This is a genomic window from Bradyrhizobium sp. USDA 4454 (genome assembly GCF_054822705.1).
This window is the reverse complement of the sequence record NZ_JBTRCN010000001.1, coordinates 3,396,246-3,617,611: the sequence shown is the minus strand read 5'-3', so window position 1 is coordinate 3,617,611 and position 221,366 is coordinate 3,396,246. Positions and strand designations below refer to the sequence as shown.

General features: G+C 65.2%; 216 protein-coding genes, 2 tRNA genes, 5 pseudogenes and 1 riboswitch (1 of these 224 only partly in view). Of the genes and pseudogenes, 77 read left to right on the top strand and 146 right to left on the bottom strand.

Annotation, left to right across the window (positions count from 1 at the left end; translation table 11 throughout):
• Window positions 1-304: 304 nt before the first annotated feature.
• The 7 genes and pseudogenes from ACVIW0_RS16880 to ACVIW0_RS16850 all read right to left on the bottom strand — a co-directional run bounded on the left by ACVIW0_RS16880 (window position 305) and on the right by ACVIW0_RS16850 (window position 6,774).
• Window positions 305-1,666 (bottom strand): patatin-like phospholipase family protein, encoded by a 1,362-nt coding sequence (locus ACVIW0_RS16880; protein ID WP_461357351.1) that lies wholly within the window; start codon window positions 1,664-1,666, stop codon window positions 305-307.
• Window positions 1,667-1,840: 174 nt separating this feature from the next.
• Window positions 1,841-2,125, bottom strand: coding sequence for a hypothetical protein (locus tag ACVIW0_RS16875; protein WP_461353334.1), 285 nt, complete (start codon window positions 2,123-2,125; stop codon window positions 1,841-1,843).
• A 3-nt stretch (window positions 2,126-2,128) separates the two neighbouring features.
• Window positions 2,129-3,604: an Asp-tRNA(Asn)/Glu-tRNA(Gln) amidotransferase subunit GatA gene (gene gatA, locus ACVIW0_RS16870; RefSeq protein WP_461353333.1), complete on the bottom strand. Its 1,476-nt coding sequence runs from the start codon at window positions 3,602-3,604 to the stop codon at window positions 2,129-2,131.
• Window positions 3,601-3,831: a hypothetical protein gene (locus ACVIW0_RS16865; RefSeq protein ID WP_212013330.1), complete on the bottom strand. Its 231-nt coding sequence runs from the start codon at window positions 3,829-3,831 to the stop codon at window positions 3,601-3,603. Before ACVIW0_RS16865 ends, gatA begins: the two co-directional genes overlap by 4 nt.
• Before the next feature lie 23 nt (window positions 3,832-3,854).
• Window positions 3,855-4,142: an Asp-tRNA(Asn)/Glu-tRNA(Gln) amidotransferase subunit GatC gene (gatC, locus tag ACVIW0_RS16860; RefSeq protein ID WP_456754390.1), complete on the bottom strand. Its 288-nt coding sequence runs from the start codon at window positions 4,140-4,142 to the stop codon at window positions 3,855-3,857.
• A 537-nt stretch (window positions 4,143-4,679) separates the two neighbouring features.
• A pseudogene (locus tag ACVIW0_RS16855) lies at window positions 4,680-5,761 on the bottom strand (NAD(P)H-dependent flavin oxidoreductase).
• 8 nt (window positions 5,762-5,769) lie between these two features.
• Window positions 5,770-6,774 carry an NAD(P)H-dependent flavin oxidoreductase gene (locus tag ACVIW0_RS16850; RefSeq protein WP_461357350.1) on the bottom strand — a complete coding sequence of 335 codons (1,005 nt, stop codon included), beginning with the start codon at window positions 6,772-6,774 and terminating at the stop codon, window positions 5,770-5,772.
• 89 nt (window positions 6,775-6,863) lie between these two features.
• Here ACVIW0_RS16850 and ACVIW0_RS16845 point away from each other — a divergent pair, with 89 nt between their 5' ends.
• Window positions 6,864-7,754: a LysR substrate-binding domain-containing protein gene (locus ACVIW0_RS16845; RefSeq protein ID WP_461353332.1), complete on the top strand. Its 891-nt coding sequence runs from the start codon at window positions 6,864-6,866 to the stop codon at window positions 7,752-7,754.
• A 22-nt stretch (window positions 7,755-7,776) separates the two neighbouring features.
• Here ACVIW0_RS16845 and ACVIW0_RS16840 read toward each other — a convergent pair whose 3' ends face one another.
• Complete coding sequence (locus ACVIW0_RS16840) at window positions 7,777-9,945, bottom strand: DNA/RNA non-specific endonuclease (RefSeq protein ID WP_461353331.1); 2,169 nt, start codon at window positions 9,943-9,945, stop codon at window positions 7,777-7,779.
• A gap of 227 nt (window positions 9,946-10,172) precedes the next feature.
• Between ACVIW0_RS16840 and ruvX the strand changes: the two genes are divergently transcribed.
• Both ruvX and ACVIW0_RS16830 read left to right on the top strand, forming a co-directional pair.
• Complete coding sequence (gene ruvX / locus ACVIW0_RS16835; RefSeq protein ID WP_461353330.1) at window positions 10,173-10,655, top strand: Holliday junction resolvase RuvX; 483 nt, start codon at window positions 10,173-10,175, stop codon at window positions 10,653-10,655.
• A 2-nt stretch (window positions 10,656-10,657) separates the two neighbouring features.
• Window positions 10,658-11,584 carry an AEC family transporter gene (locus ACVIW0_RS16830; protein WP_461353329.1) on the top strand — a complete coding sequence of 309 codons (927 nt, stop codon included), beginning with the start codon at window positions 10,658-10,660 and terminating at the stop codon, window positions 11,582-11,584.
• Window positions 11,585-11,610: 26 nt separating this feature from the next.
• On the opposite strand, the gene ACVIW0_RS16825 is transcribed toward ACVIW0_RS16830, so the two are convergent.
• The 4 genes from ACVIW0_RS16825 to ACVIW0_RS16810 all read right to left on the bottom strand — a co-directional run bounded on the left by ACVIW0_RS16825 (window position 11,611) and on the right by ACVIW0_RS16810 (window position 16,895).
• On the bottom strand, window positions 11,611-12,822 hold the full coding sequence (locus tag ACVIW0_RS16825; RefSeq protein WP_461353328.1) for an ABC transporter substrate-binding protein: 1,212 nt from the start codon (window positions 12,820-12,822) through the stop codon (window positions 11,611-11,613).
• Window positions 12,823-13,053: 231 nt separating this feature from the next.
• A complete protein-coding gene (locus ACVIW0_RS16820; RefSeq protein WP_461353327.1) occupies window positions 13,054-14,244 on the bottom strand; it encodes a calcium-binding protein in 1,191 nt (396 codons plus the stop codon).
• Window positions 14,245-14,470: 226 nt separating this feature from the next.
• The gene (locus ACVIW0_RS16815; protein WP_461353326.1) at window positions 14,471-15,241 is read right to left on the bottom strand and encodes a lysostaphin resistance A-like protein; all 771 of its coding nucleotides are present in this window, start codon (window positions 15,239-15,241) and stop codon (window positions 14,471-14,473) included.
• A gap of 10 nt (window positions 15,242-15,251) precedes the next feature.
• On the bottom strand, window positions 15,252-16,895 hold the full coding sequence (locus ACVIW0_RS16810) for an acyl-CoA dehydrogenase family protein (protein WP_461353325.1): 1,644 nt from the start codon (window positions 16,893-16,895) through the stop codon (window positions 15,252-15,254).
• 312 nt (window positions 16,896-17,207) lie between these two features.
• Between ACVIW0_RS16810 and ACVIW0_RS16805 the strand changes: the two genes are divergently transcribed.
• Genes ACVIW0_RS16805 through ACVIW0_RS16795 form a run of 3 tightly spaced genes read left to right on the top strand, consistent with a single transcriptional unit; the run spans window position 17,208 to window position 21,996 of the window.
• Window positions 17,208-18,803: an HlyD family secretion protein gene (locus tag ACVIW0_RS16805; protein WP_461353324.1), complete on the top strand. Its 1,596-nt coding sequence runs from the start codon at window positions 17,208-17,210 to the stop codon at window positions 18,801-18,803.
• Window positions 18,800-20,020, top strand: a complete 1,221-nt coding sequence (locus ACVIW0_RS16800; protein WP_461353323.1) for a hypothetical protein — start codon at window positions 18,800-18,802, stop codon at window positions 20,018-20,020. Before ACVIW0_RS16805 ends, ACVIW0_RS16800 begins: the two co-directional genes overlap by 4 nt.
• Window positions 20,020-21,996 (top strand): glycosyltransferase family 2 protein, encoded by a 1,977-nt coding sequence (locus ACVIW0_RS16795; protein ID WP_461353322.1) that lies wholly within the window; start codon window positions 20,020-20,022, stop codon window positions 21,994-21,996. The genes ACVIW0_RS16800 and ACVIW0_RS16795 overlap by 1 nt, the downstream gene beginning before the upstream one ends.
• 47 nt (window positions 21,997-22,043) lie before the next feature.
• Here the strand turns inward: ACVIW0_RS16795 and ACVIW0_RS16790 are convergent, their stop codons facing one another.
• The 3 genes from ACVIW0_RS16790 to ACVIW0_RS16780 form a co-directional block, all read right to left on the bottom strand.
• Window positions 22,044-22,496, bottom strand: a complete 453-nt coding sequence (locus ACVIW0_RS16790; protein ID WP_461353321.1) for a hypothetical protein — start codon at window positions 22,494-22,496, stop codon at window positions 22,044-22,046.
• Between the two features lie 35 nt (window positions 22,497-22,531).
• Window positions 22,532-22,948, bottom strand: a complete 417-nt coding sequence (locus tag ACVIW0_RS16785; protein WP_461353320.1) for a hypothetical protein — start codon at window positions 22,946-22,948, stop codon at window positions 22,532-22,534.
• Window positions 22,949-23,180: 232 nt separating this feature from the next.
• Window positions 23,181-24,017, bottom strand: coding sequence for a M15 family metallopeptidase (locus ACVIW0_RS16780; RefSeq protein WP_461353319.1), 837 nt, complete (start codon window positions 24,015-24,017; stop codon window positions 23,181-23,183).
• A gap of 160 nt (window positions 24,018-24,177) precedes the next feature.
• Between ACVIW0_RS16780 and ACVIW0_RS16775 the strand changes: the two genes are divergently transcribed.
• From ACVIW0_RS16775 to plsY, 3 genes are all read left to right on the top strand, one after another.
• Window positions 24,178-25,131: an aspartate carbamoyltransferase catalytic subunit gene (locus ACVIW0_RS16775; protein ID WP_456754375.1), complete on the top strand. Its 954-nt coding sequence runs from the start codon at window positions 24,178-24,180 to the stop codon at window positions 25,129-25,131.
• A 4-nt stretch (window positions 25,132-25,135) separates the two neighbouring features.
• Window positions 25,136-26,437, top strand: a complete 1,302-nt coding sequence (locus ACVIW0_RS16770) for a dihydroorotase (RefSeq protein ID WP_461353318.1) — start codon at window positions 25,136-25,138, stop codon at window positions 26,435-26,437.
• 241 nt (window positions 26,438-26,678) lie between these two features.
• Complete coding sequence (plsY, locus tag ACVIW0_RS16765; RefSeq protein WP_461353317.1) at window positions 26,679-27,272, top strand: glycerol-3-phosphate 1-O-acyltransferase PlsY; 594 nt, start codon at window positions 26,679-26,681, stop codon at window positions 27,270-27,272.
• A 115-nt stretch (window positions 27,273-27,387) separates the two neighbouring features.
• Here the strand turns inward: plsY and ACVIW0_RS16760 are convergent, their stop codons facing one another.
• Window positions 27,388-28,626, bottom strand: a complete 1,239-nt coding sequence (locus ACVIW0_RS16760; RefSeq protein WP_461353316.1) for an amidase — start codon at window positions 28,624-28,626, stop codon at window positions 27,388-27,390.
• 125 nt (window positions 28,627-28,751) lie between these two features.
• Between ACVIW0_RS16760 and dprA the strand changes: the two genes are divergently transcribed.
• Window positions 28,752-29,867, top strand: a complete 1,116-nt coding sequence (gene dprA / locus ACVIW0_RS16755; protein WP_461353315.1) for a DNA-processing protein DprA — start codon at window positions 28,752-28,754, stop codon at window positions 29,865-29,867.
• Between the two features lie 163 nt (window positions 29,868-30,030).
• Here the strand turns inward: dprA and ACVIW0_RS16750 are convergent, their stop codons facing one another.
• Window positions 30,031-30,441 (bottom strand): winged helix-turn-helix transcriptional regulator, encoded by a 411-nt coding sequence (locus ACVIW0_RS16750; RefSeq protein WP_461353314.1) that lies wholly within the window; start codon window positions 30,439-30,441, stop codon window positions 30,031-30,033.
• 99 nt (window positions 30,442-30,540) lie between these two features.
• Here ACVIW0_RS16750 and ACVIW0_RS16745 point away from each other — a divergent pair, with 99 nt between their 5' ends.
• The gene (locus ACVIW0_RS16745; protein ID WP_461353313.1) at window positions 30,541-31,149 is read left to right on the top strand and encodes an FMN-dependent NADH-azoreductase; all 609 of its coding nucleotides are present in this window, start codon (window positions 30,541-30,543) and stop codon (window positions 31,147-31,149) included.
• Between the two features lie 164 nt (window positions 31,150-31,313).
• Here ACVIW0_RS16745 and ACVIW0_RS16740 read toward each other — a convergent pair whose 3' ends face one another.
• Both ACVIW0_RS16740 and ACVIW0_RS16735 read right to left on the bottom strand, forming a co-directional pair.
• Window positions 31,314-31,475, bottom strand: coding sequence for a hypothetical protein (locus ACVIW0_RS16740; RefSeq protein WP_461353312.1), 162 nt, complete (start codon window positions 31,473-31,475; stop codon window positions 31,314-31,316).
• A 159-nt stretch (window positions 31,476-31,634) separates the two neighbouring features.
• On the bottom strand, window positions 31,635-32,408 hold the full coding sequence (locus ACVIW0_RS16735; protein ID WP_461353311.1) for an SDR family NAD(P)-dependent oxidoreductase: 774 nt from the start codon (window positions 32,406-32,408) through the stop codon (window positions 31,635-31,637).
• 109 nt (window positions 32,409-32,517) lie between these two features.
• Between ACVIW0_RS16735 and ACVIW0_RS16730 the strand changes: the two genes are divergently transcribed.
• The 9 genes from ACVIW0_RS16730 to ACVIW0_RS16690 all read left to right on the top strand — a co-directional run bounded on the left by ACVIW0_RS16730 (window position 32,518) and on the right by ACVIW0_RS16690 (window position 43,165).
• A complete protein-coding gene (locus ACVIW0_RS16730; RefSeq protein WP_461353310.1) occupies window positions 32,518-32,994 on the top strand; it encodes a winged helix-turn-helix transcriptional regulator in 477 nt (158 codons plus the stop codon).
• A gap of 632 nt (window positions 32,995-33,626) precedes the next feature.
• Window positions 33,627-34,142: a hypothetical protein gene (locus ACVIW0_RS16725; protein ID WP_461353309.1), complete on the top strand. Its 516-nt coding sequence runs from the start codon at window positions 33,627-33,629 to the stop codon at window positions 34,140-34,142.
• Window positions 34,143-34,338: 196 nt separating this feature from the next.
• Complete coding sequence (topA, locus tag ACVIW0_RS16720; protein ID WP_461353308.1) at window positions 34,339-37,113, top strand: type I DNA topoisomerase; 2,775 nt, start codon at window positions 34,339-34,341, stop codon at window positions 37,111-37,113.
• Window positions 37,114-39,477 (top strand): ribonuclease R, encoded by a 2,364-nt coding sequence (gene rnr / locus ACVIW0_RS16715; RefSeq protein ID WP_461353307.1) that lies wholly within the window; start codon window positions 37,114-37,116, stop codon window positions 39,475-39,477.
• Window positions 39,468-39,905: a DUF983 domain-containing protein gene (locus ACVIW0_RS16710; RefSeq protein ID WP_461353306.1), complete on the top strand. Its 438-nt coding sequence runs from the start codon at window positions 39,468-39,470 to the stop codon at window positions 39,903-39,905. Before rnr ends, ACVIW0_RS16710 begins: the two co-directional genes overlap by 10 nt.
• A 35-nt stretch (window positions 39,906-39,940) precedes the next feature.
• Window positions 39,941-40,690, top strand: coding sequence for an NUDIX hydrolase (locus ACVIW0_RS16705; RefSeq protein WP_461353305.1), 750 nt, complete (start codon window positions 39,941-39,943; stop codon window positions 40,688-40,690).
• 216 nt (window positions 40,691-40,906) lie between these two features.
• Entirely contained in the window at window positions 40,907-42,232 is a 1,326-nt protein-coding gene (locus ACVIW0_RS16700) for an LLM class flavin-dependent oxidoreductase (RefSeq protein ID WP_461353304.1), read from the top strand.
• A 126-nt stretch (window positions 42,233-42,358) separates the two neighbouring features.
• Window positions 42,359-42,526: a 50S ribosomal protein L33 gene (gene rpmG / locus ACVIW0_RS16695; RefSeq protein ID WP_018271988.1), complete on the top strand. Its 168-nt coding sequence runs from the start codon at window positions 42,359-42,361 to the stop codon at window positions 42,524-42,526.
• A gap of 108 nt (window positions 42,527-42,634) precedes the next feature.
• A complete protein-coding gene (locus tag ACVIW0_RS16690) occupies window positions 42,635-43,165 on the top strand; it encodes a hypothetical protein (protein WP_461353303.1) in 531 nt (176 codons plus the stop codon).
• Here ACVIW0_RS16690 and ACVIW0_RS16685 read toward each other — a convergent pair.
• From ACVIW0_RS16685 to ACVIW0_RS16675, 3 genes are all read right to left on the bottom strand, one after another.
• Complete coding sequence (locus tag ACVIW0_RS16685; RefSeq protein WP_256438757.1) at window positions 43,162-43,290, bottom strand: hypothetical protein; 129 nt, start codon at window positions 43,288-43,290, stop codon at window positions 43,162-43,164. The genes ACVIW0_RS16690 and ACVIW0_RS16685 overlap by 4 nt on opposite strands.
• A 71-nt stretch (window positions 43,291-43,361) precedes the next feature.
• Window positions 43,362-44,759 (bottom strand): ammonium transporter, encoded by a 1,398-nt coding sequence (locus ACVIW0_RS16680; RefSeq protein WP_461353302.1) that lies wholly within the window; start codon window positions 44,757-44,759, stop codon window positions 43,362-43,364.
• A 455-nt stretch (window positions 44,760-45,214) separates the two neighbouring features.
• Window positions 45,215-46,447 carry an MFS transporter gene (locus ACVIW0_RS16675; RefSeq protein WP_461353301.1) on the bottom strand — a complete coding sequence of 411 codons (1,233 nt, stop codon included), beginning with the start codon at window positions 46,445-46,447 and terminating at the stop codon, window positions 45,215-45,217.
• Window positions 46,448-46,607: 160 nt separating this feature from the next.
• Between ACVIW0_RS16675 and ACVIW0_RS16670 the strand changes: the two genes are divergently transcribed.
• Entirely contained in the window at window positions 46,608-47,183 is a 576-nt protein-coding gene (locus tag ACVIW0_RS16670) for a TetR/AcrR family transcriptional regulator (RefSeq protein WP_461353300.1), read from the top strand.
• 132 nt (window positions 47,184-47,315) lie between these two features.
• On the top strand, window positions 47,316-48,521 hold the full coding sequence (locus ACVIW0_RS16665) for a serine hydrolase domain-containing protein (RefSeq protein ID WP_461353299.1): 1,206 nt from the start codon (window positions 47,316-47,318) through the stop codon (window positions 48,519-48,521).
• 142 nt (window positions 48,522-48,663) lie between these two features.
• Here the strand turns inward: ACVIW0_RS16665 and ACVIW0_RS16660 are convergent, their stop codons facing one another.
• The gene (locus ACVIW0_RS16660; protein WP_461353298.1) at window positions 48,664-50,037 is read right to left on the bottom strand and encodes a PleD family two-component system response regulator; all 1,374 of its coding nucleotides are present in this window, start codon (window positions 50,035-50,037) and stop codon (window positions 48,664-48,666) included.
• Between the two features lie 15 nt (window positions 50,038-50,052).
• The gene (locus tag ACVIW0_RS16655) at window positions 50,053-50,418 is read right to left on the bottom strand and encodes a response regulator (RefSeq protein ID WP_016845968.1); all 366 of its coding nucleotides are present in this window, start codon (window positions 50,416-50,418) and stop codon (window positions 50,053-50,055) included.
• Between the two features lie 229 nt (window positions 50,419-50,647).
• Here ACVIW0_RS16655 and ACVIW0_RS16650 point away from each other — a divergent pair, with 229 nt between their 5' ends.
• On the top strand, window positions 50,648-50,947 hold the full coding sequence (locus ACVIW0_RS16650) for a DUF3572 domain-containing protein (protein WP_076858046.1): 300 nt from the start codon (window positions 50,648-50,650) through the stop codon (window positions 50,945-50,947).
• Window positions 50,926-52,242 (top strand): DNA polymerase IV, encoded by a 1,317-nt coding sequence (locus ACVIW0_RS16645; RefSeq protein WP_461353297.1) that lies wholly within the window; start codon window positions 50,926-50,928, stop codon window positions 52,240-52,242. The genes ACVIW0_RS16650 and ACVIW0_RS16645 overlap by 22 nt, the downstream gene beginning before the upstream one ends.
• Window positions 52,243-52,381: 139 nt before the next feature.
• On the opposite strand, the gene ACVIW0_RS16640 is transcribed toward ACVIW0_RS16645, so the two are convergent.
• Together ACVIW0_RS16640 and ACVIW0_RS16635 are read right to left on the bottom strand one after the other, a co-directional pair.
• A complete protein-coding gene (locus tag ACVIW0_RS16640) occupies window positions 52,382-52,783 on the bottom strand; it encodes a RidA family protein (RefSeq protein WP_461353296.1) in 402 nt (133 codons plus the stop codon).
• A 259-nt stretch (window positions 52,784-53,042) separates the two neighbouring features.
• Complete coding sequence (locus ACVIW0_RS16635) at window positions 53,043-53,909, bottom strand: cell envelope integrity EipB family protein (RefSeq protein WP_461353295.1); 867 nt, start codon at window positions 53,907-53,909, stop codon at window positions 53,043-53,045.
• A 253-nt stretch (window positions 53,910-54,162) separates the two neighbouring features.
• On the opposite strand from ACVIW0_RS16635, the gene ACVIW0_RS16630 reads away from it, so the two are divergent.
• The 4 genes from ACVIW0_RS16630 (at window position 54,163) to ACVIW0_RS16615 (ending at window position 57,301) form a co-directional block, all read left to right on the top strand.
• The gene (locus ACVIW0_RS16630; RefSeq protein ID WP_461353294.1) at window positions 54,163-54,630 is read left to right on the top strand and encodes a RidA family protein; all 468 of its coding nucleotides are present in this window, start codon (window positions 54,163-54,165) and stop codon (window positions 54,628-54,630) included.
• A 3-nt stretch (window positions 54,631-54,633) separates the two neighbouring features.
• Entirely contained in the window at window positions 54,634-55,386 is a 753-nt protein-coding gene (locus ACVIW0_RS16625) for a glycerophosphodiester phosphodiesterase (RefSeq protein ID WP_461353293.1), read from the top strand.
• 181 nt (window positions 55,387-55,567) lie between these two features.
• Window positions 55,568-56,818 carry a GNAT family N-acetyltransferase gene (locus tag ACVIW0_RS16620; protein ID WP_461353292.1) on the top strand — a complete coding sequence of 417 codons (1,251 nt, stop codon included), beginning with the start codon at window positions 55,568-55,570 and terminating at the stop codon, window positions 56,816-56,818.
• Between the two features lie 57 nt (window positions 56,819-56,875).
• On the top strand, window positions 56,876-57,301 hold the full coding sequence (locus ACVIW0_RS16615; RefSeq protein ID WP_461353291.1) for an HIT family protein: 426 nt from the start codon (window positions 56,876-56,878) through the stop codon (window positions 57,299-57,301).
• Between the two features lie 132 nt (window positions 57,302-57,433).
• Here ACVIW0_RS16615 and tsaA read toward each other — a convergent pair whose 3' ends face one another.
• The 5 genes from tsaA to ACVIW0_RS16590 all read right to left on the bottom strand — a co-directional run bounded on the left by tsaA (window position 57,434) and on the right by ACVIW0_RS16590 (window position 61,363).
• Complete coding sequence (tsaA, locus tag ACVIW0_RS16610; protein WP_461353290.1) at window positions 57,434-57,925, bottom strand: tRNA (N6-threonylcarbamoyladenosine(37)-N6)-methyltransferase TrmO; 492 nt, start codon at window positions 57,923-57,925, stop codon at window positions 57,434-57,436.
• Between the two features lie 3 nt (window positions 57,926-57,928).
• Window positions 57,929-58,909 carry a Bug family tripartite tricarboxylate transporter substrate binding protein gene (locus tag ACVIW0_RS16605; RefSeq protein ID WP_461353289.1) on the bottom strand — a complete coding sequence of 327 codons (981 nt, stop codon included), beginning with the start codon at window positions 58,907-58,909 and terminating at the stop codon, window positions 57,929-57,931.
• A gap of 61 nt (window positions 58,910-58,970) precedes the next feature.
• Window positions 58,971-59,315 carry an AzlD domain-containing protein gene (locus ACVIW0_RS16600; protein ID WP_461353288.1) on the bottom strand — a complete coding sequence of 115 codons (345 nt, stop codon included), beginning with the start codon at window positions 59,313-59,315 and terminating at the stop codon, window positions 58,971-58,973.
• Window positions 59,312-60,064 (bottom strand): AzlC family ABC transporter permease, encoded by a 753-nt coding sequence (locus ACVIW0_RS16595; RefSeq protein WP_461353287.1) that lies wholly within the window; start codon window positions 60,062-60,064, stop codon window positions 59,312-59,314. The genes ACVIW0_RS16600 and ACVIW0_RS16595 overlap by 4 nt, the downstream gene beginning before the upstream one ends.
• 189 nt (window positions 60,065-60,253) lie before the next feature.
• Window positions 60,254-61,363 carry a transglycosylase SLT domain-containing protein gene (locus ACVIW0_RS16590; RefSeq protein ID WP_461353286.1) on the bottom strand — a complete coding sequence of 370 codons (1,110 nt, stop codon included), beginning with the start codon at window positions 61,361-61,363 and terminating at the stop codon, window positions 60,254-60,256.
• Between the two features lie 91 nt (window positions 61,364-61,454).
• Here ACVIW0_RS16590 and ACVIW0_RS16585 point away from each other — a divergent pair.
• Window positions 61,455-62,385 (top strand): annotated as a pseudogene (locus ACVIW0_RS16585) (glycine/sarcosine/betaine reductase selenoprotein B family protein).
• A gap of 191 nt (window positions 62,386-62,576) precedes the next feature.
• Here the strand turns inward: ACVIW0_RS16585 and ACVIW0_RS16580 are convergent.
• Window positions 62,577-63,629: a phenylacetaldoxime dehydratase family protein gene (locus ACVIW0_RS16580; protein ID WP_461353285.1), complete on the bottom strand. Its 1,053-nt coding sequence runs from the start codon at window positions 63,627-63,629 to the stop codon at window positions 62,577-62,579.
• Window positions 63,630-63,655: 26 nt separating this feature from the next.
• A complete protein-coding gene (locus ACVIW0_RS16575) occupies window positions 63,656-64,666 on the bottom strand; it encodes a carbon-nitrogen hydrolase family protein (RefSeq protein ID WP_461353284.1) in 1,011 nt (336 codons plus the stop codon).
• A 209-nt stretch (window positions 64,667-64,875) separates the two neighbouring features.
• Here ACVIW0_RS16575 and ACVIW0_RS16570 point away from each other — a divergent pair, with 209 nt between their 5' ends.
• The 3 genes from ACVIW0_RS16570 (at window position 64,876) to ACVIW0_RS16560 (ending at window position 67,997) form a co-directional block, all read left to right on the top strand.
• Complete coding sequence (locus tag ACVIW0_RS16570; protein WP_461353283.1) at window positions 64,876-65,832, top strand: AraC-like ligand-binding domain-containing protein; 957 nt, start codon at window positions 64,876-64,878, stop codon at window positions 65,830-65,832.
• A 306-nt stretch (window positions 65,833-66,138) separates the two neighbouring features.
• A complete protein-coding gene (locus tag ACVIW0_RS16565; RefSeq protein ID WP_461353282.1) occupies window positions 66,139-66,414 on the top strand; it encodes a PilZ domain-containing protein in 276 nt (91 codons plus the stop codon).
• A 161-nt stretch (window positions 66,415-66,575) separates the two neighbouring features.
• Window positions 66,576-67,997: an MFS transporter gene (locus tag ACVIW0_RS16560; RefSeq protein WP_461353281.1), complete on the top strand. Its 1,422-nt coding sequence runs from the start codon at window positions 66,576-66,578 to the stop codon at window positions 67,995-67,997.
• A 74-nt stretch (window positions 67,998-68,071) separates the two neighbouring features.
• On the opposite strand, the gene clpA is transcribed toward ACVIW0_RS16560, so the two are convergent.
• Complete coding sequence (clpA, locus tag ACVIW0_RS16555; RefSeq protein WP_461353280.1) at window positions 68,072-70,480, bottom strand: ATP-dependent Clp protease ATP-binding subunit ClpA; 2,409 nt, start codon at window positions 70,478-70,480, stop codon at window positions 68,072-68,074.
• 259 nt (window positions 70,481-70,739) lie between these two features.
• Window positions 70,740-71,072 (bottom strand): ATP-dependent Clp protease adapter ClpS, encoded by a 333-nt coding sequence (gene clpS / locus ACVIW0_RS16550; RefSeq protein WP_106318898.1) that lies wholly within the window; start codon window positions 71,070-71,072, stop codon window positions 70,740-70,742.
• Window positions 71,073-71,585: 513 nt separating this feature from the next.
• On the opposite strand from clpS, the gene ACVIW0_RS16545 reads away from it, so the two are divergent.
• Window positions 71,586-73,496 (top strand): TadE/TadG family type IV pilus assembly protein, encoded by a 1,911-nt coding sequence (locus tag ACVIW0_RS16545; RefSeq protein ID WP_461353279.1) that lies wholly within the window; start codon window positions 71,586-71,588, stop codon window positions 73,494-73,496.
• 85 nt (window positions 73,497-73,581) lie between these two features.
• On the opposite strand, the gene ACVIW0_RS16540 is transcribed toward ACVIW0_RS16545, so the two are convergent.
• Complete coding sequence (locus tag ACVIW0_RS16540; protein ID WP_074129073.1) at window positions 73,582-73,917, bottom strand: phasin family protein; 336 nt, start codon at window positions 73,915-73,917, stop codon at window positions 73,582-73,584.
• A 424-nt stretch (window positions 73,918-74,341) separates the two neighbouring features.
• On the opposite strand from ACVIW0_RS16540, the gene ACVIW0_RS16535 reads away from it, so the two are divergent.
• Window positions 74,342-76,135, top strand: coding sequence for a serine hydrolase (locus ACVIW0_RS16535; RefSeq protein ID WP_461353278.1), 1,794 nt, complete (start codon window positions 74,342-74,344; stop codon window positions 76,133-76,135).
• Between the two features lie 268 nt (window positions 76,136-76,403).
• On the opposite strand, the gene ACVIW0_RS16530 is transcribed toward ACVIW0_RS16535, so the two are convergent.
• The 5 genes from ACVIW0_RS16530 to ACVIW0_RS16510 all read right to left on the bottom strand — a co-directional run bounded on the left by ACVIW0_RS16530 (window position 76,404) and on the right by ACVIW0_RS16510 (window position 81,819).
• Window positions 76,404-77,123, bottom strand: a complete 720-nt coding sequence (locus ACVIW0_RS16530; RefSeq protein ID WP_461353277.1) for a DnaJ domain-containing protein — start codon at window positions 77,121-77,123, stop codon at window positions 76,404-76,406.
• Window positions 77,124-77,296: 173 nt separating this feature from the next.
• On the bottom strand, window positions 77,297-78,583 hold the full coding sequence (locus ACVIW0_RS16525) for a TAXI family TRAP transporter solute-binding subunit (protein ID WP_461353276.1): 1,287 nt from the start codon (window positions 78,581-78,583) through the stop codon (window positions 77,297-77,299).
• 368 nt (window positions 78,584-78,951) lie between these two features.
• The gene (locus ACVIW0_RS16520) at window positions 78,952-79,692 is read right to left on the bottom strand and encodes a vWA domain-containing protein (protein ID WP_461353275.1); all 741 of its coding nucleotides are present in this window, start codon (window positions 79,690-79,692) and stop codon (window positions 78,952-78,954) included.
• Window positions 79,693-79,780: 88 nt separating this feature from the next.
• Complete coding sequence (locus ACVIW0_RS16515; protein WP_461353274.1) at window positions 79,781-80,722, bottom strand: alpha/beta fold hydrolase; 942 nt, start codon at window positions 80,720-80,722, stop codon at window positions 79,781-79,783.
• A gap of 320 nt (window positions 80,723-81,042) precedes the next feature.
• The gene (locus tag ACVIW0_RS16510; protein WP_461353273.1) at window positions 81,043-81,819 is read right to left on the bottom strand and encodes a helix-turn-helix transcriptional regulator; all 777 of its coding nucleotides are present in this window, start codon (window positions 81,817-81,819) and stop codon (window positions 81,043-81,045) included.
• 103 nt (window positions 81,820-81,922) lie between these two features.
• Between ACVIW0_RS16510 and ACVIW0_RS16505 the strand changes: the two genes are divergently transcribed.
• A complete protein-coding gene (locus ACVIW0_RS16505; RefSeq protein ID WP_461353272.1) occupies window positions 81,923-83,005 on the top strand; it encodes a zinc-binding dehydrogenase in 1,083 nt (360 codons plus the stop codon).
• 218 nt (window positions 83,006-83,223) lie between these two features.
• On the opposite strand, the gene ACVIW0_RS16500 is transcribed toward ACVIW0_RS16505, so the two are convergent.
• Window positions 83,224-84,147, bottom strand: coding sequence for a division plane positioning ATPase MipZ (locus ACVIW0_RS16500; protein WP_461353271.1), 924 nt, complete (start codon window positions 84,145-84,147; stop codon window positions 83,224-83,226).
• A 255-nt stretch (window positions 84,148-84,402) separates the two neighbouring features.
• On the opposite strand from ACVIW0_RS16500, the gene panC reads away from it, so the two are divergent.
• Together panC and ACVIW0_RS16490 are read left to right on the top strand one after the other, a co-directional pair.
• Window positions 84,403-85,254 (top strand): pantoate--beta-alanine ligase, encoded by an 852-nt coding sequence (panC, locus tag ACVIW0_RS16495; protein ID WP_461353270.1) that lies wholly within the window; start codon window positions 84,403-84,405, stop codon window positions 85,252-85,254.
• Between the two features lie 138 nt (window positions 85,255-85,392).
• Entirely contained in the window at window positions 85,393-86,139 is a 747-nt protein-coding gene (locus ACVIW0_RS16490; protein ID WP_461353269.1) for a hypothetical protein, read from the top strand.
• A 40-nt stretch (window positions 86,140-86,179) separates the two neighbouring features.
• Here ACVIW0_RS16490 and ACVIW0_RS16485 read toward each other — a convergent pair whose 3' ends face one another.
• The 5 genes from ACVIW0_RS16485 to ACVIW0_RS16465 form a co-directional block, all read right to left on the bottom strand.
• A complete protein-coding gene (locus ACVIW0_RS16485; RefSeq protein ID WP_461353268.1) occupies window positions 86,180-86,620 on the bottom strand; it encodes a DUF1489 family protein in 441 nt (146 codons plus the stop codon).
• A 132-nt stretch (window positions 86,621-86,752) separates the two neighbouring features.
• The gene (locus tag ACVIW0_RS16480) at window positions 86,753-87,721 is read right to left on the bottom strand and encodes a hypothetical protein (RefSeq protein ID WP_461353267.1); all 969 of its coding nucleotides are present in this window, start codon (window positions 87,719-87,721) and stop codon (window positions 86,753-86,755) included.
• Window positions 87,722-87,873: 152 nt separating this feature from the next.
• Window positions 87,874-88,077 (bottom strand): hypothetical protein, encoded by a 204-nt coding sequence (locus tag ACVIW0_RS16475; RefSeq protein ID WP_092114848.1) that lies wholly within the window; start codon window positions 88,075-88,077, stop codon window positions 87,874-87,876.
• 217 nt (window positions 88,078-88,294) lie between these two features.
• Window positions 88,295-88,663: a YidB family protein gene (locus ACVIW0_RS16470; RefSeq protein ID WP_461353266.1), complete on the bottom strand. Its 369-nt coding sequence runs from the start codon at window positions 88,661-88,663 to the stop codon at window positions 88,295-88,297.
• A 198-nt stretch (window positions 88,664-88,861) separates the two neighbouring features.
• Entirely contained in the window at window positions 88,862-89,515 is a 654-nt protein-coding gene (locus ACVIW0_RS16465) for a glutathione S-transferase family protein (protein ID WP_461353265.1), read from the bottom strand.
• A gap of 118 nt (window positions 89,516-89,633) precedes the next feature.
• Between ACVIW0_RS16465 and ACVIW0_RS16460 the strand changes: the two genes are divergently transcribed.
• A complete protein-coding gene (locus ACVIW0_RS16460) occupies window positions 89,634-90,311 on the top strand; it encodes a DUF599 domain-containing protein (protein WP_461353264.1) in 678 nt (225 codons plus the stop codon).
• Between the two features lie 34 nt (window positions 90,312-90,345).
• Entirely contained in the window at window positions 90,346-91,353 is a 1,008-nt protein-coding gene (locus tag ACVIW0_RS16455) for a hypothetical protein (RefSeq protein ID WP_461353263.1), read from the top strand.
• Window positions 91,354-91,385: 32 nt separating this feature from the next.
• On the opposite strand, the gene ACVIW0_RS16450 is transcribed toward ACVIW0_RS16455, so the two are convergent.
• The 14 genes from ACVIW0_RS16450 to psrA form a co-directional block, all read right to left on the bottom strand.
• On the bottom strand, window positions 91,386-92,264 hold the full coding sequence (locus ACVIW0_RS16450) for a hypothetical protein (RefSeq protein WP_461353262.1): 879 nt from the start codon (window positions 92,262-92,264) through the stop codon (window positions 91,386-91,388).
• 570 nt (window positions 92,265-92,834) lie between these two features.
• The gene (locus ACVIW0_RS16445; protein WP_461353261.1) at window positions 92,835-93,620 is read right to left on the bottom strand and encodes an aldo/keto reductase; all 786 of its coding nucleotides are present in this window, start codon (window positions 93,618-93,620) and stop codon (window positions 92,835-92,837) included.
• Between the two features lie 72 nt (window positions 93,621-93,692).
• Window positions 93,693-95,012 (bottom strand): cytochrome-c peroxidase, encoded by a 1,320-nt coding sequence (locus ACVIW0_RS16440; RefSeq protein ID WP_461353260.1) that lies wholly within the window; start codon window positions 95,010-95,012, stop codon window positions 93,693-93,695.
• 51 nt (window positions 95,013-95,063) lie between these two features.
• A complete protein-coding gene (locus ACVIW0_RS16435) occupies window positions 95,064-96,701 on the bottom strand; it encodes a phospholipase C (RefSeq protein WP_461357349.1) in 1,638 nt (545 codons plus the stop codon).
• Window positions 96,702-97,021: 320 nt separating this feature from the next.
• Window positions 97,022-97,906 carry an alpha/beta fold hydrolase gene (locus tag ACVIW0_RS16430; protein WP_461353259.1) on the bottom strand — a complete coding sequence of 295 codons (885 nt, stop codon included), beginning with the start codon at window positions 97,904-97,906 and terminating at the stop codon, window positions 97,022-97,024.
• A gap of 28 nt (window positions 97,907-97,934) precedes the next feature.
• Window positions 97,935-99,347: a dihydropyrimidinase gene (hydA, locus tag ACVIW0_RS16425; RefSeq protein WP_461353258.1), complete on the bottom strand. Its 1,413-nt coding sequence runs from the start codon at window positions 99,345-99,347 to the stop codon at window positions 97,935-97,937.
• Entirely contained in the window at window positions 99,347-100,111 is a 765-nt protein-coding gene (locus tag ACVIW0_RS16420; RefSeq protein WP_461353257.1) for an aspartate/glutamate racemase family protein, read from the bottom strand. The genes hydA and ACVIW0_RS16420 overlap by 1 nt, the downstream gene beginning before the upstream one ends.
• Complete coding sequence (locus ACVIW0_RS16415; RefSeq protein WP_461353256.1) at window positions 100,108-100,911, bottom strand: GntR family transcriptional regulator; 804 nt, start codon at window positions 100,909-100,911, stop codon at window positions 100,108-100,110. The genes ACVIW0_RS16420 and ACVIW0_RS16415 overlap by 4 nt, the downstream gene beginning before the upstream one ends.
• Window positions 100,904-101,683 (bottom strand): maleate cis-trans isomerase family protein, encoded by a 780-nt coding sequence (locus ACVIW0_RS16410; RefSeq protein ID WP_461353255.1) that lies wholly within the window; start codon window positions 101,681-101,683, stop codon window positions 100,904-100,906. Before ACVIW0_RS16410 ends, ACVIW0_RS16415 begins: the two co-directional genes overlap by 8 nt.
• 55 nt (window positions 101,684-101,738) lie before the next feature.
• On the bottom strand, window positions 101,739-103,043 hold the full coding sequence (locus tag ACVIW0_RS16405; protein ID WP_461353254.1) for an MFS transporter: 1,305 nt from the start codon (window positions 103,041-103,043) through the stop codon (window positions 101,739-101,741).
• Between the two features lie 358 nt (window positions 103,044-103,401).
• Window positions 103,402-104,718 (bottom strand): MFS transporter, encoded by a 1,317-nt coding sequence (locus ACVIW0_RS16400; RefSeq protein ID WP_461353253.1) that lies wholly within the window; start codon window positions 104,716-104,718, stop codon window positions 103,402-103,404.
• Window positions 104,719-104,801: 83 nt separating this feature from the next.
• Window positions 104,802-106,250, bottom strand: coding sequence for a phosphonoacetaldehyde dehydrogenase (gene phnY, locus ACVIW0_RS16395; protein WP_461353252.1), 1,449 nt, complete (start codon window positions 106,248-106,250; stop codon window positions 104,802-104,804).
• Between the two features lie 35 nt (window positions 106,251-106,285).
• Window positions 106,286-107,542, bottom strand: coding sequence for a phosphonoacetate hydrolase (phnA, locus tag ACVIW0_RS16390; protein ID WP_461353251.1), 1,257 nt, complete (start codon window positions 107,540-107,542; stop codon window positions 106,286-106,288).
• 28 nt (window positions 107,543-107,570) lie between these two features.
• Window positions 107,571-108,701: an iron-containing alcohol dehydrogenase PsrA gene (gene psrA, locus ACVIW0_RS16385; protein WP_461353250.1), complete on the bottom strand. Its 1,131-nt coding sequence runs from the start codon at window positions 108,699-108,701 to the stop codon at window positions 107,571-107,573.
• An 80-nt stretch (window positions 108,702-108,781) separates the two neighbouring features.
• On the opposite strand from psrA, the gene ACVIW0_RS16380 reads away from it, so the two are divergent.
• Window positions 108,782-109,669, top strand: coding sequence for a LysR substrate-binding domain-containing protein (locus ACVIW0_RS16380; protein ID WP_461357348.1), 888 nt, complete (start codon window positions 108,782-108,784; stop codon window positions 109,667-109,669).
• Here ACVIW0_RS16380 and ACVIW0_RS16375 read toward each other — a convergent pair.
• Genes ACVIW0_RS16375 through ACVIW0_RS16360 form a run of 4 tightly spaced genes read right to left on the bottom strand, consistent with a single transcriptional unit; the run spans window position 109,614 to window position 112,268 of the window.
• A complete protein-coding gene (locus ACVIW0_RS16375; protein WP_461353249.1) occupies window positions 109,614-110,804 on the bottom strand; it encodes an MFS transporter in 1,191 nt (396 codons plus the stop codon). The two genes, ACVIW0_RS16380 and ACVIW0_RS16375, sit on opposite strands and share 56 nt — an antisense overlap.
• Complete coding sequence (gene arsC, locus ACVIW0_RS16370; protein WP_461353248.1) at window positions 110,801-111,226, bottom strand: arsenate reductase (glutaredoxin); 426 nt, start codon at window positions 111,224-111,226, stop codon at window positions 110,801-110,803. Before arsC ends, ACVIW0_RS16375 begins: the two co-directional genes overlap by 4 nt.
• Complete coding sequence (locus tag ACVIW0_RS16365) at window positions 111,223-111,909, bottom strand: aquaporin (protein WP_461353247.1); 687 nt, start codon at window positions 111,907-111,909, stop codon at window positions 111,223-111,225. The genes arsC and ACVIW0_RS16365 overlap by 4 nt, the downstream gene beginning before the upstream one ends.
• Window positions 111,909-112,268 carry an ArsR/SmtB family transcription factor gene (locus ACVIW0_RS16360; RefSeq protein WP_461353246.1) on the bottom strand — a complete coding sequence of 120 codons (360 nt, stop codon included), beginning with the start codon at window positions 112,266-112,268 and terminating at the stop codon, window positions 111,909-111,911. Before ACVIW0_RS16360 ends, ACVIW0_RS16365 begins: the two co-directional genes overlap by 1 nt.
• 49 nt (window positions 112,269-112,317) lie before the next feature.
• Here ACVIW0_RS16360 and ACVIW0_RS16355 point away from each other — a divergent pair, with 49 nt between their 5' ends.
• A complete protein-coding gene (locus tag ACVIW0_RS16355) occupies window positions 112,318-112,845 on the top strand; it encodes a DUF6428 family protein (RefSeq protein ID WP_461353245.1) in 528 nt (175 codons plus the stop codon).
• 884 nt (window positions 112,846-113,729) lie between these two features.
• Here the strand turns inward: ACVIW0_RS16355 and ACVIW0_RS16350 are convergent.
• Both ACVIW0_RS16350 and mgtE read right to left on the bottom strand, forming a co-directional pair.
• Complete coding sequence (locus ACVIW0_RS16350) at window positions 113,730-114,050, bottom strand: helix-turn-helix domain-containing protein (protein WP_461353244.1); 321 nt, start codon at window positions 114,048-114,050, stop codon at window positions 113,730-113,732.
• A gap of 94 nt (window positions 114,051-114,144) precedes the next feature.
• Window positions 114,145-115,578 (bottom strand): magnesium transporter, encoded by a 1,434-nt coding sequence (mgtE, locus tag ACVIW0_RS16345; RefSeq protein WP_461353243.1) that lies wholly within the window; start codon window positions 115,576-115,578, stop codon window positions 114,145-114,147.
• A 126-nt stretch (window positions 115,579-115,704) separates the two neighbouring features.
• Here mgtE and ACVIW0_RS16340 point away from each other — a divergent pair, with 126 nt between their 5' ends.
• Window positions 115,705-116,478 (top strand): polysaccharide deacetylase family protein, encoded by a 774-nt coding sequence (locus ACVIW0_RS16340; protein WP_461353242.1) that lies wholly within the window; start codon window positions 115,705-115,707, stop codon window positions 116,476-116,478.
• A gap of 100 nt (window positions 116,479-116,578) precedes the next feature.
• The gene (locus ACVIW0_RS16335) at window positions 116,579-117,955 is read left to right on the top strand and encodes a polysaccharide deacetylase family protein (RefSeq protein ID WP_461353241.1); all 1,377 of its coding nucleotides are present in this window, start codon (window positions 116,579-116,581) and stop codon (window positions 117,953-117,955) included.
• A gap of 6 nt (window positions 117,956-117,961) precedes the next feature.
• On the opposite strand, the gene ACVIW0_RS16330 is transcribed toward ACVIW0_RS16335, so the two are convergent.
• From ACVIW0_RS16330 to ACVIW0_RS16315, 4 genes are all read right to left on the bottom strand, one after another.
• Window positions 117,962-118,336 (bottom strand): hypothetical protein, encoded by a 375-nt coding sequence (locus tag ACVIW0_RS16330; RefSeq protein WP_461353240.1) that lies wholly within the window; start codon window positions 118,334-118,336, stop codon window positions 117,962-117,964.
• A gap of 298 nt (window positions 118,337-118,634) precedes the next feature.
• On the bottom strand, window positions 118,635-119,885 hold the full coding sequence (serA, locus tag ACVIW0_RS16325; RefSeq protein ID WP_461353239.1) for a phosphoglycerate dehydrogenase: 1,251 nt from the start codon (window positions 119,883-119,885) through the stop codon (window positions 118,635-118,637).
• Between the two features lie 234 nt (window positions 119,886-120,119).
• Window positions 120,120-120,204: transfer RNA gene (locus ACVIW0_RS16320), tRNA-Leu, on the bottom strand.
• A gap of 91 nt (window positions 120,205-120,295) precedes the next feature.
• A complete protein-coding gene (locus ACVIW0_RS16315) occupies window positions 120,296-120,541 on the bottom strand; it encodes a FliM/FliN family flagellar motor switch protein (protein ID WP_076831216.1) in 246 nt (81 codons plus the stop codon).
• 60 nt (window positions 120,542-120,601) lie between these two features.
• On the opposite strand from ACVIW0_RS16315, the gene lipB reads away from it, so the two are divergent.
• Window positions 120,602-121,330 (top strand): lipoyl(octanoyl) transferase LipB, encoded by a 729-nt coding sequence (gene lipB / locus ACVIW0_RS16310; protein WP_461353238.1) that lies wholly within the window; start codon window positions 120,602-120,604, stop codon window positions 121,328-121,330.
• Between the two features lie 3 nt (window positions 121,331-121,333).
• Here the strand turns inward: lipB and ACVIW0_RS16305 are convergent, their stop codons facing one another.
• Entirely contained in the window at window positions 121,334-121,756 is a 423-nt protein-coding gene (locus ACVIW0_RS16305) for a tautomerase family protein (protein ID WP_461353237.1), read from the bottom strand.
• 114 nt (window positions 121,757-121,870) lie between these two features.
• Here ACVIW0_RS16305 and ACVIW0_RS16300 point away from each other — a divergent pair, with 114 nt between their 5' ends.
• A complete protein-coding gene (locus ACVIW0_RS16300; protein WP_461353236.1) occupies window positions 121,871-122,728 on the top strand; it encodes a LysR family transcriptional regulator in 858 nt (285 codons plus the stop codon).
• A gap of 24 nt (window positions 122,729-122,752) precedes the next feature.
• Here the strand turns inward: ACVIW0_RS16300 and ACVIW0_RS16295 are convergent, their stop codons facing one another.
• From ACVIW0_RS16295 to ACVIW0_RS16280, 4 genes are read right to left on the bottom strand one after another with little or no spacing between them, the layout of a single operon-like run.
• Complete coding sequence (locus tag ACVIW0_RS16295) at window positions 122,753-123,136, bottom strand: hypothetical protein (RefSeq protein WP_461353235.1); 384 nt, start codon at window positions 123,134-123,136, stop codon at window positions 122,753-122,755.
• 47 nt (window positions 123,137-123,183) lie between these two features.
• Window positions 123,184-124,620: a TIGR01777 family oxidoreductase gene (locus tag ACVIW0_RS16290; RefSeq protein ID WP_461353234.1), complete on the bottom strand. Its 1,437-nt coding sequence runs from the start codon at window positions 124,618-124,620 to the stop codon at window positions 123,184-123,186.
• Window positions 124,617-125,282 carry a DUF4166 domain-containing protein gene (locus tag ACVIW0_RS16285; RefSeq protein ID WP_461353233.1) on the bottom strand — a complete coding sequence of 222 codons (666 nt, stop codon included), beginning with the start codon at window positions 125,280-125,282 and terminating at the stop codon, window positions 124,617-124,619. The genes ACVIW0_RS16290 and ACVIW0_RS16285 overlap by 4 nt, the downstream gene beginning before the upstream one ends.
• Window positions 125,283-125,308: 26 nt before the next feature.
• Complete coding sequence (locus ACVIW0_RS16280; protein WP_038385827.1) at window positions 125,309-125,866, bottom strand: GbsR/MarR family transcriptional regulator; 558 nt, start codon at window positions 125,864-125,866, stop codon at window positions 125,309-125,311.
• 169 nt (window positions 125,867-126,035) lie between these two features.
• Between ACVIW0_RS16280 and ACVIW0_RS16275 the strand changes: the two genes are divergently transcribed.
• Complete coding sequence (locus tag ACVIW0_RS16275; RefSeq protein WP_461353232.1) at window positions 126,036-126,848, top strand: class I SAM-dependent methyltransferase; 813 nt, start codon at window positions 126,036-126,038, stop codon at window positions 126,846-126,848.
• An 8-nt stretch (window positions 126,849-126,856) separates the two neighbouring features.
• Here the strand turns inward: ACVIW0_RS16275 and ACVIW0_RS16270 are convergent, their stop codons facing one another.
• The 5 genes from ACVIW0_RS16270 to ACVIW0_RS16250 all read right to left on the bottom strand — a co-directional run bounded on the left by ACVIW0_RS16270 (window position 126,857) and on the right by ACVIW0_RS16250 (window position 130,722).
• Window positions 126,857-127,156, bottom strand: a complete 300-nt coding sequence (locus ACVIW0_RS16270) for an acylphosphatase (RefSeq protein ID WP_461353231.1) — start codon at window positions 127,154-127,156, stop codon at window positions 126,857-126,859.
• Complete coding sequence (locus tag ACVIW0_RS16265) at window positions 127,153-128,019, bottom strand: isocitrate lyase/PEP mutase family protein (protein ID WP_461353230.1); 867 nt, start codon at window positions 128,017-128,019, stop codon at window positions 127,153-127,155. Before ACVIW0_RS16265 ends, ACVIW0_RS16270 begins: the two co-directional genes overlap by 4 nt.
• A gap of 134 nt (window positions 128,020-128,153) precedes the next feature.
• Window positions 128,154-130,169, bottom strand: a complete 2,016-nt coding sequence (locus tag ACVIW0_RS16260; protein ID WP_461353229.1) for an acetyl-CoA carboxylase biotin carboxylase subunit — start codon at window positions 130,167-130,169, stop codon at window positions 128,154-128,156.
• 189 nt (window positions 130,170-130,358) lie between these two features.
• A complete protein-coding gene (locus ACVIW0_RS16255) occupies window positions 130,359-130,562 on the bottom strand; it encodes a hypothetical protein (protein WP_461353228.1) in 204 nt (67 codons plus the stop codon).
• A 37-nt stretch (window positions 130,563-130,599) separates the two neighbouring features.
• Window positions 130,600-130,722 (bottom strand): hypothetical protein, encoded by a 123-nt coding sequence (locus ACVIW0_RS16250; protein WP_461353227.1) that lies wholly within the window; start codon window positions 130,720-130,722, stop codon window positions 130,600-130,602.
• 153 nt (window positions 130,723-130,875) lie between these two features.
• Here ACVIW0_RS16250 and ACVIW0_RS16245 point away from each other — a divergent pair, with 153 nt between their 5' ends.
• Both ACVIW0_RS16245 and ACVIW0_RS16240 read left to right on the top strand, forming a co-directional pair.
• The gene (locus ACVIW0_RS16245) at window positions 130,876-131,658 is read left to right on the top strand and encodes a thermonuclease family protein (protein ID WP_461353226.1); all 783 of its coding nucleotides are present in this window, start codon (window positions 130,876-130,878) and stop codon (window positions 131,656-131,658) included.
• 194 nt (window positions 131,659-131,852) lie between these two features.
• Entirely contained in the window at window positions 131,853-134,321 is a 2,469-nt protein-coding gene (locus ACVIW0_RS16240) for a PAS domain-containing hybrid sensor histidine kinase/response regulator (protein ID WP_461353225.1), read from the top strand.
• A 60-nt stretch (window positions 134,322-134,381) separates the two neighbouring features.
• Here ACVIW0_RS16240 and ACVIW0_RS16235 read toward each other — a convergent pair whose 3' ends face one another.
• From ACVIW0_RS16235 to ACVIW0_RS16220, 4 genes are all read right to left on the bottom strand, one after another.
• Window positions 134,382-134,828 (bottom strand): PPC domain-containing DNA-binding protein, encoded by a 447-nt coding sequence (locus ACVIW0_RS16235; RefSeq protein WP_461353224.1) that lies wholly within the window; start codon window positions 134,826-134,828, stop codon window positions 134,382-134,384.
• 81 nt (window positions 134,829-134,909) lie between these two features.
• On the bottom strand, window positions 134,910-137,621 hold the full coding sequence (locus ACVIW0_RS16230) for a bifunctional diguanylate cyclase/phosphodiesterase (RefSeq protein WP_461353223.1): 2,712 nt from the start codon (window positions 137,619-137,621) through the stop codon (window positions 134,910-134,912).
• A 133-nt stretch (window positions 137,622-137,754) separates the two neighbouring features.
• Complete coding sequence (locus ACVIW0_RS16225) at window positions 137,755-138,267, bottom strand: hypothetical protein (RefSeq protein ID WP_461353222.1); 513 nt, start codon at window positions 138,265-138,267, stop codon at window positions 137,755-137,757.
• Window positions 138,268-138,484: 217 nt separating this feature from the next.
• Window positions 138,485-138,979: an ArsI/CadI family heavy metal resistance metalloenzyme gene (locus ACVIW0_RS16220; protein WP_461353221.1), complete on the bottom strand. Its 495-nt coding sequence runs from the start codon at window positions 138,977-138,979 to the stop codon at window positions 138,485-138,487.
• Window positions 138,980-139,075: 96 nt separating this feature from the next.
• Between ACVIW0_RS16220 and ACVIW0_RS16215 the strand changes: the two are divergent.
• The 5 genes and pseudogenes from ACVIW0_RS16215 to ACVIW0_RS16195 all read left to right on the top strand — a co-directional run bounded on the left by ACVIW0_RS16215 (window position 139,076) and on the right by ACVIW0_RS16195 (window position 146,272).
• Window positions 139,076-139,304 (top strand): annotated as a pseudogene (locus ACVIW0_RS16215) (hypothetical protein).
• Window positions 139,305-139,396: 92 nt separating this feature from the next.
• The gene (locus ACVIW0_RS16210; protein WP_461353220.1) at window positions 139,397-139,744 is read left to right on the top strand and encodes a hypothetical protein; all 348 of its coding nucleotides are present in this window, start codon (window positions 139,397-139,399) and stop codon (window positions 139,742-139,744) included.
• A 111-nt stretch (window positions 139,745-139,855) separates the two neighbouring features.
• Window positions 139,856-141,079 (top strand): efflux RND transporter periplasmic adaptor subunit, encoded by a 1,224-nt coding sequence (locus ACVIW0_RS16205; RefSeq protein ID WP_461353219.1) that lies wholly within the window; start codon window positions 139,856-139,858, stop codon window positions 141,077-141,079.
• Window positions 141,072-144,296: an efflux RND transporter permease subunit gene (locus ACVIW0_RS16200; RefSeq protein WP_461353218.1), complete on the top strand. Its 3,225-nt coding sequence runs from the start codon at window positions 141,072-141,074 to the stop codon at window positions 144,294-144,296. The genes ACVIW0_RS16205 and ACVIW0_RS16200 overlap by 8 nt, the downstream gene beginning before the upstream one ends.
• Before the next feature lie 134 nt (window positions 144,297-144,430).
• Window positions 144,431-146,272, top strand: a complete 1,842-nt coding sequence (locus ACVIW0_RS16195) for an alkaline phosphatase family protein (protein WP_461353217.1) — start codon at window positions 144,431-144,433, stop codon at window positions 146,270-146,272.
• Between the two features lie 58 nt (window positions 146,273-146,330).
• On the opposite strand, the gene ACVIW0_RS16190 is transcribed toward ACVIW0_RS16195, so the two are convergent.
• Window positions 146,331-146,912, bottom strand: a complete 582-nt coding sequence (locus tag ACVIW0_RS16190; protein ID WP_461353216.1) for a hypothetical protein — start codon at window positions 146,910-146,912, stop codon at window positions 146,331-146,333.
• Between the two features lie 399 nt (window positions 146,913-147,311).
• On the opposite strand from ACVIW0_RS16190, the gene ACVIW0_RS16185 reads away from it, so the two are divergent.
• Together ACVIW0_RS16185 and ACVIW0_RS16180 are read left to right on the top strand one after the other, a co-directional pair.
• The gene (locus tag ACVIW0_RS16185; RefSeq protein WP_461353215.1) at window positions 147,312-147,971 is read left to right on the top strand and encodes a peroxiredoxin; all 660 of its coding nucleotides are present in this window, start codon (window positions 147,312-147,314) and stop codon (window positions 147,969-147,971) included.
• A gap of 21 nt (window positions 147,972-147,992) precedes the next feature.
• Complete coding sequence (locus ACVIW0_RS16180; RefSeq protein ID WP_461353214.1) at window positions 147,993-149,450, top strand: cryptochrome/photolyase family protein; 1,458 nt, start codon at window positions 147,993-147,995, stop codon at window positions 149,448-149,450.
• Between the two features lie 94 nt (window positions 149,451-149,544).
• Here the strand turns inward: ACVIW0_RS16180 and ACVIW0_RS16175 are convergent, their stop codons facing one another.
• Window positions 149,545-150,417: a DMT family transporter gene (locus tag ACVIW0_RS16175; protein ID WP_461353213.1), complete on the bottom strand. Its 873-nt coding sequence runs from the start codon at window positions 150,415-150,417 to the stop codon at window positions 149,545-149,547.
• A gap of 279 nt (window positions 150,418-150,696) precedes the next feature.
• Window positions 150,697-151,197 (bottom strand): hypothetical protein, encoded by a 501-nt coding sequence (locus tag ACVIW0_RS16170; RefSeq protein WP_461353212.1) that lies wholly within the window; start codon window positions 151,195-151,197, stop codon window positions 150,697-150,699.
• A gap of 248 nt (window positions 151,198-151,445) precedes the next feature.
• On the opposite strand from ACVIW0_RS16170, the gene ACVIW0_RS16165 reads away from it, so the two are divergent.
• The 4 genes and pseudogenes from ACVIW0_RS16165 to ACVIW0_RS16150 all read left to right on the top strand — a co-directional run bounded on the left by ACVIW0_RS16165 (window position 151,446) and on the right by ACVIW0_RS16150 (window position 155,222).
• Window positions 151,446-151,673: a hypothetical protein gene (locus ACVIW0_RS16165; RefSeq protein WP_461353211.1), complete on the top strand. Its 228-nt coding sequence runs from the start codon at window positions 151,446-151,448 to the stop codon at window positions 151,671-151,673.
• A gap of 83 nt (window positions 151,674-151,756) precedes the next feature.
• Window positions 151,757-151,948, top strand: a complete 192-nt coding sequence (locus ACVIW0_RS16160) for a hypothetical protein (protein WP_461353210.1) — start codon at window positions 151,757-151,759, stop codon at window positions 151,946-151,948.
• A 13-nt stretch (window positions 151,949-151,961) separates the two neighbouring features.
• A complete protein-coding gene (locus tag ACVIW0_RS16155; RefSeq protein ID WP_461353209.1) occupies window positions 151,962-152,264 on the top strand; it encodes a plasmid stabilization protein in 303 nt (100 codons plus the stop codon).
• A gap of 634 nt (window positions 152,265-152,898) precedes the next feature.
• Window positions 152,899-155,222 (top strand): annotated as a pseudogene (locus tag ACVIW0_RS16150) (cation:proton antiporter domain-containing protein).
• A 33-nt stretch (window positions 155,223-155,255) separates the two neighbouring features.
• Here the strand turns inward: ACVIW0_RS16150 and ACVIW0_RS16145 are convergent.
• Window positions 155,256-155,702 carry a hypothetical protein gene (locus ACVIW0_RS16145; RefSeq protein WP_461353208.1) on the bottom strand — a complete coding sequence of 149 codons (447 nt, stop codon included), beginning with the start codon at window positions 155,700-155,702 and terminating at the stop codon, window positions 155,256-155,258.
• Window positions 155,703-155,914: 212 nt separating this feature from the next.
• On the opposite strand from ACVIW0_RS16145, the gene ACVIW0_RS16140 reads away from it, so the two are divergent.
• Together ACVIW0_RS16140 and ACVIW0_RS16135 are read left to right on the top strand one after the other, a co-directional pair.
• Window positions 155,915-156,202: a hypothetical protein gene (locus ACVIW0_RS16140; protein WP_461353207.1), complete on the top strand. Its 288-nt coding sequence runs from the start codon at window positions 155,915-155,917 to the stop codon at window positions 156,200-156,202.
• Window positions 156,203-156,292: 90 nt separating this feature from the next.
• Window positions 156,293-156,369, top strand: a tRNA-Arg gene (locus ACVIW0_RS16135).
• Window positions 156,370-156,659: 290 nt separating this feature from the next.
• On the opposite strand, the gene ACVIW0_RS16130 is transcribed toward ACVIW0_RS16135, so the two are convergent.
• The gene (locus ACVIW0_RS16130) at window positions 156,660-157,592 is read right to left on the bottom strand and encodes a LysR family transcriptional regulator (protein WP_461353206.1); all 933 of its coding nucleotides are present in this window, start codon (window positions 157,590-157,592) and stop codon (window positions 156,660-156,662) included.
• Window positions 157,593-157,691: 99 nt separating this feature from the next.
• On the opposite strand from ACVIW0_RS16130, the gene ACVIW0_RS16125 reads away from it, so the two are divergent.
• Window positions 157,692-158,669 (top strand): tripartite tricarboxylate transporter substrate binding protein, encoded by a 978-nt coding sequence (locus ACVIW0_RS16125; protein ID WP_461353205.1) that lies wholly within the window; start codon window positions 157,692-157,694, stop codon window positions 158,667-158,669.
• 491 nt (window positions 158,670-159,160) lie between these two features.
• On the opposite strand, the gene ACVIW0_RS16120 is transcribed toward ACVIW0_RS16125, so the two are convergent.
• The gene (locus ACVIW0_RS16120; RefSeq protein ID WP_461353204.1) at window positions 159,161-160,171 is read right to left on the bottom strand and encodes an AraC family transcriptional regulator; all 1,011 of its coding nucleotides are present in this window, start codon (window positions 160,169-160,171) and stop codon (window positions 159,161-159,163) included.
• Window positions 160,172-160,328: 157 nt separating this feature from the next.
• On the opposite strand from ACVIW0_RS16120, the gene ACVIW0_RS16115 reads away from it, so the two are divergent.
• Window positions 160,329-161,456 (top strand): alkane 1-monooxygenase, encoded by a 1,128-nt coding sequence (locus tag ACVIW0_RS16115; RefSeq protein ID WP_461353203.1) that lies wholly within the window; start codon window positions 160,329-160,331, stop codon window positions 161,454-161,456.
• Between the two features lie 51 nt (window positions 161,457-161,507).
• On the opposite strand, the gene ACVIW0_RS16110 is transcribed toward ACVIW0_RS16115, so the two are convergent.
• From ACVIW0_RS16110 to ACVIW0_RS16085, 6 genes and pseudogenes are all read right to left on the bottom strand, one after another.
• A complete protein-coding gene (locus tag ACVIW0_RS16110) occupies window positions 161,508-161,699 on the bottom strand; it encodes a hypothetical protein (protein ID WP_461353202.1) in 192 nt (63 codons plus the stop codon).
• A 13-nt stretch (window positions 161,700-161,712) separates the two neighbouring features.
• Window positions 161,713-162,084 carry an SANT/Myb-like DNA-binding domain-containing protein gene (locus tag ACVIW0_RS16105; protein WP_461353201.1) on the bottom strand — a complete coding sequence of 124 codons (372 nt, stop codon included), beginning with the start codon at window positions 162,082-162,084 and terminating at the stop codon, window positions 161,713-161,715.
• 204 nt (window positions 162,085-162,288) lie between these two features.
• The gene (locus ACVIW0_RS16100; protein WP_163153387.1) at window positions 162,289-162,582 is read right to left on the bottom strand and encodes a hypothetical protein; all 294 of its coding nucleotides are present in this window, start codon (window positions 162,580-162,582) and stop codon (window positions 162,289-162,291) included.
• A 205-nt stretch (window positions 162,583-162,787) separates the two neighbouring features.
• Window positions 162,788-163,213 (bottom strand): zinc-ribbon domain containing protein, encoded by a 426-nt coding sequence (locus ACVIW0_RS16095; protein ID WP_461353200.1) that lies wholly within the window; start codon window positions 163,211-163,213, stop codon window positions 162,788-162,790.
• 134 nt (window positions 163,214-163,347) lie between these two features.
• Window positions 163,348-163,788 carry a MaoC/PaaZ C-terminal domain-containing protein gene (locus ACVIW0_RS16090; protein WP_461353199.1) on the bottom strand — a complete coding sequence of 147 codons (441 nt, stop codon included), beginning with the start codon at window positions 163,786-163,788 and terminating at the stop codon, window positions 163,348-163,350.
• Window positions 163,789-163,939: 151 nt separating this feature from the next.
• Window positions 163,940-164,808 (bottom strand): annotated as a pseudogene (locus ACVIW0_RS16085) (bifunctional 5,10-methylenetetrahydrofolate dehydrogenase/5,10-methenyltetrahydrofolate cyclohydrolase).
• 15 nt (window positions 164,809-164,823) lie between these two features.
• A riboswitch (ZMP/ZTP riboswitch) is annotated at window positions 164,824-164,904 on the bottom strand.
• A gap of 215 nt (window positions 164,905-165,119) precedes the next feature.
• Here ACVIW0_RS16085 and ACVIW0_RS16080 point away from each other — a divergent pair.
• The gene (locus ACVIW0_RS16080) at window positions 165,120-165,527 is read left to right on the top strand and encodes a hypothetical protein (protein ID WP_461353198.1); all 408 of its coding nucleotides are present in this window, start codon (window positions 165,120-165,122) and stop codon (window positions 165,525-165,527) included.
• 80 nt (window positions 165,528-165,607) lie between these two features.
• Here ACVIW0_RS16080 and ACVIW0_RS16075 read toward each other — a convergent pair whose 3' ends face one another.
• On the bottom strand, window positions 165,608-166,129 hold the full coding sequence (locus ACVIW0_RS16075) for a hypothetical protein (RefSeq protein ID WP_461353197.1): 522 nt from the start codon (window positions 166,127-166,129) through the stop codon (window positions 165,608-165,610).
• A 215-nt stretch (window positions 166,130-166,344) separates the two neighbouring features.
• A complete protein-coding gene (locus ACVIW0_RS16070) occupies window positions 166,345-167,001 on the bottom strand; it encodes a hypothetical protein (RefSeq protein WP_461353196.1) in 657 nt (218 codons plus the stop codon).
• 208 nt (window positions 167,002-167,209) lie between these two features.
• On the opposite strand from ACVIW0_RS16070, the gene ACVIW0_RS16065 reads away from it, so the two are divergent.
• Entirely contained in the window at window positions 167,210-167,593 is a 384-nt protein-coding gene (locus tag ACVIW0_RS16065; RefSeq protein WP_461353195.1) for a VOC family protein, read from the top strand.
• A gap of 15 nt (window positions 167,594-167,608) precedes the next feature.
• On the opposite strand, the gene ACVIW0_RS16060 is transcribed toward ACVIW0_RS16065, so the two are convergent.
• Window positions 167,609-168,049, bottom strand: coding sequence for a hypothetical protein (locus tag ACVIW0_RS16060; RefSeq protein WP_461353194.1), 441 nt, complete (start codon window positions 168,047-168,049; stop codon window positions 167,609-167,611).
• Window positions 168,050-168,286: 237 nt separating this feature from the next.
• Here ACVIW0_RS16060 and ACVIW0_RS16055 point away from each other — a divergent pair, with 237 nt between their 5' ends.
• Window positions 168,287-168,637 carry a GrlR family regulatory protein gene (locus ACVIW0_RS16055; protein WP_461353193.1) on the top strand — a complete coding sequence of 117 codons (351 nt, stop codon included), beginning with the start codon at window positions 168,287-168,289 and terminating at the stop codon, window positions 168,635-168,637.
• A gap of 254 nt (window positions 168,638-168,891) precedes the next feature.
• On the opposite strand, the gene ACVIW0_RS16050 is transcribed toward ACVIW0_RS16055, so the two are convergent.
• The 9 genes from ACVIW0_RS16050 to ACVIW0_RS16010 all read right to left on the bottom strand — a co-directional run bounded on the left by ACVIW0_RS16050 (window position 168,892) and on the right by ACVIW0_RS16010 (window position 182,250).
• On the bottom strand, window positions 168,892-171,573 hold the full coding sequence (locus tag ACVIW0_RS16050) for a PAS domain S-box protein (protein WP_461353192.1): 2,682 nt from the start codon (window positions 171,571-171,573) through the stop codon (window positions 168,892-168,894).
• A gap of 281 nt (window positions 171,574-171,854) precedes the next feature.
• Window positions 171,855-172,763, bottom strand: a complete 909-nt coding sequence (locus tag ACVIW0_RS16045) for a DMT family transporter (RefSeq protein ID WP_461353191.1) — start codon at window positions 172,761-172,763, stop codon at window positions 171,855-171,857.
• Window positions 172,764-173,060: 297 nt separating this feature from the next.
• A complete protein-coding gene (locus ACVIW0_RS16040; protein WP_461353190.1) occupies window positions 173,061-173,858 on the bottom strand; it encodes an NUDIX hydrolase in 798 nt (265 codons plus the stop codon).
• A gap of 2 nt (window positions 173,859-173,860) precedes the next feature.
• A complete protein-coding gene (locus ACVIW0_RS16035) occupies window positions 173,861-174,814 on the bottom strand; it encodes a dihydrodipicolinate synthase family protein (protein WP_461353189.1) in 954 nt (317 codons plus the stop codon).
• A gap of 129 nt (window positions 174,815-174,943) precedes the next feature.
• Entirely contained in the window at window positions 174,944-175,822 is an 879-nt protein-coding gene (locus ACVIW0_RS16030) for an SDR family oxidoreductase (RefSeq protein ID WP_461353188.1), read from the bottom strand.
• A 110-nt stretch (window positions 175,823-175,932) separates the two neighbouring features.
• Window positions 175,933-176,793: a MaoC/PaaZ C-terminal domain-containing protein gene (locus ACVIW0_RS16025; protein WP_461353187.1), complete on the bottom strand. Its 861-nt coding sequence runs from the start codon at window positions 176,791-176,793 to the stop codon at window positions 175,933-175,935.
• 201 nt (window positions 176,794-176,994) lie between these two features.
• Window positions 176,995-177,384 carry a Zn-ribbon domain-containing OB-fold protein gene (locus ACVIW0_RS16020; protein ID WP_106318237.1) on the bottom strand — a complete coding sequence of 130 codons (390 nt, stop codon included), beginning with the start codon at window positions 177,382-177,384 and terminating at the stop codon, window positions 176,995-176,997.
• On the bottom strand, window positions 177,384-178,541 hold the full coding sequence (locus tag ACVIW0_RS16015; RefSeq protein WP_461353186.1) for a thiolase domain-containing protein: 1,158 nt from the start codon (window positions 178,539-178,541) through the stop codon (window positions 177,384-177,386). Before ACVIW0_RS16015 ends, ACVIW0_RS16020 begins: the two co-directional genes overlap by 1 nt.
• A 214-nt stretch (window positions 178,542-178,755) precedes the next feature.
• Entirely contained in the window at window positions 178,756-182,250 is a 3,495-nt protein-coding gene (locus ACVIW0_RS16010) for an indolepyruvate ferredoxin oxidoreductase family protein (RefSeq protein WP_461353185.1), read from the bottom strand.
• Between the two features lie 244 nt (window positions 182,251-182,494).
• Between ACVIW0_RS16010 and ACVIW0_RS16005 the strand changes: the two genes are divergently transcribed.
• Window positions 182,495-183,721: a c-type cytochrome gene (locus ACVIW0_RS16005; RefSeq protein WP_461357347.1), complete on the top strand. Its 1,227-nt coding sequence runs from the start codon at window positions 182,495-182,497 to the stop codon at window positions 183,719-183,721.
• Window positions 183,722-183,744: 23 nt separating this feature from the next.
• Here ACVIW0_RS16005 and ACVIW0_RS16000 read toward each other — a convergent pair whose 3' ends face one another.
• Window positions 183,745-184,386: a trimeric intracellular cation channel family protein gene (locus ACVIW0_RS16000; RefSeq protein WP_461353184.1), complete on the bottom strand. Its 642-nt coding sequence runs from the start codon at window positions 184,384-184,386 to the stop codon at window positions 183,745-183,747.
• A 141-nt stretch (window positions 184,387-184,527) separates the two neighbouring features.
• Between ACVIW0_RS16000 and ACVIW0_RS15995 the strand changes: the two genes are divergently transcribed.
• Complete coding sequence (locus ACVIW0_RS15995) at window positions 184,528-184,965, top strand: hypothetical protein (protein ID WP_461353183.1); 438 nt, start codon at window positions 184,528-184,530, stop codon at window positions 184,963-184,965.
• A gap of 66 nt (window positions 184,966-185,031) precedes the next feature.
• On the opposite strand, the gene ACVIW0_RS15990 is transcribed toward ACVIW0_RS15995, so the two are convergent.
• The 3 genes from ACVIW0_RS15990 to ACVIW0_RS15980 are packed head-to-tail and all read right to left on the bottom strand — an operon-like array spanning window position 185,032 to window position 186,596.
• The gene (locus ACVIW0_RS15990) at window positions 185,032-185,850 is read right to left on the bottom strand and encodes an isocitrate lyase/PEP mutase family protein (RefSeq protein WP_461353182.1); all 819 of its coding nucleotides are present in this window, start codon (window positions 185,848-185,850) and stop codon (window positions 185,032-185,034) included.
• A gap of 56 nt (window positions 185,851-185,906) precedes the next feature.
• The gene (locus ACVIW0_RS15985) at window positions 185,907-186,257 is read right to left on the bottom strand and encodes an antibiotic biosynthesis monooxygenase family protein (protein WP_461353181.1); all 351 of its coding nucleotides are present in this window, start codon (window positions 186,255-186,257) and stop codon (window positions 185,907-185,909) included.
• 30 nt (window positions 186,258-186,287) lie between these two features.
• Entirely contained in the window at window positions 186,288-186,596 is a 309-nt protein-coding gene (locus ACVIW0_RS15980; RefSeq protein ID WP_461353180.1) for an NIPSNAP family protein, read from the bottom strand.
• Between the two features lie 198 nt (window positions 186,597-186,794).
• On the opposite strand from ACVIW0_RS15980, the gene ACVIW0_RS15975 reads away from it, so the two are divergent.
• Both ACVIW0_RS15975 and ACVIW0_RS15970 read left to right on the top strand, forming a co-directional pair.
• The gene (locus ACVIW0_RS15975) at window positions 186,795-187,490 is read left to right on the top strand and encodes an ArsR/SmtB family transcription factor (RefSeq protein ID WP_461353179.1); all 696 of its coding nucleotides are present in this window, start codon (window positions 186,795-186,797) and stop codon (window positions 187,488-187,490) included.
• Between the two features lie 294 nt (window positions 187,491-187,784).
• Entirely contained in the window at window positions 187,785-188,054 is a 270-nt protein-coding gene (locus tag ACVIW0_RS15970; RefSeq protein WP_461353178.1) for a GCG_CRPN prefix-to-repeats domain-containing protein, read from the top strand.
• Between the two features lie 98 nt (window positions 188,055-188,152).
• Here the strand turns inward: ACVIW0_RS15970 and ACVIW0_RS15965 are convergent, their stop codons facing one another.
• Window positions 188,153-188,398, bottom strand: a complete 246-nt coding sequence (locus ACVIW0_RS15965) for a GCG_CRPN prefix-to-repeats domain-containing protein (RefSeq protein ID WP_461353177.1) — start codon at window positions 188,396-188,398, stop codon at window positions 188,153-188,155.
• 66 nt (window positions 188,399-188,464) lie between these two features.
• Window positions 188,465-188,794, bottom strand: coding sequence for a twin-arginine translocation signal domain-containing protein (locus ACVIW0_RS15960; RefSeq protein ID WP_461353176.1), 330 nt, complete (start codon window positions 188,792-188,794; stop codon window positions 188,465-188,467).
• Between the two features lie 282 nt (window positions 188,795-189,076).
• On the opposite strand from ACVIW0_RS15960, the gene ACVIW0_RS15955 reads away from it, so the two are divergent.
• On the top strand, window positions 189,077-189,427 hold the full coding sequence (locus tag ACVIW0_RS15955) for a cupin domain-containing protein (protein WP_461353175.1): 351 nt from the start codon (window positions 189,077-189,079) through the stop codon (window positions 189,425-189,427).
• 1,056 nt (window positions 189,428-190,483) lie between these two features.
• Here ACVIW0_RS15955 and ACVIW0_RS15950 read toward each other — a convergent pair.
• Complete coding sequence (locus tag ACVIW0_RS15950; protein ID WP_461353174.1) at window positions 190,484-190,831, bottom strand: hypothetical protein; 348 nt, start codon at window positions 190,829-190,831, stop codon at window positions 190,484-190,486.
• Between the two features lie 106 nt (window positions 190,832-190,937).
• The gene (locus tag ACVIW0_RS15945) at window positions 190,938-192,470 is read right to left on the bottom strand and encodes an acyl-CoA carboxylase subunit beta (protein WP_461353173.1); all 1,533 of its coding nucleotides are present in this window, start codon (window positions 192,468-192,470) and stop codon (window positions 190,938-190,940) included.
• Between the two features lie 162 nt (window positions 192,471-192,632).
• Between ACVIW0_RS15945 and ACVIW0_RS15940 the strand changes: the two genes are divergently transcribed.
• Window positions 192,633-193,043 (top strand): DUF4260 domain-containing protein, encoded by a 411-nt coding sequence (locus ACVIW0_RS15940; RefSeq protein WP_461353172.1) that lies wholly within the window; start codon window positions 192,633-192,635, stop codon window positions 193,041-193,043.
• A 13-nt stretch (window positions 193,044-193,056) separates the two neighbouring features.
• Here ACVIW0_RS15940 and ACVIW0_RS15935 read toward each other — a convergent pair whose 3' ends face one another.
• A complete protein-coding gene (locus ACVIW0_RS15935; protein WP_461353171.1) occupies window positions 193,057-193,974 on the bottom strand; it encodes a DMT family transporter in 918 nt (305 codons plus the stop codon).
• Window positions 193,975-194,143: 169 nt separating this feature from the next.
• Here ACVIW0_RS15935 and ACVIW0_RS15930 point away from each other — a divergent pair, with 169 nt between their 5' ends.
• The gene (locus tag ACVIW0_RS15930; protein ID WP_461357346.1) at window positions 194,144-195,499 is read left to right on the top strand and encodes an aminotransferase-like domain-containing protein; all 1,356 of its coding nucleotides are present in this window, start codon (window positions 194,144-194,146) and stop codon (window positions 195,497-195,499) included.
• A gap of 216 nt (window positions 195,500-195,715) precedes the next feature.
• Here ACVIW0_RS15930 and ACVIW0_RS15925 read toward each other — a convergent pair whose 3' ends face one another.
• The 5 genes from ACVIW0_RS15925 to ACVIW0_RS15905 all read right to left on the bottom strand — a co-directional run bounded on the left by ACVIW0_RS15925 (window position 195,716) and on the right by ACVIW0_RS15905 (window position 200,031).
• Window positions 195,716-196,372, bottom strand: coding sequence for a carboxymuconolactone decarboxylase family protein (locus ACVIW0_RS15925; protein WP_461353170.1), 657 nt, complete (start codon window positions 196,370-196,372; stop codon window positions 195,716-195,718).
• 79 nt (window positions 196,373-196,451) lie between these two features.
• On the bottom strand, window positions 196,452-197,264 hold the full coding sequence (gene blaOXA / locus ACVIW0_RS15920) for a class D beta-lactamase (protein ID WP_461357345.1): 813 nt from the start codon (window positions 197,262-197,264) through the stop codon (window positions 196,452-196,454).
• A gap of 70 nt (window positions 197,265-197,334) precedes the next feature.
• Window positions 197,335-197,598 carry an EscU/YscU/HrcU family type III secretion system export apparatus switch protein gene (locus tag ACVIW0_RS15915; RefSeq protein WP_076858236.1) on the bottom strand — a complete coding sequence of 88 codons (264 nt, stop codon included), beginning with the start codon at window positions 197,596-197,598 and terminating at the stop codon, window positions 197,335-197,337.
• Window positions 197,595-199,181 (bottom strand): flagellar hook-length control protein FliK, encoded by a 1,587-nt coding sequence (fliK, locus tag ACVIW0_RS15910; RefSeq protein WP_461353169.1) that lies wholly within the window; start codon window positions 199,179-199,181, stop codon window positions 197,595-197,597. Before fliK ends, ACVIW0_RS15915 begins: the two co-directional genes overlap by 4 nt.
• A 64-nt stretch (window positions 199,182-199,245) precedes the next feature.
• On the bottom strand, window positions 199,246-200,031 hold the full coding sequence (locus tag ACVIW0_RS15905; RefSeq protein ID WP_461353168.1) for an ATP12 family chaperone protein: 786 nt from the start codon (window positions 200,029-200,031) through the stop codon (window positions 199,246-199,248).
• Window positions 200,032-200,101: 70 nt separating this feature from the next.
• On the opposite strand from ACVIW0_RS15905, the gene ACVIW0_RS15900 reads away from it, so the two are divergent.
• Window positions 200,102-200,557 carry a hypothetical protein gene (locus ACVIW0_RS15900; protein ID WP_461353167.1) on the top strand — a complete coding sequence of 152 codons (456 nt, stop codon included), beginning with the start codon at window positions 200,102-200,104 and terminating at the stop codon, window positions 200,555-200,557.
• 317 nt (window positions 200,558-200,874) lie between these two features.
• On the opposite strand, the gene ACVIW0_RS15895 is transcribed toward ACVIW0_RS15900, so the two are convergent.
• The 3 genes from ACVIW0_RS15895 to ACVIW0_RS15885 all read right to left on the bottom strand — a co-directional run bounded on the left by ACVIW0_RS15895 (window position 200,875) and on the right by ACVIW0_RS15885 (window position 202,645).
• Complete coding sequence (locus tag ACVIW0_RS15895; protein ID WP_461353166.1) at window positions 200,875-201,708, bottom strand: c-type cytochrome; 834 nt, start codon at window positions 201,706-201,708, stop codon at window positions 200,875-200,877.
• A gap of 87 nt (window positions 201,709-201,795) precedes the next feature.
• A complete protein-coding gene (locus ACVIW0_RS15890; protein ID WP_461353165.1) occupies window positions 201,796-201,990 on the bottom strand; it encodes a hypothetical protein in 195 nt (64 codons plus the stop codon).
• 103 nt (window positions 201,991-202,093) lie between these two features.
• Window positions 202,094-202,645, bottom strand: a complete 552-nt coding sequence (locus ACVIW0_RS15885) for an amidohydrolase family protein (protein WP_461353164.1) — start codon at window positions 202,643-202,645, stop codon at window positions 202,094-202,096.
• On the opposite strand from ACVIW0_RS15885, the gene ACVIW0_RS15880 reads away from it, so the two are divergent.
• Window positions 202,635-203,159, top strand: a complete 525-nt coding sequence (locus tag ACVIW0_RS15880) for a hypothetical protein (RefSeq protein WP_461353163.1) — start codon at window positions 202,635-202,637, stop codon at window positions 203,157-203,159. The two genes, ACVIW0_RS15885 and ACVIW0_RS15880, sit on opposite strands and share 11 nt — an antisense overlap.
• 273 nt (window positions 203,160-203,432) lie before the next feature.
• Here the strand turns inward: ACVIW0_RS15880 and ACVIW0_RS15875 are convergent, their stop codons facing one another.
• The 5 genes from ACVIW0_RS15875 to ACVIW0_RS15855 form a co-directional block, all read right to left on the bottom strand.
• On the bottom strand, window positions 203,433-204,698 hold the full coding sequence (locus tag ACVIW0_RS15875; protein ID WP_461353162.1) for an RluA family pseudouridine synthase: 1,266 nt from the start codon (window positions 204,696-204,698) through the stop codon (window positions 203,433-203,435).
• Window positions 204,695-205,012, bottom strand: coding sequence for a HigA family addiction module antitoxin (locus tag ACVIW0_RS15870; RefSeq protein ID WP_461353161.1), 318 nt, complete (start codon window positions 205,010-205,012; stop codon window positions 204,695-204,697). The genes ACVIW0_RS15875 and ACVIW0_RS15870 overlap by 4 nt, the downstream gene beginning before the upstream one ends.
• Before the next feature lie 12 nt (window positions 205,013-205,024).
• Window positions 205,025-205,309, bottom strand: a complete 285-nt coding sequence (locus ACVIW0_RS15865) for a type II toxin-antitoxin system RelE/ParE family toxin (RefSeq protein WP_461353160.1) — start codon at window positions 205,307-205,309, stop codon at window positions 205,025-205,027.
• A gap of 111 nt (window positions 205,310-205,420) precedes the next feature.
• Window positions 205,421-206,755, bottom strand: a complete 1,335-nt coding sequence (locus tag ACVIW0_RS15860; protein ID WP_461353159.1) for a replication-associated recombination protein A — start codon at window positions 206,753-206,755, stop codon at window positions 205,421-205,423.
• Entirely contained in the window at window positions 206,752-208,110 is a 1,359-nt protein-coding gene (locus ACVIW0_RS15855; protein ID WP_461353158.1) for a DegQ family serine endoprotease, read from the bottom strand. The genes ACVIW0_RS15860 and ACVIW0_RS15855 overlap by 4 nt, the downstream gene beginning before the upstream one ends.
• 345 nt (window positions 208,111-208,455) lie before the next feature.
• Here ACVIW0_RS15855 and ACVIW0_RS15850 point away from each other — a divergent pair, with 345 nt between their 5' ends.
• Window positions 208,456-210,069, top strand: coding sequence for an OprO/OprP family phosphate-selective porin (locus ACVIW0_RS15850; protein ID WP_461353157.1), 1,614 nt, complete (start codon window positions 208,456-208,458; stop codon window positions 210,067-210,069).
• 176 nt (window positions 210,070-210,245) lie between these two features.
• On the opposite strand, the gene ACVIW0_RS15845 is transcribed toward ACVIW0_RS15850, so the two are convergent.
• A complete protein-coding gene (locus ACVIW0_RS15845) occupies window positions 210,246-210,623 on the bottom strand; it encodes a winged helix-turn-helix transcriptional regulator (protein WP_461353156.1) in 378 nt (125 codons plus the stop codon).
• Between the two features lie 118 nt (window positions 210,624-210,741).
• On the opposite strand from ACVIW0_RS15845, the gene ACVIW0_RS15840 reads away from it, so the two are divergent.
• On the top strand, window positions 210,742-211,755 hold the full coding sequence (locus tag ACVIW0_RS15840) for a zinc-binding alcohol dehydrogenase family protein (RefSeq protein WP_461353155.1): 1,014 nt from the start codon (window positions 210,742-210,744) through the stop codon (window positions 211,753-211,755).
• Between the two features lie 533 nt (window positions 211,756-212,288).
• On the opposite strand, the gene ACVIW0_RS15835 is transcribed toward ACVIW0_RS15840, so the two are convergent.
• From ACVIW0_RS15835 to rpsH, 14 genes are all read right to left on the bottom strand, one after another.
• Entirely contained in the window at window positions 212,289-212,585 is a 297-nt protein-coding gene (locus ACVIW0_RS15835; protein ID WP_461353154.1) for a DUF1330 domain-containing protein, read from the bottom strand.
• Between the two features lie 6 nt (window positions 212,586-212,591).
• On the bottom strand, window positions 212,592-213,386 hold the full coding sequence (locus ACVIW0_RS15830; RefSeq protein ID WP_461353153.1) for an SDR family NAD(P)-dependent oxidoreductase: 795 nt from the start codon (window positions 213,384-213,386) through the stop codon (window positions 212,592-212,594).
• 337 nt (window positions 213,387-213,723) lie between these two features.
• Window positions 213,724-214,140, bottom strand: a complete 417-nt coding sequence (gene rplQ, locus ACVIW0_RS15825) for a 50S ribosomal protein L17 (RefSeq protein WP_212014904.1) — start codon at window positions 214,138-214,140, stop codon at window positions 213,724-213,726.
• Between the two features lie 183 nt (window positions 214,141-214,323).
• Entirely contained in the window at window positions 214,324-215,355 is a 1,032-nt protein-coding gene (locus ACVIW0_RS15820) for a DNA-directed RNA polymerase subunit alpha (RefSeq protein ID WP_461353152.1), read from the bottom strand.
• Between the two features lie 118 nt (window positions 215,356-215,473).
• Complete coding sequence (rpsK, locus tag ACVIW0_RS15815; protein WP_006021048.1) at window positions 215,474-215,863, bottom strand: 30S ribosomal protein S11; 390 nt, start codon at window positions 215,861-215,863, stop codon at window positions 215,474-215,476.
• Window positions 215,864-215,977: 114 nt separating this feature from the next.
• On the bottom strand, window positions 215,978-216,346 hold the full coding sequence (gene rpsM / locus ACVIW0_RS15810; RefSeq protein WP_016843766.1) for a 30S ribosomal protein S13: 369 nt from the start codon (window positions 216,344-216,346) through the stop codon (window positions 215,978-215,980).
• Between the two features lie 189 nt (window positions 216,347-216,535).
• Window positions 216,536-217,393: an adenylate kinase gene (locus tag ACVIW0_RS15805; RefSeq protein ID WP_461353151.1), complete on the bottom strand. Its 858-nt coding sequence runs from the start codon at window positions 217,391-217,393 to the stop codon at window positions 216,536-216,538.
• A gap of 71 nt (window positions 217,394-217,464) precedes the next feature.
• Window positions 217,465-218,799 (bottom strand): preprotein translocase subunit SecY, encoded by a 1,335-nt coding sequence (gene secY / locus ACVIW0_RS15800; RefSeq protein ID WP_456754201.1) that lies wholly within the window; start codon window positions 218,797-218,799, stop codon window positions 217,465-217,467.
• 156 nt (window positions 218,800-218,955) lie between these two features.
• Complete coding sequence (gene rplO, locus ACVIW0_RS15795; protein ID WP_461353150.1) at window positions 218,956-219,441, bottom strand: 50S ribosomal protein L15; 486 nt, start codon at window positions 219,439-219,441, stop codon at window positions 218,956-218,958.
• 21 nt (window positions 219,442-219,462) lie between these two features.
• Window positions 219,463-219,654, bottom strand: coding sequence for a 50S ribosomal protein L30 (gene rpmD, locus ACVIW0_RS15790; RefSeq protein WP_024578582.1), 192 nt, complete (start codon window positions 219,652-219,654; stop codon window positions 219,463-219,465).
• 34 nt (window positions 219,655-219,688) lie between these two features.
• Complete coding sequence (rpsE, locus tag ACVIW0_RS15785) at window positions 219,689-220,264, bottom strand: 30S ribosomal protein S5 (protein WP_139862949.1); 576 nt, start codon at window positions 220,262-220,264, stop codon at window positions 219,689-219,691.
• Between the two features lie 58 nt (window positions 220,265-220,322).
• Window positions 220,323-220,682, bottom strand: a complete 360-nt coding sequence (rplR, locus tag ACVIW0_RS15780; protein WP_016843760.1) for a 50S ribosomal protein L18 — start codon at window positions 220,680-220,682, stop codon at window positions 220,323-220,325.
• Between the two features lie 11 nt (window positions 220,683-220,693).
• Window positions 220,694-221,227 (bottom strand): 50S ribosomal protein L6, encoded by a 534-nt coding sequence (gene rplF / locus ACVIW0_RS15775; RefSeq protein ID WP_050402254.1) that lies wholly within the window; start codon window positions 221,225-221,227, stop codon window positions 220,694-220,696.
• A 16-nt stretch (window positions 221,228-221,243) separates the two neighbouring features.
• Window positions 221,244-221,366 carry the 3' end of a 30S ribosomal protein S8 gene (rpsH, locus tag ACVIW0_RS15770; RefSeq protein WP_021081651.1) on the bottom strand. Its footprint extends 276 nt past the window's final position, so 123 of the gene's 399 nt are visible here — the last part of the coding sequence; its start codon lies beyond the right edge, outside the window — the gene reads right to left on this strand; its stop codon occupies window positions 221,244-221,246.

The following is a 221,366-nucleotide window of genomic DNA, read 5'->3' as shown; positions in this document are numbered from 1 at the left end:
CTAACACCTCATCCTGAGAGGATGTGAATGTATTCAGTGTCGTCCTGGCGAAAGCCAGGACCCATTACCCAACCGCTTGCTGTTGTGCGACGCTCGGGCCACTATCGCGCGCTCAATCGAACTCGGTGGTTATGGGTCCTGGCTTTCGCCAGGACGACGGCGTGGGGAGGCCGCTCGCTACAATTTCTCAGACCGTCATCCTGAGGAGCCCGCAAAGCGGGCGTCTCGAAGGATGTAGGCCACAGAGGGGCCTCATGGCTCGAGACGCGCGTTCCGCGCTCCTCACCATGAGGGGCTAACAGCATCACAGCCCGCGCCGGAACTGCTGATAGGCCTTGCTCGAGCGCAGCGCGTCCGCGCCGCCCACGATCAGCTGGTCGACCTGCTCCGGCGGCAGCGACAACCGCGTCGGGATGGCGTTCAGGATGCCGGCCCGCTCCGGTCCGAGCCGGTCGAAGCCGAGCCGCTCGACATAGATCGCGACGTCGCCGCATTTCCAGCCGGCGCCAACCCCGAGCCTCGAGCGATCCGCCGCCGACAGGCCGCAGCGCCAGCGCTTCAGCTTGCCCGACCAGTCGTCGGCGAGCGCGGTGAAGGCCGCATAGCTCGAGCGCACGCTGGCATCGATCGCGGTGTCGGCGGCCGCCGACACCAGTTCGACACCGCTCGGCCCTTCGAGCGTCTGCACGAAATCGCCCGAGATGCCGCGGCCGGCATCGACCACCAGGAACAGGATGCGCTTCAGCCTGGCCGCCTGCCGTTCGCTCAGGGGTTCATAGGGATGCTGCGCGGCGAGCAGACCGATGCTCAGTCCCGACAGGCCGTAATTGTCGACGAGACCGCCGTCGAGCAGCTTGACGTAGCGCATCGAGCCGTCGCGGTAGCGCGCCTGGGCCTCGGCGTAGGAACGCAGCAACGGCTGCGCGTTCGGATCGTTGCGCACCCGGTCGTACCAGGGCGGCAGCGGCGCGGCGCAGCCGCCGGGATAGGTTTGCAGCACGATCGGCGCGAACGCCAGCGGCACCGCGGCCGACGCCGCCACCGCTTCGGCGACACGATAGGAGCGGATGTCGCTGCACAGCGCGTCGAACGACGTCTTGCCGAACACGAACGGCGTGCGGTTGTAGATGTCGGAGGCGTTGATCCACACCCGCGGCCGGCGGTCGTCCGGCAATGCCTCGAACCGTGCGTGGTCGAATAGGTTCTGATCGAGCCAGTCGGTGAACTGGCTGTCGTTGACGCCGCCGCCCAGCGCGCGCCCGATATTGCCGAGCGAGATCCTGGTCTTCAGTCCCTCCTCGGCATTGCGCAGCAGGAAACGTTCACGGAAATCGGCGAGCGCCGCGCGGCGCTTCAATCCGAAATAGGCGGCGGTGATCGATCCGCCGGAGACGCCGGACACGAAGTCGACGCGGTCGAGCAGCGTCTTGGTGCCCGCCACACTCGAATGCGTATGGTCGAGCTCCTCCAGCACGCCGAAGGAAAACGCCGCCGCGCGGGTGCCGCCGCCGGAGAACGACAGCGCAAGCAGCAGGTCATCTTCGTAGGTCGGAAAATCGCGGGCGCTGTTGTTGTCGGCGAGCGCGGCACCGAGCGGCACGTTGCCGGGGAGATTGTAGACGGACGCGCAGCCGGCAAGGCCCGCCGCCACCCCGGCCACCAGCAGCGCTGACAGCCATCCCCCTATCCCCGACCCACGCACGACTACTCTCTACTGCCGCTGGCCCCCGCCCGGTTCCATTAGCCTATCACGGCCAATCTGGGCGGCGGCATGGCGGCCGAAACAGGGTTAATGATCGCGGTGCCAAGACACCGGCATCCAGCACCGGCGCTCACACGCTCACGAGGCCGAAAGCGTGGAGACGATCCGCTCCCATTCAGCCTCAACCGTGTCCGTTGCGATCGGTTGGCCGGCCCGGCGATACCAGTAGCCGGCATTGGAAAGATCGCCCTCGACGCGATGCAGATAGGCGTGCACCCAGGCCGAATTGGCGTCGCTCTCGTCCTGCACGATGCGGTGCGCCTGGTCCCAATCGCCCTTCCTGGCCCACCACAATGCAGCGAGTTGCGGCGACAGCGCCGGATCCGGCGCAGCGTCATTCAGACTGGCACGGAAATCCGCCATCGCTCACCACCATTTTGGCGCCGTGAAACGTCCCGCCGCCTGCTCGATGACTTCGCCGAGCGAGAACAGCGTCTCCTCGTCGAACGGACGGCCGATCAGTTGCAGGCCGAGCGGCAGGCCCTGCGCGTCCTTGCCCGCGGGCACGGCGATGCCCGGCAGGCCCGCCATGTTCACGGTCACCGTGAAGATATCGTTGAGATACATCTCGACCGGATCGGCGCCGCCCTTCTCGCCGATGCCGAACGCCGCCGACGGCGTCGCCGGCGTCAGGATCGCGTTCACGCCCTTGGCGAAGCAGTCCTCGAAATCCTTCTTGATCAGCGCCCGCACCTTCTGCGCGCGCAGATAATAGGCATCGTAGTAGCCGGCAGAGAGCACATAGGTGCCGATCAGCACGCGCCGCCGCACCTCATCGCCGAAGCCGTCGGCGCGGGTGTTCTCGTACATCTCGATGATGTTCCTGGCCGGCTCGCGCAGCCCGTAGCGCACGCCGTCATAGCGCGCGAGGTTCGACGACGCTTCCGCCGGCGCGACGATGTAATAGGCCGGCAGCGCGTATTTGGTGTGCGGCAGCGACACCTCGACGAGCTCGGCGCCTGCGGCCTTCAGCCACTGCGCGCCCGCTTCCCAAAGCTTTTCGATCTCGGCCGGCATGCCGTCGAGACGATACTCCTTGGGGATGCCGATCTTCATGCCCTTCACGGACTTGCCGATCGCGGCTTCGTAGTCGGGCACGGCGATGTCGACCGAGGTGGTGTCCTTGGGATCGTGCCCCGCCATCGAGCGCATCAGGATCGCGGCGTCGCGCGTGGTGCGCGCGATCGGGCCGGCCTGGTCGAGCGAGGATGCAAACGCCACGATGCCCCAGCGCGAGCAGCGGCCATAGGTCGGCTTGATGCCGACGGTCGCGGTGAACGCGGCGGGCTGGCGGATCGAGCCGCCGGTGTCGGTCGCGGTCGCGCCCATGCAGAGCAGTGCAGCCACCGCGGAGGCCGAGCCGCCCGACGAGCCGCCCGGCACCAGCGTGGTGTTGGACCCTTCGCGCCGCCACGGATTGGTGACCGGGCCGAAGCACGAGGTCTCGTTCGACGAGCCCATCGCGAACTCGTCATTGTTGAGCTTGCCGAGCAGCACCGCGCCGTCGCGCCAGAGCTGTGAGGTCACCGTCGACTCGTAGGGCGGAATGAAATTGCCGAGGATCTTCGAGCACGCCGTGGTCCTGATATCGCGGGTCGCGAACAGGTCCTTGATACCGAGCGGAATGCCGGCAAGCGGTCCACCCTCACCCTTGGCAATTTTCTCGTCGGCGGCCCTCGCCATCTCGCGCGCGCGGTCAGGTGTCTCAAGCACATAGGCATTGAGCACCCGCGCGGCTTCGATGGCGGCGAGATGTGCGTCGGTCAGTTCGCGTGCGGTGAAAGACTTGCTCGCCAGGCCCTCGCGGGCCTCGGCGATCGTCAGCGATGTCAAATCGGTCATTTATTGATCGGGCTGCAGAAGAACGGAGACAGGGTCTTGTCGTTGGCGGGGTCGTCGAGCCGGGCCTTGGCATTCTCCTTGGCGCGCTCGGCGTCGAGCGCCTCGAGATGGTCGAGCACGGCGTCCATCGCCGCGTTGGGATCGGCGACCTTCCCCTTGCGCTCCACCGCATCGAGGAAGTCCATATAGGCCTTGTAGGCCTTCTCATCGTCGCAGAGCAGACACATCGGGATCGTCCCAGTACAGAGAGCTACTCGACCACCTTCGGCACCAGGAAGAAGTCGTTCACGGTGTCGGGCGCATTGCGGACGATGATATCGGCGATCTCGCCGTCATTGACCACGTCGGCGCGCTTCTTCATCTCCATCGGAGTCACCGAGGTCATCGGCTCGACGCCCTCGATATTCACTTCCGAGAGCTGCTCGACAAAGGCCAGCATCGCGTTCAGCTCGCCCTGGAGATGGGGAACTTCAGCGTCGCTGACCGCGATCCGCGCCAGATGCGCGATGCGGCGGACGGTCGTGGCGTCGACGGACATTATATAGGGCCTCAAGGCTGAAAGATCAGCCTGCCGTATAGCAGAGGCCGGTTTTGCGCCGCAACAGCGCCGGCCAAGGCCCAGCCCGAAGACCGTCGCCGGACCGCCCGCGGGCCCCGGCGCCGACGATTCGGCGGCAAAACCGCACTACGAAACCACTTTACCGGCCCGGCGCAGTCATCCGGAAACATTCGCGGCGCCTACTTCTTCCAAAGAGAAGACTACGGGAGTCCGTCATGTCCATGCCCGAAACCACCCCCCAGCCGGGAGGCTGGGACCCTGCGCTGTGGTCGATCGGTACCGTGATCGGTGTCGCGATCCTTTACGTGGCCTGTCTGGTCTGAGCGAGGGATAGCCATGTCCCAGGCAAAAATTCTGCAGGACAAGGCCGAGATGTTCGAGCGCCGTGCCGAAAGCGCCACGGATCCGATCTCCCGGCAGCATTACAGGGAAATGGCCGCGCACTACCGCAGGCTCGCGCGACCGAACATCTGGAAATCAATCCGAGCGAGCCCGCGCGTCAGGCTTGAGATCACGTCAGGCCTGAGAGAGCGCCCCCATTCGCGCCAGCGCGGCGCCTGCCAGTTCCCGGGTCAGTTCGGCCGCGGGCATCTCCTTGCCCATCCGCACCGCCTGCCCGGCCCACAGATTGGTGAAATCGACCTTGCCCTGCTGTTCGGCAGCCGCCTTCAGCGGGCCGAGCGCGGTTGCCGCATGCGGAAACGCCGGCGCGTCCGGTGAGATCGGGCCGACCTCGCGCATCACGCGGTTGGCGACGCCGCGCGCCGGGCGTCCGGTCATCACATTGGTGATCACGGTCGATTCATCGCTCGCCTGCGCCAGCGCCATACGGCCCGGCGCGGTCACCTTGGACTCCGGGCAGCGCAGATAGGCGGTGCCGATCTGCACGGCGGACGCGCCGAGCGCCAACGCCGCGGCGATGCCGCGTCCGTCGGCGATGCCGCCGGCCGCGACGACCGGCACCTTCACCGCATCCACCACCTGCGGCAACAGAGAGAACGTGCCGGGCTGCTGGGAAATATTGTCGGTCAGGAACATGGCGCGATGGCCGCCGGCGTCGGCGCCCTGCGCGATGACGACATCGGCACCGTTCTCTTCCAGCCAGATCGCCTCCTTCACCGTGGTCGCCGACGACATCACGATGGCGCCGGCCGCCTTCACCCGCTGCAGCAGCCTTGGCTCCGGCAGGCCGAAATGGAAGCTGACGACCTCGGGCTTCAGCTCCTCGACCACGGCGCAGAACGCCGCATCGAACGGCGCGCGGTTCGCGGCGTTGATCTGCGCATTGGGATCGAGGCCGTGCTCGCGATAGTAAGGCGCCAGCCGCTGCCGCCATTGCGCCTCGCGCGCCGGATCGGCGTCGACCGCCTTGTGACAGAAGAAGTTGAGATTGACCGGCGCCGACACGCGCTGGCGGATGATGTTGACCTGCTCGCGCGCGTTCTCGGCCGACAGCATCGCGCGCACGGCAGCGAGCCGAGCCCGCCGCCCTGCGCCACCGCGATCACCAGCTCCGCATCCATCACGCCGGCCATCGGCGCCAGCACGATCGGGAATTCGGTCTTGAAGCGATCGATCAATCGACGGTCCGGCCACATGGTTTGCCTCATGCCTGTTCAGTCAAGGTGGAAAGAGAATTACGACGCCCGCGCAGAACCTGTTCGGCTTCTGAAGTGATCCTGTCAACGATCTCCGCCGCCGGCGGAACGTCGTGGATTAACCCAACCGCCTCTCCAGCGATGACGGCGGCGACGTCGAAATCGCCGCGCAGCCTGGCCTCCGCATAGTCGGCCGCAACCTGCTTCACGTTCTGCAGCAATTCGACCTCACGTCCCGTCCAGCGCCGGACATGATCATTGACAAGGCAACGCCCATTGAACGGAGCCGGCCAGACATTGTTGCGTGACAGATCGAAGATAATGCCGCGCACCGTCTCCCCGCTCCTGGCGGCGCAGACCCGCCGTTTCGCGTCGTCGGCGATGTCGGCCTCCTGGCTCGCATAGAACCGCGTGCCGAGCAGCACGCCGGATGCGCCGAGCATCAGCATCGCGGCAAGACCTCGGCCGTCCGCGATGCCGCCGGCAGCAACCACCGGCACACGCCCGGCCGCGAGATCAACGATCGCCGGCACAACATCAAGGGTGGTCCGCGATGCGCCGTGACCGCCGGCCTCGGTCCCCTGCGCGACGAGGACGTCGGCACCGGCATCCAGCGCCTGCTGTGCCATCGTCTCATCCTGCACCTGGCAAATCAGGCGTGCGCCGGCTTGCTTGATCCGAGGTCCGAACGGCCTTGGATCGCCAAACGACAGCATGATCGCGCGCGGTTGAGCGGCGAGCGCAACGTCAAGCAGTTCCGGCTGCTTCGCCATGCTCCAGGTGATGAAGCCGATGCCGAAAGGGTTCACCGCCTTGCGAAGCTTCGCCGTCTCCTGCTCGAGCCATGACCGGTCGCCATAGCCGCCGCCAAGGATGCCGAGGCCGCCGGCCCCGCTGACTGCGCCCACAAGCCTTGCGCCCGCAACCACATCCATCGGCGCCAGCAGGATCGGCTGACGGATTCCCAAAAGCGCGGTCAGCGGCGTGTCGATCGACATGGCGTTCCTCCGGATGATGGACTTTCAGACTAAGGCCGGCTAACATTCTGCGAAAATGAATACTAGAGAATGCTGCCATCTCTAAAATGAAACGGTGGTCCCGGATGGAATTGACCGACCTGCTCACCTTTTCCACGGTCGCCCGGCTCGGCGGCATCACCCGCGCCGCCGACGAGCTCAACACCGTGCAGTCCAACGTCACCCAGCGCATCAAGGCGCTGGAGGCCGAGATCGGCACGGCCCTGTTCGAGCGCCACAGCCGCGGCATGTCGCTGACCGGCGCCGGCCGCCGGCTATTGCCGTATGCGCAGCGGATGGCGGCGCTGACGCGCGAAGCCGTGCTCGCCGCGCGCGACGACGGCGAGCCGAAAGGTCCACTGTCGATCGGCTCGATGGAGACGACTGCTGCGGTCCGGCTGCCAATGCTGCTCGCCGAGTTTCACCGCCGCTATCCGGCGGTGCGGCTGACCTTGCGCACCGCGCCGACAGCCGATCTCGTTGCTGCCGTGCTCGACGGTTCGCTCGACGGCGCCTTCGTCGCCGGCCCGATCGAGCATGCCGAACTGCTGGCGACATCGGCCTTCACCGAGGAGCTGGTGCTGGTCACCGCGCAGCGCTGGACATCGCTGTCAGCATTGCGCGCCGGCACGCCGGAGTCGGGGCCGACCGCGCTGGTGTTCCGCACCGGCTGCACCTACCGGCAACGGCTCGAACAGGTGTTCACCGAATTCGGCTGGCCATCCGCCGCACGCTTCGAGCTCGGCACGCTCGACGGCATGGTCGGCTGCGTTGCCGCCGACATGGGCGTGACGCTGCTGCCGCGCGCCGTGGTCGAGCGCGACCACGTCCAGCGCGACATCAAGATCCACAAGCTCAGTCCGCAGCATGCCCGCGTCGAGACGCTGTTCATCCAGCGCCGCACCGCGCATCAGTCCAGCGCCTTGCAGGGGCTGGCAGCCTGCCTTGGCGGCAACGACCGGGTGATCGCCGCCTGAGGCCCACCCGGATCGCGCTGGACTAGATCCGGATATCGTCGAACGTATCGATCCGGCGCGGCCCGACCGCTGTCGCCTCATGCGTGTCGATCGAATCGAGATCGCCGAAATCGAGCTTGGTCAGCTTGGTCAGGTCAGGGATCGAGACCTGGAACACCTTGACATCAGCCTCGGACAGCTTCTCCTGGATGCGGTCGATATCCATGATCAGGTCGCGCTGGCTCATCAGGAATGCGGCAGCCTTCAGCCCGCCATTGTCGTCGTCCTTGGTGATCAGGATCTTCCAGAAGTATTTTGGAATCTGCACGCCGCCAAATGTCGGGTCCTTGTGCGCCTTGCCGGCCGGATCGGGCAGATCGCTGCCGTCGGCGTCGGGCCCGTCGAACACCGGTCCGTTCATGACGATGCCTCTCTTCTCGTCCTTCAGCAGCACGTCGCGCGTGTAGTCCTCGAGGCCCGCCCACAATTGCTTGCCCTGGTTGAAGGAGAAGAATTGCGGCGAGCAGTTGGTGAAATGGAAGGAATCGTCGCCGTGCTGCTTGGCCTCATCGACGGTATCGCCCCAGGTGGCGTCGAGGCGGCGCACCAGATGGCCGCGATCGAACGGGTTGGCGCTGCGGTCGGCTTCGAAGCTCGACTGCTTCTTGTAGAACTCGTCACCGATCTGGAACGCGGCGTCGATGCGCGGATCCCTCAGCCAGGAATCGCCCTCGCGCTTGCCGACGTCCTGCTGCTTGCCGCCGTCGATGTTGACGCAGCTGAAGAAGGCGAGCTTGCGCTCCTTGTTCATCACCACACTGTAGTTGAAATATTTCAGCTCGGACTTGCCCGAACTGCCCTTTACCGTCGCCACCTTCGATTTCAGCCCGGCCGGAATCTTCGGCAGCGGCACCGACAGCTTGCCGCTGCCGATGAAGTTGGGCTTGTATCCCGGCCGCGAGCCGAGCGTGGTCTGGTCGATATGGACCGCCTCCATCGTCATGCCGGTTGCGGGTCCGATCTGCGGTCCGGCCGGGACGATCGGAGGTGCCGCGACCGGCGGCGGCGCGGGCGGCGGTGTGACCGGCGCGATCTGCCGCTTGATCACCGGCATCGGAACGCGGATCGGAACCACCAGCGTGGTCGCATCGTCGGATTGTTCCAGCCACATGGTTGGGCCGGCAACGGTCGAAAGGCCGAAGAACTCGCTTGGCGAGGCCGGCGGTGACGGCGACCGGGGCTGCGGCGGCGGTAGCTGATCGAGCACCGGCTTGATCACCGCGTTGGACCCGACCGCGACCTTGAGGTCGGCAACGATCGCGCTGATGCGCACCCCCTCGTTCGCGATCCAGTCGATCAGCGTCTCGTCCATCGAGGCGTCCCAGACCTTGCCGTCCTTGGTCAGGAATCGGCCTTGCGAATCCTTCTTCGGCACGCCGCTGTGATGCAGCGCGATCACCTGCCAGAACCGGTTGAAGGCGGGCGAGCCCGAGGATCCCGCGGTGGTGTCGGTCATGTACCAGACGAAGTCGCCGGCATATTTGAGCAGCTTGTTCTCGCGCACGCAGACCTGCTTGGTCTGTCCGCTTGGGTGCTGGATGATGGTGAGATATTCGCCGGGATCGCCCTTGCCGGGCTCGCCGTTGAGCGGCAGCCAACCCCATTCGGCAAGCTCGCGTCCGCCGGTCTGCGAGGTCGGCGCCACCGCCACGATCGAATAGTCCAGCCGGTCATTGGTGTAGAAGAATTTCGCGGGCTGAAGGCCGAACCGGACCGGTGCGCGCTCCATCCCGGCAATGTCGAGCTCGAAGTCGAAATCGGCGATCGAGTTGACGGCGTCGGCCGGATTGCCGAACACATGATGATTGGTCATCAACAGGCCGGGGCCGATCAGGAAGCCGGTCGCGTATCCGACCAGGTTGGCGCGGACATCCTTCAGCTGAATGCGGCAGATCGGGTGCGAGGCCTGCGTTCCCTTGGCGAGGTAGTTGATGCTGTCGAGGTCGTTGCCCTGGATGATCCGCTCCAGCCCGATCTGAACCATGGTCGGATCGTCGGTCTGCTCCAGCAGCTGGCGCTGGCGCAGCTGCTTCCGCTCGACCGTCATCTTGAGCGGGCCGTCGCCGAGCTTGCGGTCGAGCTCCGCCGGCGAGAAATCGGCCTGCTTGAGGCGCTGCTCCGACGCGGCGATGAGGTTCGGTTTGATCAGCATGATGCTCTCCGCTCAAAATGAAAAAGGAAAATTCCGCGCGTGACCGCCGGAGCGCGCATCCGCAAGAATCGCACCGTCAAAACGAACCGACTGTTGCCTGGATCACAACCTGAAATGATATTTTGTTGCATTCTCACGCATATCGAGAACAGATTTCTATGAGGGAGACGCGACATCCGGAACGACAATTTGCCGCACCGGCTGCGCGCATGGTAAGCGCTTGCGCCATGCCCGCCCCCATCCTTCCCCTGATCGAGGCCGCGCCGCACTGGCCCGAGCGCGGCGCGCTTGTCGGCCTCGACCTCGGCACCAAGACAATCGGCGTTGCCGTGTCGGACCCGGACCGGCGGCTCGCGACCGGCGTCGAGACCATCCAGCGCAAGCAGTTCAAGGTCGATGCGGCGCGGCTGCTCGCGATCGCAGCGGAGCGCAATGCGGTCGGCTTCGTGCTCGGCCTGCCGATCAACATGGACGGCAGCGAAGGTCCGCGCGCACAATCGACCCGGGCCTTCGCCCGCAACCTCTCAGGCCTCACCGCGCTTGCGATCGGGCTGTGGGACGAGCGGCTGTCGACCGCCGCCGTCGAGCGCGAGCTGATCGGGATGGACGTCAGCCGTAGCAGGCGCGCCGAGGTGATCGACGAGCATGCCGCGATGTTCATCCTGCAGGGTGCGCTCGACCGGCTGGCAAAGCTGCGCGGGGAGCGCTGACCATGGCCGTGGTGATCGCGGCGCTGCTGCCGGTGTTCCTCTTGATCGTGCTCGGCGTCGTCCTCAAGCGCACCCTGATGCGGCTGGAGACCCAATGGCACGGGCTGGAACAGCTGACGTATTACGTGCTGTTCCCGGTGCTGCTGGTGCAGACGCTGGTGAAGGCCGATCTGTCCACGGTCCCGGTCGCAGGCGCCGGCGGCGCGCTGCTGCTCCCGGCGCTCGTGATGTGCCTGCTGTGTCTCGCGCTGCGCGCCCCGCTCGCCCGCGCCGGCGTCGACGGTCCCGCATTCAGCTCGATTTTTCAGGGCGCGACGCGCTGGCAGACCTATGTTGCGCTGTCGGTGTCGGGCAATCTGTACGGCAAGGTCGGCCTTGCGCTCGCGTCGGTCGCGATGGTTGCGATCATCCCGCTGGTCAACGTCTTCAGCGTCGCCGTGTTGGCGAAATATGCCTCGTCCGGGAAGCGGTCGGCGGGCGCGATCGTGATGACTGTGGTGAAGAACCCGCTGATCTGGGCCTGCGTGATCGGGCTTGCCATCAATGTTGCGCATATCCCGCTGCCGAAAATCTGGCACGATGTCGCCGATGCGCTGGGCGGCTCGTCGCTGGCGATCGGCCTGCTGGTCACCGGCGCCGGCCTGCATCTGGAGGGCATCTTCCGCCCCAGCCTCGCCGCCAGCGTCGCGCTGGCGCTGAAACTTGTCCTGATGCCGGTGCTGACGGTCGCGCTCGCGGTGTGGTTCGGCGTCACCGGCGCCAATCTGGCCATCGTCGCCGCCTGCGCCGCGGTGCCGACCTCGCCGTCAGCCTATGTGCTGGCGCGCCAGATGGGCGGCGATGCGCCGCTGCTCGCTCAGATCATCACGCTGCAGACGATTTTGGCGGCGATCACGATGCCGATCGTGATTGCCGCGGTCGGGCTGTAGGGCGCGGCAGCCTGCGCTGATGATCGCTATTTCCCGCTCGATCCGGTGAACGCCGTGTCGATCACGTCACCGATCGGCTGCCAGCTGCGGCCATCGAACTGCAGCAACCGCAATTGCTCGACCGGCCGGAAGCCACTGCTGTTGATCTTGATGCCCGGCAGCAGGGCCGATGCCTGGTAGTCCCTCAGCGCCGCGGCCTGCTTCATGACGTTCTCGCGCGACAGATCGTTGCCGCATTGCCTGAGCACCTGGACCAGCGTCTCGGCGGCGGCATAGCCATAGACTGCGGCCGCATCATCCTTGCCGCCGGCTTTAATATATTTGTCCATGAAGCTGCGCCAGGCGCCCTGATCGTCCCTCCAGGCCGGATCGCTCGCGTCCTTCAGGAAGGCGGCGGTGATGACCCCGGTCGCATTCTCCGTGCCGGCCGGCCTGAGCACCGTCTCGATCGATGACGCCATCTGGTTCACGACAAACACCGGCCGCCAGCCATGGTCGGCGGCAGCCCGGATCACCTTGGCGGCATTTTCCGGCACACCGGCGAACACGAAGACTTCGGCCCCCGATTGCTTCAGGATCGAGACGTGGCCGTCCAGATGCTGATCGTCGACATCATAGGCGATGTCGACCCTGAGATTGTGGGCGACGTCACCGAGCCCCTGCACCAGCCCCTTGAACAGCTCCCGCCCGAACTGGTCGTTCTCCCAGAGCGCCACGATCTTCTTTCCGGGATAGAACGCCTGAATGTAATTGGCGTAGATGCGCCCCTCCTCGCGGTACGAGGGCTGCCAGCCCATGGTCCACGGATAGACCGAGGGCTCGCTGAGGTCCTGGTCGCCAGAGGCGACAAAGAGTTGGGGCACCTGTCGTTCGTTGAGATATTTCCGCACCGCGAGATTCCCCGGCGTGCCGAACGAGCCGAACATCAGAAGCACATTGTCGGTCTCGACGAGAATCCGCGTCAGGTCCATGGCGTTGGATGCATCCGACAGATCGTCGTAGGACATGAAGCGAATCTTGCGGCCGTTGACGCCGCCGCGTTCATTGATCATCTCGAAATAGGCGGCTTCCGCCTTGCCGATCTGGCCGAAAATCTCCAGCGCGCCGCTATACGGCATCAGATTGCCGATCCGGATCTCGGTGTCGGTCACGCCCCCATCGCGCACCTGCTGCGTGATGGCGCCGAGAGAGGCCAGCGCGACGACGCTGGCCAGAAGAATTCGGAACAACGTAGCCATGGCAAGAGCTCGCACGACGGCAGCCGCCGCTGCCTAGTTTCGATCCGGCCCGCGCTCGTTCATTGATCCAGATCAATAGCACTTTGCAGGGATCGCCGACACCCCTCCGCCCACCTTCTGACATGCGCCGGCGCGCCGCTACCGGTTCCGGATCGTCTATTTGCAGACGATCCGGGCGACGATCACGTTGCGTCGACGTACTGTTCCAGCGAGGACTTCGCGGTGTCCCGCTCAGCTGATGATCTTGAAGTCGCCTGCCACCACACTCGCGGCAGTTGCCCCGTTCAGCCACACTGCGGTGTCGGAACTAACCTGAACCACGAAGTAGGCGCCATTCTGATAGGAATGCGCGAGCACATCGGCAAAGGACTGGAAGCCTGAACCATTGAGCTGCACCGTGTCCTTGCCCTCGGTCCAGTCCTGCACCACGTCGATGCCGCCCTGGCTGACATTGAAGGTATCCGTGCCGATGCCCGTGCCCGGACTACCGCCGTTACCGCCATAATAGTAATTCACGCCGGTGCCGCCGTCGAAATAGTCGTTGCCGGCGCCGCCGATCAGAACGTCGACACCCGCGCTGCCATACATCACGTCGTTGCCGGCGCCGCCGTACTGATAGTCGTTGCCCGGCCCGCCGTACAAGGTGTCGTTGCCATCGTCGCCGATCTCGGTGACGTTGCCGGTTGCGCCCGCGATCTCGACATCGTTGCCGGCGCCGCCATAGGCCACGTTGCGTCCCGCGAGACCGGTGGATAGATAGAGCCAGTCATCGCCGCCGCCGCCTTCGAGCAGATCGCGGCCATCGCCGCCGACCAGCGTGTCGTTCTGGGATCCGCCATACAGGCTGTCGTCGCCGGCCCCGCCATACAGGCGCGCCGCGCCGACCGCAACCATCAGATCATTGCCGTCGCCGCCAAATGCGACGTTCGGGATCGAATAGAGGGCGTCATCGCCGGCACCGCCGTAGATGATACCCGTATCGCCCTGCTGGATGTAGCTCGGAATCAACGGACTGCCAGGGCCACCGATGGGTATGTATGTCTCGTACGAATAGCCCGGCGAGCCATAGATCGTGTCGTTGCCGTCTCCGCCATAGATCACGTTGGGTTGGTATTCGGCGACGTTCGGAAACGACGCACCTTGAAGGATCGCACTGTCCTGGCTTGCATAAATGATGTCATTGCCGGAGCCGCCGTAGAGGTAGTCCGTAGCGAACGCATTGGCTGGCGTGCTTCCACTACCTTCCCAGCCCGGCGAAGTCGCGTTGTCGCCGTACAGGACGTCGTTGCCGTCGCCGCCGTAGACGCTATCGCCGCCAATGCCGCCCGCCAGCGTGTCGTCGCCGCCATAGCCGTTGTTGACGTCGTTGTCGCTTCCGCCGACGAGACTGTCGTTGCCGGAGCCCCCATTATAGGTCGCCATCGCATTCTCTCCGAATGGCTTTGAAACCTTCAAGCCGCCATATGCGCTGCGGATACTACACCACTCTCTCGGAGGTTGTGTGACAATCCTGTCATGCGTCGGCGCCCGAAAGCGCCGCGTCGACATCTGCTTGCCCCAATCATCGCGCTACGGAAGATTAGGCGTAGGAGCCAGGCGCGAGAAAGCTAGCAATGTTCATGACGAAGCGCCTGGACCAATTGGACGGTCAGCCCGCCAGCCACCAGGTCTGGATCGTCGCGGCAAAGTTGTTCAGGCCGTGCAGCAGGATGGTCAGCCAGGTCGAGCCGGTGCGGAAACGCAGATAGCCGAACAAAAGCCCGATCGTCAGCACCTGGCAGAGGAAGAACCAGTCGTATTGCAGATGCATCACCGTCCAGACGATCGACGACAGTAGGATCGCGCCATAGGGCCCGAGCCGGGATTCCGACCAGCCGCGATAGAGCCAGCCGCGCGCGAACAGCTCCTCCCAGAGCGGCGCGGCGACGGCAAAGGCGATCACCAACAGCCACAGCGCGCTGTGCTCCTGCGCCGATTTCAACACGTCGCCCATAAAGCCGGGCGCCACCTCGCGGCCGGCGGCGCGGGACACCATGTCCCAGGCGCCGACCAGCACGATCAGCGCGACGATGCCGATGATCACGTTCTTCCACGACGTGCCGCGCAGCCCGAGATAATCGGCAAACGAGAGTCCGGTCCGGCGGATCGCGAACCACAGCACCAGCAGCACCATCGGCAGGCCCGCGAGGACCGAGAGCGAGATCGTCAGGCCGTCGGCGACCACATGGGTGATGCCCCCTGCCGACATCTCCCCGCCCTGCGCGATGATGCGCCAGACGATGACCGCGACCTGGCCGAGGAACATCGCGGCGAAGATCAAGAAACCCCACAGCGCGGTGCCCCAGAACTTCCAGACCCGCGGCGGGCGTGGCGACGGTTCGATCGCGGCCGGCGAAGTATCGGGATTGAGTGCATCCATCAGCAAACTTTCATGGTAGCGCCCGCGCCAGCAGCGCGCGTTGATCGGTTTCGGAAAGATCCACCGCGCCGTACATGCCGGCGTGGCGTTCGGCAAGCCGTGTCGCTGCGAACAGCTCGGCGTGTTTTGGCGAGACCTGGTTGAGCGCCGCGGTGGCCGCCAGCAGCGCCAGCTGTTCGACCGCGAGCCGCGCGATGCGCTCGCTGTCGGGACGGCGGAACGACTGCCCGATCGATGCGACGGTCTCGGCGGCGCCCGGCAGGCCCTTGGTCTGGTCGGCGAGCCCACGCAGCACGGCGAGCGCGGCATCGGCCTCGCGGCCGAGCGCGCGCAGCACGTCGAGGCACATCACGTTGCCGGAGCCTTCCCAGATCGCGTTGACCGGCGACTCCCGATAATGGCGCGCCAGAATGCCCTCCTCCACGTAGCCATTGCCGCCGAGGCACTCCATCGCCTCATAGAGGAAGCCGGGTGCGTTCTTGCAGGTCCAGTATTTGATCGCCGGCGTCAGCAGCCGCATATAGGCGGCCTCGCCCGCGTCGCCAGGCGCGCGATCGAAGGCGCGGCACAGCCGCATCACCAGCGCAATCGACGCCTCGACATGCAGCGCCATGTCCGAGAGCACCGCCTGCATCAGCGGCTGGTCGGCGAGATGCTTCTGGAACACGCTGCGATGCCGCGCGTGATTGAGCGCATGCGCGAGCCCCGAGCGCATCAGGCCGGCGGATGCGATCGCACAATCCTGCCGCGTCAGTTGCACCATCTGGATGATGGTACGGATGCCCTTGCCCTGCTCGCCGATCAATTCGGCATAAGCGCGATAGAATTCGACTTCCGAGGACGCATTGGAGCGGTTGCCGAGCTTGTCCTTCAGGCGCTGGAAGTGGATCGCGTTGACGGCGCCGTCAGGCGCAAAGCGCGGCATGAAGAAACAGCTCAAGCCGTCCTTGGTCTGCGCCAGCACCAGGAACGCGTCGCACATCGGCGCCGACATGAACCATTTGTGCCCGGTGATGCGATAGCCATCACCGTCGCGCTCGGCGCGCGTCATGTTGGCGCGCACATCGGTGCCGCCCTGCTTCTCGGTCATGCCCATGCCGAGCGTCATGCCGCGCTTGGTCCACCACGGCGCAAAGCTCGGGTCGTAGGCGCGCGTTGCGATGACCGGCATCGTCTTCGCCAGGATGTCCGGCTGCGAGGCCAGCGCCGCGACCGAGGCGCGGGTCATCGTGACCGGACAGAGATGGCCGGTCTCGACCTGCGCGGCGATGTAGAATTTAGCCGCGCGCACCACTTCGGCCGCGTCGCCGGCCGGCTTGCCGTCCATGGTCCAGGTCGAATTGTGCACGCCGGCATGCGCCGAGTGCGCCATCAGCTCGTGATAGGCCGGATGAAACTCGACCTCGTCGCGGCGATTGCCCCTGGCATCGAAGGTGCGCAGTTTCGGCGCGTTCTCGTTGGCAACGCGGCCGCGCTCCGCCATGGCGGCGGAGCCCCAATGCCTGCCGAAATCCGATAACTCGGCCGTGGCCGCGGCGCCGCCATTGGCCGCGACGGCCGCGACCAGCGGCGCATCCGTGGTGAACAGGTCGACATTCCAGAACGGCGGCGACTGGTTGAGCACGTCGTGGGTGGCAAACGGAGCCTGCGTCATGGTCGCCTCGGCAATGGGTCTCTCGCTGCGCGCTTGATCAGACGGACGGTCGGGATCACGGGCTATTCGTCACGCGTTGGAATCGGGGGATCATAGCCCGCCAGGAGGCGCCGGGCAGCGAAAATACGGCTTCTGTTGGGCCGCCTATTCCTGAATTGGGCTGATTTGCCCGACGTGCCCGCACAGTGCCGGTGCAATACCGGCGTGGCCCAGGCCCCGGAAAGCCGCGAGCGCATGACCTCGACTGACCGTCCGTCCTTGCAGTTGGAACCTGTTCTCCGGTCTGGAGACCACCTCTCGTGGTGCTCGTTCTTGCTGCATTTTTCATCGCCGCATTTTTGGCAGCAACCAAATGCGGTCAGCATTGTTGCAGTTGCTAACCGGCGCCGCGAAAAACAGTCAGCCAACGAGAAGTGCGCTTCCAGGGCCCTCCCAACCGAGAGAGAACTGATGATTGATAGATCCGAAACCCGCGGCACCGTGCGCAAACATCAGGGAATACTGAGAATATCCGCGGTCGGCGTCGCGGGATTGCTATCCATTCTGATGCTGACGGCGGTAGCGCCCCCGATCATTGCAGATCAGTCCGATCGCGCCGTAGTCAACGCGCCCGTTACGCTTTTGACGGCGCCAATCAGTGGCGAAATCGATTCGTTGACGGCGCTTCCGGGCCACGACGTCCGCGATGGCGACACGCTGGCGCAAATCAGCAATCCAAGACTTGATCGCTGGACGCTCATCTCGTTGCAGGAGAAGGCGTCCGACGCACGGCAAAAGCTCGATGCGACGCGCTCAAAATACGACTCGGACGTCAACTATGTTTCGTCTCTCGACGGCGAGCTCGCTGACCAGACAAACCAGCTCAAGGGCCAATTCCAGTCGCAGATCGAGGAGCTCCGCGCCCGCGTTGCTCAATCCAACGCTGCGACAAGTGAAAAAAAAGCCCTGGTCGACAGACAGAGCAATATGGTGACACGCAATGCCGCGAGCATGGACATGCTCAGGCCGACGACCCAGCAATATGCTGCGGCGATGCATGGCGCGGATGCAGAAGTGGCCAAGCTCAATCAAAAAACGGCACAGCTCAACGCCCTGAGCAAGGGCATCTATATCGGCGACGAGTTGGTTGCGCTCAACAATCTGGCTCAGAAACGCAGGGACATCGATCTGGACGCCAAGCGGATGAAAATCGAGGAAAGGCAGCAGATCGCGGTGCTCGCCGACCTGGAGCAGCTGATCGACGCCGAACAAAAACGGCTGGCGACTTTGGCCGACGCCAAAGTCCTTGCGCGCGGCCAGGGCAAGGTATTGACCGTCGGCGCCGCGATGGGGCGACACGTGAGCGCCGGTGATACGATCAGCTCCGTCATCAACTGTGACAAGCCCTTTGTTGTCGCCATCTTCTCCTATCGGCAGGGCCAGAGCATGACGCCCGGCACGCGCGTCCGCATCGACGGGAGTTCGTTGCGATCCGGCCTCGTCACTGCGGTTATGCCGAAGACCAGCGACAAGACCGATGAACGCTTTGCCGTTCCGTTCCCGCAAACCGAGCGGCGCGAGCTCTACGCCATCATCACCCCGGACGCGCCGAGCGACGGCGGACCAGTTCGGCAAGCAGCCACGGCGGAGGCGTCCGCCTGCCCGGTCGGGCAATGGGTGACGGTGACCCGCGAGAACGGTGTCGTCCCCTCGATGTCGGTCACGTGGCGGCGGCTCGGCCATTTCGTTGCTTCGTGGATCCGGGACGACGCAGGTACCGTCAACGCCGCGCAGAGCACGTCATCGGACGCGGATGCGCGCCGAGCCGGCATCGCTCGTCTGCAGGATGCATTCCGGGACTCGCAAGCGCAGCAGCCAACGGCCGACGAGAATGGCTCGCCCGGAACTCGTACCCTCGTATCGCGATGAAGTCTGCCATCGTGATGACGCTATGCGCGGTCGTCCTGGGCGAGCCCGCAGCGGGCCGCGCAACTCCAGCCGCAAACACATTCTGCGCTGGGTTGAAAAGGGCCGTCGCCCCGCGCGCAAGCGCGGCCGACGCGGTTTTCATCCGGAGTTATGAGCCCGGCACGGATGAATCGACGCTTCCGGCGGGTCTCGCCACGACGGCGTTCGTCTACGATAACGCGCTCGCCGCCATTGCGCTGGTTGCCTGCGGCAATGTGTCGGAAGCAAGACCGATCGGCAACGCGCTGAGCCGCGCTGTTGGCAAGGACCGCAGCTTCGATGATGGCCGCGTGCGCAATGCCTATCGTGCCGGCGCGGTGAACAAGGTCGCTCCCGATCTGCCGGGCTGGTGGGATGGACATGCCAATATCTGGGCGGAGGACGCGGCGCAGGACGGCAGCTCGACCGGAAACGTTGCCTGGGCCGCATTGGCATTGCTGACGCTGCATCAGGCAACCGGGGACCCTCAATATCTCGCCGACGCAAGGCGCCTGATCGACTGGGTGATCGACACAACCGCTTCCCAAGACGGCTTCTACGGCGGCTTCCACGGCTATGATCCGAAGCAAGTCAAGCTCACCTGGATGTCGACCGAGCACAACGCCGATGTTCACGCCGCCGCGCGCTGGCTGTTTCGCCTGACCGGCGACCAGAGATACGACGGCGCAGCCGGACAGGCCAAGCGTCTGCTCGATCGCGCCTTTCGCGGCGATCATTTCCTGCTTGGGACCAAGCCTGACGGCAGCCTTGCGAACGAAGGCTTGCTCGCGCTCGACGCTCAGCTTTGGCCCTGGATGGCAATCCCTGAATCGCCCCCGGCGTGGAAGAGCACGCTCGGCTTCGCGAAAGCTCGTCTCGGGGTCGATGGCGGCTTTGATTTCAACGGCGATCACGACGGCCTCTGGGTAGAGGGCACGGCGCAGGCTGCCCTGGCCTACCGGATCGTCGGCGACACCCACGAAAGCGATCGGCTGCTAAGTAGCCTACAGGCGGACCAGACGCCGTCCGGCCTGCTCAATGCCGCACGGCCGGCGCGACTGACGACGGGATTGTCCATCGATCCAACCGGCGGCGATCCCGACTTTTTCTATTATCGCCGCCCGCATCTCGGCGCGACGGCGTGGGCCGCGCTGGCTGAAACAGGCTGGAATCCGTTCACCGGAAAGAGGATACGCTGATGTTTCCGACTGCCGCTGATAATTCATCGATCCTGACCATCGACATCGGAATTTTGCTCGGGCTTCTGGTCATGGCCCGACTGCTGGAGCCGCTGCGCGCCGGCCACCGTATCCTGTTCGGAGCGACGACGGCGGCGCTTCTGACCGTTTACGCGCTGTGGCGCTGGAACGATACGCTGCCGCCATTTGAGTGGTCGGCGCAAAGTCTCTGGCCGCGGCTCTTCATTGTGTTCGAATCGCTTGCGATCCTCTACACGCTGATCTCGATCGTCATCCTGTTCCGCAGCACCGACCGCAGCGCGCAAGCCGACGCCTCACAACAGCTTTTGGCTTCGGAAGATCGCAATCCGGCCGTCGACATCTTCATCTGTACCTATGACGAACCACTCGAAATCCTCGAGCGATCGATCCTGAGCGCACTGGCGCTCGACTATTCCCATGCGACGGTCTGGGTGCTCGATGATACGAGACGCGAATGGCTGCGGGACTATTGCGATCAGGTCGGCGCGCGTTACCTGACGCGGCCCGATAACAAGGGCGCCAAGGCGGGCAACCTCAATAACGGATTGATCGCGACCGCCCGCGCGACCAATGCGCCGATCATTCTGGTGCTCGATGCGGATTTCGCGCCACGGCGAGATTTCCTGAAGCGCACAATCGGCGTGCTGCTGTCCGATCCGGGGGTTGCGATCGTGCAGACCCCGCAATTTTACTACAACGCTGATCCGATCCAGCATAATCTGCTGGCCGAAAAGAGCTGGGTCGACGATCAGCGCTTCTTTTTCGACATCTTTCAACCGGCCAAGGATGCGTGGGGCTGCGCATTCTGCGTCGGCACCTCCTTTATCGTTCGCCGCGACCGTCTGAATGAGATCGGCGGCTTTCCCGAGCAGGCCGTCTCGGAGGATATCAATCTCACCTACACCATGCTGGCGCACGGCTATCGCACAGCCTGGCTTAACGAGCCGCTCAGTTTCGGACTTTCAGCCGAAGGCATTCCGGAATATGTCACTCAGCGAGCTCGCTGGTGCCTCGGCACGATCCAGGTCGCCCTGCTGCGCAACGGACCGCTATTTGGCCGCGGCTTCCGCTTCACCGAGCGCTGGCACTATCTGCACGGCGTGCTGAACTGGCTCTCCAAACCGTTCATGGTCCTGTTGTTGATTGCGCCGACAATCTATTGGTTCGGCGGGCTGCCCGCATTCGAGGCCGACTATCATTCCTTCCTGCGCTACGGCATGCCGGCCCTGCTCGGGCAAATCATCTACATGAGCTGGATATCGCGCGCGCGGACGCTGCCCTTGTTCATGGAGGCGACCCACGCCGTCACCTGCTTTGCGGTGACCGCAACCTTGTTCACCGCCATCGTCAAGCCATTCGGACGCCCCTTCAAAATCACCGACAAGGGAGGCGATCGATCGGCGCCGCGCGTTCGCTGGAAGCTTGCCGCCATCTTTGGGTTGATCGCGGCAAGCTCCGCAGCCAGCATCATATGGGAGTTCATCTCCCCATACGCCGCCGACGAAATCTCCTCTCTCGATTTCTTCAACCTGTTGTGGGCGGCCATCGCGATGTTGATCGCCTTCATCGCGTTTCTGGTCTGCTTCGAAGTCCCGCGTTCCGGTCACATGTTCGAGACGAACGAGCTTGTCTGGCTCGCCTGCGAAGGAAAAATCCTCTCGTGCCGCCTGCTCGCAATATCGCCATCCTCGGTGCGGCTCGCGGGCGCAGCCGGCGAGACGCTAGAGCTTGCCGGCTGGCGCTATAAGATTCACCTGGAGGGTTTGGGATGGACCGACATGTCCATGGTCTCGCGATCCGGCCGCACGGTGCTGGCGCGTCTCGAGCCGAGCGCTGAACAGTATCAGCGCCTGGTGGTGCGACTGTTCAGCGCGTCCCAAGACAACGTTGCCTGTGTCGCCAGTCTTCGCGGCACTCTGGCCGGGTTGCTGCGCCGCGGGTTTATTGGCGTTTAGCTGAGCTCGAGCCGGTCGGGTTGCCGTCGGATTGATCAGTCCCTGCCCTAGATGCTTCCGTGGCTCGGCGCATCGCGACCGAGCCGCCGGTCGAGCCAATCGTTGGCGCGGGTCCTGCTGGCCTCTTTCCGGGACGCCTGGACCGGAAAGATGTCGCCGGCGCGCAGCGGCCGGTTATCGGGATAGGACGCCAGTTGCAGGTTCGATTCATGCGCGGCGCCGTCCACCGGGGAGATGTAGGCAAACCGGATCTCGATCTTGTGCTTGATGTCGTAGCCCTGCCATTTCGGATGGTTGCGCGCCAGAAGCTCGGTCAGTTCGCACGGCAGGAGATCGGACGTCGAGCTCCGATTTCCCTCGGTCTTTTCCATGTAGCATTGCTCCTTGACGCTGCTGACGCGCGCGTCGATCGGACGGAAGTTCACCCGCTTGTCGAACTCGATGTAGGCATAGAGGCCCGCGACGCCGATAGCGATCATCCCGTAGAGGCCCAGGCGCATGGTTGAACTCCAATCCTCCCGAACTGCCGCGACGATCAGATCATGCGGGTCTTGTCCGCCTTGGTCTTGGAGGCCAGCACCGGGAGCACGTCGCCGGCGCGCAGCGGCTTGCCGCTGGGGAAGTAGGACATTTGCAGGCTCGACTGGTGCGAGACGCCATCGACCGGCGAGACGTAGACCACGCGCACCTCGATCTTGTGCCTCAGATCATAGCCTTGCCACTTCGGATGCTCCTTGCGCAGCAGCTCGGCGACCTCGCAGCGGGTCAGGTCGGAGGTCCACGTCGTCTTGGTGATGACCCCGCGCTCGACCTTCTCCAGATAGCATTGCTCGTTGACGGCGCTGATGCGTGCATCGACACGCTGATAATTCGCGCCCTTGTCGTATTGATCGTAGATCGCGATGCCGGCGGCGCCGACGGCAATCAGTACAATAGCTTTTCCGAAACCCATGCTTCGTGCTCCCGCAACGCCCGCACTTCATACGGCCACAATTAAGGAGTGCTGAAAGCGCATTCGGCTACTTATGCGATGGCAAGCTTTGTCTTGCCGAAATGCCTTGGATTTGAGGAAAATCCGGGCGCTAGAGCATTTTCGAGCGAAGTGGAAACCGGTTCGCGTGAAGAAAATGCGTCAAAACAAGAATCCAGAGCCCCGCTCCGATTCCATCGGAGCGGGAAAGGCTCTAGTGCGCGTGTGTGATTGGGAAATCATAGGCCGCGCCGCCGGCCCCCGGCAGCGAGAAGTGCCACCATTCCTTCGAATAGTTCGCAAATCCCTGTCCGGCCATCGCCGCCACCAGCCTCGCCCGCCAGCGCCTCTGCGCCGGCGTGATCGAGCCTGTGCCGGTATGGGCCTTGATGTCCGAGCAGTCATAGCCGGTGCCCATGTCGACGCTGCCCTCCGGGGCGCGCGCGGCGGCGGGCGCGGTGCAGTCGGCATAATCCCTCGCCGGGTCGAACTTGCCCGAATTGTCGGCGGTCAGATCGACCAACGTGAGATCGACCGCGGCGCCGGTCGAATGCCCCGAATGCGTGGCGATATAGCCGAGGCGGAACAGATCCGCCTTCGAGAAGGCCGGGTTGTAGCGCCGCTCGGCGGCGGTCTCGGTGCCGTTCCTCGACCACGCCACCATGTCCGCGACCGCGCGAGCCGGCCGGTAGCAATCGAACATCTTCAGCGACAGTTTTTGCCGCGCCAGTTCCTGCTGCACGGCCTTCAGCCGCAGCCCCACTTCCCGCTTCACCACGCATTCCGCCGCGCCGTAGCCCGCAAGCGGCCGCCCCATGAAGTTGTTGGACGTCGCGTAGCGGATGTCCTGGAGGATGGTCGGATCGATGTCGCGCAGGAACACGAAGCCGCCGGGCAAGTTCTGAGCGCAGGCAGGCGAGAACGATCCCGAGGTCAACGCGAAGGCCAGCAATGCGATCACGGCAATTTTCACGAGTCCTCGCTCCCCGGCTTTCGGTCCCGGCCGTTCAATGGGACGTTCACCTCGGCTCCGCTCGCGGCCGGCCATCATGGCTTGTTCTGGAAAAACCAGCAAAAGCAAGGTGCGGTTGCCCTGCGCCAAGCCCGGGCAAGGCGGCCGAGACGACCGTCACATCTTACTCGGGGAAAACTCCTCTGGAACCTCTTCGCGCTTGCCCCACCGGCCATCCGCGCCTATAGCTCTGGCTTTAATGACCCCATCATTGAAATCAACTTTTGTCCTCGGTCACCGGCATCTGCTGGGCATCGAAGGCCTTTCCGCTGACGACATCACGGGCTTGCTCGACCTCTCCGAGGAGTATGTCGAGCTCAACCGCCAGGTCGACAAGAAGCGCGCCAGTCTGCGCGGCCGCACCCAGGTCAACCTGTTCTTCGAGGCCTCGACCCGGACCCAGTCCTCGTTCGAGATCGCCGGAAAACGCCTGGGCGCCGACGTCATGAACATGTCGGTGTCATCGATGTCGACCCGCAAGGGCGAGACCTTGATGGACACCGCGGTGACGCTGAACGCGATGCACCCTGACATCCTGGTGGTTCGTCACCACGCCTCCGGCGCGGTCGAGCTCTTGGCGCGCAAGGTTGACGGTTCCGTGATCAATGCCGGCGACGGCGCCCACGAGCACCCGACCCAGGCGCTGCTGGATGCGCTGACGATCCGCCGCAACAAGGGCCGGCTCGAGGGGCTCGTGATCGCGATCTGCGGCGACGTGCTGCATTCGCGCGTGGCGCGCTCCAACATCTTCCTGCTTAACACCATGGGTGCCCGCGTCCGCGTGGTGGCCCCCTCCACCTTGCTGCCGCCCGGCATCGAGCGGATGGGCGTCGAGGTCGCGCGCGACATGCGCGAGGGGCTGAACGGCGCCGACATCGTGATGATGCTGCGGCTGCAGCGCGAGCGCATGAACGGCTCCTTCGTGCCGTCGTCGGGCGAGTATTTCCACTATTTCGGCCTCGACCAGAAGAAGCTCGGCTACGCCAAGCCCGATGCGCTGGTGATGCATCCGGGCCCGATGAACCGCGGTGTCGAGATCGACACCTTCGTCGCCGACGGCGCGCAGTCGCTGATCCGTGAACAAGTCGAAATGGGTGTGGCAGTGCGCATGGCGGTGCTGGAAGCGCTCGCCCGCAACCTGCCGAACGCGTGACGCCATGCTGATTGACCGCCGCCCCATCCTGCTCGCCAATGCCCGCGTCATCGATCCCTCCCGCGATTTCGACGGTCCGGGCGATGTCCTGATCGCCGATGGCGTGATCCGTGACACCAAGCGCGGCATCGGCGCGGCCGGCGTCCCCGAAGGCACCGACATCGTCAATTGCGCCGGCAAGATCGTGGCACCCGGCGTGATCGACATGCGCGCCTTCGTCGGCGAACCCGGTGCCAGCCATCGCGAGACCTTTGCCTCCGCCAGCCAGGCCGCGGCCGCCGGCGGCATCACCACCATCATCTGCCAGCCCGACACCTCGCCGGTGATCGACAATTCCGCCACCGTCGACTTCGTGCTGCGCCGCGCCCGCGACACCGCGATCGTCAACATCCATCCGATGGCGGCGCTGACCAAGGGCATGCAGGGCCAGGAGATGACCGAGATCGGCCTGCTGAAGGCCGCCGGCGCCGTCGCCTTCACCGATGGCGACCGCAGCGTCACCAACGCCCAGGTGATGCGGCGCGCATTGACCTATGCCCGCGATTTCGACGCGCTGATCGTGCATCACACCGAGGACCCGCATCTGGTCGGCGAAGGCGTGATGAACGAGGGCGAATTCGCCACAAGGCTCGGCCTCGCCGGGATTCCGACCGCCGCCGAGTCGATCATGCTCGAGCGCGACATGCGGCTCGCGGGGCTGACCGGCGGGCGCTATCATGCGGCCTCGCTGACCTCGACCGAGTCGCTGGAGATCCTCAAGCGCGCCCGCGACGCCGGCTACAACGTCTCGGCCTCGGTCTCGATCAACCACGTGACGCTGAACGAGAACGACATCGGCCCCTACCGCACCTTCCTGAAGCTCGCGCCGCCGCTGCGCACCGAGGACGACCGCCGGGCGCTGGTCGCAGCGCTCGCCTCCGGGCTGATCGACGTCGTGATGAGCGATCACAATCCGCAGGACGTCGAGGTCAAGCGGCTGCCGTTCGCGGAAGCGGCGAGCGGCGCGGTCGGCCTGCAGACCATGCTGCCTGCAGCGCTCAGGCTGATCCACAATGGCGAGATGGACTTCAAGACGCTGATCCGGGCGATGTCGACCCGGCCGGCGGAGTTGCTCGGCCTGCCCGGCGGCACGCTGCGCGCCGGCGCGCCGGCCGACGTGATCGTGATCGACGCCGACACCCCCTGGGTGCTCGACCGCGACGATCTCAAATCGCTATGCAAGAATACGCCGTTCGACGACGCCCGCTTCTCCGGCCGCGTGACGCGGACCATTGTCGGCGGCCGGACCGTGTACGAGCACGTTTAAGTTTGGGTCGAACAAGTTTAGGTCGAACTCAGCGCGCCGCCAGTTGCGACATCGCTTCCATCGTTGTTCCAACCACGATGGCCGCGACGTAAACGACAAAGAAAAGCTGCTCCAGCCGCCTGCGAACAGAAGCCATGACAAGCTCCCTCATTTCCAAGGCCATGGTGCGGTTTTATGGTTAATATTTCATTGACGGGATGGTCCGACACGGGCCGGACCGACCGTCCGGGGGACCACCGCGATGTCTGCTGACGCGTTCCTGCTGGTCGCCTTCCTGATCGGCTATCTGCTCGGCTCGATCCCGTTCGGCATGATCCTCACCAGGCTCGCCGGCACCCAGGATCTGCGCACGATCGGCTCAGGCAATATCGGCGCCACCAACGTGCTGCGCACCGGCCATAAGGGCCTCGCCGCGGCGACGCTGCTCGGCGACATGCTGAAGGGCACGGTCGCCGTGATCATCGCAGGCACCATCGACGGCCCGAACGCCGCGATGTTGGCGGCGCTCGGCGCCTTCCTCGGCCACCTCTTCCCGGTCTGGCTCAGATTTCGCGGCGGCAAGGGTGTCGCGACCTATATCGGCGTGCTGGTCGGGCTGTTCTGGCCGGCGGCACTGATTTTCGCCGCGATCTGGCTCGGCACCGCATACACGACGCGCTACTCGTCGCTGTCGGCGCTGATCGCCGCGTTCGTGACGCCGCTGTTCCTGTGGTTCTTCGGCCACAACGCGCTTGCCTCGCTGTTCGCCGTGCTGACGCTGCTGCTGTTCTACATGCACCGCGAGAACATCAAGCGGCTGCAGGCCGGCACCGAAGGCAAGATCGGAAGCAAGTAACTCCCCGTCATTCCGGGACGCGCCTCTTGGCGCGGGCCCGGAATCCATCGGGCCGCATCACCGGTGGAAGAATGGATTCCGGGCTCTCGCTTCGCGAGTCCCGGAATGACGGCGGTTACCTCCTCAGCACGTCCTCGACAAAACTCGCCGCTGCGAGCGCCTTGGCATCATCGCCAAAGCCTGCGATCACGGTGACGCCGACCGGCAATCCGCCTTCGGCGGTCAGCGCCGGCACGTTGACGCAGGGCACGCCCATCAGGGTCCAGAGCCGGTTGTAACGGGGATCGCCGGTCGACGATAACCCCTCGGGCGCAGCACCCGGCGCCGACAGCGTCAGCAGCACGTCGACCTCGCTGAGGATTGCGGCCAGCGCCTGCCGCGCACGCAATGCGACATCCATCGCCGCGTCGTATTCGGCCGGCGTGTCGCCCTTGCTCTCGTCGAGCCGGCCGCGCAACAGCGGCGGCATCGCATCGTAGTTCCGGCCGTATTCCCAGGCGAATGATTGATGCGCCTCGAACTCCTGCACCACTGGATGAATCCGCCAGGCCTCGGCGATGATCTCGGGCAGCGCGAGCTCGCGCACGACGGCGCCCGCCTGCTCCGCGGCGCGCGCGGCCGTCTGCACCGCCTCCGCGCCCGACGCATCAGGCGCCCCGGCGAAGGCCTGCGTCACCACGCCAATGCGCGGCGCAACGAGCTTCGACGGCACGGCCAGTTCCGGCCGCCAGGTCATCGCGGCCAGCCCCAGCGCGACATCGCGCACGCCGGCGCCGAACAGGCCGACGGTGTCGAGCGTCCAGGAGAAGCATTTCACCCCGACGGTCGGCAGCAGCCGGTAGCTCGGCTTGATCGCGGCGACGCCGCAGAACGAGGCCGGCCGGATCACCGAGCCGCCGGTCTGCGTGCCGAGCGACAGCGGGATCATGCCGGCGGCGACCGCGGCCGCCGAGCCCGCCGACGATCCGCCCGGCGTGTGCGCGTGATTGTGCGGGTTGAGCGTTGCGGTCGGATCGTTCGCCGCGAATGCGGTCGTCGTGGTCTTGCCGACGATGGTCGCGCCGGCCTGCTTCAGCGCCATCACGACGGGCGCGTCGGCGCGCGGCCGATGGCCGCGATAGATCGCCGAGCCCATCTCGGTCGGGAAATCGGCCGTATCGATGTTGTCCTTGATCCCGACTGCGATCCCGCGCAACGGCCCCGACGTCTGCGCACGGGCCTTCTCGTCGCGGCAGACGAAGGCACCGATGGTTTTTTCCTGCACGGAGATGGCGTCCTGCGCTTGCGCGATGGCGGCATCAGCGGACAATTCACCGGAGGCAATGCGGCGTTGCAGATCGGCAAGCGAAATCATCGGCGGACTTCCTGTTTCTTGACGGTTTTTGACGACTTCTTGGCAAGGGCTTTTAGCGCGTCGCGCGCGGTGGCGCCAATGTCGCAGTTGATCACAATCTCAGGTTGGGCGAAGCTGCAGCCCGCATGCATGACCGCTCGCCCAGCCCCGCAAAACTCACCGACGCCGAACGGCTCAACCGTTTGCGGCTGATTCGTTCCGACAATGTCGGCCCGCGCACCTTTGCATCGCTGCTCCGCCATTTTGGCGATGCCGCGCACGCACTGGAGCGGCTGCCGGACCTGGCGCGCCGCGGCGGCGCATCGGGACCGCAGCGGATCTGCAGCGAGGCCGACGCGGCCGCGGAGCTCGCCGCCTGCCGCAGCTTCGGTATCGACCTCGTCGCGCCGGACGAGGCGCATTATCCGGCGCGGCTTGCGACCATCGACGATGCGCCGCCGCTGCTGGCCGTACGCGGCGCGCGCGACACAATGATCCGGCCGATGATCGCGATCGTCGGCTCCCGGAATGCCTCCGGCGCCGGGCTGAAATTTGCTGGCACCCTGGCGCGCGATCTCGGCAATGCCGGCTTTGTCGTGATCTCAGGCCTCGCCCGCGGCATCGACCAGGCCGCGCATCGCGCCACCGTTGCCAGCGGCACGGTCGCCGTGCTCGCCGGTGGCCATGACAAAATCTACCCGCCGGAGCACGAGGATCTGCTCGCCGCCCTGCTCGAACAGGGCGCTGCGATCTCGGAGATGCCGCTCGGCCACGTGCCGCGTGCGCGCGACTTCCCTCGCCGCAACCGGCTGATCTCGGGCGCGTCGCTCGGCGTCGTGGTAGTGGAGGCTGCGCACCGCTCGGGCTCGCTGATCACGGCGCGGATGGCGGGCGAACAGGGCCGCGAGGTGTTCGCGGTGCCGGGCTCGCCGATCGATCCGCGCTCAGCCGGCGCCAATGATCTGATCAAGCAGGGCGCCACGTTGGTCACCGAAGCCGCCGACGTCATCAACGCGGTGACACCGATCATGGAGCGGCCCGTCATGCTCGGCGCGCGCGAAGACGACGAGCCGCTGGATTTTGCCACTGATGGCGGCGATCGCGCCCGCGTCGTCAATCTGCTCGGGCCGAGCCCGATCAGCCTCGATGATCTGATCCGGATGGCCGACGTCTCGCCCGCCGTCGTCCGTGCCGTGCTGCTGGAGCTCGAGCTCGCCGGCAAGCTCGAGCGTCATGGCGGCGGGCTGGTGTCGATGATTTAGTGTTTCCCTGCCGCTGCACACGCAAATCCTTCCCCGTCATCCTGAGGAGCGCGTAGCGCGTCTCGAAGGATCGACGGCCACCAGCCGAGCCGTGCATCCTTCGAGACGCCTGCTACGCAGGCTCCTCAGGATGACGGTTCAACAAAGCGCCGGTGACGGATAACTATCCCTCCGCATTCCGCGCATCGAAATCATTCCGCGCGCCCTCGATCTCGGGCAGATGCGCGAAGGCCCATTCGCCGAGCGCCATGACAGGTACGGCGAGCCCGCGTCCGAGATCGGTCAGCTCGTAGTCGACCCGCGGCGGAATGGTCGGAAACACCGTGCGTGTCACCAGCCCGTCGCGTTCCAGCCCGCGCAGGGTCAAGGTCAGCATCCGCTGCGAGATGCCGTTGATCGTCCGCTTCAGTTCGTTGAAGCGGCGCGGTCCGTCGCGCAGCAGCATGATGACAAGCACGCTCCATTTATCGCCGACCCGCGAGAGCACCGAGGCCACGCCGCGACAATCCTCATGCGTTCCGGGCTGGCGCGGCAGGCCGGTTTCGGCGGTTACATCGATGTGCTCGGGTTGCATGGGTGTGCTCGGGTTTCAAAAATGTGCGTTCTTGCGGAGATTTAGGGCGGTCACTCATATAGCGCCAGTTACAAACCTATACCAAAGGTGACCTCTGCCATGAAGCTTCTGCACATCGATTCCTCGGTCCTCGGCCCCTACTCCGTCAGCCGCCAGGTCTCCGCCGCCGCCGTCGAGCGGCTGCGCCAGGCCAATCCCGGCCTCGTCCTGAGCTACCGCGACCTCACCCAGACCCCGCTCGCCCACCTCTCCGGCCTGCACCTCGCAGCCAGCCAGGGCGCTGCTCCGGATCCGTCGGTGCGCGACGACATCGCTACCGGCCAGGCGGTGCTGGACGAGTTCCTCGCCGCCGACATCGTGGTGATCGGCGCGCCCATGTACAATTTCACCATTCCCTCCCAGCTCAAGGCCTGGATCGATCGCATCCTGGTCGCGGGCAAGACCTTCAAATACGGCGCTGGCGGCGTCGAAGGACTGGCCGGCAACAAGCGCGTCATCATCGCCATCTCGCGCGGCGGCTATTACGGCGCCGATACGCCGATGGCCGCGCTCGAGCATCTCGAGACCTATCTGCGCGGGGTGTTCGGCTTCATCGGCGTCAGGAATCTCGAGTTCATCCCGGCCGACGGCATCCAGGTCGGTCCCGAGCATCGCGAGAAGGCGGTTGCGGGCGCGCTGCAGGCCGCCGGCAGCCTGAACGCGGCCTAGTTCCAGAAACCGCTGTCGTCCTCCGCGAAAGCGGGGGACCTAGTATTCCAGAGACGGCGGTTATTGAGCAGAGAGGCCGCGGCGTACTGGATACCCCGCATGCGCGGGGTATGACAGTTGTGGGCGGGACAAGTCTCAGGCAAACGGCTACCCCGCGGGTTGCCTCACAACCAGATGCCTTGAATGCCGCAGATGACGGCGACGAGCGAAATCAACAAACCGATGCCGGAAAACAGCGCGACGGTCACAAGCTGCGCCGTGTCCGAACTTTCGGATTCGGACGAAGCGGGGATCGACGTCGAAATGCGGACAGCTGCTTTCGGCATGAGACGGCACTCCAAAATGACTTCGTGGTGAAAAAATTCCCCGCCCATTCAGAAGTCCGGCGAGTACGTCAAAGGTTCAATGCGCTCGATGATACTCGCAGACAAAACCGGCCGGTGTAATCCGTTTCACACCGGCCGGTACTTACAATGAGAAACAAATTATCCGCGATAGATCGGCGCGCCGGCGGGCGATGCCGTTGCGCCGCCATCGATGAACAGTTCCTGCCCCTGCACATGCGCTGCATCGTCGGACGCCAGGAACAGCACGGTCTTCGAGATATGATCGGGTTCACCGATCCGGCCGAGCGGCGTGGACTTGCCGATCCGCTGCTCGAATGCCCTCTCGGCCTCGGGCGTCGCGATCGCGGCACCCCAGATCGGCGTCCGCACGGCTCCCGGCGCCACCACGTTGACGCGGATGTTGCGCGGCGACAGCTCTGACGCCATCACGCGCGCCATCGCGCGCACGCCGGCCTTGCTCGCCGCGTAGGCCGAGTAGCCGGGATTGCCGAGCACCGAAATCACCGAGCCGTTGAGAATGATCGACGCGCCGTCGTTGAGATAGGGCGCGACCGCCTGCACGGTGAAGAACACGCCGGTGAGATTGGTGCGGATCACATTTTCGAATGCAGCCAGCGTGGTGCCGCCGACCGGCGTCTGGCCTGGAATGCCGGCATTGGCGAACAGCACGTCGTATTTGCCGAACTTCTCGGCGCCCTGCTTCACCGCGGCCTCCAGCGCCGCGACGTCGGTGGCGTCGGCGACGACGGCGAGCGCGTTCGGGCCGAGCTCCCTGGCTGCCGCCGCCAGCGTCTCCTTGTTGCGGCCGGTGATGATGACCTTGGCGCCCTCCGCCACGAACAGCTTTGCTGTCGCAAGCCCGATGCCGCTGTTGCCGCCGGTGATCAACGCCGTCTTGTTCGCCAGTCTCATGTCCGCCTCCAGTTGGTTGCATCATTAAACTTCATTGCCTAGCTAGGGCATTCGGTTTAATATTGCAACCACACAAGGTCGTGATGAACTCAATTCCCGGAGGCACGAGGTGAAGAGAACCAGTCTTGCCGGCGACAGCTGCCCGGTGGCACGCGCGCTCGACGTGTTCGGCGACTGGTGGTCGCTCCTGATCATCCGCGACGCCAGCCTCGGCCGCCGCCGCTTCGGCGAATTCCAGACGAGCCTCGGGCTTGCCAAGAACATCCTCACGACCCGGCTGCGCACGCTGGTCGAGCGCGGTATCCTCAAGACGGCCTCTGCCTCCGACGGCAGCGCCTATCAGGAATATGTGCTGACGCCGAAGGGCCACGGCATCTTCCCGATCCTGGTCGCGCTGCGGCAATGGACCGAGGAGTTCGACGAGCATCCGGACGAGATCGCGACCGTCCTGGTCGACCGCGCCAAGGGTAAACCGGTGAAGAAGCTCGCGCTGCTGTCGCAGGACGGACGCGTGCTTGGTGCAGCGGACACGACACTGAAGCCGCGGTCTGTGCCGAAGACGGCGCGGCGCGTCGTGACGGCGTAGGAGCAGACTGCGTAGGGCGGATTGGCGAAGCGTAATCCGCCGCAACAGCGCGTATTGCCGGTTGGCGGATTACGCCGGAGCCTGTCATCGGGCCGCGCTTTGCGCGGACCCGGTGGGCTAATCCGCCCTACGCCGCGACGCGGAGTGTTGCCAATTCGACACGACGGGCAACTCAGCAAATCCTGTCAATTCAAGCGCACAAAAATATTTCGCTTTATCAGAAGCGCAACTCTGTGTATAAGCGCATCCGTCTCGCCCGACACGAGGGGCGCTTCGCGGTCGTCACGAACGCGGGTCGAGATGCGGTGGACGCCGATTGCGCAGTCGACGAATGCGCATGAGGCGGACGGCGAAGTCGTGCAGGCCTGACGCCCTAGTGGTAGGTGTCTCTTCCGATTGCGCAATGCGCGTTGCGAAGACGGTGACAACAAAGCCAAGTCTCGCCGGGGAGAGCACGTATAAGCCGTAAGCCATCGCGCAGGGAAGGCCGGGTTGTTCCCGGTTACACCTGTGGTCCTACCCCCGTGCTTACTACCCATTGCACGGGGCCCATGGGTGCGATCGGCACCCGGTCTTCCCTGCGCCCTCACCAACGGAGAGGGCGGAACGAAAGAGCAAGACTCGGACAAATTATGTCGCGAGAACGCGATCCTATATCCCATCCTCAACTGTCATCGCCCGGCCTCGACCGGGCGATCCAGTACGCCGCGGCCTCTCGGCTCAAGCACCGCCGTCTCTGGAATACTGGATCACCCGCTTTCGCGGATGATGACACCGAGAGTGTGGCAATTGAATCGAAACCCATCCTCATCGTCATCCTGGCTTTCGCCAGGACGACGAATGGAGAGACCGGCCCTACCTCCAACCCCTACCCGTCACGACAGCTTCCTTCGGCTGCGCAGGCGAAGCTGCTCGTCGGCCTCCAGGCGCGCCATCGCGAGCAGATGGTCAAGAACCCAAAATTTGTGGCGCTGAGCGAGTTTGGCGAGTTCGGTCGCGGCGGCTGCGATCAGGATCAGGGCGTCATCCGGGCCGCCCGCCCCGCCCGTCTCCTCGCCCGCCGGTCGCCGCCGGCCGGATGCCTTTTCGCCTCCGGCCGCCCCCTGTCCTGCTCAAAAGGCCTAATCCGATTCCCACCCCATATATAAAGAGATACGCCCTTTCCGGCCGCAACTCTAGGACGCATTTTTCAACCCCTGGGATCAAAACTCTACAGTTTGAACCCTCCCTTCAATATCTGGCGATTTGACACCGACCGCCCCAGCACCCATGTTCGCCCCGACACGGCGGTCGCGAGTCTAGCGGAACCCGCCTTCAAGTTTTCCCGTAAGCTATTGGAATGACATGAATATCGTCATTGTGGAGTCGCCGGCCAAGGCCAAGACGATCAACAAATATCTGGGGTCCTCCTACGAGGTCCTGGCGTCGTTCGGCCATGTCCGCGACCTCCCGGCCAAGAACGGTTCCGTCGATCCGGACGCCAATTTCCAGATGATCTGGGAGGTCGACGCCAAGGCCGCGGGCCGGCTCAACGACATCGCCAAGGCACTCAAGGGCGCCGATCGCCTGATCCTCGCAACCGACCCTGATCGCGAGGGCGAAGCGATCTCCTGGCACGTGCTCGAGGTGATGAAGGAAAAGCGCGCGCTGAAGGACCAGAAGGTCGAGCGCGTGGTGTTCAACGCCATCACCAAGCAGGCTGTCTCCGAGGCCATGAAGGCGCCGCGCCAAATCGACGGCGCGCTGGTCGATGCCTATATGGCGCGCCGCGCGCTGGACTATCTGGTCGGCTTCACCCTCTCCCCGGTGCTGTGGCGCAAGCTGCCCGGTGCCCGCTCCGCCGGCCGCGTGCAGTCGGTCGCGCTGCGGCTGGTCTGCGACCGCGAGCTCGAGATCGAGAAGTTCGTTCCGAAGGAGTACTGGTCGCTGGTCGCGACGCTGCTGACACCGCGCGGCGAAGCCTTCGAGGCGCGGCTGGTCGGCGCCGACGGTAAGAAGATCGCGCGGCTCGACATCGGCTCCGGTGCGGAAGCCGAGGATTTCAAGAAGGCGATCGAGGCCGCGCTGTTCAAGGTCGCGACCGTCGAGGCCAAGCCGGCCCGGCGCAACCCGCAGGCGCCCTTCACCACCTCGACGCTGCAGCAGGAAGCGAGCCGCAAGCTCGGCTTCGCGCCGGCGCACACCATGCGCATCGCGCAGCGGCTCTATGAAGGCATCGACATCGGTGGCGAGACCACCGGCCTGATCACCTATATGCGAACCGACGGCGTGCAGATCGCCCCCGAGGCGATCACCCAGGCGCGCAAGGTGATCGGCGAGGACTATGGCAATGCCTACGTGCCGGACGCCCCGCGCCAGTATCAGGCCAAGGCCAAGAACGCGCAGGAAGCCCACGAAGCGATCCGTCCGACCGATCTGTCGCGCCGCCCGGCCACGATCGGCCGCCGGCTCGATGCCGATCAGGCACGGCTCTATGAACTGATCTGGAAGCGCACCATCGCGAGCCAGATGGAGTCCGCCGAGCTCGAGCGCACCACCGTCGACATCGAGGCGAAGGCCGGCGCCCGCGTGCTGGAGCTGCGCGCCTCCGGCCAGGTCATCAAGTTCGACGGCTTCCTCGCGCTCTATCAGGAAAGCCGCGACGACGAGGAGGACGAGGATTCGCGCCGCCTGCCCGCGATGAACCAGGGCGAGGCCGTGAAGCGCCAGAGCCTTGCCGTCACCCAGCACTTCACCGAGCCGCCGCCGCGCTTCTCGGAAGCATCGCTGGTGAAGCGGATGGAGGAGCTCGGCATCGGCCGTCCTTCGACCTACGCCTCGATCCTGCAGGTGCTGAAGGACCGCGGCTACGTCAAGCTGGAGAAGAAGCGGCTGCACGGCGAGGACAAGGGCCGTGTCGTGGTCGCGTTCCTGGAGAACTTCTTCTCGCGCTATGTCGAATACGACTTCACCGCCGATCTGGAAGAGCAGCTCGACCGCATCTCCAACAACGAGATCGCCTGGCAGCAGGTGCTGCAAGATTTCTGGCGCGGCTTCATCGGCGCGGTCAACGACATCAAGGACCTCCGGGTCGCCGAGGTGCTCGATGCGCTCGACGAAATGCTCGGCCCGCACATCTATCCGCCGCGCGCGGATGGCGGCGACGTCAGGCAATGCCCGACCTGCGGCACCGGCCGGCTCAACCTGAAGGCCGGCAAGTTCGGCGCCTTCGTCGGCTGCTCGAACTATCCGGAATGCCGCTATACTCGCCCGCTCGTGGCCGACAGCGCCGAGAGCGCCGACCGCGTGCTCGGCACCGATCCCGACACCGGTTTCGACGTCACGGTGAAGGCCGGCCGCTTCGGCCCCTACATCCAGCTCGGCGAGCAGAAGGACTACGCGGAGGGCGAGAAGCCGAAGCGCGCGGGCATCCCCAAGGGTACTTCGCCGGCCGATGTCGATCTCGAGCTGGCGCTGAAGCTGCTGTCGCTGCCACGCGAGATCGGCAGGCATCCGGAAACCGGGCAGCCGATCACCGCCGGCCTCGGCCGGTTCGGGCCGTTCGTGAAGCACGAGAAGACCTATGCCAGCCTCGAGGCCGGCGACGAGGTGTTCGACATCGGCTTGAACCGCGCGGTCACGCTGATCGCGGAGAAGATCGCCAAGGGCCCGAGCGGCCGGCGCTTCGGCGCCGATCCGGGCAAACCACTCGGCGATCACCCGACGCTCGGCGCGGTCGCGCTGAAGAACGGCCGTTACGGCGCCTATGTCACGGCGGGTGGCGTCAATGCGACGATCCCGAGCGACCGAGCTCCCGACGAGGTCACGCTCGCGGAAGCGATCGCGCTGATCGACGAGCGCGCGGCCAAGGGCGGCGGCAAGAAGGCCAAGAAGGCGGCAAAGCCTGCCAAGGCGGCCAAGGACAAATCAGACAAGGCCAAATCGGACAAGGCTGACGGCGACGCCGAGGCCAAGCCCGCGAACAAGGCTGCGTCGAAGAAGGCCGCGGCGAAACCGAAAGCGGATGCGACCAGCAAGGCGCGCGCGCCGGTCGCGTCCGGTGCCAAGACGTCGCCTGCAAAGTCATCGGCACCAGCGAAAGCGCCCGCGAAGAAAAGCGCCGGCAAGGCACGAGGATAAGTGAAACGAAAACCCGACCATGGCTTTCCGGGCCGGGACGCCATCGTCGACTTCATCCGCGCCAATCCAGGCAAGGTCGGCACCCGCGAGATCGCGCGCGAGTTCGGCCTGAAGAACGCCGACCGTATCGAGCTGAAGCGGATCCTCCGCGAGCTCGCCGACGACGGCACGATCGCAAAACGCGGCCGCAAGATCCACGAGCCGGCGGCGCTGCCGCCGACCGTGCTCGCCGACATCACCGGCCGTGACAGCGACGGCGAATTGATCGCGACCCCCGCCGAGTGGGATAGCGAAGAGAACGGCACCGCCCCGAAAATCCGCATCGAGACACCGCGACGGCCAAAGCCCGGCACGGCGGCCGGCGTCGGCGACCGCGCGCTGCTGCGGGTCGAAGTGACCGACGAGCAAGATGGCACACCGTATCGCGGCCGCGTCATCAAGGTGATCGATCACGGCCGCACCCGCATCCTCGGCATCTTCCGCCGCAATCCGGATGGCGGCGGACGCCTGATCCCGGTCGACAAGAAGCAGGCCGGCCGCGAGCTCAACATCGCCAAGGCCGATACCGGCGGCGCCGAGGACGGCGACCTGATCAGCGTCGATTTGATCCGCACCCGCGGCTTCGGGCTCGCTTCCGCCCGCGTCAAGGAGCGGCTCGGCTCGATCGCGAGCGAAAAGGCGATCAGCCTGATCGCGATCAACACCCACGACATCCCGCAGGTGTTCTCGTCCTCTGCGCTCCGCGAGGCCGAAGAGGCAAAACCCGCGAACTTACAGGGCCGCGAGGATTGGCGCGACGTGCCGCTCGTCACCATCGATCCGCCCGACGCCAAGGATCACGACGACGCCGTGCATGCGGAGGTCGACCCCGATCCGAATAACAAGGGCGGCTTCATCGTCCATGTCGCGATCGCCGACGTCGCCTATTACGTGCGCCCCGGCTCGGCGCTCGATCGCGACGCGCTCCAGCGCGGCAACTCGGTGTACTTCCCCGATCGCGTCGTGCCGATGCTGCCCGAGCGGATCTCCAACGATCTCTGCTCGCTGGTGCCGGGCGAGCCGCGCGGCGCGCTCGCGGTGCGGATGGTGATCGGCGCCGACGGCCGCAAGCGCTCGCACACGTTCCATCGCGTGCTGATGCGCTCGGCCGCGAAGCTCGCTTACGCGCAGGCGCAGGCGGCGATCGACGGCAGGTCGGACGACACGACAGGTCCCCTGCTCGATCCGATCCTCAAGCCGCTGTGGTCGGCCTATGAACTGGTCAAGCTCGCACGCAACGAGCGCGATCCGCTCGATCTCGATCTGCCCGAGCGCAAGATCCTGCTGAAACCCGACGGCACGGTCGACCGGGTGATCGTGCCGCAACGGCTTGATGCGCACCGGCTGATCGAGGAGTTCATGATCCTCGCCAACGTCGCCGCGGCGGAGATGCTGGAGAAGAAGGCGCTGCCGCTGATCTACCGCGTGCATGACGAGCCAAGCCAGGAGAAGGTGCACAATCTCCAGGAATTCCTGAAGACGCTCGACCTGCCCTTCACCAAGCAGGGCGCGCTGCGTCCCGCGCAGTTCAACCGCGTGCTGGCACAGGTCGCCGGCGAGGATTACGAGCCGCTTGTCAACGAGGTGGTGCTGCGCTCGCAGGCGCAGGCCGAATACTCCGCCGAGAATTACGGTCATTTCGGCTTGAACCTGCGCCGCTATGCGCACTTCACCTCGCCGATCCGCCGCTATGCCGACCTGATCGTGCATCGCGCCCTGATCCGCGCGCTCGGCCTCGGCGAAGGCGCTCTGCCGACCGATGAGAGCGTGGAGACGCTCGCCGAGATCGCCGCGCAGATTTCCGTCACCGAACGCCGCGCAATGAAGGCGGAGCGCGAGACCACCGACCGGCTGATCGCGCATTTCCTCGCCGACAAGGTCGGCGCCTCGTTCCAGGGCCGCATCTCCGGCGTGACGCGGGCCGGCCTGTTCGTGAAGCTGGACGACACCGGCGCCGACGGCCTGATCCCGATCCGCACCATCGGCAGCGAATATTTCAACTACGACGAGACCCGCCACGCGCTGATCGGCTCCCGCAGCGGCACCATGTATCGGCTCGGTGACGTCGTCGACGTGCGGCTGGTCGAGGCGGCTCCAGTGGCCGGCGCGCTGCGCTTTGAGCTATTATCTGACGGTCAGGCCGTTCCGCGCGGCAGAGAACGTGACGGCAAGAGAGCCGAGCGTCGTGCTGCGGGATTCGGCAAAGGACCACATAAGGGATCCGGCAAGAAGGCGCACAAGGAACGGAAGGCGCGCAACAAGAAGGACCGCAAGCCGGCGAAGCCTAAGTCCGGCAAATCGAAGCGAGGCAAGTCATGGACATGACACCACCGACAGTGGTCTGGACTCGTGATACGGCCGAGCCCGAGAAGCGCGACGTCTGGAGTGCGATGAAGCGCGGGTTCCGCAGCCGTTGTCCGCGCTGCGGAAAAGGCAAACTGTTCCGCAAGTTTCTGAAATGCGACGGCCACTGTCCGGTCTGCGATCTCGATTTCACGCCGCATCGTGCCGACGATCTGCCCGCGTATCTCGTGATCGTCATCGTCGGCCATATCGTGGTACCGATGGTGCTGTGGATCGAGACCGATTATTCGCCGCCGGTATGGCTGCAACTTGCGATCTACCTGCCGTTCACGCTGTTCGCATCGCTCGCGTTGTTGCAGCCGGTGAAGGGAGCCGTGATCGGCTTGCAATGGGCCCTGCGCATGCATGGCTTTGACGAAAATGCCCCTAGCGACATCCCGCCGGTCTAGCTAAACCGGGCCGCAAGAAGAATGAAAGGGATGAAATGACTGAAGCCGCCGCACCCGCCGCCGTCGTCCACCAGGGCGAAAAGGAAGCCGATCATCACGCGTATTTCCGGCCGAAGGATGCGGCGACGCTGATCCTGATCGATCGCTCCGGCGCCAAGCCGAAGGTGCTGGTCGGCAAGCGTCACGACAAGGTCGTGTTCATGCCGGGCAAATTCGTCTTCCCCGGCGGTCGCGTCGACAAGTCCGACAACCGCGTGCCGGTCGCAGCCCCGATCACGCCGGAGCTCGAAGCCAATCTGCTGAAAGGTAGCCCGAAGATCACGCCCGGCCGCGCGCGTGCGCTCGCCAATGCCGCGATCCGCGAAGCCTGCGAGGAAACCGGACTCTGCCTCGGCCGCAAGGTCGAGAAGCCGGCGAAGCTGGACGGTCCCTGGGCGCCGTTCGCCGACGCTGGTCTGTTGCCCGATCCGTCCGGTCTGTTCCTGATCGCGCGCGCGATCACCCCGCCGGGCCGCGTCCGTCGCTTCGACACCCGTTTCTTCACCGCGGATGCCTCGACCATCGCCCATCGTGTCGAAGGCGTGGTCCATGCCGATGCCGAGCTGGTCGAACTGGTGTGGGTCGAGATCGGCTCCGAGCCGCTCGCGGATGCGCACGCCATGACCAAGAACGTGCTCGCCGAGCTCGACCGCCGTCTCGCCACCGGCCCGCTCCGCCACGACGCGCCAGTGCCGTTCTTCCATTTCTACGGCGGCAAGATGCACAAGGACGTGCTGGGGGCGTGATCTATCCCCTCGTCATTCCGGGGTGCCGCGAAGCGGCGAGCCCGGAATCCATTCCTCCACCGACCATGCGGCCCGATGGATTCCGGGCTCTCGCTTCGCGAGCCCCGGAATGACGATGTCGAGGGATCGGCCAAAAACAAAATAATCTTCCCGATGGCGCGCCGCGAAACGCCACCCTATCTGTTCCGCTAACCACAACAACGACGGAACGGGGCTATGGCGAAGCGTCAACTCAAGCTCGGCGCATTCATGCGGCCGATCAGCATCCACACCGGCGCCTGGCGCTATCCCGGGGCGTGGCCCGACGCCAACTTCAATTTCGATCATATCAAGACGCTGATCCGCAAGCTCGAGGCCGGCAAGTTCGACGCCTTCTTCATGGCCGATCATCTGGCCGTGCTCAACATGCCGATCAATGCGCTGAAGCGCAGCCACACCGTGACCTCGTTCGAGCCGTTCACGCTGCTGTCTGCTCTGTCCGCCGTCACCGAGCGGATCGGCCTGATCGCGACCGGCTCGACCACCTTCGACGAGCCCTATCACGTCGCCCGCCGCTTCGCCTCGCTCGACCACATCTCCGGCGGCCGCGCCGGCTGGAATATCGTCACCACGTCCAACCCCGACGCCGCGCTGAATTTCGGCCTCGACGATCACATGGAACATGCCGAGCGCTACAAGCGCGCCCGCGAATTCTACGACGTCGTCACCGGGCTCTGGGATTCATTCGCCGATGACGCCTTCGTGCGCGATGTCGAGTCCGGACTGTTCGTCGATCCCGACAAGATGCATGTGCTCAATCACAAGGGCAAATATCTCTCGGTCCGCGGTCCGCTGAATATCGCGCGTCCCGTGCAGGGCTGGCCTGTCATCGTGCAGGCCGGCGCCTCCGATGACGGCCGGCAGCTGGCGGCCGAGACCGCGGAAGCCGTGTTCACCGGCGGCGGCAGCCTGGCCGACGGACAGAAGCTCTACGCCGACATTAAGGGCCGCATGGAAAAGATCGGCCGCGATCCCGAGCATCTGAAGATCCTGCCCGGCGCCTTCGTGGTGGTCGGCGACAGCGTCGAGGAAGCCAAGGAGAAGCGCGCGCTGCTCGACAGCCGCGTGCATTACGACAGCGCAATCGCCTCGCTGTCGGTGATCCTCGGCACCGATGCCTCCACCTTCGATCCGGACGGGCAATTGCCGCCGATCCCGGAAACCAATGCCAGCAAGAGCGGCCGGCAGCGCCTCGTCGACGTCGCCGCGCGCGACAAGCTCACGGTGCGCGAACTCGCGCAGCGCGTCGGCGGCTATGGCGGGCTCGCCTTCGTCGGCACGCCGCAGACCATCGCCGACCAGATGGAAGAATGGCTGGTGGGTCGCGGCAGCGATGGCTTCAACATCATGTTCCCCTATCTGCCGCAGGGCCTGTTCGAATTCGTCGACCGGGTGGTGCCGGAACTGCAGAAGCGCGGAATCTTCCGGACCGAATACGAAGGACGGACCCTGCGCGAGAATCTGGGCCTGCCGCGGCCCAAAAATCAGTTTTTCGAGGGGTAATCGGGCCGGAATCGGCACGATTTCGGCCGGAAATCCTTGACTTCCCACGGTTTGTGGCTAGTTTCCCGGCCAAACGCGGGCCGATTTGGCCGGCTCCCGATACCCTTCATTTTCGAGGATTTGCACATGGCCAAAGCGGTCACCATCAAGGTCAAGCTCGTGTCGACCGCCGACACCGGCTTCTATTACGTCGCCAAGAAGAATTCGCGCACCATGACCGACAAGCTGGTCAAGAAGAAGTACGACCCGGTCGCGCGCAAGCACGTCGAGTTCAAGGAAGCCAAGATCAAGTAAGATCGCCTGCTTCTGACGTTTCAAACGGGGCCTCACGGCCCCGTTTTTGCTTTGTAGCCATGCGTCATCCCTCATGTCTTTCGGGCAAGTCCCGGACGCAGGGCTCACATGATCGCGAGCTTGGACGAAGGAAACGTCGGCGGCTACTCGGTCGCCTACGGCCGCGAGGACACGTACTTTCCGGTCTATGTCACCGCCGCCCTCGCCGCGATCTTCCTGACCGCGACCTGGATCACAAGCGAGATTTATTGGCTGGCGCTGGCGGCGGCAGCCGGCGGCTTCACCTACTACAACATCCCGCTGCTGGAGGCCGGACGGCCGACCATCGGCGCCAATCAGTACGGCATCTTCATCCAGGCCTTCGGATTGATCCGCTGGCGCGCCATCACGCGTATCGACCTCGTCGAGATCGCCGAGCGCGCGATGACCGTCCACGAGTTGCAGATCGCACTGAGCGGGCCGCTCGGCAGCGCGCTGGTGGCCGATTGGCGCAAGCGGCCAGCCTACCGGCTGTTGATGCGCCTGCCGTGGCGCATGGACCATCGTGGCGTGGTCCGAGTCAATCTCGAGCTATTCGACCGGACGCCTGACGAGATCCACCGGACGTTCCTCAGGATGTGGCGCTACTACCGGAGCTAGCCCTTGAACGCCTCATCACGCAGATGCGCATCCGCGATTTGCGCATCCGGATTGTGTGTGATGGTCATGAACCAAACCAGGCTGAAGAATAGCGACCACGCTGTGTTCCAATAGAACCAGTTCATGGGATCACCTCGAACAGCTTTGAACCGCACCGGCCGGCGAACATCGCCGGCCTTGCGGAACGCCGCCCAATCTACTGCACGACCTCGCCGTGCAGCGCGAGATCCAGCCCTTCCCGCTCGATATCCCGCGTCACGCGGAGCCCGACGAAGAGATTGATCACGAACAGGATGACCAGACTCACGACCGCATCATACACGAAGACGGTCGCGACGCCGATGCACTGATTGATGAACTGGCCGGGATTTCCCTCCAGAACGCCTGCCGTACCGCCATACTGCTCGACCGCGAACACCCCGGTCAGCAGCGCCCCGACGATGCCGCCGAGGGCATGGACGCCGAAGCAGTCCAGCGCGTCATCGTAGCTGAACATGCGCTTCAAGCCGGTGCATCCCCAGTAGCAGCAGACGCCGGCGGCGATCCCGATCGCGAAGGCGCCGACCGGCCCGACGAAACCGGAGGCCGGCGTGATCGCGACGAGGCCGGCAACGGCGCCCGAGCAGATGCCGACGACGGTCGGCTTGCCCTTCAATGCCCATTCCACCACCATCCAGGTGAAGCCCGCCACCGCCGTGGCGATCTGGGTCACCAGCATGGCCATGCCCGCTTGCATTCCCGCCGTAACCGCGGAGCCGGCGTTGAAGCCGAACCAGCCGACCCACAGCAGCGACGCGCCGATGAAGGTCAGCACCATATTGTGCGCCGGTCCCGTCTCGACGCGCTTGCCGAGCATGATCGCGCACATCAGGCCGGCCACGCCGGCGTTGATGTGCACCACGGTGCCGCCGGCGAAATCGAGAACCTTGACATAGGCGGCGTCATTGCCCGCGGAGAAGATGCCGTCGGGTCCCCAGACCCAATGCGCGATCGGCGCGTAAACGAAGATCGCCCACAGCCCGATGAACCAGAGCATCGCGGAGAACTTCATCCGCTCGGCAAACGCGCCGGCGATCAGTGCCGGCGTGATGATAGCGAACGTCATCTGGAAGCAGATGTAGACGGCCTCAGGAATGGTCGCGGCAAGCGGATTGGGATTGCCGATGCCACCCTTGCCGATGTCGCTCAGGATGTCCTTGAGGAACATGCGGTCCAGGCCGCCAATAAACGGCGTGCCGGCACGAAACGCCAGGCTATAGGTCAGGACCGCAAACAGGATCGTGACCAGGCAGGTGACGGCGAAGCTGGTCATCACGGTGTCGCCGACATTCTTCTTGCGTACCATGCCGCCATAGAACAGGCCGAGCCCCGGCACGGTCATCATCAGGACGAGCGCGACCGACGTGAGCATCCAGGCGGTGTCGCCGGAATTCGGGGTGCACTTCTCGAGAATCTTGCCGCCGCAGGCTGGCGGCGCCGCCGCATCCTCAGCCAGCGCAAGGTCGCTGAACAGCAGGCAGAGGAAAGCCACCCCCAGCAGAGCCACCACGATTCTCACGAGGTTCCGGCGCGTGTAGGTCCCAGACTCCATCATCGTTCTCCCATCACAAGAAATGCTGGTGTTCGGAATGGGTGCAGCGCATTCGGGAACGCGACGTCGAAAGACGGCGCACGTTCGGTCATTGGGATGTCTCGAAGGGGCCCGCGAGGCGCAAGGACCTCGTGCTCGGCGGCGCGGCGAAGGCCGTGGTGCGCTGATCGCTGGAGAATGACGGCGACTAGCCTCATCGCGGCCAGCCCTTCCCATGAGTCCCCGGGCCGGAACCTCAGCGACGGCTTCCGGCTCGATTTCTAGCCAGATTCAATCAAGATTCGTGCCACCCATGCGCGCGGAGTAACACATTGAAGACGTTGCGACTTTAATGTGTCAACGGAACAGTTTCGCGCTCCATTGCACGTTCTCGCAGCAAGCCATCGATGTAAAAATAGGCAGCAACCGGCGACTGCCCACGCGCGGGGCAGTCGCTGGTTTACCGCCGGGGTCGGAAGCTAGGCGGTCTTGAGCAACGGCGGTTGCGCCGGCCGGATCAGCGCGAAGGCAACCTGGATGATGCCGCCGGCAAGACCGAGCGCGACGCCGATGCGCCAAGCCATGGTGTAGGAGCCGAGCGAATCGTAGATCAGCCCGCCGCCGTAAGCACCGAGGAAGCTGCCGATCTGGTGGCTCATGAAGGCAAGGCCCTGGATCATCGCCTGCCAGCGCAGCCCGAACGTCTCGGCCACCGCGCCCGCAACCAGCGGACCGACGCCCATCCAGAGGAAGCCCATGATGGCGCCGAACAGCAAGGTCGAGGAAGGCGTTGCCGGCAGCATGAAGTACCAGGCAAGCGCCAGCGAGCGCAGGATGTAGATGCCGCCGAGCAGCGCCAGCTTGTTCCAGCGCTGGCCGGCCCAGCCGAAGAACAGCGAGCCCAACACGTTGAAGCCGCCGATCATGCCGAGCGTCTGCGCGCTCAGCATCGGATCGAGCCCGCAGATCGCCAGATAGGAAGGCAGATGCGTGGTGAGGAAGACGAGTTGCATGCCGCAGACCAGATAGGCGCAGGTCATCACCACGAACGACGCGTTGCTGAACGCGGTCTTGGCCGCGGTCACCGCAGTGGCGTTGCCGATGTCGTCACCCGCGGGCTTCGGCAGCGGAATCTTGTCGACGCGGCCGGCGTACAGCGCCGCCGGGATCATGAAGACCGCGAGGATGACGAAACCGGCAAGTCCGACGCGCCAGCCGAAACCGTCATTGAGCATCTGCCCGATCGGCGCCGACAGCAGCGCGCCGAGCGAGCCCGCCGCGGAGACGATGCCGAGCACGGTCGAGCGCACCGTCTCCGGCACCGCGCACGCCGCGACCGACATCGCGATCGCATTCGCGGTGCAGGCGAGCGCGATGCCGATCAGCACACCGGCGCCGATCATGACGCTGACGAGCCCATGCGCCGTCGTCATCAGCACGAGACCGGCGATATAGGCCAGCGCGCCGATCACCATGATCGGGCGGAAGCCGTAGCGCACCGTCATCGCACCGGCGACCGGCTGCAGAAAGCCCCAGGCGAGGTTCTGCACGGCAAGCGCCAGCGTGAAATGCGACACCGAGATACCGATGTCGAGGGTCAGCGGCTGCAGGAAGATGCCGAGACTTTGTCGCAGCCCCATGCTCAGCGTGAGCATGATGGAGGCACCGATCAGAATGGGAAGCGTGGGACGCAGGACCTGCAGCAGGGGCATTGTTTTTGTTCTCCCATAACGGCGCGGCACGCGCGCCACGGCCTGCGATTCACGCATGTTTTGGTTACACAGACCTGTGTACTTAGGCTATACAGGGAGCCAACTGTCAAGCGAAGAGGATCACGGCCGGCGCATGGCTTCCCCGCCTCCCAAACAGACCATGAAAGAGCGGATCCTCGAGACCGCCGACAGACTGTTCTACCTTCAGGGCATTCGCGCCATCGGCGTCGACGCCATCGCGGCCGAGATCGGCATCAGCAAGCGCACGCTCTACAATCACTTCCCGTCGAAGGACGCCCTGATCGAGGCCTATCTGCAGCGCCGCTTCGTGCAGCCCCGCCCTTCCCACAAGCCGCCGGCCGAGCAGATTCTCGCGACTTTCGATTCGCTGGAGCGGCGTTTTGCGGCGAAGGATTTTCGCGGCTGCCCATTCGTCAACGCGGTCGCCGAGCTCGGTCCCGACGACGAGGACCGTACGTTCCGAAATATCGCGGTCGCCTTCAAGGAAAGCCGCCGGCTCTGGTTTCGGGATCTGCTGCTGCAACTCGGCGTCGCCGATGCCGAGGGACTAGCGACCCAGCTCACGCTGCTGGTCGACGGCTCGATCGCGCAGGACCTGGTGCGCGACGATCCCGCGATGGCACGCGCAGCCAGGGAAGCCGCCCGCGTGCTGCTGGCGAATGCCGGCGTCAAGGTCGAAAGCTCCGCGCCCGCGGACAAGAGACGCCCTGGATAAATCCCGGTTGCATACACAAGTCCGGTTTGGTTGTTAGCATTGGCGGCATGCGACGGCATCCCGACCGGATATTCCGTCCGGCGAGATTGACGGCGACCGCGCGACAGCCTGCGGCACAACAGGGGAGCGACCATGGAAGATCTTGACGTGACGGCCACCGGCTACGATTTCGCGCCGGCGCGCGCCGCCATGCAGCGCTATGTCGACAACGATCTCTTGTCCGGCATCTCCTGGACGGTTCTGGTCGGGCGCGACATCGCCGACACCGGCTGCGTCGGATGGGCCGACAAGGAAGCGCAAACGCCGCTGCGCACCGACCACATCTTCCGGGTGTTCTCCAACACCAAGCTGATCACGTCCTGCGCGGCGCTGCTGTTGTTCGAGGACGGCCGCTTCCGGCTCGACGATCCGATCGAGACCTACATCCCGCAACTCGGAAACCGGAAAGTGCTGCGGCCGGGCGCGACGTCGATCGACGACACCGAGCCGGCGCAGCGGTCGATCACGATCCGCCAGTTGCTGAGCCACAGCGCCGGCTTGAGCTACGGCTTCTTCGATCCCGGCACGGTCATCTTCAAGGCGCTGAACGAGCGCGGAGTGCACAATCCCAATGCGACCCTGGCTCAGATGGTGGATGTGCTGGCCGATCTGCCGCTGATCTATCAGCCGGGTACGTCGTGGGAATACTCGCTCGCGATCGACGTGATCGCACGCCTGGTGGAAGTCGTCAGCGGCCAGCGCTTCGACAATTTCATCAAGGACCGTATCCTCGATCCGCTCGGCATGGTCGATACCGGTTTCGTCGTTCCCGAACAGGATCAGGGTCGCCTCGTCGCATATTACGCCGGCGCGGATCTCATGGAGCCGATGAAGCCGGGCCTCACCCGCACTGACAATGCGCCCTTCCCCGGCGCCTATCTGCGCCCGATCGCGAGGCTCAATGGCGGCGGCGGCCTGGTCTCGACGCTGCCCGACATGGTCGCGCTGATCCGCAGCCTGCTGCCGGGCGGACCGACGCTGCTGAAGCCGGACACCATCGCGGCGATGATGTCCAACCAGTTGCCCGCAGGACAATGGATCCGCTTCGCGATGATGGGCGAACAGCCCGGCAAGGCGCATGGGCTTGCCGGCGGTCTGATCCTCACCCCCTCACCGATCGATCATCCCGATGCGGCCGGTGAATTCTACTGGGGCGGCGTCGCGGGCACGCAGTGGTGGATTTCGCCGAAGACGGGCATCGCCGGCGTCATGATGGCGCAGCGCCAGATGGCGTTCGTCCATCCGTTCTCGTTCGAGTTCAAGCGGCTGGCCTATGACGCGGTGAAGCGCGGGCGGTAGGTTTATCTACCCTGGGTCACCCGCGAAAGCGGGTGACCCAATATCCCAGGGGCATTGACTCTTGAAACGAGAGGCCTCGGCGTACTGGATACCCCGCTTTCGCGGGGTATGACGATCGATGATACTGGGAGCGTGACGCGCGTTACGCCGCGGCAGCGACCACGCGGTTGCGGCCGTCGTGCTTGGCGCGATAGAGCGCGGTATCGGCGCGCTTGAGCACGTCGATGACCTGTTCGCCCTTGCGCTCCAGCGTGGTGAGCCCGATCGAGATCGTGACCGTGATCCGTTTGCCGCCCTTGTCGACGGCGAACGGCTCGCCCGCGATCGAGCGGCGCAAGCGCTCGGCGACCATGCCGGCGACATGCAGATCGGTCTCGGGCATCACGATCACGAATTCCTCGCCGCCATAGCGGCAGGCGAGATCGATGCCGCGGATCGACTTGCGGATGCGAACGGCGAATTCGCGCAGCACGTCGTCGCCGGCATCGTGGCCGTAGGTGTCGTTGATCGCCTTGAAGTAGTCGATGTCGAGGATCATCAGCGCCAGCGGCTTGCCGCGGACCGAGGCCTGCTCGGCGAGCGTCGCGAGATGGCTCTCCATGTAGCGCCGGTTATTGAGGCCGGTCAGCGCATCGGTGATCGCCATCTCGATCGAGTTCTGCACATTGTCGCGCAGATGATCGGTGTAGCGGCGGCGGCGGATCTGGGTGCGCGCCCGCGCCAGCAGTTCGTTCTTGTCAACCGGGCGCAGCAAATAGTCGTTGACACCGATCTCGAGCCCGCGCATCAGCCGCGTGTTGTTGTCGGCATCCGAGATCGCAAGGATCGGGACCTGGCGCGTCCGCTCCAGCGAGCGGGCCTGGCTGCACAGCCGCAGGCCATCGAAATTGTCGAGGCTGAGCGACACGATCAGCAGATCGTAATTGCCTTCGGCGGCGTGGAACAGCGCTTCCGACGGATTGGTCTCGACGTCGACGGTGTGTTCGGCGGAAAGGATCGGCGCCAGCTTCTCGTAGGACGACGGGCGGTCGTCGACCAAGAGGATGCGGCCGCCGGTGCCCTTGTCGGCGATCGCACTGCGCTCCGGCGCCTGCATGCCGATCTCGAGCGAGGTGATGGCGCGCATCCGCAGCTCGTCGGTCATCATCTTCAGCCGCGTCAGCGAGCGCACGCGCGCGATCAGCACGACGTCGGATACCGGCTTGGTCAGGAAATCATCGGCGCCGGATTCGAGTCCGCGCACGCGATCGGCCGGACTGTCGAGCGCGGTGACGATCACCACCGGAATGAAATGCGTCGCCGGATTAGACTTCAGCCGGCGGCAGACCTCGAAACCGTCCATGTCAGGCATCATGACATCGAGCAGGATGATGTCACATTCGGCGCGCGCGCAGATTTCCAGCGCCTCGGTCCCGTTTGAAGCGGTCAGCACATCGAAATATTCGGCCGACAGGCGGGCTTCCAACAGCTTGACGTTCGCCGGAACGTCGTCGACGACGAGGATACGCGCGGACATTGCACCACAACTCCCCTATCCGATAAAGCGTCGGACAGTCTCAATAAATTTGCCGACCGAGATCGGCTTGGACAAATAGGCTTCGCAGCCGCCCTCGCGGATGCGTTCTTCGTCGCCTTTCATGGCGAAGGCGGTGACCGCGACCACCGGAATCGTGCGCAGATCGGGATCGTCCTTGATCCAGCGCGTGACCTCGAGGCCGGAAACCTGGGGCAGTTGAATATCCATCAGGATGAGGTCGGGGCGCAGCTTGCGGACGAGATCGAGCGCTTCGAAGCCATTGCTGGTGCCCGAAGTCTGATAGCCATGCGCTTCCAACAGATCGCGAAAGAGCTTCATGTTGAGCTCATTGTCCTCCACGATCAGGACGGTTTTGGCCATCCCGTCCCTCCCAAACCCAGGAGACGGGCCCTGCTGCGGCACCTCACGCACCGCGCTCGGGACGCGTCGAAAATGTGAATTCAAACTAGCGCCAGAATCGCTCTAACCCGTTAACCCGAAAGTCCAACTTCCGCAGCGTGGTTTCCGTTGCTTGAACACACGCGGAAGACTCGGGCATGATGGGCCTCTCAATAGAGACCATAAGTTAACGGAAAGGCAAACCGACGCGTTGAAAAAGCCTGTTCACAACCCGCGGGAAGTCGCTGAAATCGTTGCGATTCAGGCGCTCGGCTTCATTGCCGGCGATCCCGAGCGGCTGGGCCTGTTCCTGGCCGAAACCGGAATCGGTCCGGAGACGCTGCGGAACGCGGCGTCCAATCCTCAATTTCTTGCGAGCGTGCTCGATTTCGTGATGCGCGACGATGCGACCGTGAAGGCATTCGCCGCCGCCTCCGAATTGCACCCGACCAACATCGCGGCCGCCCACCAGGCGCTGGGTGACCCGAGATGGGAGCGCGACGTGCCGTGACGACGGCAGCGGCAGCGCCCGACGGCCCCCTCAGTTTCTGCCGAGACTGCCTCGGTGATCTCGACATCAAGGTGAAGCGATGCAGCCATTGCGGCTCGCCTCGGCTGGTGCGTCACCGCACCCTGCCCGCGCTGGCGCTGGCGCATATCGACTGCGACGCGTTCTATGCGACGGTCGAGAAGCGCGACAATCCTGAGATCGCCGACCGCCCCGTCATCATCGGCGGCGGCAAGCGCGGCGTGGTGTCGGCGGCTTGCTACATCGCGCGCACCTATGGCGTCCGCTCCGCGATGCCGATGTTCAAGGCGCTGGAACTCTGCCCCGACGCGACCGTGATCCCGCCCGACATGGCGAAATATGTCCGGGTCGGGCGCGAGGTGCGCCAGGCGATGCAGGCGCTGACGCCGCTGGTCGAGCCGCTGTCGATCGACGAGGCGTTCCTCGATCTCTCCGGCACGCAGCGCGTCCACGGCATGATCCCCGCCAAGGTGCTCGCCAAATTCGCCCGCGAGGTCGAGCGCGACATCGGCATCACGGTGTCGGTCGGGCTGTCCTGCAACAAGTTCCTCGCCAAGATCGCTTCCGACCTCGACAAGCCGAGGGGCTTTGCGGCGCTCGACCAGGACGAGGCGCGCGAGATGCTGGCGAGCAAGCCGGTCGGCTTCATCTACGGCGTCGGCCCCGCGACGCAGGAGAAGCTCGTGCAGCGCGGCTTCCGCGTCATCGCCGATTTGCAGCGCGCCGACGAGAACGAGCTGATGAAGCAGTTCGCCAGCGAAGGCCGCAGGCTGTGGCGGCTGGCGCGCGGCATCGACGACCGCAGCGTGGTGCCCGACCGCGGCGCCAAGACCATTTCGAGCGAGACCACCTTCGAGACCGACATCCGCGACTTCGCGACGCTGGAAAAGCTGCTCTGGAAGCTGTCGGAGAAAACCTCGACGCGGCTGAAGAGCAGCGACCTCTCCGGCTGCACCATCACGCTGAAACTGAAGACCGCTGATTTCCGCCAGCGCACCCGTTCGCAATCGATCCAGACGCCGACCCAATTGGCCGCAAAGATCTTTGCGGTGACGCGCGAGATGCTGGCCAGGGAGATCGACGGCACCGCCTTCCGCCTGATGGGTGCCGGCGTCAGCGCGTTGCGCCCGGGCGCGCAGGCCAACGATTCCGATATGCTCGACCGCCGCTCGGCCCACGCCGAACGCGCGATGGACAATCTGCGCAAGAAGTTCGGCAGTGCCGCGGTGATCCGGGGCATTGCCTATGAGGGGCCGGCGAAGAGCGCGGAAGATTGACTGTCACCGGACGTCATCCTGAGGTGCGAGCGGAGCGAGCCTCGAAGGATGCGTGGCAAGTCCCGGGCCGTTCATCCTTCGAGACGCCGCTTCGCGGCTCCTCAGGATGACGGTTGCTTCAGCCGCGCCGTGACATTCCTCAATCCGCGACCGCCACCGCCTCGATCTCGATCAGCCATTCCGGCGCCGCGAGCGCGGTGACGCCGACCAGCGTGGAGGCCGGCGGCTCCATGCCCTCGAAGAACGCCGAGCGCGCCTTGCCGATGATCGGGCGCAGCTCCGGCTTGTAGCCGACGACGAAGGTCGTGATCTTGACGATGTTGGAATAGCTGGCGCCCGCGGCCTTCAGCGCCAGGCCGAGGTTCTGCATCACCTGCGTCGTCTGCGCGGCGAGATCGCCGGCGCCGACCACCCGGCCCTCCTCGTCGGTGGACACCTGCCCCGAAACGTAGATCGTGCGCGCGCCCGAGGCGACCACGACGTGCGAGTAGGCCGGATTGTGATGCAGGCCGCTGGGACGAAGATGGTCTGATTTGCTCATGATGTGCCTCCCTGACACCTGTGTTTCGGGAAGCGTACTCGTCTCGGGTGGTTCAGGCCAGAGGCGGTTTCACAAGCTGCGCAGGCTTGCTGTCGTCCCCGCGAAAGCATGCGAAAGCGGGGACCCATAACCACCGAAGGTGATTATTGCGCGACGCTGGGGCCACAGTCCCTTCAACAACTCGGCCCTGTGGTTATGGGTCCCGGGTCGCGCTTCGCTTGCCCGGGACGACGGCTGTGTATGTCGAGAAGATCAGCCCTCACTTGCAGGGCTTGGTGTCCCTGACGTCGAACTTGTCGAGCGCGCCGGAGATCACGAAATCGTTGTAGTCCAGCACCAGCGCGCGGGAAACGCCGTTCTCGTAGAGCTCGAATGACATCGCGTAGACCGGCGTCTGCTCGCCGTCCTTGGCGCGCGCGTCGCTGTCATAATAGCTCACCGTCACCGGCCAGCGCGTCATGGTCTTCATTGCATCGCTCGCCGTCGACGGATCGGGCGATGACGGCGCGCGGTCGCCGGCGATCGGCCGGCCGATCACAGTCAGCGTGTTGTAGATCTTCTCGCCGTTGTCGGAGCCGTCATAGACGGTCTGCTCGAGCACCGATTTGCCGTCGCGGGCGGCGGCGATGATGTGCTGGATCTGCTCGGTCGGGAACACGATCTTGCCGTCGATATTGAAGGTCTTCTTCACCGGCTGGGTGAGCTTCACCGTGATATGATCGCCGACCCGCTCGGCGATGCCGTCGACCGGCGCCGAGTCACCGTCGTTCATCCTTGTGTCGATCTTGAAGCGGTAGCTCTTGCCCGACGCGTCCTCCCAGGACGAGGAACGTAAATCCGACAGCGTCACCTTGCCCTCGCCGCTGTCGAGCTCGGACACCTGGCGGAATTCGGAGGTGTAGCCTTCGCAGGAATTGCCGGAGAAATTGTACAGGATGCGCCCGCGCGCATCGCTGACCGAATTGGAGCCGCGCGATTTCACCAGGCTGAGATCGTACAGCGCCTGATGCGCGAGAAACGGCCCGCTGGCCGCAGCGGCAGCGGACCCCTGAACCAGACCGGATCCTGCGGCAACGGCGATCGTGAGCACCAGGACACGCAACGGGATCCGAAACGGCAGGGTCATGGTCTTTCCTCGTGGAGGCAGGGATTCGCCACAATAATGACGGTCGTATTGCGCCGCAACTGGGGCAAGTCTGACAAAAAATCCATCTCGGCGCCAAAGGTGCCGCCGTTTTCAGCAACTTTCGGTGCGATTCCGCGCGCCACGGCGCACGGCCTTCACTTTCCCGTCGCTTGCAACCGGCGGCCCGATGCGCGAAACAAACCCGGCCCTGACCGCGTTTCAGGCTTCGTGCAAATCCAATTGGGGGACAAAGATGGCGGGTACCGTCGAACAAAAACTGGCGTCACAGGGCATCACACTTCCCGAGCCGACCTCCCCGGTCGCGAACTATGTCCCCTTCGTCCGCAGCGGAAACCTGCTGTTCGTCTCGGGCCAGGTCTGCTTCAACGCCGAAGGCAAGCTGATTGCCAAGGGCAAGCTGGGGGCCGGCGTCACGCTCGAGCAAGGCGTCGCCGCGGCGCGGGGCTGCGCGATCAATCTGCTGGCGCAGATCAAGGCCGCGCTCGGCGACCTCGACAAGGTCGTGCGCGTGGTGCGGCTCGGCGGCTTCATCAACTCGGCACCGGATTTCTTCGACGGACCGAAGGTCCTGAACGGCGCGTCCGACCTGATGGTTGCGGCATTCGGCGACAAGGGACGCCATGCCCGTACCACCGTCGGCGTCGCCTCGCTGCCAGCGGATGCCGCGGTCGAGGTCGAAGGCGTGTTCGAAGTCTCCTGATCGATGCGCGCACCTGATTGGCTGACGAAGCGGCCGATCGCCCATCGCGGCCTGCATGATGCCGCACGCGGCGTCATCGAGAACATGCCGGCCGCGGCCAACGCCGCGGTATCAGGCAATTTCGCCATCGAATGCGATATCCAGCTCAGCGCCGACGGCGAGGCGATGGTGCATCACGACGATGCCCTCGGCCGCCTCACCGAGGGTTCGGGGTTGCTGGCGTCCAAGACCGCGGCCGAGCTGAAGGCGGTCAGGTTCAAAGATACGTCCGAGCAGATGATGACGCTCGGCGATCTCTGCACGCTGGTCGCCGGCCGCGTGCCGCTGGTGATCGAGGTGAAGAGCCATTTCGACGGCGACCGCAAGCTGGTCACCCGGATGGCCGAGGTGCTGTCGTCCTATCCGGGTCCGGTGGTCGGCATGTCCTTCGATCCCGACCAGGTGCTGGCGCTGCGCGAGATCATGCCGGACCTGCCGCGCGGCATCACCGCCCAGCGCAGCTATAACGACGGTTACTGGGACAAGCTGACCCCGGCCCAGCGCGACGGCATGCTCTACCTGCGCCACGGCTTCCGGACCGCGCCGCATTTCGTCGCCTTCTGGGTCAACCAGCTCCCGGCGCCGGCGCCCTGGATCGCCCGCAATCTGTTCGGCTGCCCGCTGCTGGCCTGGACCGTACGCACGGCGGAACAGCGCGAGCGCGCGGCGCGTTTCGCCGACCAAATGATTTTCGAGGGGTTCGTGCCGGGAACCTGACATGTCCCAGGCTGGCCCTTTGCAGTCTTGAACTCGTCGCTGCAACGCACGATGTTGGCAAGGGTTGGTTGGTCAAGCGTTGGTCGTCATCGGCGATGGCGGAATGCGGAGCATGATCCGGAAGTGGAGCCAGCTGTTCCGGAAAGATCATGCTCAAACGAGGCACCGGTCTTCATTCTCGATGGCGTCGTCTGAAATCACCCTGGAGGCTGTAGCTGACGTCGGCGCCATTCCGGCCGCCGAATGGGACGCCTGCGCCAATCCTAAGGCAGACGCGGGCAGCATTCACAACCTCGATACGCTGGCCTCGCCCGGTTCCGCAGGCGATTGCCAGGCCACCGCAGGTTCAAGCTATAACCCCTTCGTTTCCCATGCCTTTTTCGCTGCCGCCGAGGCCTCCAATTCGGCCTGCCCGCGGACCGGCTGGGGGCCGCGGCATCTGGTGGCGAAACTCGACGGCCGGATCGTCGGCATCGTCCCGTGCTATCTGAAATCGCACTCGCAGGGCGAATACGTGTTCGACCGCGGCTGGGCCGAGGCCTATCACCGCGCCGGCGGCAGCTACTATCCGAAGCTGCAGGTCTCGGTTCCCTTCACGCCGGCGACCGGGCCGCGGCTTCTGATCCGGGACGGCGTCGACCGCGAGGTGATCGGCTCGGCCTTGGCGCGCGGCCTGCGGGCGCTTTGCAACGCCACCGAGGCCTCCTCCGTGCACGTCACCTTTGCCCGCGAGGATGAGGCCAGGTTCCTTGGCGCGCACGGCTTCCTGCAGCGGACCGACCAGCAGTTCCACTGGCACAATCGCGGCTACAAGACCTTCGACGACTTTCTCGGCTCGCTGAACTCGCGCCACCGCAAGGGCATCAAGCGCGAACGCCGCGAGGCGCTTGCTGCCGGGATCACCATCCACTGGCTGACCGGGTCTGATATCACCGAGGACGCCTGGGACGCGTTCTTCGAGTTCTACATGGAGACCGGCTCGCGCAAATGGGGCCGGCCGTATCTGACCCGGCAGTTCTTCTCGCTGATCGGCGAGAGCATGGCGCGCGACGTGCTGCTGGTGATGGCCAAGCGCAACGGCCGCTGGATCGCGGGTGCGATCAATTTCATCGGCTCGGATACGCTGTTCGGCCGCAACTGGGGCGCGATCGAGCACCACCCGTTCCTGCATTTCGAGGTCTGCTACTATCAGGCGATCGATTTCGCGGTTCAGCGCGGGCTCAAGGTGGTCGAGGCCGGCGCGCAGGGCGAGCACAAGCTGGCGCGCGGTTACCTGCCGCAGACCACCCACTCGGCCCATTTCATCGCCGACCCCGGGCTGCGCCGGGCGATCGCCGATTACCTCAGGCGCGAGCGCGATTATGTCGCCGAGGTCGGCCGCGAGCTCACCGAGGCCGGTCCGTTCCGGAAGACCGTCGACGACGACGCTTGACGTTTGGCTCGTGACCCGGACATTAGCCTTCTAATAAAAACTTGAGGAGCCGCCGCCATGCCCGCCGCCTACGACAACAACAACCCCTTCGCAAAGATCCTGCGCGGCGAGTTTCCCTGCTACAAGGTCTACGAGAACGAGCACGTGCTCGCCTTCCTCGACATCATGCCGCGCTCGCCCGGGCACACGCTCGTGATCCCGAAGGCCCCTGCCCGCAACATCCTCGACGTCACGCCCGACGACTACGCCCATGTCGCGCGCGCCGCGCACAAGATCGCCGCCGCCAGCATGAAGGCGTTCGAGGCCGACGGCATCACCGTGCAGCAGTTCAACGAGCCCGCCGGCGGCCAGGTCGTGTTCCATCTGCACATGCATGTGATGCCGCGCAAGGACGGCATAGCCCTGCTGCCGCCCGCGAGCGTCAAGGAGGACGGCAAGGTGCTGGAGGCGAATGCGGCAAAACTGATCGCGGCGTTGAAATAGGTCGCCTCTCACCTCGTCATTCCGGGGCGCGCCTCTTGGCGCGAGCCCGGAATCCATTTCACCGTGAAACGCGCGGCCTGATGGATTCCGGGTTCGATGCTTCGCATCGCCCCGGAATGACGATTGAGAGAATTACTCCGTCTCGAAATCGCCCGGCTGCGGCGGGGCCGGCGGGGTGAACTCGCAGCGGTCGGGCTTGACGTCGATCAGCGGTGTCTCGTCGAGGCAGTCGAGGCCGCGCACCAGGATGACATTGCCTTCGACGCCGACCAGCTTGACGATCGAGGTGCCGATCGGGTTCGGCCGCACCGGCGAGCGCAGCGAGAAGGTGCCGCGGGTGTTGCCGTTGTTCTTCGGGCTTTGCAGCACGATGTCGCGGCGCGAGTGGTGCAGCCAGTACAGCACTTCGAGGTTCGAGTAGAAATCGACGCCCTTGATCGCGGCGACCCAGGGCTCGAAGATCTCGAGCTGGCACACCGGGCCGTCATGCCGCCCCTGCCGCGGCGTCGCCAGCCGCGAGGTCCAGGGCGTGCGGATGCGGCCGATGAAGACCAGCCCGGCGTCGCGCGCCGTCGGCATGTCGACGGCGACCTCGCCCTGGCGCAATTCCATTTCACGTACCATGTGTCAGTCCAGCGATATGTTCAGCGTCTTGACCACTTCAGCCCACCGCGCGCGATCGGTATCGACGAATTTGTCGATCTCCGCCTGGCTTTTCGCGCGCAGCGGCGGGAAACCGATTCTGACCAGCGAAGCGCGGAACGCCTCGTCGTTCAAGGCCCGGTCGAGGCTCGCCTTGATCTTGCCGGCGATCTCGTCAGGCACTTTCGACGGCGCAGCGATACCATACCAGACGCTGACCGCATAATCCGGATAGCCGCTCTCGGCGATCGTCGGCAGATCGGGCAAGTCCGGAATGCGCTCGGCCGAGCTGACGCCGAGCGCGCGCAGCATGCCTGACTTGACCGGCGGCAGCGCGGTGCCGAGCGTGTCGAACATCAGCTGGATGTTGCCCGACAGCAAATCCTGCAGCGCGGGCCCGGCGCCCTTGTAGGGCACATGGGTCATCTCGACACCGGCCATCTGCTTGAACATCTCGCCGGCAAGGTGAACCGTGCCGCCGGTGCCGGCCGAGCCGAAATTGAGCTTGCCGGGATTCTTCTTGGCGTAGGCGACGAACTCCGCGATCGTCTTTGCGGGCACCGACGGATTCACCTCCATGATCATCGGCGCGTCCGTGATGACAGACAACAGGCGGAAATCCCTGGCGGGATCGTAGGGCAGCTTCTTGTAGAGCACCGGGTTGAGCACGAAGATCGAGGCTGCCGTCACGAACAGCGTGTAGCCGTCGGGATCGGAGCGCGCGACCGCCTCGGCGCCGATCGCACCTTGCGCGCCGGCCTTGTTCTCGACCACCACCACCTGCTTGAGATCGCGCCCGAGATATTCACCGACGATGCGGCCGAGCACGTCGGTCGGCCCGCCTGCGGCATAGGGCACGACGAGCTTGATCGGACGGGTCGGGTAATCGGCGGCCCACGCCGGGAACGCCGCCGCCAGCAACGCTGTCAGAGCAACAATGAAGAGCGATGATGCGCGCCGCCGCATGCCGTTTCCCCGTTGTCTTGTTGTTGGGGAGCGAGAGTAACGGATAATGCGGTCGCCGCAATCAGCCGAGCCAGTATTTACCTGACAGCATCACGATTTCGCCAACGATCACGCCGGCGAAGATCGACTTCCGTGCCAGCATGAACACGATGAATCCCGCTGCGACGGCGCCGTAGCGCAGCCAGTCCGGCACGCTTGCGAGCGCACCCGGTGGCTGCACCACGATCTGCGCGATGATGCCGGCGAGGATTGCGGTAGCGACCGCCCTCACCCAGACCAGCAGCTCGGAATTCTCGTCGATGCCGCCGCCGAACCACAGGCCGAGCATGCGCCAGATCTGGTTGGGAATGACGCCTGCGACGAACAGGATCGCGAGCGCGTGCCAATCGCCGATCAAGGTGCTCATGCGCGCGCCCGCACGATGCCCGCCCGCGCCCGGTGCACGGCATAGGCGATGGTTCCCGCGACCACGCCGCTGACCAGGATGTCGACGCCGCTGTTGAGCAGCGCGGCCAGCGGAAACAGCAACAGCCCGAGAACCAGCGCGACGACGTCGGCGAGCTCGCGGCAGTTGCGCGCGGTGGAGAACAGGAAGGCCAGCGGCGTCAGCATCAGCATGCCGGCGGCGAGCAGCGGCGTCAGGTTGGCCGCGAGCGTGTAGCCGATCGTGTTGGCGATCAGGCAGACCGAAACCAGCCCGAGGCCAAGTCCGTGGATGAAGGCAATCCGCCGGTTGCGCGGCACCTGCGGCAGGAAGCGGAAGCATTCGACCCACAGCGTCACGGCGGTAAGATGCGCCACCAAGATGAGATGCCGCCGCTTGGTCTGCTCCGTGCGCATCAACGGCAGCACCGAGACCACCATCGGAAACAGCCTGATCGCGCTGACGGTGACCGCGATCGCCGATTGCAGCACGGTGGCGCCGGAGCCGAGCGTCGTGATCACGATGATCTGCGCAGGCCCCGCCCACACGAACGCGGTGCTCGCCAGGGTCCAGCCCAACGAGAAGCCGGAATCATGCGCCAGCGCGCCGATGCCGAGATAGGTCGCAAACAGCACCAGGGTGAGCACCGTCGCGCCGATCGACCGCGCGCCCCACAGGAAGGCGCGGAACGAGGTCTGCCATTGCGGAGAATCGAGCGGAGGAAGCGCCACGGGGAGCCGGTTGGTTTTGCAATCGCGGCGGCTTAGGGCTGATGAAGCTGAGGGTCAACCAAGTGACGACACAGCACTGGTATGCAGTAGCCCGGATGAAGCGCCAGCGAAATCCGGGGCCGCTCTTGCATGAGGTGAGAGCTCTCCCGGATTGCGCTGCGCTCCATCCGGGCTACGGGATCTACGCAATCACGCCCGGTTCTTCAGCACGAAGCATGCCCCGCCCGCCTTGCGGATGCGGTTGCAGAGGCCGTCGGCCTCGGGGCGCGTGTCGGCGCCGATGCGCACCTGGTAGAAGGTCGCGCTGCCGCGGGTGCGTAGCCGCGAACCGAGCAGGCTCGGATCCTGATCGCCGATCACGGCCGACAGCCGCTTCATGGCGCGGGCATACATCGCGAGCGCCTTGTCGCGGCTGAAGCCGGCGGCGAGCTGCACGCCCCACAGCTTCGCCGCCGACAGCGTGACGTGCTGCTCGAGGCCGGCCACGAACGGGTTGGGCGCGCGCTTCAGCAATGCCATCAGCTCGCGGCAACTCCTGGCCGGCGGACGCTCCGGCATCTTGCCGTTGTTGCGGGCGGCAGCGGCCCAGTCGTCGACGCTCGAGCCGGTGATCGCGGAGACGTAGTTGCGCGTCTCCTGCGGCATGTATCCGGTGCCGGCGAGCCAGTCCTGAATCCGGCGCGGGCCGGCATTGTAGGCGGCCGCCGCGAGACCGAGATTGCCGAACTGGTTGCGCAGCTCGCTCAGGAATTCGGCTGACTTCGGCAGCGCCTGGACGGGATTGAACGGATCAAGAAGCCCGCGCTCGTTCGCCGTTCCCGGCATGAACTGCGCGATGCCCTGCGCGCGCTGGCCACTCCGGGTCATCGGACCGACCGCGTCGGCCTGGAAGCGGCTCTCCTGCCAGATCACGCGGGCGAAGAATTCGAGCGGCAGATCGTTGGCGCGCGCCGCCGACTCGATCATCAGGCACATCGCCTCGCGGGTGTCGCTCTCGCGCGCGTCGTCCGCGGGCTTGTCGGTTGCCGCCGCTGGCTTCTCGGCGGGCGCCGCAGGCGCGTCTGCCGGAGGTGCCGCAGGCTTCGCGGACGAGGGTGCGGTCTGCTCGCCCGGCGGTGGCGCAGGCTGCTCAGGCGCCGCCACGGGCTTCTCGGCAGGCTTGTCCGCAGGCGGCGCCGCCGGCTGCTCGGCACCCGGCGGCGTTGTCGGGGCTGCGGCAGGCGCGTCCTCCGCGCCGGCGCCGGCCGGCGACACCAGCAACACCAGCGTGATCCATGCGGCGCAACGACCTGTTCGCATCGCAAATCTGTTCCCGTGCAGCGCGGCTTGACACCGCAAGCTCGTGGTCTAGCTATGGACGGAAATGATGGCGCGCAAAAGGGAGCGCAAAATGGCCGCAGCCTCGGACGACCAGACCGGCTTTGCCCCCGACGACGATGCCCCGATCGGCTACATGAAGCGGACCCGCGATTATTATGCGGCGATCGGCTACACCACCCCCTACCGCTGGGCCCATTACACCTCCGCCCCGTTCCAGCCGCTCAAGAAGCCGCTGAACCAGTCCCGCGTCGCCCTCATCACGACGGCGGCACCGTTCGATCCGGTCAAGGGCGACCAGGGTCCCGGCGCTAAATACAATGGCGGGGCCAAGTTCTATTCGGTTTATGACGGCGACACGTCGAAACAGCATGACTTAAGGATTTCGCACATCGCCTATGACCGCACCCACACCACGGCGACCGACAGCGGCACCTGGTTCCCCCTGGCGCAACTCAAGCGCCTTGCCGTGGCCGGCAGGATCGGCGAAGCCGCGCCGCGCTTCTTCGGCGCCCCGACCAACCGCAGCCACCGCGTCACCATCGAGACCGACGCGCCCGAAATCCTCAGGCGCTGCCGCGACGACAAGGTCGACGCCGCGGTGCTGGTGCCGAATTGCCCGGTCTGCCACCAGACCGTCAGCCTGGTGGCGCGGCATCTCGAGGCCAACGGCATCCCGACCGTCGTGATGGGCTGCGCCAAGGATATCGTCGAGCACGCCGCGGTGCCGCGTTTCCTGTTCTCCCGACTTCCCGCTCGGCAACTCCGCCGGCAAGCCGCACGACGAGGCCTCGCAGGCGCTCACGCTGGAGCTCGCCCTGCGCGTGCTGGAATCCGCGCCCGGTCCACAGACCACGGTGCAGTCGCCATTGCGCTGGAGCGAGGATGCATCCTGGAAGCGCGACTACAGCAACGCGGACGCGCTCAGCGCCGACGAACTGGCGCGCCTGCGCCGCGAGTTCGACGCGCAGAAGGAGATCGCCAAGGGCCTGCGCGTCGCGTAGCACGTGAGGCTCGGCGTTAAGCACAAGCGCTTACCCAACTCACGGTGTCATCGCCCGGCCTCGACCGGGCGATCCAGTATTCCAGAGACACCAGTCAGTCACTGAGAAGGTGCGGCGTACTGGGTCCCCCGGTCAAGCCAGGGGACGACAAAGGCAAAGCAAAATGCGCATGCTTGCTCTTTGAAGCAGGTTTAGCTCGGCTGCTCCGCCGCGACTTGCACCGCATTGAGCATCCCCGTCCGCTCGTGGCAGCCGAGATATTCGAAGAACTGCTCGTCGGCGGCCGCCACCGTGACCTCGTGATACAATCTGAGCTTTGCACTCGGCCCCAGCGTCGACAGATACTTCATCGCCGCGCCAAAAATCCTGACATGGGTCGGATGCGACTCCGCCCAGCGCTCCAGCGCCGCAAGGCTCTTCCACCAGCTCTGGCCATAGGACTTTTCGGTCAGCCGCCCCTCTGCATCGACGACGCGCATATAACGGTTGGCGTAGCAGCCGATCGGCACGCCCTCGTCGCGCAGGAAATCCATGCCCTCGCGCAGCACCGGCTCGACATCATCGAGATACATCTTGCGCTCCGACGCCTCGGTGTCGCTCCAGTCCTGTCCGGAGCGGATCAGGCACAGATTGTCATGCGCCACGACGCGAATCCGCGCACCGTCGCGGATCACGCGCGGATCGCCGCCCGGCGACATCGCGTCGGTCTGCGACAGCGGGATGCGGTCGCGCATGCCGCCCCAATAGGCGTGCTCCTGCACCTCGCCGCTCATGCCGTCGGCGAGCACGGCGACGCCCTCCGGCCGGCCAAGCGACGAGAACAGCGTCTCGTAGCGCGCAACATGCGGCCGCAGCACCTCGACGAAACGGCCGAGGCCATCGCCGGCGCTGCCGCCGGTCCAGGCCCCGCGCGCGCCCTCGAACCAGCCGTCGAAACGCCCGGCATCGTCCCAATAGGCAACCGAGACGATATTGGTGAAACCGGCCTGGTCGACATATTGCGCGCGGTCCCAATGTGTCGGGCCGTTGTCGCCGGCAAAGCGTTGTGCGATCTGCGCCAGCGCCTCGGCCACCGCGGCGGTCGGCTCGCCGCGAAACTGCACGCCGAAATACGCCATGATCACGCGTGCGACCGCGGGCTTGTGGCGCGCGACGAAGGACGGATATGGCGGCGCGTAGTCGTCGGGCACGCGACGGTGACGGGAGCGCGCCGTTTGCAGGTGGGATGGAATTGCGGATTCCATGGCAGTCGCCTCCGGTTGGATGTCGGTCAGTTCGCGGCCGCGTCGATCTCCTCAACACTGTCGAGCGGCAGCGCGAAATGCTCGACGCGCTTCGAGGGCTTCTTGTTTAGGAGCAGCCGCGTGACGTCCGGCCGCGAATAATGCCCGGCCGGATCGGCGGCGTTTTTCGCGATCCCGATCGCGCCGAGATCGATATCGGCAAGCAGCAGGCCTTCCTGCTCCGGCGGCAGCTTCTCGGCGATCGAGCTGCCGTCCGGCCCGTAGATCGCGGCGTGGCCGCCGCCGACATGCAGCAGCGCGTGCTTGTCGTCGCGGTCGCACATCTCATCGATCATCGCCTGCGAGACCGTGGCACATGGCGCCAGCACGAAGCACGAGCCTTCGACCGCGTACACGCGCGAGGCCGCGTTGTTGACCTCCCAGCCGAGCGCCGGCGCGAACGGGTCGTACAGCGAGAAGCTCGGCCAGGCCGCGACATGGACCTGCTCGTTTTGGGCATACATGGCGTATTTCGACAGCGGCTGCAGATGCTCCCAGCAGCACAGCGCGCCGAGCCGGCCGATGCCGGGACGGTCATGCACCGCAAGGTCGCTGCCGTCGCCCTCGCCATAGACGGTGCGCTCGGCATGGGTCGGCCGCAGCTTGCGCCGTTTTGCAATCGTCTCGCCGTCGGGTCCGATCAGCCATTGCGCAAGATAGAGACTGCCGCCGTCGCGCTCGGACAGGCCGAGCACCGCGGTCATGCCGGCCTTCTTCACCGCGAGCCGCAGCTTCTCGGCCTGAGGGCTGTCATAACTGAGCGAATTGTCGAAATAGCGCTGCACGAAGCCGCGCCCGATCGCCCAGGCCGGCGAATCCAGCCAGATGTACCAGGGGTAGCCGGGAATGAAGGCCTCGGGGAACGCGATCAATTTCGCCCCCTTGGCGGCGGCCTCCTCGATCAGGGAAATGCTCTTGGCGATGGAGGCGTCGAGATCGAGCCAAGCCGGCGCCGCCTGCACCACCGCAACGCGATATTTCGGATGTTCGATGCCCATGATGTCCTCCTCGTGACCTGCCGCTCCCGGCCGGTTCGGTCTTGATCGGCCCTATCAGCCTCTGACATCATGCTGCCCCGGGACCGGGATCGCCGTTCGACCAGGACGGAAGGAAAATTCGACTGCGGAGGAGATTCCCTTAGCCGTCACCGGTACGAAGCTTGCTTTGTTTGCGTGGCCAGCGTTTGCACTCGTGAAGGGAGGAAATCATGCCGGCCCTGTTCACCACGGACAACGCGCCGACGCACCGGCGCCTGGCACTCTGGCAGGACATCGTCTGCGACGTGTTCGTGCAGCTCGACTGCAAGTCCGACCTCGGCACTGCCTTCCATGGCGCGATCACCAGCGCGCCGCTGGGCCCGACGAAATGTTCGGTCGTCTCGTCGAGCCGGCAGCGGGTGTTGCGCACGCCGTCGCGGATCGCGCGCGCCAGCGAGGATTTTGTGCTGTTCGCGCTCGGCCGGAGCGGTACCGGCGCCGTGCTGCAGGACGGCCGCGAGACCGTCATACAGCCCGGCGAGTTCGCGTTCTACGACACCACCCGGCCGTACGAATTGCGCTTCAACGACGACTTCACGCAGACCATCTTCCAGGTGCCGCGCGCGATGCTGCACCGGCGCTTTGCCGGCACCCAGGGCCTCACGGCAACCACGTTCACAGCGGATGGTCCGGTGCAGCGGCTGGCCTTTCAGTTCATCAGCGGGCTCTCTGAGATCGCCGACCGGCTCGACCCCGACAACGCGATCCGCCTCGCCGATCAGGCCGCCGACCTGCTTGCGATGGCGATGAGCGAGCGGCTCGGCGGCGCCGCGCTGCCGGCCTCGACCCACCGCTCCGCGTTGCTCTACCGGCTGAAGGCGCATGTGCTGGCGCACCTGCCGAACCCCGAGCTCGGACTCGCCGAGACCGCCGCCGCGCTCGGCATCTCGCCGCGCTACGTCAACAGCCTGCTCGCCGACGAAGACACCTCGTTCCAGCGCTTCGTGCTGGCGCAGCGGCTGGAGCGCTGCAAGCGCGACCTCGCCTCGCCGACGCATGCGCATCGCCACATCGGCGAGATCGCATTCGCCTGGGGCTTTAACGATCTCTCGCATTTCGGCCGCGTGTTCCGCGAGCACTACGGGCTGTCGCCGCGCGACTGGCGGCACAGCCGACTGCCGAACTAAAGCGTTGTCGAACGAAGCGGATACCGGCGCGGCTTGAGAAGCCGCGTCAAAAGCCGGATCGGGTTTCAAGGGGGGCGTGGGCTTGGTTTGCGACGCAAAATAGCCGCGAATCCAGACCTTCACGGATGCAAACAATTTACACTAACTGCAACGGTTTTCCGCGGCGCCCTTCTTTTCGCTGATGCCGAGCGGTACAGTCCTGCCGTTAATTTGAGGAGGATTTCCCATGCAGGACCGGCGCCAGAGCGTTCGCGACAAGGTGTTTTACGGTGCGGTAGCGGAGATCAATGAGCGCGCGGCTCGACGATGGATTGCGTCGTCCGCAATATCAGCGAAGGCGGCGCCTGCGTTGAATTCGGTGACGCCGCGCGCCTGCCCGAAGAGATGAATCTAAGCATCGCCCGCAAGGGCCGCTCGTTCCTGGCCCGCCTGATCTGGCGCCAGGCCAACAAGGTTGGCCTCGCCTTCCGGATCATGACCTCGGACACATCGGTCAGCAATCTCGACGAGCGGGTCCGCCGCAGCGAGATCAAGAAGCGGCAGCTGCAGCGGCGCATCAAGGAACTGCTCGGCCAAGGCTGACGATCAGGGCTAACGATCGAGGCTAACATCGAGGCTGAGTCGCCGCGCCGCGCCCGCCCTCATTTTGATCACGGCCGCCATCCGGCATTCGGGGTTGCAAAGGCCCGGCCAATCCAGCATGCGGTAAGCCCGCAACGCCGGACCGAGAGCCACTCCACGACATGTCGACCGCGATCCCTGAGCATCCCGATGGGCTGCCGCAGCCGCAGCGCAATTGGGCCATTCTCACGATCGCGCTTGGCCTCGTGATGGCCGTCGTCGACGGCTCGATCGCCAACGTCGCGCTGCCGACCATTGCCCGGGATCTCGATGCCAGCCCTGCCTTCTCGATCTGGATCGTCAACGGCTATCAGCTCGCGATCACGATCTCGCTGCTGCCGCTGGCCTCGCTCGGCGAGATCATCGGCTATCGCCGGGTCTATCTGGCCGGGCTGCTGCTGTTCACGCTGGCCTCGCTGTTCTGCGCGCTCGCGCACACGCTGCCGCTGCTCACGGTCGCCCGCATCCTGCAAGGCTTTGGCGCCGCCGGAATCCTCAGCGTCAACACCGCGCTGGTCCGCTTCATCTATCCGCCTACACAGCTCGGCCGCGGCATCGGCGTCAACGCGCTGGTGGTCGCGGTTTCGGCCGCGGTCGGCCCAACCATCGCCTCGTTCATCCTGGCGGTCGGGACCTGGCCGTATCTGTTTGCCATCAATGTCCCGCTCGGCCTCGTGACGCTGGCCTTGGGCTGGCGCTTCCTGCCGCACACCAGGCCCGCCGTGCACGCCTTCGACTGGCAGAGCGCCGGCATGAGCGCGATCGCGTTCGGCTTCGGCATCAGCGCGATCGACAGCGCCGGCCATGGCGAGGCGCTGTATCTCTGCGCATTGGAGTTCGCGGTCGCTGTGGTCGCCTCGCATCTGCTGTACCGGCGTCAGCAGCATTTGCCCTCGCCGCTGCTGCCAGTCGACCTCTTGCGGATTCCGATCTTCGCGCTGTCGATCGGCACCTCGATCGCCTCCTTCTGCGGCCAGATGCTGGCCTTCGTCGCGATGCCGTTCTATCTCGAAAATCATTTCGGATATTCCGCGGTGCAGATCGGCCTGTTGATCACGCCGTGGCCGATCGCGGTCGCGTTCGCCGCGCCGATCGCCGGCTGGCTGGTCGAGCGCTACCCGGCCGGCCTGCTCGGCGGCATCGGCCTGCTGCTGTTCGCGTTGGGCCTGGGTACCCTCGCGTTCATGCCGGCCAACGCCGCGCCGATCGACGTGATCTGGCGGATGGCGCTCGCCGGCGCCGGCTTCGGCCTGTTCCAGACCCCGAACAACCGCACCTTGATCGCCGCCGCGCCGCGCGAACGCTCCGGCGGCGCCAGCGGCATGCTGGGCACCGCGCGCCTGCTCGGCCAGACCATCGGCGCCGCTCTGGTGGCGCTGCTATTGGCGCGCTATCCGGCCGACGGCACGCGGATCTCGCTGATGGTCGGCGTCGGCTTTGCGTTGGTCGGCGCTGTGTTCAGCACGCTGCGCCTGTCCTCGGCCGGCAGCCGCGGCGCCGACCAGGTGCGGGTTCATGAGGGCCAGCGGCTGAAGGGCGAGTGACGACGTTTTGCACCACCACAAACAAAAAGGCCGGCTCTGCAGCCGGCCTTTTCGTTTGATTGCTTGCTCGCGCCTCAGACCTTGACCATCGGCCCCTTGGAGACCGGGCCCTTGGTGCCGCCTCCGCCGCCATTGTTCGGACCACCCTTCGGCGGCTTGCGCTTGCGCGGCGGCAGGTTTTCCGGCTTCGGCGTGACCGGGCCCTCGACATATTCGAAGCCGATCTTGTCCTTGGCGGTCGCCTCGTCCTTCGTCAGGATGACGCGGACGTGGCCGCCGCCCTTGAGCTGGCCGAACAACACCTCATCCGCGAGCGGCTTCTTGATGTGCTCCTGGATGATACGTGCCATCGGGCGCGCGCCCATCTGCTCGTCATAGCCGTGCTCGATCAGCCAGGCCTTGGCGGGCTCGGACAGCTCGATCGTGACGTCGCGGTCGGCGAGCTGCGCCTCGAGCTGCAGCACGAACTTCTCGACCACCATGCCGATGACGTCGGCATTGAGGTGCGCGAAGGAGACGATCGCGTCCAGACGGTTGCGGAACTCCGGCGCGAACTGCCGGTTGATCGCCTCGTGGTCGTCGCCTTCCCGCTTCGAGCGGGTAAAGCCGAAGGCCTGCCGCGCGAGGTCGGCTGCGCCCGCATTCGTGGTCATGATCAGGATCACGTTGCGGAAGTTGACTTGCTTGCCGTTGTGGTCGGTGAGCCTGCCGTGATCCATGATCTGCAGCAGCACGTTGTACAGATCCGGATGCGCCTTCTCGATCTCGTCGAGCAGCACCACGCAATGCGGATGCTGGTCCACGCCATCGGTGAGCAGGCCGCCCTGGTCGAAGCCGACATAGCCGGGAGGTGCGCCGATCAGGCGCGACACGGTGTGCCGCTCCATGTATTCGGACATGTCGAAGCGCAACAGCTCGACGCCGAGTGTCGCCGCCAATTGCTTCGCCACCTCGGTCTTGCCGACGCCGGTGGGACCCGAGAACAGGTAGCAGCCGATCGGCTTCTCCGGTTCGCGCAGGCCGGCACGCGCCAGCTTGATCGACGCCGACAGCGACTCGATCGCCTTGTCCTGGCCGAACACCGTGCGCTTCAGGGTCTGCTCGAGATGTTTCAGCACCTCGGCGTCGTCCTTCGACACGCTCTTCGGCGGGATCCGCGCCATGGTCGCGATCGTGGTCTCGATCTCCTTGATGCCGATCGTCTTCTTGCGCTTGCTCTCGGTGACCAGCATCTGCGCCGCGCCGGACTCGTCGATCACGTCGATCGCCTTGTCGGGCAGCTTGCGGTCGTGGATGTAGCGCGACGACAGCTGCACCGCCGCCTCGATCGCCTCATTGGTGTATTTCAGCCGATGGTAATCCTCGAAATAGGGCTTGAGGCCCTTGAGGATCGCGATCGCGTCTTCCACCGTCGGCTCGTTGACGTCGATCTTCTGGAAACGCCGCACCAGCGCGCGGTCCTTCTCGAAGTGCTGACGGTATTCCTTGTAGGTCGTCGAACCCATGCAACGGATCGTGCCCGAGGCCAGCGCGGGCTTCAGCAGATTGGACGCATCCATCGCACCACCCGAGGTGGCGCCGGCGCCGATCACGGTGTGGATCTCGTCGATGAACAGGATCGCGTTCGGATGCGCCTCCAGCTCCTTCAGGACCTGCTTCAGCCGCTCCTCGAAATCGCCGCGGTAGCGGGTGCCCGCGAGCAGCGTGCCCATGTCGAGCGAGAACACGGTCGCGGCCGCCAGCACTTCCGGCACGTCGCTGTCGACGATGCGCTTGGCGAGGCCTTCGGCGATCGCGGTCTTGCCGACGCCGGCTTCGCCGACGAACAGCGGGTTGTTCTTCTGGCGGCGACACAGCACCTGGATCGCACGGTTGATCTCGACATTGCGGCCGATCACCGGATCGATCTTGCCGTCACGCGCCTTCTTGTTGAGGTTGACGCAATAGGTCTCGAGCGCCTCGCCCTTCTTCTTGGCGTCCTCGTTGCCCTTGGTCTCGGTTTCCTCGTCGACGCCGCGCACCGGCCGCGCCTCGGAGACGCCGGGCCGCTTGGCGATGCCGTGGCTGATGTAGTTGACCGCGTCGTAGCGCGTCATGTCCTGCTCCTGCAGGAAATACGCGGCATGGCTCTCGCGCTCGGCAAAGATCGCGATCAGCACATTGGCGCCGGTCACCTCCTCGCGACCGGACGACTGGACGTGAATCACCGCGCGCTGGATCACCCGCTGGAACCCGGCGGTCGGCTTCGCGTCGTCGGCGCCGTCCGTCACCAGGTTTTCGAATTCGGTCTCGAGATAATTGACGAGGCTGGTCCTCAGCTTGTCGAGATCGACGCTGCAGGCCCGCATCACCGCCGCCGCATCCGAGTCGTCGATCAGCGACAGCAGCAGATGTTCTAGCGTCGCATATTGATGGTGACGCTCGTTTGCGATCGCCAACGCACGGTGCAGCGATTGTTCAAGGCTTTGGGAAAAAGTTGGCATTCGCGTCCTCTATGGCCCCCGGCCATCATGATCGCCATTACCGGGTCAGGCAATAACAACCTTCGTGATCGCCAATGATATAGTTACGACGGATCGTGGCGAAAGACCGGTCCCGCGATGGTGGTTTTCTTCTAAATTCCGGGCGGCCGGACGTCGTGCCGCCGCGCTCCGTGATCATACGGGAACGCGGCTCGCCACCATCACAAAACGCGATGCAAGACCCGTTCCGCGCCGCGGCGCAGTCAATCGTTCCCGCGAACTACTTCTTTTCCATCACACATTGCAGTGGATGCTGATGCTTGCGCGCGAAATCCATGACTTGCGTCACCTTGGTCTCGGCGATCTCATAGGTAAAAACGCCGCACTCCCCGATCCCGTGATGGTGAACGTGCAGCATGATCTTGGTCGCCGCCTCGGCGTCCTTGTTGAAGAACCGCTCCAGCACGTGAACGACGAACTCCATCGGCGTGTAGTCGTCGTTCAGGATCAGGACACGATACAGGTTCGGCCGCTTGGTCTTCGGCTTGACCTTGGTGATGACCGAGGTCGATGGGCCACTGCCGGCCCCGTTGCGGTTGTCATCATTGCTCATTGTCGGCGCCGGCATGGCTGGCACCGCCGGCATGGACGAAACCGGCGCGGAGATCAGGGCTGTCAACGTGGATCGCAACATGGCTCAGGCGTTCGAATTCCCCAGGGAGGCCGGCGGGAAACCGGTCGGCGATTGGACGGTGGTCGCGATGGCCGCAAGACTGATCGCGGAACCCCCGGCAATGCTTTCCAGATTGCCGCTCCCGGTTCGATCCGGCGGCCGGATCGACCCCCCAAATATGGGCCTCCCGAGGCCCTGCCGCAAGCGCAGACCCCGCCGCGGCCCACCGGTTCGATTCCCGTCACGGCAACCCGTTGGAAGGTTAATCAGTTCTGCCTGATTTGACAAAGGAGTCGGGCACCCAATTTAGGGGTCATTCAGGATAGCGCGTGCTTTTGCCCCCGCTTTTCATCGTCTGCCGGCCAACCTGCGGGTTTCCCCGGCCCGATTCACCAACTGTTTAGCCGCGCGCGTAGAGATGATGGCTCCATCAATAATTTCGATGAGAGCGTCATGCTGGGCCCAGCCATTTTCGACCGCGTCTGCGCGGCTGCCCGCCGGTTTGCCCGGGCAAAGGACGGCAATGTCGCCGTCATCTTCACCCTCGCCATTCTGCCGATTTTCGCCTTCATTGGCGCCGCGATCGACTATACGCGCGCCAACAACGCCCGCACCGCGATGCAGTCGGCGCTCGATTCGGCCGCGCTGATGCTGTCCAAGGACCTGACCATGGGCAACATCACGGCCGCGCAAATCCCGAGCAAGGCGCAGAGCTATTTCGACGGCCTCTACACCAACAAGGACGGCCAGGGCATTTCCATCTCGGCCACCTATACGACCCCGACCTCAAGCACGGCGGCGACCATCCTGCTCGGCGGAACCGGCTTCATCAAATCCGATTTCATGCAGCTTGCCGGGTTTCCGACGCTGAACTTCAGCAGCTCGTCGACCACCACCTGGGGCAACGTCAAGATGCGCGTCGCCCTCGCCCTCGATAATACGGGCTCGATGAGCCAGAACGGCAAGATTACCGCGCTGCGGAACGCGGTGGCCGGATCCGGCGGCCTGATCGACCAGCTCAGCGCGCTCAGCAAGAACAACGGCGACGTCTATATCTCCGTCATCCCGTTCGCCAAGGTCGTCAACCTCAGCGCCAGCAATTATGGCCAGAGCTATATCGACTGGACCGACTGGCTGAACCCACCGACCGCGCAGCCTGCCATCCCCAGCTCGATGGCGGCGAGCCTGCCGATGAACTGGCATGCGGTCGGGCCCGGCGCGCAGTGCCCGTGGTCCAACAGCAACGGCGGGTTCTACTGCACGACCGGGCCCACCAACGGCTCCGGACGATCCCCGAACAACTACAGCACCAATACGATTCCATCGAGCGGCACTTACAAGGGCTATATTTGCCCGAGCGTCGATTACAATACGCATACGATGTACAACGGCTGCTGGGAAAGCAAACAGGTCGGCACGACCGCGCAGACATTCTGCTCGGGAAGCAGCAACTGCGCCTGCCCGCTCGACGCCAACAACAACAACGTCGCCGGCTGCAGCTGCAGCGGCAGCGGTACGAGCCGAACCTGCTCCGGCTACATCTATACCCACGATTGGACGCAGCCCGGCCCCAACGATACCGCCGACAATCCGGGCCAACCGCGCGTCAGCGCGGTTGTCGGGTGGACCAACAACAAATGGACCGCAACCAACCAGACCCCCACCGTCCAGAACGACTGGCGGCAGGCGTCGACCAATCCGATCACCACCTGGACCGGCTGCATCACCGACCGCACCCAACCCAACGATGCGACCGGCGTGCTGCCCACATCGTCTGATGTCACGACGCTGTTCCCGGCCAACCAGTATTACGAGAACAACTCAGCCTATTGCGCCGACAACGCCTCACCGCAGCTCGAGCCGATCATTCCCCTGACCTACAATTGGAGCGCGCTGAAGACTGCCGTCAACGCCATGCAGCCGACCGGCGGCACCGACCAGTCGGTCGGCCTGGCCTGGGCCTGGCAGTCGCTGCTGGTGGGCGGTCCGCTGAACACGCCGGCGGAGGACTCCAACACGACCTACAACCGGGTCATCATCCTGCTGTCCGACGGCCTGAACACCGAGGACCGCTGGCCCAACTATGGCGACGGCAGCTCACAGGCGTCCGGCAATCCGATCGATGCACGGCAGGCGCTGCAGTGCCAGAATCTGCAGAACGCGAAGGACTCCAACGGTGCACCGATGTTCACCATCTATACGATCCAGGTGAACACGAGCACGCCCGCCGATCCGACCTCGACCGTGCTGAAGAACTGCGCCAGCACCCCCGACAAATTCTTCATGCTGACCAGTTCGAGTCAGATCGTGACGACGTTCAACACGATCGGGACCGCGCTCAGCAAGCTGCGGCTGGCGAAATAACCGCCCGCTCCAGGCACATGAACCGGCACAACAAAAAAGCCCGGCCGAAACGGCCGGGCTTTTCGTTTGCCTTGGTCAGCGGCGCTTACTGAGCGGGCGCGAACTTGGAAACCAGGCCTTCATAGGGCTTGAAGGTCTGCTTGGCGCAGTCGCTGTAGAGACCGGCGATCTTCTGCGATTCCGAGACGAAGGTCTCGTAGGACGAGCGCAGGTACTCGGTCTGCGCCTCGAGCGCCTTGTCCAGGGACTTCACGCCCGACAGCTTCTCGACGAACGACTTGGTGTCCTCGAACGACTTCTTGGCGTAGTCGCCATAGGCGGTGGCGATCGCCTGGACGCCGCTCTGCAGGTTGTTCGCGGACGCCGTGACCGACTCGAAATGCTCTTTGCCGTAGTTCTGAATGTCTTCGATCTTGACCATGGATGGAATTCCTTTTCCCAGACTTGAAGGCGCAAATTCCCATTGCCGGGAAGCTTCCCGGCCCCCTGACAACGATCGAAATATCGCATCGCACAATAAAGTCAACAAATATTGTGCGTCGCACAAAGGAATTTGCCCGAATCCTAGGCATTTGCCATAAACCCCAGGGGACTACGCAACGGTTGCTTAATCTTTTGGAAACTCGGGCCGCCTAACCTGATTCCCGGACTTTGTTCGCCTTCCGACGAGCAGCTTTGAAAGCTGTTTGTGAACAACACCTTAGCTAGAAGAGCGACCTGAGCCGCCACCCGGACCGATGGTTCTGTCCGACGTGGTCTGTTGCGCAGGCAAGGATCGATGGCCGCTGGGCACAATTTCGCCTCACGAGCCAGTGATCTAGATAGAAATTGGGACGGGGAAGTAGATGCTTCGAACAACCTTGGCCTCCTCGCGGGCGCTGCGAGTTGGCGTTCTTGGGCTCGTGACCGTTACGACGGCGATCCTGATCACCAGCGATAGCGCCGAGGCGCGTCGCCACCGCCGCCATTACGCCCGCCACCACCACAGCGAGGAAGCGCGCGAGAGCTATAGCCCGCAATTCGCATCGATCGTCGTCGACGGCAACACCGGCTCGGTGCTGACGTCGAACAGTCCCGACGGCCTGCGGCACCCCGCTTCGCTCACCAAGATCATGACGCTCTATCTGCTGTTCGAGCGCCTCGATTCCGGGAAGATGAAACTCGATACCGAGATGCCGGTGTCCGAGCATGCCTCCGAGCAGGACCCGACCAAGCTCGGCCTGCGGCCCGGCCAGACCATCAAGGTCGAAGACGCCATCAAGGGCCTCGTCACCCGCTCCGCCAATGACGCCGCCGTCGTGATCGCCGAGGCGATCGGCGGCAGCGAAGAAGACTTCGCCCGGATGATGACCCGCAAGGCCCGTGCGCTCGGCATGAGCCGGACCACCTATCGCAACGCCTCCGGCCTGCCCAATGACGAGCAGATCACGACCGCGCGCGATCAAGCGACGCTCGGCCGCGCCATCCAGGATCGCTTCCCGCGCTACTATCGCTACTTCTCGACGACGGCGTTCAATTTCCGCGGCCACACCATCACCGGCCACAATCGCCTGCTCGGCAGCGTCGAGGGCGTCGACGGCATCAAGACCGGCTACACCCGTGCCTCCGGCTTCAACCTCGTGACCTCGATCCACCGCGGCAATCGCTTCCTGGTCGGCGTGGTGCTCGGCGGCCGCAGCGGCGGCTCGCGCGACGCCATCATGCGCAACCTGCTCGCCGAGAACATCGGCAAGGGCGCGACCACCCGCACTGCCGCCGCGATCACCGAGCGCAACCCGGCCGACGCCAATGTCGAGGTTGCCGATGCCGACGATGCGCGCGCGGCGGCGGAGACCTCGCCGGTCGCAGCATCCGAACCTGCCCCGACCCCCATGCCGGCGCCGCGTCCGGCCAGCAAACCGTCGCTGATGGCGGCGGCGGCCGCCGCCCTGCCGCCGCCCCCGACCAGACCGGAGCCGCAGGCCAAACCCGAACCGGCGCCGCTGACCTCCGGCGTGATCCAGACCCAGCAGCTCGCCGCAATTCCCGGCTCGGCTGAACCGATGAAGCCGGTCAAGGTGAAGACCGTGCAGGTCAAAGCCGGCCAGATCAGGCTCGCTGCCGCAGGCCCGGCGCAGTCGGCGCCGCCGATCACCAGCACGATCCCGTCGCGCGGCGAGATCCCCGAGACCTCCAATGCGATGATGGCCCGCGCCGCCGAGACCTCGCGGCCCGAGATGCCGCCGCAGCCGGCCAATTTCGGCACCGGCAACGGCATCCTCGGCGTGCTGCCGGCCTCTTCCGTCCAGGCACCCGCCGCGCCTCCGGCGCCGCAGGCGGTGGCGTCGATCGAACCCGCCGCCCGCAGCCTGCAGGCGGCGGCGCAGAGCAACGCCGTCAAGCCGGCCGCCGCGCATACCGGCTGGATCATCCAGGTCGGCGCGCTGGAGTCCGAAGGCGAAGCCAACAAGCGCATCGACCTCGCGCGCAGCTCGGCCCGCGGCCTGCTCAGCAGGGCCGATCCCTTCACCGAAGTCGTCGCCAAGGACAATCGCAAGCTCTACCGGGCGCGCTTTGCCGGTCTGGAGCGCGATCAGGCCGAAGCAGCCTGCAAGACGCTGAAGCGCGCCGAGATCTCCTGCATCACCGTGCGCAACTGATCGACAGCATCACCTGATCCCAACGGATCTCAAGAAATCCCGAGGGCCGGCGCCGCAAGCGCCGGCCCTTTTGCTTTGCCGGCTGCGTTGCATGGCCGACACAAATGCCCGCCCGATGGGCGCGGTGCAGTTATGAAAACTTCTCGTCAAGATTTTACGGTTAAGTTTTCCCGAAACAACGATCGGCCACGCCGGACAGCGGCGGGCCAGACGGGGCATCGATCAGAGACGGAAGGCAGCTCTCGGCTGTGGCGTGGTAGCGTCGGAGTTAGAGATGCGTGCGAAGCAGGGTATCCTTGGCCTCGTTCACACGGGCCGCGAGGTACGTCGAGCCCCCCTGGTCGGGATGGAGTTTCTTCATCAGGGTGCGGTGAGCCCGGCCGATGTCGTCACGCGACGCGCCCGGCTGCAGGCCAAGGATCTGGTAGGCCTCCTCATCAGTCATTTTGCCGCTCGGCGTCGCGCGGCCGTGCCCCCCTGCCCGGTTTCCCTGTGCGTCCTGACGCCAGGCGGGAAAACGGCGGTCCAGATAGCTTTCAAGTAACGCGACGCTTTCGGCATCGAAGCTCGGGACCATCGCCAGCAGCTGCGCGAGGTCGAATTCGTCCAGCATGCGGCCAGCCTGCGGCCCGGCCACGATCTGGCCCTTGAGCACGCCGCTGCCGTGATCGAGGCTCATATCGAGATATTGCGAGCGCACCCGCGAGCTTTGTCCGGGGTTGCGCGATCCGCCGAACATGCCGCCGAAATTGGGAAAGCCGGTACTGCCGAACGGCGACCAGCCGAGCAGACCGGCGCCGAAGATGCCGAGCGGAATCGCCACCGCGAGCTCGCCGCGCACGCCGGTGAAGGCCGCAACGGCCAACGCGAGCACCCCGCCACCGATCTTGATCGCACGCGCGAGCACGGCGGGATTGGCTGCACGAAACATCTGCAGCGCGGAATAAAGGACGACAACGGCGACGACGCCGGCGATCAGGGTTGGCATGCGCGGAATATAGGCGGCCCGGCGGCAAAAAGCATGCGAAGCTTCGTCTCACCGGCGCGTGAAATGCTGCCGCGTGGCGCCGACGTCAGCCATTGGCCATGCCCCCGAAGGGCCAAAAGCGACCGGCCCGTCGCGGCCGTCAGATGGACAGTGATTTTCTGTCGCCTGGCCCGTCAAGCCATTGCGGCCAGCCGAGTGCGCACGAGATCGATATGGCTCCGCAGGGTATATAGGCTGCTGGCATAGACATTCGGTAACTGCATTTGGTTTGCGCGCTGATCCATGAGATCCAGCTTCGCATTCAAAGCGCTGACGTCAATTTTTCTTTCCCCGGTATTCATCTCGCTCTCGATCGATCTGATCTCGTCATACAGCCGCCTGATCCTGAGTTGCATCATCCAGTCGTAGGTCTGCGGCAGGAATTTGAACACCGGGAACAGCAAGGCCGCCAACGGGACCAGCACGACGATGACCTTCTCGACCAATGTCGCGCCCCAGAATGGGAGGTAACCTTGTAGGAATGGCCGTCCAGTCTTGTAGTAGCGTTGCGCCTCTTCGCTGAGCGGAATCCCGATCGACTCGGCTGCCGGAAACTCTCCCGCTTTCTGAAAAATACCCGGCTGCGAATGAATTTGCACGGCTGCATTAAGCAAAACGTACTGTAACGCTGAATGCAGGTCGGCCCGCACGACGAGACTCGCCTTCGGCGCCAACAGCACGACGTCCCCGGGCGGGCGGTTCGTCAGCAGATCGATCACCCCCGCAGGCAGAACCAATTTATGCAGGAAGGGATAGATCGCGACAAAGGCGTCCGCGCGCTGAGCGCTGGAAAGCTCGATCCCTTTGGCATTGAGGAGGGATTGCACGACGCGAGACTCCCAGGCAGTCACGATAAACGCCGCATCGATATCGCCACCCACCAGTTTCTCTGCAGCAGTCTGCGGCGCATAGCCTAAAATTTCACCGATGATCGAGTCGATCTTGGTTCTTTGGATGATTTGCAGCGCCAAGGCGCGCCCGCCGCTTCCTTCAGCGTCGATCGAAAGTCGTCGGCCGCGCAACGCCTGTACGCCTTCTCCAATTTCGCTTCGGCGGAAGAGCCATAGTGGCTCGTAAAACATCGTGCCGAGCGACTCCAGCTCCGGGGCTTCCTTGCTGTTTGCGGTGCCGCCTTGAATGAATCCAACGCTGACCCGGGACTGCGGGTCACGCAGATGCTTCAGATTTTCCAGGCTTCCGGATGTCGGCTGCAGCTGCAGTTTGACGCCTTCCTTCGCCAGGATTTCGCGATAGCGGATACCCAGTTCGTAGTTGGCACTGCCCTCGACGCCAGTCGCCATCACAAGTTCGCGCGGCGGCAACGTCGCCATAATGAACGCGCCCGCGCCGAAAAATATCGCCAGCGCCCCGCCAATTGAGAGGTAGCGCCAAAATCTGTAGGCATGATCTTCGGCAGTCATCGCGCGTCGACCTCATTGCTCAATGCAAGCCGCAAACGAATGACAGTCAGCCCCCGCAGGGATGCCGAAGCCTGAAATCGAGATTTTCGTAAGACCCCAGTGTTACGGCCTGCACTGAGACATCTCATGCTCCTCCGCCTGTTGCATGGTTCAACGCCCATGCCGCGACGCCTTGATCCACGTCAAACACCGAGTCCGGGCCGCCGCGTTGACCGAGCCCGCCGCCAGGCCGGCTTCGGTCATGAACGACAAAAATCAAGCCGGGCATCAGGCCGGCGCCCACTTGATGCAGGCAGCGCGGGAGATCGGGATCAACCTGCCCCTCAAAGTACTGCTCTGGAGGGCGATGCCGGTGGACTGCGGGCCCGCTATTTCATCTGACCGATCAGCTTGGCCGCGCCGCTCGCGGTCTTGGCCAATTGCAGCAGCGCCTCGCGGCCGCCGGCAGCATAGGCTGCGGCGGCGCGCAGCAATTCGCGGAGCTGCGCGGCCGCACCGGGATCGAACCTGCACCATGCGCCGCCGGTCAGCCGTGCGATCTCGCGAAACGTCCGTTCGGCGGTCGCGTCCGCGCCTTCCTGGAACATGAAGACCGGCACCTTGAGCAACCCAAGCTCGCCCGCCCTGGCGCAGAGCTCGTCGGCGTTCTCCTCCATCGCGTCGCCCACGAACACCAGGGCGCGCACGCCCGAGGCGACCGCCTCGCGGCGCGTCTCCGTCAGCACCTTGCCGATCTGGGTATTGCCGCCCTGGCAGTCGATCTTGCTCATCAGCCGCGCGAGCTGCGCGCTGTCGGAGATCCAGCCGGTGGCACGGCATTCGTGGAAGCCGCGGTAGTAGACGAGACGGATGTCGAGGCTGCCGAGCGCGCCGGCCTCGCGGAACATGTCGGCCTGCAGCGTGCAGGCCATGTCCCAGGTCGGCTGCCGGCTCATCGTGGCGTCGAGCGCGAACACCAATCGGCCGCGCGCGCCGCCGCGATGCGGCGACATCGCCTGCGCCTTCGCCACGAAGGCGGCGATGTCGTTCGCGCTCGATGTCGGCACGCCAGGCGCATCGGCCGGGCGCACATCGTTTCCGGATGTCGGTTTGATCGTCTTGCCGGCCATCAGCGCTTGCCTCGTACAGCAAACACTATGTGGGCCGCCGCAGCGGATTGGTCAACGTGGCCGGCCAGCCCGCGTCACGGGTCGCCCGTCAGTTGGTCGCCGACGGGTCTTTCTTGGTCTCGGTCTTGGTCAGCGAGAGCGACTTCTTGACCTTGTCCGTGAAGGACTGCGGCTTCTCGACCGGCACGTAGAGCGAGACCGGACCAGGCTCCAGGATCTTCGGCGGCGCATTCCTGGTATCGACCGGCGCAACCGCGCTGTCGGTGTCGGCCAGGAATTTATCGAGCATCGCCTGGATCGAGTCCTTGGCCTTCTCGGGCCCGGTGTCACGCATGTCGTTGTGCTGGAAGTTGGTGTTCACGACGGTGATGCCGGCCTTCTCGCACTGCTCCTCGTCCGGCACCACGCCGGGATCGGGCTTGAACTGCGAGTCATGCGAACGGAAGGACAGGATCTTGAACTTGCCGTCGGTCATGAACGGCACCCGCAGATTGTCCAGCGTCACGACCTTCTTGATCTCGTCCGGATACTGCTTGGCGAAATACATCGCGATGTCGCCGCCATTGGAATGGCCGACCATCGTCAGCTTGCTGTAGTCCGCGTTCGGCTGACGCTTCTTCATCTCCTCGATCGCGAATTTGATGTTGGTGATGCTGCGCTGATATTGCGGCAGCCGGCCGACATAGATCTCGCCGACCTTGGTCACCATCGGTCCGTCCGACGGCAGGTCGTTCTGGATGCTGATCGCCAGATAACCGCGCGCCGCGAACACGTTCGCGAGGAAGGAATATTCGGTGAATTTGACGGTATTGCCATGATTGAGGATCGCCACCGGCAGCGTGATCATGCCAGCGTCGGCCTGCATCTCCTTGTCGAAGCGCACCGCGACGTCGACCGCGACCGGCCGCTCATCGCGGCTCGGATCCTTGAACATGATGGTTTCGTGACGGATCGCCCACTTGCTCGCAGTGAAATAGGCACCCGTGATCACCACGGAGAGCGAAAGCAGAACGAGAATTCCACGCTTCATGACGTCCTCGAGGTGCCGGCCTTTACAGGGCGATTTTGGCTAGAGGCTCTTCGGCCTCTTTTTGAGAATATATGTCACGGCGCCGTGACAGGAAGTCCAAATATTGTGGCTTTCGTGGCATAACGTTGTGCGTTGCACCTATAGTTTGTGCATCTGCACAGGACTGCTGCGGCGCTCGCGCTCTCCTCTTACCCTACGACGCAAATTCCAAAGGTTGCATTCGAGCCTTAGATCGACGTTGAGGGGAAAACCGGGTTCCGGCCCCTTTGTTCCGGCTTTTTGGCCGCCCTGTGACGAAAATCACCGGCAAACCACGGTTTTCAGCGAATTTCCGTGTAGATGATCAGCTTCAGACCGGGATCGTCATTGGCCTGGAAGGTGGCGTATTCAAACGTCAGCCGGCCGCGCTTGGGGTGGTTGAACACCTTTCGCCCGGCCACGCTGGCACTGACATCGTGGGTCTCCCACCAGCCGTCGAACTCCGGGCAGCCCTGCCGAAGCCGCGCCTGCAGATCGAGGAAGGCCGGATCGCCGGCCCAGAGGTCGTGGGTGCGGCGGAACTGGGTCACGATGCGCCGCGCTTCCTCGGCCCAACTGGCGCCGAACAGCCGCCGGCTTTTGGGGTTGGTCAGCACGTAGATCAGCGTGTTGCGCTCGTCCTCCGGCAGGCGGCCGAAGGCGAAGACCTCCTCCGCGGCCGCGTTCCAGGCCAGCACGTCCCATCGCCGCCCCGTGACATAGGCCGGCTGGTTGAGCCTTTCGACGACGCGCCGGATCGCCGGCGGCACGGTCTCCGGGGCGAATGGCCGGCGGTCGCCGTCCTTCGCAAGCGCCCGCAAATGCGCGTGCTCGGCCTTGCTGAGGCGCAGCGCACGCGCCAACGCGTCGATCGTGGTGGCGGACGGGCTGACGGAACGGCCCTGCTCGAGGCGGATGTACCAGTCGACCCCGATGCCAGCGAGCTCGGCCACCTCTTCGCGGCGCAGACCGGGCGTGCGGCGCCGCCGCCCGGCCTGCGCGCCGGTGAGCTTGGGCGTCAGCTTCTGCCGCCGCGAGCGCAGGAAATCACCAAGTTCGCTTTGCCGCGCAGTGGCCATCGCCGGACTCCCGAGTGGGTCTTACAATCCTAGGATAATACCAGGTCTTCCTCGCCGCAACGGCGCGCGGGATGATGCGGCTCTCAACCAGGGACAAGACCAGATGAAAGCAGCAATCCTGAAATCGTTCGGCTCGCCGCTCGTGATCGAGGAAATCCCCGCACCTGCGATCGGCACGGGTGAAGTCCTCGTCGACGTGTTCGCGACGCGCGTACTGTCCTATGCCAACGAGGTCTTCAGCGGCGAGCGCAGCTATTTGCTCGAGCTGCCGGCGGTTCCCGGTCCCGGCGCGATCGGACGGGTTCGGGCGGTCGGTCCGGATGCGACCCATCTCGCCGCCGGCGATTGGGTGTACTGCGATCCGACCTTTCGCTCGCGCGACGACAGCATCTCGCCGGACATTACCTTGCAGGGTTGGAGCGCGCGCGGCGAAGGCGGACTGCGTTTGCAGCGGCACTTCCGTCACGGCTCGTTTGCCGAGCAGACGCTGGTGCCAACCGAGAACGTCAAGCGGATCGGCGACATCGATCCGGCCGATGCGCCGTCCTGGTGCGCGCTCGGCACCTGTCTCGTGCCTTATGGCGGCTTGCTGGCGGCGCGGCTGCAGCCGGGCGAGACCGCGCTGGTGAGCGGCGCCACCGGCAATTTCGGCAGTGCCGCGGTCGCCGTTGCGCTGGCGATGGGCGCCGCCTGCGTGGTCGCTCCGGGCCGCAACGAGCGGGTATTGGCCGATCTGGTCCGCCGCTTTGGCCCGCGCGTGCGCCCGGTCCGGCTGAGCGGCAACGAAGACGACGACCGGCAGCGCATGCGGCAGGCCGTGCCAGGACCCATCGACTGCGTGCTCGACCTGATGCCTCCGTCCGTCACGACAACAACGGTCCGCGCCGCGATCATGGCCGTGCGTTCCTACGGCCGGGTCGTGCTGATGGGCGGCGTCGGGATGCAGGGCGGACCGGGACTCGACCTGCCCTACCCCTGGATCATGCGCGAGTGCATCAGCATTCACGGCGCCTGGATGTATCCGCCGGAGGCCACCTTCGGCCTCGTCAATCTCGCCCGCGCCGGCCTGTTGCGGCTCGATCAATTTGCGGTCACGACCTTCGACCTCGACCATGCCAACGATGCCGTGGCACATGCCGCCGCCAATGGCGGGCCGTTCAAGATGACGGTGCTGAAGCCGAGCTAAAGCGCGATGAGATTTGGTTGAATCGTCATCGCGCTTTGGCCAGCATGATCTTTTCGAAAAACCGCTTCGAACTTTTCCGGATCATGCTTTAGCCCGGCGAAACCGCGCCCAGGACATCCTTGAAGACGGCGTACTGGGCGCGAAATGCCTTGGTAGGAGCCCCGGTCGCCACGACACCCCTGCGCGCGCTCGCCGGCTCCAGAATTCGGCCGGCGGGCCTAGCTGCCGATGATGTCGTCGACTTCCAGCGGCTTGTCGACCTGGCTGAACCATTCGGCCCGGTTGGCGGCGCGGCGGCGGCCGCGCTCGTCGAGCGGCAGCTTGAGCTGGCGCAGCAGGCTCATCACCTCCTCGCGCGCGGTGACGTGCCCGAGGCTCGGGCGGGTGCCGAGCGTGGACTCGTCGATGTCGTCGAGCGCGGTCAGCCCGCGCGGGAAGAACTCGCGATAGACCACCCGCTCGGCAAAGCCGTCCACCGAACGGAACCCGAGCCGCAGCGACAGCTGCTTTAGACCGTCGGCGACCAGCTGCTTGTTGCGCGAGCCGAGCATCGACAGCCGGTTGCGCACCACGATCCAGTCGGTCGAGGCGCCGTCGATCTGGCGGCGCTTCCGCCTGGTGTCGCGCACCATCTCGGCGTAGTGGCTCTCGCCGGTCACCGCGTAGGTCGCGGGATCGACGGTGCCCAGCACGTCGAAATCGAGGAAGCTGTCGTTGATCGGCGTCACCAGCGTGTCGGCCATCGAATGCGCGAGCCGCATCAGGTAGCTGTCGGAACCCGGGGTATCGATCACGATGAAATCATAGGCACGTTCCACCGCGCTCACCGCTGCCATGAACTGCTGGAATTCGGCGTTCTCGTTCTCCTCGATCTGCATCGTCTCGCCGTATTTGATGCAGTGATGCGCCGGAAGCTCGAGGTCGATCCCGGTGCGCCGTGCCCAGGCCTGGCGATTGCCGATGTAGCGGGTGAGGCTTTGCTGGCGGCAGTCGAGATCGATGCTCGCGACCCGCTGTCCGGCCTTCAAAAGCGCGACGGCGATATGCAGGGCGGTGGTCGACTTGCCCGAACCACCCTTCTCGTTTCCCAGCACAACGACATGTGCGGAGCCGGACTGACCCTGACTAGCCTGCACCAACATGATTCAATCCCCGGCAGTGATCTTCAAATCGAGCACGCCTGCGGTCAAGTGAAATGCATCACTGCGCGAGGAAATCAATTGCGGCCGTCCTAATCCTGCTGCGTCGATCGGCGGCACGCGGCCTGCGATCCATGCGCATGCGCGATCGGGTAATGCTTGCGCGGCGGTTTGCCGATAGCGGACCGGACTTGGTAAGGTCGGCCACCTGCCGCATGCCGAACATCCCACCCCGATTGCCCCACGAGTCGAGACCAGATGCCGAGAAATCCCACCGTCGTCCGTACCGTCCCTGCCCTTCGTCGCGCTGTCGACGTCCTGCGCGCCAGGAAGGCGACCGTCGCGCTGGTGCCAACCATGGGTGCGCTCCATGACGGCCATGTGTCGCTGGTGCGGCTCGCCAAGCGCCGCGCCAAGCGGGTCGTGGTCTCGATCTTCGTCAACCCGACGCAGTTCGCACCGACCGAAGATTTCGGTTCGTATCCGCGCACCTGGAAGGAAGACCTCGCCAAGCTCGCGGCCGAAGGCGTCGACCTGATCTGGCACCCCGAGGTGAAGGCGATGTACCCGGACGGCTTCGCCACCAGGATCGTGCCGGAAGGACCGGCCACCGCCGGACTGGAGGATCGCTTCCGGCCGCATTTCTTCGGCGGCGTCGCCACCGTGGTCGGCAAGCTGTTCACGCAGGTCCGGCCCGACGTCGCGATCTTCGGCGAGAAGGATTTTCAGCAGCTCCGGGTGGTCACCCAGATGGCCGCCGACCTCGACCTCGGCGTCAAGGTGATCGGGTCGAAGACGGTGCGCGAACGCGACGGCCTCGCGATGTCGTCGCGCAACGTCTATCTCTCGGCCGAGGAACGGCGCGCCGCTCCCGAGCTCAACCGGGTGATGAAGCAAGCGGCAGGTCGCCTGCGCGCCGGCGAGGACACCGCAACCGTCATGGCCGACGGCGCCGCTGAGATCGCCAAGGCCGGCTTTGTGCTGGATTATCTCGAGGTCCGCCACGCCGCCTCGCTGGCGCCGATCGGCTCGCTGAAGGACGGCCCGATGCGGATGCTGGTGGCGGCCAAGCTCGGCACCACCCGCCTGATCGACAACATCGCGGTCTAATCCGCAAAAGTGTGAGGCGGTTCACGCGCAAACAGACTGCGAGCCGGTAATGAGGGCCCGGCCTCATCTGCGCGGTCGGCTCCTGCTTGCGTCACGCTCGCGACGCAGGGATGATCGCGCCGTTCACAGGCGGTCGGAATGAGCAGGACTTTCAGGCTAGGCATTGGCCTCGGCATCGCGCTGCTGGCGGCAGGCCTTTCGCAGGCGCAGACCCGCCCGCCGGTCGGCGGCGTCAATTCGGTGCCCGGTGCGATGATCTTCTATGTCGCGCATGGCGCTCCCGATGCCTGCGGGCCGGGCTGCTCGGACTGGATCGCCGCCGAAGGCTCCGTGCAGTGGGACACCTACAAGCGCCTGCTGGCGATCCTCGACCGCCAGAACGGCCGCAAGCTGCCGGTGGTGATCAACATCAAGGGGAATTCCAACCTCAATGTCGCCACCAGCCTCGGCCGCATCCTGCGCGATCGCGGCATCGATGCCGTGGTCGCGGCGACCGAGGTCGAGGCCTGCGCCGGAAAATCCGAGGAGGAGTGTTTTGCGCTGAAGCGGCCCGGCGGCCCGCTGGATGCGAAGGAGAAGCCGTCCGGCATCGCCTGCGATCTCGCCTGCGTGCTGATGCTGTCGGGCGGCGTGCATCGCAGCCTGCTGGCGGGCAGCCACGTGGTGCTGAGCGGCATGGAGATCCACAACCGGCTCGCACCCAACGTCACGGCCGAGCATCGCGAGAGCCTGACCTCGATCTTCACCGACCAGTTCCGGCGCTATCTCGGCGAGATGGGGATCGACCACGAGCTGCTCGACGTCGCCGTCAGCAACGCCGGCGGCGGCCGCTATGTCGAGATCCCGGCCTCCGAATGGGGCCGGCTGCATCTCGTGACCCAATAGTTGCTCACAGCAATCTGACTGCCCACAGCAATCCGATTGCTTAGAGCAATCCGAGGTCGCGCAGCTCGCGGCGCATCGGCTCGGGCATGGACACCACGCTGGCGGCGCTCGATTTGGTGAGATCGGCCGGCGCGGAATCCGCGGTCAGATAGCGCCAGCCCTGGAACGGGCGCATCGGCCGCGGCGATACCGCGATCACCTTGGGCTGCATCACGATGCGGCAGCGCCCGATGCCGTCCTTGTCGCGGAACGGCTCGATCGCGATGATCTTCTCGCGCGCGGCGATCTCGCCGCGGATCACCCAATACAGCGAGCCGCCGGCAAGGAGCTCCTCCTCGCGCTTCGGCGTCATTCGCGTGATGTGGATGTGGCGGAGCGGCAGGCCCTTTTTCTTCGCGGTCGCCATCCGTTCGGCGACCCAGCCCTTGAGTTCCTTGACGGAGTCGCAACCGACGGCGAGCTTGATGAGATGAAGCGGCATGGGCCGGATGTAGCGGCCGGCGCGGGCTTTGGAAAGGGCGCACTATCCACGGCAGTGGATAGCGGGATTTGCGCGCACGAAACGAGGCCGTGATGACGGCTCACGCCGAAGTTAGCCCGGCTCAGACTCCGCTTAGTCCTGGCTCGCGGCCGCCGGCGCGCTCGCGGCCGCCGGCGCACTCGCCGCGGCAGGGGGCGGTGCCGCCGCGGGCGCAGCAGCCGGCGCGATCTGGACCGGACGCTTCGCCGCGGGCGGCCGCTTCGGGGCGGCAGCAGGCGGCGCGGCCGCGGCGCGCGCGGGCGGCGGCGGTGCGGCGGCTGCGGCCGGCTTCGGTTCCGGCGTCATGATGCTGACCGGCGGCGTCGACGCCGCGCTCGGAAACTCCGCATTGGTCGGCCGGCCCGTGGGCATCGACGGCGGCAGCGCCGCCACCAGGCCGGCGGCCGGTGCCTGGGCCGCGGCCGGCGCGTTCCAGGATCCCGCATAGCGCGTGACCAGGTTCTCGTAGGTCCGCTCGTTCATGTTGGCGATGATCTGATGATTGTCGCCGAGCGAGCGGAACGCGGGGCATGCGGTCGGCGTGCAGTGGTCGCGCGCCATCAGCGCATAGGCCACCAGGCCGTAGCGGTCGTGTTCGATGGCGCGGCGCAGCGCCTGCAGCTCGGTGGTCGAATTGCGCTCCGCGGTCGCGAGGTCGCCGAGCGCGGTCAGGCGCGAGACCTGAGCGGCGGCATAGCTGACCGCCGCAGCGGCAGTATCCGATGAGCCGAACAGCACCTTCTCGCAGGCATTGAGAACGGCATCGCCGGCCAGGTCATCGACGCACGCCAGCGCCGGCACCGTCTGGCCGGTCAACTGCGCGGTCCGCGTCTCGGCCGGCGCCGCCTGCCCGCCCGGCCCGAAGCCGCGGATCGTCGCGGCGACCGCAACCGCGATCGACAGCAGCGTGATGACGGTCAGCGCGCCGTTGGCGACGGATTTTTCCGCGCGCAGCAGCGTGATCAGAACGACGATCCCAAAGAACCCCGCTGCGGCCAGGGTCAGCCACATCGGGAAGGTCGGTGAGCGCCAGATCTGATCCAGCGAGGAAGCCCAGTTCATGCGCGATGTCCCTCAACGCAGCGTAAGCACAATCGGCGACGGCGAACGCCGCCACCCCGACGTCCAACCTTCAACACAATGGGTCTGCGAACAGGGCCTTTTGACGGCGACGGCGCGAAACCCGCTCCAGCCACCGGCTTGCGCACAACCGATCAGGACAGCGCGAGCTGACTCTCCTTGGCCACCCGTTCGAAAGCTTCAGTCGAGCTCTTGATGCGGTACTGGCAGTCGTCGCCATCGGTCGGCAGCAGACGGATCACCTCATAAGTGCCGCTCGCCGCGGGGCGCGCCACGTTGCTGGCCGTGAAATAGACGATCTCGCCAATCGAGTACTTATGCTTCAACGCCCTCTCCATTTTCTTAGAGATTGCAGGCCGAGCTGACAGTCCCGATAGCTCTGGCCGGCATTTTGAGAACCCTGCGGCAGACTAGCACATCGCACCGCCCCAAATCCAGCAAGATTGGGGCATGGCAAAGCTACAATTCTTGAAGGTTTTTCAGGGCGATAGGCAGAAATTTACGTGCCAGCCGGAAATTCGAGACCAACCCCGGCTGGAACCCGGTTCCGCCGCTTCAGGCGGTGTGCGGCAGCTTGCCGTTCGGGCTCGCGCTGTCGACCGCACCCGGGAGCTGCTGGGCCAGCACCTGGGACAGCTGGTCGACCGGAATGCCGAACTTGGCGGCGAGCTGCTTGACCGTGTCGCTGCCCAGCACCTCCTGGAGCTGCTGCGCGGTGATCGGCAGGTTCTGGCCGGTGCCGATCCAGGATTTGACCTGCTCGCCGAGCCCGGCCTGCTCGAGCTTGGCGACGATCGCCGACAGGCCACCCTGCCCTCCATTGCCCATCACCTCGCCGAGCACGACCGGGATGACGGCCGCGCCAAGCTGGCCCAGCATGCCTTTCAGCTCCGGCGAGTTCTCCAGGGAATCGAGAATGCCCATGCTCTAAGTCCTTTCACGACTTGCAAAACCGCTGTTCCGGATTCGACGCCCTCGGCCGTGCGGCGTCAAGCCGCGATCTTTGTGAGCGCTGTCACAATTCGGAAGTGCAAAAGCGTTTTCGAGCGAAGCCTGTCGCGCACTTGATGCGGGATGGACGCCGGTTCGCCGTGAAGAAAACGCGTCAAAACAAGAATCTACTCAGACGTCCTCGAATCGCGGAATGCGCAGCGTCTCGGCGAGGCCATCGCGGGTCCATTCCTGGAAGGCGGGAAGCTGCATCATCGCGTCGACATAATGCTGCGCCTCGGGCCTCACCGGGATCGCATAAGTGCGGAAGCGATGCACCACGGGGGCATACATCGCGTCCGCGCCGGAGAAGGCGCCGAACAGGAACGGGCCCTGCTTGCCGTAACGCGCGTGGCACTCGGCCCAGATATCCTGGATCCGCGCCACATTGGCCTTTGCGTCGTCGGACAACGCGACGGCGCGGATCGGCCGGTGCAGGTTCATGCCGCATTCGCTGCGCAGCGGCACGAAGCCGGAGTGCATCTCCGCCGAGATCGCGCGGGCATGGGCGCGCGCGGCGCGGTCCAAGGGCCACAGCTTCGCCTCGGGAAATGTCTCGGCGAGATATTCGATGATCGCCAGCGAATCCCACACCGTGACGTCGCCGTCGATCAGCGTCGGCACCTTGCCGGCCTTGCTGAAGGCAAGGATGCGGTCCTTGTCGGCCTGGTCGGTATAGAGCGGAATGAAGACCTCCTCGAACGGGATGTCGTTGGCGCGCAGCGCCAGCCAGGGCCGCATCGACCATGACGAATAGTTCTTGTTGCCGATGACGAGCTTGAGCATGTCTGGGGGAATCCTGTTGCCACGCCAGTTTGCCATAGTGCATTGCACGCGTTCAACCTGTACATGACGCGGGATGCGGCGCGGAGAGGCAGCCCGCGCGTTGACGAAGGAAGGCACCATGACCGGCTATTGGGTCGACATCCTGGCCGTCGGCTTCTTTGCACTGGAATGGCTGGTCTACGCCATCACGCTGGAGCACACCGCCTATGGGCGCGACAGCCTGTCGGCGCGGATGCACGTCTATCGCGAGATCTGGGTGCGGAATCTGCTGCACCGCGAGGCGCGGATGGTCGACATGCAGATCATGGCCTCCTTGCAGAACGGCACCGCGTTCTTTGCCTCCACCAGCCTGATCGCGATCGGCGGCGCGCTGGCGCTGCTGCGCGCCACCAATGACGCGCTCGCCGTGCTCGGCGCGCTGCCGGTCAACCTCTCGCCCTCGCCCGCTTTGTGGGAGATCAAGTGCAGCGGGCTGATCCTGATCTTCATCTACACCTTCTTCAAATTCGCCTGGGCCTATCGCCTGTTCAACTACGTCGCGATCCTGTTCGGCGCGATGCCGCCGGCCGGCCAGCGCGACACGCCGGAAGCGGAGGCCCATGTGATCCGCACCACGCGGCTTTTCGAGACCGCGGGCCGCCACTTCAACCGCGGCCAGCGCGCGTTCTTCTTCGCGCTCGGCTATCTCGGCTGGTTCGTCAGTCCCTGGGTGCTGTTCATCACGACAGCCGCGGTCGTGATCGTGATCTGGCGCCGGCAGTTCGCCTCGAACGCCTGGCAGGCGATGGGCAGCTGAAGGTAGATTGCGCTCCGCCTGGTTGGATGTGCCTATGAAACACGAAATGACCTTGGGCGTGACCGTTCCCCTACCGCCTCCGCCCTCAGGTTGGTTCAACTACGCCTATGCCGTTCTCTGGAACGGCGACTTGGCACTGGTCCGCGCCGACAGGGATATACACGCGGAACTCGGGCGCTGGCGGGATCAAATGCAGCGCGGCAACATACAAGCGCCCCGGCCCAACCTTTGGGATGGACGCCTGCGCCTTACTGCGTTCGATGGCAGTGCTGAGAGCGGGGCAATCGAGGTGCCGGCCTGCGGTTCGCCAGGGGTCGCTCGTCTCCCTGATGGGCGATGGCTGGTAGCTTCGGCTCGCGCGGCGCCCAAAGAGAACAACGCTCACCTGTACGCCGCCGATGGCGCGCCGGCCGGCACTTTTGCGATGGGTGATGGCATTTTGCACATCCAGTGCGCAGCGGACGGGACCATCTGGGTGGGCTATTTCGATGAAGGTGTCTTTTCGGGTCCCATGGAGGAGGATGGAAGCTGGCCGATCTCGTCGTCGGGCATTGCGCACCTTGGACCGGATGGCAGCGTCTTGTGGAAATTCAACGATCAGGAGCGCGCAGATATCTTCATCTCCGACTGCTACGCTTTAACAGTTGATGGGCCCACTCTCTGGTGCTGTCCCTACACGGATTTTCCAATTGTTAGAGTTGATCGAGATGGCGTGAAATATTGGCGGAACAAGGTTGCAGGCGCAAATGCGTTGGCGGTCGAAGGTGACCATGTTCTCCTGGCTGGAGGCTACGGTGACCGGTCGGATCGGATCACGCTGCTTCGCCTCGGCGACGATCAAGCCCAGCAAATTGGACAATGGCAATTGCAACGCCCTGATCGAAGCGCAGCGTGGCTGCTACAGGGGCACGGCGATACACTGCACATGGTTGGACGAGGCGAATGGACGAAGATGAGCGTGGCCACGGTGCGCGCAAATCGTGGTCTCAACTCACGTACGGCAAATGGTTCTTCTTCGCGTCCGACAACCGCGTCCGATTAGGATGGCTGCAGATGAATCCGGTCTCTACCCGTCTACGACGCGAAATCGCGCGGCGTGAAGTCGAGGTCGAGCACCTTCCATTCGCCGTAGCGCTCCTTCGGCAGCATCGCATAGGGCTGGCAGGCTTGCAGCGCCTCGGTCGCGCTCTTGAGCAACAGCGGCCCCTTCTCCGACGCGGTGGCCTCGATCAGCAAGGGCGATGCCGCAAGCTTGCCGTCGGGCTTCATGAACACCCGGAGCTTGATCCTGACGTCATCGCTCGTGGTCACGTTCGCGGGGAGCTTCAGGCAGGTCTTCAGATGGCGGCGGAATTCCGCGGCCACGCTGGAGCCGACATCGGCTTGCTCGGTGGCCGCCGCGTCGAAATTGTCCTTGCCGGGACCGCGACCCGACGGCGCATCGGCGGGCGGCTTCACGGAGATGTCGGGCGGCAGACCAAGCATCACATTGTATTTGACCGACAGGTCAGGCTCGGGCTGCGTATAGGCAGGCGGTGACGCCGCCGCCTGTTGCTGGGGCATCGGTGTCGTCCGCGGCGGCTCGGCCGCAGCATGCTGCGGCGACGGGCTGGGCTTGGGCGCCGGCGGTGTCGCCTGCTTCTGCGCAGGCGGCGCCGTCTGCTGCTTCTGCGGCGCTTGTGCTTGAGCTGCTGCTTCGGGCTTGGCGGAGCCGACCGGCTTGTCGAGCGACGGCAACCGCAATTCGGGTGTCGGCGACGGGCTCGGCACCGGATCGGGCTCGGACTGGACCTCGGTCCTGGTGACCTCCTGCGGCGTCACGATCTCGACCGGCACCGTGTCAGCGGCGACCGGATCGAACTGATGGACCTCCGAATACAGGAAAATCAGCGCGAGCAGCATCAGGTGCACGAACACCGACGCCATCAGATCCGCGTTTGGCCGAAACTTCATCCCACTCGATCACGTCGTGATGCTCCCCTACCGGCACCATAGCGGGCAATCTGGAGCGGCCTCAATCCCATTCTACCTGAAGCCGGATCGGTCCGGCGTGATGGCCGATCCGCAACAGCCCGTTATCACATGGGATCACCACCCGGTGACGCGCAAAGGATGGGTCCGCCGGCCATCGCAACCATTTGAGCTTCGCGCCGGAGGAAACGACGCGCGGGGAACTGCGGTGACAGGTGACCGTCACCGCAACGCCTCAATAGCACGCGCGATTGCGTGACCTGCAGGGGCGGTTGTTGGTTTGCCCGGTGGCTTGCCCAGCCTTCTTGGCACCGGCCTTCGGCGGATTCTGCTGCGCATAGGCATCGGATACGAACGGCGGTGTGGCAATTGCGCCCGCGAACAGAATACTCAACGCGAGGACTATGATTCTCATGCAATTCTCCCTTTGAAAAATATGGCCGGAAAGCCGAACGAGGGCTCGGCCGCCATAAGGCGGCCGTATACGGAAATCGAAGTCAAGGTATTTTGGACCTGCTGCAGCGAGAGACAGCATTTTCGGCTCGAAAAACCTCAGCCGGCTGTCGCGCCGCCCATCGCCGAAATCTCGGCCATGTCCGCATCCGACAGCTCGAAATCGAAGATGTCGATGTTCTCCTGGAGCCGCTCGAGCTTCGAGGTACGCGGGATCGCGGACACGTTCTGCTGCACCAGCCAGCGCAGGCAGATTTGGGCCGCAGTCTTGCGATAGCGGTCGCCGATCCGCGCCAGCGCGCGGTCGCCCTTGACCTTCCCTTTCGCGATCGGGCTGTAGGCCACGAACGCCATGCCGTGGCGCACGCAGGCCGCGATCACATCGGCCTGGGCGACATAGGGATGGTACTGGACCTGATCGCAGGCAAGCGGCTCGGGGCACAACGCCACCGCCTCCTCGATCAGCGGCACATTGAAGTTCGAGACGCCGATATGCCGCGCCAGTCCGGCCTGCTTAACCCGCGCCAAGGCGCCGAGCGTCTCGGCGAGCGGCACCTGCGGATTGGGCCAGTGCAGCAGCAGCAGATCGACCTCCGTCATGCGCAAGCGTGCCAGGCTCTCCTTGGCGGAGCGTTCGAGATCCTTCGCCATGAAATGCGTGGTCCAGATCTTGGTGGTGACGAACACATCGTCGCGCCTGATGCCGGAGGCGCGCAGCCCCTCGCCGACCTCGCGCTCATTGTCGTAAATCTGGGCGGTGTCGATGTGCCGGTAGCCGAGCCGCAGCGCCTGCTCGACGATGCGCGCACAAATCCGCCCGCGCAACTCCCATGTGCCGAGCCCGATCGCGGGGATTTTGGCGCCGTTGCCTTCGACGACATTCATGCGCCCATTATGCGCGTCTGGCGGAGGCCTGCCAACTCACGTATCGGTTCCGCTGGCGACGGTGGCGACGGTTCACCGCTCCGGCTGGTAACCGTCGGTCAATGTCTTCAGGAAGGCGATGATGTCGGCCTCGTCCTGCGACGTCATCGCCGGCGTCTCGCCGGGATGGCGCTCGAACGGCGGATCGCTGACGTCGATATTGCCGTGATATTTCTCCGGCAGATCGTCGTATTTCCTTAACCGTCCGTCGGCTGCGCGCGGAAACACCTTCTCCGGATTGGTATCGCGGAAATTGTAGAAGTCGAGCACCTGCTCGAGGCTGCTGAAGACGCCGTTATGGAAGAATGCGCGGCGCGTTGCGGTGTTGCGCAGGGTCGGCGTCAGAAACATCCCGCAATATTGCGTCTGCTCGGCGATGTCGGTGCGATACGGGCCGCAGACCCCGAGATCGAAATGATCGGGATCGCGGTTGGCGGCGAGCGCGGCGTTGCGCGGCGCGCCGAGCGCCTCGTATTGATGGTCGGTGAACAGCGGCGGCAGGCCGTCGCGGGTCGGCTGCGAGGTGTGGCAGCCGCCGCAATTGGCTTTCTCCGGATCGTTGAACAGTTGCAGGCCGCGCAGCTCGCTCTCGCTGAGCCGCGCCTTGCCCTCCAGCCAGTAGTCGAACTTGCTGGTGTAGGGATGGAAGCTCGGCTCCTCGACCTGATAGCGCGCGACCGCGAACATCGCCTCCGCGACCAGCAGCCGCGTATTGTCGAAAACGCCGGCGCCGAACAGCTCGGCAAAGCGCGGCGCGTAGCTCGCCTGGCGCAGCTTCTGCGCCACCACCTCGATGCTGCCGCCGTCCATCTCGTTGGGGTCGAGCAGCGGGAAGAGCGCCTGGTCCTGCAGCGTATCGGCGCGGCCGTCCCAGAACAGTCCGCCCTGTGGCACGATGTTGACCGCTGAAGCAGCGGTCCCGGTCGCAACTTTCCTGGCGCGCACGGCTTGCCGGCCGGCTGCGGCCAGTTGCGCGAAGTCGACGACGTTGTCGTCCTCGTCCTTCTCCGGACCGATGCTGAAATTCGGTTGTCGCTCGAGATATGTCAGGCCGGGAACGGCCCGTGTCCCTTGCCGGGATTGCGTCGGCCCGCCGAGCATGACCGGCCCATCATTGGGCGGGCCATAGGCGTGGTCCGGGCTGTGACAGGATGCGCACGACAATGCGCCCGACGACGACAGCGAGGCGTCGAAGAAGATCATCTTACCAAGCTGCGCCATGCCGGACAGCGGAGCGACCGGCGGACGCCTGAGCTGCACCGGATTCGGATTCATCCCCGGCAGCCGCTCGGTCCCGACTGCCGCAACGGCGCCGGCCATGCAGAGCAGGCCGGCGCCGAGAAGCCACAACATGCGGCCGTTCATATGACGTCCAGTAATCCCAAGGGCGCTAGTCCCGGAGCGTTAGTGATGGTGATGCTCGTCGGGCGGGCTGACGATGACGGTGCCCGCGGTCGGATCGAGGAACAGCGTATCCTGCCGGTACTCGTGATCCTGGCCCTGGCCGCGCTCGAAGTCGAACAGGTCCGCGATCGATTCGACGCTGTCGTCGAATGAGCCGCCGCCGAGACGCTGGCCATGCAGCCAGTTGTCCTCGATGAAGCGCACCACCGAGGCCTGCGTGATCAGCGTGTGGCTGACATAGTTCCGCTTGGCGAACGGCGAGATCACCAGGAACGGAACGCGCGTACCGGGTCCGCAGCGGCCGTTGACCGGCTTGCCTTCGAGGCCCTTCGGCTGGGTCTGCTTGCCGATGCCGCGGCCACACTGGCCGGGACCGTTGACCTGGTCGGCGGTCGGATCATACGAGGCGGTGATCGGCGCGAGGTACTGGTGGTCGTACCAGCCGTCGGAGTCGTCATAGGTGATGATGACGGCGGTCTCGCCCCACTCCTTCTGCTTCTGCAGGAAGTTGATCAGCTCGACATTGCCCGCCTGCTCGTCGAGCGGATCGGAGTTGCCGGGATGACCGTCCTGATAGGCCGGCATCTTGATGTAGGAGACGGCCGGGAAATTGCCGGCCTTCACCGAGGCGTAGAAGTCCTCGAGATCGTAGGCATGGTTGGCCGGGTCGACCGTCTTGCTGCCGGGCACGTAGGTGTGACCGATGGCGTTCACCGAGCTCGGCCGCGCATGGGTCGGATTGGCGGTCGACTTGTAGTATTGGAACCAGGCGTGGTGCGGGATGTAGTCCACGACGGTGCCGTTGACATTGCTCGAGAAGGTGCTGCGGGCGCAATTGGTGGTGCCGTTGGCGTTCTTGAGCGTCAGGTCGAAGCCGCCCATGAAGCTGCCCCAGCTGATCTGCTCAGCGTTGAGCAGGTCGCCGATGTTCTTGCTGGTCATCAGGACCTGGCTGGTCGTGCTCGAGCAGGAGTCGTAGGCGGGGTCGGTATCACCGATCAGCGTCAGGCCACCCTGGCCGTCGGCGATCGACGATGAGGTGCCGACGATGTTCTGCGCACCGTTGGTCTGGCCGGACACCACCTCCAGCGCGCCGGGCGTCGACGGACCGAAAGTGTCGGTCCAGTTGTTGTCGCTCATCGCGAAGTTCTGCGCGTAGTTCCAGAACGCGGTGACGGTGTTGCCGTCGAAATAGCCCATCACCTGGCCGTTGGTGCCGAACGCGCCGACGCCGCCGGCGGTGCCGCGACCGGTGAATTCCGGAAACAGGTCTTCCTTGCCGTTGTCGACCGCCTGCTGCTCGGGCGTATAGGCGTGGTTCTGCGAGCGCGTGTTGGCCTGCGTGCGGTCGAGGCGGAACGGATTGGTCGCGCCGGTGCCGTTGGCCGGATTGAGGTTCGGATTGTTGGTCAGCAATCCGGCGCTGGCGAGGTTGTTGACCCGCGGCGTGTGGGGCTTCGCGATGAACGGGATCGACCCGGTCGGGTTGGCTGCGTTCGGATAGGTCGCGAAATAATGATCGAACGAGCGGTTCTCGTTGAAGATCACGACGAGATGCTTGATCGGCGTTGCGGTGTGGATGTGGTGCGGATGATGATCATCGCCGTGATTGTCGTCCTGCGCCGCGGCGCCATACATAACCGCGGTCGCGGCGATCAGACAGACTCCGACCGTCGAAAGAAATTTGGATTTCACGTAGTGCCCCTTGATTTTACGGATTTGTGACGTCGACCTGCGACAAGTTAGCCATTGCCGATGACAGCTCTGTGTAAGTTTTTTGCGAGCAACACTTCGTCACAATGATTCATCATCGCGCGTTTCGATTCACGCGACGGTTGCAGCACTTGCGGTATTCGATTGATCTCTATCTCGACGATACGCGCATCGCGCGTTGATCCGCTCTCGTGCGAGCGTGGGGCACTGGAGCCCCACGCAGGCCGGCGACAGCGGGTACGTGCCTAGTCCTTCATCCCGGTGATCGAGGCACTCACCGCGCGCGGATCGCGCTGCGGCCAGCGGCCGCTTTCGACCTGGGCCAGGAATTCGCCGACGATGCGGTTGTATTCGTCGGGCTCCTCGATGTTGATGGCGTGGCCGCAATTCGGCATCACAGCGAGCGCCGCCGACGGGATGCTCTGCTTCATCAGGATGCCCGGCAGCAGGCACGGCCAATCCTCGTCACCGGTGATGATCAGCGTCGGCACTGTGATGCGCTTCATCTCGTCGACCAGCGTGTAGAGCGAGGGCCGCTCCTTCTGCACGCCCTGCTGGGTGTTGGCCGATCCCACCGCCGAGTGCTCGGCCAGCATGCGCTTGAACTCGGCGTGGCCGCGCGGATCCTTGTTCTCGTACTGCACGCGCGTCGGCCCGTAGGCGTAGCGCTCGGCGAAGGCCGGCATGCCCTCCTTGCGGATCATGGCCGCGATCGCGTCGGCCTCGGCGCGAAACGTCTCGCGCTTGTCGAGCTCGGCGCCATAACCGCAGCCGCCGATGCACAGCGACAGCGCCCGATCAGGGTGACGCAATCCGAAATGCAAGGTCGCGAAGCCGCCCATCGAGAGGCCGACGATATGTGCCTTCGGCGCACCGATGTGATCGAGCACGGCCAGGATGTCGTCGGAGGCGCGCGCCTGCGAATAGGACGCGACCTGCTCCGGCACGTCGGACGGCGGAAAGCCGCGCGCATTATAGGCGATGGTGCGGAAGCGCTTGCCGAAATGCCGCATCTGCGGCTCGTAGCTGCGGAGGTCGCCGGCGAATTCGTGGACCAGGATCACCGGATGACCCGATCCGGTCTCCTCGAAATAGAGGCGGACGCCGTCGTCAGTTGTCGCATAGGGCATGGTGGTCTCCTGCCTTCTGGTTCGCGTGTTACAAAATGGTCGCCCCTGACTGCGGTTTGGTGCGCGCAAGGTACGTGCCGTGCTGCTTGCTGCCGACCAGGGCGCCGTCGTCGACGACCACTTTGCCGCGCACCATGGTCAGCACCGGCCAGCCGGTGACCTCGAGGCCCTCATAGGGCGTGTAGTCCGCGCCGTCGTGGATCAGCTCATGGCGGATCGTCACCTTCCGCGTCGGGTCCCACAGCGCGATGTCGGCATCGGAGCCGATCGCAATGGTGCCCTTGCGCGGATAGAGGCCGTAGATCTTGGCGTGGTTGGTGGCGCTGAAGGCGACGAAGCTGTTGAGGTCGATCCGGCCCTTGACCACGCCCTCGGAAAACAGGATCGGCAGCCGCGTCGCCACGCCGGGGATGCCGTTCGGCACCCAGCGGAAGCTGGTGCGCCCCTTGGGCGCGAGCTTTCCTTTCGGGTCGTCGTAGCGGAACGGACAATGGTCCGACGAGAACACCGAGAACACCTTCTGCTGCAGTCCCTCCCAGCACGCCTGCTGGCTCGCGACGTCGCGCGGCGGCGGCGAGCAGACGTATTTTGCGCCTTCCATATTGAGCTGATCGAGATCCTTCTCGGTCAGCATCAAATACTGCGGACAGGTCTCGCCCATTACCCGCAAGCCCCGCTGCTGTGCGCGCCGGATCTCCTCCATCGCCTCGCGGTTCGAGACATGCACGATCATGATCGGCACGTCGACCAGCTCGGACAGCGAGATCGCGCGGTGGGTCGCCTCGCGCTCGACCGGGATCGGCCGCGAGGTCGCGTGGAAGCGCGGCGCGGTGTTGCCGGCGCGTTCCAGCCGGTCGGTCAGGAAGCGGATCGCGTCGAAATTCTCCGCATGCACCATCAGCATCGCGCCGGTCTCGCGCGCGACCGACATCGTCTCCAGCAGCTCGCGATCCGACAGCGCCAGCCCCTCATAAGTCATGAAGACTTTTAGCGAGGTGTAGCCGTCCTCGACCAGTGCCGGAAGCTCCTGGCCCAGCACATGCTCGGTCGGATCGGTGACGATGAGGTGGAAGGCGACGTCGACATGGCACTCGCCTTCGGCCAGCGCATGGTAGTGCTTCAGCGCCTCGCGCAACGTCTGGCCCTTCTCCTGCAGGCAGAACGGCAGCACGGTGGTGTTGCCGCCGAACGCCGCCGAACGGGTGCCGGAGGCCAAGCCGTCGGCCATCACGATGCCGTCGCCCGACGGCTGGGCGAAATGCACGTGGCTGTCGATGCCGCCCGGCAGCACCAACCGGCCGGTCGCATCGATGATCTCGGCCGCACCGCCGAGATCATGACCGAGCGCCGTGATCTTGCCGTCGCGGATTCCAACGTCGCAGGCAAAGGTGTCGGCAGCGGTGACCACGGTGCCGCCGCGGATGATGGTGTCGAAGGACATCAGCGGGTCCCCTCCTTCGGTGAGCGATGTTCGATGATGGCGGCCAGCGGCTCGGCCAGCCCGATCGTCGGCTTCGGATCGGGCCGGCGGAACGTGCCGGCCACCGCCTTGCGCGGCTTCAGCACGGCGAGCGTCTCCGCCTGGCGCACGGCGGCCGCGACAGGATCGACCACCGGCACTGGAATGCGATCGCGCACCTTCGCCGCGAGCCCGGCGAGCGGTGCGCCGGACAGAATGACGACGTCGGCATTGTCCTGCACGACCGCCTGGTTGGCGAGCGCGACCAGGAGCTCCTCCTTCTCGGCCTGCACCTCCGAGATCGACCGGAAGTCGCCATCGAGCGTGCGGATACCGGCGCAGCGCGCGCCCAGCCCATGCATGGCGACGCATTCCTCGTACCAGGGCGCCAGCGCGCCGGCGAAGGTCACGATCGAGAACCGCCGTCCGAGCATGCAGGCCGTGAGCATCGCGGCTTCGGCAAGGCCGACGACGGGATACGCAAACAGCTCGCGCGCGCCGAACAGGCCGGGATCGCCGAACGCGGCGATGATGGCGGCATCGACGCCGGGGCCGGCCTCGGCCAGCATCTCAAGCGCAATCGCACCGCCGATCTGGGCCTCGGCGCGGGTCGCGATGTAAGGCACCCCGCGCGTCGCTGTGACAGGCACCAGCTCGGTACCAGCTGATGCCGTCTTGCTGCCGGCGGCATGCAGCAGATCGGTCACTGCCGCCATCGTGTTGGGATTGAGCAGCAGGATCTTCATGGCGCAGCTTTCTTCACCTTGCGGCCGCGTGGCTTCGCGGCTGCGTCCGGTACGGCGGCGTCATCAGGCGTGTTGTCCAGCGTCTCGGCGACGATCTCGCCGGTGCGGCGGACGTGATGGGCCAGCAACTGTCCGGCTCGCGCCGCATCGCGCGCTTTCAGCGCGGCCAGAATCTCCTGATGCTCGCGCACCGATTCATCCCAGCGCCCAAGCACCGACAGCGCGAAGAAGCGCGCACGCTCGGCCCGTGCGAGCAGCGCCTCATGCGTCGCCTTCAGCACCGCGTTGCGGGCGAAGCCGACGATCGCCGAATGGATCTGCTGGTTGACCTGGAAATAATCGCGCAGCTCGCCGCGGCCGTGGTGCCATTCGATCTTGTCCTGCAGCGCCTCCAGCCGCTCGAAATCGGCATCCTCCATGCGCTGCGCGGCGAGCTCGGCGGCGCAGCGCTCGATGCCGCTGACGGCTTCGAACAATTCGGTCAGCTCGGCGCGACGGAACGGCGCCACCATGGCGCTGTGGTTGAGCCTGAGCTCGACCAGGCCTTCGCTCGCCAATTGCTTCAGCGCCTCGCGCAGCGGGGTCCGCGAAATACCGAGCGCGTCGGACAGGTCCGCCTCGCCCAGCGATTGCCCCGGCGCCAGCTCGCCGCGCACGATCATGCTGCGCAGCCGCGCCGCCGCCTGCTCATGCAGTCCGACCCGCGGCACGCGCAGGCGGCGCCGTTGCTGCGCCGTGATCGCGCGCTTGGCTTCCTTGTTGCGCCTGGTCGGCTTGGTTTTGGTGTTGGCTTCAGTCACCGTTGGCCTTCATTTCATGTTTGGAGATCGCGGTCGCCGCGCGCAGATCGGGATTCGTGAACAGGCTGCCCCAACCGTGCACGCGCGACGGATCGCAGCCGACAGCTGTCAGGCACGCCCACAGGGTCACCGCGATCGAATCGAGCACCGGCACGCCGAACCCGCGCTCCAGCCGTTCGGCGGCACCCGCGCCGCGCATGTTGGTGCAGAGCACGACGGCGGCATCGCAGCCCTCGCGCACCACCTCCTCGATCAGCGCGGCCACCCTGGCTTCGCTGACCTCGGCAAAAGTGAAATTATCCTGCAGCGACAAATGGCGCTCGGCAAAGCAGTTGAGCCCCTCCGAATTCCAGTTGGTGATGATCTTGTCCTGCACGTCCTTGCGATACGGCGTCACCAGCCCGATGCGCCTGGCGCCGATCCGCCGCAGCAGGTCGCGATAGGCCAGCACCGTGGTGCAGGCCCTGATACCCGTTGCCGCCGTGATCTGCTCGCACAGGCTCTCGTCGCGATCGAAGCCGAGCCAGCTCGCCGAGGTGCCGTTCCAGGCGATGACATCGACCTTGGCGTGGGCCAGCAGTTCTGCTGCGCCAAGGATCTCGCTGGCGTCGAACTGGCGCAGCGCCGCCTCCGACAGCGCGATCTCCGTGACCCTAAAGCGCGAGAAATGCGCCGAGACGCCGTCGACGCCTGCCAGCATCGCGCAGGTGATCGGCTCGAGTGCGGTATTCGACGACGGCGTCAGCATGCCGAGCCGGACGGGACGTGTCATTCACGAGGCCTCATCAACCGGCCGAGCCCTTGGCGGGCCCGACCGTGTTTCGATTCTAGACCGGGAGCTTGCGGCTGTAATCGATCAGGGTCGAGCAGATCAACAGTGCAATGCCCGCGGCGGCGAAATACATCAAGGCGAGGAAGTAGGAGCCGGTGGCCTGCACGATGAAGCCGACGATCAAGGGCGTCGTGATGCCAGCGATGTTGCCGCCGAGATTCATGCAGCCGCCCAGGAAGCCGGACTTGCCACGGCCTGCAAGTGCCGACGGAATCGCCCAGTACATGCCGCACCAGCGCAGGAAGAACAGCGTCGTCGACAGCAGCACCACCACCGCGACCGCGTTGCTGACGTAGGCGACCAGGAAGATCGACACCGTCGCCATGACCGCCGCGATGCCGAACAGGGTACGGAACACGGTGTTGGGCGTCCCGCCCCGTTCGCGCCAGGTATCGCCGATACAGCCGCCGACCAGTTCGCCGACGAAGCCCGCGAAGAAGATGATGAAGGAGGCGCCGCCGAGCGCCTTGATGTCGAAGCCGTGCACCTTGAACAGATAGGTCGGCATCCAGGTCAACAGCCCGTAGAAGGTGGTGTTGAAGAACATCCAGCCGAGACACATGCACCACACCGAGCGGAAGCGGAAATACGCCATCCAGCTGGCGCCCGAGGACGGCGGCGTCGCCGCGTCCTCGATCGCATGCGCCGCCTCGAGATAGCGCGCCTCGGCTTCGTTGACCGACGGATGCTCGCGCGGCACGTTGCGGATGTAGTGCCAGGCCCACAGCCCGCACAGCATGGTGCCGACGCCGGCGACGACGAAGGCGACCCGCCAGGAGCTGAATGCCGCCATCAACCACGCGATCACGATCGAACCGAGCGCCGCCCCGAGCGGCGCGCCGCCGTCCAGCAGCGTGGCGCCGCGGCCGCGTTCGGTCTGCGTCATCCAGATCGCGTTGAGCTTGCCGCCGGCCGGATAGATCGGCGCTTCCGAGGCGCCGAGCCCGAGCCGGGTCAGCAGCAGCAGCATCCAGCTGGTGGACAATGCCGCCAGCGCCTGGAAGAAGCCCCAGAACAATGTCGCTGACGCGATCACGATGCGCGGCTTGAAGCGATCGGCCAGCATGCCGCCCGGCACCTGCATCAGCGCGTAGGTCCAGAAGAACGAGCTCAGGATCAGGCCTTGCATCGCGGGGTCGATATCGAACTCCTTGGCGATCACAGGCATTGCGACCGACAGCGACGCGCGATCGATATAGTTGATCGAGATCAGGAACAGCATCAGCAGGAAGATCTTCCAGCGCACGCCGGATGGCTTCGCCGTATCTGCCATTGCGATGGTGGACACCTGATCGCTCATTGCTCGCTCCTCTGCCGGCAGATTGTTTTGCCCTGAAGCCACCTTCGTCATCGAAGGTCACCGGCCCCCTCCTGCCCGGCGAGAAGTCTGCTTCAACCTGGCAGGCGCCACAAGCACATTTTGTATTCTGCATGCAATACAGTATAAGCCATTGATATCGCTTCATATTATACATTAAGAGCCTTGTCATTGATCAGCCCGTGGCGAGGAATTGGGCGTGAGATAACAGTCCGTAGCCCGGATGAGCGAAGCGATATGCGGGGACCTCACGAGCCCCGGATATCGCTGCGCTCATCCGGGCTACGTGCCCCGACGGCTGCTGCGTCCCAGGCTGTCACCGGGGACGCATGTGCGTGAGCTAGCGGCGAATGAAGGCCGCCACCACCGCGCTCGACGTCGCGCAGACCGCGACCACCACGAACACCAGCGAGGTCTGGTTGTGCTTGTCCATGAAGTGGCCGATCATCGGCTCGCCGAGGCCGGCGAACAGATAGGCGAAGAAGTTCATCACGCCGGTCGCGGTCCCTGCCCGCCTGTGCCCGACCAGGTCCGGGCACAGCGCCCAGAACGAGGATTGCGGGCCGTAGGTGAAGAAGCCGCACAGGAACAGCACGGTCATGCCGAGATAGACGTCAGATGCCGGGATCGCATACATGCACATCGCGGTGACCGCGGCGAGCACCATGTAGAGCACGATCGCGAGGTAGCGGCGCGAGCCGAACACCTTGTCCGACACCCAGCCATTGCTGAAGGCGCCGACCGCCATGCCGACCGGCAACGCGACGCTGATCCAGCGCGGATCGATCACCGAGCTGGCGCCGGCCTTGGCCCAATTGCTGCCGAGGAAGTGCACCGGCACCCACACCAGCAGGCCATAGCGCGCCGCGTTCTGGAAACCGATCGCGACGCCGGCGACCAGCAGGCGCCAGTTCGACAGCACCGCCTTGTAGCGCGCCAGCGAGCCCTCATTGGCGTCGACCGCGGCCTCCACAGCGGTGACGTCGTCGGCCTCGTCATGCGGCGAGGCAAAGCCCATGTCCTCGGGCTTCTCGCGCGCGATCAGATAGAATGCGATGCCGCCGAGCAGCAGCAGCACGACCGGAATGCGGAAGATCCAGCGCCAGTCGAGCTGGAAATAGCCGACCACGACGAGCGAGGTGACGAACGACAGCACCGAGGCGAGACCGGCCGCGAAGGTATAGAGCCCGTAGACCGTGCCGCGCTCGTGGCGGCCCCACCAGTTCGACAGCAGCCGGCTGCCCGGCGCCCATCCCATCGACTGGAAATAGCCGTTGATGCCCCAGAACGCGGTCAGGCTGACGATCCCGGTCGAAAGCGAAGTCGCCCAGTTCATGATGAAGGAGAGGATCGCGCCTGCACTCATCACGCGGCGGCCGCCGAACTTGTCGCCGAGATTGCCGTTGATGGCCTGGCCCACCGCGTAGCACCACAGCAGCGCCGCGCTGGCCCAGCCCAGCGCCTCCTTGGTGACACCGAACTCGGCCTGTATGCCGGGAATCGCGAAGCCGAAGGTCTGCCGTCCGGTGTAGAAGAACAGATAACAGAACATCGCCGCGAACAGCATGCGCCACTGCGCGCGGCGGAACGAGGTCGCAAGCTCCGGATTCTGCGCTCCGACCGCGCCGACGCTCGACGGACTGAACGTAATCGACATTGAACCCTCCCCTGATTGATTGGTGATCGCAATCGGCCGCGGCGTTGTTGTTGTTGTCCGCGCGCGGCCCTCCACGCGCTGCTCTAGATCGGCCAGGGCAGCGAATAGGTCTTGACGTTGGTGAAGCTCTTGATCGCCTCCTGCACGCCTTCCTTGTAGCCAAGGCCGGAGTCCTTGATCCCGCCGAACGGCGACATCTCGATCCGGTAGCCCGGGACTTCCCAGACGTTGACGGTGCCGACATCGAGCTCGTTGACGAACCGCGTGATGTAGTCGAGCCGGTTGGTGCAGACCCCGGACGACAGGCCGAACGCGGTCGCATTCGAGATCCGGATCACGCTCTCGATGTCGTTGGGCACGCGCATGATCGGGATCACCGGGCCGAACGTCTCCTGCATCACCAGCTCACTGGTGTAGGGGATCCGGTCGACCACCGTCGGCGGATACAGCGCGCCGTTGCGGTCGTTGCCGTGCAACAGCTCGGCACCGTCGGCAACCGCCGCATTGACGCGGCGCTCGAACTCCTTCGCCGCACCCTCATGGATCACGGTGCCGACATCGACCGTCGGGTCCATCGGATCGCCGCACTTCAGCGTACGCGCCTTCTTCAGCACGAGCGCGGCGAAATCGTCGGCAACCGCCTCGACGCAGAGGATGCGCTTCACGGCGGTGCAGCGCTGGCCGGAATTCTTGGTCGCGCCGGTGACCGCAAGCTCCGCGGCCTTCTCCAGATCGGCGTCCTCCATCACGATCAGGGGATCGTTGCCGCCGAGTTCGAGCACCAGGCGCTTATAGCCCGCCTTGCCGGCGATGTGCTTGCCGACCCTGACCGAGCCGGTGAAGGTCACGAGATCGGCGTCGGGATCGGTGATCATCGCATCGCCCATCGAATGCGGATTGCCCGTGACCACCGACAGCATCTCGGGCGGCAGCCCCGCCTCGTACAGCACGTCGGCGAGCGCGAGCGCAGTCAGCGGCGTCAGCTCGGTCGGCTTCAGCACCACGCGGTTATTGGTCGCGATCGCCGGCGCGATCTTGTGGCTCACCATGTTGAGCGGATGGTTGAACGGCGTGATCGCCGAGATCGCGCCGAGCAGCGGCGAGCGGGTCGTGAAGATCTTGCGCGCCTTGCCCTGTGGGCTGATGTCGCAGGAGAACGTCTCGCCATCGTCCTGGATCGCGAGCTGGCCCGCGAAGGAGTAGACGTCATAGGCGCGGCCGGCCTCGTACAGCGAGTCCTTCCAGCACAGCCCGGACTCGGCGGTGATCAGCCGCGCGAACTCCTCCTTGCGACCGGCCAGGATCTCGGCGGTGCGCAGCAGGATGCGCTGCCGCTCATAGCGCGTCAGCTTCGGCTTGAACGCCGCCGCCTTGGCAAAGGCGCTACGGACATGCTCCGGCCGCGCCGCCGGCACCGTGCCCACCACCTTGTTGGTGTAGGGATTGAAGACCTCGACATGCTCGTCGGTGTCGACGAGGCTGCCTGCGATGCGCATCTGCTCGTGGCGGACGGCTGCGCTCTGGATGTTCATGATGCTGTCCTCTGGTCCCAGGAAAGTCGAAGCCGTCACTGGATGCGGTTGAGCGCGACGTCGAAGGCGTCGAAATTGCGCAAGGCGTGCCCTGCCGGCAGCGCGATCCTGTGGTTGGCGATCAGCGGCACCCGCTGCTCGGTCAGCCCGCCATGCGAGCGCAGCGGCTCGGTCAGCCCGGACAGGTCGTGGCGGGATTCGCTGGTGCCGAGCACCTTGTGTTTGGTCGAGATCACGACGATGTCGCCGATCCGGTCCGGCGGCAGCTCGAACCTGGCGCAGGCCTCCTTGCGCGTCAGCGCGATCTCGATACCCTTGGTGTCGCGCAGCCGCATCAGCAGCGTTCCGATGTCGGCGCCCGCGGGCGTGTAGATCGTCGCGAACGAGCCGAGCGAGCCGTGATGGGCGACATAGGGATCGGTGATCGGCAGGATCACCCGCGCGGCGCCCGCACCCGTCCAGTCGTCCATGACGTCCTGGAGGTAGATCACGTCGGGCTTGCCGTCGGGCAAGAACTTGTCGTTCATGCCGTGGTCGGCGGTCGCCACGATGTTGCAGCCGAGCGCATCGAGCTGGGCGAGATAGCCGTCGATCATCGCGTAGAAGTCGTTGGCGATCCTGGTGCCGAGCCCCACCTTGTGCTGGATGTAGTCGGTGGTCGAGAGATACATCAGATCCGGACGGTGCCGCTCGACCAGCTTGACGCCGGCCGCGAACACGAAGCGCGACAGGTCGGCCGAGTAGACCTCAGGCAGCGGCAGGCCGACGAAGTCGAGGACATTGTCGATGCCGTTATTGGCATTGGTGGCCTGATCGGCCTTCTCCGACGAAAACGCGATCGCGCGGCCGCTCGCATAGTCGAGCCCATGGGCGAGCAGAGTGCGCAGCTTGTCCTTGGCGGTGACGGCGGCAACCTTGTAGCCGGCGTCATGAACGCCGGCCAGGATGGTCGGCGCGCGCAGGAATTTCGGATCGTTCATCATGACTTCGGCGTTGTTCGCCGTGTCGTAGAAATAGTTGCCGGCGATGCCGTGCACAGCGGGCGGCCGTCCGGTGATGATCGAGAGGTTGTTCGGATTGGTGAAGCTCGGGATCACGCTGGCGGCATGGACATGCGCGCCCTCCTTCATGAAGCGCGCGAAGGTCGGCGCGACGCCGGCCTCGATTGCGCGCTCGATGTAGCCGGGCTCCGAACCATCGAGGCAGATCACGACGGTTGGCCGCGTCGGCGCATCGTAGCGGCGCCCATTGACGGTGATGATTTTGCGGTTTTCCTGGCGATTGTCTTGCATGAGTTCTCTCCTTGTCGCTGCGCCGCCGTCACGCGCTCACCGCGCTCGGCATCCGCTGCGTCTGCGCTGCCTCGATCAGCCGTTCCTTCGATCCCAGGAAATTGCGGCCGCGCTCGCCGTCGAGCGAGTCGGCGATCAGCGCGTACCATTCGGCGCGCTCGATCCGGTAGGCGGCCGGATTGCAGGAGATGCCGAGCCGCGCCATGAAATCTTCGAGATTGTCGGCCGCCCGCGTAAGGTCGGCGCCGAAGATCTGCTTCAGGCTGTCCTCGCAGAGCCCGCCTGCCCCCTTGACGCTGCGCAGCACCATCGGCAGCGAGAACGAGCAGGCAATGCCGTGCTGCACGCCGTGCCGCAGTGTGATCGGATAGGACAGCGAATGCGCGATCGCGGTCTTGGTGTTGGAGAACGCCAGCCCGGCGAACAGCGCCGCCTGCGCCATGCGGCCGCGCAGCTCGAGATTGCCGAGATCATTGGCGAGCTCCGGCAGCACATCGAGCACACCGCGCGCCGCCGCCACCGCGTGGTTCGCCGACACCGGGTTGTTGTTGACGTTCCAGATGCTTTCCAGCGCATGCGACAGCGCATCGAGCCCGGTGCTGATGGTGAGCAGCCGCGGCTTGCCGAGCATCAGGCGCGGATCGATCACCGCATGGGTCGGATAGAGCGACGGACGCGCCAGCGAATATTTCTTGCCGTTGGCCTCGTCCCACACCGTGCCCCAGCAGGTCACCTCGCTGCCGGTGCCTGCGGTGGTCGGCACCGCGATGATCGGGATCACGGCAAGTCGCTCAGCGCCCTGCTGCGTCTCCAGATAGGTTTTCACAGTGGCGAAGTCACCGCCGGCAGCAGCGAACACTTTTGCGGAATCGATCACCGAGCCGCCGCCGAGCGCAATGATCACCTCCGGCTGCTTGGCGAGCCCGGCAAAACGCGCGGTCTGCTCGGTGAGCAGCCGGTAGTCCGGATTGGGCGCGACGTCGCGGATGGTCAGGACCGACGGCCCCGCCGCGGCGCGCAGCCGGCGCTCGAGTTCGTCGAAGACCGGCTCGCCATAGGTCACCAGCGCATAGGGGCGCTTGCCGATCAGCGCCGGCAGCTTGTCGAAGCTGTCGGCTCCGAACTCGATCCTCACCGGGTTGGAATAAATCCAGGCCATCCGCGCGTCCTCCGTTTGGCGCGAAGGTACGTCGTCGGTTGCTATTGACAAATTCATTCTGCGGATGCGTTCTATTGATTATGTCAATAGTGTTCAGCCAGCTCCGCGCCTTCCACGCGGTCGCCGCCCATGGCGGCTTCACCGCGGCCTCGCGCGTGCTCAATGTCGGCCAGCCGACGCTGACCATCCAGGTCAAGGAGCTCGAGGAGACTTATGGCGTCGAGCTTTTGATCCGCAAGCCCAGGCACACCGAGCTCACCGAGGCCGGCAGCGCGCTATTCGAGATCACCCGCGGCATCATGACGTTCTGCGACGAGGCGCATGAGCTGCTCGCCGCGCATGGCAAGGCCACCAAGGGCCATCTGCGAGTGGCCACGGTCGGACCGTTTCACGCCACCGAGATCATTGCCGCCTTCAAGCGCGACCACCCCGAGGTCCAGATCTCGACCCTGCTCGGCAATTCCGAGCGCACCTTTCGCCACATCGTCGACTTCGAGGCCGACGTCGCGATCCTAGCGGAGGTGCCGGAAGATCCGCGCGTCACCATGATCCCCTATCGCACCCACCGCGTGATCGTGTTCGTCAACCGCGATCACCCCTGGTTCAAGCGCAAGTCGGTCCGGCTGCGCGAGCTGGCCGACCAGCCGATCGTGCTGCGCGAGCGCGGCTCGACCACGCGGCGCGCCTTCGAGGCGACGATGCGGGCCGAGGGCATCCGCATCGAGCCGGTGTTCGAGATCGAAAGCCGCGAGGGCGTCTGGAAGGCGGTCGAGCGCGGGCTCGGCATCAGCGTCGTCGCCGACTTCGAATTCGTGCCGCACCCGAACCTGCGCGCGCTCGAGATCAGCGACCGCACCATCAAGACCCAATACAGCATCGCCCATCACAGCGGCCGCGGCCACTCCCCAATCATCAAGGCGTTCCTCGAGACGGTTCGGCGGATGAAGGGCGCGGATACTCGGCCTTGAGTGCGAACAGCGCCACGAGGGCAGCCAAACTCAGGGCGGACGTGACCGCGAGCGTATAGCCGCCGAGCGGTGAAATCAGGAAGCCGAATGCCAGCGGCGCGATCGCCTGCGACAGCCGCGACGGCGCCCCGAGCAGTCCGAGGCGGTAGCCGTAATCCTTTGGACCGAAGATCGCCAGCGGCAGCGTGCCGCGCGCGATCGTCAGGATGCCGTTTCCGGCGCCGTGCAGCAGCGCGAAGACTCCGGCAAAGCCGCCCCCGAACAAGCCGATGACGCAGGCGCCCAACGGGTGCGTGATACAGGCCAACCGCGCTGACCACAGCGGGTGGAAGCGCTTCAGCAGGCTTGCTTCGACTATGCGCGCCGCCACCTGCGCCGGGCCGATCAACGCGCCCGCCGCGATCGCCTGCGCCTGCGTTGCGCCCAATGACTCCAGAATGCGCGGCAAGTGAACCGCCATCGCCGACGTGACGCTCCAGGCGGCCGCGAAGGCAAAGGCCAGCAACACCATCGCGCGGTCGATCGGAATATGCGGCTTTGGCGTGTCGGCTGCGACCCGATGCTCTCTGTTCAATTTGGGGATCAGCAAGCCGTTCAGCGGCAGACAGATCAGGATGTGCGCGGCCGCCCAGCCGAAGCAAGTCCAGCGCCAGCCGATGGTCGCGAGGCCCCACGCGCTGAGCGGCCAGCCGATCGTGCTGGCAAATCCGGCGATCAGCGTGATGCCGGTGATGGAGCGCCGGGCGGCATTGCCGTAGATGCGCCCGAGGGCCGCGAAGGCCGCATCGTACAAACCAAGCCCCATGCCGATGCCGAGCAACAACCAGCTCGCGGCCATCAGGACGCCACCCTGCGCAAGCCCGAGCAGGATCAGGCCGGCCGCAAGAATGAGGTTGGACGCGCACAGCACTTCGCGCCCGCCCATCCGGTCGATCTGGCGGCCGACACGCGGGCCGAGCAGTCCGGAGATCACCAGCGCCATCGAGAAGGCGGCGAACAGCCAGTTCGTGGATATGCCGAGGTCGCGCGCGATCGGGTCCGCGAGGATGGCCGGCAGGTAATAGCTGGACGCCCAGGCCAGGGTTTGCGTGGTGCCGAGCGCGACGATCAGGACGTTGTCCGCACGGCGGTTCATTCGGCGCGTGGACCCTGCGGCTTCGGCGAAACCACTTCGCCGTCTTCCTTGACGAACCGGCCGATCTCGGCAACGGCGAGCAGATCAAGCACGGCCTCGGACGGCCGGCACAATCTCACACCCTTCGGCGACACCACGATCGGCCGATTGATCAGGATCGGATGTGCCATCATGAAGTCGATCAGCTCGTCGTCGCTCCATTTCGGATTGCCAAGATCGAGTGCGGCATAGGGCGTGCCCTTCTCGCGGAGCAGCGCCCGCGGCGTGATGCCCATGGCGACGATCAGCGAGACCAGCGTGTCGCGCGAGGGAGGCGTCTTGAGATATTCGACGATCTCGGGCTCCTCCCCGCTTTGCCGGATCATGGCCAGAGTGTTGCGCGACGTCCCGCAATCGGGGTTGTGATAGATCGTGATCGTCATTGGATCGCCTCCTTGGTGGTTTCAGCGCCCCGCAACAGCCACGTCATGAATGCCGCCGCGACCGTGGCCCCCAGCATTTCGGCGGCGATGAAGCCCGGCAGGTCCTGCGGCCGAATGCCGGAAAACGTATTGGTGAAGGATCGCGCGATGGCGACGGCCGGATTGGCAAAGGACGTGGACGCGGTGAACCAGTAGGCGGCCGTGATGTAGAGCCCAACCAGCCATGGAATTGCGGTCTCACGAAACCGGAGGCCACCGAGAATCGTTGCCATCAATCCGAACGCGGCAACGAATTCCGCAAACCACTGCGGAAAGCCCGTCCTCGCCTTGACCGACAACTCCAGCAGCGGCAGGCCGAACATGGCATGGGCGACCATCGCGCCCAGGATTCCCCCGAGCACCTGCGCCACGATGTATTGCACAGCCTGCGGCGGACGAAGCTCGCCCTTGAGCGTGAATACCAGCGTCACCGCCGGATTGAAGTGCGCGCCGGAGATCGGTCCAAGGATCGTGATCAGCACCACCAGAATGGCGCCGGTCGGCAGCGTATTGCCGAGCAGCGCCAGCGCCACGTCCTTGGTCAGGGTCTCGGCCATGATGCCGGAGCCGACGACGGTGGCGACCAGCAGCAACGTCCCAAACCCCTCGGCGACAAGGCGCCGTGGCAGGTCGAAATCGCGCATCAGGCACGCACCCTCTTCTTGGCCGCGGCGGGCCGGCACTGCGCATCGGCCAGCGCCGGCGCGCAGATCTCCGGGTGCCCTGCGCAGCAATCCTTCATCAGGAAGGCGATGAGGTCGCGCAGGCCAGCGAAATCCGCCGAGTAGATGATCGAGCGCGCCTCGCGGCGCGGCATGATCATGCCGGCATGCTCGAGGTCCTTCAGATGGAACGAGACGTTGGATGGTGACACCGCGACCGCCTCGGCAATCGCCCCTGCGGCCATTCCCTCGGGGCCGGCCTGCACCAGCAACCGCACGATCCGCAACCGCGTCTCCTGCGACAGCGCGGCAAAGGCGGTTCGGGCTTGACGCTCCTCCATCTTTCGATAATCCTACAATTCAACAATCATTGAAATGAAGATAGCAGCCATGGATACGCCTGCCAAGACCCGATCAACCGTCGGCGCCCTGCTCCCGGTGGACGAGCTGTCCGCTGCGACGCTGCTGTCCAGCCTCGAGGCGCACAGGGAGAAGCCGCTGATCTTCAGCTATGACGGCCGCGACGTTCGCCCAAGCTACCAAGTGACCGAGGTCAAGACCGGTTCATTCAGAGGGCTCGATTGCGGCGCGAACCCCGAGAGCTGGAGCGAGACCTTCATTCAGCTCTGGGATATCGAGGAGGAAAGCCGCGGCCACATGGCTGCCGGCAAGCTTCTCACCATCATCCGCAAGGTCGACGAGGCGGTCGGCTTCGATCCGCAGGCCAAGCTGACCTTCGAGGTGAGCGATGGTGTTCGGCCGATGCAGATCTATCGCGCAGAACGCGTGGATGCCGGCGACACCGCGATCCGCGTCCATCTCTCGGCACGCCCGTCGAGTTGCAAGCCGCGCGACCGCTGGCTGCAGGAGCAGCAGTCCTGCTGCGCGCCGAAAGCCAAGCAGCCGTGTTGCGGCTGATCGATGTTCGAGGGTTCGTGCCAAAAATCCCAATCACTGATTTGCCCGACGGCGCAAGCCCCCGCAGCAAAAATATTTCGGTTTATCCGCAGACCGACACAGTGTATGGTCTGCCCGTCTCACCCGATCGAGGGGCGCTGCGCATCGTCAGGAGTGTTGCGGTGAGATGCGGTGGCCGCTGCTTGCGCACTGACGACGTGCACAATGTGGCGGACGGCGAAGTCGTGCAGACCTGACGCCCTAGCGGCAGGTGTCTCCTAGCGGAACGCGCAAGCGTTCTCGCGAAGGACGGTGACAAACAAGCCCAGTCTCACCGGGGCGAGCACGTATAAGCCGTAAAACCATCGCGCAGGGAAAGCCGGGATGTTCCCGGTTACACCTGTGGTCCGACCTCCGGTGCTTTTTATTTGCACCGGACCCATGGGTGCGATCGGCACCCGGCTTTCCCTGCGCCCTCTGATTGAAGAGCGGCGAAACGAACAGCAAGACTCGGACAAACATGTCGCGAGAATGCGGATGTGTGCACATATCGATCCCGTCATCCCCGCGCAAAGGCGTCGCCTTTGTCGCTGGAGGAGCGCGCAGCGCGTCTCGAAGGATGCACGGCCCATGGTGGCCGTCGATCCTTCGAGACGCCGCTTCGCGGCTCCTCAGGATGATGGGTTTAGCTCTACCGCGCGAACTATCCGCTTCGTCGTCCCGGCGCAGGCCGGGATCCATAACCACAAATGCAGCTTGTTGTGCGATGCTGGAACGACGAGTCCCGTTCACTACTGCTGCCGCGGCGTATGGGTCCCGGCCTTCGCCGGGACGACGGCGGTGAATGTGGCACATTCAGCGCGATCAATCGGATGAACAATGACGGCGGATACCGGCCTGCCCCCTCAAGCCGCGGTCGGCGCGCTCGACAGCGCGGCGAACACCGTCTCGGGCGAATGCGCGATCACGGCGAGCAGCGCGCGGGCGGGACCGCGCGGGGCGCGCTTGCCCTGCTCCCAGTTGCGGATGGTCTCCACGGGCACGCCGAGCTTGGCGGCGAATTCGAGCTGGGTGAGCTGGGCGCGGCGGCGCAAATCGCGCACGGCCGGCTGGGCCGCCGCAGGCCGCATCGCCGATCCAGCCGGGTGCGCGGGCGTGAGCGGGATTTCCTGCCCGTCGCGCAATTCGACGATCCGTCCGTCCGCCTTGAGCCGCAACCGCTGCATGATGGCCCCCGTGATGGCCGCAATGGAGATAAGGGCATCATCCGCCAACCCCGTTAAGGCGCGATTAACGATAAGGCGGCCGGCCAGATGTGGGCTATTTCAGCCCGAACCACAGCGTGGCGATGCCGAGAAACGAGAAGAAGCCGACCACGTCGGTGACGGTGGTGACGAAGGTGCCGGAGGCGACCGCCGGATCGGCGCGCACCCGCTCCAGCACCATCGGGATCAGGATGCCGCCGAGCGCGCCGGCGACCAGGTTGCAGATGATCGCAAGCCCGATCACGAGGCCGAGGCCGGGGATCTTGAACCAGGCCACCGCGGCGATGCCGGTGATGACGGCGAAGGCGACGCCGTTGACCAACCCGACCATGGTCTCGCGCAACACCACGCGCATCGCGTTGAAGGCACCGAGCTCACGGGTGGCGAGCGCGCGCACCGCGACCGTCATGGTCTGGGTCGCGGCATTGCCGCCCTGGCTCGCCACGATAGGCGCCAGCACCGCGAGCGCCACCATCTTCTCGAGCTGGCCCTCGAACAGGCCGAGCACCGAGGAGGCGAGGAACGCGGTGGCGAGATTGACCAAAAGCCAATTGAAGCGGCCGCGGGCGATGGTCCAGACCGTGTCGGACAGCTCTTCGGGATGGGTGACGCCGCCGAGCGCCTTGAGGTCCTCGTCGGCCTCCTCCTCGATCATGTCGACGACGTCGTCGATGGTGATCACGCCGACCAGCCGGTCGGTGGTGTCGACCACGGGAGCTGCGACAAGATTGTACTTGCCGAACATCCGCGCGACCTCTTCCTGGTCCTCCAGCGCGGAAATGCGGCGGCGGTCCTCGTCGATCAGGTCCTTGACCGGAACCGGGCGGCGCGTGCGCAGCAGCACGTCGAGCGGCACCGCGCCGAGCAGGTGCTTGCCGGCGTCGACCACATAGATCTCGTAGAAGCGATCCGGCAGGTCGGGCGTCTCGCGCATGTAGTCGATCGCCTGCCCGACCGTCTCGTCCGGCGACACCGCGATGAACTCGGTCTGCATCCGCCGGCCGGCGGAATTCTCCGGATACAGCAGGCTGCGCTCGATCTCGGCGCGCTCGGCGGCCGGCAGCTTCTCCAGGATCTGTTCCTGGTCCGCCTCGTCGAGGCTTTGCAGCAGCTCGACCGCGTCGTCGGATTCCAGCTCGCGGACGCCTTCGGCGACCGTCTCCGGCTTAAGTTCCTCGAGGATCTCCTCGCGGACCGCCTCGTCGACCTCGTTGAGCGCCGAGAAGTCGAAATCGGTGCCGGTGATCTCGACCAGGGTGACGCGGTCGTCGGGCTCCAGCGCCGCGATCAGGTCGCCGAGATCGGCCTCGTGCAGTTCCGCGACCACCTCGCACAGCAGCGGCCGGTCGGCGGCTTGGATCGCCCGGGTGATCTCTTCGACGAATTCGGGGCGGAGCTGGCCCTCCTCGTCCCGCATCGGCATCCGGGCAAGCGGGTCGTGCTTCAGGTCGTCCCTGGCGGGCTCGGCAATGTCGAAATTCTCGGCCATGCCGTGTTTCGCCGGTTTGACAGGAGGGGAAAATCTGGTCTGATTGATGCGGACCGCATTACCTAATCGGCGGGGCACCGTGCAATGAGAAAGATGTCGAGCGCACCACGACCGATCCTCAACATTATGGCGACGCTGGTCGCGATCGCGCCGCTCGCGCTGACCGGCGCCGCGCAAGCCAGCGAATGCCCGCGCAAGGACGCACTCGGCACCTCACGTGTGCTTGAGGTCGATCCTGCGACTTATCCGCGCGTCGGGCTGAAGAGCTTCCCGCAGACCCTGCCACTCCGGGATGGCGAGGTGGTGCTGACCTTCGACGACGGACCGTCGCCTCTGGTCACCGACAAGGTGCTGGCGGCGCTGGGCACCGAATGCGTGCAGGCCACCTTCTTCATGGTCGGCCGCAACGCCTCCGAACACCCCGACATGGTCCGCAAGATCGCGCGCCTCGGCCACACCGTCGGCTATCACACCTGGGACCATCCGCATCTCAACAGGCTGCCGACCGATCAGGCCGAGGCGAACATCAACCGGGGCATCGAAGCGGTCCAGGCAGCCTTGCGTGGCACCGCGAGCACGGTTCCGAGCACGCCCTTCTTCCGGTTCCCCTATTTCGAGTCGACCCCGACCTTGCTGGACCATTTGGAAAAGCGTGGTATCGCGGTGTTCGGGGCGGATTTCTGGGCCAGTGACTGGGTCAAGATGACGCCCGAGCAGGAACTCAAGCTGCTCACCGGCCGGCTCGAAGCCCACCGGAAGGGAATTATCCTGCTCCATGACCCGCAAATGCGAACGGCCGAGATGCTGCCGGCCTTCCTGAGGTATCTCCAGGAGCACAATTTTCACGTCGTCCACATCGTCCCGCCGGCGATGAAAACCATGTCCGACCGGACACATTGAACCCGGGGCCAAAGCTGGATTACTTACAGACCGTTAAGGCGGCATTCATGGCGCCTTCCTTAAGGATTCGTCAGTGCGTTTGGAATGCGGCCTGGATTCAATGATTGCGAACGTCCTGGTGATGATCCGGAAGCGATCGCGGACGGTGATCGGCGCGGCGCTGCTGGGCTGCGGCTTGATGATGCCCTACGCCGCCCTCGCCGCCGACTGCCCGGGTAACCCCAACGCGCTCGGCACCTCGCGCGTTCTCGTGGTCGATCCCAAGCAGCATCCGCGGATCGGCACCATGCAGTATCCGGAGACCCTGCCGCTCGCCGACCACGAGGTGGTGTTGACCTTCGACGACGGGCCGCTGCCGAAATACAGCAACCAGGTGCTGGCCATCCTCGCCAGCCAGTGCGTCAAGGCGACCTTCTTCACCATCGGCTCCCAGGCCCGGTTCAATCCGGAGGGCGTGCGCAAGCTGATCGCGGCCGGCCATACCGTCGGCACGCACAGCCAGAACCATCCGCTGACGATGAACAAGATGCCGCTCGAGCGGGTGAAGCAGGAGGTCGACGAGGGCATCGCTTCGACGCTGGCAGCGCTCAACGGCGACAAGAGCAAGCTCGCGCCGTTCTTCCGGATCCCCGGCCTGATGCGCGCCGAGATCCCCGAGGCCTATCTGGCGTCACAGGGCATCCAGGTCTGGAGCGCCGACTTCCCGGCCGACGACTGGCGCCACATCTCGCCGCAGCGGGTCTATGATCTCGCGATCCAGCGCATCGAAGCCAAGCACAAGGGCATCCTGCTGCTGCACGACATCCAGCCGCGCACCGTCGCGGCGCTGCCGCGTATCCTTAACACGCTGAAAGAGCGCGGCTATCGCATCGTTCACGTCGTGCCGGCGACGGCCGACCGTCCTGCGACGCCGACCGAGCCGCGGCAATGGTTCATGCATCCGCCGACCGAGACGGTGGCGATCACGCGCTGGCCGAAAATTCCGAACTTCGTCTTCACCGCGACACGGACGCTGCCCGCGCCCGTGTTTGCCGAACTGGACTGGCGCGACGCCGACATCCTCGATCACGCGCAGCGCGCGCGCCTCGGTATGCCCGTCGCTACGGCCTGGCCGCAACCGCAGCTCACGCAATTCGCGGCGATCTCGACATTGCCGATCCCGGCGTCCGACGTGTTCCGCGTTCCCGAGGCGCTGGATCTGACGCTGCTCGCGGCCCGCTCGGCCGCCAGTCGCCGTCTCGCCCAGCGCGCGGCTGCCGCCCCCGGCGTCGGCGCGCCGCGCACGCAGGCGATCTCCGCGCGCCAGGCGAAGCACCCGAGCCAGGCCGCACATCAGCTCCCCGCTCCGGTCCACGGCAGAGCCCACGGCGCGCCGTTGCAGGTCGCACCACCGGCTGCGAGCAATGCCTCGGTCCATGTCGCCAAGCGCACCCCGCGCGCCGAAGCCTCGGCCGCCAACAAGCGCGTGCCCGATTGAGCAGCCTTAGCTGGCCACGAGCTTGGCAACGCAGAGCAGGATCACCAGCGCCAGGAAGAAGATGTCGATATAGGATTTGATCTCGCCGGCATGGCGGAGCTCGGTCACATCGGCGACGATCTGCTTGCGCGAGGCCGCGGCGTTGGGGCCCTCGCCGGCTGCTGCGGCTAACCGCCGCGTCTCGCCTTCCAGCCGCTCGATCCGCTGGAAGAAATAGAACGAGCGCAGGGCCGAGAAGGCATGCATCGCCGCATAGACCAGGATCAGGATCGCGGCCGTCGCGCGCTGCTCGTATTTCTCCAGCAGGTTCAGCGTGAAATAGACCAGCCCCAGGAACACGAAGTTAGAGAGAACGCGGTAGGCGTAGCTGGCAAAGATCATCAGGCACTCCGGATGGGGCAGGCTCGCGGTGCGATCGGAAAAGATAGCCCGCAACGGCATGCCTCCGCGACACGACGCGAGCCGTATCACAGGATCGCCCCATGATCGCGAAATTTTCCGGCGTCGCTGGGGGCGTCGGAGGATGACTGCAACTTCGACGGCCTGCCGAGATGCCCGCGCGCCGGTGCAACGCCTCGCCGCGCTCAGTTGATCCAAGTCACGGTGTAAGTGAGGGGCAGACCGAGCAGACTCATCGACCTGATCCGATAATTGGTGACGCCCGCCGCCTTCGCTTTCGCTAGGTCTGTGGCCGGTTCTGCTCGTAAAGCACCCGCACGCGGATCGTGCCGTGAATGGCCTTCAGCTCGGCCAGCAACTCCTCGCCCTCGCCGCCGACCACATCGGTCTCGAGCACAACGTAGCCGACTTCCGCATCGGTCTGCAGGTATTGCGCCAGGATGTTGATGTTGTGCCGGGACACCGCGTCGTTGACCTGCCGCATCACGCCGGGAACGTTGCGATGGACATGGATGAAGCGCGTGCCGGTCGGCCGCGCCGGCAACTGCACCTGCGGAAAGTTCACCGCGCCGAAGGTCGATCCGACATCGGAATGGTCGATCAACTTGCGCGCGACCTCGCTGCCGATCCGATCCTGCGCCTCTTCGGTCGAGCCGCCGACATGCGGCGTCAGGATCACGTTGGGCAGGCCTTGCAGCGGCGAGACGAAGCGATCCTGGTTCGACGTCGGTTCGACCGGAAACACGTCGGCCGCCGCGCCCGCCAGCCTGCCCTCGCGCAGCGCGCTCGCCAGCGCATCGAGATCGACCACGGTGCCGCGCGAATTGTTGATCAGATAGGCCTCCGGCTTCATCAGCCTGATCTGGGCCGCGCCGATCATGTTGGCGGTGGCCGGCGTCTCCGGCACATGCAGCGAAACCACATCACTCGCCGCGAGCAATTCATCGAGCGTCTCGACCGGCTCGGTGTTGCCGTGACGCAATTTGTCGGTCTGATCGAAATAGATCACGCGCATGCCCATGGCTTCCGCGAGATTCGACAGCTGCGAACCGATGTTGCCGTAGCCGACGATGCCGAGAGTCTTGCCGCGCACCTCGCGGCTGCCCTCGGCAGACTTGTCCCAGCCGCCGGCATGGGCGGAGATCGAGCGCGGAAAGATCCGGCGAAACAGCATCACGATCTCGGCGATGGTCAGCTCGGCCACGCTGCGCGTATTGGAGTAAGGAGCGTTGAAGACCGGAATTCCAAGACGCCGCGCGGCGTCAAGATCGACCTGGTTGGTGCCGACCGAGAAGCAGCCCACCACCAGCAGCCGGTCCGCCGCCTCCAGGACCTCCGCGGTCAATTGCGTCCGCGAGCGGATTCCCAGCATATGAATGCCCGACAGTGCCTGCTTGAGCTCTTCAGGTCCCAGCGCCTTGGGCAGACGTTGCAGCTCGGTATAGCCGTTGGCTTCGAACATCCGGACTGCGGAATCGTTGACGCCCTCGAGCAGCAGGACGCGGATCTTGGTCTTGGGAAGAGACAGCATCGTCAGACTTGGCCTTCGTCGTTCCGGGGGATTCGGTTCGCGCAAGGGCTACCACGCGCGATGCTGATCAGCGAGCAAATCGCGGCCTTCCCCGGCCCGACTCGGTCCAAAAGACGGCGCGAGCAACTGATAAATCGGAGGTGGCAGGCTTGCGTGAGACGGAGCCGGCCTCCATGCCAGCCGGTGCGAGAATTGCGCCCCGGAATCTCATTTTATATCAATGTTTTATGAGATTGGTGCGCTCGGAGGGACTCGAACCCCCACGGTGTTACCCACTGCCACCTCAAGGCAGCGCGTCTACCAATTCCGCCACGAGCGCTGGGATGCCGGATGGAACCCTAAGGCGCCGCCGCATCGACGGGGCCATGTAACAAATCATGCATGCAGGGACAAGGCGATTAATGCGCGAATTAACCGCGAACGCCGGGAGATTTCGGCAGCATTTGCTTGACCTCGACCGCAATCCGGTTGCGGTCGACCAGCACGACACCGCTGGCCACCGGCAGGTTGTTGGCGAGGATCTTGACCTCGTCGGCCTCGGTGGCATCCAGTTCGATGATGGCGCCGCGGGACAGCCGCATGACCTGGTGAATCGGCATGGTGGTGGTCCCGAGGACCACCATGAGATCGACGCTGACTTTATCGAGCGTGGGCACTTCTGAACCGCCGAACGGGAACTAAATTGTGGTTTCACCTGACCACGTTAGGGTTAGCTAATGGTTAACGACCGCCAAAGCCTCGATTTGACGACCTTTGCCCGCACCTCAAGCGGCGCGGCGGTCGAATGGCGGATTGCGGACCGTCCGGTGCCCTACCCCGATTCCCTCGCCGCGATGGACGCAAGGGTGGCGGCCATCGCCGACGGATCGGCACCCGAGCTGGTCTGGCTGCTCGAGCACCCGCCGCTCTATACCTCCGGCACTAGTGGCAAGGCCGACGATCTGCTCGATCCGCGCCTTCCGATCTTCCAGAGCGGCCGCGGCGGCCAGGTCACTTATCACGGCCCGGGCCAGCGCGTCGGCTATGTGATGCTCGACCTCAAGCGGCGCCGGCCAGACGTCCGCGCCTATGTCGCCTCACTGGAGGAATGGATCATCCGCACGTTGGCGGCCTTCAACGTCCGCGGCGAGCGCCGCGAGGATCGCGTCGGGGTCTGGGTCAAGCGCCCGGATAAGGGGCTGGGCTTCGAGGACAAGATCGCCGCGATCGGCGTGCGGCTGCGCCGCTGGGTCTCGTTCCACGGCATCGCGATCAATGTCGAGCCGGAGCTGTCGCACTTCCAGGCGATCGTGCCCTGCGGCGTGGTTGATCCGCGCTACGGCGTCACCTCGCTGGTCGATCTCGGATTGCCGGTCACGATGGCCGATCTCGACGTCGCGCTCCGGCAGGCATTTGCCGAGGTGTTCGGCGACACCGCGGCGCGCCTGCCGGAGGCGACGTCGTAGGACCTACGCCGCCTTCGGCGCGACCTCGAGCTTGCCCGCGATGTAGCGGCGCTCCTGGGTCAGGCCGCCGAAGCCGTAGGCATCGCCCTTCACCTCATCCACGTGCGCGTAGCTTTCGGTATGCAGTGGCCCGAGCAGCTCGCCCATCCGCTTGAACAGCGCGGCGAGATAGGCCGCCTTCTCGTCCTTGGTGTTGGTGCCTTCGGTGACGTGGATGTCGAGCCAGTAGCTCGCGAGCCCCTGCTCGGCGAGCGACTTGCCGCCCGCGAACCAGTCGGCGGCGTCGGCGGACTTGACGATGATCGCGGTGACCTTGGGATCCTTGTGCAGGATCTTTGCGGTCAGCTCCGACACCGAGGCGGCGATATCGGACTTCAGCGACGGCGACTGGCGCGAGGTCGCGTAGGTGACGGTGATGAGCGGCATGATCGGTCTCCTTGAATTCGGTTGGCGCGGTCAATCGCGCCTCCTCTCACTAGACCTTCCCGCATCATCTTGGTATCTTATCTATATAGATAGCAGTGATAACGATTATTGATCATGACCGCCACGCTCGACATCGACACCGTGCAGGCCTTCCTCCTGGTCGCCGAGCTGCAAGGCTTTACCCGCGTCGCCGAGGCGCTCGGCACCACGCAGGCCGCGATCAGCATGAAATTGCAGCGGCTGGAAACCGTGCTCGGCAAGCGGCTGGTCGAGCGTTCGCCGCGCGCGGTGCGGCTGACCGCCGATGGCGCGGCCTTCCTGCACCACGCCCGCGCGCTGATCGAGGTGCATGACCGCGCGCTGTCCGGCGAGAAGCCGGCGCGGCGGCGCCTCACGCTGGGGATCAGCGATCACACCGCAGGCCCGGAGCTGGTGCCATTGCTGGAGCGGCTGCACGCGATGGCCGCGCAGCTCGCGCTCGCGGTGACGATCGGCTTCTCCCGCGAGATGCTCGACGCCTACGATGCCGGCGAGCTTGACGCCGTCATCGTGCGCCAGGAAGGCAGCCGGCGTGGCGGCGAGAAACTGGCTGAAGATGAATTCGGCTGGTTCGCCGCCAGGCGCTTCGTCTGGCTGCGCGGCGATGCCTTACCGCTGGCGACCCTCGCACCGCCTTGCGGGGTGCGCGCGTTAGCCGTGCGCGCGCTCGACAAAGCCGGCATCGCCTGGAGCGAAAGCTTCGTCGGCGGCGGCGTCACCGCGGTGGTCGCGGCCGCGCTCGCCGGCCTTGCCGTCGCGCCCCTGGTCCGCCGCATCGCGCCGCCTGGCCTGATCGACATCGGCCCAGCGCACAAGCTGCCGCGGCTCGGCACGTCAAAGGTGATGCTGCATTCGAAGGTCAGCGATCCCGCCAAGCTTGCGGCATTGCGCACGCTGGCGGCGACGTTCCGGAGCGTGGCGTCTGCGGCGTAGTGTGAACGTCCGCATGGGTCACATCTATTCCTCGCGGGCCGCCAGCTCGCCCATGACGAACCAGTAGGTCAGGCCGGCGACACATCCGGCCGCGACGAACAGACAAACAAGCCCTGATGTCCAGACGGCCGGCGAGCGGACCAGCACGCTGATGCTCAACGCGCCGATCGCAGCGCCGGCGCAAGCGAAGAAGCCGGCAGCCCGGATCTGGAACTCCTCAGTGAACCAGACGACCATCGCCGCGGGAATTGCGGTGAGCAGACAGGTGATGACGAAGACCACGGCCGACGGAAGCAGCAGCACGACGATGCCGTAGAGCAGCCGGGCGACATCGCCGTGGGACGTCACCATCAGAAAAGTCTGGCCGACGGCGGAGATCACCGCGGTCGCGGCGCCACAGCCCGCCAACCAACCTCCAAAAGCGCGCGAACAGGTGCTGGACATCGTGCCCTCCTCTACAGGATCGCCTCGAATGCGCTGCGCAGGGTTTCGTGCCGGAACACAAAGCCGTTGCTGAGCGCCTTGTTCGGCAGCACGCGCTGGCCGCCGAGCAAGAGCTCGTTGGCGAAGTCGCCGCCGACGGCGCGGAGCAGCCCGGCAGGCACGCGGACAATCGCGGGCCGATGCAGCCGGCGTCCCAGCTCCTCGGTGAACTTCGTATTGGTGACCGGGATCGGCGCGGTCGCGTTGATCGGCCCCGAAAGCTCTGGCTTGGCGATCACATGCGCGATCAGGCGCACCAGATCGTCGCGCTCGATCCACGACATCCACTGCTTGCCGGAGCCGAGCGGTCCGCCGAGGCCGAATTCGAACGGCGTCAGCATCCGCGTGATGAAGCCGCCATCGGTGCCGATCACGAGACCGGTCCGCAGATACACCACGCGCACACCGTGATCGGCGGCCGGCTTCGCGGCGTTCTCCCAGGCCTCGCACAGTTCATGGCTGAAGCAGGCGTGGGACTTCGCCGACTCCGTCAGCACCTGGTCCTGCCAGAGCCCGTACCAGCCGATCGCCGATCCGCTCACCAGCACCGACGGCTTGCGCTCCAGCCGCGCGATCAGCTTGACGACGTCGGCCGTCGTGTCGATCCGCGAGGCGATGATCCTGTGGCGCTTGGCCTCGGTCCACAGGCCGTTGCCGATCGGCTCGCCCGCGAGATTGACGATGGCGTCGATCCCTGTGTCCGCGGGCAACTGGTCGAGGCTTGTGATCAACGTCACCGGCGGCGGCAGCATCTCGGCCTTCGCCGGATTGCGGATCAGCGCGATCACCTGATGGCCCGACGCGGTGAGGCTTGCGACCAGGCGACTGCCGATGAAGCCGGTCGCGCCGGTGACCAGCACGGTCTGCCGCGCCGGCAATTTCTCGACCAGCGTCGCAGCCGGCACGCTGGCCATCCGTCCGAGGCGCCTCGCCGCGGCAAAGTCCCGCGCGCCGAACAGCGCGGCTCCGAACGCTGCGGCTGTCGCGAAAACACTCAAGACACCAGCAAAGGCCGGCACGACGGCCGTTGGCAACATCGCCCAGCCGATCAGCACCGGCACCAGCAGCACGAGAATGGCGCCGTAGTTGATCGCGAGCAGCGTGTGATTGATCCGCTCGCTCGCCGGCAGTTTTCGGCTCAGATCCTCCTCGACGAAATCCATCAGCGTGATGACGACCTCAATGACCAGCACGGCCATGATGGCGATCGCGAAGATGCCATGCACCTCGAACCAGCCGAGCACGAGGAACAGCAGCGCATAGAGCATGTTGCGCACGCTGTGCAATCGGAGCTCTTGGCGCTGCGACAGACGCCATGCGAGCCGCTCGGTGAACTCGTGATGATAGAAGGTGTCGAACGCGCCCATTGCGATCTGGATGGCGACCAAGGTCCACAGCAGCGGCGTCATGATGAAGCCTCCCTGAACACGGCCGACTGACGGAGCAGCCGGCCGAAACGCGGATGGATGATCTCCAGTGTGAAGCGGAAGTCGCCGCAGCCGAGATCGGAATGGGTCACGGTGAGATCGCCGGGCGTGAACCACTCGGGCAGCGGCAGGCGAAACGGACCGAGCTGCAGCGAATAGCCGACGCTGCGGAACACCAGCGCCTCGTGCTCGACCATGATCCGCAGCGCCATGCTGACGCCGAAGCCGACATATTCCTCGAGCCCGGTCGGCCCGGCAAAGCGCTTGGCGGAATGGATCACCTGCGGGAAGCCGTCACGGCGCGCGCAGATCCGGGTCCAGATTTGGCCGCCGCTTGCGGCATCCTCGGTGACCGTGACGATCATCGGCACGCCGGTCTCGCTGCCGGTCGGAAGTGGCCCGCCGATCAGCCGCGCGGCCTGCGCCAGCCACCAGCCGGCGCGGCTGCTTGAGGCCTCCTCGACCTCGCCGACATAGACGACGGTGTTGCCGTCCTCGAACCGCTTCGAGAAACGCCGCCAGATCGCGACCGGCAGGCGGCCCCAATCCTCGTCCGACAGCAATGCGCGGAAGCGATGATCGTCGAGCAGTTTGGTATCGGAAGCCGGCGCGGTCTTGAAGGTGGAAATCCTTGCTGACGCCATCGCACGCTCCCGTTACGCCGCCGTCCCTATTTGGCTCTGCCGGTGGGCAGGAAACTCACGATCTTCTCGCCGAGCTTGATCAGCGCGACCAGGCGCGGCCGCGGCACGTTCAGCATCTGCGTGTACCAGCGGTCGACCAGCTCGGTGAAAGTCAGCATCTCCTTCAGCCGCTTGCTGGCGAGCGGCGAGATCGCCGGATCGTCGGCCGCGTCGGAGACGCAGGCGCGCAGCGCCGCCAGCGCGGGATCGATCTCGCGCTCCTTGCGCCCGGCCGCGATCTTGGCCGCCACCTCCCAGATGTCGGTCTCGGCCTCGAAATGGTCGCGGCGGTCGCCGAGGATCGGCACCCGGCGGATCAATCCCCAGGACAATAGCTCCTTGATCGAGTTGGAGACGTTGGAGCGCGCCATGCCGAGCGTGTCGGCGATGTCCTCCGCGGTCATCGGCGCCTCGGCGAGGTAGAGCAGCCCATGGATCTGGCTGACCGAGCGGTTGACGCCCCATTCGTCGCCCATGTCGCCCCAATGCAGGATGAAGCGCTCGACGACGGCGGGGAGTTTTTTCTTGGCGGTTATTTCAGTCATGACAGAAATATCAGACCGTTCGGAGTGAAAGTCAAGGGCCAAGCGACTCTCCGGAAGGCGGCTAAGCACGATTCGAGGCGTTGGCGCGGGCGGATCGCCGGTTCATACTGCGAAGGCGGCTTCTGCCCGTGACGGCCACGACGGCCGTCCGCTTTTCGAGGGACTGCACATGACGGCTCCCCTTTCCGACAAGGTGTTCGCGGGATCGGTCCCGCAGCTCTACGACCGGCTGATGGTGCCGATGATCTTTGCGCCCTATGCCCACGACCTCGCGCAGCGCATCAAGGGCCGCCGGCCGCGCGACCTGCTGGAGATCGCTGCGGGCACCGGCGCCGTCACCACCGTGCTGGCGACAGAACTGCCCGACACGCAAATCACCGCGACCGATCTCAACGAGCCGATGCTGGCGCAGGCGAAGACGCATCTCGCTGATAAGGCGAACATCAGCTGGCAGCAGGCCGACGCGCTGTCGCTGCCGTTTGGCGATGCGAGCTTCGATGTCGTCGCCTGCCAGTTCGGCGCGATGTTCTTTCCCGATCGCATCAAGGGTCACGCCGAGGCACGGCGTGTGATCAGGCCCGGCGGACGCTATTTCTTCAACGTCTGGGACAGGATCGAGGAGAACGATTTCGCCAATGTGATGCAGCAGACGATGTTTCAGGTGTTTCCAGAAAACCCGCCGCAATTCATGGCGCGGACGCCGCACGGCTATCACGATCCCGCGCGCATTCGCGCCGACCTGACCGCGGCCGGGTTCCGCGACATCGTCATCGAGCTGGTCACTCAACGCAGTCCCGCTGCCTCGGCACAGGACGCCGCCATCGCCTACTGCCAGGGCACGCCGATGCGCGGCGAGATCGAAGCGCAGGGTCAACCAAGTCTCGAGGCGACGACAAAGCGCGTGGCGGAGGCGCTGGCACGCCGCTTCGGCAACGGCCCGATCGACGGAAAGATTCAGGCGCTGGTGATCTCGGCGGCGTAGGCCGCGCGTCACACCGTCGGCAGGAATGCGAACCGCTCGCCCGCCCCGCGCAGGTTCAAAAGGTCTGATGTGCCGGCGTCGGCCTGCACGCGGTCGACGCGCGCCGAGACCGGTCCGCGGCCGCACGCCTTGATCATGTCGGCGACGATGTCGTCGGCGCCGGCAAACAGCGCTTCGACGCTGCCGTCGCGGCGGTTGCGGACCCAGCCCTCGAGGCCGCGTGCGTTGGCGTGTTCGTGAACCCAGGCGCGATAACCGACACCCTGAACGCGGCCGGTGATGGTGACGTGGCGGATCACGCCGCTCATGTCTTCAGGCCGAGGAATTCGCCGCTGCGCGCCTTGGTCTCAGCCTCGCGCATCACGCGGCCGGTCAGTTCGGACGAGGCGATGCCCTTCAGGTTCTTCGGCGAGATACCTTCGCGCAGCGCCTTCAGCGTCTCATAGACCGCCTGGGTCGCGGCCGCGAACGGCGCGTGGCCTTGCAGCGCGATCCTGACGCGCTGGCTTGCCAGATAATCCGGCGCGGTCATCTCCTCCGGCGCGCCGCCGAGCACGATCGGCAGCCTCGTCGCGGCCGACAGCGCCTCCAGCTCGCCGCGCGACTTGATGCCGGTGAAGAACAGCCCATCGACGCCGACCGCCTCATAGGCTTTCGCGCGTGCGATCGCATCGTCGAGATCGGTGATCGAGACGGCGCCGGTCCGGCCGAGAATCACGAGCGACGGATCGCTGCGTCCGTCGAGCGCGGCCTTGATCTTGCCGATACCTTCTTCGAGCGAAATCAGCTGCGTCTTGGCCTGGCCGAACGCCTGCGGCAGCAACGTATCCTCGATGGTGAGGCCAGCGGCGCCGGCGGCTTCCACTTCCTGGACGGTACGGCGGACATTGAGCGCGTTGCCGTAGCCATGGTCGGCATCGACCAGCACTGGCAGGGTCGACGCCCGCGACATGCGGCGGATCTGTTCGGCGAATTCGGTCAGCGTGATCAGCGCAATGTCGGGATCGCCGAGCACCGCGAGCGAGGCCACCGAGCCGCCGAACATGCCGAGCTCGAAGCCGAGATCCTCCGCGATCCGGATCGAGATCGCATCATACACCGAGCCCGGACGGATGCAGCCTGATCCGTTGAGGATCGATCGCAGTGCTTCGCGGCGTTTGCGGAAGGCCATGGTGTTGTCTCCATCCACGTCATTGCGAGGAGCGAAGCGACGAAGCAATCCACGGCTTGAGGAGATATGGATTGCTTCGCGGAGTTTATCATCGGGCGCGCATTCGCGCGACCCGTTGGCTCGCAATGACGGTGCTATGCGAACTCCAGGATCAGCGCATCGACCGCGAGCGTGGCGCCGGCGGCAGCGTGGATCTTCTTCACGGTGCCGTCGCGCTCGGCGCGCAGCACGTTCTGCATCTTCATGGCTTCCACGACCGCGAGGGTCTCGCCGGCCTTGACCTCCTGGCCCTCGGCCACCGCGATCGACACCACGAGCCCGGGCATCGGGCACAGCAGCTTCTTGCCGGTGTCGGCGGCCGAGACCACCGGCATCAGCCGCGCCGAGGTCGCCTCGGTCTCGGTGAAGACATAGACCGGCACCTCAAAGCCCTGGTGCGCAAGGCGGAAGCCGTTGTTGATCGCCCGCACCTGCACCGCGACGAAATTGCCGTCGATGGTGCCCTGCCAGACCGGCTCGCCCGGCACCCAGCTCGACACCAGATTGTGCGGATTGCCGGGCAGCCCGTCGTCGCCGATGAAGCGCACCGCGATGGCGTCAGCCTCGCGCGCGACGTCGAGCGCAATCTCGGCGCGATCGAGCCACACGGCGCGGCGGCGCTCGCGCAGCACCACGCGGCCGCCCATCTGGCCGGAAATCTGCCGCTTGCGCTCGCCCAGCACGTGATCAATGGCGGCACCGACAGCCGCGAGCCGCCGCGCGATCTCGCCTTCGGGCGCGCGCGCGGAAAATCCTTTCGGGAATTCCTCGGCGATGAAGCCGGTCGAGAGCCGGCCCTCGCGCCAGCGCGGGTGGTTCATCAGCGCCGACAGGAACGGAATGTTGTGCCGGATGCCGTCGACATAGAAGGCGTCGAGCGCGGTCGCCTGCGCCTCGATCGCCGCGGCGCGCGACGGCGCGTGGGTGACGAGCTTGGCGATCATCGGATCATAATGGATCGAGATCTCGCCGCCTTCCTGCACGCCGGTGTCGTTGCGGATGGTGATGCCGTCATGGCTGGCTTCGGCCGGCGGACGATACTTCACCAGGCGGCCGATCGACGGCAGGAAGTTGCGGAACGGGTCCTCGGCATAGACGCGGGATTCCACCGCCCAGCCGGTCAAGGTCACGTCCTTCTGCGCGATCGCGAGCTTCTCGCCGGCCGCGACGCGGATCATCTGCTCGACGAGATCGACGCCGGTGATCAGTTCGGTGACGGGATGCTCGACCTGCAGGCGGGTGTTCATCTCGAGGAAGTAGAAGCTCTTGTCCTGGCCGGCGACGAATTCCACGGTGCCGGCCGAATCGTAGTTCACGGCCTTGGCCAGCGCGACCGCCTGCTCGCCCATCTTGCGGCGGGTGGTCTCGTCGAGCAGCGGCGACGGCGCCTCCTCGATGACCTTCTGGTTGCGGCGCTGGATCGAGCACTCGCGCTCGCCGAGATAGATCACATTGCCATGCTTGTCGCCGAGCACCTGGATCTCGATGTGCCGGGGATCGACGATGAATTTCTCGATGAACACGCGATCGTCGCCGAACGACGACTTCGCTTCGGCCTTGGCGAGGTTGAAGCCTTCGGCGACCTCCGCCTTGGAATGCGCGATGCGCATGCCCTTGCCGCCGCCGCCGGCCGAGGCCTTGATCATCACGGGGTAACCAATTTCTTCCGCGATCTGGACCGCGTGCTTGTCGTCCTCGATGACGCCGAGATGACCGGGCACGGTCGAGACCTTGGCCTTCGCAGCCGCCTTCTTGGATTCGATCTTGTCGCCCATCGCGGCGATGGCGCCGGGGTTCGGGCCGATGAAGACGATGCCGGCCGCCTCCAGCGCGCGCGGAAACGCCTCGCGCTCGGACAGGAAGCCGTAGCCGGGATGCACTGCCTGCGCGCCGGTCTTGCGGCAGGCCTCGACGATCTTGTCGATCAGAAGATAGCTTTCAGCCGCGGCGGGCGGGCCGATCAGCACGGCCTCGTCGGCCATCTCGACATGCAGCGCGTCGCGGTCGGCCTCGGAGTAGACGGCGACCGTCTCAATCCCCATACGGCGCGCAGTCTTGATGACCCGGCAGGCGATCTCGCCGCGGTTGGCGATCAGGATTCGTTTGAACATGCTCTTCTTGGGCTTCTTGGGACTTGGCTTCTTAGGATTTGGTCTTTTGGCAGGATTCCTCCCCGCGCAATCCGGCACGGGCCACTCCGTTGGTACAGCAAATTGCTTCGGAGGCAACGGTTGAATGCAGAGCATCCCTTGCGCCAGGCCAGTGTTCGGCCAGTCCTTGACGGTAGCCGGAGGGGTATTTCAACCCGTATAGGTCTTGAAGCGGCCGCGGGAATGGGCCTTCGCGACGGCCTTCATCAGCTCGCTGACCTCGTTCTCCAGGAATTCATTGGCGACGATCAGCGCCCGGATGGTTGCGCGCAGATTGCCGCCGCAGGCGGAAATCGCCTGATCGACAGCCGCTTCCAACCCGTCATCGTCGTCAGATTCGGGCCGTGCAGACATCGTGAGGTATCCGGGATTCAAATGGCGCACCATGTTCCTATTTTGTTCTCATCGAGTCAATCGGATCTTTGATCGGACGCGGTCTCCTGCGCCGCCTTTCTCGTCCGTTGAGCCGTTGCAGCGTCCAGATGTCGGCGCCGATCTCGACGAATTCGGCCATGCCCGCATCTCTCCCATCGATGTCCGGCCGTTCTACGTCGCGGAATGCCGATCGCGATGTGCGGCACGCCCCTCTGTGCGAACAGTGCTTGGTTGGATCGTACCGGCCTGTGCTAGAAGTCCGGCTGCCCGCCAAAGACCTGAAGTGAGCAAGATGCGGTTTCGAAATCCGGTCGTCACGACGCTTCTCCTGACATGCCTGTCTGCAATCCCCGGCCTGCCGGCGACGGCCGCCGGCCCGGCGGTGCCAGCGGTCATCAAGGACGGCGGCACCGTTCAGCTCGGCAACACGACCTACCGGCTCGACGGCATCGACACGCCGGCGGTCGATCAGCTCTGCATCGACGAGCACGCCGACGTCTGGACCTGCGGGATCGAAGCGCGCGACCAGCTGACCAAGCTGATCGGGGGCAAGCCCATTCATTGCGACGATATCGGCGTCGACCCGACTTTCAAGAAGCGCCGGCTCGGCGTCTGCAAGCTCGAGGGCGACCCGACCAGCCTCAGCCAGGTGCTGGTGCAGAAGGGCTATGCGCTCAATCTCGAGGAGTCGGCCACTGGCCGATTCAAGCCGGACGAAGGCGCCGCCAGGGACAGCCGCGCCGGGCTGTGGAAGGGCTGCTTCGTGGCGCCGCGCGATTTTCGCGCCGCCAAGAAGGATGGCATCCTGCTCGGCAACGCCTGCCCGGCCGACCGCGACACGCAGATCCGCGATGCCCTCTTCCCCGCAGACCTGCCGATGCCGGCAAGCTGCAACATCAAGGGCAAATATGCCGTGCGCGCCCGCGTCACCGGCAATGTCGGCATCTATCATTTGCAGGCCTGCCGCAGTTACCCCGGCCTCGGCAATCCGGATCGCTGGTTCTGTTCCGAGGAGGATGCACAGGCCGCCGGGTTCCGCCGGGCCTATAATTGCCGCCCGCCCAAGAGCAAGTGAAGCGGGAGTAGACTGCATCGTCATTCCGGGGCGCGAAGCGAACCTCAGATGCGCAATTGCGCATTGGGGAATCTCGAGATTCCGGGTTCGATGCTACGCATCGCCCCGGAATGGGAGGCAAGTGATGACCTTAAATCACACTGGCAAAGCCGCCTCGTCCTGTGTGAAACTGCGCCTAGAGGTTGCCGGCGCGTATGACCCCTCCCGATCGCTCTGATGTGCTTCCCGAAGCTGCGGCAGCCGAACGGCTGCGGCAGCACCTTGAGGAGATCGCGCGCGAACGCGATCGCGCCCATCGCGAGTTGCAGGAGCGCGAGGCCGAGCTGGCGCGGATCCAGCGTATCGCCCGGGTCGGCGGCCTCGAGATCGATTTCCGCGACGGCGTGCGCAACCGCCGCTCTCCCGAGTATCTCCTGGTGCACGGGCTGCCGCCCGAAGAGGTCAACGAGACCTACGAGAACTGGATCGCGCGCATCCACCCCGACGACCGCGAGCGAACCATCAAGCATCTGTTCGACGTGCTCAAGGCGGGCGGCGAGGACTACACGGCCGAATACCGTATCATCCGTCCGAACGACGGGGAGAGCCGCTGGATCCGCGTCGTCGCCAAGATCGAGCGCGACCGCGCCGGCCGCGCGCTGCGGCTGGTCGGCGCCGATCTCGACGTCACCGATCAGATGCTGGCGCAGGAAACCCTGCGCGAGAGCGAGGAACGCTTCCGCCTGATTGCCGACAGCGCGCCGGTGCCGATCTGGGTGACCAAGCTCGACCGCACCCGCTCGTTCGCCAACCAGGCCTATCTCGATTTCCTCGGCCTGCCGTTCGAGGAAGCGGTCGTATTCGACTGGCGCAAGGCGCTGCATCCGGATGATCTGCCCAATATCCTGCAGGAGCAGATCACCGGCGAGCTCTCGCTCAAGCCGTTCGTGCTCGAGGCGCGCTATCGCAACGCCACAGGCGACTGGCGCTGGCTGCGTTCGGAATCGCAGCCGCGCTGGGATGCGAACGGCAAGCATATCGGCTTCATCGGCGTCGCCCACGACATCACGGCCGCCAAGGAAGCCGAGATCGAGCTGCGCAAGCTCAACGAGTCGCTGGAGCGCCGCATCCTGGAGCGCACCGCGCAGCTCGAATCCCGCGAAGCGCAGACCCGCGCCATCCTGGAAACCAGCCATCAATATCAGATGCTGCTCAACCACGATGGCGACCTGCTCTACACCAACCAGACCGCGCTGGCCGGCATCCGCGCCGAGGCCGGCGACGTCGTCGGCAAGCCGTTCTGGGACACGCCGTGGTTCACTGCGACCGACGGCATGCCGCGGGTGATCCAGAATGCGTTTGCGACCGCGATGCGCGGCGAAGAGGTCAAGATCGAGCTGCAATTGCAGCTGCCGATCGGCGAGCGCTATTTCGATTTCGCGATGCGGCCGCTGCAGGACCAGCACGGCACCATCGTCGGCGCGGTGCCGGAGGCCGTCGACATCACCGAGCGGCGGCGCGGCGAGGAAGCCTTGCGGCAATCGCAGAAGATGGAAGCGGTCGGCCAGCTCACCGGCGGCGTGGCGCACGATTTCAACAATCTGCTCACCATCATCCGCTCGGCAACCGACTTCCTGCGCCGCCGCGAGCTGCCGGACGAACGGCGCCGCCGCTACATCGACGCGATCTCCGAGACCGTGGAGCGGGCCTCCAAGCTCACCGCGCAGCTGTTGGCCTTCGCGCGCAGGCAACCGCTCAATCCCGAAGTGTTCAATGTCGGAACGCAGGTCGACAGCGTGGTGCAGCTGATCCGCCCGCTGGTCGGTGCACGGATTCATATCGAGGTCAGGATCGAGGATCCCGACTGCTTTGCGATCGCCGACATCGGCCAGTTCGAGACCGCGATGATCAACCTAGCGGTCAACGCCCGCGACGCCATGAATGGCGAAGGCCAGCTGACGATCGGCGTGAGAAAGGTCAAGCACATCCCTGCCCTGCGTGCCCAGGCCTCGCGCAGCGGCGATTTCGTCACGGTCTCGATCCAGGATACCGGCACCGGCATCTCGCCGGAAAATCTCGACGCGATCTTCGAGCCGTTCTTCACCACCAAGGAAGTCGGCAAGGGCACGGGCCTCGGATTGAGCCAGGCGTTCGGCTTCGTCAAGCAATCCGACGGCGATATCGAGGTCACCTCGACGCCCGGGCACGGCGCGACCTTCACCATCTATCTGCCGCAGGCGATGCGCCCCGCGGACACCAAGATCGCGGCGAGCGCGGGCACTGAGCAAACCTCGATCGGCCGCGGCTATCGCGTCCTTGTGGTGGAGGACAATGACGACGTCGGCCAGTTCTCCACCGAACTGCTCGAGGATCTCGGCTATTCGGTCAAGCGCGCGGCGAACGCCAATGCGGCGCTGTCGATCCTCTCCGAGAACGAGTTCGCCGCCGACCTCGTGTTCTCCGACGTGATCATGCCCGGCATGAACGGCGTCGAGCTCGCCGGCGTGATCCGTGATCGCTTTCCCGGCCTGCCGGTGGTGCTGACCAGTGGCTACAGCAACGTGCTGGCCGAGAACGCGCATAGCGGCTTCGAGCTGATCCAGAAACCCTATTCGGTCGAAGCGCTGTCGCGCACGCTCCGCAAGGCGATCGCCGAGCAGCGGGCGACCGCGCCGAAATCCTGACAGCGCGCAGCGTCCGCCCGATTTTTAGGAACTTTCAACCGGCAGCGTAATGCCGTCGGACTACCCGGCGACCGGGTCGATCAGGGCAATCCCGAGCTCGGGCCGCCTCCGGCGGCGCAGGTGGGTTGGCGCTTCCGTCACCACGACCTCCAGTGTCGGACGTACGATGCCGGCAAGCAGATGGCCACCGCGCGTCGAGCCGTCAGACAGCCCGAGCACGACATGAACATGCAGGCTGGCCTTGCCGTCGTCGCCGGTTGCGATATCGCCGATAGCGGACAACACCTCGCACTGCTCGCCGATCTCGATCTTGCGGTAGTTTTTCGACGCAAAGTCGAACCAGCCGACCGTCGCGCGCTCGAATGCGCCGATCGCGGTGAGCGATGCCGCCGTCAGCCTCGCATCGTTGGCGAACTTCGTCAGTGCGCCGAAGGCCTCCTCGCCGCTATCCAGCACGACGACGTGAACCTGCGCGCTGGGCGCATCGGATACGAGCTTGCTCTTCATGGACCGCCTCACATCTCGGGAGCTTTCGCTCTCAATCGGGGGCGCTGCGGATTGTTCCTGACGGGTCGGACCAGTGAGCGCTCAGGCGGCGTCCTCGACGCTATCGGCCGCAAGCAGCGTGCGGACATCCTGTGCAGGAACCGGCCTGCTGAACAGATAGCCCTGCATCTGCGTGCAGCCGAGCATCTGCACGGTGTCGCGCTGCTGATCGGTCTCGACACCCTCGGCCGTCGTGATCATGTTGCGATCGGCGGCGATCGAGACCACCGCACGGATGATCGAGGCCGAGCCCGAGTTGCGGGTCACTTCCCTGACGAAGCTGCGGTCGATCTTGATCTTGTCGAACGGGAAGCGCTGCAGATATTGCAGCGACGAGTACCCGGTGCCGAAATCGTCCAGCGCGATGTGGACGCCGAGCGCACGGAGCTGGCCGAGCGTGATCAGCGCGGCATCGTCATCGGCGATCAGCACCGCCTCGGTGATCTCGAGTTCGAGCCGGCGCGGGTCGAGCCCGCTCTCGGCGAGCGCGTCGGCAACCTTCAGCGCCAGCGTCTCCGACTTGAACTGGATCGGCGAGACGTTGACCGCAAGCCGCACATGCGCGGGCCAGGCCGCTGCCTCGATGCAGGCGGTGCGCAGCACCCACTGCCCGATCTCCTCGATCAACCCGGTCTCCTCGGCGACCGGTATGAAATCCACCGGCGAGATCATGCCGCGCGACGGATGACGCCAGCGCAGCAGCGCCTCGCAGCCGGTCACCTCGTCGCTGCGCAGGTCGACCAGCGGCTGGTAATGCAATTCGAAGCCGCCCTCGGCCAGCGCGGTTCGCAGGTCCGCCTCCAGCGCACGGCGCAGATTGGCCTGCTTCTCCATCGCCGGATCGAAGAAGCGATAGGTCCTGCGGCCGGCGGCCTTAGCCGCGTACATGGCAAGGTCGGCGCATTTCAGCAGGCCGAACAGGTCGGCGCCGTGGCGCGGGGCGATCGCGATGCCGATGCTGGCATCGCTCGACAGCCGATGGCCGAGGCAGTCGAACGGCGTGCGCAGCGACTGATAGACGCGCGCGACCAGATCGCTGACGTCGTCGTCCGACGTGACGTCGTGCTGGACGATCGCGAACTCGTCGCCCCCTAGGCGCGCGACGAAGTCGTTCGATCCGACCGATTGGCGCAGCCTCTCGGCCACGCGACGCAGGAATTCGTCACCGATCGGATGGCCGAGCGTATCGTTGATCCGCTTGAACTCGTCGATATCGATATAGTGGATCGCGAATTCGCGCACCTCTGCCGCGCGCAACAGCTCTTCCGCGTGGCGCTGGAACAGGGTCCGGTTCGGCAGGTTGGTCAGCGCATCATAATGCGCGAGATATTCGATTCGCGCCTGCGCACGCCGCCCGTCGGTGACGTCCTCGAGCGTGGTGGCCCAGCCGCCGTCCGGCGCGCGCTTGTAGATCAGGCGGATGCTGCGGCCGTCGGGCGTCACGATCAGGGAGTCCCGGACCTGGTCACCCCTCGGATCGGTGAAGCAGGCGCAATAGGCGTCGACATCGCCGATGAACGAGCCGAGCGCCTGACGATGCAGGATCAGGTCGCGCAGATGGCATCCGGGTTTGACGATGTCGGGCGACAGGCCGAACATATCGATATATTGCTGGTTGCAGATCACGAGGCGCCCCGAGGCGTCGAACAGCAGCAGCCCCTGCGTCATGGTGTTGATTGCAGTGTCGAGGTGCTGGCTCTTCTCGGACAGCCGGCGCTGCGCCGCATCGTGCTGCCGTTGCAGCTGCCGGACGATCAGGAACACCATCATGATGACGATCAGCACCGCCAGCACCGCGGCACAGAACTGCAGCTTGGTCTGGGCGCGCCAGTCCTCCAGCGCGCTGGAGGTCTTTGTGGTGGCCAGGATCAGGATTGGAAAGTGCGACAGCGAGCGGACCGCGCCGACATTCTCCTCGCCGGCAGCGCCGATGAAGCGCCCGGACGTGTTGCCGCCGAGGCCGATGATCTTGCGGAACAGCGACTGGTCGGTGATGTTGCTGCCGACCACGCTCGCATCCTGCGGATACCGCGCGATGATGGTGCCATCGCGATGGATCATCGAGATCACGGTGTCGCCGTTCAGCGCCAGCGAGGCCACGAAATCCTCGAAATGGCTGGGCTCGACGCCGCGGCTCGCAAAGCCGATGATCTCGCCGTTGCGCCCGGTAATCTTGCGGGCAAAGATCGTAGTCCAGTTGCCCGTCACCTTGCTCATCGCGGGCTCGACGATCACGGGCGATGTCGGCCGTCCCGACGTGAACTCCTGGTAGTAGCGCCGGTCCGCGATGCTGACGTCCGGCACCGGCCACATCTCGGACGAGTTGATCAGCCATCCCTTGGCGTTGAAGAGGTTAAGCCCGCCGACATGCGGCAGCGCCGCCAGCCGCGTGCGCAGCATCTCGTGCGCGCTGAGCAGCGACATGCTTTTATCGAACTGATCGGCGGTCTCGACCTGTTCGGACCGCAAATAATTCAGGATGTCGTCGTGGACGTGCTGGAGATCGCTGAGCTGTTGGTCGAAATGCCGTGACAGCAGGAGCGCGGTGTTGTTGAGCTCGCGCTCCGACACCTCCAGCGCGCGTTCCCGGAACTGCAGGGCGAGGTAGCCAGTGCCAAGCGTGATCGCGAGCACCAAAAGCGCGGCACTCAGGACGAGCCACTGAACGGCACTCATCCGCGTGGCGCGCAACACACCTGTGATCGACAGCCGCCGGTGTTCCGGCATCACGCTGTTGTTTTGGACGACCGACATTTCCTGCCCCTGTGGCTGCCCTTCTACGGGAGCACAACCCAAGGGGTCGTTAGGAAAATCAGTTATCGGACGGTTAAGGCGAACGCGCACGCGAGCGCGATCGGCAGGTCGATCGTCAGGAGACTGCCACAGCCTATGCCGCCGCCTCCTTCAGGCTGCACTCGATCAGCGCGCCATCGATGGTGAATTTCGAGAATGGCGAGAACGGCGTCACCGCCTTGAGTGCTGCGAAGAATTGCGAGTCGCCCGGAGACTTCAGGAGAAACCGGATGTGATTGGCCGACAGCGCGTCGCGCGACAGCCAGACGACGCCGGAGAACAGCGCCACGAGCATTTGCGCGTAATCGCTGGTGTCCGCGAGGCCGAGATCGTAGATCGGAGACACATTGACGAAGCGCGCGCTGAGCGCCGGCGCCGTATACCGGCTCATCAACAGGCGGCGGACCTGGCAGACCGCGTGGACCCGCTCTCCGTCGGTCAGGTGATACAGACCCTGGCTGTCCCCCTCCCTGGCGGTCAACGCTTCAAACGCGGCGATGCCGCCGAAAGCGGCAAAATCCTCTCCGACGCCTTCAGCGTCCTTCTTCCATTGTGCCCTGATGTGACGCCAGGACCGCTCAGGATCCTTGAGTGGCAAAAGCCGCATGGTTAAGGGGCTGTTAGCACGAGGGGAGTCGACGCCGGGATAATATGTCGCAGGCATTAAGCCTTTGCTTACGGCGGTAACCGGCTGCGTCGATGGGACGGCTGCCGTGTCGACCGGTAGCCCGGATGAAGCGCAGCGAAATCCGGGAGCCGGTTCAAGCGGTGGCGCTTTCCCGGATTTCGCTTCGCTGCATCCGGGCTACAAAATACGCAATCGCTCACGGCTTGCAGCAGGCCGAAGCCTCTGATGGCGCGGCCTGCGGCTGCGGCGCGCAACAGGTGCTTTGCGTCTCGCCCTGCTTTTCGTGCGCGACGCGCGCGGTCCGCTCGCCGCTGCCGTCGCCATAGACGATGCTCTCACCGGTAGTGTGAAACGTCTCCCAGGCGATCCCTGCGGGATCGTCGATCCAGGACTTCTCCGACTTGGCGTAGCAGCACACGGTCTGGCCCTGCTCGATCACCTCGCCGCCCGCTTTGCGCAGCCGGCCATAGACCTCGCCGAGTTCTTCGGCGCTCTCCACCTGGATACCGAGATGATCGAGGCCCGGCTCGCGGCCGCGGGTCGAGATCGCGAAGTTGACGCGGGGGTCGTCGAGCATCCATTTGGCATAGTCGGATTTGACGACCGAAGGTTCAGCCCCGAACAGCGCCGAGTAGAAGCCGACCGATTGCGGGATGTCCTTGACGGCGACGTGAACATGCATGCGCTTCATAGGGCAGTCCTTTTCGAGCAGCGGCGAGGCTGATGGATATTCCATCCCAAGCATGCTCAGATATCAACAGTGTTACAACAAGGGTTCTACCGCGCGATGGATGCGCTGACGCTGTTCGGATTGTTCGCGGTGACCATGATGCTGGTCTGCTACGCGGCCGAAGATCGCAGCCCCTGGTTCATCCTGGCCTTCGCGGTGGTCGTGCGCGCTCGGCTCGGCCTACGGTTTCCTGCAAGGCGCCTGGCCGTTCGGCCTGGTCGAGGCGATCTGGGCCGTCGTCGCGGCGCGACGGTGGTGGCTGCGCCGAACCGCCGCGGGCGTGTAACGTTATACTATCCGCGGCCAATCTGTCGCGGCGGCGAACTTGAATGCACGCGGTCACGGCGCTAAGTAGGCGCCATGGCCGCATCGGGCAGCATGATTCAGTCTTCTCGCGCAACCGGACCGCGCCGCTGGCGCAGCCTGCTTGCGGGATTGATCTCGCTTGCGCTGGTGCTGTCGTTCTTCCACGGCTGGGCGTTCGACGGCGATGATGATGCGGCAGCCGACTTCGCCATCGCACAGTCGATCGACGACACCGGCGGCAAAGCCCCCGCGCATCCGGCCTCACTGCATGGCGATCACTGCCTGACACACGTCGCCTCGGTCGCTCCGCAGGAAACAGCGCTCCCGATCGCCTATGCGCCGCACCGCTATGGCGACCGCAGCATCGAGCTGCCGGCATCGGCCGACCGTCTCTCTCCTTTCAAACCACCCCGCGCCTGATCCGGTCGGCATGACCAGCCGCGCGCGACTGCCCTTCGGCAGCGCGCATGCTTGCACAGATCGATGTCGCGACAGCGCACAGCCATCGGCCGGCGCTGCGGAGAGGCGCACATGAAACGGGTTGTTCTATTTTTCGCCGGCGTCGCCGCCGGCATTGCACTGGCATTCCTGGCCGCCGGATCGATCGCCTGGCCGGTCAAGTTCCCGGCCACGACGCAGGAGTCTGTGTCCGAGCGTCCACCGAAAGCCGAGGCCAAGCATGATTCCCCCGGACATATCGAGCTGGGCGAGGACCAGATTCGCGAAGCCGGCATCACGCTCGCGCAAGCCAGCGGCGGCATGCTGAAGCGGCATTTCCTCGCGCCGGGATCGCTGATCCCGGATGCCGACCATATCGGCCGCGTGTCGGTGCGCGTGCTCGCCACCGTCACGGAACTGCGCAAGCGCCTCGGCGACGTCGTCGAGAAAGGCGAGATCGTCGCCGCGATCGAGAGCCGCGAGGTCGCCGACGCCAAGAGCGAATACCTCGCCGCACGGCTCACCAACGATCTGCAGCAGACGCTCTACATCAGGCAGAAGACACTGGTGGAGACCCGCATCGTCTCGGAGAACGAGTTCCTGCGCACGCGGCTGAGCGCGAACGACGCCCAGATCAAGCTCGACGGCGCGCGGCAGAAGCTGTTCGCGCTTGGCTTGTCGGAAAGCGAGATCGCCGACCTTCCCAACCAGCCGCCGGAGAGCCTGCGGACCCAGTTCCTGCGCGCGCCGATCAGCGGCCGGGTCTCCGAGCGGCGAGTCGATCTCGGCGGGTTGATCGGGCGCGAGGGCCAGGAGAGCGAGCTCTACGTCATCGTCAATCTCGACGACATCTGGGTCGACCTGGCGGTCTCGCCGGAGGATATCAACGCGGTCCGCGAAGGCGTGTCGGTGAAAATCCGCGCCATCGGCACCGAGGACGAAGCCAGCGCCGGCGTGATCTTCGTCAGCCCCCTGCTCGACCGCGAGACCCGCAACGCCCGCGTGATCGCGACCATGCCCAACAAGGACCACCGTTGGAAGCCCGGGACCTTCGTCACCGCGGAGGTCCCGCTGTCAGGCGCGCCGTCGACCATCGTCATCCCGAAGAAGGCACTTCAAACCATCAAGGGGACGCCGACCGTGTTCGTGCGCGATGCCGACGGCTTCGAGGCGCGGTCGGTGCGCACCGGCCGCGAGGACGACGACGACATCGAGATCGTCACCGGTCTCGCCGCCGGCGAGACCATCGCGGTGCAGAGCACGTTTACGCTGAAGGCCGAGGTCGAGAAGGACGAGGCGGAGCACGGCCATGATTGAGCGCATCATCGCTCTCGCGATCCAGCGGCGCTGGGTCGTCGTCGCGCTGGCGGCGATCCTGATGTTCATCGGCGGCCTGGCATTGACCAAGCTGCCGATCGACGCAGTACCCGACATCACCAACAAGCAGGTCCAGATCAACACCGTGGCGCCGGCGCTGGCGCCGGCCGAGATCGAGAAGCAGATCACCTTCCCGATCGAAACCGCGCTGGCGGGTGCGCCGGGGCTGGAAAGCACACGCTCGCTCTCCCGCAACGGCTTCTCGCAGATCACGGCGGTGTTCAGCGAATCCACCGACATTTATTTCGCGCGCCAGCAGGTCGGCGAACGCCTAACGGAGGTGCGCGCGCGCCTGCCGCAAGGCATCGAGCCGCGGATCGGCCCGACGTCGACCGGTCTCGGCGAAATCTACATGTGGACCGTCCACTACTCCGGCGAGAAGGTCGAGAACGACGGCGCGCCGGGCCTGCAAAGCGACGGCCGCTTCCTGACCGCGGACGGTCAGGTGCTGCACAGCGAGGTCGAGAAGGACGCCTATCTGCGCACGGTGCAGGACTGGATCATCAAGCCGCAGATCAAGATGGTGCCAGGTATCGCCGGCGTCGATTCGATCGGCGGCTATCTCAAGCAGTACCAGGTTCATCCCGATGCGGCGAAGCTGATCGCGCTCGGCCTCACCTTCGCCGACGTCGCCAAGGCAATCGAGAGCAACAATGTCAGCCGCGGCGCGCGCTATATCGAGCGCAACGGAGAAGGCTTCGTGGTGCGCGCCGGCGGCCGGCTCGAGAACATCGAGGAGCTCGGCGCCGTCGTCGTCACCACGCGCGGCGGCGTCCCGGTCCGGATCCGCGACCTCGCGACGCTCTCGATCGGCGGCGAGACACGCACCGGCAGCGCCAGCGAGAACGGCCGTGAGGTCGTGGTCGGCACCGCGCTGATGCTGATCGGCGCCAACAGCCGCACGGTGTCGGCCGCGGTCGACGCCAGGCTGCGCGCGATCACGCCGTCCTTGCCGGCAGGCGTGGAGGTCGAGACGGTGCTGGACCGCACCCAGCTGGTCGATGCGACCATCGGCACCGTGGCCCGCAACCTCAGCGAAGGCGCGCTGCTGGTGATCGCGGTGCTCTTTGTGTTGCTCGGTAACTTCCGGGCGGCGCTGATCACGGCGCTGGTGATCCCGATCGCGATGCTGATGACCGCCATCGGGATGTGGCAGGGGCGCATCAGCGCCAATCTGATGAGCCTCGGTGCGCTGGATTTCGGCCTGATCGTCGACGGCGCCGTCATCATCACCGAGAACAGCCTGCGTCATCTCGCCGAGAAGCAGCAAGCGCTCGGCCGCGTGCTGACGCGCGACGAACGGCTGGCGACGGTGCGCACCTCCGCCGTCGAAATGGTGCAGCCGAGCCTCTACGGCCAGGCCATCATCCTCTTGGTCTATGTGCCGCTGCTCACCTTCACCGGCGTCGAGGGCAAGATGTTCGAGCCGATGGCGCTGACCGTGATCCTCGCGCTCGCGGCCGCCTTCGTGCTGTCGCTGACGCTGGTGCCCGCGCTGATCGCGATCGGCATCACCGGCCGCGTGCGGGAGAAGGACAACTGGCTGGTTGCCGCGCTGAAGCGCTGCTACAGCCCACTGCTGCGGCGCGCAGTGACAGCGTCCGTTCCCGTGATTGCGGTGGCGGTCGTGCTGTTCGCCACCGCTTTGTTCGCCTTCTTCCGTCTTGGCCAGGAGTTCATCCCCTCGCTTGACGAGAAGAACATCGCGATGCACGCGCTGAGGATTCCGAGCACGGCGCTGTCGCAGTCGCAGGCGATGCAGCTCTCGGTCGAGAAGGCCGTCAGCCGATTCCCGCAGGTGTCGTTCGTGTTCTCCAAGACCGGCACCGCGGAGGTGGCAAGCGACCCGATGCCGCCGAACGCCTCCGACACCTTCATCATCCTGAAGCCGCGCGAGCAGTGGCCGGATCCATCGCTGACCAAGGAGCAGTTGATCGAGGACATCTCGAAAGCGGTCGGCCGGCTGCCGGGCAACGTCTATGAATTCACCCAGCCGATCCAGATGCGCTTCAACGAATTGCTCGCCGGCGTGCGCGGCGACATCGCGGTCAAGGTGTTCGGCGACGAGTTCGAGCCGATGCAGAAGGCCGCGAACCAGATCGCGGCCGCCTTGCGCGGCGTGCGCGGCGCGACCGACGTCAAGGTCGAGCAGGCCAGCGGCCTCCCCGTGCTCGAGATCAAGGTCGACAAGGCGGCGATCGCCCGGCGCGGCCTCAGCGTCTCCGAGGTCCAGGGCGTGATCGGTGCCGCGGTCGGCGGTCAGGACGCCGGCGTCGTCTATGAGGGCGATCGCAGCTTCGACATCGTGGTGCGACTGCCGGAGAGCGTCCGCTCCGATCTCGAGGCGTTGAGCAATCTGCCGGTCGCCTTGCCGAAGGCGACGCCGAGCTCGCCGGTGCAGAGCCTGCCGCTCAACCGCGTCGCGCAGTTCTCCTTCACCGAGGGACCGAACCAGATCAGCCGCGAGAACGGCAAGCGCCGCATCGTGGTGACGGCCAATGTCCGCGGCCGCGATCTCGGCTCGGTGGTCGAGGAAGCGCAGACGAAAGTCGCGCAAACGGTCAAGCTGCCGCCGGGCTACTGGATGACATGGGGCGGCCAGTCCGAGAATCTCGCCACGGCGCGCGAGCGCCTAGCCGTCGTGGTGCCGGCCTGCTTTGCCATGATCTTCCTGTTGCTGCTGGCGGCGATGGGGTCAGTGCGCGACGCGCTCCTGGTGTTCAGCGCGGTGCCGCTGGCGCTCACCGGCGGCATCGCGGCGCTGTGGCTGCGCGGCATGCCGTTCTCGATCTCGGCGGCGGTCGGCTTCATCGCGCTGTCGGGCGTTGCGGTGCTCAACGGGCTCGTAATGCTGAGCTTCGTGCGGCAATTGCGCGAGCAAGGTGTGCCGCTGCGCGATGCGATCGAGCAAGGCGCCCTCACCCGCTTCCGGCCGGTGGTGATGACGGCACTGGTGGCCTCGCTCGGCTTCGTACCGATGGCTTTCGCCACCGGCACCGGCGCCGAGGTGCAGAAGCCGCTCGCCACCGTCGTGATCGGCGGCCTGATCAGCGCGACCCTGCTGACGCTTGCCGTGCTGCCCGCGCTCTATGCCCGGTACGGCCATGCCGGCAGCGCTGCGCAGAGTGAGAGGACCGCGGTTCAGCCGGCGGAATGAGGGTATGGTGACCGGCATTCGCCAAGGAAAATCCGGCAGTTGCAGCGCCGAACCAGCGTTGTAACAATTGTGTCATATGGCAAAACTAAACGAAGGCTGCGGCTGCCGCGGACTTCATCAGGGGGAATAACAAGATGCGTCGTGCCATTACGTTGCTGTCCGGGAGCATGATCGCGCTCTCAGTGGGCGCCGCCTCGGCGCAAAATGCAAAGCCCCGCAATCTGATCCTGTTCGTTCCCGACGGCCTGCGCGGCGGCATCGTGACGCCGGAGACGGCGCCGGCGATGGCCGAGATCCGCGACAAGGGCGTCCACTTCAAGAACTCGCATTCGCTGTTCCCGACCTTCACGATGGCGAACGGCTCGGCGCTGTCGACAGGCCATTATCTCGGCGACACCGGCACCTTCTCCAACACGATCTTCACCGGCTACAGCTCGGTGCCGGCCGGCGACACCGTGGTGCCGTTCATCGAGAACGACGCCGTGCTCGCCGATATCGACGATCACTTCAACGGCGACTATCTCAACGAGGAGACGCTGTTGAAGATGGCCCGCGGCCAGGGTTTCAGCACCGCCGCCATCGGCAAGGTCGGCCCGACCCTGCTGTTCGACCACACCGATCGCGGCAAGAACACGATCGTGATCGACGATTCCACCGGCGGCAAGACCGGCGTGCCGCTCTCCGACGAGATGAAGGACGCGTTGACCAAGGCCGGGCTGCCGCTTGCCACGCCGAGCCGCGGCGACAACGCCAAGGCCGGCGACGCCAAGACGCCCGGCACCACGGTCGCCAATGTCGCCCAGCAGGCCTACATGGCCGATGTCGCGAGCAAGATCGTGCTGCCGATGTTCAAGGCGCGCAACAAGCCGTTCGTGCTGGTGTTCTGGTCGCGCGATCCCGACGGCAGCCAGCACAACACCGGCGACAGCCTCAACACCATCGACCCCGGCATCAACGGTCCGACCTCGATGGCCGGCATCAAGAATGCCGACAACAACCTCGCCCAGCTCCGCAAGGCGCTCGACGAGCTCGGGCTGTCCGCCACCACCAACATCATGGTCTCCTCCGATCACGGCTTCTCGACGATCTCGAAGGAGAGCAAGACCAGCCCCTCGGCCAAGGTCGCCTACGGCGACACGCCGAAGGATTTCCTGCCGATGGGCTTTCTGGCGATCGATCTCGCCAAGGCGCTGGACCTGCCGCTGTTCGATCCCAACGACAAGAACGCCAAGGTCGCCGACAACGCCCATCCGAAGGCCGGCAACGGCGTGCTCGGCCAGGATCCGACCAAGCCTGACGTCGTGATCGCGACCAATGGCGGCTCCGACCTGATCTACCTGCCGAACCGCGACAAGAAGCTCGCCGACCGCGTCATCAACGCGCTGCTCGAGCAGGACTATGTCAGCGGCCTGTTTGTCGACGACAAGCTCGGCAACTTCCCCGGCACGTTGCCGATGTCGAACCTCAATCTGAAGGGCAAGGCGGTGACGCCAAACCCGTCGATCGTGGTCAACTTCCGCTCCTGGTCGAGCGGCTGCCCGATTCCGACCAACTGCTCGGTGCAGATCGCCGACACTGTGCTGCGCCAGGGCCAGGGCATGCATGGCAGCTTCAGTCGCGGCGACACCTACAACTTCACCGCCGCGATCGGCCCCGACTTCAAGGCCGGCTATGTCGATCCGCTGCCGGTCAGCAACGCCGATGTCGGCATGACCGCGGCGCAATTGCTCGGCCTGCGCGCGCCGAACAATGGCGGGCTGATCGGCCGCGTGATGTCGGAAGCGCTGCCGAACGGCATCGTGCCGAAGATGGCCGAGGGCACTCTGGTGTCGAAGAAGGCGTCAGCCAACGGGCTGCGCACGGTGCTGAAATTCCAGCGCGTGCTCTCGACCCGCTATTTCGACGTCGCCGGGTTCCCGGGACGGACGCTGGGGCTCGAGGAGAGCGACGGCAAACAGAAAACGGCGGGGAAGTGATCCCCGCCGCCCTCACTTGAAGCCGTTTCGTTCGGGATGATCACATCATCCCGGATGATTACATCATCCCGATGTCGAACACGTTGGGCAGCTGGGTCGCCAGCGGCAGCGCGGCCGCGCCGACCAGCGTCGCCACCATTGCAGCCAGTGCACGGCCGGTGCGGCGCTGGCCGCGCATCTGGCCCGCGATCCACTCGAGGACCTTGGTGTCGATCTTGGCGCCCTGCGTCGGCGCCCAGCGGTCGATCTCGGTGTCCGGCGACAGCGCCACCGTGCGCGGCGGCACCGGCAGGCCGGACTCGGAGGCGGCATGGTGGGCGATCGCCTTGGCGAGCAGGTCATCGAACCGGCCGCCATCGCTGCGCTCGGCAGCCGCCTCGTTGATCGCGAACAGCGCCTCGATCTCGGCCCGGCTGACCGGCTGATGGTCGACCGCGGCCGCCGTCAGGATGCGCGCGCACCAGGCAGCGTCATCGGCATCGAGGGACCGGGAGAAATGGATACGGCCCTTGGTGGTCGGGCCTTCGCCGGTGATGACGCCGTCGCGTACGATGGTCAGCGCATGGGCGGCGGTCTTGCGGCAGGACGGATGCAACGCACCGCTGAGAGGCTCAGCGGTCTTGGTACTTGGGGTAGACATTGTGGGAGCTTTCAATTCCTATCTCAGGCCAGCTTTTCCATGCGGGCGTAAACGAGTGGTTAATGATTCGGAACTTGAGGTCCGAGATTTTTAGATGGTTGCTATTTGGTCGATTTAAACGCTGTTGCGGTTCAGTCCTATAGCAGCCAAGGGGTCGTCGAGCCCGGCGTGATGACGGCGATAAGCGGCTTTATCTAGGCAATTCCAGGCTTTTGTGCCGCAGTTGATATTTCGCCGCAGGGGCCCGGATCAAAACAAGTTGCTTGGAATTCCGCCTTCAAGGAGAAATGTTTCACCTTTTTTCAGAACCCGTTCACTTAAGCCTTTTCGAGTCCTATACTGGAACAGACCACCTCAAATACAGATTTATCTGCAACTTCAAAGGGATGAGGTAAAATCATGGCACTTCAGATTGGCGCTGTCGCCCCCGACTTCGAAGCCGAGACGACCGAAGGAAAGATCAAGTTCCATGACTGGATCGGCAACAGTTGGGCGCTTTTGTTCTCCCATCCCAAGGACTTCACCCCGGTCTGCACCACCGAGCTCGGCACCCTCGCCCGCCTGAAGCCCGAATTCGACAAGCGCGGCGTCAAGCTGTTGGGCCTCTCGGTCGATCCGGTCGACCGCCACGCCAAATGGTCCGAGGACATCAAGGAGACCCAGGGTGCGGCACCGAACTACCCGATGATCGGCGACACCGACTACAACGTGTCGAAGCTCTACGACATGCTGCCGGCCTCGACCTCGGGCGATCCCCTCACCCGCACGCCGGCGGACAACCAGACCGTCCGCAACGTCTTCATCATCGGGCCCGACAAGAAGATCAAGCTGGTGCTGGTCTACCCGATGACCACCGGCCGGAACTTCCAGGAGATCCTGCGCGTCATCGACTCGCTGCAACTCACCGCCAAGCATCGCGTCGCCACGCCCGCCGACTGGAAGCAGGGCGAGGACGTGATCATCGCGGGCTCGGTCAACAACGACGAGGCCAAGACGATCTACCCGCAGGGCTGGAAAGAACCGAAGCCCTATATCCGCATCGTGCCGCAGCCGAAGTAATGGCCGGAACGACGAGGTCGAGTGGCTAGGACGCAGCCCGTTATCGTCTGGTTCCGCGACGATTTGCGGCTGTCGGACCACCCGGCCCTGCACGAGGCAGCCAGCCGCGGCGCTCCCGTTGTTGGCCTCTATGTCCGCGACGAAACAAGCTTGAAAGCTCCGGCCGCGCGCCCCCTCGGGGGCGCGACGCGATGGTGGCTGGCGCAGTCGCTGCGCGCGCTCAGCCAGAGCCTTGAGGCGATCGGTGGAACGCTGGTGCTGCGCACCGGACCAGCCGCCTCCGTGATCGCCACGCTGGCGCGCGAAACCAATGCCGCCGCCGTGTTCTGGAACGACATCGCGCAGGCGCCGCATCAAGCGGTTGGCGCCGAAGTTGAATCGGCGCTCGCAAGTGATGGCATAGACTCGCAAATCTTGCCCGGCGACCTGCTGGTCGAACCCAAGGCGATCCGCAACAAGGACAACCGCGGCCTGCGCGTGTTCACGCCATTCTGGCGGCGCGTGCAGGGGCTCGGCGATCCGCCCAAACCGCTGCCGGCACCGAAGAAGCTGACATCGGTCAGCGGCATCGCGAGCGAAGACCTCGACGATTGGCAGCTTGAGCCGACCCGGCCCGATTGGGCCGGCGGCCTACGCGAGACCTGGACACCGGGCGAAGCCGCGGCCCAAGCCCGGCTGAAGGCGTTCCTCGATGACGGTATCAAGAGCTACACGAACGACCGCGATCGGCCCGACCGCGACGGCACCTCGCGCCTGTCGCCGCATCTGCGCTTCGGCGAGATCAGCCCGCGACAGATCTGGCACGCCGCGCGCTTCGCCGCCGCCGAGCACCCGCGCCTGGCCGGCGACATCGACAAGTTCCTCAGCGAGCTCGGCTGGCGCGAGTTCTGCCGCCATTTGCTGTTCGACGTTCCTGACCTCGCCGAGCGGAATTTGCAGGCGCATTTCGACGCCTTTCCGTGGAAACGCGACGCCCGCTCATTGAAGGCATGGCAGCGCGGCCTGACCGGCTACCCGATCGTCGACGCCGGCATGCGCGAGCTCTGGTACACCGGCGTGATGCACAATCGGGTGCGGATGGGGGTGGCCTCGTTCCTGGTCAAGCACCTGCTGATCGACTGGCGCGCCGGCGAGCAGTGGTTCTGGGACACGCTGGTCGACGCCGACGCCGGCTCCAACCCGGCGAACTGGCAATGGGTCGCCGGCTCCGGCGCCGATGCGGCGCCGTATTTCCGCGTCTTCAATCCGATCCTGCAGGGCGAGAAGTTCGATCCCGACGGCGCCTATGTCAGGCGCTGGGTGCCCGAGCTGGCGCAGCTCCCCGACAACCTGGTCCATCAGCCCTGGACTGCGACGCCGATCGAACTCGCCAGCGCTGGCGTCGAGCTCGGCAAGACCTACCCACAACCGATCGTCGATCACAAGCAAGGCCGCGAACGCGCGCTTGCGGCCTACGCGAAGATCCGGGGCAAGGACTAAAGCGTTTTCGAGCGAAGTGGGTACCGGTTCGCGTGAAGAAAACGCGTCAAGATAGGAATCTAGAGCCCTGTTCCGATCTAATCCGAACGGAGCTCTAGCCGCGGCGGTTGACCAGCAGCACCGCCGCGGCGCAGGCGGCCATGCCGGCAATCGCGACGCCATCCAGCTTTTCACCGAACAGCACATAGGCCATCAGCGCGGTGACCGCCGGCACCAGGTAGAACAGGCTCGCGACCGAGGTCGCGGCATGATGCCGGATCAGCCAGTACAACAGCCCGATCGAGCCGATCGACAGCGCGAACACCAGCCAGGCCAGCGCCAGCACAAACTCGCTGGTCCAGTGCACGACATTGCTCTCGAACAGCCACGCGCCGATGCCGAAAAAGATCGTCACCGCGACATACTGCACCAGATTGCCGGCGCGCCAGTCGATCGCATTGCAGTAGCGGCGCTGATAGAGCGTGCCGAGCGTGATCGAGATCAGCGAGACGCCGGAGGCGAGCCAGCCCCACCCTGCCTCGCCCGTCATCGGACGGTTATGCAGGATCAGCACGACGCCGGCGAGGCCGAGCACCAGCCCGCCCCATTGCAGCGGCGTGACGCGCTCGCCGAGCCAGCGGTTGGCGATGGTCGAGGTCAGGATCGGTTGCAGGCCCGGGATCAGCGCCGAGAGCCCGGCCGGAATCGAATGCGCGATCGCAATCGCGGTGCCGCCGAGATAGAAGCCGTGCACCAGGATGCCGGCCACCGCGCTGTGCAAGATGCCCACCCGGTCCGGCCATTTCGGCTGCGCGACCGCGGCGATGACGGCCATCACCGCCACCACGAGCGCCATCCGGATCGCCAGATAAGTCAGCGGATCCGCATTGTTGATGACGTATTTGGTGCCGATGAATCCCGTGCTCCACAGCACGACAAAGATCGCCGGCGCCAGACGAGCGGCAGTTTCCTCGAAACTCTTGTTCATTGCCCGCCGTCATTGCCCGAAGATGAGGCAGCCGGCAATCGCGAAGTTCGGCGGAGCTGGACGCGCCCTAACGCAGGCAATCGCAGATGCTGCAACCAGGTCCCACAGCACGGGGGTGAGGTATGCCTGCGCAATTTCTGGATAAGAGAAAAAATTCGCTGATTTGCCCGACATGTCAAGTGGCCGTGTCGCATGCCGGCAGGCCGGCGGCTCCTTTGCATGGGGTTGTTTTCGATGTTTTGGCAACGACGCCATCTGTCGGGCGGCGTCGGACGCCCCTCACCTGAGGCGGTACTTCCTGCCGTTGGTGTTCGGGTCGCTGTTGTCGCTTGTCGACATCATCAAAGCGGGACCGAAATAGTTCCAGGTATCGCGATAAAACGCGAACCGGCCGGCGCCCTTGTCGATGATCTCCTGCTGGACGCTGTTCGCCGGGCCGAGCAACCTGTCGTCCTCATACAGCCGGGCGGCCTCTAGCGCGCCGTCGACATATTTGACGGGGATGAGATACGCATGTCCCTTGTAGAGGCGGAAGGCACCGCGGATGAGACTCGGATCGAGCGGGCTCGCAGGAACCAGATAAAGCGCAGCGCTCGACGCCAGCGCAAAAAGCGCTGATCCGATCAGGACACGCGCGCTGGACGAGATCCCGAACGGCATCCCGCCGGGCTCTTGCTTGCCGGGCCGCCCGTCATTGGCGGCGCCCGCCTTCGTCCCGTAGATCCGATAGAGCGCGAACAGCAGGATCAAACTGAGAGCGAGAAGCAATGCGGTCAGCATGAGGTGACGCCAATTGGTGTGACAGCCGGGATTGTCAACCTACCTAGCGGTTTGGGAGATCGAAATCCATTCCCTGCGCGGGGCCTCCGGCGCCTGGGCTGCGCGGCCATGGCGGTGACGTCTGGCTGCTATGGATCGCAAAGTCTCCGGTCCGTCCTGACCTGCCGGATTTAGGAACGCCGCCCGGCGCCAGGCGTTTTTTACACGCAGGCTGGCGATACACGAGCCGCCCGCAGCAAGGATAGCAGATGCCCTATGCGCTGTTCGATCGTGACCGGCAAATCGACGAGGCTTTTCCGACGGAGAAGCAGGCCTGGGAGCATGCGTTGACATCCGGCCTGATCTTCGACGTTCCGGTCGCGGACGAGGCGCCGGGCATGGTGATTCCAGCCGGCTACCACATGAAGCGGATTCCCGGCGACGGTGAAGTGTGCACCCCCGCGCCCGAGTGGAACCTGCCGAACGAAATTTCGTGATCGGCCGACGGCCGGGATGGCGCTTGCGATCACGGCGTCTCGCAACACGTAACGGCGACAGACCAACAATTCTGGATGAGCGTATGGCCGAAACCGGCAAGTATTTTCGCGTTCGATGCGTCGACAACACCTTGCAGCGGGACACGCTCTCGCTGGGGCGCGTCTATGACGTGACCAGGGATATCGAACGTGACGGCTATTACGAGCTCGGCGGATTGGGGCGCTTCAGCCGGTCCAGGTTCGAGGTCGTCGAGCCAGATGAGGACGAGCGATAGAAAGGAAAGCGCGATGCCCAGAGGCGACAAGTCGAGCTACACCGACAAGCAGAAGCGGCAGGCCGAGCACATCGAGGAAGGCTACGAGAAGCGCGGCGTCTCGAACCGCGAGGCGGAGCGGCGCGCCTGGGCGACCGTCAACAAGGAAACCCATGGCGGCAAGAAGAGCGGCTCCGGCCGCGGGACGCGCGAGGACCATTCCCCGTCGCGCAAGGGCGGCAAGCTTGGCGGCAAGGCGGCCGCAAGCCGTCCAGCGGCGGCTCGATCGCGCTCAGCCAAAAAGGCCGCGCGGACCCGCAAGCGCCGGGCGGCGTGATCAGCGCCCGGGGGGCCATCCTCGCGCCAAGCGGATACCGGGCGTTGAGACGGCACCTCGCAAATGCGTGATCGGCGCCGTCCCTGGCTGCCTTCATTTGGGCACCTCCCGGGAACAGGCTCCTGGCGGAACCAGCCAAAGGCTGCCACCGCAGGGGGTGCCTGCAAGTGCCGCGTCAATCCCGCACTGCGATGCAAGACGTTGATCTGCGCAATTTCGCCCGGGTCATCTCGGCTTGCACCCTCGGGCTTTGGGCATTCGCGGCAGGCCTCCTGATCGGGACTTTCGTGCTCTGGTGATTGCCTGACTTTAAGGATGCCCTGGCGGACACGCCGGCCCCTACCCGCCACTCAAGTGGTGCGCGGCGACGAACAAAGCGAGCGCGCTCAGCACCAACGCTGACGTGGCACCGACAACGCTCCGTGCCAGTTCTGCCTTCGAAAGATTGGATCTGGTTGCCATCACAGCCTCCCGTGCGCGCGAGCTAGGCCGCGACCGCTGCGGCGGTCAGGCTCGCTCGAGAAGATCATCGCATCATGAGGATGAACGCATCATGAGCAAAACGAACCGCACGCGCCGTCGGTTCCAAAAATGACCGCCGGTGGATCGCTTTCGAAACGCCGGCGTTGACCGCATGCGGTTAGAGGTGGGGCAAGCCGCGCTGGAATTTTCGAAATCGGAGAGGTAATGGCGATCCGCAGGCGGCGGCTTCAACCGACGATCTGGGCGGTCATCATCCTGCTTGCGACGGTCACGGTAGCCGGCGCCGAAGGCGGCAAAGCGGGCAAGCCGTCCGAGTTCATCCTGCTCGTCCAGATCGCGCTGCTGATCGCAGTCGGCCGCGGCCTCGGCGAGTTGATGCAGCGGATCGGCCAGCCTTCCGTGATCGGCGAACTGCTCGGCGGCCTGCTGCTCGGCCCCTCGCTGCTCGGCTGGCTATGGCCGTCGGCCCATGACGTCCTCTTTCCGCCGTCCGGCGAGCAGAAGGCGCTGATCGACGGCATCGCGCAGATCGGCATCCTGCTGCTGCTCCTGCTGACGGGCATGGAGACCGACCTCAAGCTGGTGCGCAAGGTCGGCCGCGCGGCGATCACGATCTCGATCACGGGCATCGCGGTGCCGTTCGCCTGCGGCTTTGTGCTCGGTGAAGTCTTGCCGCAGAGCCTGCTGCCGCATCCCGAAGCGCGGTTGATCGCAGCCTTGTTCCTCGGCACCGCACTGTCGATCTCCTCGGTGAAGATCGTCGCCGTCGTGGTGCGGGAGATGAACTTCATGCGCCGCAATGTCGGCCAGATCATCGTCGCCTCCGCGATTATCGACGACACCATCGGCTGGATCATCATCGCCGTCATCTTCAGCCTCGCCTCGCGCGGCACACTCGATGTTCTGTCGGTCGCGCAGGCGCTGTTCGGCACCCTCGCTTTCCTCGCCGTCAGCTTCACGATCGGCCGCCGGCTGGTATTCCGGCTGATCCGCTGGGCCAACGACAATCTGGTCTCGTCGGCGGCGGTCATTACCGTAATCCTGCTCCTGATGAGCGGGATGGCGATGATCACGCATCTGATCGGCGTGCATACCGTGCTCGGCGCCTTCATCGCGGGCGTGCTGGTCGGCGAATCCCCGATCCTGACCCGGCAGATCGACGAACGGCTGCGCGGGCTGATCTCGAGCCTGTTCATGCCGGTGTTCTTCGGGCTCGCCGGGCTGAGCGCCGACCTCACCGTGCTGAAGGATCCGTCGGTGCTGGGGCTGACCGCCGCGCTGATCCTGATCGCGAGCATCGGCAAGTTCGGCGGCGCCCTTGCCGGCGGCGCGCTGGGCGGGCTGACCCGGCAGGAATCCTAAGCGCTGGCGAGCGGCATGAACGCGCGCGGCTCGACCGAGGTGATCATTGCCACCATCGGCCTGTCGATGGGCGTGCTGAGCCAGACCCTGTTCTCGATGATCGTGACCATGGCGATCCTGACCACGATGGCGATGCCGCCGATGCTGCGCAGTGCGCTGGCGCGGCTGCCGCTCGGCAAGGACGAGCAGGAACGGCTGGAGCGCGAGGAATATGAGCAGCGCGGCTTCGTCGCCAATCTCGAGCGGCTGCTGCTCGCGGTCGACGAAAGCACCAACGCGAAATTCGCCGCGCATCTTGCCGGTCTGCTCGCCGGCGGGCGCGGGCTGCCGATCACGGTGCTGCATGTCGGGACGCATGCCAAGCTGCCGGAGCCGAACCATACTGATAGCCCGGAGGCCGCGGTCATCAACGCGGCCAAGGCCGGCGCCGAGGCCAGCGCTGAGGCCGACGCCGAGAGCGGTGGCAATGTCGACGTGATCAGCCGCGCGCCCGTGGAGACGGTGGCGGAGGCGATCGCCGAGGAAGCCAAAAAGGGTTTTGACCTGCTCGTGGTCGGCATGGACGAGGTCGCGGGCCCCGATGGCGGCTTCGACCGGCGGATCAATGAGCTGACCTCTGGGTTCGGCGGCCCGCTGGCGATCGCCGTCGCCAAGGGCGTGCACGCAAGCGAGCCGGCAGCGAATGCGCGCAAAATCCTGGTGCCGGTCTCGGGCAGCAACGTCTCGCGGCGCGGCGCCGAGGTCGCGATCGCGCTGGCGCGTCTCGCCAGGGAACCGTTGCAGGTGGTCTATGTCTCGACCACCCGCGACAGGGGCGCCCGCCGCACCAGCCCCAGTATGTCGCTGGCGCCGGAGGAAGCGATCCTGAAGGACATCGCGGCGACCGCGGCGCGTTATGACATCAATGTCGCGACCCGGCTGCGCGCCAACACGGCGCCCGAAGTGGCGATCCTGCAGGAGATCACAGCAAGCGGGGCCGACCTGGTCGTGATCGGCGTCGACCGCATCCGGGGCGACAGGTTGAATTTCGGCAGCGTCGCGGCCGCCGTGCTCGGCAAGTCGAAGGCCTCGGTGCTGCTGGTGTCGGACGGCGACGTCAGGCCGAAGACGTGAGTAAAGAGCCTCGAACCGCGAGGGCGCCCGCGCCTACCACTCTTCCGGACAGGGATCGACGATCTTCCAGAGATCGACCCCGTTCTTGATCTTCTTCATCTCGGTGGTCAGCCCGCCATTGCGGCGGATCCAGTCCTTCACCGCATCGGGATAATAGGACATCAGGTCGGAGGTGCCCTCAAGGCTGGTAACCTTGATGCCGAAGGTGAACGCCTTGTCGTAATAGGCCTGGTGGAAGCCGATGCTGGCCTTCGGCGTCACGCAGATCTTGTTCAGCGGCACGATGCCGAACACCAGCGTGCAGGCCGAGTTGCAGATGCCGTCGATCACGACGCGCTCGCGGCGCTCACGGACCTGCTTGTACTTGGCTTTGTACTCCTCGACATAGCCGCCGTGGTCGCGCGTGATGTGCAGCACGGCCCGTGCCGGCGTAACCGCCAGGACCGAGAGCAGCAGGGCGACAAGGGGCGTGATGCGCATGAAATGTTCTAAACCAAGGGAAAGGCGGCCCAGGCGGACCTGACCGCAAGACTCTGGCCGGACTGTGTTGGCAATCCGTTAAGCATCCGCAAAAAGGCAAAATTTGGCGCGCTGTGGCTGATTTCCCGCAGCTTTCGGCCCCGATTCGGGGTTAAATGATACTTGGGACCGGCCGACAAGCCGATTCCAGCGTGAATGCCCGGAGGCCTCCAATGACCAAGACCAAGCTTTTCGCCGCGCTCGCCCTGACTGTTTCCCTGGCCGTCCCGGCCCTGACCCCGGCGGTCGCCGCCGACCTCTCGGCCTATCCGCACCATCGGCATCACCACCACCGGCACGCATATTACGGCCTGCCCTACCACATCAGCTACCTGCACAATTACGGCCCCGGCCTGGCCCCGGGCAGCTTCGCCTATTACGACGGCCCGTCGACCAACAAATGCTACCAGGGCTCGGCCGCCTATATCGGCCAGGACCGCCGCCGGCATCCGTGCTTCTGAAGATTTGTTCCGGAGGTCTGCGGACACCGCCGCGGTGGACCCGCAGGGCGGCTGGCCCTGTCCGCCCAAGTCTGATAATCGACCCGCAACGCGCTCGTAGCTCAGCTGGATAGAGCATCGGATTTCGATTCCGAGGGTCGGGAGTTCGAATCTCTCCGAGCGCGCCACTTCGGTACAGAACTGGGCACGCCAAAACCTGCCGATTTGCGCTCGATGCGGCGACAAGCGTACGCAAGAGCACGGTTTTCGATGCCATGATGCAAACCTCTTTCGCGTCCACTTGCTCCCGCCGGGCCAGCGCCACGGAGGTGGCCGCGGCAGTAGCCGCCCGCCTCGGTCCGCATCCGCCTGCGGGCCTGACTGGCGAAGGTCTTGAGCGCTTGCGGTGTGCTGCTCGGTCGAGCGCTCCCCCGGCCCGCTCTGCGTCGGCGCAGCCTGGACGGCCGTTTTCATCGCGTTAGGTCGCCTCTTGCTCGGGCGGGCGAAATGTCTTCGCAGTCTTCCGAACAAGGCTCACGTAGTTGCGAACAACGGGGGACGTTTCCCCCCGACGCAAGCCGAGCATCAGCACGGCCTTTGGCTGAACTGCACCTTTGAGCCTGCGGTACACGACACCATTCATTGTCATGTTCTGCAGGCACGCCGGCACAAGCGACACACCGAGCCCCACGGCCACCAGGCTGAGGGCCGACGTGATGCGCGGGGCTTCCTGACCAAGGCGTGGAGTAAATCCCGCCCTGCGGCACGCTGCCATTGTCGCCTCGTAGAATGCGGGCCCGAGTTGACGCGCATAGATAATGAACTGCTCGTCGGCCAAGTCCTTCAGAGAAAGCGACATGGCGCGGCGCCCGCTCCGCGCGAGGGGATGGTCGCTCGGCAACGCCGCGACCATCGGCTCGTTAAGCAGCGGATAAGCGAGCAAGCCCTCCTCTTCGTCCATCGCGCTGCGGAGAAAGGCGATGTCCAGCTGCTGATTCCGCAGGCACTCGATTGCTTCTGTACGGAGACATTCGTCCAATGTCACCGACACCTGCGGGTAAGCCGTCCGGAATGCTCGGATGACAAACGGTACGAAGGGATGAAAGAGTGTTGTGGGCAGTACGCCAATACAGAGGCGTCCCTGCTCGCCGCGCGCCGCGCTGCGGACCGCTTCGAATGCGCCGTCATAGTGCGCGAGCGTCGCACGTGCACGATCGAGAAAGACGCGTCCGGCCTCGGTTAGCTCGACGCCGCGCGGTTTACGGCGAAACAGCTGCACATTGAGCTCGTCCTCGATCGCCTTGATCCGCTGGCTGAGCGGCGGCTGCTGCATGCCGAGCCGCTCGGCGGCGCGCGTGATATGGCCCTCCTCTGCAACAGCCACGAAGTGACGGAGGTGACGCAATTCCACGACATATCTCCTGCGATATCAATTTTGCCGAATGCATATAATACCGTACGGTCGCGCCGGATGATATCTCCGGTCCCGCCTGACTGACGGAGGTCTCACATGGTGCTCCTGCGGCGCGAATTCCTGATGCTGACGGCAGCTTCGGTTGCAGCAGCTCTGCCATCATCAGCTTCGGCGCAGGCCTACCCGGCCAGGCCGGTGCGCCTGCTGGTGCCATACGCGCCCGCCGGCCCAGCCGACATCCTCGCCCGCCTTGCCGCTCAGAAGCTCTCCGAGCAACTCGGAAGCCAGTTCTATGTCGAGAATGTCGGCGGCGCCGGGGGCAATATCGGAATGGGTCAAGGCGCGAGGGCCATGGCCGATGGCTACACCGTTCTCGTCGTGCCGCCGAACATCGTCGTCAATCCGGCGATGTACGACAAGGTGCCGTACGATCCCTACAAGGATTTTGAGCCGGTGACGGTGGCGGTGAGTGCGCCCACGGTGGTGACAATCCATCCTTCGCTGGCGGCCAGGACTCTGAGCGAGCTGGTCGCGCTTATCAGGGCGGACGGCACGAAATACAGTTTCGCGTCCCCCGGCACCGGCACGCCGCCACATCTCATCGGCGAGCTGTTTCGCCTGTCGTTGGGGCTCGACCTTGTGCATGTCCCTTTCAACAGCGCGGGCCAGGCGGTCGGCTCGACGTTGGCGGGTCACACTCCGATAGCGTTCACGTCATTACCGCCCGCAGTACCGCATATCCACGAAGGAAAACTGCGTGCGCTCGCCGTCACCAGCCAGACCCGATCGTCGGCGCTGCCCGAAGTGCCGGACACGGCCGAAGCCGGATACCCGGAGATTCAAGGCGAGGGTTGGTTCGCGTTTGTCGTTCCGGCCGGGACGCCCAAGGAGATCATCGCGTTGCTTAACCGCGAGATCACGCGCGCCATGGCTCTCCCCGACATCAGGGAGAAAATGGCAGCGCTTGGGTTCACGGTGGTCGGTACCACACCGGAGGACTCCACGAAGCTGTTTCGCGCCGAAACTGCGAAATGGTCCAAGGTCATCCGCGAGGCCGCCATCAAGGCAAATTGACACGCTCAGCCGGAGGACATCGTGATGCGCGCCGTCCCCGGGATTGATCGAAATGCCGGCAGCCGAAGGGTAACCGGACCGCCGGCGAGATCGGGCGGACAGCCGCCGATGAGGCGTAGCGCAAGATTGCATCGGTGGTCATCCGGCCGGATCGCTTAAGCGGTCGCTGCATCATACCGCCACGGCGGGGCAATCTTGCCCATCTTCATCGGCCGCGGCGCGCCATTGTTCAGACGGCAGCCACGAAACCATTTTCAGCAGCCGACGAAACCGGGCGGAAACATTTGGCCGGTAGCCTCCCCCAAATAATCAAAGAATTTATGGGGAAGTGTCATGATGGAAGCGACCATTGTCGTGCTGCTGCTCCTCAGCGCCGCCGTATTTTGTGCCCACGCCTACGACGCCCTGCATACGCATTGAGGGATCGGCGTCGTGCAATCCGCGCACGGTCCCGCGAGGTTCCGGGCCCGCGCGAGCTGCGGCCGCGCCCGCTATCCCCGCGCGGCCCTCTCCCCAAACCACCTCCGGCACGCCCGGCTGAAGCTCGTCGCATCGGTATAGCCCAGCGCCGCCGCCATCTGGTCGCGTGACTGGGTGCCCGCCGCCAGCATCACCTTCGCGCGCTCGCGCAGCACGGCGTCGAGCAGCGGGCGGAAGGCGATGTCGGCTTCCGCGAGCCGCCGCACCAGGGTACGGCGCGAGGTGCCGATCAGGCGCGCGGCCTCTTCTTCGCCGAGGCGATGCGGCAGCCGTGATGCGATCAGGGTCTCGACCACCCGCGTCAGCGACTCGGCATCCGAGCGCGGCTTCTCGATCGCCTCGAGCGCTTCGATCGCTTTGGCGTGCAATTCCGGATCGGCAAACGGCGACGGCCGACCGCAAAGCGCCTTCGGCACGTCGAAGCGGAAGGCAGCCGCGTTGAACTTCACCGCGCAGGAAAAATGCGGCGCCAGCCGCTCCGCGCCGGCGGGCGGGCCCCAGGGAAATTCCAGCGTGGCCTGCCCGATCGCGTCCTCGAGCAGCTGCACATACACCGCGTGCACGTTGAGGCTCACCGCCAGCGCCACGGCACGCCAGAGCGCGCCCTCCATCGCCACCGCGGGCGTAATCTCGATCTGGATTGCGCGCGCGGTTTTGAGCAGCCGGTTGCGGATGAAGGGCGCGCGGGTCGATCCGAACCGCGCGCCGATGCTCAACGCATCTTCGATGGTCGGCGCCGTCCTGGTCGCGACGTCGAGCGCACCTTGCAGCGATGTCGACCACACCGCCGCGGCCGACAGCGGCCACAGCTCGCCATGCACCCGCGTGATGTTGGCGGCGAGCATCACCAGCGACGACACCGGCGTGTGCGCGCCGGGCTGATCGAGCGCATCCTGCTGGATTGCCGTGCCGGCCAGCAGCTCGTCGCGCTCGCTCCGCGTCTTGCCGAAGGTGCGTAGCAGCGCCCGCGCATAGGCCGCGGACACCGGGGTGCGACCGGCGTCGGCCTCCGATCCCTGCATTGTGTCGGCGCCTCCCTCGCGAACGTCCGGCCGAACAGGCTTGGCGCAAAATGCCACAAATTTGGCCTGTTGTGAACTGGCGGCGCAGGCCTGCCTCGCGGCATGCTCCGGACAACGACGGCGAATGCCGACTCGACGTGATGTTGGAGGGAATGCGATGATCTTCACGGGCACCAACGCGGCTGGCGAAACCATCACCTACCGGGACGGCAAGCGCTATCTGTGGATGCTGTCGTTCATCCCGCCGCTGATCCCGCTGTTGTCCTACTGGCTGTTCCTGCGGACGCACAATCCGCTGGTGACGCTGATCCCCTTCGTCTTCATCTTCATCCTGATCCCGCTGCTCGACGTCGTGTTCGGCGAGGACACCCACAATCCGCCGGCGGAAGTCGTCGCCGCGATGGAGGCGGATCCCTATTACCTGCGGCTCGCGCGCATCACCGTGGTGTTTCCCTGGATCAACTACGTCGCCCTGATCGCCTTCTTCGGCACCCAGGAACTGCCGTGGTGGTCCTATGTCGTGCTGCTGCTCGGCGTCGGCACCATCAATGGCGGCGCGCTTCTGATCGGGCACGAGCTCGGCCACAAGCCGGACCGGCTCAACATCCTGTTCGGCATGCTCGCCAATTGCGCGGTCGGTTACGCGCATTTCCGTGTCGAGCACAATCGCGGCCATCACACCTGGGTCGCGACCCCCGAAGATCCCGCCAGCGCCCGGTTCGGTGAATCGATCTATGCGTTCGCAACCCGCGAGCTGCCGGGTGCCTTCAGGCGCGGCTGGCGCAACGAGGCCGAACGGCTGACGCGGCGCGGCGAGCCGGTGTGGTCGGTCAACAACGAGATCCTGCAGGGCTTTGCGCTGACGCTCGTCGTTGCCGCGATCCTGATTGCACTGTTCGGCTGGAAGGTCGCGCCGTTCATCGTCGCGCATCATTTCCTCGGCTGGTACGCGTTGACCCAGGCCAACTATGTCGAGCACTACGGACTGTTGCGCGAAAGGCTGCCGAACGGCCGCTACCAGGCAGTCGAGCCGCGGCACTCCTGGAACACCAACCACATCGTCTCGAACCTGATGACGTTCCATCTGCAACGCCATTCGGATCATCACGCCAACCCGATGCGGCCCTATCAATCGCTGCGCGATTTCGACGACATTCCGCGGCTGCCGAACGGCTACACCGGCATGTTCGGGCTGGCAGCGATCCCGCCGCTCTGGTTCCGCGTGATGGACCCGAAGACACTGGCCTGGGCCGGCGGCGACAAGAGCAAATTGAATCTGGGTTAGCGGCCGGCGAATGCGCGATCGCGACGATCGCTCGGCTTTCCGTCCCCGTAGCTACGCGGGTCGGCGCTTCATGGCGCCGATACCGAGGAACGAGCCGTGGACGGACGGATACTGGCTGGTGAACTCGACCATATCAAAGCTCGGCGCCTCGAACTGCTTCAGCGCCGTCCACAGCAGCGTCGTGTCCGGGCAGGCCTGGGAATGGATGTCGTGACCCACAATGGTGCTGGCGTGTGAGCGCACCAATAGATCATCCTTACCCACTCGGGATCTTGCGCCGCACCGCCTCGACGCCGGCATCCGTCACGCGATATCGGCGGCCCAGCTCCGGAACGATCCAGCCTTTCTCGATCATGCCGGCAATCGTGCTGGGGCCGACGCCCGCGGGAAACGCACGGCGGTTATGGATCGCGTCGATCGCGACCCGCTCGAGATGGGTCGCGACATGCGACGGGCGGGCACGAAACGCCTTGGCCACGATGAGGACGGACAGCACCTCGGCGCGCCGCCGCACCGCCGACGCGCTACGGGTCAGCTCGTTGCTGATCTCCAGCGCATTCTTGCCGGCCCTGGCGAGTTCTCTGAGCTTGTCGTCCTCGTCAGGGCTCCAGCGCCGCACAATCCCCATCTGCCCCTCGCCGCCTGGATACCCACTCGAACCGATGCATACGCAGGCGGCGCTGATTTGCCATGTGACTTTCGGCACCTCTTGAGGTGACGTCGGAGACTGTCGCCATCAAGAGAGCCGATCGTCGACGTTGCTTCACCTAGATCTTTTTGCTTGAGCACGATCTTTTTGGAAAAGCCGGTTTCCACTTTTCCGGATCTTGCTCTAGTGCTTGCTGGGTTCGAGCGCGATGAGCACGCCGGTCGGCTCGGGCTCGTGCGGCCGCAGCGAGGTCAGCTCCGGGTCGCTCCATTCGGCAAGGCTCACCACCTCGCCGGTCTGCCCCGCCATGTCGGAGCTCTGGGCGGGTTCGAGCACCTTGAGGCCGCTGGTATCGACGAAGAATGTGTGTTCGCCGAACACGCTGTTCAGTTGTGCCACGGCGGGATGATCGTCCGGAAGCACCTGCGCGTTCAGTTGCGTCATGGTCTGTTTGACTTGGGTGGAATTAAGCTTCATCCGCTGCTCCTTCTTTTTGGTTCCGGCCCTGAGGTGTTTCCCTGGCCGGTTCCTCCCCGCCCGCGCCCCACGTTCGGGGGCTTCAAGGTCTCGAACCGATCAGGCAACGAAACGTTCCGCACACGCGACGCATTGACCGCAAGCGCGCCGGGTTCCCCGTGGATCGATGTGAGAAATGCGGCGCGGCGTCACACCTGCCCGCCACTCATGTGACGGAGGGCTTGCTCTTCCGGGCGAGCCCATCCAGATGCACGTCGCGCGAGGTGGATTTGCGTGCGCGCTCCTTGGTGCGGCAGGCCCGGCAGCGCACGGCCTTGGTGAACACGTCGCCCTTGGCGGTCTCGTACCACCATTTCTGCTGCAATGGCGTCCAGACCTCGGCCACGCCGCAGTCCTTGCAGACGAAGGGCTCGGGCCGATAGGTGCCCCGCAAGACGAAATCGGGTGTCGAATAGCTGTTCGAGGGCGCAAGCGCGCTCGTCACCACGGCAACCTCGTCGCGCGCCAGCGCGATCTTGTAGTCGCGCTGGCGACGCTGCTCGGCAGCCTTTTGCGCCTGCAAGCGGAGCCATTCGTCGGCCCTGCGCCGCTTCGCATCGATCTCCCCGCGCTTCTGCTTGTTGCTTTTCACGGCCGCACCACATCGTCGAACCGAATGCTCCGGCGGCCAGACGCGACAGCATCAAAGATGCGCTTCAGTTCGACCGCAGGTTTGGCATGGTAGCCGCAGCATTGCCGAGCGGCCAGACTCAATTCGGGCGAAGGCTATGCCCGCTCCCGCTCCGCCGGCCGCATGTGGATCAGCGCATCGAGCACCAGGACAAGAACCGGCCGCTGCTCGTCGTTGACGAGCTCCGTCTTGAAGATCACGACGGCATCGCGCCGCTCCGGCCTGATGGTGATCTTCTGGATCTCCGATTGGCCAGTCAGCGTGGTCCCCGGGCGGACCGGGCTCGGCAGGCGTATCTCGAAGCTCCGTCCGACGATGCCCGCCACCTTGCTCCAGATCGCCTCCACGACCAGCCGCTGATAGATCGCAATGGTGTTGAAGCCGCTTGCGATCAGGCCGCCGAACGGGCCCGCCGCAGCCGCGACGGGATCGGTGTGAATCGGCACCGGATCATATTTCCCGGCAAACTCCAGGATCTCGGCCTCGCCGATCGTGTAGCGGCCAAGCTTGAAGGTCTGATCTTCCGCATACAGCATCGCGCGTCTCCGTGTGTCGCGCGACGATAGACCAATGCTGCGGGGCTTTCCATTACCTGCGAGGTCATCAACTTCGCGCACGGAATATCCAAGCGGGGGCACGAGACGCGAGCAGCGCCGACCGTTCGCGCTCCGCCCTGAGCATCCTGCGCTATTGCAGCCGGGCCGCCTTCGCCCTCGCCTTGGCGGCCTTCACCGTGTTCTCCATCAGGCAGGCGATGGTCATCGGGCCGACGCCGCGCGGCACCGGCGTGATCGCGCCGGCGACCTGCACCGCTTCGTCGAAAGAGACGTCGCCGCACACCGCGTAGCCGCCGTCCGGCTTCTCGACCCGCGTGGTGCCGACACGATCACGATGGCCTGCGGCTTGATCCAGTCGCCGCCCACCAGGCCCGCCTTGCCCACCGCACTGACCAGGATGTCGGCCTGGCGGCAGATCTGGCTGATGCCGCGGGTGTGGATGTGGGTCTGCGTCACGGTGGCCTGCTCCTGCAGCAGCAGCGCTGCCATCGGCTTGCCGACGATGTTGGAACTGCCGATCACCACGGCATGAGCGCCGGTGAGATCTGATCGAATCGACTTGATCAGCCGGAGACAGCCGAGCGGCGTGCACGGCACCAGCGCAGCGTCGCCGTGAAACAGCCGGCCGGCGTTGAGCGCGTGCAGGCCGTCGACATCCTTTGCGGGATCGACCGCCGCCATCACGCGCAACGAGTCGATATGCGCCGGCAGCGGCAGCTGGATCAGGATGCCGTCGATGTCGTGGCGCGCATTGAGGGCATCGATCCTGGCAAGCAGATTGGCCTCGCTGCAATCATCCGGCAAGCGTTCGACCGCGCCGCGCAGGCCGAGCCGCTCGGCCATCCTGACCTTGCTCTGCACATAGATCTGGCTCGCCGGGTCGCAGCCGACCAGCACGACCGCAAGCCCCGGTGCGCGCGGCAGCCGGTCAAGTTCACTGGCAATTTTGTCGATGACAATCCGGGCATGTGCATGCCCATCGAGAAGTTTCGCCGTCATGGCACCTCCGTTTCGAAGCGGTGCCCAGGCGCGCGGCGTTTCAGTCTCTGCGCTCCCCGATGGTGGTCCATCCAAGCGCCAGTCGCGCAGATGGGGTGGTCATAGCCGCCCCGCCCGGCAAAGGCAAATCACGCTCCCTTGGTCGTTCCACGGCGACGATTTGCCGGTATTTCCCCGGTGGATCGGTGCCGGGCGGGCCGCGTCTGGGGTAGGATTCGGACAAGACTTGCGATAAGCCTCGGCGCTTGCCGGGCTTTTCCGATCCCCGGCGCCATCCTTCCGGTCATCACGCCATTTCGGACATTTTCACCATGAGACATATCATCCTCGCGCTGGCGCTCCTCTGCCCGGCTGCCGCGCTTGCTCAAGGCACCACTCCAGCCCCGGCGCCCGCCGACAAGCCGGCGGCGGCGACGCAGCCGATGGTCGGCGACAAGCCCCTGGTCCAGGTCGGCAAGAAGCAGGCCGCCAAGAAGGGCGAGAAGCCGCCCGCCCCCGACAAGCCGCAATCGGCCGCCCAGAAGCTCCAGGCCTGTCAGGACATCGACGATGCCACCAAGGAGCGGCTGATGTGCTACGACGAGATTTTCAAGCCGCAGCCGAAGCCGAAGGCCGCCCCCGCCAAGGGCGTCAACGAATGCCGTTTCGTGAAGGAAGAGGACGAGCGGCTGACCTGTTACAACGGCTTCGCCGACAAGATTCCGCGCCTGCCACGCTAAGCGCGCCGATCGACACATGAAAATGCCGCCGCATGCGTTTGCGGCGGCGAATCGATTGGCCGGCTGGCGCCGTGGTCCTGCTACCAGGTGCCGAACCCGCCGAAGAAGCCCATGCGCGGCTGCTGCTGCGCGACGCGGTAGGGCTGATACATGCCGGGCTGGGCCAGCCGCATCGGCTGCTGCGGATGGGCATGATAGCGCGCGACCTTGCGCTTCTTGGGCGCCTGCGGCTGGGCCGGCTGCTCGGCCGGCTTCGCTTCGGCGACGACCTTGTTCGCGTCAGCCTTTTCCGGCGGAATGAACTGGGCAAACGTGCTGCGGACGCGTGCCTGCGCCGACGCGTCGCCGGCAGCCGGCAGGGCCGCTGCCGCAACCGCATTGACCTGCGCCGGAACGATGGTCGGCAGGCTGGTGTCATACTCCACCCGATCCGGCAATTTCTGGGTCGACCTGATGCGCACCATGGTCTTGTCGACGCCCGGCGACGAGATGGTCTGGCTTTGGCCGGGAATCGTGGCCTCCTGCGGCACCACGGCATTGACAATGAAGAGCAGCGCGAGCAGCACGCCACCAACATACAGGAAATAACGCGCCACTGGCATCTTGGTAGCTCCCCCCGCGCCGGGCGCGGTTCATCTCGGCGCGACGACATCAGTCATCGCGCGGGCGAATTCATCGTCTGCGTATGATCACCCGGACAGTCGCCATCCCGCGGTTCCGGGTCGTTCTCCAACGGTCGGCTTATTAGTTAGTTCCTGCCTGGCCGTTACGGTTCACCCGGGAAGTCAATTCCCCGTCACTTTTTCGAGATGCAGGTCTAGACGCGGCTGGCGGTCACGACCGTGCATTTCGCCTTGTCTGCGTTAACATTGACGAACCCGATTAACATCCGGGGATAGGTCTTGCGGCTCCTCATGCCGATGGTATCCGGGATCAGCCGCTTGCGCTCGGTCATGGGGCTGCCGTCCCGGCGGATGAAGGCGCAGGCGATCTCGATATCCTTGACCGCGAAATCATTGGCGTTGCGCAGCGTCAGGGTGACCAGCGCCTTCGAACCCAACCCGCCGCGCTGAAATGATTGCGAGGCGATCCGCAGCTTGTCCAGCGGCAACCGCTCGACGCCCGGCACGGACGGCCTCGCCTCCTCCGCCGGCTGCGCCGTGGCCACGCCGACCGTGGCCGGCTCAACTGCGGCCGCGGCCGGCGCATCCTTGTGTGAGTCCTTGGCGGTCTGGGCAGGCGTATCCGCAGTGCGGACGATGGCCGATGACACCGGCCGCGTCTCCTGGTCGCCGGCGTCGCTGGGCTCGGGGAGCACGAACCAAGCGCCAATCCCGGCGAGCGCGATCAGCGGCAGCAGCAGGCTGGCGTAGAAGCCGCCCTCACCAAGATGTCCGGCAGCCGCCTTTCGAAACGACGCCAGCCCGATCCGCATCGTCGTGCCCTCACCCTCGACGCCCGATCGCGCCGTCACCCACAGAGCAGGTCTATAGAGACGGCCGCAGGTCGAGCGGCCACGCGAGAACAACCGCCGACCGCCGGAATGGTTTCATTCCGGGACGACAATCTTGCAACTGCGCGCAGGGAGGGATGGCATCGCCGGCGGCCGATCGCTAAATTCCCGCCGCCCGAGATCGAGTGCCACGCTCCAAAGCGGCGCGAGAACAACACGGAGTTTCGCAATGCCAGTCGTCACCTGGGACCACGTCCATCTGCGCAGTCCCGATCCCGAGGCCACCGCGACCTGGCTGCGCGACATTCTCGGCGGCGAGATCATCCGCGGACCCGGCCGCATCGACGTCCAGCTCGGCGGCGCCAAGATCTTCATCGCCGAGGTGACGCAGGGCGACGGCGTCAACGCGCCGCCGGTGACGCCCTATCAGGGGCTCGACCATTTCGGGCTGACCGTGAAGGACATCGACGCGGTCGCCGCCGAGATCAAGGCCAAGGGCGTCGAGTTCACCAAGGAGCCGACCACGATCCGCCCCGGCGTGCGGATTTGCTTCATCCGCGGCCCGCAGGGCATCTCGATCGAGCTGCTCGAGCGCGACAAGAAGTATGCTTGAGCGACGAGCGTTCCGTTACGTCATGCTGCCGGGCATGAAGCAGCGGATCGTCACGCCCATATAGCTCTTGATCGGCCACACCATGGCGCGGCCGGCGCGGTTGGGCTCGGTGACCACGGCTTCGTCGGGGACGTCGATCCACGTCCCTTCGAGGCGCACGCGATAGTGTCCGTCCTTGGATTCCCAATCGACATCGCTGACCGCACTGCCGTCGGCATCGGAGCAGCACGGTCCCTTGCCGCTGCGCAGACTGTCGAACCATTCCTTGAGCGGCGAATTGGCGTAGCGGCCGTCGGGATCGCGCGCCTGAGCCAGCTGCGCCGCGCCGACCGATACGAGCGCGACCAGACCAAGCGGCACGGCCAGTCGAAGCCGGCGTTTGCGACGGCGGGTCAGGGTTCCGAGGTCGTGATAGCGGCCCGCCGAACGGTCGCCAGCTTCCATCCTGTCTGTCATGTATATTGCTCCAGCACTCACCGGCCAGTGCAACCAGAGCTATGCATTTCGCGGGCCAGTTCGATTCGCGCGCACGGTCCGCTGTCATCGCGCCGTCACACCGCCTGGCAGGAACCGAGGTACACGGCCACTCCGGACACCCGGGAATCAACCTGCCGCATTGCACGAGGTTGCTCGCTTTGGCATAAAAAAGCCAATCCGGATTGCTGCGGGCACGGCAGCCGGCCGTGGGACGTTATGAAGAACGGGCTGTACTCAATCCACGTTACCCTGCTGGACGGACGCGTCGGCAAGGGCAGCGGAGTGATTCTCTTCCGCGACGGCCAGATTCTGGGCGGCGACGCCTATCTGTATTACACCGGCAGCTACACGGTGAAGGGCGACGTGTTCAAGGGCGAGATCCTCGTGCAACGCCACACCACGCCGCGCGACACCGACAACCCGCTGTTCGGCGGACCGGCACCGGTCGGCATCGGCGTCTCCGGCACCTTCACCGACACCCGCGGCAACATGAGTGGAACCGCGCTGGTCGGCAAGGCGAGCCTGATCTTCGGCGCAACGCTGCACTGGCTCGCGGATATCGATTAGCACCAAAGCTATCAACCCGTCATCCTGAGGAGGCCGCAACGCGGCCGTCTCGAAGGATGCACGGCCACAGTCGGGCCGTCGACCCTTCGAGACGGCCGCGTTGCGGCCTCCTCAGGGGGACGGTGAGAAATTGTAGCGAGCGGCCTCCTCACGCCGTCGTCCTGGCTTAACGCCAGGACGACACTGAATATATTCACACCCTCTCAGGATGACGGAACGAGAATGAGCTCGCGGCTAGCCGCCACGCGTCCCGCCTACTCCGCGGCCTGCTCCAGCGGTGCGACGCGCGGCAGGATCATCTGGATCCAGGTGCCGTTGCCCGGCGCCGAGTCGAGTGACAGCCGGCCGCCGAGGCGGTTGGTGACGATGCTGTAGACGATGTGCAGGCCGAGCCCGGTGCCGCCCTGGTCGCGTCGCGTCGTGAAGAACGGATCGAAGGCGCGGCGGCGGACGTCGAGGCTCATGCCGCAGCCATTGTCGGCGAAGATCACCTCGACATAGTCGTTGCCGGCGGCGTGCACCTTGATCTCGACCTCGCCCGCCTTGCCGTCCGGGAACGCATGCGCCACCGCATTGAGGAACAGATTGGTCAGCACCTGGCCATACGGTCCGGGATAGGAGTTCATGATTAGATTCGGCTCGCAATCGACGTTGAGCGTCAGATTGTGCTTGCGCAGGCCGGGCCGCAAGCTCATCACGACCTGCTCGGTGAGGTCGCCGAGATCGAAAGTGCGCTGATCCGAATAGTTGCGGTCGGCAGCGACCTGCTTGAACGACTGGATCAGCTCCGCGGCGCGGTTCAGATTGGCGACCAGCTGCGCCGACGCATCCCGCGCGGTATTGAGGAAGTCGTTGAGGCTCGAGCGCCTGAGGTCGCCGCGTTCGACCTGGGCGCCGAAATTCGCGGTCTTGCGCTCCAGCGCGGAGGCCACCGTCAGGCTGATGCCGACGGGGTTGTTGACCTCATGGGCGACGCCGGCGACCAGGCGGCCGAGCGCGGCGAGCTTCTCGGCCTCGATCAGCGAGTTCTGGGTCTCCCGGAGATTGCGTAGCGCGGCCTCGGCGGAATCCCGCGCCTTGCGCATCTCCTGCTCGGAGCGCTTGCGGTCGCCGATATCGAGCGCGACCGTGACGATGTTCTCGATCTCGCCATGCGCATCGAGGATCGGCAGCTTGTTGACCAGCCATTGCCGCATGTTGCCGGCGACGTCCTTGTACTCTTCCTCATAGAAGCCGAGCTCGCGGCGTGCCGACAGCACGCGCTTGTCGTTCTCATCGGTCTTGGCCGCACCGTAGCGCGACATCAATTCGCCGGTGGTCTGGCCGATCGCGTCCTGCGGCTCGATGCCGAAGATCCCCGCCATGTAGCGGTTCATCAGCACGTAGCGCAGGTCGCGATCCTTGACGTTGATGACGGCGGGCACCGTGTCGATCACCATCTGGAGCAAGCGGCGGCCTTCGGCGATCGCATCCTCGGCGCGCTTCTGGTCGGTGATGTCGCGCACCGTGCCCTCGTAGCGGATTACCTCGCCCTCGTCGTTGCGCACGACGGTTGCGGAGTCCGACAGCCACAGCACCGTGCCGTCGCGCGAGCGCACCTGGTACTCGTAGTCGCGCACCGTGCCGTCGCGCTGCATCAACTGCATGTACTGCTCGCGCGCCGCCGGATCGACATAGACGGTGGTGGCGATGTCGTCGATGCCGTTGATCAGGTCCTGCGGCGTGGCATAACCCATCATCCGCGCCAGCGCCGGATTGGCGTTGAGCAGCGTGCCGCCCGGCGTCGTGACGTAGATGCCTTCGACCGATGCCTCGAACAGCTTGTGGTAGCTTTCCTCGGCGAGCCGCTGCTCGGCAAGCGCGCGCAGCGCCGCCTCGCGCGCGCTGTCGGCATCGACCAGGGTCTGGCGGAACACCTCGGCGGCGCGCGCGATGTCGCCGATCTCGTTGTCGAGGTCGGCGCCGGGGATGAAGGCGCTCTTCTCGCCGCCCGCGACCTTGCGGATCGAGCCCGCGATCCTGGCGAGCGGGCGCACGGTGCGGCGCACCACCAGCACCGAAGCGAACAGCCCGATCAGCACGCCCGCCGTGCCGAGCACGATGCTCTGCCATTTCGCTTCAGCCAGCGTCCGCGCAAAATCGCGCGACAGCACATGGCCGCGGCGGGAGCTGAGCTCGCGCAACAGTTCGGTGACTTTCTGAATCAACACGCCTTCGGCGCCGAGCACCTCGCGGTCGATGTCGGCGATCTGGCCCTCGCGGACCGAGATCGCGCTGATCGCCTCGGCATAGTCGTCGACGGCGCTGCGCAGGGCGGGATCGGCGATGGTCATCGCCCGCATGCTCTGCGCGGCATGCTCGGCGGCGGACGTGTTGTGCGCCAACAAAGCGGTCGCAATGCCGCTCTGGACCTGCGACAGCGAGTTGGCCAGCGCCGCATCATTGCTCGCGGCGACCGCGCGGTCGAACGCATCGCGCAGCGGCGGCAGCCCGGCGACGATCTCGGCGCGGCGGCTGAGCAGCGCCGAGATCCGCTCGATGCCGCTGCGATAGGTCGCCAGCCGCTGGGTGACGCCGTCGATCATGTCCTGCTGCTCGGGCGCGAGCTCGATCCGGGTCTTTTTCAGGATCTCGCTCAGCGACTGCGCCGCCTGCGCGACCTGGTCCGACTGGCTACCGGGCTCGGTGACGAAGTCCCGCGCCGCCAGCCGCAGCTCGTTGGTGCGGCGGTCGATATCCTCGGCGATGTCGCCGACGCTTTGCAGCCGCTGCAGCTCGGCAAAGGTCGTATCGATGTGGCGGATCGCGATCACGCTGGCGGTGGATGTGATGATGATCACAGCCAGTACCAGCAGGAAGCTGCCGAACGTGAGCTGGCCGATCGAGAGGGAGAACGCACGCGGCGCTTGCGAATTCGGCGGCAATTCAGCGGTCATGTCATCAAGGCCGGGGTCCAATGCACCTCAATATACGGGAATTTACGGGGCTTGGGTAAACATGCTGAGGGGCCCGGCCGGCCGGTGTGACCGGTGTCACCCCACGGCCGCCGGTGACCGATTCCGGTACAGGGCGGCAAGCATCGTCCGGCGGCTGCCCGGTGCTGGTTCGGAAGTCGGACTTCAGGCCGTAGCGGTCCTTCGCACGGGAATCGTCATCGCGGCGATGACCTCAGGCCGTCGCGGTCCTTCGCGCGGGAACCGTCATCGCGGCGATGACCTCAGGCCGTCGCGGTCCTTCGCGCGGGAATCGTCATCGCGGCGACGCCGATCACGACGCAGGCGAGCCCGATCCACGCCGTGGGACTGAGCCGCTCGCCCAGGAAAAGGACGCTGAGCGCGACCCCGATCGGCACCCGAAGGTAGGCCTGCGCGGTGGTGCCGACCGATCCGAGGCTCTGGATCAGGCGGAAGTAGATCACGAAGGCGATCGCGGTCGAGAACACTGCCAGCGCCAGCAATGCGGCGAGCGAGCTCACCGACGGTGTCAGCGTCCAGGGCTGTTCGACCGCGAGGCTGAGCGGGATCAGGATCGCGGCGCCCGCGAGCAGCGAGCCCGCGGCCGGCGCCATTGGGTCGAGCCCCTTGAAACAGCGGCTGAAGATCGCGGCACAGGCGTAGCAGATGGTGGCGGCGACGATCGCGACCTCGGCCACGATGCCCGGCCCGAGGTCGCGGAAGGCGTCGACGCCGACGATCAGGCAGATGCCTGCCATCCCGGCGATCACCCCGAACAGCTTGCGCGGGCTCGCGACCTCATGGCGGGTGACCGCGGCCGTGAACAGGAAGGTGAAGATCGGCGAGGCCGAATTGAGGATGGTGGCGAGCCCGGCATCGACGAAGCGCTCGCCCCAGGCGATCAGCGTCCACGGGATCACGCTGTTGAGGCAGGCCTGGAAGATGAAGCGGCGCCAGGTCGCGCCGTCCGCCGGCATCGTCACGCCGCGCATCCGCATGATGACAAGCAGCAGCAGCCCCGCGATCGCAGTCCGCGCCGCGATCAGCGTGATCGGCGGGATGGTCGCCACCCCGAGCTTGATGAAGCTGTAGGAGCCGCCCCACAGGGTCGCGAGCGCGAGCAGCAAGGCCAGCTCGAAGGCCATGTTGGGCTGACGGGGCGTGGTCGTCATTGGGCTGAGGATTCCGTCTCGATGGTCGAGACGGAAGCTACATCGGCGGGAGGCGATGATACTTCGCTTCAGACCGAACTGTGGAGAGAAGCGGCGATTCTCCCTCTCCATCGCCGTCCCGGCGCAGGCCGGGACCCATTACCACAGGGTTGTGTTGTAAGAAAAAGCTGCGGCCCCAGCGTCGCGCAACAATGAACATCGGTGGTTATGGGTTCCGGCTTTCGCCGGGACGACACCGCGCTTGTCGCGCAGCCGTGAGTCACGCACACGCCGGCTCGGGATGACTGACAGCAGAGCCTACCCCAGCGCGCTGACGTCGAACACCTCGCCGTCGTAGCCGGCCTCCTTGGGGATGCGGAGCTGACGGCCGGTGGCGGTCTTGGTCATCACCGGCATCACGGCGACGATCGGCTTGCCCGCGCTGTCGGCGAGCGCAGCGCCGACGTTCGGCTGCTTGCCGAGCTTGATCAAATTGCGCGTGGTCGGGAATGGCAGCTTGAAGCGGCCGGTCTCGCCGCCTTCCAGCGCCTCGCGCGGCGACACCCAGATCGAATCGGTGGATTCCCTGCCGTCATGGGCGCCGAGTTGCTCGGGCGGCGCAGCGGCGAGGAAGAACCAGGTGTCGAAACGCTTCGGCATGCCCTCCGGCGTGATCCAGTGCGCATAGGGCACGAGCTCGTCGAGCGCGAGCACCATGCCGTTGTCTGTGAGCACCTTGAGGAAGCTGATCTTGCCTTCGTTCAGCGCGGTCCGATGCGCGGTCGCGATCTCGCTCGCCCGCTTTGCGTCGACCAGCTCCTTCGAGCCTTTCGGCCGCGCCAGCAGGATGCCGCTTTCCTCGAAGGTTTCGCGGATCGCCGCGATCCGGAAGCCGAGCGCGTCGCCGTCGAGCCCTTCGCCGCCCGAATAGAGCGCGGGATCGGCGGCGATCTCCTTGTCGTTCTTGTCGACGCTGCCGCCCGGAAACACCAGCGCGCCCGAGTTGAACTCGATCTGGTGATGGCGAACCATCATGAAGACTTCGATTTCGCGGCTGCTTCCGTCACGCAGCAGCAGCACGGTCGAGGCAAGGCGCGGGGCAACGATCTCGGTCATCATTATCCTGCTGCACTGGATTGCGGTTGCAGATTGGCGCGGCTGTCGACCCGGGCAACGCGAGACAGCAGATAATCGACCTCCGCCCTCGCCTGCGGCGTGATCATAGCACCCGGCTTGCGCTGGGCGCTGGAGGAGATGATGCCGCGCTTCTGCAGCACGTATTTGCGCACGGAGAGGCCGACGCCGGGCTGCTGCTCGTAGCGGATCAGCGGCAGATGCGCGTCGAACAGATCATGCGCCGCATCGCGTTTTCCCGCCTTGGACAGATTGACCACGTCGATCAGGAGCTCGGGGAAGGCATAGCCCGTCATCGCCCCGTCGGCGCCGCGCTCCATCTCGAAGTCGAGGAACAGGCCGCCATTGCCGACCAGGATCGACAGCGGCCGCAGCGAGCCGTCCTTCTGGAAGTTGCGCAAGGTCGAGATCTTCTCGAGGCCCGGCCAGTCCTCGTGCTTGAGCATCACGCAGGATGGCGAATCCATCACGATCTTGCGGATCACGGCGGGCGTGAACACGACGGTGAGCGTCAGCGGATAGTCCTGCAGCACCCAGGGAATATCGTCGCCAATCGCTTCCTGCGCCTGCTTGAAATAGCCAATGATCTGGTCGTCGGTGCGCAGGTGCGGCGGCGGCGCGATCATGACGCCGGCGGCACCCGCGTCCATCGACTTCTTGGCCAGCGAGCGCATCGTGGCAAAGCCCGGCGCCGAGACGCCGACGATCACCTGCAGCTTCCCGGCGCGCTTGACGAAGCGCAGCGCGACCTGCTCCGCCTCGGCGGCATCGAGCTTCGGCGCCTCGCCGAGAATGCCGAGCACCGTGACGCCGTCGCAGCCGACCTCGGTATAGAAATCGGTCAGCCGGTCGATCGATGCCTCGTCGATGCGGCCGTCGTCGTGGAACGGGGTCGGCGCGATGGCGAAGGTGCCGGCGGCCTGGGCGGTGAGTTTCATGGATGCCTCAATTTTGATCGTCATTCCGGGGCGATGCGTCAGTATCGAACCCGGAATCTCAAGGTTCTCGGTGCGCAATTGCGCACCTGAGGGTTCGCGCTAGGCGCGCCCCGGAACGACGTTTAGCATCTAAAACCGCCGCGCGCCCATCTTGATCTGCTCCTCGGAGAAGAAGATCTCCTTGGCGTGGGTGACGATGTCCTTGGCCTTCCAGCCGGTAAAGGGCGGCTTCCAGCCCTCCATTTCCATCATCTTCATCTCGCGGACGCCGCGCGGACCGGAGACGCCGAGCACCTTGCCGGTCTGGTCGCCGGAGAGATCGCTGACCATGTAGAGCACGGCCGGCGCGATGCCGGCCGGCCCGAGCGCCGCACCCGGGTTCTCCTTGTAGCGGGGCAGATCGGCTGTCATGCGGGTCAGCGCGCCCGGCGCCAGCGTCCAGATCCGGATGTTGTACTTGCGGCCCTCGATCGCCAGCACGTTGGAGAGGCCCCAGATGCCGCCCTTGGCGGCGCCGTAATTGGTTTGGCCGAAATTGCCGATGAGCCCCGAGGTCGACGACGTGTTGACGATCACGCCGCCGCCGTTGTCGCGCATCCATTTGAACACCGGCTGGGTGCAGCAGAAGGTGCCCTTCAGATGCACCTTGATGACTTTGTCCCAGTTGGCCTCCTTGGCCTTGTGGAAGGTCTCGTCGAGCAGGATGCCGGCGTTGTTCACGAGAATGTCGGCTCGGCCGAAATGCTTGATGGCGTCGTCGAACACCGACTGGCCGCCGGCCATGGTCGAGATATCGGCGCCGTTGGCGACCGCGCGGCCGCCCTCGGCCTTGATCGCGTCCACCACCTTGTCGGCCATCGACTTGTCGGAGCCCGAACCGTCGCGCGGGCCGCCGAGGTCGTTGACCACCACGGCCGCGCCCTCGCGCGCAAACAGCTTTGCGTAGGCTTCACCCAATCCGCCGCCCGCGCCCGTGATCAGCGCCACCTTGCCGTCGAGTAATCCCATGGTTGCTTCTCCATTTCATTTGCCGTCATTCCGGGGCGATGCGGCAGCATCGAACCCGGAATCTCGAGATTCCGGGTCTGGTCCTTCGACCATCCCGGAATGACGGAGTATCAGGCCAGCACCGTCTTGCCGCTCTTGATCACGGTGACGCCGCGCGACTTCACCTTGGCCTCGAACGACACCACATTGCCGTCCTTCCACAGCTCCATGGTCACAGTCTCGCCGGGAAACACCGGCGAGGAGAACCGCGCCGCGTGCTGCTTCAAGGCTGAGGGATCATAGTCGGCATAGGTCTGCAACACGCCGCGGCAAGTGATGCCGTAGGTGCACATGCCGTGCAGGATCGGCCGCGGGAAGCCGGCCTTCTTCGCAAACTCCGGATCGGAGTGCAGCGGGTTGCGATCGCCGCACAGGCGATAGATCAGCGCCTGGTCCGGCCGGATCGTGATGTCGACCACCTGGTCGGGCGCGCGCTCCGGTACCTTGTGCGGCTCGGGCTGGCCGTCGGACGGGCCGCCGAAGCCGCCATCGCCGCGGGCGAAGCGCGATGCGACCAGCGTGGCGAGCTTGTCGCCCTTCTCGTCCCTGAGCACGGTCTGATGGCGGATCACCGCGCCCTTGTCCTTGCCCTTGTCGAACACGTCGAGCACGGTCGAGTCGGCCGTGATGTGGGCCGCGGTCGCGAACGGCTTGTGGAAGGTGATGTCGCGCTCGCCGTCGACCACCATCACGCGATTGAGGTTCATCTCGCCGGGACCGGCGCCCCAGGCCGCGACCGACGCAAAGGTCGGCACCACCTTCAGCGGGCGCGGCGTCAGTGTGCCCTCATTGACGAAGGCGAGTTCCTTCTCGTCCATGGGATCGGCCCCCAAGCCGATGCCATAGGCGTAGAGCATCACGTCGCGGTCGGTGTAGCTGTATTTCTGGCCGAGATTTTTCAGGGCCATCAGCTGTTCGTACACGATCGGCATTGGTGTTTCTCCCCGAACTGTTCTCTCTTGCGCCGCCCGTTGATGTGCCCTCTCCCCTTGCGGGAGAGGGCAGCACCGGTGGTGCAACAAACTCTCTTGGGAGAGGGGTTGCCTCCGCAAACACATCTCTCTCGCGGAGAGAAACCCCTCTTCCGGCACCCTTCGGCTGCCACCTTCCCCCGCAAGGGGGGAAGGTACTTCTTAAGCCGGCGTAAAGAACGGCAGCGGGGCGCCGTCGGTCGGCTTCCACACCACCTTGACCTTCTGGCCGATCTTCACCGTCTCCAGGTCGCAATCGACGATGTTGGTCTGCAGCGACGGGCCTTCCTTCAGCGTCACATAGGCGATCGCATAGGGACCGGTCGGCGACTTGCGCATCAGGCTGTAGGTATAGACCGTGGCCTCGCCGCTCGACTCCTCCCACACCGTCTTGTCGGAGAAGCAGAACGGGCAGATCGCGCGCGGGAAATAATGCGCCTCGCCGCAGGTGGTGCAGCGCTTGATCATGAACTTGCCCGCCTTCGCCGCCTCCCAGAACGGCGCGCTCTCCGGATTGGTCACCGGGGCATTGTACTTCTTCGCTTCAGACATCACGCACGCTCCAGAATGCAGGTTGAGGCGGCGTGGCGAACGCCGAGCAGACCGCCGGTGCCGTGGGCGATCGCAAGGTCGCAGTTCTTCACCTGCACCTTCGGATGCGCCTCGCCGCGCAACTGGCGTACAGCCTCGAGGATCTTGGTCATGCCGCCGCGATTGACGGGATGGTTGCTGCACAGGCCGCCGCCGTCGGTGTTGAACGGCAGCTTGCCGACGCCCGAGATCAAATTGCCGTCGGCGACGAACTTGCCGCCCTCGCCCTTCTTGCAGAAGCCGAGGTCCTCGAGCTGCATCAGCACCGTGATGGTGAAGCTGTCATAGATCGAGGCGTACTTGATGTCCTTCGGCGTCACGCCCGCTTCCTCGAAGGCGCGCGGGCCGGACCACACGCCGGCGGAGTAAGTCAGGTCGAGATCCTTGCCGCCGCGCGGACCCTTCGCCGCCTCGCCGTGGCCGATCAGGCGCACCAGCGGCTTCTTCAGGCTCCTGGCGATTTCGGGCGTCGTGACGATCATCGCGCCGCCGCCGTCGGTGACGACGCAGCAGTCCATCCGGTGCAGCGGATCCGAGATCATCGGCGAGTTCAAGACATCCTCGACGGTGACGACCTCCTTCAGCATGGCATGCGGATTGTATTGCGCATGATGCGAGGCCGCGACCTTGATCCAGGCGAGCTGCTCGGAGGTGGTGCCGTAGTCGTGCATATGGCGCATGGCACACATGCCATAGGCATTGTGCGTGGTAGCCCCGTAGGCGGATTCGAAATCGGCTTCGGCGCCGGCCGCGCGCGGCGGCATCGGACCGGTACGCGGCTTGCCCGCCAGCGTCACCAGCGCGACCGAGCATTTGCCCGCGGCGATCGCCTCGGCGGCGTGGCCGAGGTGGATCAGATAAGAACAACCGCCGGTCTCGGTGGAGTCGATGTGACGCAGCTTCTTGGTGTTGAGGCCGAGGTAATCGACCATCGGCCACAGCCCGCCCGGCGCGTCGCCGGCGCAGAAATAGCCGTCGATGTCGTCCTTGGTGAGCCCGGCATCCTCGATCGCGCCCTTGGCGACCTCGGCATGAAGCTGTGCAGTTGATTTATCCGGCGCATGCCGGGTGGGATGTTCGTAGATCCCGGCAATGTAGGCCTTGCCCTTGATGGTCAAATCGCTCTCCGCTGGCGTTTCTTGATCCAGCGTTTTTCTGAACCGGCAACGCGACCTTGGCAAGCGCGGAAATATTCCGTCAGGCGAGACTGTGTCCGCGACCTCGGAAATCGTAGGATGGGTTAGCCGAAGGCGTAACCCATCATCGCATCAGCGAGTGGCGACGAATGGTGGGTTACGCTGCGCTAACCCACCCTACGCAGCTTCGCCGCATCTACTCCGCCGCCAGCTGCCGTGGCGCGGGCGGCGGGTTGGCGAGGTCGGCGGCGAGTTGCGCGTAGCGAACCTTCGCCTCCTTGATCGCCTTCTCCTTCACCGGGCCGTAGCCGCGGATGCGATCGGGCAGCGACAGCAGCTCGACGGCGATGTCGTGATTGAGCGGCGACAGCAGGCTCAGCACCGTCGCGACGTCCTTCTCGTAGCCCGCGATCAGGTCGCGCTCGAGCTTGCGGTCGGCGCTGTAGCCGAAGATGTCGAGCGGCGTGCCGCGCAGGAAGCGGAATCGCGCCAGGACCCTGAAGGCCGACATCATCCACGAACCGAAAGCGCGCTTCTTCGGGCGGCCCTGCGCGTCGAGCCCGCCACCGAGGATCGGCGGCGCCAGATTGAAGTTGAACGTGAATTCGCCCTCGAACTGGTCGCGCAGCTGTTTTTCGAAGCGGCCATCGGTGAACAGCCGCGCCACCTCATACTCGTCCTTGTAGGCGAGCAGTTTTGCGTAGTTGATCGCGACCGCCCGCGGCAGCGCCTCGCCATAGCCGCCCTTGGTGGCGGCGTCGCGGACCTGGTCGACCAGTTTCCGGTAGCGTTTGGCCAGACGCCCGTTCTGGTAGTCGGTCAGAAGCGCCATGCGGTGGGTGATGATCTCGTCGAGCGACATCGCATCCAGCGACTTGACCGGGGCTGCGTCGTCATCCTGCCCCTTCATCATCGCGGCGAGCCGCGACGGATCGGCGGCAGCGAGACGCCCGAGCTGGAACGCCTGCGTGTTCATCTTGATCGAGACGCCGTTGACCTCGATCGCCTGCTGGATCGATTCCGCCGAAAGCGGCAGAAGCCCGCGCTGATAGGCATAGCCCATCATCATGATGTTGGTGGCAATGGAGTCGCCGAGCAACGCTTCGGCCGGCTTGGTGAAGTCGAAGAACGCGGAGTCCTTGCGCAGCTCGGTCTCCAGCACGCTGTTGACCTTGCGGCTCTGGAAGTTGAAGTCGCGGTTGAGGATGAAATCCGCGGTCGGGATGATGTGGCTGTTGATGATGCCGACGGTCCGGCTCGGGTCACACAGCGTAATGGTGTCCTTCGAGACCGCGACGACCTCGTCCGCGGCGAGCACCAGATCGGCGGTGCCGGTCACGATCCGCGAGCAGGTCACGTCCGCCGTGTGCTCGGAGAGCCGGACGTGGCTGAGCACCGCGCCGCCCTTCTGCGCGAGACCGGACATGTCGAGGATCATCGAGGCCTTGCCCTCGATATGCGCGGCCATGCCGAGCAGCGCGCCGATCGTCAGCACGCCGGTGCCGCCGACGCCGCCCACCGCAATGTTGTAAGGCCGGTCGAGCGCGGGCTTCGAGGCCGGCTCCGGCAAGGCGCCGATATCGCCGAGTTCAGCGGGCGCGCGACGCTTGAGGGTGCCACCATCGACCGTGACGAAGGACGGGCAGAAGCCCTTCACACAGGAATAGTCCTTGTTGCAGGTCGACTGGTTGATGGTGCGCTTGCGCCCCAGTTCGGTCTCCAGCGGCTCGACCGAGATGCAGTTCGACTGCACGGAGCAGTCGCCGCAGCCTTCGCAGACGGCGGGATTGATCAGCACGCGGCGCGCCGGATCCTCCATCTGGCCGCGCTTGCGGCGGCGGCGTTTCTCTGCGGCGCAGGTCTGTACGAACACGATTGCCGAGGTGCCCTTGGTGTCGCGGCACATCTTCTGGACGTTCTCGAGCTCGTCGCGATGGAACAGCTTGACGCCGGGCGCGATGGTGTCGGCCGGATAGGCACTCGGGTTTTCGGAGACCAGATAGATTTCGCGGATGCCTTCGGCGTGGAGCTGGAAGGTGATCTGCTGCGGCGACAGGTCGCCGTCATGGCGCTGGCCGCCGGTCATGGCGACCGCATCGTTGTAGAGGATCTTGTAGGTGATGTTGGCCTTGGACGCGATCGACTGGCGGATCGCGAGAATGCCGGAGTGGAAATAGGTGCCGTCGCCGAGATTGGCGAAGATGTGGTTCTCGTTGGTGAACGGCGCGATGCCGACCCACGGCACGCCCTCGCCGCCCATATGGGTGAAGGTTTCGGTCGACCGGTTCATCCACAGGGCCATGAAGTGGCAGCCGATGCCGCCGAGCGCGCGGCTGCCTTCCGGCACCTTGGTCGAGGTGTTGTGCGGGCAGCCCGAGCAGAAATACGGCGTGCGGCTGACCGGCGCCGTCGCCTGCATCTGGCTCGACTGGCGGCCGTTGAACCAGTCCGCCTTGGCGCGCAGCATCTTGGCGATTTCAGGATTGAGATTCAATCGAAGCAGCCGTTCGGTGAGCGAGCTCGCAAGCGAGGCGACGCTGAGCTCGGCGGCGAAGGTCAGGAAGCGCTTGTCGTGATCGTCCATCTTGCCGACGATGCGCGGGCGGACATCGTCGCGCCAGTTGAACAGCTCCTGCTTGACCTGGTTCTCGACGATCTCGCGGCGTTCCTCGACGATGAAGATCTCCTCGAGCCCGACGGCGAAGTTGCGCACGCCTTCCGGCTCCAGCGGCCACGGCATGCCGATCTTGTAAAGGCGCAGCCCGATCTTGGCGGCGATCTCAGGCGTGATACCGAGCTCGCGCAGCGCCTGGCGGATGTCCTCATAGCTCTTTCCGGAGGCCATGATGCCGTAGCGCGCGTTCGGCGAATCCATGGTGATGCGGTTGACCTTGTTGGCGCGGGCAAAGGCGATCGCGGCAAAGCCCTTGTAGTCCTGCAACCGGCGGTCCTGCTCGAAACGGTCGTCGGGCCAGCGGATGTTGAGCCCGCCCGGCGGCAGCTCGAAATCGGCCGGGATGATGAACGGCGTCATCTCGTCGGTGAGGTCGATCTCGGCCGTGGTCTCGACCGTTTCGGTGATCACCTTCATGCCGACCCAGCAGCCCGAGTAGCGCGACATCGCGATACCCAAGAGGCCCATCTCGATCATTTCATGGATGCTGGAGGGGTAGAGGTAAGGCATCAGCGCGGAGATGAAGGCGTGGTCGGACTGATGCGGGACGGTGGAGGATTTTGCGCCATGGTCGTCGCCGGCAAGGCAGAGCACGCCGCCATGCTTGGCCGAGCCTGCCGCATTGCCGTGGCGGAAGACGTCGCCGCAGCGGTCGACGCCGGGGCCCTTGCCGTACCAGATGCCGACCGCGCCATCATACTTGGCGCCAGACGACAGCCCGAGCTGCTGCGAGCCCCAGATCGCGGTGGCAGCTAAGTCCTCGTTCACACCGGGCTGGAATTTGATGTTGTACTGCTCGAGATGCTTGCGGGCGGCGAACAGCTGCTGGTCGTAGCCGCCGAGGGGGGAACCGCGATAGCCGGAGATGAACCCAGCCGTGTTGAGGCCTGCGGCGCGGTCGCGTCTGATCTGCGCCATGGGCAGGCGGACCAGCGCCTGGATGCCGGTCATGAAGACGTGGCCGGTGCCTTGGGTGTACTTCTGGTCGAGGCTGATAGGCCCTTGGTTGATTCCCATTTAGCCCTCTTTGCGCTGGTCGCGGCGGCTGCTTTTTAGCTAGGCATCCGAGCTTGTTAGAACCAGTCTATGTCGGATTTTCCGGCCCGCGCAGCACAATTCTGGGCGACCAGGCCCGTCGCCCAAAAATCGCAATTTCGTGCCGGGAATATTGCGGGGCCGTTTCGGTTTCTGTCGCAGGACAGGCCCGCGGCGAAATGGCGTGACGCGTCTTGTGGACCGGAAGGTGCAGAAGGTTGAGTGGATGCGGCAACGACATCGAACGACGGGTGCGATTCTGGCTGGCCTGCTGTTGTGCACTGCGTTCGCTGCGCGCGAATGTGCCGCAGCGCCGGCCGACGACGTCATTGCCCGCGGCAAGGCGCTCACGATCGCCGGCGACTGTGCGAGCTGCCACACCGCCGACCCGGCAAAACCCTTCGCCGGAGGCAAGCGGATCGACACGCCGTTCGGCGCGGTGTTCTCGTCGAACCTCACCCCCGACCGCGATACCGGCATCGGCGGCTGGAGTGACGACGACTTTGTCCGCGCGCTGCGAAGGGGTGTCGCGCCGGGCGGAAAGCATTATTACCCCGTCTTCCCCTACCCTTACTTCACGAAACTGATCCGCGACGACATCCTGGCGATCCGCGCCTATCTCGCGACGATGGCGCCGGTCAGCAACCGCACGCCGCCGCCGGAGCTGCGCTGGCCGCTGAACTATCGCGTGCTGATGCGGGCCTGGAACGCGCTGTTCTTCACGCCCGGCATCATCCAGCCCGACCAGGGCAAGGGTGCGCAATGGAATCGCGGCCGCTATTTGGTCGAGGCGCTCGGCCATTGCGGCGCCTGTCATACGCCGAAGAACGCCTTCGGCGCCGACAAGCGCGGCCAGGCATTCGGCGGCAGCATGGTCCAGGGCATGTTCGCGCCACGGCTCGACGGCGCCGCGCGCAGCGGGCTGAAGTCATGGAACGCCGATGACATCGCCGAATATCTGCAGAGCGGCCGCAACGGACACAGCCATGCCGGTCCCTTGATGTCAGAGGTGGTGCTCAATTCGACCTCGAGGATGAGCGACGCCGATGTGCGCGCGATCGCCACCTATCTGAAGAGTCTGCCCGCCGGCACGCCGGAGCCGGAGGTCACGGCGCCCTCGCCGGCGCAGATGAGCGACGGCGAGCGCATCTATCGCGGCGCCTGCGTCGCCTGCCATGAGCTCGACGGCTCAGGCAGCCCGCGGATCTATCCGCCGCTGCCCGGCAACGCCAATCTGCAATCGGCCAATCCTGCCAGCACGCTGCGCATCATCCTCGACGGCGCACAAAGCGTGACCACGCCACGCGCGCCGAATTCAGGCTCGATGCCGGCCTATCCGAAGCTCACCGACCAGGAGGTCGCCGACGTCGCGACCTATATCCGCAACTCCTGGGGCAATGCCGCGCCTGCCGTGACGGCGGAGGACGTCGCCAAGGCGCGGACAGCGAAATGAAGGCGCGGACAGCGAATAACCGCTCAGCGCTCCTCGCCGCTGAACACGAATTTCGGCATCTCCCATTTGTAGCGGATCGCGAGCATCCGGAAGGTCAGCCCGATCGCGAAGGTCAGCAGGGTCCAGACCGGAGGGTTGAGGTTCAGTCCGAACGCGGTCGCGTAGAACAGCCCCGTCACCACCGAGACGCTGGCGTAGAGCTCGCTGCGAAACAGCAGCGGCACCTCGTTGCACAGGATATCGCGCAGCACGCCGCCGGCACAGCCGGTGATCATGCCCGAGACGATCACGATCGGCAGCGAGGCATCGACCTGCCAGGCCACGTCGCAGCCGGCCATCGTGAACACCACGAGCCCGATCGCGTCGAGCACCAGGAAGGCGAGATTGAGCCTGAGCACCAGCCGCGTCAGCAGGATGGTCGCGAAGGCGCCGGCGGCCGCGATCGCGAGGTAGATCGGGTGCTTGACCCAAAGCAGCGGATAATGCCCGAGCAGCACATCGCGGATGGTGCCGCCGCCGAGCGCGGTGATCGCCCCGAGCATGCAGACGCCGGCCCAATCCATGCTGCGCCTGCCGGCCGCCAGCGCCGCCGTCATCGACTGCGCCGCCACCGCGATGAAGGAGAGCACGTGCAGCACCGAATCGGTGGGCGGCATGGTCCACATCGAAAACGCCTCATCAAGCATGTTGGAACCGGGAATCGCGGGTTCCGTCGTGAACAGGTTGCAACATTGGCGCGGAACATCCTCACGCGCCAGCCATTGTCCCCTGCATTGAGCTTGAGGTGCTAACGGAGGAACTTTGCAATGGCTTACAACCCTGACGATCCGTATCGCGCCAACCTGACCGATGACGAAATCCGCCGTCAGGCGCGCTTCAACAACCTGGACAACGAGTTGCAGCCGGATCCGGAACTGCAGGAGGGACCGGCCAGCACCACCAAGATCGCGATGTTCGCAGTTGCGGTGGCCGTGGTGCTCGGCGCGCTGTTCTACGGCTTGAACAATACGTCGGTGCATGAGGCGGGCACCACGCCCTCGGCCCAGACCGCACAGACCCAGCCAGTCAATCCGGCCGCGCCGCCTCCCGGCATGCGCGACGTGACGCCGAAGCCGAACAGCCAGCCCGGCATGACTACGGGCGCGGCGCCGGCCCAGCCGGCGTCCCCCTCGGAGAACAAGCCGACCGGACAAGAGATCGACCGCTCGGCGGCACCGACCGACTCAGCCGGCGACAAGAAGTAACTCGCTCGTAGCGTGAGCGGAGACGCGGCGGGCCCCGATGGCCCGCCGCTTTTTTTTGCGTGCGCTCTACTTGAACATCCTGTTGAGCTCGCCGCCGGGATAGCCGTTGGCGAATTCAGTGAAGGTGCCCTTCTCAGCCATCTCCTTCGCCGCCTTCATGACGCCGCTCCAGGCCATCCGCGCCAGCGCGCCGCCGATGCTGATCCGGCGCACGCCGAGATCGGCCACCGCTTGCAGCGTCAGATCGGGCCCACCGCCGACAAGGAGATTGACCGGCTTCGGCGCCACCGCCTTCACGACCGAGGTAATTTCCTCCTTGGTCGAGATGCCCGGCGCATACAAAACGTCGGCCCCGGCGTCCGAATAGGCCTGCAGCCGCTCGATCACCAGGTTGAGATCCTTCATTCCCCACAGGAACGCCTCACAGCGGCCGGTGAGCAGCACGCCGCTGTTGTCGGCGTCAATCGCCTTGCGCGCCGCCCGGATGCGCTCGACCGCGAGCTTGTGCTCGTACAACACGTTGGCCGCATCGCCCGTGGAGTCCTCGATCGAGAGCCCGGCGACGCCGGTCTTGACGCCGCGCGCGACATTGACTGCAACCTTCTCGGGTTCGACGGCGAAGCCGCCCTCGAAATCCGCGTTGACGGGAATATCGACCGCCGCGCAGATCGCGGTCAGGTGACCGCAGACGTCGTCGACCGTAACGCGATTGTCGGCCTTGGCAATCGTCCAGGCAAAGCCCGCGCTGGTCGAGGCCAGCGCCTTGAAGCCGAGATGCTGCAAGGCACGGGCGCTGCCGACATCGAACGGATTCGGGATGATGAAGCACCCGCTCTCATGCAGCTTCTTGAAGGCGGCTCGTTTGTCAGCAGTTGGCAGTGGCATGGGTCGCTCCCTGATGTCGTTGGCCGCGCACAGATAGGCACGCGTGCTTCCAGACGCTAGTGCGGCTCATGCACCGCGCGGCTGTCTTTAGGCGCCTGCTCGCGCTCGTTCAGTCCGTAATCCCTGATCACGCTCGCAACACGCAGGCGATAATTGTCAAAGATCCGCGCGCGGCCCTTGGCCTGGGTGCGGCGATGCTCAACGGTGTTGCGCCAGGCTTCCACCGCGGCCTCGTCGCGGAAGAATGACAGCGACACGAACTTGCCGGGCTCGGTGATGCTCTCGAACCGCTCGACCGAGATGAAGCCGTCGATCTCCTGCAGGATCGGCTTCAGCTCGGCGGCGAGATCGAAATAGTGCTGCCGGTGCTCCGGCTTCGGCCAGACTTCGAAGATCACGGCGATCATGGACGCCTCCGCATTGTTGTCATGGCGCCACTATAACTCGACCTTGCGCAGAAATGTTCGCTCCTCTGCGAGGATGAAGCGGTTTTCTTCCGCGAAGTTGAAATTCGCCATGCCCTCGCTGTCCTGGCGCAGCCGCGCGCGATAGGCCTCATAGGCGGCGAGGCTCTCGAACGAGATCAGCGCGAAGGCGACGTTGTTGGTGCCCTCATGCGGCATCCAGTAGCCGACCAGATCGCCGCCGCAGCGCGGGATGATCGACAGCCAGTTCTTCGAATACTCCTCGAACATCGCGCGCTTGAACGGATCGAGCTGGTAGCGGATGAAAACGGTGATGGTCATTGATGGGCCTCCGATAGATGGATCCCGTCATTGCGAGCGTCAGCGAAGCAATCCATCGCTCCGCATATGCGGAACCATGGATTGCTTCGGCGCTTCAGCGCAAAATTGCTTTGCAATTTTGTCGCGAGCGCCTCGCGATGACGGCACGGTGAAGACTACCCGCTTGCCCGCCATCGATGCTTCGGCTATCATCGAACTATGAAAGCAGGACCCGACATCTCCCGGATCGCGGCTCTGGTCGGCGATCCCGCACGCTGCAACATGCTGACCGCGCTGATGACCGGACGCGCGCTGACCGCGAGCGAACTGGCGCAGGAGGCCGGCATCACGCCGCAGACCGCGAGCTCGCATCTCGCCAAGCTCGAGGCCGGCGGGCTGATCGAGCCCGAGAAGCAAGGCCGCCACCGCTACTATCGCCTCTCCGATCCCGACGTCGCCGACGTGCTCGAAGGCCTGCAGGGCATCGCCGCCCGCGCCGGCCATATGCGGGTGCGCACCGGGCCGAAGGACCCGGCGCTGCGCCGCGCCCGCATCTGCTACGACCATCTCGCCGGCGATCTCGGCGTGCAGATGCTCGACAGCATGAAGCGGCAGAAGCTGGTGCGCCAGAACAAGCAGGCGATCGAGCTGACCGGTGAAGGCAGGCGCTTCATGGCCGAGGAGCTGCAGATCGACGCCGATGCGCTGACCCATCCGCGCCGTCCGGTGTGCAAGGCCTGTCTCGACTGGAGCGAGCGGCGGCACCATCTCGCCGGCACGCTGGGTGCGGCGATGATGGATCGCTTCACCGCATTGAAATGGGCCGCGCGCGATGCGACGCCCGGCAGTCGCGTGGTCAATTTCTCGCGCAACGGCGAGAAGCGGTTCGCGGCGCTGTTCGGCACCGGCGAGTAAGTCACGCGCTCGTTCCCGATCCCGCAGTCTCACTTGTTTCGTTCTCAGATACCTCTGCGTCCCGATCGCGATGCGCTCGGCCCTGCGCGCGCCTGCGAAATATTTTGAAACGATGCCGCGCATGGTTGCGGCGCACTGACGCAGGTGTGAGCTGCAACATTCATGTCGCATTCAGCCCGCAACACTAACGTCGGCGACATCGGGCACGGCTTCTGCAATGATCCGGCCGGGCGAATCGGTAATCTGAAAGCTTGTTGCGGTGCCGCAGCGCGGCCCACATAAAAAGGAGAAGACATGAAGTATCTTTTTGCAGCAGCCGTTTTGCTGACGACCGCATTCGCCGGCATCAGTGCCGCTGATGCTGCCGGTGGCTGTGGCCCGGGCTGGCATCGCGGTCCCTATGGCGGCTGCGTCAGGAATCGTGGTCCCGTCGTCGTCGCGCCGGGCCCGGTCGTGGTTGAGCGCCCCGTCGTCGTCGCACCCGGCGCGGTCGTGGTGGCGCCGCGCGTCCGCGCCTGCCCCTATGGCTTCGCCTGGCGCTATGGCCGTTGCCGCCCGATCTGATCGCGGCACATCTCGCGCAAACAAAACCCCGTCTCGCGCGGGGTTTTTCTTGTTCGACAACCGCGGCAGGCACGCTGCTGCCCGCTGCGGTCGAAGGCTTACCAATTGCGGAAGCAGTGGCGGCCGAACGGGCCCGAGTGCCAGCCGGGCGGGCAATTGTACATCGGACGGCAGCCGCCATAGGGCCCGCGATGCCAACCCGGGCCGCAGCCGCCGGCAACGCGGATGGTGTTGTCCGACGCGGACTGGGCCGGATCAAGCGGCGCGATCGGCATGGCCTGTGACGCGGATATCGCCGCCAGACCAAGGCCAAGCGCAAGCAGCGACGCAGCAAGAATTTTCATGAGCAATCCTCTTCGTTGAAGCCACTGCACTTCAAACTACGTCTCGCGCATTATCAGCCGGTTCAATCACCAGCGGCGCCAGTGATGATGCCGGTGCCAATGGTGATGCCTCCATCCCCAATGCCTGTGGTGCCAATGTCGGTGATGCCAGTGCCGATGGTGCCAGTGCCGGTGGTGCCAGCCCCAGTGACCGTGATGCCAGCGCACCTGCTCGAGCTTCAGGCGACCGACTTCGTCACCCGTGGTGACGGCCGGAAGCGCATCGCTGCTAGCCGGCGAGCGTGCGTGTTGGGTGAGAGGAAGCGGTGCGAGCGGCGCGGCCTGGACAGTCGCTGTGAAGGCGGCTGCACAGGCGACGACACCGAAGGCGATCTTCAGAAAATCCCTGCGTTCCATGAGAGTTTCCCTTTGTTGCTGGATTGGACCGGCCCAGTCGGTGAGTTTTTTCGCCGCGACCTGAACGCTTGCTGAACCGCCCATTCACGTTTGACGGAACTCGACGCGTTGCCGACGTTGTGACGTCACACCACCTCACGACGCCCACGCCGCCTTCGCGAGCCCAAGCCCAGCACAAACACAGACGCACGCACGTCCTGCCCGCCATGCCCGTTCGTACGGTTTCGCGACCGGCCGAACCGCACTAGCATCACGCCACAACAACATCTCCGGGAGGCCGCCATGAAGTCAGGACAACCGCTCAAGGATGCAAGCCACCTCTATGAAGTCGAGCGCCGCGCCCTGCACGCCGCCCGCCCCGGATTCCGCATCATGGAGCTGCAACTGTCGCCGACCCAGAAAGTGCCGTGGCACAGCCACAGCAACATCTCCGACACGTTCTATGTGCTGGAAGGCCAGATGCGGCTGTTCCTGCAGGAGCCGAAAGAGGAAGTGAACCTGAAGGTCGGCGAGGTCTATGCCGTAAGACCCACCCGCCCGCACCTCGTCACCAACGCCGGCACGTCGTCGCTGACGTTCCTGATCCTGCAAGGCGTCGGCGAATACGACTACGTGCCGCTGGCAGCGAGCTAGCCACGCGCGTCGCTGCCAATACCGTCATCCCCGCGCAAAGGCCTTCGCCTTTGTCGCTGGAGGAGCGCGCTTTTGCGCGCGTCTCGAAGGATGCACGGCCACCGGCCGGGCCGTGCATCCTTCGAGACGCTGCTTCGCGGCTCCTCAGGATGACGGGGAAGCGTCTCTCTCTCCACGTCATTGCGAGGAGCGAAGCGACGAAGCAATCCATCCCTCCGCATGCGCTGAGTGATGGATTGCTTCGCTCCGCTCGCAATGACGGGGTCAGATTCCGATTCACATCTCAAACAGCGATGAGGATAAGCGTCCGCATTCTCGCGGCGCGTTTCGCCCGAGCTTTGCGTTTGGTTTCGCCGCTCTGCGAGCAGAGGGCGCAGGGAAAGCCGGGTGCCGATCGCACCCATGGGCCCCGTGCAATGGGTAGAAAGCACGGGGGTAGGACCACAGGTGTAACCGGAAACAACCCGGCTTTCCCTGCGCGATGGCTTACGGCTTATACGTGCTCACCCCGGCGAGACTTGGCTTTGTTGTCACCGTCTCCGCACGCGCAATGCGCAAGGGAAAGACTCCTGCCACTAGGGTGTCAGGCCTGCACGATTTCGCCGTCCGTCTGATCGCGCACTCGTCAGTTGCGCAATCGGCGTCCACCGCATCTCACCGCAACACTTCCTGACGATGCGCAGCGCCCCTCGATCGGGTGAGACACGCATATTGAACATCTGAGTTGGGTGAAACGCGAAGCGGAATTTTGCCCGTCGGGTTAATATGTCGCAGGACACGCGCTCTCCACCCGTCATTCCGGGGCTGCGAAGCGTGAGCCCGCACTCCACTGCCCCACGCGCTTTGCGGCCCAATGGATTCCGGGCTCTCGCCTACGGCGAGCCCCGGAATGACGGAGAGTAGTGAGCGAAGCATGTTGCCCGCATGAGCGAAGCGATATGCGGGGGCAATCTCCGCCGCGCCGATGGATTGGCCCCGGATATCGCGGAGCCTGTCATCGGGCGCGCGTTCGCGCGACCCGTTGGCTCATCCGGGCTACAACCTACCAAGGTTCGCTCACATCAGCTTCAACGGCGCATCATGCACCAGCCGAAGATCGATATTGCCGATCAGACGCGCGCGGCGCGCCTCGGCGGTGCTGATCGCGGCCTCGGTCTGCCGCAAGGTGCTGACATTCGATCCGAGCGACACGATGCCGCCGAGCACCAGCGCGATCGATCCGAGCGCCGCGGTCTCGCCGGAACCGACCAGGCCAAGCAGCGCAGCCACTAGCAATGCGACCCCACCGGCGATTGCCACCTTCGAGCCGAGAATGATCCGCCGCGATCGTTCGGCGCTCTCGGCCAGTTCCTCGATCTGCGCCTCGATCTCGGAGATCTCGTCGGTCGGCTCGTCTTCGGTCATCGGATTGCGAACCTGTGGGGCGGGTTAGGCGGAAGCCGTAACCCGCCGCGGATCGTGCGGACGAAGATGGCGGGTTACGCTTGCGCTAACCTACCCTACGCTGTCGTCACAACGGCAGATTGTCGTGCTTCTTCGCCGGGATTTCCACCTTCTTGTCCTTCAACATCGCCAGCGCGCGCGCGATCCGCTTTCTTGTCGAATGCGGCATGATGACGTCGTCGATGTAGCCGCGCTCGGCGGCGATGAAGGGCGACAGGAAGCGGTCTTCGTATTCCTTGGTGCGGGCCGCGATCTTGTCGGGGTCGCCGATGTCTGAGCGGAAGATGATCTCGACCGCGCCCTTGGCGCCCATCACGGCGATCTGCGCGGTCGGCCAGGCGTAGTTCATGTCGGCGCCGATCTCCTTCGACGCCATCACGTCGAAGGCGCCGCCATAGGCCTTGCGGGTGATGATGGTGACGAGCGGTACCGTGCATTGCGAATAGGCGAACAGCAGTTTGGCGCCGTGCTTGATCAGGCCGCCATATTCCTGCGCGGTTCCGGGCAGGAAGCCCGGCACGTCGACGAAGGTGACGATCGGGATGTTGAAAGCATCGCAGAACCGCACGAAGCGCGCGGCCTTGCGCGAGGCATCCGAGTCGAGCACGCCCGCCAGCACCATCGGCTGGTTGGCAACGAAGCCGACGGTGCGGCCGGCGATGCGGCCGAAGCCGGTGACGATGTTCTTGGCGAAGGTCTCCGAGATCTCGAAGAAGTCGCCCTCGTCGACGACCTTCAGGATCAGTTCCTTCATGTCGTAGGGCTTGTTCGGATTATCGGGGATCAGCGTATCCAGGGAAGTGTCGACCCGCTCGATGGAATCGAAGCTCGGCCATTCCGGCACGCCATCCGAATTGTTCGACGGCAGGAAGTCGATCAGCCGGCGCATCTGCAGCAGCGCATCGACGTCGTTCTCGAAGGCGCCGTCGGCGATCGAGGAGCGCGTCGCGTGCACCGAGGCGCCGCCGAGTTCCTCCGCGGTCACCACCTCGTTGGTGACGGTCTTCACCACGTCGGGGCCGGTGACGAACATGTAGCTGGTGTTCTTCACCATGAAGATGAAGTCCGTCATCGCGGGCGAGTAGACGTCGCCGCCGGCACACGGGCCCATGATGACGGAGATCTGTGGAATCACGCCTGACGCAATGACGTTGCGGCGGAACACGTAGGAATAGCCTGCGAGCGCAGCTACGCCCTCCTGGATGCGCGCGCCGCCGGCGTCATAGAGGCCGATGATCGGCGCCCTCGCCTTCATCGCCATGTCCTGAAGTTTTGTAATTTTCAGCGCATGCGTTTCCGACAGCGAACCGCCGAACACCGTGAAGTCCTTGGCAAAGACAAACGTCTTGCGGCCGTTGACGGTGCCCCAGCCGGTGACGACGCCGTCGCCGGGGATCTTGCTCTTCTCCATGCCGAACTCGATCGAGCGGTGCTCGACGAACATGTCGAATTCCTCGAACGAGCCCTTGTCAAGCAACAGCTCGATCCGCTCGCGGGCGGTCAATTTCCCGCGGGCGTGCTGCGCCTCGATGCGCTTTTCGCCGCCGCCCAGCTTGGCGCCGGCGCGCCGCTCTTCGAGGGTATCGAGGATGTCTTTCATTTGCTTCCGCCCGTGTTAGCTACAATCCGCGTCCCGGCGCCAGCCGGGGGTCCCTTTGGTTCGGAAATGGCTTTAGCACGGCCATTTCGGAACCGGAAAGCCGCTTGTAAGCGGGTTCGGGCGCAAAAACGGTAGGATTTTCCGACATCTGGGGAGAGAACGATGACTGACACGACCACGACCGAGACCGGCGCCGCGACCGGTGGGGTCCGCACCCTGCTCCGGCTCGAGGGGCTGGTGCTGTTCGTCGGGATGACCGTGCTCTACTACAAGTGGGAGGGGTCCTGGCTGGTCTATGTGCTGCTGTTCCTGGTGCCGGATATCAGCTTTGCCGCCTACCTGATCAGCCCGCGGGCCGGCGCCATCGCCTATAACGCCGCCCACACCTATCTGGCGCCGGTGGCGCTGATGACGCTGGGTTTTGCCGGCGAAGGACCGCTGGTGCTGTCGATCGCGATGATCTGGCTCGCCCATATCGGGATCGATCGCGCGCTCGGCTATGGGCTGAAATACGACGCCGGGTTCGGCTACACCCATCTTGGGCGAATCGGCAAGGCACAGGATCCGGCCTGAGGGGAGACAGCCGTCAGGCGAAGCGGCGCGCGAACACGACGCAGACGACGACCAGCATGGTCGCTGCGATCATCGACCACGGCACCGGTTCGTGCAGCAGCAGCCCGGCCAGCGCGAGGCCGAAGAACGGTTGCAAGAGCTGCAACTGGCCGACGCTGGCGATGCCGCCGCGCGCAAGGCCGCGGTACCAGAACACGAAGCCGACCAGCATACTGAAGACGGAGACATAGCCAAGCCCGAGCCAGGCCGGCGCGCCGATGTCCTGCCAGCTCGGCGGCAGCGTCATGATGGTCATCACGAGCACCACCGGCGCCGAGAGCACCAGCGCCCAGGAGATCACCTGCCAGCCGCCGAGCCGGCGCGACAGCGCCGCCCCTTCGGCATAGCCGAGGCCGCAGACGATGATGGCGGCGACCATCAGCAGGTCGCCGGCCAGCGATGCCGATCCGTCGCCCGACAACGCGAAGGCTGCGACCGTGGCGCTGCCGACGCCGGAGAACAGCCAGAATCTTGGCTTCGGCCGCTCGCCGCCGCGCAGCACGCCCAAGATCGCGGTCGACAGCGGCAACAGCCCGATGAACACGATCGAATGCGCCGAGGTGATATGCTGGAGCGCGAGCGCCGTCAGCAGCGGAAAGCCGATCACGACGCCGAGCGCCACTGTTGTCAGCGACACCAGGTCGCGCCGTTCCGGCCAGGGCTGCCGCAGCACCGCGAGCAGCACGGCGCCGAGCAGTGCCGCGATCGCGGCGCGTGCCGAGGTCAAAAACAGCGGCGAGAACCCGGCCACCGCCACGCGGGTCGCCGGCAACGAGCCGCTGAAGATGATCACGCCGAGCAGGCCGCTGCCCCAGCCCTCCAGCGAACTGCCGCTGCTCCCCTCGCCCGCCAAGGACTTTTCCGACAACGCCTTCGTCTTCGAATCGCTCATCGCGCACCTCGACTTTCGCGGGCGAAGATAGCGAGGGCGGGCTGGCCAAGGTAGGAACGGATCAGTACAATATCGCCAAACTGTATGGGCAAAGGCAGGCATACACTTGCGGCAACCAGCCAACCAGCGCGCTGTTTTGGCGCCGAAGGCGAGGCGGACCACCGACGTGATGAACGCGATCCGCGCCAGGATCGCGAGCCGCGCGCTCGCAGCCAACGACCGCCTGCCCTCGATCCGCAGCTTTGCCGCGACCATGGGCGTCTCGGCCTCGACCGTGGTCGAGGCCTATGACCGGCTCGCCGCCGAAGGCCTGATCCGGGCGCGGCCGGGGTCAGGCTTCTATGTCTCGTCCGCGGCGCTGCCGCCGCTGTCGCTGGCCCCGGACCAGCCGCAGCGCGACCGCGCCGTCGATCCGTTCTGGGTGTCGCGGCAATCGCTCGATGCCGCCAGCGGCGCGCTGAAGCCGGGCTGCGGCTGGCTGCCCGCAGACTGGATGCCGACCGAGGCGCTGCGGCGCGCGTTCCGCGGCCTGGCGCGGGCCGAGGACGCCGTGCTCGCCGACTACGGCGCGACCCGCGGCTCGCTCGCCCTGCGCCGCACGCTGATGGCGCGGTTCGCCGACGAGGGCCTCGACGTATCGCCCGAGCAGGTGCTGCTCACGATGTCCGGCACCCAGTCGATCGACCTGATCTGCCGCTTCCTGCTGCGCCCCGGCGACACGGTGCTGGTCGACGATCCCTGCTATTTCAACTTCCGCGCGCTGCTGCGCGCCCATCAGGTCAAGCTCGTCAGCGTGCCCTACACGCCGTCGGGTCCCGACGTCGCAAGCTTCGAGGCGGTGCTCGAGGGCGAGCGGCCGCGGCTCTACATCACCGTCTCCGGGCTGCACAATCCGACCGGGGCGACGATGTCGCCGCAGACCGCGCACCGCGTGCTCAATGCCGCCACCGCCTGCGATCTCACCATCGTCGAGGACGACATCTTCGCCGATTTCGAGCCGGAGCCGTCGGCGCGGCTCGCGGCGCTCGACGGGCTGAACCGCGTGATCCGGATCGGCAGCTTCTCCAAGACGCTGTCGGCATCGCTGCGCTGCGGCTTCATCGCGGCGCGCGCCGACTGGGTCGAGCAGCTGGTCGATCTGCAGGTCGCGACCGGGTTCGGCGGCCCCTGCGCGGTCGCGACCGAGGTCATCGCAAGCGTCTTGGCGACCGGCTTCTACCGCAAGCATGTCGAGGAGCTGCGCCGGCGGCTCGTGCGTGCCCGTCGCGACGTCGGCGAGAAGCTGCAGCGCATCGGCATCGAGCCGTGGCTGATGCCGCGCGGCGGCTTCCAGCTCTGGTGCCGCCTGCCCGAGGGCTGCGACTCCGCCGATGTGGCCCGCGCGGCGCTCGCCGACAACATCGTGCTGGCGCCGGGCAACGTGTTCAGCGCCACCCAATCGGCCAGCGGCTTCATGCGCTTCAACGTCGCGCAATGCCGCGATCCGAAGCTGATGCCGGCGTTGGAGCGGGCGATCGGGCAGTGAGGCTATGTCGAGCAGCGATGGCGGTGCGCCCCCTCGCCCCGTTCTTACGGGGTCGAGACAAGCGAAGCTTGCTCTTAGAGGGTTGGGGTGAGGGGCTGTCTCCGCACATACGGTGATAGGTGCATTTGCGGAGACTCCCCCTCACCCGGAATTCAAGCTCCGCTTGAATTCCGACCTCTCCCCGCAAGCGGGGCGAGGTGAAGTGGGGGCAGCGCCCTACTTCTCCCCGACCTTGAACGGCTCTTCCTTGCCGGGCGGCACGGTCTCCTCAGCCATCGCCAGGATCATCGCAACCATCACGTAGTTGCCGGCGAGCGCGGTGAGATCGACGATCTGCTGATCGTTGAAGATCTTTTTCGCCCGCGCATAGGTCTGGTCGGACACCTTCTTGGTCGTGGTCAGTTCGGTGACGAAGTCGTACACGACGGCCTCGTCGTCTGCCATTTTTGACGGCCGGTCGCCGGCCTTCAGCTCGGCGATGACGTCAGTCGACAGCCCGGCCTTGGCGGCGAGCGGCGCGTGGGCGAACCACTCGACCTGCGAGCGCCACTGCCGGCCGATGATCAGGATCGCGAATTCGTTCAGCCGGGTCGGCACCGAGGTCTGCCAGCGCAGATAATAGAAGAGGTCGTAGAGCCGCTGGCCGAGCACCGGGCTGCGGATGATCGGATTGTAGGGGCCGCCGATGCCGACGCTCGACACCTTCATGATCTGCTCGCCGAGCGGCCGCTGCTGGTCGTTGAGCTGATCCATGGTGAGCTGCGGGAAGCGCGGCTCCTTGCTGGTGGCCGGCGCCGAGAACACCGCGGCCGCGAGCCAGCCGCCCGCCGCGGCCAGCGTGAGCGACGAGAGCCAGACGGATGAAGATTGCATGATTTCCTCCGGTTTTTATCGGAGGAGGCTAGTCGAGCCGCAGGGCATCGACCAGCCGCGCTGCGCGTAGATCAGCCCCTCACAGCGCGACGATATCGGTGAGGCATTGCTGCGTCACGCTCATCCGCGCGTCGATCTGCGCTTGGGTCTTGCAGTCCATGTTCATCGCGAACACGGTGACGTCATTGCCCTTCTCGGACCAGCCGACCAGCCAGCCGAGTGAGCCGTGCTCTTTGTCGGTCAATCCGGTCTTGGCGCGAATGACGGCGTCGCCGACCTTCGTCACCGGGAGCATGTCGCACAACAGCTCTTGGCTGCGCTTGCCGACCGGCAGCACGCCGCGGCGCAGCCGGTCGAGGAAATCGATCTGCTGCACCGGATCGATCCGCAAATTGCCTGTCACCCAGAACTGGTCGATGCCGCCGCCGATATCGCGGTTGCCGTAGTCGATGATGTCGAGATACTTCTTCATCCGTTCCTCGCCGATCCGGCGGGCGATCTCCTGGAACACCGGAAACGCCGACACCGCGAGTGCCGAGCGCAGCGTATGATCCTTGTTCCAGGCCTCGATGCTGCGCGTCGTGCCGTCCCACTTGAAGACGTCCTTGTCGGGGTCCTGCACCACGCCGGTCTCGAGCGCGATCAGCGCGTTCGGGATCTTGAAGGTCGAGGCCGGCAATTTGCCCTCGCCGGAGCGCACCTTGTCGCTCGCGATGATCAGATAGTCCTCGATCTTGTAGCCGACGAAAGTGCCTTCGGTGCCGAGATCGAAGAACCGCTTCTTTAGATCCTCGCGAAACTCGCTGCGCTGGTAGGACACATTGGCGAAGCTGCGCGACGGCAGGATCGTGGCGGCAGCAAGCAGACCGAGCGCATGGCGGCGATGGATCACGGCAGACCTGATGTGGTTCGGGTTGACGACGATGGTGGATGCCATCGTGGTGAAAGGATGGCAAGAAAGGTTAGCGTGCCCGGCCCGACATCCGCAGCACGAACACCAAGACCTCGGCGACGGCCTTATAGAGCTCGGCCGGGATCTCGTCGCCGAGTTCGACATTGGAGAGCGCGCCGGCCAGCACCTCGTTCTCCTCGATCGGGATGTCGTTGGCCTTGGCGACCTCGATGATCTTGGCGCCGATCGCGCCCTTGCCCTTGGCGACCACGCGTGGCGCGCCGGCATGGTCGTAATGCAGCGCGACCGCGAGCTGGTTCTTCGCATCGCTCATGATGCGCGGTCCAGGAAATGGCCGGCGCGCGCCGGCGCCGGCTGCGGCGGGCTGCCGTCGCGGATCTCGATCTCGCCGGGCACGAGCTCGGCCCTGGTCAGCGCCTGGCTGAGTTCGGAGGCGCCGGCGCGCAGCTGCGCGGCGGTCGCGGGGCGCTCGGCCCACATCCGCACCGCGGTGCGCTCGCCGTTCAGCGAGACCAGCGCGTGCACCGGACCCGCGGGCTCGACGTCGAGCGTGAAGCGCGCCCGCCATACCCGCTTGGCGGCCTCGACCTCGTTGCCGCCGCCGTCGCGGGAAATCTCGAACTGCGCCATCGCCGTGCCCTGCTGGGTCAGGAACGGGATCTCGAAGTTCCAGCGCGGCACCATGGCGTCGAGTTGCGCGCGCGCAGCATCGCCGTGGCCGGGCAGCGAGGCGACCTGCAGCAGCGTCTGCCGCGCCAGCGCCGCGTCGGTGTTTTCCAGCAGGCGATGGGCTGCGGTTGCGAGCGGCGTGCCCGGCGCAATCGACGGCTCGGCAATCGCCTGCGCGGACGGCAGCGCGCCATGAAACGGCGGTGGCGGCGTGGCGCCGCGTACGGGCACATCGCCCGGCAGCATCTCGCGAGGCGCCGTGCCCTGCCGTGCCGGATTGCCGAGCTCGTGCAGCGCTTCCTGGATCAGATTGAGCGCGCCGCCCGACGAGGGGCCGGCATCGAGCGCCCCCGCGAGCGCGCCGGCGAGACCCGTGGCGGTGCGCGTCACGTCCTCGGCGACCGGCACGCGGGCCTGCGGCAGCAGGATCTCCTGAACCTCGAGGCCGGGCGTCGCCGGCGGCACAATGCTCGGCGCGGTGCCGGTGCCAGACAGCGCCGGTTGCTGCAGCGGTGGCGTGGTCGCAGGCCTTGTGGCATCGCCGGCGCCGAGCGAGGTCAGCGCCTGGCGCAGCACGATCAGCGCGGCCTTCAGATCCGGCGCGCTGCCGGCCGGCGGCGCAACGCCCGCGGCGAGCGTCGCCTCGAGCAACAGGCCGGATTTCTGGAAGCCGGCCTTGACGGCATCGCCGCTCAAATTCTGATCGAGGCCGGTCTGCTGCGCCAGCACCTGCGCGATCGCAGCCTGCAGCTTTGGCGGCAGATTGGCTGTCGCGACCGCGGTGAGATTGGCAAACAACGGCGCCTGGCTGCCCTGCACCGCGGCCGCGTGCTGCGCCGTCGCGGTGATGGTGACGCGCTCCAGTGGCGTGAGCACAGCCCTGGGCGCCGTGGCGACCGGCTGGGAAGCATCGGTGAGGTTGGTTGCGCCCGGCGACAGCTGCACGGCGTCGCCATTGTCCGCGTCCGGTCCAACCAGTTGCAGGCGGACGCCCCCGTCATTGCTCTGCGAAACTGCGAGTTGCAGGGCCTGGCCCTGCTGCAGCGGCACCTCGGTCTGCACGTCGATCGCGAGACTCGCGATCGCGATCCGCACCAGATCGGCGGACAACACCTTCAGCACCTGCGCATTGACGACGCTGCCCGCTTCGAGCGTGAGATCAGGCGCAACGCTGTCCGCCTCTTTCGAGGCGAGCACCGGCAGCACGGGATTGACGGCAATTGCCATGTCGGAGGTCTCGGCGAGGCGCGAGGAACGTACCGCAGGCTAGCCCGGCGCCGTAAACCCCTCGTTAACCGGTAGCCGACTTGAGCTCCCGGAGGACGCCGGCGGCGGCCTTGAAATCGACCAGGCGGGCGGCGCGGCGCTGGGCCACCTCCTCGTCGACGCCCCATTTCTCGATATTCCAGTCCTCGTCGACATGGGCGGCCGCCCAGACCTGGTCCTCGTCGCGGACACCATGCGCCAGCGCCAGCGCCAGCAGCGCCGAGCCGGTCAGCGTCGTCACCACATGGAGTGCGGCGACCGACCATGGATCGGTCGGGAACGCGGCGCGCGCCGCCTTGATCGCTGGCTCGGGCTGGCCGACATGCATGACCCCCTCGGCCATCACGAAATGGGCGCCAAGCGCATCCGCCGCCCAGAACAGGATCGGATCCCAATGCCGGGCCTCGCGCGCCACCAGCGTGTCGGGGTAGCCGGCGCGATAGAACAGCAAGTCGCTGCCCAAGAACTTGGCCGCATCGTCGGCGACTTCGTCGACGCGATCGATCACGCCCTCGATCACGCTGTTGGCGAGCCGCGTCAGCGGCATGGTGGTGGGATCGATGGTCTCGCCTTGCGCATTCCATTCCGCAGCGACCGCATCCGCGATAGCACGGGTCGGCACCGCGATCGGCTTGCCGGATCGCGAGCGGACCGGCTTGCCGTCCAGCGTGATCGAAAATCCACCATCGGCCTCGGTGACCGCTGCGCTGGTGTAGAACCGCTTGCGCTGCGGCGCGCGGATGTGGCGCCGCACCGCCTCCTGCGGATCGAGCGGAGCTTGGTTGGGGACGTCTTCGAAGAGTTCGCGCATTGCGCCGGCAGGCTTTCGTTCGGAGGGATTTCCCTGCAAGATATGTCAGCGGCAACGGCAAATAAAGCTGATGGGACGCGGCAAATTCCTCGCGGGTGTTTCGCTGGTTGCGGCGGTTTTCGGGGCCGCCACCGCCGGCGCCGGGTTCCGCTCGCCGGAATCCCTGATCCGCAATGTCTACGCCCATTATGGCAAAGGCAGCGCGGAGCTTTCGGCCGGGCTGCCGCGCGACGAGGCCACGGCGCGGCAATTCTTCGAGTCCGGCCTGCGCGCGGCGTGGTCGGCCCCGCACGACGCGCCCTATGATTTCCTGGTGCAGAGCCCGGCCTGGCAGCTCGGCGCCGTCTCGATCGCGATCCTGCGCCGGCAGTTCGACAAGACCTACCTGACGGTCACGTTCGACAATCAGGGCCGCAACGTCACCCTCAACTTCATCGTCGTCAACGGCCCCGACGGCTGGGTGATTTCCGATGTCGAGAGCCCGCACGATTCGTTGCGGATGTTTCTGGCGCAGTTCAGACGCTGATCTCGATGCTCCCTCTGCCCGAAGCTCCGAAGCCGTTCGCTGGAACCAAGCCTCGGGCGGCGCGACTCGAATGACGCGCCCGGCGACGCCGAAAAATTTCTGCCGATTGCCTGCGCGTCTCTCTATCTCCGCAATTCAGTCGGTGAATGGCACATCCGATTGATCGCTCTTTGACGACGGCGGCCATCACCACGATGGCGGCTGGGACCATGACGGCGGCTGGGACCGGGGTGGCGGCTGGAACCGCTGACCACCGCAGCTCGCGACCTAACGATCCGCCGGCCCGAAAGCCCGGCGGATTTCGTTGCGTCGAGACTTCACTCCACGCTGCCGGGCACCGTGCGCAAATAGGTTACCACGGCATCAAGGTCATCGGAGCTCATCCGGGCATAGTAATGGTACCCCATCGGGCGACCGAGACGGCTACCGTCGCGGCTGACACCTTCGGTGATCGCACGCTTGATCTCATCGTCGCTCCACGCACCAACCCCATTGGGTGTGATGTTGCGTGAGACTGACATACCCCATGTCCCGCGAAATTTGACGCCACCTGCGCCCAGCTTGCTCGTGTACTCCCGCCCTTTCGGCCCGATCGGCGTATGACAGGACATGCAATGCGCGATCGTGACGAGATAGAATCCCTTCTGTACCTTGTCGCTCATCATGGTTTCGTCGAAGGGCTTTTCGCCCCCCGGCGGAACGTGCTCGATTTGCGGCACCTTGTAGATCGGATCGGGCACTTTGTTATAAATGGGCGTGATCGTGCGCAAGTATGCGACAACCGCGTCGAGGTCGTGTTCCGTGAGGATGTGATAGAAGCTGGTCGGCATGATCATGGCGGTATGCACGCCCTTCGGGGTTTCCCCCGTACGCAGCAGCTTCTTGATATCGGCATCGCTCCAGCTTCCGATGCCTGTCTCCTTGTCTTGCGTAATGTTCGCGGCATGCACCGTGAAAGGCGGCTCGTCCCAGTAGCCTCCGCCCGAGAACGCCTTCTCCAGGACATCACCGTTTGGCCCCTTGGGCGTGTGGCAATTGCCGCAAGCCAGAACGCCGTTGACCAGGTAGTCGCCGCGTTTGACCAGTTCGGATTGGGCCGACGCGAGACTGGTGGTGGTGATGACGACAAGCATAATGAACAGGCTGCGCATATTGGTCTCCTTAAAAATCTCTTGGTGACTAAAAATTCAGAATCTCTCATCAGGCGCAGCTTTTCGCGCCGGACAGAAATGAGTATTTCAATCAAATCGATTCAGGCGATCCGAGCGACAGCCATCGCTGAAGTCGAGAATGGCAAAATTTGCCGCTGCCTTCCACGCGCCGATGCTACTATCGGACAAAGAATTCTGGCAATGTCCGCGATGGTCGTTATCGACGAATTCAGCGCGGTTGCCGGCTGGCTGATGTACGCCCTTGCCCTTGCCCTGACGCACCGAGGCGCTTGGTCTGCTTCGACAGATCCAGCGCGTGCGCGAATAGGTGGCGCGATCGCCCGGGTTCAGGCCAGCTGCCGCGGCCTCCCCCCCCCGCCTGTTGTCACGGCTTCTGATAGATCACGTGGCCGGCGCGGATGGTGGTGCTCACCCTCGCGAGATTGCCGACGTCGGCGAGCGGATCGCCGTCGAGCACCACGAGATCGGCATCAAAGCCCTGCTCGACCTTGCCCTTCTTCGCCGCCTTGAAGAACCGCGCCGGATTGGTCGTCAGCGACGCCAATACCTGGCGCTCCGACAACACCCGGTGCATCAGCTGAAGTTCCTGCGCGGTGTCGTACTGCGTGGTGAAGCCGACATCGGTGCCGAACAGCACCGTGCCGCCGTTGTCGGAGAATTGCTTGAGCTGGTTGACGGTCGCGGCAATCAGACGGTTGGTGACGTTGGGATCGAGCACGACCGTGGTGAACAGCCCCAGCGTCGGAATGAGCGCAGTGCCCTGCGCCTTGAACCGCGCCAGCTGGTCGTCGGTGTAGGCGCGCTCGCTCGGCGTGGTGTGCGCAAGCACGTCGACATCGGATGCGATCACGGTCTCGACGCCGATCTTGTTCTGCGGATGCGCGAACACCGGCCGGCCCCTGCGCGTGCGCGACATCGACGGCCGCCTTGGCGATCGCCGGGTCCATGTTCACGACGGGCTTGTCGCCCATGAACGCGCCGGTGAACAGCTTGATGCCGTCCTCGCCCATCGCGAGCCAGTCGCGCGCCCATTTTGCTGCCTCCTCTGGCGTCGCGACCTCGGGCAGCTGCACCTCGCTCGGGACATAGACGGGATGGCCGCCCTTCGGGAAGATGTTGCCGGCGAGCAGAATGGTCGGACCGGTAACCTCGCCCGCGGCGATGCGCTTGCGCAGGGGCAGCGTGTTGTTTGGATCGGAGCCGAGATCCCAGACCGTGGTGAAACCCCACCGCGTCAGCATCTCCTGCATGTGCTGCGTCAGCACCGCGGCCGGCGCTGCGCCGGCGTTGTGCCAGACACGCTCCGTGAAATGCACATGGCTGTTCCAGAACCCCGCAACAATGGTCTTGCCGCTGCAATCGATCAGGCGCGCATCCGGTGGCACCGTGACCTCGCCCGACTTGCCGACCGCGCTGATCACGCCGTCTGACGTCACGATCACGGCATCCGGCAGCGCGGTCGCATCGGCCGATGCGTAAAGCGTGCCGCCGCGGAGCACCACGGTCTCGGCATCTGACGCCGCCGAGCTGACGGCCAGACCTATAAGAACAAGCGCGACACGGAGCCAGATCGCGGTCATGGACAGCCTCTTTCAGGATTGCACGCCGGCAATGGTCCGGCGCGCGGCACCATAAAGGCTGTATGCGGCGCGGTTTGATCGTTCTTGCTGTCCGCGATTGATACGAGGGACGGCGCCCTGATGTCACTCCTCGGGCGCATTCTCGATCGGGTCGAAGCGATCGGCCTCGAGCCCGAGCAGATTCCAGGATTGCAGCATGTGCGGCGGCAGCGGCGCGCTGACATCGATCACACCGCCGCGCGGGTGCGGAATCACGATGCGGCGGGCGAGCAGATGCAGCCGGTTCTGCAACCCGCCCGGCAGTTGCCAGTTCTCCTTGTTGAAATATTTGGGGTCGCCGACGATGGCGTGATCGATATGCGCCATATGGGCGCGCAATTGATGGGTGCGGCCGGTCACCGGCTTGAGCGAGACCCAGGCGAGCTTGGTCGCGGAGGCCTCGACCACGGCGTAATAAGTCACGGCGTGGCTGGCGCCCTCGTCACCATGCTCGGCGATCCGCATGATGCTGTCCTCCTCGCTCTCCTCCTTGGCGAGGTAGGTCGAGATGCGGCCCTGCTTCGGCTTCGGCACGCCGGCGACCAGCGCCCAGTAGATCTTTCGCGCGGAGCGGTGGCGGAACGCGCCAGTCAGGAACGATGCAGCGAAGCGCGTCTTGGCGATCAGCAGGCAGCCGGAGGTCTCGCGGTCGATGCGATGCACCAGCCGCGGCTTCTGCCCCTTGGCATCGCGCATCACCTCCAGCATCTGGTCGACATGGCGCGTCATGCCGGAGCCGCCCTGCACGGCGAGACCGGCCGGCTTGTTCAGCACCAGCACGTCGTCGTCCTCGTACAGCGTCATCTCCTTCAGCGCCTGCAGCGTCTTCGCCTCGGCCTCCGAAAGCGTGCCTGATGTCTTCGGCGTGTCGAGCCGCAGCGGCGGGATCCGCACGCTCTGGCCCTCTTCCAGCCGGTCCTTGGAATCGGCGCGCTTGCCGTTGACCCTGAGCTCGCCCTTCCGGACGATGCGCTGGATGTGGGAGAACGACAGGCCCGGAAACCGCGCCTCGAGAAAGCGGTCGACGCGCATGCCGTTCTCGTCTGACGTGACGACGGCGGTCTGCACCTTGGTCGGCAAGGGCTGCTCGGCAGCCTGCTTCGCAGCAGCGGGCTCGGCTCGTTCCTCGCGGTCGCGGCGCGGCGCGGCAAAGCGCGGCGGCTTTCCGGCCGCGCGCTGCGCGAACGGACGATCACCCGACTTGCGGTCAACTTTGCGATCGTCAGGCTTGCGGCCACGCTGCACCGCCGCGCCCTTGCCTCGCTCCTTGCCGCGATCGCTGCCGCGGTCCTTGTCGCGCCCTTTGGCACGATCGCCCGGCGATGTGGTTCTGTTGATGCGGCGGCTCATGCGGTTTTTCCAAGCTTGCGAATTGACGAGCGACCCGCGCGCCGCGGCAGGGCCGCGATCTGGGTACCGACCTCTTTCTCAGCGACCCTTAGCTCGTAAAGCTGCTGGAGATTCATCCAGAACTGCGGGGTCGTGCCAAACCAGTGCCCAAGCCGGAGTGCCGTGTCGGCGGTGATGCCGCGTTGACCGTGAATAATGCCGGTAATGCGGTTCACGGGAACATCGATCTGGCGCGACAGTTCGGCAGCCGTGATGCCGAGTTCACGCAGCTCTTCCGCAAGATGCTCTCCGGGATGGATGGGTGTGCGTGACATGAATATCTTCTCTTAATGATAGTCTACGATCTCAACGTCGACCGGGCCAGGCGATCCGTCCGGCCACCGGAAACAGACCCGCCATTGATCGTTGATGCGAATCGAAAATTGACCGGTGCGGTCGCCTTTCAGCGCTTCCAGTCGATTTCCAGGTAACGCCGCCAGATCAGCAAGGCTGGTTGCCGCCTCCAATCGATCAAGACGCATCTCGGCCTGCCGGGCGAACCCTGAGAACTCCTTGACGTGCCGTCCGGAGGCAAATCGTTCGGTGACCTTGTCTCGGTAGCTGACAATCACAGCATGGACGTTATCAGGAATTACGTCTTACGTAAACAGTAATTCCGCTATTCGCCGGGCTTCTGCATATTTGGCTAGATGGATTGCTTCGCTTGGCTGGCGATGAGGGGCCTAGCTCCCGCCGCGCTCCTTGCGCAGCCGCGCCCAGTAATCCAGCCGTTTCCTGATCTCGCGCTCGAAACCGCGGTCGGGCGGATCGTAGAAGGTCTGGCGGCCGAGCGCTTCCGGGAAATAGTCCTGGCCGGAGAACGCATCCGGCATGTCGTGATCGTATTGATAGCCGGAGCCATAGCCCTCCGACTTCATCAGCTTGGTTGGCGAATTCAGGATGTGCTTCGGCGGCAGCAGCGAGCCGCCCTGCTTGGCGGTCTGCATCGCGGCACCGAACGCGGTGTAGACCGCGTTCGATTTCGGCGCGGTGGCGAGATAGACCACGGCCTGCGCGATCGCGAGCTCGCCTTCGGGCGAACCGAGGAAATCATAGGCATCCTTGGCGGCGTTGCAGACCGCCAGCGCCTGCGGATCGGCCAGGCCGATATCCTCGACCGCCATGCGCACCACGCGCCGCGCCAGGAACAGCGGGTCCTCGCCGGCATCGAGCATCCGCGCGAGATAATACAGCGCCGCATCCGGATCGGAGCCGCGCACCGACTTGTGCAGCGCCGAGATCAGATTGTAATGGCCGTCGGCCGATTTGTCGTAGATCGGCGCGCGGCGTTGCAGGATCGCCTGCAACTGCTCGGCGTTGAACACCTCGCCCTTGCGCGCGGCGCGCCAGACCTCTTCGGCCAGTGTCAGCGAGGCGCGGCCGTCGCCGTCGGCCATCCGCACCAGCACGGCGCGCGCTTCCGCATCGAGCGGCAGGCTCTTGCCCTCGATCTTCTCGGCATTGGCGAACAGCTTTTCGATCGCGGCGGTATCGAGCGAGTGAAACACCAGCACCCGGGCGCGCGACAGCAGCGCCGCGTTGAGCTCGAAGGACGGGTTCTCCGTGGTGGCGCCGACCAGCACCACGGTGCCGTCCTCCATCACGGGCAGGAAGGAATCCTGCTGCGCGCGATTGAATCGGTGCACCTCGTCGACGAACAATAGCGTGCCCTTGCCGGTCTCGCGGCGGGCCCGCGCGGCATCGAACGCCTTCTTGAGATCGGCGACGCCGGAGAACACCGCGGAGATCTGCTCGAAATGCAATTCGGTGGCGTCGGCGAGCAGCCGGGCGACGGTGGTCTTGCCGGTGCCGGGCGGTCCCCAGAACACCAGCGAGCCCAAGGTCCGCGTCTCCAGCATGCGGGTCAGCGCGCCGTCGGGACCGAGGATGTGGTCCTGGCCGACCACGTCGGCCAGCGTGCGCGGACGCAGCCGGTCCGGCAGCGGGTGTGGCGCGTCCTGCTCCATCCCCGCCGCAGCAAAGAGATTGCTGGTCTGGTGCGGTCTCTTTGGGCTCATCCGCCGAGCGTCACGTTGATCTGCTGGCCGCCGCGCACCAAGGTGATGCGCCAGATCCGCGAGCCCGCCTTCGATACCTTGTCGAGGTCGCTGGTGCGCACGATCTTCTCATTGTTGACGGCGAGGATGATGTCGCCCTTCTGGAAGCCGACATTGGCGGCGGTGCCGTCATCGGCGAGATCGGTGACGACGACCCCTTCGGCGCCGGCATCGAGATGCAGCTCATCGGCCAGCGCCGGCGAGATGTTGGCGACCCGTGCGCCCTGGAACGGCGAGCGCGCGGTCAGCACGATCTCGTTGCGATTGGTGTCGGGTGCGGTCTCCAGCGGCACGGTCAGCTTAACCGGCTTGCCGGCGCGCTGCACCTCGATCTCGGCGCTGCCGCCGAGCGGACGGGTGGCAAAGCGGTAGTCGAACGCGTTGGGATCGTCGACCGGCGTGCCGTCGATCCCGACGATCAGGTCGGACAGCTTCAGCCCGGCCTTCGCCGCCGGGCTGTTCGGCGCGACGTTGGCGACCAGCGCGCCGCTCGGCAGCTTCAGCCCCAGCGTCTCCGCGATCTCCGGCGTGACCGCTTGCAGCCGCGCGCCGAGCCATGGCCGCTTCACATTCTTGCCGCCGCTCTTGGCGGAGGCCACCACCACGCGCACCATGTTGGCCGGGATCGCAAAGCCGATGCCCTGCGAGCCGCCGGAGCGCGAGAAGATCGCGGTGTTGATGCCGGCGAGCCGGCCGGTCATGTCGACCAGCGCGCCGCCCGAATTGCCGGGGTTGATCGCCGCGTCGGTCTGAATGAAGAATTGATAATCCGTGATCCCGACTTGCGTGCGCGCGAGCGCCGAGATGATGCCGTGCGTCACGGTCTGGCCGACGCCGAACGGGTTGCCGATGGCGAGCACGACGTCACCGACCTGCAGCTGGTCGGAATTGGCGAAGTCGAGCGTTGAGAATTTTTCCTTGTTGGTCTCCTTCAGCCTGAGCACCGCAAGGTCGGTGCGGCTGTCCTTCAGCACGATCTCGGCCTCATATTCGCGCTTGTCGGCGAGCGAGACCTTCACCTGGTCGGCACCCTCGATCACGTGGTTGTTTGTGACCACGAGGCCGGACGCATCGACCATCACGCCCGAGCCGAGCGAGCGCTGCATCTGCTCGGGCTGCTGCCCGGGCACGCCGAAGAAGCGGCGGAAGATCGGATCGTCCAGGAACGGGTTGCGGTTCTGCACCGTCTTGGCGGCATAGACGTTGACCACCGCAGGCTGCACCCGCTGCACGATCGGCGCGTAGGACAGCTGGAGCTCGGCCTGCGAGGACGGCACGCGGCGGTCCTGGGCTGCGGCCGGGGACAGATTCCCCATCAAAGCCAGCGTGCACAGGGCCGATATAGCAGCAAAACGGACGGGTCGGAGCATTCTCACCTCTCGAAGAAACGCCGGAATATAGGCGCGTTCGCCGGGCAATTGAAGGGCGCCCGGCCGTATAAACCGCCCCTGCCGGAACGGTGCAAAACCCCTGGCCGCCGCGTTGAAGCGCGCCGCCAAGCTCCTATGATGATTGTCATCTCACTGCGCTGCTCCGCTTGTTGCCTGCGGACAACAAGCGGAACCGCGATGCCTGGAGGCGCTGTCGTGCGTCGGTCACGTTCAACTCCTAGGACGCTTTGGTGAGTGAGTGGGGACTTCAAAACGCAACAGGGGTGCACAATGGGTGCGACAAAAGTTGGTGCAATCGCCATCGGGCTTGCGGGGGCGCTCGCCGCCTCGCCGGCCTATTCGCAATCGGCAGGCGGCGGCAGCGACGCGGAGATCGCGCTGCTCAAGCAGCAGCTGAAGATGCTCGAGCAGAAGCTCGACAAACTGCAGAAGCAGACCAACGCCAATACCGCGACCGCGGCCAGCGCGAACGCCAACGCGAAAGCGGCCGATGCCAAGGCAACTGATGCAAAGGCGGCACGGGTCGCAAGCGCGAACGCGGCGATCCCGGTGAAAGGCCCGGCCGCGCCGTCCGGCGTCGTGGTGACGATGCCGAACAACCGGCCGACGATCTGTACCGCGGACGAACAGAACTGCGTCGCGATCACCAGCCGCATTCATTGGGACGTCGGCGGCTATGACTATCGCCCGAACACCGCAGCCACCTCGCCGCAGAAGCTCGACAGCGGCGAGAACCTGCGCCGTGCCCGCATCGGCGTCGTCGGCAAGTTCTTCGGCGACTGGAATTACGCGCTGATCTACGACTTCGGCGGCTCGTCCGACGGCTTCGGCGGCGCGGCGCCGGGATCGCTGCCCGGCGGCGGCACCTCCGGCGTCGAGAACGCCTATCTGAGCTACACCGGCTTCAAGCCGTTCGGCGGCAAGATGGCGATCGAAGGCGGCATCATGGATATCCCGTGGACGCTGGACGAAGCCACCAGCTCCAACGACATCCTGTTCATGGAACGCGCCTCGGTCGGCATCATCGCGCAGAACATCGCGGCCGGTGACTTCCGCTCCGGCGCCGGCACCCGCTGGTGGAACGACCAGCTCTGGATCGGCGGCTATGTCACCGGACCGACCACGGGCGCGATCCACTCCGCCTCGTCAGCCTCGCCGGCCGGCACCTCCGAGCAGTATGGCGGCGTCGTCCGCGTCGCCGGCAATCCGATCAGCGGCAAGAACTATTCGGTGCATATCGGTGCCGACGCGGAATGGCTGGTGCAGCCGCCGCGCAACCAGCTCACCCAGGCACAGACGCTCACGCTGAGCGACCGGCCCGAGCTGCGCATCGATCCGACGACGCTGATCTCGACCGGCGCGATCGCCAACGTCTCCGGCGCGCAGGTCTACGGCGTCGAGGCCGCGGCGACCTACGGCCCGTTCATCGCCCAGGGCGAGTACTACTGGTTCAACGTCGACCGCTCCGCGAATACCGGGCTGCCGCCATTCGGCGCGCCGAGCCTGAAATTCGACGGCGGCTACGCGCAGGTCGGCTATGTGCTGACCGGCGAGAACCACGCCTACAATCCGGCGACGGCCTCCTACAGTGGAATCAAACCGCACGATCCGTTCTCGCTCGCCGGCGGCGGCTGGGGCGCCTGGGAAATCGCCGGCCGCGTCAGCACGATGAACCTCAACGACCAGGTCGGCCAGGCGGTCGGCGTCGCGGGTGGACGGCAGACCGTCTACACCGCCGCGCTGAACTGGTACGTCAACAACAACGTCCGCTTCATGCTGAACTATCTGCACGGCGACATCGCCAAGCAGGCGTCTGCGACGTCGAGCGCGGATGCCGGCTCGAAGTTCGACGCTGTCGCGCTGCGCACGCAGGTCGCGTTCTGAGGCGACTTACCTCTCCCCAACGGGTGAGGTCAAATTGCGCCTGGCGATGCGAAGCATCGTCCAGTGCAATTCGGGTGAGGGGCGCCGTCTCCTTGATGGAGCGTAATCCCTCATCCGGATCGCATCTTGCGATGCGATCCGACCTCTCCCTCCGGGAGAGGTGAAGCGCGAACGCATCACGCCGCGCGCTTCTTCTTCGCGACAATCTCCGGCGCCGGCGCGCAGGACAGCCGCTCCTGATGGCCCTCGCCCCAGGCTTTCAGGATGTCGATCACCGGGCGCAGGCTCTCGCCCAGCTCGGACAGCGTGTATTCGACCCGCGGCGGCACCTCGGCATAGACCTTGCGGATCACGAGGCCATCGTCCTCGAGCGCGCGAAGCTGCTTGGTCAGCATGCGCTGGGTGATGCCGGGCATGCGCCGCCGCAGCTCGCCGAAGCGCTGGGTGCCTGCCTGCAAATGATACAGGATCACGCCCTTCCATTTGCCGTCGATCAGGTCGAGCGCTGCCTCGACCGCGCAACCCGGCCGGCGGGCAAAATTCTTCCGTTTCATCGGCATTTTTCCAATAGTATACAAACAGGGACTAGTTCCCTGTTTTTACAGTACTTGCCAAAAGGACGCCAGCGCGACAGGTAAGGCGGCAGGCAACCGCCCCACCACGGAGACCAACATGAAGGCCGTCGGATACCAAAAATCGCTGCCGATCGAGGCGGCGGAGTCGCTCGTCGATTTCGAGATCGCCAAGCCCGAGCCGAAGGGGCGCGACATCCGCGTCGCGGTGAAGGCCATCTCGGCCAACCCGGTCGACTACAAGGTGCGCAAGCGCGCGGCGCCGACGGACGGCAGCTACAAGATCCTCGGCTTCGATGCGGCCGGCGTGGTCGACGCGGTCGGACCCGACGTGTCGCTGTTCAAGCCCGGCGATGAGGTGTTCTACGCGGGCTCGATCCAGCGCCAGGGCACCAATTCGGAATTTCACCTGGTCGACGAACGCATCGTCGGCAACAAGCCGGCCTCGCTGTCATTCGCGCAGGCTGCCGCCCTGCCCCTGACCTCGATCACCGCCTGGGAATTGCTGTTCGACCGGCTCGGCGCGGTGCCGGGCAAGAGCCTCGATCCGCGCACGCTCCTGATCATCGGCGGCGCCGGCGGCGTCGGCTCGATTCTGATCCAGCTCGCACGCCGCCTCACCGGCCTCACCGTGGTCGCAACTGCGACGCGGCCGGAGTCGCAGAAATGGTGCCGCGATCTCGGCGCGCATGCGGTTATCGATCACGCGCAGCCGATGAAGGAGCAGATCGAGAAGTTGAAGCTGCCACCGGTCGGCCTGGTCGCCAGCCTCACCTTCACCGACCAGCACTACAAGTCGATCGCCGACTTCATCGCACCGCAAGGCAGGTTCGGCCTGATCGACGATCCCGCGGAATTCAACGTCGCCGTATTCAAGGGCAAGGCGGTGTCGGTGCACTGGGAATCGATGTTCACGCGCTCCTCGTTCCAGACGCCGGACATGATTGCGCAGCATCATCTGCTCAACGACGTCGCCGATTTGATCGACAAGGGAGTGCTGCGCACCACGCTCGACCAGACCTTCGGTACCATCAACGCCGCCAACCTCAAGCGCGCGCACGCGCTGCTGGAGAGCGGCAAGTCGCGCGGCAAGATCGTGCTGGAGGGCTGGTAGCTCCGCTGCGTAGGGTGGATTAAGCGACCACGTCCGCCGCAGCCAACGAGCGAAGGCGGGAGCCGTAACCCGCCGCCGCACGCGCCGAAGACGGCGGGTTACGCTACGCTAACCCGCCCTACATGACTTCCCCACGGGGCGGAGCGGTGCTGGCGCCCCAAGGGTATGCAAAGGGGATGGGAGAAAGCCGATGCGTTTGCTCACGGCCGATCCGTCGCGGATCGATCCGGAGTGGATGACGCGGGGCGTTGCGCGCGGCCGGTGCGATCGACCAGGTCGGGCTCATCGATCTCGTTTGCAAGCCGGTCGGAAATGCCTTGTCGGCGACGGCTATCGATTTCACCTGAGCTATGACGGCCACGAGCCGAACGCGCCAGCGAGCGTGGTCGGCAAATTCCCCGATGAGCTTAGGTTGAGCTGGAGCAGCGTCGAAGGATTACCTCTCCTCCGCAACTCGGGTGGACCCGAGTTGCGGAGGAGAGGTGATCCGAAACCTTGGCGAGCCGATTCAAAAAGTTGGCCGGGATAGCTTCCTAGACCGGCGGCACGCCCTCGACAAACAGCAGCCGCCGCTCCAGCGCCGTCCACCGATGCTTGAGCGCTTGCGCGTACTCCGTGGACGCGTACCATTCGCGCAGACGCGCCATCGTCGGAAACTCGACGATGACGATTGTCTTCGGCGGCGGACCGCCCTCCACCAGCTCGGCGGCGCCGCCGCGCACGATGTAGCGTCCGCCATAGTGTTCGATGGTCTTCGCCGCCAATGTGCGATAGGCCTCGAACGCCGCAGCGTCCCGCATCTCGACCTCCGAGATGACATAGGCCGACATGCGCGCTTACGCGATCGTATTGACGATGCCGCCCTCGGCGCGCAGCGCGGCGCCGTTCGTCGCGGAGGCCTGCTTCGAGCAAACATAGACCACGAGATTGGCGATCTCTTCGGTGCTGGCAAAGCGCTGCAACAGCGAGGTCGGCCGGTGCTGCTTGACGAAGTTGGCGGCCGCCTCCTCGACCGACTGGCCGTTCTGCCTGGCGAGATCCTTGACGAAGGTCTCGACGCCTTCCGACATGGTCGGTCCAGGCAGCACCGAGTTGACGGTGACCGCGGTGCCCTTGGTCAGCTCCGCAAGCCCGCGCGCGATCGCAAGCTGCGCGGTCTTGGTCATGCCGTAGTGGATCATCTCGGTCGGGATGTTGAGGCCGGACTCCGAGGAGATGAAGACGATGCGCCCCCAGTTGCGCTTCAGCATGCCCTGCATGTAGCCGCGCGACAGCCGCACGCCCGACATCACATTGACCTCGAAGAAGCGGCTCCAGTCCTCGTCGGGAATGTCGAAGAAGCCCTTCGGCTCGAAGATACCGGCATTGTTGACGAGGATGTCGACCTCCGGCAGCGCCGCGAGCAGCGCCTTGCAGCCTGATGCTGTCGAGACGTCGGCCGCGATGCCGCGGACCTTGGCGCCGGGCACTGCCTTCGCGATCGCGGCCACCGCCGCATCGACCTTGGCCTGACCGCGGCCATTGACCACGACCTCGGCGCCGGTTTCGGCCAGCCCCCTGGCGATGGCGTTGCCGATGCCCGCGGTCGAGCCGGTCACCAGCGCAGTCTTTCCGGAAAGGTCGATTTTCATGACGTCATCTCCATTGATGCTGGTCGAGATATCGGGGGCGGCACAACGAGCCGCAATCGCTCTCACCGATGCGTGAGGAACATGCCACAGCGAGGTCGTCCTGGCGAAGGCCAGGACCCATTACCACCGCGTCCGATGGTGAGCGGGATCGTGGCCCCAGCGCCTGCAACAATGAGCTGTTGGGGTTATGGGTCCTGGCTTTCGCCAGGACGACCGTGGGGATAGAGCCGTTGCCAAACAAAACGGCGCCCGAAGCCAAACAAAAACGGCGCCCGAAGGCGCCGTTTTCAAAACCTGGGCTCGAGAGCGGCTTAAGGCCGCCTCGGCGAAGACTGGCTTACGCCGCCTCGGCCTCGCCGCCCTGCGCCGGACCCGAATCCTGGCCCTTGGCGTCGACGTCGCGGTCGACGAACTCGATCACGGCCATCGCGGCGTTGTCGCCGTAGCGGAAGCCGGCCTTGATGATGCGGGTGTAGCCGCCCTGGCGGTCCTTGTAGCGGGTCGCCAGCGTGTCGAACAGCTTCTTGACCTGGTCGAGGTCGCGCAGCTCGGAGATCGCCTGGCGGCGCAGCGACAACCCACCCTTCTTGCCGAGCGTGACGAGCTTCTCGACGATCGGCCGCAGCTCCTTGGCCTTCGGCAGCGTGGTGACGATCTGCTCGTGCTTGATCAGCGCGGCCGCCATGTTGGCGAACATCGCACGCCGGTGCTCGGCGGTGCGGTTGAGCTTCCGATGAACCTTGCCGTGACGCATTGACTTCTTCCTTCTTCAATTCTGTCGCGGTGGTTCAGCGACAAGTGCGGGTGGGCATCCCACGTTCGCCCGGTGACGTCATTCCGGGGCGATGCGCAGCACCGAACCCGGAATCTCGAGATTCCCCGATGCGCAATTGCGCATCTGCGATCGCCGCTTCGCGACGTCCGGAATGACAAATGCTTAGTAGTGATCCTCGAAGCGCTTGGCGAGCTCGTCAATGTTCTCCGGCGGCCAGCCCGGCACTTCCATGCCGAGATGCAGACCCATCTGGGCCAGCACTTCCTTGATCTCGTTCAGCGACTTGCGGCCGAAGTTCGGGGTGCGGAGCATTTCCGCTTCCGACTTCTGCACGAGGTCGCCGATGTAGACGATGTTGTCGTTCTTCAGACAGTTTGCCGAACGCACCGACAGTTCGAGCTCGTCGACCTTCTTGAGGAACGCCGGGTTGAACGCGAGATCGGGGATGATCTCCTGCGTGACTTCCTTGCGCGGCTCTTCGAAGTTGACGAACACGTTGAGCTGGTCCTGCAGGATGCGTGCAGCGTAGGCCACCGCGTCCTCCGGCGAGATCGCGCCGTTGGTCTCGATCGTCATGGTCAGCTTGTCGTAGTCGAGGATCTGGCCCTCACGGGTGTTCTCGACCTTGTAGGAGACCTTGCGGACCGGCGAGAACAGGCTGTCGACCGGGATCAGGCCGATCGGCGCGTCCTCAGGCCGGTTGCGCTCGGCGGCGACATAGCCCTTGCCGGTCGTGACCGTGAACTCCATGCGGATCTCGGCGCCGTCGTCCAGCGTGCAGAGCTGCAGGTCGGGATTGAGCACAGTGACGTCGCCGACGGTCTGGATGTCGCCGGCGGTGACGGCGCCCGGGCCCTGCTTCTTCACGACCATGCGCTTCGGGCCTTCGCCCTGCATCTTGATCGAGATGTCCTTGATGTTGAGCACGATGTCGGTGACGTCTTCACGCACACCAGCGATCGAGGAGAATTCGTGCAGCACGCCATCGATGTGCACCGACTGCACCGCGGCGCCCTGCAGCGAGGACAGCAGGATGCGGCGCAGCGCGTTGCCGAGCGTCTGGCCGAAGCCACGCTCGAGCGGCTCGGCGACGACGGTGGCGAACCGGCTCGCGTCCGAGCCCGGCGTCACCTGCAGCTTGTTCGGTCGAATGAGTTCTTGCCAATTTTTCTGGATCGTCACTGTTTCACCCATTTGCCGGTCACAGGGCCAAATCGAACGGCCGAACCCGGCGTTGGAGATCGCGGATCAGTCCGCGCGGTCAATTCCAAAAACCATCGCAGGCGGCCAGAGGCCGCCCGCGACTTACAGATCAAACGCGCCGACGCTTGCGCGGACGGCAGCCATTGTGCGGGATCGTGGTCACGTCGCGGATCGAGGTGACGGTGAAGCCCGCGGCTTGCAGCGCGCGCAGCGCCGACTCACGGCCCGAACCCGGGCCGGCCACTTCAACCTCCAGCGTGCGCATGCCGTGTTCCTGCGCCTTCTTGGAGACGTCTTCCGCCGCGACCTGCGCGGCGTAGGGGGTCGACTTGCGCGAGCCCTTGAAGCCCATGGTGCCGGCCGACGACCAGGCGATGGTGTTGCCCTGCGCGTCGGTGATGGTGATGGTCGTGTTGTTGAACGACGAATTCACGTGCGCGATGCCGGAGGCGATGTTCTTGCGTTCGCGGCGGCGTACGCGGGTGGCTTCCTTGCCCATTTCAAACCTTTCCTGTGATCTCAACGCCGCCGTAGTGCCAGCGGCTACACCTCAAAACGCAAATGGCGAGTAGCGAATTTCGATTCGCTACCCCCCACCTGCAATTCGCAAAACTTACTTCTTCTTGCCGGCGATCGCCTTGGCCGGCCCCTTGCGCGTGCGCGCATTGGTGTGGGTGCGCTGGCCGCGCACCGGCAGACCGCGGCGATGACGCAGGCCGCGATAGCAGCCGAGGTCCATCAGCCGCTTGATGTTGATGCCGACCTCGCGACGGAGGTCGCCCTCGACCAGATAGTCGCGGTCGATGACTTCACGGATCTGGAGGACCTCCTGGTCGGTCAACTGATTGACGCGACGGTCCACCGGGATCTTCACCTTCTCCATGATGTCGGCCGCATTCTTCTGGCCGATGCCATGGATGTACTGAAGCGCGATCAGGACGCGCTTGTTGGTCGGAATGTTGACGCCGGCAATACGGGCCACGGACTTCTCTCCTGTCGCCGCTCCATCACGGATACGGGCTTCTCAAGTTCTTGCTACTTGCGGGCTTGTGTCCACAAACGCGAACACGACGCCCACCCCTCATGTCCTTTGGGGCCCGGCATCGTCATAAAACTATCCACTTGGATGCGGGGCTTATTAAAGGATTCATGTCGGTTTCGTCAACCGCTCCTAGCGTTTAGCTCGCTTTTTCGTGAGCTTTTTTGCGGCCTTTTTGGCGGTCTTTGCCCCCTTCCGAGCATTCGCCGCGCGAGCGGCCTTCTTTGGGGCCTTCTTGGCAGCTTTGGCCTTGGAGGGCGCCTTGGCAGCCTTCCGGGCGGGCTTTGCGGCTTTTTGAGCCGATTTGGCCGCCTTCTTGGCCTGTTTCTTGGCGGTCTTCTTCACCGTCTTGACGGCCTTTTTGGCCCCTTTGGCGTGATCCTCGTGATCCCGTGGTTCCAGCGCGCCGAGCGCGGTCAGGATCCGGTTGATCTCGCGGGTGACGTGCTCGATGGTCATCATGCCATCGACCGTCAGGAGCTTCCGCCGCTCCGAGTAATAGTGAATCAGCGGCTCCGTCATCGAGCGGTACTGCGCCAGCCGCTTGGTCAGCACTTCCGGCGTGTCGTCGAGGCGGACTTCCTCGCCGCGGGCGCGGGTCTCTTCGGCGCGCTTCTCGACGCGGGCGAGCAGCGCGCTCTCGTTGACGCGCAGCTCGATGACGGCATCGAGCTTGAGGTGCTTCTTCCGCAGCAGCTCGTCGAGCGCCTCGGCCTGCGGCACGGTGCGCGGAAAGCCGTCCAGGATGAAACCCTTCTTGGCGTCGGGCTCCTCGATCCGATCGGCGATGATTCCCACCACCACTTCGTCGGGAACCAGGCCGCCGTTGGCCATGATCTCCTTGGCCTGCAAGCCGACCGGGGTGCCTGCGGCCACCGCCGCGCGCAGCATCTCGCCGGTCGAGAGCTGAACGATGCCGTGCCGGCGCACCAGCCGCTGCGCCTGGGTTCCCTTGCCCGAGCCCGGCGGCCCCAAAAGGATCAATCTCATATCTGTTTCGCCCCCCGGCTAGGTGGGCGACGTCCGCACACCTGTGTTTTGAGTTTGGCGCCGCGCCGCGATCAGCGGCGGCGGCCTCCCCTGAGCTTCGACTTCCTGATCAGCCCTTCATACTGATGAGCGAGCAGATAGCCCTGCACCTGCGATACGGTATCCATCGTTACACTGACGACGATCAAAAGAGAGGTGCCACCAAAGTAGAATGGGACCGAGGCATAGGAAATCAGAATTTCGGGAATCAGGCAGACGATCGCCAGATAGATCGCGCCGAGCACCGTGATGCGCGACAGCACGTAGTCGATATATTCCGCGGTGCGCTCACCGGGCCGGATGCCCGGGATGAAGCCGCCATGCTTCTTCAGATTGTCCGCGGTCTCGGTCGGGTTGAACACGATCGCGGTGTAGAAGAAGGCGAAGAACACGATCAGCGCCAGATAGAGCAGCAGGAACAGCGGGCGGCCGTGGCTGAGCTGGGTGGTGAGCCACTGGAACCACTCCGGCCCCTTGCCGGCGTTGAAGTTCGCGACCGTGGTCGGCAGCAGCAGCAGCGACGAGGCGAAGATCGGCGGAATCACGCCGGAGGTGTTGAGCTTGAGCGGCAGATGCGAGGACTGGCCCTCGAACATCTTGTTGCCGACCTGGCGCTTCGGATACTGGATCAGCAGCCGGCGCTGCGCGCGCTCCATGAACACGATGAAGGCGATCACGGCGACCGCCATCACGATGACGATCAGGATCAGGCCGGTCGACATCGCGCCCTGACGGCCGAGTTCCAGCATGTTGGCGAGCGCCGACGGCAGCTCGGCGACGATGCCGGACAGGATGATCAGCGAGATGCCGTTGCCGATGCCGCGCGAGGTGATCTGCTCGCCGAGCCACATCAGGAACATGGTGCCGCCGGTCAGCGTGATCGCGGTCGAAATCCGGAAGAACATGCCGGGATCGCTGACGACATTGCCGGCGCCTTCGAGGCCGATCGCAATGCCGTAGGACTGGAACAGCGCCAGGATCACCGTCAGGTAGCGGGTGTACTGGTTCAGCGTCTTGCGGCCCGCCTCGCCTTCCTTCTTCAGCGCCTCGAGCTGCGGCGACACGGTGGTCAACAGCTGCACGATGATCGATGCCGAGATGTACGGCATGATGTTGAGCGCAAAGATCGCCATGCGGTGGATGCCGCCGCCGGCGAACATGTTGAACATGCCGAGGATGCCGCCGGACTGGCTGCGGAACACCTGCTCCCAGATGTTGGGATCGATGCCCGGCAGCGGGATGTAGGTGCCCAGCCGATAAACAAGCAGCGCACCCAGGGTGAACCAGATGCGCTTCTTCAGCTCGTCGGCTTTCGCCAGAGATCCGAAATTGAGGTTGGCGGCGAGTTGTTCGGCTGCTGAGACCATGTTCGGCTTTCTCCCGGAGCCCCTTTGCCAGCCGCCCCAAGAACCCGTTCTATTGGGGTGGTCGGCAGACACCGGACATTATCTGGTGCTCGGCCTCGATAAGTCCATCATTCGATCTGCGGATTGCCCGCGCGGCCGCGGGCAATGACGCAGATGTTACGCGGCTTCGCCTTCTTCCTTGGCGGGGGCCAGGATCTTGACCGAGCCGCCGGCCTTCTCGACCGCAGCAATAGCCGACTTGGAAGCGCCGTGCACTTCGATGGTCAGCTTGGTCTTGAGCTCGCCGCGGCCGAGCAGCCGCAGGCCGTCCTTGGCGCGGCGCAGCACGCCGGCCTTGACCAGCGTCTCGACGTTCACCGCCGCGCTCGCATCGACCAGCTTGTTGTCGATCGCTTCCTGTAGACGGTCGAGATTGATCTCGGCAAAGTCGAGCCGGAAGATGTTGTTGAAGCCGCGCTTCGGCAGACGGCGATGCATCGGCATCTGACCGCCTTCGAAACCCTTGATGCGGACGCCCGAACGCGCGGTCTGGCCCTTGCCGCCGCGGCCCGAGGTCTTGCCCTTGCCGGAACCGATGCCACGGCCGACACGCATGCGCTTCTTGCGCGAGCCGGCGTTGTCGGCGATATCGCTGAGCTTCATCGCCCTTCTCCTTATCTCTGCTTACTCGCCGACGACGCGGACGAGATGCTGAACCTTGCTGATCATGCCGCGAACTTCAGGGGTGTCCTGCAGCTCGGCAACCCGGCCGATCTTGTTGAGCTTGAGGCCGATCAGCGTCGAACGCTGCGAGTGATGGCGGCGGATCGCGCTGCCGGTCTGCTCGACCTTGATCGTCTTGCTGGCCTTGGCCATCGTCTTGAACTCCAGAAAGCGCTGGTCGCGCGGGTTATTCCGCCACCGCTTCAGCGTCGCCGCCGACGCGGCGCGACTGCAGGGTGGAGACCTTGATGTTGCGGCGCGCAGCCACCGAGCGCGGCGAATCCTGATGCTTCAGCGCGTCGAAGGTCGCGCGAACCATGTTGTAGGGATTCGACGAGCCGATCGACTTCGCCACCACGTCCTGGATGCCGAGCGTCTCGAACACCGCGCGCATCGGGCCGCCGGCGATGATGCCGGTACCGGCCGGAGCTGCACGCAGATAGACGCGCCCGGCGCCGTGACGGCCGGCGATGTCGTGATGCAGCGTGCGGCCTTCGCGCAGCGCGACGCGGGTCAGATTGCGCTTCGCCGACTCGGTCGCCTTGCGGATCGCTTCCGGCACTTCGCGCGCCTTGCCGTGGCCGAAACCGACCCGGCCCTTCTGGTCGCCGATCACGACCAGCGCTGCGAAGCCGAAGCGCTTGCCGCCCTTGACGACCTTCGCCACGCGATTGATGTGGACGAGCTTGTCGACGAACTCGCTGTCGCGCTCCTCGCGCTCCCTGCTCCGTTCGCGTCCGCCGCGTTCGCGTTCACCTGCCATGGTGTTTTCCAATCTCTAGGAGGCCCGAAGCCTCTTTCCTCGTAATCGTTCGATTCGTTTAGAAGCTCAATCCGCCTTCGCGCGCCGCATCCGCGAGCGCCTTGACGCGCCCGTGATAGATGTAGGCGCCGCGATCGAACACGACTTCCTTGACACCCTTCTGCGCCGCGCGCTCGGCGAGCAGCTTGCCGACCGCCTTCGCCGCATCGATGTCGGCGCCGGTCTTGCCGGCGTCGCGCATGGTCTTTTCCAGCGACGAGGCCGACGCCAGCGTCTCGCCCTTCTGGTCGTCGATGACCTGGGCGTAGATGTGCTTGGACGAGCGGAACACCGACAGCCGCGGGCGGCCGCCTGCAGAGCGGCGAAGCGCAAGGCGCACGCGCTGCTTGCGCCGGGCATTCGTAACCTTGAGTGACATGACCGGCTCCGTTACTTCTTCTTGCCTTCCTTGCGGAAGATGAATTCGTTGGCGTACTTCACGCCCTTGCCCTTGTAGGGCTCCGGCGGACGGTAGGCGCGGATCTCGGCGGCGACCTGGCCGACGCGCTGCGGATCGTTGCCGGTGATCGTGATCTCGGTGGGCTTCGGCACCGCGATGGTGATGCCTTCCGGGATCGCGTAGACCACGTCGTGGCTGTAGCCGAGCGCGAGCTGCAGGTTCTTGCCCTGCATCGCGGCGCGGTAGCCGACGCCGGTGATCTCGAGCTTCTTCTCGAAGCCCTTGGTGACGCCCTCGACGAGGTTGGCGACCTGCGCGCGCGCGGTGCCGTACATCGCCTGCGCGCGGTTGGTCTTGACCCGCGGAGCGACCTTGACCTGGCCGTTCTCGAACTTCACCTCGACGTCGTCATGCACGACGAACTGAAGCGCGCCCTTCGGCCCCTTCACCTTGACGGTCTGGCCCTCGACGGTCGCCGTCACACCCGACGGGATCGCCACCGGCCTTTTGCCGATACGTGACATCGTAAAAAATCCTTCCTCAGAACACCGTGAAGAGAACTTCGCCGCCCACGTTGGCGTCGCGCGCCTCGTGGTCAGCCATGATTCCCTTCGGCGTCGACAACACCGAAATGCCGAGACCGTTGTTCACGCGCGGCAGGTT

What these genes read in the sequence shown, in the direction of transcription:
- clpA (WP_461353280.1), bottom strand. Translation starts at nt 70,480, where the DNA reads ATGCCAACTTTTTCCCAAAGCCTTGAACAATCGCTGCACCGTGCGTTG.
- ACVIW0_RS16410 (WP_461353255.1), bottom strand. Translation starts at nt 101,683, where the DNA reads ATGACACGTCCCGTCCGGCTCGGCATGCTGACGCCGTCGTCGAATACC.
- ACVIW0_RS16775 (WP_456754375.1), top strand. Translation starts at nt 24,178, where the DNA reads ATGACCCCATCATTGAAATCAACTTTTGTCCTCGGTCACCGGCATCTG.
- ACVIW0_RS15990 (WP_461353182.1), bottom strand. Translation starts at nt 185,850, where the DNA reads ATGCCACTGCCAACTGCTGACAAACGAGCCGCCTTCAAGAAGCTGCAT.
- ACVIW0_RS16635 (WP_461353295.1), bottom strand. Translation starts at nt 53,909, where the DNA reads ATGACCCTGCCGTTTCGGATCCCGTTGCGTGTCCTGGTGCTCACGATC.
- ACVIW0_RS16115 (WP_461353203.1), top strand. Translation starts at nt 160,329, where the DNA reads ATGATCTTCACGGGCACCAACGCGGCTGGCGAAACCATCACCTACCGG.
- rpmD (WP_024578582.1), bottom strand. Translation starts at nt 219,654, where the DNA reads ATGGCCAAGGCCAGCAAGACGATCAAGGTCGAGCAGACCGGCAGCGCG.
- ACVIW0_RS16140 (WP_461353207.1), top strand. Translation starts at nt 155,915, where the DNA reads ATGACCAAGACCAAGCTTTTCGCCGCGCTCGCCCTGACTGTTTCCCTG.
- ACVIW0_RS16535 (WP_461353278.1), top strand. Translation starts at nt 74,342, where the DNA reads ATGCTTCGAACAACCTTGGCCTCCTCGCGGGCGCTGCGAGTTGGCGTT.
- ACVIW0_RS16780 (WP_461353319.1), bottom strand. Translation starts at nt 24,017, where the DNA reads ATGATGGCCGGCCGCGAGCGGAGCCGAGGTGAACGTCCCATTGAACGG.
- mgtE (WP_461353243.1), bottom strand. Translation starts at nt 115,578, where the DNA reads ATGGCCGAGAATTTCGACATTGCCGAGCCCGCCAGGGACGACCTGAAG.
- ACVIW0_RS15980 (WP_461353180.1), bottom strand. Translation starts at nt 186,596, where the DNA reads ATGACCATCACCGTTTTCATCCGCTACCAGCTCGATCCGTTCAAGCGC.
- ACVIW0_RS16655 (WP_016845968.1), bottom strand. Translation starts at nt 50,418, where the DNA reads ATGGCCAAAACCGTCCTGATCGTGGAGGACAATGAGCTCAACATGAAG.
- plsY (WP_461353317.1), top strand. Translation starts at nt 26,679, where the DNA reads ATGTCTGCTGACGCGTTCCTGCTGGTCGCCTTCCTGATCGGCTATCTG.
- ACVIW0_RS16525 (WP_461353276.1), bottom strand. Translation starts at nt 78,583, where the DNA reads ATGACTGCCGAAGATCATGCCTACAGATTTTGGCGCTACCTCTCAATT.
- rplF (WP_050402254.1), bottom strand. Translation starts at nt 221,227, where the DNA reads ATGTCACGTATCGGCAAAAGGCCGGTGGCGATCCCGTCGGGTGTGACG.
- hydA (WP_461353258.1), bottom strand. Translation starts at nt 99,347, where the DNA reads ATGTCCTTCGACACCATCATCCGCGGCGGCACCGTGGTCACCGCTGCC.
- ACVIW0_RS16035 (WP_461353189.1), bottom strand. Translation starts at nt 174,814, where the DNA reads ATGAAACTCACCGCCCAGGCCGCCGGCACCTTCGCCATCGCGCCGACC.
- ACVIW0_RS15975 (WP_461353179.1), top strand. Translation starts at nt 186,795, where the DNA reads ATGAAAGCAGGACCCGACATCTCCCGGATCGCGGCTCTGGTCGGCGAT.
- ACVIW0_RS15945 (WP_461353173.1), bottom strand. Translation starts at nt 192,470, where the DNA reads ATGAAAGACATCCTCGATACCCTCGAAGAGCGGCGCGCCGGCGCCAAG.
- ACVIW0_RS16120 (WP_461353204.1), bottom strand. Translation starts at nt 160,171, where the DNA reads ATGCAGGGATCGGAGGCCGACGCCGGTCGCACCCCGGTGTCCGCGGCC.
- ACVIW0_RS16580 (WP_461353285.1), bottom strand. Translation starts at nt 63,629, where the DNA reads ATGGAATCCGCAATTCCATCCCACCTGCAAACGGCGCGCTCCCGTCAC.
- rpsK (WP_006021048.1), bottom strand. Translation starts at nt 215,863, where the DNA reads ATGGGCAAGGAAGCCACCCGCGTACGCCGCCGCGAACGCAAGAACATC.
- ACVIW0_RS16680 (WP_461353302.1), bottom strand. Translation starts at nt 44,759, where the DNA reads ATGATGGAGTCTGGGACCTACACGCGCCGGAACCTCGTGAGAATCGTG.
- ACVIW0_RS16440 (WP_461353260.1), bottom strand. Translation starts at nt 95,012, where the DNA reads ATGTTGTGGCTTCTCGGCGCCGGCCTGCTCTGCATGGCCGGCGCCGTT.
- ACVIW0_RS16090 (WP_461353199.1), bottom strand. Translation starts at nt 163,788, where the DNA reads ATGCTGTATGCGGAAGATCAGACCTTCAAGCTTGGCCGCTACACGATC.
- ACVIW0_RS16435 (WP_461357349.1), bottom strand. Translation starts at nt 96,701, where the DNA reads ATGTATGGCGCCGCGGCGCAGGACGACAATCACGGCGATGATCATCAT.
- ACVIW0_RS16810 (WP_461353325.1), bottom strand. Translation starts at nt 16,895, where the DNA reads ATGACGCAGGCTCCGTTTGCCACCCACGACGTGCTCAACCAGTCGCCG.
- ACVIW0_RS16125 (WP_461353205.1), top strand. Translation starts at nt 157,692, where the DNA reads ATGGTGCTCCTGCGGCGCGAATTCCTGATGCTGACGGCAGCTTCGGTT.
- ACVIW0_RS16480 (WP_461353267.1), bottom strand. Translation starts at nt 87,721, where the DNA reads ATGAACTGGGCTTCCTCGCTGGATCAGATCTGGCGCTCACCGACCTTC.
- ACVIW0_RS16305 (WP_461353237.1), bottom strand. Translation starts at nt 121,756, where the DNA reads ATGCCGCTCATCACCGTCACCTACGCGACCTCGCGCCAGTCGCCGTCG.
- ACVIW0_RS16735 (WP_461353311.1), bottom strand. Translation starts at nt 32,408, where the DNA reads ATGAGACTGGCGAACAAGACGGCGTTGATCACCGGCGGCAACAGCGGC.
- ACVIW0_RS16665 (WP_461353299.1), top strand. Translation starts at nt 47,316, where the DNA reads ATGGAAGATCTTGACGTGACGGCCACCGGCTACGATTTCGCGCCGGCG.
- ACVIW0_RS15870 (WP_461353161.1), bottom strand. Translation starts at nt 205,012, where the DNA reads ATGTCACGCACACCCATCCATCCCGGAGAGCATCTTGCGGAAGAGCTG.
- ACVIW0_RS16820 (WP_461353327.1), bottom strand. Translation starts at nt 14,244, where the DNA reads ATGGCGACCTATAATGGGGGCTCCGGCAACGACAGTCTCGTCGGCGGA.
- dprA (WP_461353315.1), top strand. Translation starts at nt 28,752, where the DNA reads ATGCATGACCGCTCGCCCAGCCCCGCAAAACTCACCGACGCCGAACGG.
- ACVIW0_RS16575 (WP_461353284.1), bottom strand. Translation starts at nt 64,666, where the DNA reads ATGGGCATCGAACATCCGAAATATCGCGTTGCGGTGGTGCAGGCGGCG.
- ACVIW0_RS16745 (WP_461353313.1), top strand. Translation starts at nt 30,541, where the DNA reads ATGAAGCTTCTGCACATCGATTCCTCGGTCCTCGGCCCCTACTCCGTC.
- ACVIW0_RS16725 (WP_461353309.1), top strand. Translation starts at nt 33,627, where the DNA reads ATGTCGCGAGAACGCGATCCTATATCCCATCCTCAACTGTCATCGCCC.
- ACVIW0_RS16005 (WP_461357347.1), top strand. Translation starts at nt 182,495, where the DNA reads ATGCGGCAACGACATCGAACGACGGGTGCGATTCTGGCTGGCCTGCTG.
- ACVIW0_RS15820 (WP_461353152.1), bottom strand. Translation starts at nt 215,355, where the DNA reads ATGGGTGAAACAGTGACGATCCAGAAAAATTGGCAAGAACTCATTCGA.
- ACVIW0_RS16600 (WP_461353288.1), bottom strand. Translation starts at nt 59,315, where the DNA reads ATGAGCACCTTGATCGGCGATTGGCACGCGCTCGCGATCCTGTTCGTC.
- ACVIW0_RS16155 (WP_461353209.1), top strand. Translation starts at nt 151,962, where the DNA reads ATGCCCAGAGGCGACAAGTCGAGCTACACCGACAAGCAGAAGCGGCAG.
- ACVIW0_RS16350 (WP_461353244.1), bottom strand. Translation starts at nt 114,050, where the DNA reads ATGCAGCGGTTGCGGCTCAAGGCGGACGGACGGATCGTCGAATTGCGC.
- ACVIW0_RS16055 (WP_461353193.1), top strand. Translation starts at nt 168,287, where the DNA reads ATGAAGAACGGGCTGTACTCAATCCACGTTACCCTGCTGGACGGACGC.
- ACVIW0_RS16000 (WP_461353184.1), bottom strand. Translation starts at nt 184,386, where the DNA reads ATGTGGACCATGCCGCCCACCGATTCGGTGCTGCACGTGCTCTCCTTC.
- fliK (WP_461353169.1), bottom strand. Translation starts at nt 199,181, where the DNA reads ATGGCAATTGCCGTCAATCCCGTGCTGCCGGTGCTCGCCTCGAAAGAG.
- psrA (WP_461353250.1), bottom strand. Translation starts at nt 108,701, where the DNA reads ATGGCCTGGATTTATTCCAACCCGGTGAGGATCGAGTTCGGAGCCGAC.
- arsC (WP_461353248.1), bottom strand. Translation starts at nt 111,226, where the DNA reads ATGACGATCACGATCTATCACAACCCCGATTGCGGGACGTCGCGCAAC.
- ACVIW0_RS15900 (WP_461353167.1), top strand. Translation starts at nt 200,102, where the DNA reads ATGGGACGCGGCAAATTCCTCGCGGGTGTTTCGCTGGTTGCGGCGGTT.
- ACVIW0_RS16330 (WP_461353240.1), bottom strand. Translation starts at nt 118,336, where the DNA reads ATGATCTTTGCCAGCTACGCCTACCGCGTTCTCTCTAACTTCGTGTTC.
- ACVIW0_RS16785 (WP_461353320.1), bottom strand. Translation starts at nt 22,948, where the DNA reads ATGGGTTTCGGAAAAGCTATTGTACTGATTGCCGTCGGCGCCGCCGGC.
- ACVIW0_RS16470 (WP_461353266.1), bottom strand. Translation starts at nt 88,663, where the DNA reads ATGGGCATTCTCGATTCCCTGGAGAACTCGCCGGAGCTGAAAGGCATG.
- phnY (WP_461353252.1), bottom strand. Translation starts at nt 106,250, where the DNA reads ATGAACATCCAGAGCGCAGCCGTCCGCCACGAGCAGATGCGCATCGCA.
- ACVIW0_RS16030 (WP_461353188.1), bottom strand. Translation starts at nt 175,822, where the DNA reads ATGGGATTACTCGACGGCAAGGTGGCGCTGATCACGGGCGCGGGCGGC.
- ACVIW0_RS16200 (WP_461353218.1), top strand. Translation starts at nt 141,072, where the DNA reads ATGATTGAGCGCATCATCGCTCTCGCGATCCAGCGGCGCTGGGTCGTC.
- ACVIW0_RS16675 (WP_461353301.1), bottom strand. Translation starts at nt 46,447, where the DNA reads ATGCCCCTGCTGCAGGTCCTGCGTCCCACGCTTCCCATTCTGATCGGT.
- ACVIW0_RS16020 (WP_106318237.1), bottom strand. Translation starts at nt 177,384, where the DNA reads ATGTCTGAAGCGAAGAAGTACAATGCCCCGGTGACCAATCCGGAGAGC.
- ACVIW0_RS16475 (WP_092114848.1), bottom strand. Translation starts at nt 88,077, where the DNA reads ATGGAGAGGGCGTTGAAGCATAAGTACTCGATTGGCGAGATCGTCTAT.
- ACVIW0_RS16750 (WP_461353314.1), bottom strand. Translation starts at nt 30,441, where the DNA reads ATGCAACCCGAGCACATCGATGTAACCGCCGAAACCGGCCTGCCGCGC.
- ACVIW0_RS15845 (WP_461353156.1), bottom strand. Translation starts at nt 210,623, where the DNA reads ATGAAACGGAAGAATTTTGCCCGCCGGCCGGGTTGCGCGGTCGAGGCA.
- ACVIW0_RS16460 (WP_461353264.1), top strand. Translation starts at nt 89,634, where the DNA reads ATGACCGGCTATTGGGTCGACATCCTGGCCGTCGGCTTCTTTGCACTG.
- gatC (WP_456754390.1), bottom strand. Translation starts at nt 4,142, where the DNA reads ATGTCCGTCGACGCCACGACCGTCCGCCGCATCGCGCATCTGGCGCGG.
- ACVIW0_RS16285 (WP_461353233.1), bottom strand. Translation starts at nt 125,282, where the DNA reads ATGGCGTCAGCAAGGATTTCCACCTTCAAGACCGCGCCGGCTTCCGAT.
- clpS (WP_106318898.1), bottom strand. Translation starts at nt 71,072, where the DNA reads ATGAGCAATGATGACAACCGCAACGGGGCCGGCAGTGGCCCATCGACC.
- ACVIW0_RS16500 (WP_461353271.1), bottom strand. Translation starts at nt 84,147, where the DNA reads ATGTTGGTGCAGGCTAGTCAGGGTCAGTCCGGCTCCGCACATGTCGTT.
- ACVIW0_RS15935 (WP_461353171.1), bottom strand. Translation starts at nt 193,974, where the DNA reads ATGAGCGATTCGAAGACGAAGGCGTTGTCGGAAAAGTCCTTGGCGGGC.
- ACVIW0_RS16185 (WP_461353215.1), top strand. Translation starts at nt 147,312, where the DNA reads ATGGCACTTCAGATTGGCGCTGTCGCCCCCGACTTCGAAGCCGAGACG.
- ACVIW0_RS16355 (WP_461353245.1), top strand. Translation starts at nt 112,318, where the DNA reads ATGGATACGCCTGCCAAGACCCGATCAACCGTCGGCGCCCTGCTCCCG.
- ACVIW0_RS15925 (WP_461353170.1), bottom strand. Translation starts at nt 196,372, where the DNA reads ATGCAATCTTCATCCGTCTGGCTCTCGTCGCTCACGCTGGCCGCGGCG.
- ACVIW0_RS16510 (WP_461353273.1), bottom strand. Translation starts at nt 81,819, where the DNA reads ATGGCCACTGCGCGGCAAAGCGAACTTGGTGATTTCCTGCGCTCGCGG.
- ACVIW0_RS16605 (WP_461353289.1), bottom strand. Translation starts at nt 58,909, where the DNA reads ATGCGGCGGCGCGCATCATCGCTCTTCATTGTTGCTCTGACAGCGTTG.
- ACVIW0_RS16075 (WP_461353197.1), bottom strand. Translation starts at nt 166,129, where the DNA reads ATGCCAGTGGCGCGTTATTTCCTGTATGTTGGTGGCGTGCTGCTCGCG.
- serA (WP_461353239.1), bottom strand. Translation starts at nt 119,885, where the DNA reads ATGCTGTCTCTTCCCAAGACCAAGATCCGCGTCCTGCTGCTCGAGGGC.
- ACVIW0_RS16260 (WP_461353229.1), bottom strand. Translation starts at nt 130,169, where the DNA reads ATGTTCAAACGAATCCTGATCGCCAACCGCGGCGAGATCGCCTGCCGG.
- ACVIW0_RS16210 (WP_461353220.1), top strand. Translation starts at nt 139,397, where the DNA reads ATGATTCAGTCTTCTCGCGCAACCGGACCGCGCCGCTGGCGCAGCCTG.
- ACVIW0_RS16250 (WP_461353227.1), bottom strand. Translation starts at nt 130,722, where the DNA reads ATGGCCGAATTCGTCGAGATCGGCGCCGACATCTGGACGCTGCAACGG.
- ACVIW0_RS16520 (WP_461353275.1), bottom strand. Translation starts at nt 79,692, where the DNA reads ATGGCCGGCAAGACGATCAAACCGACATCCGGAAACGATGTGCGCCCG.
- ACVIW0_RS16660 (WP_461353298.1), bottom strand. Translation starts at nt 50,037, where the DNA reads ATGTCCGCGCGTATCCTCGTCGTCGACGACGTTCCGGCGAACGTCAAG.
- lipB (WP_461353238.1), top strand. Translation starts at nt 120,602, where the DNA reads ATGGTTAACGACCGCCAAAGCCTCGATTTGACGACCTTTGCCCGCACC.
- ACVIW0_RS16515 (WP_461353274.1), bottom strand. Translation starts at nt 80,722, where the DNA reads ATGAAGCGTGGAATTCTCGTTCTGCTTTCGCTCTCCGTGGTGATCACG.
- ACVIW0_RS16380 (WP_461357348.1), top strand. Translation starts at nt 108,782, where the DNA reads ATGTCAATAGTGTTCAGCCAGCTCCGCGCCTTCCACGCGGTCGCCGCC.
- ACVIW0_RS15860 (WP_461353159.1), bottom strand. Translation starts at nt 206,755, where the DNA reads ATGAGCCCAAAGAGACCGCACCAGACCAGCAATCTCTTTGCTGCGGCG.
- ACVIW0_RS16400 (WP_461353253.1), bottom strand. Translation starts at nt 104,718, where the DNA reads ATGTCGATTACGTTCAGTCCGTCGAGCGTCGGCGCGGTCGGAGCGCAG.
- ACVIW0_RS16565 (WP_461353282.1), top strand. Translation starts at nt 66,139, where the DNA reads ATGGATTGCGTCGTCCGCAATATCAGCGAAGGCGGCGCCTGCGTTGAA.
- ACVIW0_RS16080 (WP_461353198.1), top strand. Translation starts at nt 165,120, where the DNA reads ATGAGACATATCATCCTCGCGCTGGCGCTCCTCTGCCCGGCTGCCGCG.
- ACVIW0_RS16275 (WP_461353232.1), top strand. Translation starts at nt 126,036, where the DNA reads ATGACGGCTCCCCTTTCCGACAAGGTGTTCGCGGGATCGGTCCCGCAG.
- ACVIW0_RS16335 (WP_461353241.1), top strand. Translation starts at nt 116,579, where the DNA reads ATGATTGCGAACGTCCTGGTGATGATCCGGAAGCGATCGCGGACGGTG.
- ACVIW0_RS16280 (WP_038385827.1), bottom strand. Translation starts at nt 125,866, where the DNA reads ATGACTGAAATAACCGCCAAGAAAAAACTCCCCGCCGTCGTCGAGCGC.
- ACVIW0_RS15805 (WP_461353151.1), bottom strand. Translation starts at nt 217,393, where the DNA reads ATGAGATTGATCCTTTTGGGGCCGCCGGGCTCGGGCAAGGGAACCCAG.
- ACVIW0_RS15850 (WP_461353157.1), top strand. Translation starts at nt 208,456, where the DNA reads ATGGGTGCGACAAAAGTTGGTGCAATCGCCATCGGGCTTGCGGGGGCG.
- ACVIW0_RS16190 (WP_461353216.1), bottom strand. Translation starts at nt 146,912, where the DNA reads ATGTCTACCCCAAGTACCAAGACCGCTGAGCCTCTCAGCGGTGCGTTG.
- ACVIW0_RS16050 (WP_461353192.1), bottom strand. Translation starts at nt 171,573, where the DNA reads ATGACCGCTGAATTGCCGCCGAATTCGCAAGCGCCGCGTGCGTTCTCC.
- ACVIW0_RS16795 (WP_461353322.1), top strand. Translation starts at nt 20,020, where the DNA reads ATGTTTCCGACTGCCGCTGATAATTCATCGATCCTGACCATCGACATC.
- ACVIW0_RS16265 (WP_461353230.1), bottom strand. Translation starts at nt 128,019, where the DNA reads ATGGCCTTCCGCAAACGCCGCGAAGCACTGCGATCGATCCTCAACGGA.
- ACVIW0_RS15840 (WP_461353155.1), top strand. Translation starts at nt 210,742, where the DNA reads ATGAAGGCCGTCGGATACCAAAAATCGCTGCCGATCGAGGCGGCGGAG.
- ACVIW0_RS16670 (WP_461353300.1), top strand. Translation starts at nt 46,608, where the DNA reads ATGAAAGAGCGGATCCTCGAGACCGCCGACAGACTGTTCTACCTTCAG.
- ACVIW0_RS16615 (WP_461353291.1), top strand. Translation starts at nt 56,876, where the DNA reads ATGCCCGCCGCCTACGACAACAACAACCCCTTCGCAAAGATCCTGCGC.
- ACVIW0_RS16640 (WP_461353296.1), bottom strand. Translation starts at nt 52,783, where the DNA reads ATGAGCAAATCAGACCATCTTCGTCCCAGCGGCCTGCATCACAATCCG.
- ACVIW0_RS15955 (WP_461353175.1), top strand. Translation starts at nt 189,077, where the DNA reads ATGAAGTCAGGACAACCGCTCAAGGATGCAAGCCACCTCTATGAAGTC.
- ACVIW0_RS16505 (WP_461353272.1), top strand. Translation starts at nt 81,923, where the DNA reads ATGAAAGCAGCAATCCTGAAATCGTTCGGCTCGCCGCTCGTGATCGAG.
- ACVIW0_RS16255 (WP_461353228.1), bottom strand. Translation starts at nt 130,562, where the DNA reads ATGTCTGCACGGCCCGAATCTGACGACGATGACGGGTTGGAAGCGGCT.
- ACVIW0_RS16175 (WP_461353213.1), bottom strand. Translation starts at nt 150,417, where the DNA reads ATGAACAAGAGTTTCGAGGAAACTGCCGCTCGTCTGGCGCCGGCGATC.
- ACVIW0_RS15970 (WP_461353178.1), top strand. Translation starts at nt 187,785, where the DNA reads ATGAAGTATCTTTTTGCAGCAGCCGTTTTGCTGACGACCGCATTCGCC.
- ACVIW0_RS16625 (WP_461353293.1), top strand. Translation starts at nt 54,634, where the DNA reads ATGCGCGCACCTGATTGGCTGACGAAGCGGCCGATCGCCCATCGCGGC.
- ACVIW0_RS16220 (WP_461353221.1), bottom strand. Translation starts at nt 138,979, where the DNA reads ATGAAGCGCATGCATGTTCACGTCGCCGTCAAGGACATCCCGCAATCG.
- ACVIW0_RS15875 (WP_461353162.1), bottom strand. Translation starts at nt 204,698, where the DNA reads ATGAGCCGCCGCATCAACAGAACCACATCGCCGGGCGATCGTGCCAAA.
- ACVIW0_RS15830 (WP_461353153.1), bottom strand. Translation starts at nt 213,386, where the DNA reads ATGAAAATCGACCTTTCCGGAAAGACTGCGCTGGTGACCGGCTCGACC.
- rpmG (WP_018271988.1), top strand. Translation starts at nt 42,359, where the DNA reads ATGGCCAAAGCGGTCACCATCAAGGTCAAGCTCGTGTCGACCGCCGAC.
- ACVIW0_RS16420 (WP_461353257.1), bottom strand. Translation starts at nt 100,111, where the DNA reads ATGAAGATCCTGCTGCTCAATCCCAACACGATGGCGGCAGTGACCGAT.
- ACVIW0_RS16645 (WP_461353297.1), top strand. Translation starts at nt 50,926, where the DNA reads ATGGGAGCGCGACGTGCCGTGACGACGGCAGCGGCAGCGCCCGACGGC.
- ACVIW0_RS15835 (WP_461353154.1), bottom strand. Translation starts at nt 212,585, where the DNA reads ATGTCGGCCTATGTCATCTCGGAGGTCGAGATGCGGGACGCTGCGGCG.
- ACVIW0_RS16290 (WP_461353234.1), bottom strand. Translation starts at nt 124,620, where the DNA reads ATGACGCCGCTGCTGTGGACCTTGGTCGCCATCCAGATCGCAATGGGC.
- ACVIW0_RS16430 (WP_461353259.1), bottom strand. Translation starts at nt 97,906, where the DNA reads ATGCCCTATGCGACAACTGACGACGGCGTCCGCCTCTATTTCGAGGAG.
- ACVIW0_RS16170 (WP_461353212.1), bottom strand. Translation starts at nt 151,197, where the DNA reads ATGCTGACCGCATTGCTTCTCGCTCTCAGTTTGATCCTGCTGTTCGCG.
- ACVIW0_RS16840 (WP_461353331.1), bottom strand. Translation starts at nt 9,945, where the DNA reads ATGCTGATCAAACCGAACCTCATCGCCGCGTCGGAGCAGCGCCTCAAG.
- ACVIW0_RS16365 (WP_461353247.1), bottom strand. Translation starts at nt 111,909, where the DNA reads ATGCGCGATTTCGACCTGCCACGGCGCCTTGTCGCCGAGGGGTTTGGG.
- ACVIW0_RS16545 (WP_461353279.1), top strand. Translation starts at nt 71,586, where the DNA reads ATGCTGGGCCCAGCCATTTTCGACCGCGTCTGCGCGGCTGCCCGCCGG.
- ACVIW0_RS16830 (WP_461353329.1), top strand. Translation starts at nt 10,658, where the DNA reads ATGGCCGTGGTGATCGCGGCGCTGCTGCCGGTGTTCCTCTTGATCGTG.
- ACVIW0_RS16270 (WP_461353231.1), bottom strand. Translation starts at nt 127,156, where the DNA reads ATGAGCGGCGTGATCCGCCACGTCACCATCACCGGCCGCGTTCAGGGT.
- ACVIW0_RS16145 (WP_461353208.1), bottom strand. Translation starts at nt 155,702, where the DNA reads ATGCGCATCACGCCCCTTGTCGCCCTGCTGCTCTCGGTCCTGGCGGTT.
- ACVIW0_RS16010 (WP_461353185.1), bottom strand. Translation starts at nt 182,250, where the DNA reads ATGGGAATCAACCAAGGGCCTATCAGCCTCGACCAGAAGTACACCCAA.
- ACVIW0_RS15985 (WP_461353181.1), bottom strand. Translation starts at nt 186,257, where the DNA reads ATGATCGCCGTGATCTTCGAAGTCTGGCCGAAGCCGGAGCACCGGCAG.
- ACVIW0_RS16205 (WP_461353219.1), top strand. Translation starts at nt 139,856, where the DNA reads ATGAAACGGGTTGTTCTATTTTTCGCCGGCGTCGCCGCCGGCATTGCA.
- ACVIW0_RS16235 (WP_461353224.1), bottom strand. Translation starts at nt 134,828, where the DNA reads ATGAAGAGCAAGCTCGTATCCGATGCGCCCAGCGCGCAGGTTCACGTC.
- ACVIW0_RS16770 (WP_461353318.1), top strand. Translation starts at nt 25,136, where the DNA reads ATGCTGATTGACCGCCGCCCCATCCTGCTCGCCAATGCCCGCGTCATC.
- ACVIW0_RS16195 (WP_461353217.1), top strand. Translation starts at nt 144,431, where the DNA reads ATGCGTCGTGCCATTACGTTGCTGTCCGGGAGCATGATCGCGCTCTCA.
- ACVIW0_RS16225 (WP_461353222.1), bottom strand. Translation starts at nt 138,267, where the DNA reads ATGCGGCTTTTGCCACTCAAGGATCCTGAGCGGTCCTGGCGTCACATC.
- ACVIW0_RS16530 (WP_461353277.1), bottom strand. Translation starts at nt 77,123, where the DNA reads ATGCCAACCCTGATCGCCGGCGTCGTCGCCGTTGTCGTCCTTTATTCC.
- ACVIW0_RS16405 (WP_461353254.1), bottom strand. Translation starts at nt 103,043, where the DNA reads ATGAGCGATCAGGTGTCCACCATCGCAATGGCAGATACGGCGAAGCCA.
- ACVIW0_RS16450 (WP_461353262.1), bottom strand. Translation starts at nt 92,264, where the DNA reads ATGAAGTTTCGGCCAAACGCGGATCTGATGGCGTCGGTGTTCGTGCAC.
- ACVIW0_RS15855 (WP_461353158.1), bottom strand. Translation starts at nt 208,110, where the DNA reads ATGGGGAATCTGTCCCCGGCCGCAGCCCAGGACCGCCGCGTGCCGTCC.
- ACVIW0_RS16465 (WP_461353265.1), bottom strand. Translation starts at nt 89,515, where the DNA reads ATGCTCAAGCTCGTCATCGGCAACAAGAACTATTCGTCATGGTCGATG.
- ACVIW0_RS16875 (WP_461353334.1), bottom strand. Translation starts at nt 2,125, where the DNA reads ATGGCGGATTTCCGTGCCAGTCTGAATGACGCTGCGCCGGATCCGGCG.
- ACVIW0_RS16590 (WP_461353286.1), bottom strand. Translation starts at nt 61,363, where the DNA reads ATGCGAACAGGTCGTTGCGCCGCATGGATCACGCTGGTGTTGCTGGTG.
- ACVIW0_RS16065 (WP_461353195.1), top strand. Translation starts at nt 167,210, where the DNA reads ATGCCAGTCGTCACCTGGGACCACGTCCATCTGCGCAGTCCCGATCCC.
- ACVIW0_RS16800 (WP_461353323.1), top strand. Translation starts at nt 18,800, where the DNA reads ATGAAGTCTGCCATCGTGATGACGCTATGCGCGGTCGTCCTGGGCGAG.
- rplQ (WP_212014904.1), bottom strand. Translation starts at nt 214,140, where the DNA reads ATGCGTCACGGCAAGGTTCATCGGAAGCTCAACCGCACCGCCGAGCAC.
- ACVIW0_RS15930 (WP_461357346.1), top strand. Translation starts at nt 194,144, where the DNA reads ATGAACGCGATCCGCGCCAGGATCGCGAGCCGCGCGCTCGCAGCCAAC.
- ACVIW0_RS16845 (WP_461353332.1), top strand. Translation starts at nt 6,864, where the DNA reads ATGGAATTGACCGACCTGCTCACCTTTTCCACGGTCGCCCGGCTCGGC.
- ACVIW0_RS15895 (WP_461353166.1), bottom strand. Translation starts at nt 201,708, where the DNA reads ATGCGCAGCCTGTTCATTATGCTTGTCGTCATCACCACCACCAGTCTC.
- ACVIW0_RS16790 (WP_461353321.1), bottom strand. Translation starts at nt 22,496, where the DNA reads ATGCGCCTGGGCCTCTACGGGATGATCGCTATCGGCGTCGCGGGCCTC.
- ACVIW0_RS16375 (WP_461353249.1), bottom strand. Translation starts at nt 110,804, where the DNA reads ATGAACCGCCGTGCGGACAACGTCCTGATCGTCGCGCTCGGCACCACG.
- secY (WP_456754201.1), bottom strand. Translation starts at nt 218,799, where the DNA reads ATGGTCTCAGCAGCCGAACAACTCGCCGCCAACCTCAATTTCGGATCT.
- ACVIW0_RS16045 (WP_461353191.1), bottom strand. Translation starts at nt 172,763, where the DNA reads ATGACGACCACGCCCCGTCAGCCCAACATGGCCTTCGAGCTGGCCTTG.
- ACVIW0_RS16165 (WP_461353211.1), top strand. Translation starts at nt 151,446, where the DNA reads ATGCCCTATGCGCTGTTCGATCGTGACCGGCAAATCGACGAGGCTTTT.
- ACVIW0_RS15950 (WP_461353174.1), bottom strand. Translation starts at nt 190,831, where the DNA reads ATGACCGAAGACGAGCCGACCGACGAGATCTCCGAGATCGAGGCGCAG.
- ACVIW0_RS16100 (WP_163153387.1), bottom strand. Translation starts at nt 162,582, where the DNA reads ATGAAGCTTAATTCCACCCAAGTCAAACAGACCATGACGCAACTGAAC.
- ACVIW0_RS16570 (WP_461353283.1), top strand. Translation starts at nt 64,876, where the DNA reads ATGCCGGCCCTGTTCACCACGGACAACGCGCCGACGCACCGGCGCCTG.
- ACVIW0_RS16300 (WP_461353236.1), top strand. Translation starts at nt 121,871, where the DNA reads ATGACCGCCACGCTCGACATCGACACCGTGCAGGCCTTCCTCCTGGTC.
- ruvX (WP_461353330.1), top strand. Translation starts at nt 10,173, where the DNA reads ATGCCCGCCCCCATCCTTCCCCTGATCGAGGCCGCGCCGCACTGGCCC.
- rplO (WP_461353150.1), bottom strand. Translation starts at nt 219,441, where the DNA reads ATGAAGCTCAGCGATATCGCCGACAACGCCGGCTCGCGCAAGAAGCGC.
- ACVIW0_RS16025 (WP_461353187.1), bottom strand. Translation starts at nt 176,793, where the DNA reads ATGCCGATCGTGTACGAACAGCTGATGGCCCTGAAAAATCTCGGCCAG.
- ACVIW0_RS16700 (WP_461353304.1), top strand. Translation starts at nt 40,907, where the DNA reads ATGGCGAAGCGTCAACTCAAGCTCGGCGCATTCATGCGGCCGATCAGC.
- ACVIW0_RS16445 (WP_461353261.1), bottom strand. Translation starts at nt 93,620, where the DNA reads ATGAATGTCGTCGAAGGCAACGGCGCCAAAATCCCCGCGATCGGGCTC.
- tsaA (WP_461353290.1), bottom strand. Translation starts at nt 57,925, where the DNA reads ATGGTACGTGAAATGGAATTGCGCCAGGGCGAGGTCGCCGTCGACATG.
- ACVIW0_RS16865 (WP_212013330.1), bottom strand. Translation starts at nt 3,831, where the DNA reads ATGTGTCTGCTCTGCGACGATGAGAAGGCCTACAAGGCCTATATGGAC.
- ACVIW0_RS15960 (WP_461353176.1), bottom strand. Translation starts at nt 188,794, where the DNA reads ATGGAACGCAGGGATTTTCTGAAGATCGCCTTCGGTGTCGTCGCCTGT.
- ACVIW0_RS16105 (WP_461353201.1), bottom strand. Translation starts at nt 162,084, where the DNA reads ATGGGGATTGTGCGGCGCTGGAGCCCTGACGAGGACGACAAGCTCAGA.
- ACVIW0_RS16705 (WP_461353305.1), top strand. Translation starts at nt 39,941, where the DNA reads ATGACTGAAGCCGCCGCACCCGCCGCCGTCGTCCACCAGGGCGAAAAG.
- ACVIW0_RS16060 (WP_461353194.1), bottom strand. Translation starts at nt 168,049, where the DNA reads ATGACAGACAGGATGGAAGCTGGCGACCGTTCGGCGGGCCGCTATCAC.
- ACVIW0_RS15995 (WP_461353183.1), top strand. Translation starts at nt 184,528, where the DNA reads ATGGCTTACAACCCTGACGATCCGTATCGCGCCAACCTGACCGATGAC.
- ACVIW0_RS16340 (WP_461353242.1), top strand. Translation starts at nt 115,705, where the DNA reads ATGGCGACGCTGGTCGCGATCGCGCCGCTCGCGCTGACCGGCGCCGCG.
- ACVIW0_RS16160 (WP_461353210.1), top strand. Translation starts at nt 151,757, where the DNA reads ATGGCCGAAACCGGCAAGTATTTTCGCGTTCGATGCGTCGACAACACC.
- ACVIW0_RS15915 (WP_076858236.1), bottom strand. Translation starts at nt 197,598, where the DNA reads ATGAGCGATGCGAAGAACCAGCTCGCGGTCGCGCTGCATTACGACCAT.
- panC (WP_461353270.1), top strand. Translation starts at nt 84,403, where the DNA reads ATGCCGAGAAATCCCACCGTCGTCCGTACCGTCCCTGCCCTTCGTCGC.
- ACVIW0_RS16540 (WP_074129073.1), bottom strand. Translation starts at nt 73,917, where the DNA reads ATGGTCAAGATCGAAGACATTCAGAACTACGGCAAAGAGCATTTCGAG.
- ACVIW0_RS16240 (WP_461353225.1), top strand. Translation starts at nt 131,853, where the DNA reads ATGACCCCTCCCGATCGCTCTGATGTGCTTCCCGAAGCTGCGGCAGCC.
- ACVIW0_RS16245 (WP_461353226.1), top strand. Translation starts at nt 130,876, where the DNA reads ATGCGGTTTCGAAATCCGGTCGTCACGACGCTTCTCCTGACATGCCTG.
- topA (WP_461353308.1), top strand. Translation starts at nt 34,339, where the DNA reads ATGAATATCGTCATTGTGGAGTCGCCGGCCAAGGCCAAGACGATCAAC.
- ACVIW0_RS16685 (WP_256438757.1), bottom strand. Translation starts at nt 43,290, where the DNA reads ATGAACTGGTTCTATTGGAACACAGCGTGGTCGCTATTCTTCAGCCTG.
- ACVIW0_RS16825 (WP_461353328.1), bottom strand. Translation starts at nt 12,822, where the DNA reads ATGGCTACGTTGTTCCGAATTCTTCTGGCCAGCGTCGTCGCGCTGGCC.
- rpsE (WP_139862949.1), bottom strand. Translation starts at nt 220,264, where the DNA reads ATGGCAGGTGAACGCGAACGCGGCGGACGCGAACGGAGCAGGGAGCGC.
- ACVIW0_RS16740 (WP_461353312.1), bottom strand. Translation starts at nt 31,475, where the DNA reads ATGCCGAAAGCAGCTGTCCGCATTTCGACGTCGATCCCCGCTTCGTCC.
- ACVIW0_RS16040 (WP_461353190.1), bottom strand. Translation starts at nt 173,858, where the DNA reads ATGACCGAGATCGTTGCCCCGCGCCTTGCCTCGACCGTGCTGCTGCTG.
- gatA (WP_461353333.1), bottom strand. Translation starts at nt 3,604, where the DNA reads ATGACCGATTTGACATCGCTGACGATCGCCGAGGCCCGCGAGGGCCTG.
- ACVIW0_RS16230 (WP_461353223.1), bottom strand. Translation starts at nt 137,621, where the DNA reads ATGTCGGTCGTCCAAAACAACAGCGTGATGCCGGAACACCGGCGGCTG.
- ACVIW0_RS15940 (WP_461353172.1), top strand. Translation starts at nt 192,633, where the DNA reads ATGACTGACACGACCACGACCGAGACCGGCGCCGCGACCGGTGGGGTC.
- ACVIW0_RS15905 (WP_461353168.1), bottom strand. Translation starts at nt 200,031, where the DNA reads ATGCGCGAACTCTTCGAAGACGTCCCCAACCAAGCTCCGCTCGATCCG.
- ACVIW0_RS16490 (WP_461353269.1), top strand. Translation starts at nt 85,393, where the DNA reads ATGAGCAGGACTTTCAGGCTAGGCATTGGCCTCGGCATCGCGCTGCTG.
- ACVIW0_RS16815 (WP_461353326.1), bottom strand. Translation starts at nt 15,241, where the DNA reads ATGGATGCACTCAATCCCGATACTTCGCCGGCCGCGATCGAACCGTCG.
- ACVIW0_RS16620 (WP_461353292.1), top strand. Translation starts at nt 55,568, where the DNA reads ATGGCGTCGTCTGAAATCACCCTGGAGGCTGTAGCTGACGTCGGCGCC.
- ACVIW0_RS15965 (WP_461353177.1), bottom strand. Translation starts at nt 188,398, where the DNA reads ATGAAAATTCTTGCTGCGTCGCTGCTTGCGCTTGGCCTTGGTCTGGCG.
- ACVIW0_RS16455 (WP_461353263.1), top strand. Translation starts at nt 90,346, where the DNA reads ATGAAACACGAAATGACCTTGGGCGTGACCGTTCCCCTACCGCCTCCG.
- ACVIW0_RS16560 (WP_461353281.1), top strand. Translation starts at nt 66,576, where the DNA reads ATGTCGACCGCGATCCCTGAGCATCCCGATGGGCTGCCGCAGCCGCAG.
- ACVIW0_RS16630 (WP_461353294.1), top strand. Translation starts at nt 54,163, where the DNA reads ATGGCGGGTACCGTCGAACAAAAACTGGCGTCACAGGGCATCACACTT.
- rplR (WP_016843760.1), bottom strand. Translation starts at nt 220,682, where the DNA reads ATGTCACTCAAGGTTACGAATGCCCGGCGCAAGCAGCGCGTGCGCCTT.
- ACVIW0_RS16360 (WP_461353246.1), bottom strand. Translation starts at nt 112,268, where the DNA reads ATGGAGGAGCGTCAAGCCCGAACCGCCTTTGCCGCGCTGTCGCAGGAG.
- ACVIW0_RS16710 (WP_461353306.1), top strand. Translation starts at nt 39,468, where the DNA reads ATGGACATGACACCACCGACAGTGGTCTGGACTCGTGATACGGCCGAG.
- ACVIW0_RS16485 (WP_461353268.1), bottom strand. Translation starts at nt 86,620, where the DNA reads ATGCCGCTTCATCTCATCAAGCTCGCCGTCGGTTGCGACTCCGTCAAG.
- ACVIW0_RS16690 (WP_461353303.1), top strand. Translation starts at nt 42,635, where the DNA reads ATGATCGCGAGCTTGGACGAAGGAAACGTCGGCGGCTACTCGGTCGCC.
- ACVIW0_RS16760 (WP_461353316.1), bottom strand. Translation starts at nt 28,626, where the DNA reads ATGATTTCGCTTGCCGATCTGCAACGCCGCATTGCCTCCGGTGAATTG.
- ACVIW0_RS15885 (WP_461353164.1), bottom strand. Translation starts at nt 202,645, where the DNA reads ATGTCGCGCACGCGCAGGGGCCGGCCGGTGTTCGCGCATCCGCAGAAC.
- phnA (WP_461353251.1), bottom strand. Translation starts at nt 107,542, where the DNA reads ATGCAAGACAATCGCCAGGAAAACCGCAAAATCATCACCGTCAATGGG.